At 62.1% G+C, this 217,018-nt stretch carries 208 protein-coding genes, 4 tRNA genes and 2 pseudogenes (1 of these 214 only partly in view); 117 read left to right on the top strand and 97 right to left on the bottom strand.

Annotated elements, in window-relative coordinates; all coding sequences use genetic code 11:
• Positions 1–112 precede the first annotated feature (112 nt).
• Entirely contained in the window at positions 113–1,006 is an 894-nt protein-coding gene (locus AC0L2H_RS20505) for a MurR/RpiR family transcriptional regulator (RefSeq protein WP_473591899.1), read from the bottom strand.
• 393 nt (positions 1,007–1,399) lie between these two features.
• Here AC0L2H_RS20505 and metH point away from each other — a divergent pair, with 393 nt between their 5' ends.
• Positions 1,400–5,209: a methionine synthase gene (gene metH / locus AC0L2H_RS20500; RefSeq protein ID WP_473591898.1), complete on the top strand. Its 3,810-nt coding sequence runs from the start codon at positions 1,400–1,402 to the stop codon at positions 5,207–5,209.
• A gap of 118 nt (positions 5,210–5,327) precedes the next feature.
• On the opposite strand, the gene AC0L2H_RS20495 is transcribed toward metH, so the two are convergent.
• Together AC0L2H_RS20495 and AC0L2H_RS20490 are read right to left on the bottom strand one after the other, a co-directional pair.
• Positions 5,328–6,224 (bottom strand): hypothetical protein, encoded by an 897-nt coding sequence (locus AC0L2H_RS20495; protein ID WP_473591897.1) that lies wholly within the window; start codon positions 6,222–6,224, stop codon positions 5,328–5,330.
• Between the two features lie 132 nt (positions 6,225–6,356).
• Positions 6,357–8,042 (bottom strand): hypothetical protein, encoded by a 1,686-nt coding sequence (locus tag AC0L2H_RS20490; RefSeq protein WP_473591896.1) that lies wholly within the window; start codon positions 8,040–8,042, stop codon positions 6,357–6,359.
• A 237-nt stretch (positions 8,043–8,279) separates the two neighbouring features.
• Between AC0L2H_RS20490 and AC0L2H_RS20485 the strand changes: the two genes are divergently transcribed.
• From AC0L2H_RS20485 to AC0L2H_RS20470, 4 genes are all read left to right on the top strand, one after another.
• Positions 8,280–9,146, top strand: coding sequence for a class I SAM-dependent methyltransferase (locus AC0L2H_RS20485; protein WP_473591895.1), 867 nt, complete (start codon positions 8,280–8,282; stop codon positions 9,144–9,146).
• Between the two features lie 381 nt (positions 9,147–9,527).
• Entirely contained in the window at positions 9,528–12,107 is a 2,580-nt protein-coding gene (locus AC0L2H_RS20480; protein WP_473591916.1) for a bifunctional diguanylate cyclase/phosphodiesterase, read from the top strand.
• 159 nt (positions 12,108–12,266) lie between these two features.
• Positions 12,267–12,986, top strand: a complete 720-nt coding sequence (locus tag AC0L2H_RS20475; protein ID WP_473591894.1) for a LuxR family transcriptional regulator — start codon at positions 12,267–12,269, stop codon at positions 12,984–12,986.
• Positions 12,987–13,154: 168 nt separating this feature from the next.
• Entirely contained in the window at positions 13,155–13,814 is a 660-nt protein-coding gene (locus tag AC0L2H_RS20470; protein WP_473591893.1) for an acyl-homoserine-lactone synthase, read from the top strand.
• A 209-nt stretch (positions 13,815–14,023) separates the two neighbouring features.
• On the opposite strand, the gene AC0L2H_RS20465 is transcribed toward AC0L2H_RS20470, so the two are convergent.
• From AC0L2H_RS20465 to AC0L2H_RS20455, 3 genes are all read right to left on the bottom strand, one after another.
• On the bottom strand, positions 14,024–14,632 hold the full coding sequence (locus AC0L2H_RS20465) for a hypothetical protein (protein WP_473591892.1): 609 nt from the start codon (positions 14,630–14,632) through the stop codon (positions 14,024–14,026).
• 151 nt (positions 14,633–14,783) lie between these two features.
• Positions 14,784–14,857, bottom strand: a tRNA-Gln gene (locus AC0L2H_RS20460).
• Between the two features lie 163 nt (positions 14,858–15,020).
• Positions 15,021–15,953, bottom strand: coding sequence for a lysylphosphatidylglycerol synthase domain-containing protein (locus AC0L2H_RS20455; RefSeq protein WP_473591891.1), 933 nt, complete (start codon positions 15,951–15,953; stop codon positions 15,021–15,023).
• A gap of 288 nt (positions 15,954–16,241) precedes the next feature.
• Between AC0L2H_RS20455 and AC0L2H_RS20450 the strand changes: the two genes are divergently transcribed.
• Both AC0L2H_RS20450 and AC0L2H_RS20445 read left to right on the top strand, forming a co-directional pair.
• Complete coding sequence (locus AC0L2H_RS20450; RefSeq protein ID WP_473591890.1) at positions 16,242–17,570, top strand: Ppx/GppA phosphatase family protein; 1,329 nt, start codon at positions 16,242–16,244, stop codon at positions 17,568–17,570.
• Entirely contained in the window at positions 17,567–18,262 is a 696-nt protein-coding gene (locus tag AC0L2H_RS20445; RefSeq protein WP_473591889.1) for an RlmE family RNA methyltransferase, read from the top strand. The genes AC0L2H_RS20450 and AC0L2H_RS20445 overlap by 4 nt, the downstream gene beginning before the upstream one ends.
• A gap of 209 nt (positions 18,263–18,471) precedes the next feature.
• Here AC0L2H_RS20445 and AC0L2H_RS20440 read toward each other — a convergent pair whose 3' ends face one another.
• Positions 18,472–19,893 (bottom strand): MFS transporter, encoded by a 1,422-nt coding sequence (locus AC0L2H_RS20440; protein WP_473591888.1) that lies wholly within the window; start codon positions 19,891–19,893, stop codon positions 18,472–18,474.
• Between the two features lie 314 nt (positions 19,894–20,207).
• Here AC0L2H_RS20440 and guaB point away from each other — a divergent pair, with 314 nt between their 5' ends.
• Genes guaB through AC0L2H_RS20425 form a run of 3 tightly spaced genes read left to right on the top strand, consistent with a single transcriptional unit; the run spans position 20,208 to position 22,729 of the window.
• Positions 20,208–21,710: an IMP dehydrogenase gene (gene guaB / locus AC0L2H_RS20435; protein WP_473591887.1), complete on the top strand. Its 1,503-nt coding sequence runs from the start codon at positions 20,208–20,210 to the stop codon at positions 21,708–21,710.
• 31 nt (positions 21,711–21,741) lie between these two features.
• Complete coding sequence (locus AC0L2H_RS20430) at positions 21,742–22,281, top strand: hypothetical protein (protein WP_473591886.1); 540 nt, start codon at positions 21,742–21,744, stop codon at positions 22,279–22,281.
• A gap of 28 nt (positions 22,282–22,309) precedes the next feature.
• Complete coding sequence (locus AC0L2H_RS20425; protein ID WP_473591885.1) at positions 22,310–22,729, top strand: MAPEG family protein; 420 nt, start codon at positions 22,310–22,312, stop codon at positions 22,727–22,729.
• A gap of 6 nt (positions 22,730–22,735) precedes the next feature.
• On the opposite strand, the gene rnd is transcribed toward AC0L2H_RS20425, so the two are convergent.
• Together rnd and AC0L2H_RS20415 are read right to left on the bottom strand one after the other, a co-directional pair.
• Positions 22,736–23,887 (bottom strand): ribonuclease D, encoded by a 1,152-nt coding sequence (gene rnd / locus AC0L2H_RS20420; protein WP_473591884.1) that lies wholly within the window; start codon positions 23,885–23,887, stop codon positions 22,736–22,738.
• A 73-nt stretch (positions 23,888–23,960) separates the two neighbouring features.
• Positions 23,961–25,208 (bottom strand): MFS transporter, encoded by a 1,248-nt coding sequence (locus AC0L2H_RS20415; RefSeq protein ID WP_473591883.1) that lies wholly within the window; start codon positions 25,206–25,208, stop codon positions 23,961–23,963.
• Positions 25,209–25,420: 212 nt separating this feature from the next.
• Between AC0L2H_RS20415 and AC0L2H_RS20410 the strand changes: the two genes are divergently transcribed.
• From AC0L2H_RS20410 to AC0L2H_RS20400, 3 genes are read left to right on the top strand one after another with little or no spacing between them, the layout of a single operon-like run.
• Positions 25,421–26,689, top strand: a complete 1,269-nt coding sequence (locus tag AC0L2H_RS20410) for an ABC transporter substrate-binding protein (RefSeq protein ID WP_473591882.1) — start codon at positions 25,421–25,423, stop codon at positions 26,687–26,689.
• On the top strand, positions 26,686–27,669 hold the full coding sequence (locus AC0L2H_RS20405) for a carbohydrate ABC transporter permease (protein WP_473591881.1): 984 nt from the start codon (positions 26,686–26,688) through the stop codon (positions 27,667–27,669). The genes AC0L2H_RS20410 and AC0L2H_RS20405 overlap by 4 nt, the downstream gene beginning before the upstream one ends.
• A 16-nt stretch (positions 27,670–27,685) precedes the next feature.
• Positions 27,686–28,513 (top strand): carbohydrate ABC transporter permease, encoded by an 828-nt coding sequence (locus AC0L2H_RS20400; RefSeq protein WP_473591915.1) that lies wholly within the window; start codon positions 27,686–27,688, stop codon positions 28,511–28,513.
• Positions 28,514–28,526: 13 nt separating this feature from the next.
• Here AC0L2H_RS20400 and AC0L2H_RS20395 read toward each other — a convergent pair whose 3' ends face one another.
• Positions 28,527–29,408 carry a DMT family transporter gene (locus AC0L2H_RS20395; RefSeq protein ID WP_473591880.1) on the bottom strand — a complete coding sequence of 294 codons (882 nt, stop codon included), beginning with the start codon at positions 29,406–29,408 and terminating at the stop codon, positions 28,527–28,529.
• Between the two features lie 108 nt (positions 29,409–29,516).
• Between AC0L2H_RS20395 and AC0L2H_RS20390 the strand changes: the two are divergent.
• The 3 genes and pseudogenes from AC0L2H_RS20390 to aspS form a co-directional block, all read left to right on the top strand.
• A pseudogene (locus AC0L2H_RS20390) lies at positions 29,517–29,657 on the top strand (LysR family transcriptional regulator); the annotation flags it as partial.
• A 159-nt stretch (positions 29,658–29,816) separates the two neighbouring features.
• Positions 29,817–30,383: a LysR substrate-binding domain-containing protein gene (locus AC0L2H_RS20385; RefSeq protein ID WP_473591914.1), complete on the top strand. Its 567-nt coding sequence runs from the start codon at positions 29,817–29,819 to the stop codon at positions 30,381–30,383.
• A 161-nt stretch (positions 30,384–30,544) separates the two neighbouring features.
• Positions 30,545–32,341, top strand: coding sequence for an aspartate--tRNA ligase (gene aspS / locus AC0L2H_RS20380; protein ID WP_473591879.1), 1,797 nt, complete (start codon positions 30,545–30,547; stop codon positions 32,339–32,341).
• 80 nt (positions 32,342–32,421) lie between these two features.
• On the opposite strand, the gene AC0L2H_RS20375 is transcribed toward aspS, so the two are convergent.
• Entirely contained in the window at positions 32,422–33,612 is a 1,191-nt protein-coding gene (locus tag AC0L2H_RS20375) for a hypothetical protein (protein WP_473591878.1), read from the bottom strand.
• A gap of 306 nt (positions 33,613–33,918) precedes the next feature.
• Between AC0L2H_RS20375 and parC the strand changes: the two genes are divergently transcribed.
• Together parC and AC0L2H_RS20365 are read left to right on the top strand one after the other, a co-directional pair.
• Positions 33,919–36,171, top strand: coding sequence for a DNA topoisomerase IV subunit A (gene parC, locus AC0L2H_RS20370; protein WP_473591877.1), 2,253 nt, complete (start codon positions 33,919–33,921; stop codon positions 36,169–36,171).
• Positions 36,172–36,463: 292 nt separating this feature from the next.
• The gene (locus AC0L2H_RS20365) at positions 36,464–37,675 is read left to right on the top strand and encodes an AI-2E family transporter (protein ID WP_473591876.1); all 1,212 of its coding nucleotides are present in this window, start codon (positions 36,464–36,466) and stop codon (positions 37,673–37,675) included.
• Here the strand turns inward: AC0L2H_RS20365 and AC0L2H_RS20360 are convergent.
• The 3 genes from AC0L2H_RS20360 to AC0L2H_RS20350 form a co-directional block, all read right to left on the bottom strand.
• A complete protein-coding gene (locus tag AC0L2H_RS20360) occupies positions 37,663–38,577 on the bottom strand; it encodes a DMT family transporter (protein ID WP_473591875.1) in 915 nt (304 codons plus the stop codon). The two genes, AC0L2H_RS20365 and AC0L2H_RS20360, sit on opposite strands and share 13 nt — an antisense overlap.
• A gap of 221 nt (positions 38,578–38,798) precedes the next feature.
• Positions 38,799–39,563 carry an arginyltransferase gene (locus tag AC0L2H_RS20355; protein ID WP_473591874.1) on the bottom strand — a complete coding sequence of 255 codons (765 nt, stop codon included), beginning with the start codon at positions 39,561–39,563 and terminating at the stop codon, positions 38,799–38,801.
• A gap of 140 nt (positions 39,564–39,703) precedes the next feature.
• Entirely contained in the window at positions 39,704–40,174 is a 471-nt protein-coding gene (locus tag AC0L2H_RS20350) for an RDD family protein (RefSeq protein ID WP_473591873.1), read from the bottom strand.
• A 204-nt stretch (positions 40,175–40,378) separates the two neighbouring features.
• Here AC0L2H_RS20350 and sthA point away from each other — a divergent pair, with 204 nt between their 5' ends.
• A complete protein-coding gene (sthA, locus tag AC0L2H_RS20345; RefSeq protein WP_473591872.1) occupies positions 40,379–41,767 on the top strand; it encodes a Si-specific NAD(P)(+) transhydrogenase in 1,389 nt (462 codons plus the stop codon).
• Between the two features lie 13 nt (positions 41,768–41,780).
• Here the strand turns inward: sthA and AC0L2H_RS20340 are convergent, their stop codons facing one another.
• A complete protein-coding gene (locus AC0L2H_RS20340; RefSeq protein WP_473591871.1) occupies positions 41,781–42,452 on the bottom strand; it encodes an alpha/beta hydrolase in 672 nt (223 codons plus the stop codon).
• A gap of 204 nt (positions 42,453–42,656) precedes the next feature.
• Between AC0L2H_RS20340 and AC0L2H_RS20335 the strand changes: the two genes are divergently transcribed.
• Entirely contained in the window at positions 42,657–43,856 is a 1,200-nt protein-coding gene (locus tag AC0L2H_RS20335) for an OpgC family protein (protein ID WP_473591870.1), read from the top strand.
• A gap of 14 nt (positions 43,857–43,870) precedes the next feature.
• On the opposite strand, the gene AC0L2H_RS20330 is transcribed toward AC0L2H_RS20335, so the two are convergent.
• Positions 43,871–44,953, bottom strand: a complete 1,083-nt coding sequence (locus AC0L2H_RS20330; RefSeq protein WP_473591869.1) for a LacI family DNA-binding transcriptional regulator — start codon at positions 44,951–44,953, stop codon at positions 43,871–43,873.
• A 142-nt stretch (positions 44,954–45,095) separates the two neighbouring features.
• Between AC0L2H_RS20330 and AC0L2H_RS20325 the strand changes: the two genes are divergently transcribed.
• Both AC0L2H_RS20325 and AC0L2H_RS20320 read left to right on the top strand, forming a co-directional pair.
• Positions 45,096–45,239 carry a hypothetical protein gene (locus AC0L2H_RS20325; RefSeq protein WP_473591868.1) on the top strand — a complete coding sequence of 48 codons (144 nt, stop codon included), beginning with the start codon at positions 45,096–45,098 and terminating at the stop codon, positions 45,237–45,239.
• Between the two features lie 68 nt (positions 45,240–45,307).
• Positions 45,308–45,457, top strand: a complete 150-nt coding sequence (locus AC0L2H_RS20320) for a hypothetical protein (protein ID WP_473591867.1) — start codon at positions 45,308–45,310, stop codon at positions 45,455–45,457.
• Between the two features lie 25 nt (positions 45,458–45,482).
• Here the strand turns inward: AC0L2H_RS20320 and AC0L2H_RS20315 are convergent, their stop codons facing one another.
• The 3 genes from AC0L2H_RS20315 to AC0L2H_RS20305 all read right to left on the bottom strand — a co-directional run bounded on the left by AC0L2H_RS20315 (position 45,483) and on the right by AC0L2H_RS20305 (position 47,621).
• Positions 45,483–45,857, bottom strand: a complete 375-nt coding sequence (locus tag AC0L2H_RS20315) for a DUF423 domain-containing protein (protein ID WP_473591866.1) — start codon at positions 45,855–45,857, stop codon at positions 45,483–45,485.
• 67 nt (positions 45,858–45,924) lie between these two features.
• Positions 45,925–46,305 (bottom strand): YkvA family protein, encoded by a 381-nt coding sequence (locus AC0L2H_RS20310; protein ID WP_473591865.1) that lies wholly within the window; start codon positions 46,303–46,305, stop codon positions 45,925–45,927.
• A gap of 62 nt (positions 46,306–46,367) precedes the next feature.
• Positions 46,368–47,621, bottom strand: a complete 1,254-nt coding sequence (locus AC0L2H_RS20305; protein WP_473591913.1) for a multidrug efflux MFS transporter — start codon at positions 47,619–47,621, stop codon at positions 46,368–46,370.
• Between the two features lie 144 nt (positions 47,622–47,765).
• On the opposite strand from AC0L2H_RS20305, the gene AC0L2H_RS20300 reads away from it, so the two are divergent.
• The gene (locus AC0L2H_RS20300; RefSeq protein ID WP_473591864.1) at positions 47,766–48,431 is read left to right on the top strand and encodes a GntR family transcriptional regulator; all 666 of its coding nucleotides are present in this window, start codon (positions 47,766–47,768) and stop codon (positions 48,429–48,431) included.
• Between the two features lie 817 nt (positions 48,432–49,248).
• Positions 49,249–49,509, top strand: a complete 261-nt coding sequence (locus AC0L2H_RS20295) for a DUF982 domain-containing protein (RefSeq protein ID WP_107647341.1) — start codon at positions 49,249–49,251, stop codon at positions 49,507–49,509.
• 51 nt (positions 49,510–49,560) lie between these two features.
• Here AC0L2H_RS20295 and AC0L2H_RS20290 read toward each other — a convergent pair whose 3' ends face one another.
• The gene (locus AC0L2H_RS20290; protein WP_473591863.1) at positions 49,561–49,719 is read right to left on the bottom strand and encodes a hypothetical protein; all 159 of its coding nucleotides are present in this window, start codon (positions 49,717–49,719) and stop codon (positions 49,561–49,563) included.
• Between the two features lie 441 nt (positions 49,720–50,160).
• Here AC0L2H_RS20290 and AC0L2H_RS20285 point away from each other — a divergent pair, with 441 nt between their 5' ends.
• The 3 genes from AC0L2H_RS20285 (at position 50,161) to AC0L2H_RS20275 (ending at position 52,582) form a co-directional block, all read left to right on the top strand.
• Positions 50,161–50,994, top strand: a complete 834-nt coding sequence (locus AC0L2H_RS20285) for a polysaccharide pyruvyl transferase family protein (RefSeq protein ID WP_473591862.1) — start codon at positions 50,161–50,163, stop codon at positions 50,992–50,994.
• Between the two features lie 37 nt (positions 50,995–51,031).
• Positions 51,032–51,685: a methyltransferase domain-containing protein gene (locus AC0L2H_RS20280; protein ID WP_473591861.1), complete on the top strand. Its 654-nt coding sequence runs from the start codon at positions 51,032–51,034 to the stop codon at positions 51,683–51,685.
• A gap of 237 nt (positions 51,686–51,922) precedes the next feature.
• On the top strand, positions 51,923–52,582 hold the full coding sequence (locus tag AC0L2H_RS20275) for a TylF/MycF/NovP-related O-methyltransferase (RefSeq protein ID WP_473591860.1): 660 nt from the start codon (positions 51,923–51,925) through the stop codon (positions 52,580–52,582).
• A 66-nt stretch (positions 52,583–52,648) separates the two neighbouring features.
• Here the strand turns inward: AC0L2H_RS20275 and AC0L2H_RS20270 are convergent, their stop codons facing one another.
• A complete protein-coding gene (locus AC0L2H_RS20270) occupies positions 52,649–53,644 on the bottom strand; it encodes a glycosyltransferase family 8 protein (RefSeq protein ID WP_473591859.1) in 996 nt (331 codons plus the stop codon).
• A 207-nt stretch (positions 53,645–53,851) separates the two neighbouring features.
• On the opposite strand from AC0L2H_RS20270, the gene AC0L2H_RS20265 reads away from it, so the two are divergent.
• Positions 53,852–54,823 (top strand): glycosyl transferase family 90, encoded by a 972-nt coding sequence (locus AC0L2H_RS20265; protein ID WP_473591858.1) that lies wholly within the window; start codon positions 53,852–53,854, stop codon positions 54,821–54,823.
• A 42-nt stretch (positions 54,824–54,865) separates the two neighbouring features.
• On the opposite strand, the gene AC0L2H_RS20260 is transcribed toward AC0L2H_RS20265, so the two are convergent.
• Positions 54,866–55,903, bottom strand: a complete 1,038-nt coding sequence (locus AC0L2H_RS20260) for an aldo/keto reductase (RefSeq protein ID WP_473591857.1) — start codon at positions 55,901–55,903, stop codon at positions 54,866–54,868.
• A gap of 277 nt (positions 55,904–56,180) precedes the next feature.
• On the opposite strand from AC0L2H_RS20260, the gene ppk2 reads away from it, so the two are divergent.
• On the top strand, positions 56,181–57,101 hold the full coding sequence (gene ppk2 / locus AC0L2H_RS20255) for a polyphosphate kinase 2 (protein ID WP_107647348.1): 921 nt from the start codon (positions 56,181–56,183) through the stop codon (positions 57,099–57,101).
• A 52-nt stretch (positions 57,102–57,153) separates the two neighbouring features.
• Here the strand turns inward: ppk2 and AC0L2H_RS20250 are convergent, their stop codons facing one another.
• The gene (locus AC0L2H_RS20250) at positions 57,154–57,798 is read right to left on the bottom strand and encodes a dihydrofolate reductase family protein (protein WP_473591856.1); all 645 of its coding nucleotides are present in this window, start codon (positions 57,796–57,798) and stop codon (positions 57,154–57,156) included.
• A gap of 210 nt (positions 57,799–58,008) precedes the next feature.
• Complete coding sequence (gene hemB / locus AC0L2H_RS20245; RefSeq protein ID WP_473591855.1) at positions 58,009–59,040, bottom strand: porphobilinogen synthase; 1,032 nt, start codon at positions 59,038–59,040, stop codon at positions 58,009–58,011.
• Positions 59,041–59,371: 331 nt separating this feature from the next.
• Between hemB and AC0L2H_RS20240 the strand changes: the two genes are divergently transcribed.
• The 20 genes and pseudogenes from AC0L2H_RS20240 (at position 59,372) to AC0L2H_RS20145 (ending at position 78,979) form a co-directional block, all read left to right on the top strand.
• Positions 59,372–60,415 carry a 3-hydroxyisobutyryl-CoA hydrolase gene (locus AC0L2H_RS20240; RefSeq protein ID WP_473591854.1) on the top strand — a complete coding sequence of 348 codons (1,044 nt, stop codon included), beginning with the start codon at positions 59,372–59,374 and terminating at the stop codon, positions 60,413–60,415.
• Complete coding sequence (locus tag AC0L2H_RS20235; RefSeq protein WP_473591853.1) at positions 60,412–60,834, top strand: DUF6163 family protein; 423 nt, start codon at positions 60,412–60,414, stop codon at positions 60,832–60,834. Before AC0L2H_RS20240 ends, AC0L2H_RS20235 begins: the two co-directional genes overlap by 4 nt.
• A 288-nt stretch (positions 60,835–61,122) precedes the next feature.
• Positions 61,123–61,638, top strand: a complete 516-nt coding sequence (gene ldtR, locus AC0L2H_RS20230) for a transcriptional regulator LdtR (protein ID WP_008875359.1) — start codon at positions 61,123–61,125, stop codon at positions 61,636–61,638.
• Between the two features lie 346 nt (positions 61,639–61,984).
• Entirely contained in the window at positions 61,985–63,238 is a 1,254-nt protein-coding gene (locus AC0L2H_RS20225) for a L,D-transpeptidase family protein (RefSeq protein ID WP_473591852.1), read from the top strand.
• A gap of 245 nt (positions 63,239–63,483) precedes the next feature.
• On the top strand, positions 63,484–64,287 hold the full coding sequence (locus AC0L2H_RS20220) for a cation:proton antiporter (protein ID WP_473591851.1): 804 nt from the start codon (positions 63,484–63,486) through the stop codon (positions 64,285–64,287).
• The gene (locus tag AC0L2H_RS20215) at positions 64,176–65,021 is read left to right on the top strand and encodes a cation:proton antiporter family protein (RefSeq protein ID WP_473591850.1); all 846 of its coding nucleotides are present in this window, start codon (positions 64,176–64,178) and stop codon (positions 65,019–65,021) included. The genes AC0L2H_RS20220 and AC0L2H_RS20215 overlap by 112 nt, the downstream gene beginning before the upstream one ends.
• A gap of 172 nt (positions 65,022–65,193) precedes the next feature.
• The gene (glyA, locus tag AC0L2H_RS20210) at positions 65,194–66,507 is read left to right on the top strand and encodes a serine hydroxymethyltransferase (RefSeq protein ID WP_473591849.1); all 1,314 of its coding nucleotides are present in this window, start codon (positions 65,194–65,196) and stop codon (positions 66,505–66,507) included.
• A gap of 207 nt (positions 66,508–66,714) precedes the next feature.
• Complete coding sequence (locus AC0L2H_RS20205; RefSeq protein ID WP_473591848.1) at positions 66,715–67,188, top strand: hypothetical protein; 474 nt, start codon at positions 66,715–66,717, stop codon at positions 67,186–67,188.
• A 251-nt stretch (positions 67,189–67,439) separates the two neighbouring features.
• Positions 67,440–67,919, top strand: coding sequence for a transcriptional regulator NrdR (gene nrdR, locus AC0L2H_RS20200; RefSeq protein ID WP_473591847.1), 480 nt, complete (start codon positions 67,440–67,442; stop codon positions 67,917–67,919).
• 2 nt (positions 67,920–67,921) lie between these two features.
• The gene (gene ribD / locus AC0L2H_RS20195) at positions 67,922–69,052 is read left to right on the top strand and encodes a bifunctional diaminohydroxyphosphoribosylaminopyrimidine deaminase/5-amino-6-(5-phosphoribosylamino)uracil reductase RibD (RefSeq protein ID WP_473591846.1); all 1,131 of its coding nucleotides are present in this window, start codon (positions 67,922–67,924) and stop codon (positions 69,050–69,052) included.
• Between the two features lie 13 nt (positions 69,053–69,065).
• On the top strand, positions 69,066–69,683 hold the full coding sequence (locus tag AC0L2H_RS20190; RefSeq protein ID WP_473591845.1) for a riboflavin synthase: 618 nt from the start codon (positions 69,066–69,068) through the stop codon (positions 69,681–69,683).
• A 165-nt stretch (positions 69,684–69,848) separates the two neighbouring features.
• The gene (ribH, locus tag AC0L2H_RS20185; protein ID WP_473591844.1) at positions 69,849–70,343 is read left to right on the top strand and encodes a 6,7-dimethyl-8-ribityllumazine synthase; all 495 of its coding nucleotides are present in this window, start codon (positions 69,849–69,851) and stop codon (positions 70,341–70,343) included.
• Entirely contained in the window at positions 70,340–70,840 is a 501-nt protein-coding gene (gene nusB, locus AC0L2H_RS20180) for a transcription antitermination factor NusB (protein ID WP_107647361.1), read from the top strand. The genes ribH and nusB overlap by 4 nt, the downstream gene beginning before the upstream one ends.
• Positions 70,837–72,060, top strand: coding sequence for an MFS transporter (locus AC0L2H_RS20175; RefSeq protein WP_473591843.1), 1,224 nt, complete (start codon positions 70,837–70,839; stop codon positions 72,058–72,060). Before nusB ends, AC0L2H_RS20175 begins: the two co-directional genes overlap by 4 nt.
• Before the next feature lie 250 nt (positions 72,061–72,310).
• A complete protein-coding gene (osmF, locus tag AC0L2H_RS20170; RefSeq protein WP_473591842.1) occupies positions 72,311–73,222 on the top strand; it encodes a glycine betaine ABC transporter substrate-binding protein OsmF in 912 nt (303 codons plus the stop codon).
• Positions 73,223–73,485: 263 nt separating this feature from the next.
• On the top strand, positions 73,486–74,652 hold the full coding sequence (locus tag AC0L2H_RS20165) for an ABC transporter permease (protein ID WP_473591841.1): 1,167 nt from the start codon (positions 73,486–73,488) through the stop codon (positions 74,650–74,652).
• Complete coding sequence (locus tag AC0L2H_RS20160) at positions 74,649–75,587, top strand: ABC transporter ATP-binding protein (protein WP_473591840.1); 939 nt, start codon at positions 74,649–74,651, stop codon at positions 75,585–75,587. The genes AC0L2H_RS20165 and AC0L2H_RS20160 overlap by 4 nt, the downstream gene beginning before the upstream one ends.
• Entirely contained in the window at positions 75,584–76,348 is a 765-nt protein-coding gene (locus AC0L2H_RS20155; protein ID WP_473591839.1) for an ABC transporter permease, read from the top strand. Before AC0L2H_RS20160 ends, AC0L2H_RS20155 begins: the two co-directional genes overlap by 4 nt.
• Positions 76,349–76,447: 99 nt before the next feature.
• A pseudogene (locus AC0L2H_RS20150) lies at positions 76,448–76,603 on the top strand (DUF2165 family protein); the annotation flags it as partial.
• A gap of 234 nt (positions 76,604–76,837) precedes the next feature.
• Positions 76,838–78,979 carry a sodium-translocating pyrophosphatase gene (locus AC0L2H_RS20145; RefSeq protein ID WP_473591838.1) on the top strand — a complete coding sequence of 714 codons (2,142 nt, stop codon included), beginning with the start codon at positions 76,838–76,840 and terminating at the stop codon, positions 78,977–78,979.
• Positions 78,980–79,070: 91 nt separating this feature from the next.
• Here the strand turns inward: AC0L2H_RS20145 and AC0L2H_RS20140 are convergent, their stop codons facing one another.
• Complete coding sequence (locus AC0L2H_RS20140) at positions 79,071–79,595, bottom strand: outer membrane protein assembly factor BamE (RefSeq protein WP_473591837.1); 525 nt, start codon at positions 79,593–79,595, stop codon at positions 79,071–79,073.
• A gap of 115 nt (positions 79,596–79,710) precedes the next feature.
• On the opposite strand from AC0L2H_RS20140, the gene AC0L2H_RS20135 reads away from it, so the two are divergent.
• From AC0L2H_RS20135 to AC0L2H_RS20115, 5 genes are all read left to right on the top strand, one after another.
• On the top strand, positions 79,711–80,253 hold the full coding sequence (locus AC0L2H_RS20135; protein ID WP_473591912.1) for a ubiquinol-cytochrome C chaperone family protein: 543 nt from the start codon (positions 79,711–79,713) through the stop codon (positions 80,251–80,253).
• Positions 80,254–80,264: 11 nt separating this feature from the next.
• Complete coding sequence (locus AC0L2H_RS20130) at positions 80,265–80,813, top strand: YceD family protein (protein ID WP_473591836.1); 549 nt, start codon at positions 80,265–80,267, stop codon at positions 80,811–80,813.
• 130 nt (positions 80,814–80,943) lie between these two features.
• Positions 80,944–82,014 (top strand): phosphate acyltransferase PlsX, encoded by a 1,071-nt coding sequence (gene plsX, locus AC0L2H_RS20125; RefSeq protein WP_473591835.1) that lies wholly within the window; start codon positions 80,944–80,946, stop codon positions 82,012–82,014.
• A 9-nt stretch (positions 82,015–82,023) separates the two neighbouring features.
• A complete protein-coding gene (locus tag AC0L2H_RS20120) occupies positions 82,024–82,995 on the top strand; it encodes a beta-ketoacyl-ACP synthase III (RefSeq protein WP_473591834.1) in 972 nt (323 codons plus the stop codon).
• A 104-nt stretch (positions 82,996–83,099) separates the two neighbouring features.
• The gene (locus AC0L2H_RS20115; RefSeq protein ID WP_473591833.1) at positions 83,100–83,423 is read left to right on the top strand and encodes an integration host factor subunit alpha; all 324 of its coding nucleotides are present in this window, start codon (positions 83,100–83,102) and stop codon (positions 83,421–83,423) included.
• A gap of 11 nt (positions 83,424–83,434) precedes the next feature.
• On the opposite strand, the gene AC0L2H_RS20110 is transcribed toward AC0L2H_RS20115, so the two are convergent.
• A complete protein-coding gene (locus AC0L2H_RS20110) occupies positions 83,435–83,563 on the bottom strand; it encodes a hypothetical protein (RefSeq protein WP_280954147.1) in 129 nt (42 codons plus the stop codon).
• Between AC0L2H_RS20110 and AC0L2H_RS20105 the strand changes: the two genes are divergently transcribed.
• Positions 83,562–84,104, top strand: coding sequence for a MerR family transcriptional regulator (locus tag AC0L2H_RS20105; protein WP_473591832.1), 543 nt, complete (start codon positions 83,562–83,564; stop codon positions 84,102–84,104). The genes AC0L2H_RS20110 and AC0L2H_RS20105 overlap by 2 nt on opposite strands.
• An 80-nt stretch (positions 84,105–84,184) precedes the next feature.
• Positions 84,185–84,487: a hypothetical protein gene (locus tag AC0L2H_RS20100; RefSeq protein ID WP_473591831.1), complete on the top strand. Its 303-nt coding sequence runs from the start codon at positions 84,185–84,187 to the stop codon at positions 84,485–84,487.
• Between the two features lie 75 nt (positions 84,488–84,562).
• Here AC0L2H_RS20100 and AC0L2H_RS20095 read toward each other — a convergent pair whose 3' ends face one another.
• The 3 genes from AC0L2H_RS20095 to AC0L2H_RS20085 form a co-directional block, all read right to left on the bottom strand.
• Complete coding sequence (locus AC0L2H_RS20095) at positions 84,563–84,838, bottom strand: hypothetical protein (RefSeq protein WP_473591830.1); 276 nt, start codon at positions 84,836–84,838, stop codon at positions 84,563–84,565.
• A gap of 311 nt (positions 84,839–85,149) precedes the next feature.
• Positions 85,150–85,344: a hypothetical protein gene (locus AC0L2H_RS20090; protein WP_473591829.1), complete on the bottom strand. Its 195-nt coding sequence runs from the start codon at positions 85,342–85,344 to the stop codon at positions 85,150–85,152.
• Positions 85,345–85,515: 171 nt separating this feature from the next.
• Positions 85,516–86,130 (bottom strand): hypothetical protein, encoded by a 615-nt coding sequence (locus AC0L2H_RS20085; RefSeq protein WP_473591828.1) that lies wholly within the window; start codon positions 86,128–86,130, stop codon positions 85,516–85,518.
• 308 nt (positions 86,131–86,438) lie between these two features.
• Here AC0L2H_RS20085 and AC0L2H_RS20080 point away from each other — a divergent pair, with 308 nt between their 5' ends.
• The gene (locus tag AC0L2H_RS20080; RefSeq protein ID WP_473591827.1) at positions 86,439–86,720 is read left to right on the top strand and encodes a helix-turn-helix domain-containing protein; all 282 of its coding nucleotides are present in this window, start codon (positions 86,439–86,441) and stop codon (positions 86,718–86,720) included.
• Between the two features lie 123 nt (positions 86,721–86,843).
• Here the strand turns inward: AC0L2H_RS20080 and AC0L2H_RS20075 are convergent, their stop codons facing one another.
• From AC0L2H_RS20075 to AC0L2H_RS20020, 12 genes are all read right to left on the bottom strand, one after another.
• A complete protein-coding gene (locus tag AC0L2H_RS20075; protein WP_473591826.1) occupies positions 86,844–88,610 on the bottom strand; it encodes a tetratricopeptide repeat protein in 1,767 nt (588 codons plus the stop codon).
• Between the two features lie 263 nt (positions 88,611–88,873).
• Positions 88,874–89,716 (bottom strand): hypothetical protein, encoded by an 843-nt coding sequence (locus AC0L2H_RS20070; protein WP_133117168.1) that lies wholly within the window; start codon positions 89,714–89,716, stop codon positions 88,874–88,876.
• A 62-nt stretch (positions 89,717–89,778) separates the two neighbouring features.
• Positions 89,779–89,961, bottom strand: coding sequence for a hypothetical protein (locus AC0L2H_RS20065; RefSeq protein WP_473591825.1), 183 nt, complete (start codon positions 89,959–89,961; stop codon positions 89,779–89,781).
• 23 nt (positions 89,962–89,984) lie between these two features.
• The gene (locus tag AC0L2H_RS20060; RefSeq protein ID WP_473591824.1) at positions 89,985–91,205 is read right to left on the bottom strand and encodes a gluzincin family metallopeptidase; all 1,221 of its coding nucleotides are present in this window, start codon (positions 91,203–91,205) and stop codon (positions 89,985–89,987) included.
• Between the two features lie 221 nt (positions 91,206–91,426).
• Positions 91,427–92,761 carry a TfuA-like protein gene (locus tag AC0L2H_RS20055; protein ID WP_473591823.1) on the bottom strand — a complete coding sequence of 445 codons (1,335 nt, stop codon included), beginning with the start codon at positions 92,759–92,761 and terminating at the stop codon, positions 91,427–91,429.
• Complete coding sequence (locus AC0L2H_RS20050) at positions 92,758–93,978, bottom strand: YcaO-like family protein (protein WP_473591822.1); 1,221 nt, start codon at positions 93,976–93,978, stop codon at positions 92,758–92,760. Before AC0L2H_RS20050 ends, AC0L2H_RS20055 begins: the two co-directional genes overlap by 4 nt.
• A gap of 167 nt (positions 93,979–94,145) precedes the next feature.
• Positions 94,146–94,222: transfer RNA gene (locus tag AC0L2H_RS20045), tRNA-Pro, on the bottom strand.
• Between the two features lie 108 nt (positions 94,223–94,330).
• Complete coding sequence (locus AC0L2H_RS20040; protein WP_473591911.1) at positions 94,331–94,915, bottom strand: glutamine amidotransferase-related protein; 585 nt, start codon at positions 94,913–94,915, stop codon at positions 94,331–94,333.
• Between the two features lie 499 nt (positions 94,916–95,414).
• Complete coding sequence (locus tag AC0L2H_RS20035; RefSeq protein WP_473591910.1) at positions 95,415–96,743, bottom strand: O-antigen ligase family protein; 1,329 nt, start codon at positions 96,741–96,743, stop codon at positions 95,415–95,417.
• Positions 96,739–98,274: an undecaprenyl-phosphate glucose phosphotransferase gene (locus tag AC0L2H_RS20030; RefSeq protein ID WP_473591821.1), complete on the bottom strand. Its 1,536-nt coding sequence runs from the start codon at positions 98,272–98,274 to the stop codon at positions 96,739–96,741. Before AC0L2H_RS20030 ends, AC0L2H_RS20035 begins: the two co-directional genes overlap by 5 nt.
• A 95-nt stretch (positions 98,275–98,369) precedes the next feature.
• The gene (locus tag AC0L2H_RS20025) at positions 98,370–99,506 is read right to left on the bottom strand and encodes a glycosyltransferase family 4 protein (protein ID WP_473591820.1); all 1,137 of its coding nucleotides are present in this window, start codon (positions 99,504–99,506) and stop codon (positions 98,370–98,372) included.
• A 10-nt stretch (positions 99,507–99,516) separates the two neighbouring features.
• Positions 99,517–100,080 (bottom strand): polysaccharide biosynthesis/export family protein, encoded by a 564-nt coding sequence (locus AC0L2H_RS20020; RefSeq protein ID WP_006332663.1) that lies wholly within the window; start codon positions 100,078–100,080, stop codon positions 99,517–99,519.
• 300 nt (positions 100,081–100,380) lie between these two features.
• On the opposite strand from AC0L2H_RS20020, the gene AC0L2H_RS20015 reads away from it, so the two are divergent.
• Positions 100,381–102,612 (top strand): GumC family protein, encoded by a 2,232-nt coding sequence (locus AC0L2H_RS20015; RefSeq protein WP_473591819.1) that lies wholly within the window; start codon positions 100,381–100,383, stop codon positions 102,610–102,612.
• A gap of 152 nt (positions 102,613–102,764) precedes the next feature.
• On the opposite strand, the gene AC0L2H_RS20010 is transcribed toward AC0L2H_RS20015, so the two are convergent.
• The gene (locus tag AC0L2H_RS20010; protein WP_473591818.1) at positions 102,765–103,994 is read right to left on the bottom strand and encodes a GNAT family N-acetyltransferase; all 1,230 of its coding nucleotides are present in this window, start codon (positions 103,992–103,994) and stop codon (positions 102,765–102,767) included.
• 90 nt (positions 103,995–104,084) lie between these two features.
• On the opposite strand from AC0L2H_RS20010, the gene AC0L2H_RS20005 reads away from it, so the two are divergent.
• Positions 104,085–105,143: a polysaccharide deacetylase family protein gene (locus tag AC0L2H_RS20005; protein ID WP_473591817.1), complete on the top strand. Its 1,059-nt coding sequence runs from the start codon at positions 104,085–104,087 to the stop codon at positions 105,141–105,143.
• Positions 105,144–105,146: 3 nt separating this feature from the next.
• Here the strand turns inward: AC0L2H_RS20005 and AC0L2H_RS20000 are convergent, their stop codons facing one another.
• The gene (locus AC0L2H_RS20000) at positions 105,147–105,362 is read right to left on the bottom strand and encodes a DUF2842 domain-containing protein (RefSeq protein WP_473591816.1); all 216 of its coding nucleotides are present in this window, start codon (positions 105,360–105,362) and stop codon (positions 105,147–105,149) included.
• 155 nt (positions 105,363–105,517) lie between these two features.
• Between AC0L2H_RS20000 and AC0L2H_RS19995 the strand changes: the two genes are divergently transcribed.
• Positions 105,518–106,609 carry a COX15/CtaA family protein gene (locus AC0L2H_RS19995; RefSeq protein WP_473591815.1) on the top strand — a complete coding sequence of 364 codons (1,092 nt, stop codon included), beginning with the start codon at positions 105,518–105,520 and terminating at the stop codon, positions 106,607–106,609.
• On the opposite strand, the gene AC0L2H_RS19990 is transcribed toward AC0L2H_RS19995, so the two are convergent.
• The 3 genes from AC0L2H_RS19990 to speB are packed head-to-tail and all read right to left on the bottom strand — an operon-like array spanning position 106,599 to position 109,420.
• A complete protein-coding gene (locus AC0L2H_RS19990; protein WP_473591909.1) occupies positions 106,599–107,444 on the bottom strand; it encodes an aminoglycoside phosphotransferase family protein in 846 nt (281 codons plus the stop codon). The two genes, AC0L2H_RS19995 and AC0L2H_RS19990, sit on opposite strands and share 11 nt — an antisense overlap.
• Positions 107,445–107,455: 11 nt before the next feature.
• Positions 107,456–108,388 carry an N-acetyl-gamma-glutamyl-phosphate reductase gene (gene argC, locus AC0L2H_RS19985; RefSeq protein ID WP_473591814.1) on the bottom strand — a complete coding sequence of 311 codons (933 nt, stop codon included), beginning with the start codon at positions 108,386–108,388 and terminating at the stop codon, positions 107,456–107,458.
• A 30-nt stretch (positions 108,389–108,418) separates the two neighbouring features.
• A complete protein-coding gene (speB, locus tag AC0L2H_RS19980) occupies positions 108,419–109,420 on the bottom strand; it encodes an agmatinase (protein WP_473591813.1) in 1,002 nt (333 codons plus the stop codon).
• 357 nt (positions 109,421–109,777) lie between these two features.
• Here speB and AC0L2H_RS19975 point away from each other — a divergent pair, with 357 nt between their 5' ends.
• Positions 109,778–110,836 (top strand): glycerophosphodiester phosphodiesterase family protein, encoded by a 1,059-nt coding sequence (locus tag AC0L2H_RS19975; RefSeq protein WP_473591812.1) that lies wholly within the window; start codon positions 109,778–109,780, stop codon positions 110,834–110,836.
• 54 nt (positions 110,837–110,890) lie between these two features.
• Here the strand turns inward: AC0L2H_RS19975 and AC0L2H_RS19970 are convergent, their stop codons facing one another.
• Positions 110,891–111,763: an aldo/keto reductase family oxidoreductase gene (locus tag AC0L2H_RS19970; RefSeq protein WP_473591811.1), complete on the bottom strand. Its 873-nt coding sequence runs from the start codon at positions 111,761–111,763 to the stop codon at positions 110,891–110,893.
• Positions 111,764–111,942: 179 nt separating this feature from the next.
• Between AC0L2H_RS19970 and AC0L2H_RS19965 the strand changes: the two genes are divergently transcribed.
• Positions 111,943–112,869 carry a LysR family transcriptional regulator gene (locus tag AC0L2H_RS19965; RefSeq protein ID WP_473591810.1) on the top strand — a complete coding sequence of 309 codons (927 nt, stop codon included), beginning with the start codon at positions 111,943–111,945 and terminating at the stop codon, positions 112,867–112,869.
• Positions 112,870–112,935: 66 nt separating this feature from the next.
• On the opposite strand, the gene rpsI is transcribed toward AC0L2H_RS19965, so the two are convergent.
• The 5 genes from rpsI to AC0L2H_RS19940 form a co-directional block, all read right to left on the bottom strand.
• Positions 112,936–113,412 carry a 30S ribosomal protein S9 gene (gene rpsI / locus AC0L2H_RS19960; protein WP_107647397.1) on the bottom strand — a complete coding sequence of 159 codons (477 nt, stop codon included), beginning with the start codon at positions 113,410–113,412 and terminating at the stop codon, positions 112,936–112,938.
• A gap of 1 nt (position 113,413) precedes the next feature.
• Entirely contained in the window at positions 113,414–113,878 is a 465-nt protein-coding gene (rplM, locus tag AC0L2H_RS19955; protein WP_008875407.1) for a 50S ribosomal protein L13, read from the bottom strand.
• 262 nt (positions 113,879–114,140) lie between these two features.
• Positions 114,141–114,539: a type II toxin-antitoxin system HicB family antitoxin gene (locus AC0L2H_RS19950; RefSeq protein ID WP_107647398.1), complete on the bottom strand. Its 399-nt coding sequence runs from the start codon at positions 114,537–114,539 to the stop codon at positions 114,141–114,143.
• Between the two features lie 19 nt (positions 114,540–114,558).
• Positions 114,559–114,753, bottom strand: coding sequence for a type II toxin-antitoxin system HicA family toxin (locus tag AC0L2H_RS19945; protein WP_107647399.1), 195 nt, complete (start codon positions 114,751–114,753; stop codon positions 114,559–114,561).
• A 48-nt stretch (positions 114,754–114,801) separates the two neighbouring features.
• The gene (locus AC0L2H_RS19940) at positions 114,802–115,257 is read right to left on the bottom strand and encodes a PaaI family thioesterase (protein WP_473591809.1); all 456 of its coding nucleotides are present in this window, start codon (positions 115,255–115,257) and stop codon (positions 114,802–114,804) included.
• A gap of 168 nt (positions 115,258–115,425) precedes the next feature.
• Between AC0L2H_RS19940 and AC0L2H_RS19935 the strand changes: the two genes are divergently transcribed.
• From AC0L2H_RS19935 to AC0L2H_RS19910, 6 genes are all read left to right on the top strand, one after another.
• Positions 115,426–116,241 (top strand): enoyl-CoA hydratase, encoded by an 816-nt coding sequence (locus AC0L2H_RS19935; RefSeq protein WP_473591808.1) that lies wholly within the window; start codon positions 115,426–115,428, stop codon positions 116,239–116,241.
• Positions 116,242–116,251: 10 nt separating this feature from the next.
• Positions 116,252–116,674: a VOC family protein gene (locus tag AC0L2H_RS19930; RefSeq protein WP_473591807.1), complete on the top strand. Its 423-nt coding sequence runs from the start codon at positions 116,252–116,254 to the stop codon at positions 116,672–116,674.
• A 10-nt stretch (positions 116,675–116,684) separates the two neighbouring features.
• Positions 116,685–117,461: an AAA family ATPase gene (locus AC0L2H_RS19925; RefSeq protein WP_473591806.1), complete on the top strand. Its 777-nt coding sequence runs from the start codon at positions 116,685–116,687 to the stop codon at positions 117,459–117,461.
• Positions 117,458–117,979, top strand: a complete 522-nt coding sequence (locus AC0L2H_RS19920) for a CoA-binding protein (RefSeq protein WP_473591805.1) — start codon at positions 117,458–117,460, stop codon at positions 117,977–117,979. The genes AC0L2H_RS19925 and AC0L2H_RS19920 overlap by 4 nt, the downstream gene beginning before the upstream one ends.
• A gap of 146 nt (positions 117,980–118,125) precedes the next feature.
• Positions 118,126–119,406 (top strand): O-acetylhomoserine aminocarboxypropyltransferase, encoded by a 1,281-nt coding sequence (locus AC0L2H_RS19915; RefSeq protein ID WP_473591804.1) that lies wholly within the window; start codon positions 118,126–118,128, stop codon positions 119,404–119,406.
• Positions 119,407–119,426: 20 nt separating this feature from the next.
• Positions 119,427–119,777: a cupin domain-containing protein gene (locus AC0L2H_RS19910; RefSeq protein ID WP_473591803.1), complete on the top strand. Its 351-nt coding sequence runs from the start codon at positions 119,427–119,429 to the stop codon at positions 119,775–119,777.
• Here AC0L2H_RS19910 and AC0L2H_RS19905 read toward each other — a convergent pair whose 3' ends face one another.
• The 3 genes from AC0L2H_RS19905 to AC0L2H_RS19895 form a co-directional block, all read right to left on the bottom strand.
• Entirely contained in the window at positions 119,778–121,022 is a 1,245-nt protein-coding gene (locus tag AC0L2H_RS19905; RefSeq protein ID WP_473591802.1) for a cytochrome P450, read from the bottom strand.
• 114 nt (positions 121,023–121,136) lie between these two features.
• Positions 121,137–122,516, bottom strand: a complete 1,380-nt coding sequence (locus tag AC0L2H_RS19900; protein ID WP_473591908.1) for a pyridoxal phosphate-dependent decarboxylase family protein — start codon at positions 122,514–122,516, stop codon at positions 121,137–121,139.
• A 94-nt stretch (positions 122,517–122,610) separates the two neighbouring features.
• A complete protein-coding gene (locus AC0L2H_RS19895; protein WP_473591801.1) occupies positions 122,611–123,201 on the bottom strand; it encodes a hypothetical protein in 591 nt (196 codons plus the stop codon).
• Positions 123,202–123,575: 374 nt separating this feature from the next.
• On the opposite strand from AC0L2H_RS19895, the gene AC0L2H_RS19890 reads away from it, so the two are divergent.
• The 7 genes from AC0L2H_RS19890 to AC0L2H_RS19860 all read left to right on the top strand — a co-directional run bounded on the left by AC0L2H_RS19890 (position 123,576) and on the right by AC0L2H_RS19860 (position 132,839).
• The gene (locus AC0L2H_RS19890; RefSeq protein WP_473591800.1) at positions 123,576–124,970 is read left to right on the top strand and encodes a TackOD1 domain-containing metal-binding protein; all 1,395 of its coding nucleotides are present in this window, start codon (positions 123,576–123,578) and stop codon (positions 124,968–124,970) included.
• The gene (locus AC0L2H_RS19885; protein WP_473591799.1) at positions 124,967–126,241 is read left to right on the top strand and encodes a glycosyltransferase family 2 protein; all 1,275 of its coding nucleotides are present in this window, start codon (positions 124,967–124,969) and stop codon (positions 126,239–126,241) included. The genes AC0L2H_RS19890 and AC0L2H_RS19885 overlap by 4 nt, the downstream gene beginning before the upstream one ends.
• Positions 126,242–126,334: 93 nt before the next feature.
• On the top strand, positions 126,335–127,267 hold the full coding sequence (locus AC0L2H_RS19880; protein WP_473591798.1) for an HlyD family secretion protein: 933 nt from the start codon (positions 126,335–126,337) through the stop codon (positions 127,265–127,267).
• Between the two features lie 191 nt (positions 127,268–127,458).
• Positions 127,459–128,088 (top strand): ATP-dependent Clp endopeptidase proteolytic subunit ClpP, encoded by a 630-nt coding sequence (gene clpP, locus AC0L2H_RS19875; RefSeq protein ID WP_473591797.1) that lies wholly within the window; start codon positions 127,459–127,461, stop codon positions 128,086–128,088.
• Positions 128,089–128,382: 294 nt separating this feature from the next.
• Positions 128,383–129,657: an ATP-dependent Clp protease ATP-binding subunit ClpX gene (clpX, locus tag AC0L2H_RS19870; protein ID WP_473591796.1), complete on the top strand. Its 1,275-nt coding sequence runs from the start codon at positions 128,383–128,385 to the stop codon at positions 129,655–129,657.
• A gap of 280 nt (positions 129,658–129,937) precedes the next feature.
• Positions 129,938–132,349, top strand: coding sequence for an endopeptidase La (lon, locus tag AC0L2H_RS19865; RefSeq protein ID WP_473591795.1), 2,412 nt, complete (start codon positions 129,938–129,940; stop codon positions 132,347–132,349).
• Between the two features lie 217 nt (positions 132,350–132,566).
• Entirely contained in the window at positions 132,567–132,839 is a 273-nt protein-coding gene (locus AC0L2H_RS19860; RefSeq protein ID WP_006201846.1) for an HU family DNA-binding protein, read from the top strand.
• A 78-nt stretch (positions 132,840–132,917) separates the two neighbouring features.
• Here the strand turns inward: AC0L2H_RS19860 and AC0L2H_RS19855 are convergent, their stop codons facing one another.
• Positions 132,918–133,940, bottom strand: a complete 1,023-nt coding sequence (locus AC0L2H_RS19855; RefSeq protein ID WP_473591794.1) for an aldo/keto reductase — start codon at positions 133,938–133,940, stop codon at positions 132,918–132,920.
• Positions 133,941–134,127: 187 nt separating this feature from the next.
• Between AC0L2H_RS19855 and hxlB the strand changes: the two genes are divergently transcribed.
• Both hxlB and AC0L2H_RS19845 read left to right on the top strand, forming a co-directional pair.
• Positions 134,128–134,694, top strand: a complete 567-nt coding sequence (gene hxlB / locus AC0L2H_RS19850; protein ID WP_473591907.1) for a 6-phospho-3-hexuloisomerase — start codon at positions 134,128–134,130, stop codon at positions 134,692–134,694.
• Positions 134,695–134,697: 3 nt separating this feature from the next.
• Positions 134,698–135,441 carry a creatininase family protein gene (locus tag AC0L2H_RS19845; protein ID WP_473591793.1) on the top strand — a complete coding sequence of 248 codons (744 nt, stop codon included), beginning with the start codon at positions 134,698–134,700 and terminating at the stop codon, positions 135,439–135,441.
• 22 nt (positions 135,442–135,463) lie between these two features.
• Here AC0L2H_RS19845 and AC0L2H_RS19840 read toward each other — a convergent pair whose 3' ends face one another.
• From AC0L2H_RS19840 to AC0L2H_RS19830, 3 genes are all read right to left on the bottom strand, one after another.
• Positions 135,464–136,381: a carbohydrate ABC transporter permease gene (locus AC0L2H_RS19840; protein ID WP_473591792.1), complete on the bottom strand. Its 918-nt coding sequence runs from the start codon at positions 136,379–136,381 to the stop codon at positions 135,464–135,466.
• An 8-nt stretch (positions 136,382–136,389) separates the two neighbouring features.
• Positions 136,390–137,511 carry a carbohydrate ABC transporter permease gene (locus tag AC0L2H_RS19835; RefSeq protein WP_473591791.1) on the bottom strand — a complete coding sequence of 374 codons (1,122 nt, stop codon included), beginning with the start codon at positions 137,509–137,511 and terminating at the stop codon, positions 136,390–136,392.
• Positions 137,512–137,707: 196 nt separating this feature from the next.
• Complete coding sequence (locus tag AC0L2H_RS19830; RefSeq protein WP_473591790.1) at positions 137,708–139,372, bottom strand: ABC transporter substrate-binding protein; 1,665 nt, start codon at positions 139,370–139,372, stop codon at positions 137,708–137,710.
• A 299-nt stretch (positions 139,373–139,671) separates the two neighbouring features.
• On the opposite strand from AC0L2H_RS19830, the gene AC0L2H_RS19825 reads away from it, so the two are divergent.
• The 3 genes from AC0L2H_RS19825 to rbsK are packed head-to-tail and all read left to right on the top strand — an operon-like array spanning position 139,672 to position 142,146.
• On the top strand, positions 139,672–140,730 hold the full coding sequence (locus AC0L2H_RS19825; RefSeq protein ID WP_473591789.1) for an ABC transporter ATP-binding protein: 1,059 nt from the start codon (positions 139,672–139,674) through the stop codon (positions 140,728–140,730).
• Between the two features lie 32 nt (positions 140,731–140,762).
• The gene (locus AC0L2H_RS19820; RefSeq protein WP_473591788.1) at positions 140,763–141,215 is read left to right on the top strand and encodes an RbsD/FucU family protein; all 453 of its coding nucleotides are present in this window, start codon (positions 140,763–140,765) and stop codon (positions 141,213–141,215) included.
• Positions 141,216–141,219: 4 nt separating this feature from the next.
• Positions 141,220–142,146, top strand: coding sequence for a ribokinase (rbsK, locus tag AC0L2H_RS19815; RefSeq protein WP_473591787.1), 927 nt, complete (start codon positions 141,220–141,222; stop codon positions 142,144–142,146).
• A 24-nt stretch (positions 142,147–142,170) separates the two neighbouring features.
• Here rbsK and AC0L2H_RS19810 read toward each other — a convergent pair whose 3' ends face one another.
• Both AC0L2H_RS19810 and AC0L2H_RS19805 read right to left on the bottom strand, forming a co-directional pair.
• Complete coding sequence (locus AC0L2H_RS19810) at positions 142,171–142,956, bottom strand: ion transporter (protein ID WP_473591786.1); 786 nt, start codon at positions 142,954–142,956, stop codon at positions 142,171–142,173.
• A 229-nt stretch (positions 142,957–143,185) separates the two neighbouring features.
• Positions 143,186–143,262 (bottom strand) — tRNA-Asp (locus AC0L2H_RS19805).
• A 218-nt stretch (positions 143,263–143,480) separates the two neighbouring features.
• Between AC0L2H_RS19805 and AC0L2H_RS19800 the strand changes: the two genes are divergently transcribed.
• Positions 143,481–143,556 (top strand) — tRNA-Val (locus tag AC0L2H_RS19800).
• A 52-nt stretch (positions 143,557–143,608) separates the two neighbouring features.
• Here AC0L2H_RS19800 and AC0L2H_RS19795 read toward each other — a convergent pair.
• From AC0L2H_RS19795 to AC0L2H_RS19750, 10 genes are all read right to left on the bottom strand, one after another.
• Positions 143,609–144,088, bottom strand: coding sequence for a gamma-glutamylcyclotransferase family protein (locus AC0L2H_RS19795; protein WP_473591785.1), 480 nt, complete (start codon positions 144,086–144,088; stop codon positions 143,609–143,611).
• A complete protein-coding gene (locus tag AC0L2H_RS19790) occupies positions 144,085–144,240 on the bottom strand; it encodes a hypothetical protein (RefSeq protein WP_473591784.1) in 156 nt (51 codons plus the stop codon). The genes AC0L2H_RS19795 and AC0L2H_RS19790 overlap by 4 nt, the downstream gene beginning before the upstream one ends.
• Positions 144,241–144,264: 24 nt before the next feature.
• On the bottom strand, positions 144,265–145,035 hold the full coding sequence (locus AC0L2H_RS19785; RefSeq protein WP_473591783.1) for an SDR family oxidoreductase: 771 nt from the start codon (positions 145,033–145,035) through the stop codon (positions 144,265–144,267).
• A gap of 30 nt (positions 145,036–145,065) precedes the next feature.
• Complete coding sequence (locus AC0L2H_RS19780) at positions 145,066–146,061, bottom strand: ABC transporter permease (protein ID WP_473591782.1); 996 nt, start codon at positions 146,059–146,061, stop codon at positions 145,066–145,068.
• 119 nt (positions 146,062–146,180) lie between these two features.
• Positions 146,181–147,221 carry a sugar ABC transporter substrate-binding protein gene (locus AC0L2H_RS19775; protein WP_473591781.1) on the bottom strand — a complete coding sequence of 347 codons (1,041 nt, stop codon included), beginning with the start codon at positions 147,219–147,221 and terminating at the stop codon, positions 146,181–146,183.
• Between the two features lie 39 nt (positions 147,222–147,260).
• A complete protein-coding gene (locus AC0L2H_RS19770) occupies positions 147,261–148,025 on the bottom strand; it encodes an ATP-binding cassette domain-containing protein (RefSeq protein WP_473591780.1) in 765 nt (254 codons plus the stop codon).
• Complete coding sequence (locus AC0L2H_RS19765; RefSeq protein ID WP_473591779.1) at positions 148,025–149,191, bottom strand: ROK family transcriptional regulator; 1,167 nt, start codon at positions 149,189–149,191, stop codon at positions 148,025–148,027. The genes AC0L2H_RS19770 and AC0L2H_RS19765 overlap by 1 nt, the downstream gene beginning before the upstream one ends.
• A 145-nt stretch (positions 149,192–149,336) precedes the next feature.
• The gene (locus AC0L2H_RS19760; protein ID WP_473591778.1) at positions 149,337–149,543 is read right to left on the bottom strand and encodes a hypothetical protein; all 207 of its coding nucleotides are present in this window, start codon (positions 149,541–149,543) and stop codon (positions 149,337–149,339) included.
• Between the two features lie 118 nt (positions 149,544–149,661).
• A complete protein-coding gene (locus tag AC0L2H_RS19755; protein WP_473591777.1) occupies positions 149,662–150,954 on the bottom strand; it encodes a M23 family metallopeptidase in 1,293 nt (430 codons plus the stop codon).
• A 173-nt stretch (positions 150,955–151,127) separates the two neighbouring features.
• Entirely contained in the window at positions 151,128–151,595 is a 468-nt protein-coding gene (locus tag AC0L2H_RS19750) for a peroxiredoxin (RefSeq protein WP_473591776.1), read from the bottom strand.
• Positions 151,596–151,690: 95 nt separating this feature from the next.
• On the opposite strand from AC0L2H_RS19750, the gene AC0L2H_RS19745 reads away from it, so the two are divergent.
• The 4 genes from AC0L2H_RS19745 (at position 151,691) to AC0L2H_RS19730 (ending at position 160,817) form a co-directional block, all read left to right on the top strand.
• Positions 151,691–155,074: a hypothetical protein gene (locus AC0L2H_RS19745; RefSeq protein WP_473591775.1), complete on the top strand. Its 3,384-nt coding sequence runs from the start codon at positions 151,691–151,693 to the stop codon at positions 155,072–155,074.
• A 401-nt stretch (positions 155,075–155,475) separates the two neighbouring features.
• The gene (locus tag AC0L2H_RS19740) at positions 155,476–157,566 is read left to right on the top strand and encodes a caspase family protein (protein ID WP_473591906.1); all 2,091 of its coding nucleotides are present in this window, start codon (positions 155,476–155,478) and stop codon (positions 157,564–157,566) included.
• Positions 157,567–158,148: 582 nt separating this feature from the next.
• Positions 158,149–158,604: a hypothetical protein gene (locus tag AC0L2H_RS19735; protein ID WP_473591774.1), complete on the top strand. Its 456-nt coding sequence runs from the start codon at positions 158,149–158,151 to the stop codon at positions 158,602–158,604.
• A complete protein-coding gene (locus AC0L2H_RS19730) occupies positions 158,601–160,817 on the top strand; it encodes a glycosyltransferase family protein (RefSeq protein WP_473591773.1) in 2,217 nt (738 codons plus the stop codon). The genes AC0L2H_RS19735 and AC0L2H_RS19730 overlap by 4 nt, the downstream gene beginning before the upstream one ends.
• A 33-nt stretch (positions 160,818–160,850) precedes the next feature.
• On the opposite strand, the gene AC0L2H_RS19725 is transcribed toward AC0L2H_RS19730, so the two are convergent.
• The 6 genes from AC0L2H_RS19725 to tyrS all read right to left on the bottom strand — a co-directional run bounded on the left by AC0L2H_RS19725 (position 160,851) and on the right by tyrS (position 169,374).
• Positions 160,851–161,564, bottom strand: a complete 714-nt coding sequence (locus AC0L2H_RS19725; RefSeq protein ID WP_473591772.1) for a hypothetical protein — start codon at positions 161,562–161,564, stop codon at positions 160,851–160,853.
• A 27-nt stretch (positions 161,565–161,591) separates the two neighbouring features.
• Entirely contained in the window at positions 161,592–162,788 is a 1,197-nt protein-coding gene (locus tag AC0L2H_RS19720) for a gluzincin family metallopeptidase (protein WP_473591771.1), read from the bottom strand.
• A gap of 67 nt (positions 162,789–162,855) precedes the next feature.
• Complete coding sequence (locus AC0L2H_RS19715; RefSeq protein ID WP_473591770.1) at positions 162,856–163,524, bottom strand: TfuA-like protein; 669 nt, start codon at positions 163,522–163,524, stop codon at positions 162,856–162,858.
• Positions 163,525–163,585: 61 nt separating this feature from the next.
• Positions 163,586–164,725, bottom strand: coding sequence for a YcaO-like family protein (locus AC0L2H_RS19710; RefSeq protein ID WP_473591769.1), 1,140 nt, complete (start codon positions 164,723–164,725; stop codon positions 163,586–163,588).
• Positions 164,726–164,734: 9 nt separating this feature from the next.
• Positions 164,735–167,782 carry an ATP-binding protein gene (locus AC0L2H_RS19705; RefSeq protein WP_473591768.1) on the bottom strand — a complete coding sequence of 1,016 codons (3,048 nt, stop codon included), beginning with the start codon at positions 167,780–167,782 and terminating at the stop codon, positions 164,735–164,737.
• Positions 167,783–168,120: 338 nt separating this feature from the next.
• A complete protein-coding gene (tyrS, locus tag AC0L2H_RS19700) occupies positions 168,121–169,374 on the bottom strand; it encodes a tyrosine--tRNA ligase (RefSeq protein ID WP_473591767.1) in 1,254 nt (417 codons plus the stop codon).
• 265 nt (positions 169,375–169,639) lie between these two features.
• Between tyrS and AC0L2H_RS19695 the strand changes: the two genes are divergently transcribed.
• The 5 genes from AC0L2H_RS19695 (at position 169,640) to AC0L2H_RS19675 (ending at position 174,179) form a co-directional block, all read left to right on the top strand.
• Positions 169,640–170,368: a glycosyltransferase family 2 protein gene (locus tag AC0L2H_RS19695; protein WP_473591766.1), complete on the top strand. Its 729-nt coding sequence runs from the start codon at positions 169,640–169,642 to the stop codon at positions 170,366–170,368.
• On the top strand, positions 170,361–170,693 hold the full coding sequence (locus tag AC0L2H_RS19690; protein ID WP_473591765.1) for a lipid-A-disaccharide synthase N-terminal domain-containing protein: 333 nt from the start codon (positions 170,361–170,363) through the stop codon (positions 170,691–170,693). Before AC0L2H_RS19695 ends, AC0L2H_RS19690 begins: the two co-directional genes overlap by 8 nt.
• A gap of 40 nt (positions 170,694–170,733) precedes the next feature.
• Positions 170,734–172,371 carry an ArnT family glycosyltransferase gene (locus AC0L2H_RS19685; protein ID WP_473591764.1) on the top strand — a complete coding sequence of 546 codons (1,638 nt, stop codon included), beginning with the start codon at positions 170,734–170,736 and terminating at the stop codon, positions 172,369–172,371.
• Between the two features lie 108 nt (positions 172,372–172,479).
• Positions 172,480–173,268, top strand: a complete 789-nt coding sequence (locus AC0L2H_RS19680; RefSeq protein WP_473591763.1) for a phosphatase PAP2 family protein — start codon at positions 172,480–172,482, stop codon at positions 173,266–173,268.
• Between the two features lie 86 nt (positions 173,269–173,354).
• Entirely contained in the window at positions 173,355–174,179 is an 825-nt protein-coding gene (locus AC0L2H_RS19675) for a phosphatase PAP2 family protein (protein WP_473591762.1), read from the top strand.
• Positions 174,180–174,185: 6 nt separating this feature from the next.
• Here AC0L2H_RS19675 and AC0L2H_RS19670 read toward each other — a convergent pair whose 3' ends face one another.
• Positions 174,186–174,884: an FMN-binding negative transcriptional regulator gene (locus AC0L2H_RS19670; RefSeq protein WP_473591761.1), complete on the bottom strand. Its 699-nt coding sequence runs from the start codon at positions 174,882–174,884 to the stop codon at positions 174,186–174,188.
• A gap of 10 nt (positions 174,885–174,894) precedes the next feature.
• Positions 174,895–175,569, bottom strand: a complete 675-nt coding sequence (locus tag AC0L2H_RS19665; RefSeq protein WP_013532163.1) for an alpha/beta hydrolase — start codon at positions 175,567–175,569, stop codon at positions 174,895–174,897.
• A 238-nt stretch (positions 175,570–175,807) separates the two neighbouring features.
• Between AC0L2H_RS19665 and AC0L2H_RS19660 the strand changes: the two genes are divergently transcribed.
• The 9 genes from AC0L2H_RS19660 to sufA all read left to right on the top strand — a co-directional run bounded on the left by AC0L2H_RS19660 (position 175,808) and on the right by sufA (position 183,826).
• Positions 175,808–176,971: a cysteine desulfurase family protein gene (locus AC0L2H_RS19660; protein ID WP_473591760.1), complete on the top strand. Its 1,164-nt coding sequence runs from the start codon at positions 175,808–175,810 to the stop codon at positions 176,969–176,971.
• A gap of 243 nt (positions 176,972–177,214) precedes the next feature.
• Positions 177,215–178,732, top strand: coding sequence for a Fe-S cluster assembly protein SufB (gene sufB / locus AC0L2H_RS19655; protein WP_473591759.1), 1,518 nt, complete (start codon positions 177,215–177,217; stop codon positions 178,730–178,732).
• 4 nt (positions 178,733–178,736) lie between these two features.
• The gene (locus AC0L2H_RS19650) at positions 178,737–179,027 is read left to right on the top strand and encodes a hypothetical protein (RefSeq protein WP_473591758.1); all 291 of its coding nucleotides are present in this window, start codon (positions 178,737–178,739) and stop codon (positions 179,025–179,027) included.
• On the top strand, positions 179,020–179,775 hold the full coding sequence (gene sufC / locus AC0L2H_RS19645; RefSeq protein ID WP_473591757.1) for a Fe-S cluster assembly ATPase SufC: 756 nt from the start codon (positions 179,020–179,022) through the stop codon (positions 179,773–179,775). Before AC0L2H_RS19650 ends, sufC begins: the two co-directional genes overlap by 8 nt.
• 25 nt (positions 179,776–179,800) lie before the next feature.
• Positions 179,801–181,069, top strand: a complete 1,269-nt coding sequence (gene sufD / locus AC0L2H_RS19640) for a Fe-S cluster assembly protein SufD (RefSeq protein WP_473591756.1) — start codon at positions 179,801–179,803, stop codon at positions 181,067–181,069.
• A 140-nt stretch (positions 181,070–181,209) separates the two neighbouring features.
• On the top strand, positions 181,210–182,451 hold the full coding sequence (locus AC0L2H_RS19635; RefSeq protein WP_473591755.1) for a cysteine desulfurase: 1,242 nt from the start codon (positions 181,210–181,212) through the stop codon (positions 182,449–182,451).
• A gap of 5 nt (positions 182,452–182,456) precedes the next feature.
• A complete protein-coding gene (locus AC0L2H_RS19630) occupies positions 182,457–182,849 on the top strand; it encodes an SUF system Fe-S cluster assembly protein (RefSeq protein ID WP_473591754.1) in 393 nt (130 codons plus the stop codon).
• A 9-nt stretch (positions 182,850–182,858) separates the two neighbouring features.
• The gene (locus tag AC0L2H_RS19625; RefSeq protein WP_473591753.1) at positions 182,859–183,359 is read left to right on the top strand and encodes a DMP19 family protein; all 501 of its coding nucleotides are present in this window, start codon (positions 182,859–182,861) and stop codon (positions 183,357–183,359) included.
• A gap of 86 nt (positions 183,360–183,445) precedes the next feature.
• The gene (gene sufA / locus AC0L2H_RS19620; RefSeq protein ID WP_006206001.1) at positions 183,446–183,826 is read left to right on the top strand and encodes a Fe-S cluster assembly scaffold SufA; all 381 of its coding nucleotides are present in this window, start codon (positions 183,446–183,448) and stop codon (positions 183,824–183,826) included.
• 274 nt (positions 183,827–184,100) lie between these two features.
• Here sufA and AC0L2H_RS19615 read toward each other — a convergent pair whose 3' ends face one another.
• On the bottom strand, positions 184,101–184,598 hold the full coding sequence (locus AC0L2H_RS19615) for a GFA family protein (RefSeq protein ID WP_473591752.1): 498 nt from the start codon (positions 184,596–184,598) through the stop codon (positions 184,101–184,103).
• A gap of 88 nt (positions 184,599–184,686) precedes the next feature.
• Between AC0L2H_RS19615 and AC0L2H_RS19610 the strand changes: the two genes are divergently transcribed.
• Positions 184,687–185,010, top strand: a complete 324-nt coding sequence (locus tag AC0L2H_RS19610) for a TfoX/Sxy family protein (protein WP_473591751.1) — start codon at positions 184,687–184,689, stop codon at positions 185,008–185,010.
• An 18-nt stretch (positions 185,011–185,028) separates the two neighbouring features.
• On the opposite strand, the gene AC0L2H_RS19605 is transcribed toward AC0L2H_RS19610, so the two are convergent.
• A complete protein-coding gene (locus tag AC0L2H_RS19605) occupies positions 185,029–185,964 on the bottom strand; it encodes a carbohydrate kinase family protein (protein WP_473591750.1) in 936 nt (311 codons plus the stop codon).
• 279 nt (positions 185,965–186,243) lie between these two features.
• Here AC0L2H_RS19605 and recA point away from each other — a divergent pair, with 279 nt between their 5' ends.
• Positions 186,244–187,347: a recombinase RecA gene (gene recA, locus AC0L2H_RS19600; RefSeq protein WP_023669117.1), complete on the top strand. Its 1,104-nt coding sequence runs from the start codon at positions 186,244–186,246 to the stop codon at positions 187,345–187,347.
• Positions 187,348–187,629: 282 nt separating this feature from the next.
• Positions 187,630–190,296 (top strand): alanine--tRNA ligase, encoded by a 2,667-nt coding sequence (alaS, locus tag AC0L2H_RS19595; RefSeq protein WP_473591749.1) that lies wholly within the window; start codon positions 187,630–187,632, stop codon positions 190,294–190,296.
• A 218-nt stretch (positions 190,297–190,514) separates the two neighbouring features.
• Here alaS and AC0L2H_RS19590 read toward each other — a convergent pair whose 3' ends face one another.
• A complete protein-coding gene (locus AC0L2H_RS19590; RefSeq protein WP_473591748.1) occupies positions 190,515–191,141 on the bottom strand; it encodes a glutathione S-transferase family protein in 627 nt (208 codons plus the stop codon).
• Positions 191,142–191,154: 13 nt separating this feature from the next.
• Complete coding sequence (locus AC0L2H_RS19585) at positions 191,155–192,366, bottom strand: NADP-dependent isocitrate dehydrogenase (RefSeq protein ID WP_473591747.1); 1,212 nt, start codon at positions 192,364–192,366, stop codon at positions 191,155–191,157.
• 209 nt (positions 192,367–192,575) lie between these two features.
• Here AC0L2H_RS19585 and AC0L2H_RS19580 point away from each other — a divergent pair, with 209 nt between their 5' ends.
• The 8 genes from AC0L2H_RS19580 (at position 192,576) to AC0L2H_RS19545 (ending at position 199,287) form a co-directional block, all read left to right on the top strand.
• Positions 192,576–193,487, top strand: coding sequence for an RNA methyltransferase (locus AC0L2H_RS19580; RefSeq protein WP_473591905.1), 912 nt, complete (start codon positions 192,576–192,578; stop codon positions 193,485–193,487).
• Positions 193,480–194,268 carry a glutamate racemase gene (gene murI, locus AC0L2H_RS19575; protein WP_473591746.1) on the top strand — a complete coding sequence of 263 codons (789 nt, stop codon included), beginning with the start codon at positions 193,480–193,482 and terminating at the stop codon, positions 194,266–194,268. Before AC0L2H_RS19580 ends, murI begins: the two co-directional genes overlap by 8 nt.
• A gap of 69 nt (positions 194,269–194,337) precedes the next feature.
• The gene (locus tag AC0L2H_RS19570) at positions 194,338–194,529 is read left to right on the top strand and encodes a DUF3008 family protein (RefSeq protein ID WP_473591745.1); all 192 of its coding nucleotides are present in this window, start codon (positions 194,338–194,340) and stop codon (positions 194,527–194,529) included.
• Positions 194,530–194,638: 109 nt separating this feature from the next.
• Positions 194,639–196,048, top strand: a complete 1,410-nt coding sequence (locus tag AC0L2H_RS19565) for an APC family permease (protein ID WP_473591744.1) — start codon at positions 194,639–194,641, stop codon at positions 196,046–196,048.
• Positions 196,049–196,356: 308 nt separating this feature from the next.
• On the top strand, positions 196,357–196,974 hold the full coding sequence (gene rpsD, locus AC0L2H_RS19560) for a 30S ribosomal protein S4 (protein WP_097575658.1): 618 nt from the start codon (positions 196,357–196,359) through the stop codon (positions 196,972–196,974).
• A gap of 131 nt (positions 196,975–197,105) precedes the next feature.
• The gene (ttcA, locus tag AC0L2H_RS19555; RefSeq protein ID WP_473591743.1) at positions 197,106–197,987 is read left to right on the top strand and encodes a tRNA 2-thiocytidine(32) synthetase TtcA; all 882 of its coding nucleotides are present in this window, start codon (positions 197,106–197,108) and stop codon (positions 197,985–197,987) included.
• A complete protein-coding gene (locus AC0L2H_RS19550; protein ID WP_473591742.1) occupies positions 197,977–198,804 on the top strand; it encodes an inositol monophosphatase family protein in 828 nt (275 codons plus the stop codon). Before ttcA ends, AC0L2H_RS19550 begins: the two co-directional genes overlap by 11 nt.
• Positions 198,805–198,879: 75 nt before the next feature.
• The gene (locus tag AC0L2H_RS19545; RefSeq protein ID WP_473591741.1) at positions 198,880–199,287 is read left to right on the top strand and encodes a hypothetical protein; all 408 of its coding nucleotides are present in this window, start codon (positions 198,880–198,882) and stop codon (positions 199,285–199,287) included.
• 112 nt (positions 199,288–199,399) lie between these two features.
• Here the strand turns inward: AC0L2H_RS19545 and AC0L2H_RS19540 are convergent, their stop codons facing one another.
• Both AC0L2H_RS19540 and grxD read right to left on the bottom strand, forming a co-directional pair.
• Positions 199,400–200,644, bottom strand: a complete 1,245-nt coding sequence (locus tag AC0L2H_RS19540) for a multidrug effflux MFS transporter (protein WP_097575654.1) — start codon at positions 200,642–200,644, stop codon at positions 199,400–199,402.
• 282 nt (positions 200,645–200,926) lie between these two features.
• Positions 200,927–201,262: a Grx4 family monothiol glutaredoxin gene (gene grxD, locus AC0L2H_RS19535; RefSeq protein WP_473591740.1), complete on the bottom strand. Its 336-nt coding sequence runs from the start codon at positions 201,260–201,262 to the stop codon at positions 200,927–200,929.
• A gap of 163 nt (positions 201,263–201,425) precedes the next feature.
• Between grxD and AC0L2H_RS19530 the strand changes: the two genes are divergently transcribed.
• The 3 genes from AC0L2H_RS19530 (at position 201,426) to AC0L2H_RS19520 (ending at position 204,667) form a co-directional block, all read left to right on the top strand.
• On the top strand, positions 201,426–202,226 hold the full coding sequence (locus tag AC0L2H_RS19530) for a phosphodiester glycosidase family protein (protein ID WP_473591739.1): 801 nt from the start codon (positions 201,426–201,428) through the stop codon (positions 202,224–202,226).
• 114 nt (positions 202,227–202,340) lie between these two features.
• Positions 202,341–203,471, top strand: a complete 1,131-nt coding sequence (locus AC0L2H_RS19525) for a multicopper oxidase domain-containing protein (RefSeq protein ID WP_473591738.1) — start codon at positions 202,341–202,343, stop codon at positions 203,469–203,471.
• A complete protein-coding gene (locus AC0L2H_RS19520) occupies positions 203,468–204,667 on the top strand; it encodes a ZIP family metal transporter (RefSeq protein WP_473591737.1) in 1,200 nt (399 codons plus the stop codon). Before AC0L2H_RS19525 ends, AC0L2H_RS19520 begins: the two co-directional genes overlap by 4 nt.
• Positions 204,668–204,685: 18 nt before the next feature.
• Here AC0L2H_RS19520 and AC0L2H_RS19515 read toward each other — a convergent pair whose 3' ends face one another.
• The 4 genes from AC0L2H_RS19515 to AC0L2H_RS19500 form a co-directional block, all read right to left on the bottom strand.
• Positions 204,686–204,919 (bottom strand): BolA/IbaG family iron-sulfur metabolism protein, encoded by a 234-nt coding sequence (locus AC0L2H_RS19515; protein WP_008875486.1) that lies wholly within the window; start codon positions 204,917–204,919, stop codon positions 204,686–204,688.
• Positions 204,920–205,035: 116 nt separating this feature from the next.
• Positions 205,036–205,560: a hypothetical protein gene (locus tag AC0L2H_RS19510; RefSeq protein ID WP_473591736.1), complete on the bottom strand. Its 525-nt coding sequence runs from the start codon at positions 205,558–205,560 to the stop codon at positions 205,036–205,038.
• Complete coding sequence (gene purL / locus AC0L2H_RS19505; protein WP_473591735.1) at positions 205,557–207,788, bottom strand: phosphoribosylformylglycinamidine synthase subunit PurL; 2,232 nt, start codon at positions 207,786–207,788, stop codon at positions 205,557–205,559. Before purL ends, AC0L2H_RS19510 begins: the two co-directional genes overlap by 4 nt.
• A 151-nt stretch (positions 207,789–207,939) precedes the next feature.
• Positions 207,940–209,352, bottom strand: coding sequence for an aminotransferase-like domain-containing protein (locus AC0L2H_RS19500; protein ID WP_473591734.1), 1,413 nt, complete (start codon positions 209,350–209,352; stop codon positions 207,940–207,942).
• 93 nt (positions 209,353–209,445) lie between these two features.
• Here AC0L2H_RS19500 and AC0L2H_RS19495 point away from each other — a divergent pair, with 93 nt between their 5' ends.
• Complete coding sequence (locus AC0L2H_RS19495; protein WP_473591733.1) at positions 209,446–209,691, top strand: DUF1127 domain-containing protein; 246 nt, start codon at positions 209,446–209,448, stop codon at positions 209,689–209,691.
• Positions 209,692–209,721: 30 nt separating this feature from the next.
• Here AC0L2H_RS19495 and AC0L2H_RS19490 read toward each other — a convergent pair whose 3' ends face one another.
• From AC0L2H_RS19490 to purC, 5 genes are read right to left on the bottom strand one after another with little or no spacing between them, the layout of a single operon-like run.
• Positions 209,722–210,366, bottom strand: a complete 645-nt coding sequence (locus AC0L2H_RS19490) for a Pr6Pr family membrane protein (protein WP_473591732.1) — start codon at positions 210,364–210,366, stop codon at positions 209,722–209,724.
• Between the two features lie 4 nt (positions 210,367–210,370).
• Positions 210,371–210,778 (bottom strand): hypothetical protein, encoded by a 408-nt coding sequence (locus AC0L2H_RS19485; protein WP_473591731.1) that lies wholly within the window; start codon positions 210,776–210,778, stop codon positions 210,371–210,373.
• A gap of 38 nt (positions 210,779–210,816) precedes the next feature.
• The gene (gene purQ, locus AC0L2H_RS19480; protein WP_473591730.1) at positions 210,817–211,485 is read right to left on the bottom strand and encodes a phosphoribosylformylglycinamidine synthase subunit PurQ; all 669 of its coding nucleotides are present in this window, start codon (positions 211,483–211,485) and stop codon (positions 210,817–210,819) included.
• Between the two features lies 1 nt (position 211,486).
• Positions 211,487–211,729: a phosphoribosylformylglycinamidine synthase subunit PurS gene (purS, locus tag AC0L2H_RS19475; RefSeq protein ID WP_473591904.1), complete on the bottom strand. Its 243-nt coding sequence runs from the start codon at positions 211,727–211,729 to the stop codon at positions 211,487–211,489.
• 23 nt (positions 211,730–211,752) lie between these two features.
• Positions 211,753–212,547: a phosphoribosylaminoimidazolesuccinocarboxamide synthase gene (purC, locus tag AC0L2H_RS19470; protein WP_473591729.1), complete on the bottom strand. Its 795-nt coding sequence runs from the start codon at positions 212,545–212,547 to the stop codon at positions 211,753–211,755.
• A gap of 274 nt (positions 212,548–212,821) precedes the next feature.
• Here purC and AC0L2H_RS19465 point away from each other — a divergent pair, with 274 nt between their 5' ends.
• Both AC0L2H_RS19465 and AC0L2H_RS19460 read left to right on the top strand, forming a co-directional pair.
• Positions 212,822–213,142, top strand: a complete 321-nt coding sequence (locus AC0L2H_RS19465) for a DUF1476 domain-containing protein (RefSeq protein WP_006332907.1) — start codon at positions 212,822–212,824, stop codon at positions 213,140–213,142.
• A 123-nt stretch (positions 213,143–213,265) separates the two neighbouring features.
• Positions 213,266–214,039 (top strand): HpcH/HpaI aldolase family protein, encoded by a 774-nt coding sequence (locus tag AC0L2H_RS19460; RefSeq protein WP_473591728.1) that lies wholly within the window; start codon positions 213,266–213,268, stop codon positions 214,037–214,039.
• 47 nt (positions 214,040–214,086) lie between these two features.
• Here the strand turns inward: AC0L2H_RS19460 and AC0L2H_RS19455 are convergent, their stop codons facing one another.
• On the bottom strand, positions 214,087–214,635 hold the full coding sequence (locus AC0L2H_RS19455; protein ID WP_473591903.1) for an RBBP9/YdeN family alpha/beta hydrolase: 549 nt from the start codon (positions 214,633–214,635) through the stop codon (positions 214,087–214,089).
• Between the two features lie 300 nt (positions 214,636–214,935).
• On the opposite strand from AC0L2H_RS19455, the gene AC0L2H_RS19450 reads away from it, so the two are divergent.
• Positions 214,936–215,748, top strand: a complete 813-nt coding sequence (locus AC0L2H_RS19450) for a VOC family protein (protein ID WP_473591727.1) — start codon at positions 214,936–214,938, stop codon at positions 215,746–215,748.
• Here the strand turns inward: AC0L2H_RS19450 and AC0L2H_RS19445 are convergent.
• Both AC0L2H_RS19445 and purB read right to left on the bottom strand, forming a co-directional pair.
• A complete protein-coding gene (locus AC0L2H_RS19445; RefSeq protein ID WP_473591726.1) occupies positions 215,723–216,328 on the bottom strand; it encodes an RBBP9/YdeN family alpha/beta hydrolase in 606 nt (201 codons plus the stop codon). The two genes, AC0L2H_RS19450 and AC0L2H_RS19445, sit on opposite strands and share 26 nt — an antisense overlap.
• Positions 216,328–217,018, bottom strand: partial view of an adenylosuccinate lyase gene (purB, locus tag AC0L2H_RS19440; RefSeq protein WP_473591725.1) — the 3' portion only. Its footprint extends 617 nt past the window's final position; 691 of the gene's 1,308 nt are visible here — the last part of the coding sequence; the start codon falls outside the window, past its right edge; its stop codon occupies positions 216,328–216,330. Before purB ends, AC0L2H_RS19445 begins: the two co-directional genes overlap by 1 nt.

The following is a 217,018-nucleotide window of genomic DNA, read 5'->3' as shown; positions in this document are numbered from 1 at the left end:
TCGCCGGCGCGGAAGGCCTCGTCTCGTTTGGGCAGTAGCTGGCTCATGCTTTCTGGTCCTGTTTTGCCTATTTGGTTTGGGCCGATTTGGCCTGGCTTTAATTGGCTTGCCTTTATTTGGGCCCGGGCGCGCTGCGCGCGCCCTTCTCTTCTGAGCTGTCGAGGGTCACGGCATTGGCGTGACGTATCTCCTCCAGCCGCTCGATGCGTTCGTGCGCGGCCTCGCTCAGCGTCGAGACGATGTGGGCGACCAGCGCTTCCATCTGCGCGATCGCCGGCGCCAGCGTGTCATAGGGGGAGGCGACTTCGAGCGGGCTGACGATGGTGACTTCGGCGAGATCGGCGATCGGCGACAGCCATTGGTCGGTGAACAGCACGATGTGGACATCGCGCGCCGCTGCCTGCCTGGTGTATTCGATGACGTCGAACTGATAGCGGCGGTAGTCGAAGACGACGAGCACGTCACGGCGGCCGAGATCGGCCAGCGTGTCGAAGGCCTGTGCCGACAGTGTGCCGATGTCGCGTACGCCCGGCCTGAACTGCAGCAGGTAACCGGCGAACATGCTGGCGACATGGCGGCTGAAACGGCCGCCGAGCAGGGCAACTTCGCCCTTGGTCTCCATCAGCAGGCGGGCGGCGCGGTCGTAGCTCTGCAGCGGCGTCAGGCTGACCGATTTCTCGAGCGCCGTGCTGACCGAGCCGAGATAGGCGAGGATGGCGCTGTCTTCGGCGCCGGACGGCCGCTTGGCCTCCATCATCAGCAGCGGCGAATGCAGCCTTGCCTCGACCTCGGCCAGCAGCTTGGCCTGGAAATCCGGGAAACCCTCATAGCCGAGCTTCACCACCAGCCTGACCACGGTCGGGTCGCTGACGCCGGCGCGCCGCGCCAGCGCCGAGGCTGTGCCGAGGCCGGATGTCGGATAATCGGTCAGAAGCAGCCGGACGATTTTTTCCTCCGACGGCGTCAGCGCCAGGTCCTGTCGCATCAGAACATCGCGTATCGCCATTGGCCTCCCCGAAATCCGCGTTGGGCTCTCTGCCTCATTGTGTTGAGTTTATTACAGGGATTTTGATTTCGGTCAACAATGAAGAGACATTGACATAATCGAACGACTGGTCGCAGCTTGTTCGAAAGTAGCCAGGACACTGTGGGGGAGCAGCCATGCGGAACGGAAGTATCGCTATCGTCGTATAGTGGGATCGAGCGCCGCCTATCATCTGGTCGGGGCCGGTGCGGCGGTGGCCTCTTCGAACAGACGCACCCCGCCGGCGGGTCAAGCAGACGGCCGGTGTAGCGCCCGTCGGTAACCTAGGGCGTGACATCGGCAGGTAAATAGCGTATATTGACATAAAGATGTCTTTATGTGACTTAAGCGCGACCGTCGCCTTAAGGATGAAAAATGTCGCAAAACTCTTCATCATTGGACGATCTGTTTGGCCCCGTTGCGGAAAAGCCGGACGGTTCGGAAGTGCTTGCGGCGCTGACGGCGGCGGCGCGCGAGCGCATCCTTATTCTCGACGGCGCCATGGGCACGCAGATCCAGGGTCTGGGCTTCGACGAGAACCACTTCCGTGGCGACAAATTCGCCGACTGCGCCTGCCATCAGCAGGGCAACAACGACCTGCTGATCCTGACGCAGCCCAAGGCGATCGAGGAGATTCACTATCAGTACGCCATATCAGGGGCTGACATTCTCGAGACCAACACCTTTTCCTCGACCGCCATCGCTCAGGCCGATTACGGCATGGAGGACGCGGTCTACGCGTTGAACCGCGACGGTGCGCGGCTGGTGCGCCGGGCAGCGCTGAGGGCTGAGCAGGAGGACGGCAAACGCCGCTTCGTCGCTGGCGCGCTGGGGCCGACCAACCGTACCGCGTCGATGTCGCCGGACGTCAACAATCCCGGCTATCGCGCCGTGACTTTCGACGAATTGCGCCATGCCTATGGCGAGCAACTGCGCGGTCTCATCGACGGCGGCGCCGACATCATCCTGATCGAGACCATCTTCGACACGCTGAATGCCAAGGCGGCGATCTTCGCCTGCAACGAGATCTTCATCGAGAAGGATGTGCACCTGCCGATCATGATCTCCGGCACGATCACCGACCTGTCCGGCCGCACGCTGTCCGGCCAGACGCCGACGGCGTTCTGGCACTCGGTCCGTCACGCCAACCCGTTCACGATCGGGCTCAACTGTGCGCTCGGCGCCAACGCCATGCGCGCACACCTGGCCGAGATTTCCAGCGTCGCCGACACCTTTGTCTGCGCCTATCCGAATGCCGGCCTGCCCAATGAATTCGGCCAGTATGACGAAAGCCCGGATTTCATGGCCGCGCAGATCGAGGATTTCGCCCGCGAGGGCCTGGTCAATGTCGTCGGCGGCTGCTGCGGTTCGACACCGGACCACATCCGCGCCATCGCGGCGGCGGTGAAGCAATATCCGCCGCGCGCCATTCCCGACATCGAACCCAGGATGCGCCTGTCCGGGTTGGAGCCGTTCACGCTGACCGACGAGATTCCATTCGTAAATGTCGGCGAGCGCACCAATGTCACCGGCTCGGCGAAATTCAGGAAGCTGATCACCGCGGGCGACTATGTCACCGCGCTCGACGTCGCGCGCGACCAGGTCGCCAATGGCGCCCAGATCATCGACATCAACATGGACGAGGGCCTGATCGATTCGAAGAAGGCGATGGTCGAATATCTCAACCTGATCGCCGCCGAGCCGGATATCGCCCGCGTTCCAGTGATGATCGACAGTTCCAAATGGGAGATCATCGAGGCCGGCCTGAAATGCGTGCAGGGCAAGCCGCTGGTCAATTCCATCTCGATGAAGGAGGGCGGGGAGGCCTTCCTGCACCATGCGAAGCTCGTCCGCGCCTATGGCGCGGCGGTGGTCGTGATGGCTTTCGACGAGGACGGCCAGGCCGACACCAAAGCGCGCAAGGTCGAAATCTGTACCCGCGCGTACAAGCTTTTGACCGAGCAGGCCGGCTTCCCGCCCGAGGATATCGTTTTCGATCCGAACGTCTTCGCCATCGCCACCGGCATCGAAGAGCACAACAACTACGGCGTCGACTTCATCGAAGCCGCGCGGCAGATCACGGCGACGCTTCCCCACGTCCACATTTCGGGCGGCGTGTCGAACCTGTCCTTCTCCTTCCGCGGCAACGAGCCGGTGCGCGAGGCCATGCATGCCGTGTTCCTCTACCACGCCATCCAGGCGGGCATGGACATGGGCATCGTCAATGCCGGGCAGCTTGCCGTCTACGACACGATCGATCCGGAACTGCGCGAAGCCTGCGAGGATGTCGTCAACAACCGCGAGCCGAAGGGCGGCGGCACTGCGACCGAACGTATGCTGGAGCTCGCCGAACGCTTCAAGGGCACGGCCGGAAAGGAAGCGCAGGAGCGTGATCTCGCCTGGCGCGACTGGCCGGTCGAGCAACGTATTTCGCACGCGCTGGTCAATGGCATCACCGAATTCATCGACGCGGACACGGACGAGGCGCGGCGCGCCGCCGAGCGGCCGCTGCACGTCATCGAAGGCCCGCTGATGGCGGGCATGAATGTCGTCGGCGACCTGTTCGGCGCGGGAAAGATGTTCCTGCCGCAAGTGGTGAAGTCCGCGCGGGTGATGAAACAGGCCGTTGCCGGCCTGCTCCCGCACATGGAGGCGGAGAAGCTGGCGAACGCCGCCAACGGCATCGACAATGGCGAGCGCCAGACCGCCGGCAAGATCCTGATGGCGACGGTGAAGGGCGATGTCCACGACATCGGCAAGAACATCGTCGGCGTGGTTCTGGCCTGCAACAATTACGAGATCATCGATCTCGGCGTCATGGTGCCGGCGACGAAGATCCTGCAGACGGCGCGCGAGCAGCAGGTCGATATCATCGGCCTGTCCGGGCTGATCACGCCGTCCCTAGACGAGATGGCGCATATGGCGGCCGAGATGGAACGCGAAGGCTTCGACATTCCGCTCCTGATCGGCGGCGCGACCACCAGCCGCGTGCATACGGCGGTCAAGATCCATCCACGCTACACCAGCGGCCAGACGGTCTATGTCGCCGACGCCAGCCGCGCGGTCGGCGTGGTGTCGGCGCTGCTGTCGAACGAGGCCAAGGGCGGCTATGTCGACAATGTCCGCGCCGAATACAAGAAGGTTGCCGATGCGCATGCGCGCTCAGAAGCCGACAAGCAGCGCCTGCCGCTCGCCAGGGCGCGGGCCAATGCGCACAAGGCCGACTGGTCGGCCTATGAGCCGCCGAAACCGTCCTTCCTCGGCCTGAAGATCTTCGAAAACTGGGATCTGTCCGAGCTTGCCCGCTATATCGACTGGACGCCGTTCTTCCAGACCTGGGAGTTGAAGGGCCGCTATCCCAAGATCCTCGAGGACGAAGCTCAAGGGCCGGCGGCACGCCAGCTTTTCGAGGACGCGCAGGCGATGCTGAAGAAGATCATCGCGGAAAAATGGTTCGCGCCGAAGGGCGTCATCGGCTTCTGGCCGGCCAATGCCGTCGGCGACGATATCAGGCTGTTCACGGACGATAAGCGCTCGCAGGAACTGGCGACCTTCTTCACGCTGCGCCAGCAACTGACCAAGCGCGACGGCAAGGCCAATGTCGCGCTGTCGGATTTCGTCGCACCCGCCGACAGCGGCAAGGCCGACTATCTCGGCGGCTTCATCGTCACCGCCGGCATCGAGGAAGTGGCGATCGCCGAACGCTTCGAGCGGGCCAATGACGATTATTCCTCGATCATGGTCAAGGCGCTGGCCGACCGTTTCGCGGAAGCCTTCGCCGAGCGCATGCACGAAAAGGTGCGCAAGGAATTCTGGGCCTATGCACCCGATGAGGACTTGGCGCCGGACGAACTGATCGGCGAACCCTATCGCGGCATCCGCCCGGCGCCCGGCTATCCGGCGCAGCCCGACCATACCGAGAAGGCGACGCTGTTTCGCCTGCTCGACGGCGAGCGCAATGCCGGCGTCAGCCTGACCGAGAGCTTTGCGATGTGGCCGGGCTCATCCGTTTCCGGCATCTATCTGTCGCATCCCGAAAGCTATTATTTCGGCGTCGCCAAGGTCGAACGCGACCAAGTCGAGGACTACGCCCGGCGCAAGGCGATGCCGCTGGCCGAGGTCGAGCGCTGGCTCGGCCCGATCCTCAACTATGTCCCGGCGCAAGGGCTCGATGCGGCCGCGTAAATGACAGCAGCTTTGCCCAGTTGCGCACTCGTTGCGCAGACAGGGTGAGCCAATCGGCACAGGCGATGGTACGGCAGCGTTGTATGACTTGGTGCGTGAAGCTGTCTTTCGACGAGGTTCAGTCTCGGCGATGGATTCGCATATCAAGAATGTTGCTCTGAACCAGTGACTGCACTCCCGCCGCTCCTCCAACGCCTGAAGAGTAATCGGCGAATGCCCAAATGCCTACGTTGAAGGCGTATTCGCCCGGGTCGATTCGTCCTCCCATTCCATTGGGATATACGCCGCCCGCGAAGTTGGTCCGATCGCTCGCATCCTCTGAGAGACCGCTCACGCGTCTGTGCCATAACGGAGAGTTGCCCGCCATCAAGACCTGGCCACCCCTCATAAAAGTCGTCTCCAGGCCACCCTCCGAGGTGGCACTCGCGCCAATGCCGCGTGCGCCCATGGAAAAGGAATGGCGCGATGAGCGCGACGCGAACAATTCGACGACGATCGGGCGATCGGTCCGCACAACGCAGCCTACCCCGATGTGTGCGTTGACAAAACGATCGGCGCCACCCGCGACCCCGCCGCCGGCCCGTGCATCCACGCTGAGGCGCCCCCCTTGGTCGCCGCTCTGGGTGAAGGGAAGAGCCCCTCCATCGTGATGCCATCTCCAGGCGAAATCGAAGGGAGGAAGCCGCAGCTCGACGCTCCTGTCAGTCGGCGACACAGGGACCACGCGGTCGCGTGCGCCGCCAGGCGGGTCCTCTGGGAGCAGGCTGTCCTCAGCCTCTACTGGCCGCTTGCTGAGCCCTTCGAGTGCCTTCGCAGCACCGGGATCCGCTCGCATCAGCTTCGCCAGGGGCGCCGTAATCGCGTCACGTAGCTTGTCTTCCTCGGTCGATCGCGCGCGGGCCGCGTCGGCCTCCGCACGCGTGCGCTCCACCGTCGACGCGATCGACTGCTCGACCATCTCGCGCTGGCCCGGCGTCAGGCTCGCATTGAAGTAGATTTCGATGCCGTCAGGCATGCGACATCCCCCCGTTTGGACGCTTGACCTTAACACGTCGATCACCGGTTGTCGCACCGGTTTCGGCATACAGTGGCACCGCAGTCCGCCAATCGCAGGGTCCGCATGCGCCCTTGCGGCAAGCTGAGGACTTTAATGACAGCAGCTTTGCCCTGGCTGCACGCTCGTCCTGCACAGGCAGGACGAGCTGATCGGCACGTCCGCCTTGGCGAGCGCGACCGTGAGCTTGGCCTGCAGCGTGGGTAACTCTTCGGTCTCGCCGCGCAGTTTCAGGCATTCCACCAACCCGTGTAGCGCCCATACATTGTTCGGATGCTGCGCGCAGCGCTGCACTGCGCCGCTTAGGCCGAGATCGTCGCGGTAGACCTGCTCGGCCTCTTGCGCGAAGCCCTGGTCCAGCAGCAGCGCCGCCAGCGCATGGCGCGGCGGGTGCATCCACGCCCACGGCTCGGTGTAGGACAGATTGTCGTCGATCTCGACCGCTTGCCGCAGATGCGCGTAGGCCTCGTCATGGCGGCCCTTGTGATAGGCGAGTTCGCCATCGAGCAAAGCCGCACCCACGGCCAGCGAGGCCCGTGTCGGGTTGCTGAGGAAACGCCGCTCGGGTGGGATGCGCGCCAGGTGCCGATGGAACCGTTCGCGTTCCTGCTCCGCTTTGGCGAAATCCCTGAGCGTGGCATGCGCGACGCCTTTGGCGTAGTGCTGCATGGCCGTGGTCAGGACGTAGAGCTCAGGCTCGTCATCCAGCGGTTCGTCGATGATCTCCTGCCAGCGGCCGAAGCGCACCAGCACATGCGATTTCATCGCATGGTAGCCTTCCACCGTCTGCGTGAGCTTTGGCCGGTCCGGGATGCTGACGACGTCGCGCGTCACGAGGCTGCGCACCTTGTCGGCGGCCCACAGCGCCGGCTTGTACTGGCCAAGCAACATGCAGGTGAACATCATCAGATGCAAATCGTGGCAGCAGCCAAGCAGATAATAGGTGGGCTCGCCGGCATAGGCGAGATAGAAGTCGTTGGCGCGAACCGCCTTTTCGCTGGTCAGCTTCGCCTTCTCGTATTCGCCGCACAGCACGTAGATATGCCCCGGCATGTGGTTCATGTGCCCGGCATCGGGGCACATCGTGCCGAGCAGGTCGGCCGAGCGCATGCCGCGTTCCGGCATGGTCGACATTTCCAGCAGGTGGATGTGAAGGTGGACGATCGCCGGATGCTGTGCCGCACCGGCCTCGTCGGCGAGCCGGATCGACCGCTCGCAAACCTCGAGCGCTTCCAGCACATCCGAATTCGGCGCGGGCTTGCCGGTCTTGAGGTCCCACAGACGCCGCACGGTGCGCATCATCAGCGCCTCGACCAGCAGCGCCATCACATCATGATCGTCGGGAAAGCTTGAGTAGACCCGCCGCATCTCGGCGGCATAGGCATCGTCCCATTGCTCGAATGTCGGCGGGGCCGAGACATGCGGCTCTGGGAAACGGCAGGCCAGCGCCTCGATCAGGCGCCTTTCCGCATCACTGGCGCGAGCGGCGTTGGCGCGCGCAAGCTGGACATGCCGGAAGCAGAGCCTGGCCGCCCGGTTGGCCTCCGCTTCGCCATGCTCTTTCCAGGTCAGATTGTAGAAAGGCCCGGCGGCGTAGGCGATGCCCCAATGCACCATCGGGCAGTCGCCGTCCGTTTCCAGCGCCTTCTCAAAGCACTTGATGCCTTCTTCGTGGTTGAAGCCGTAGCACCAGTTCAGGCCGATATCGAACCAGCGCTGGGTCTCCGCCGAGCGGGTGGAGATGGGGCGGCGGTAGGCGCCGAGATCGAAGCGATCCATGGATTCTCACGCAATTGCCGGCGAGCCTGAGCCGGATTCATCTGCGACCACTTTGTGCTGAATGCGCATGGCTAACGCAACCGCTGTGAGGTTGCTGGAGAAGCGGCCGCGGTGGACGGCTTTGCGTCGCGTTGGTGCACCGGCCCCGCCTTGGATTGACGCGAGACCCATTAGCTGCAAGATATATTAACGTTTTGTTTACCAAATATTGGTCTCGGCGGAACTTTGGGGGGCAAGTTGGAACCGTTTCTGGGTGCGAACCGCCTTAATTGGGATGATCGGGCCGAACTGCATTCGACCGACACGACCGGCAGCTACCACATCGAGAATGTGCTGGCAGGCGGATCCAATCTCTATGAGCTGGAAACGCGCGAGGTCGGCGATATCATCGGCAAGGACATCGTCCATCTGCAATGTCATATCGGGCTCGACACGATCAGCTTGAAGAACCTGGGCGCGGGCAGCGTGACCGGCCTCGACTTTTCACCGACAGCGATTGCAGCGGCACGGGATTTCGCCGCGAAGGCAGGCACGGATGTGCGCTTCGTGGAAGCGCCACTGTTCGAGGCAGTCGAAGCGCTCGGCCGAACCTTTGACATCGCTTACGTTACCTGGGGTTCGGTAAACTGGCTGGACGACGTGTTCCGTTGGGCGCGGGTGGTTGCCGATCTCCTGCGGCCCGGCGGCCGGCTTTATCTGGCCGAGGGCCATCCCCTGATGTTCCAGTGCGACCGCAAGGCTGCGGCGCTGGAGTTCAAGCACGACTGGCGAACGCCAATAGCGCGGCCACTCGCGTGGAACGAGGAACGGACCTATACCGGCGACGACCGTGTCTTGAAACATCCCCGCTACTATGAGTGGATCCATCCGGTCAGTGACGTGGTCAACGCGCTGATTGCAGCCGGGTTGACGCTTGATTTTCTCAATGAGCACGACACGGTTTCGTGGCAGCACTTTTCGTTTGCCGTCAGGGCCGGCAAGGATATGTACGGCCTGCCGGAGAACTCTCCCAAGATCCCGATGGCCTATTCCATCGGCGCGACGAAGCGTAGCGTCGGCAAGATTCCATACCTTGTTACCCCCAAGACGATTGAGGGCCACTAGTCCTCCTGGTTTTGCATTTTCATCGCGGAATCATGGTTTCGCGGCGCGCTGTGACGGTCCTGTCGCTCGTCCCCAGGCAGCCCATACCTTCAAAGTCATGGATGGTCGTGTCGTTACCGTCGCCGGCGTCGATGCCGAAAAGCAGCTGGGATCTCAAGCGAAACCACAGGTCCGTCCCAGCACTCCGGCATCAGCGATCGAAAAGTGCAAAAGTTTTAGGACAGGTGAAGGTCAAAATTAAATACTTGACAGCTAATATTCCATCGTCGGGTCAGTCCGGGAACCCGACTGGCAGTGAGGAATCGCCTATTGGCTCTTTTCCGCGCTCGGTTCGAGAGTGTTAGAAAGGCTGTTTTTTCGTCGGCAAATATTCCGGCGGCAATGGCCCTGGTGGTTATTGCCATCAGCGCGGTATTCGCGGACCACCAGAATAAGGTCCTCTCGGACCAGTCCGCCCGCGCGGATGTCCTGGCCAAGGTCAATCTCATCCGCGCCAAGCTCGAAGGCAACATCAACGGAAACCTTCAACTCGTGCAGGGACTGGTCGCGGCGGTCGTGACCGAGCCCTATATGGGACAGCAACGCTTCGCCTCGCTCGCGGGCAACCTGCTTGGCGGGGGCTCGCAATTGAAGAACATTGCCGGCGCGCCAGATCTGGTCATTTCCCTGATGTACCCGATGAAGGGCAACGAGAAGGCGCTGGGCCTCGACTATCTCAAGGACGAACGGCAGCGTGCGGGCGCGCTGAGGGCGCGGGACGAACGCAAGCTCATCCTGGCCGGTCCCGTCGATCTGAGGCAGGGAGGGCAGGGCTTCGTCGGCCGTATTCCGGTTTTTGTACCGAGCGCGGGCAACACGGAACGGTTCTGGGGCATCATTTCGGCCGTTGTCGACGTGCAGCGCCTTTACAAGGCGAGCGGCCTGCTTGACGACGATCTCGGGATTGACATAGCGCTGATCGGCAAGGACGCTCTCGGTCCAGCTGGAGATCAATTCTTCGGCAATGAGCGCGTCGGCAAAAGCGATCCGGTGACGGCCGATGTTCTGCTGCCGTCCGGTTCATGGCGGATCGCAGCCATTCCCAAGGATGGCTGGCCTGCGACGCCCGCCAATGCGTGGTTCTTGCGCGCAGTCATGGGGCTGGCCGGGGCGCTGGTTGTGATCCCCTTCCTGGTTACGGGTCGCCTGATTGGCGAGAGACAGCGCAACTATGCGGAACTGCGTCGATTGTCGAGACGCCTGGAACTCGCTCTCGAAGCGTCGGCTATTGGCGTTTGGGAACACGATCTCGCCACCAACGAACTGACGTGGGACGATCGCGTCAATGAGATATATGGCAAGCCGACTGGTGAGGGCCGCGGCTACACGGACTGGGCGGGAGCAATCCACCCGGATGATTTGGCTGGCGCCAACGCCGATTTCGACAAGGCGATGGCCGACGGCGGACCATATTTGTCGGAGTACCGGATTATTCGTCCGGATGGCGAGATTCGTCACGTTCGATCCAAAGCGATTATTTACCGGGTCGCCGACGACACCCCGAAGATGATTGGCGCGGAATGGGATGTGACAGCCGATGTCCTGCTGAACAAGGACCTCGTTCGCGCAAAACAGCTTTCCGAGTCAAAAAATGCCGAACTCGAGTCGGCCAGGGCGCGCATAGAGCACATCGCGCTGCACGATTCGCTGACCGGCTTGCCCAACCGGCGTTACCTCGACCAGGTGCTGGAAGATTACGCAGCCAACGCCAGGCGCTCCGGCGGGCATGCGGCACTGCTTCACATCGACCTGGATCGGTTCAAGCACATCAACGATACGCTTGGCCACGCCGCGGGCGACGCAATGCTTGTTCACGCGTCGACTGTCCTGCGGTCCAAGGTCGATGATGAGGGATTTGTCGCTCGCATCGGCGGAGACGAATTCATCATCCTGTGCGTGGTGCATGACGATATCAAGCAACTGGCGCAGCTCGCCGAGCGCGTCATCAGCCAGATGCGCGAACCCGTCTACTATCAGGGCCACCGATGCCGTTTTGGGGTGAGCGTCGGAATTGCAGTCGACAGACGAAAAGATATCGAAGCCAAACACCTGCTGGTTAACGCTGATATCGCGCTTTATCGGGCAAAGAGGCGTGGGCGCAATCGATACGAATTCTTCACCGAGGCGATGCAAAGCGAAATCGTCGACACAAAACGGATTGCCGACGAAATTCTCGGCGGCCTTGAGCGCAACGAGTTCATTCCCTTCTACCAGCCACAATTCGACGCAAAAACGCTCGAAATTGTTGGGATTGAGGCGCTGGCGCGATGGAGGCATCCGGCGAAGGGTATTTTGGCGCCCGATGTCTTCCTGAAGACCGCGGAAGAGCTGAATGTCGTCTCGACCATCGATCGAACCATACTTGAGCAATCGCTTTCGGATTTCAAAGCATGGTCCGCCGCGAATATTCGCATTCCGCGGGTATCGGTCAATGTTTCGGCGCGACGCCTTCAAGATGACCAACTCATCAAGAGTTTGAAGAAGCTGCATATCAAGAAGGGAACAGTTTCGTTCGAGCTCGTTGAGTCAATTTTCCTTGACGAGAATGACGATTTTGTCAGCTGGAATGTCGAACAGATAAAAGAACTCGGCATTGACGTGGAAATAGACGATTTTGGTACCGGTTATGCCTCGATAGTCAGCTTGCTCAAGCTGCAGCCTCGCCGGCTGAAGATAGATCGCCAGCTGGTCATCCCAATTGTCAAATCGCCGCAACGAAGGCAGGTCGTCTCCTCGATCATTGAAATCGGCAAGTCCCTGGGTATCGAGGTCATAGCCGAAGGTGTCGAGACAATGGAGCACGCGCGGATACTCAAGAGCCTGGGTTGCGACATACTGCAGGGCTATGCCTTCGGGCGTGCGTTGGATTCCGATGGACTGAAGGCCTTTGTCAGTTCCCGACGTCTGCGCGTGGCCAGCTGACCGCGCCCACCCTGGAGGGATCGGACGAACGGCTCCGGCTGGGTAGAGGAAGCGTCCGCCGCCCTTTTGGCTCCAGCCTCGCCATGCAGCGACGGGATATTCGAAGCTTCTAATTTGATGTATGCTTGTCTTTCGGCATGGAGGCGGGGGGTCTCTGGCATGATTGATTCAGACGTGTTCGACTTTGTCGAACGCTGCAGGAAGCACACAGCGGCAGGGCCGCTTCTGGGCGATCTTCTTGAAACCGTGAAAAACCTCGGCTTCGAGCATCTTATCCTGAGCGGGGTTCCGCTCAGCGGCCAGAAACTTGCGCCGATGGTCGAACTGAACGGTTGGCCCGCGGGCTGGTTCGAGCGCTATGTCGAAGCCGAGCATGCCGCTGTCGACGGGGTCTGCATCTATTCGGCCAAGACCCTGAAGCCGTTCTTCTGGGCCGATGTTCCCGCAAAATGGTCCGACACGGACGATTCCCGACGCGTTGCCGGCGAAGCGACCGAGTTCGGCATAGCGAGCGGCTTTGCGGTGCCGATGCTCAGCGTCCATCATTGGCAATCCGTGCTGTCGTTTGCCTCTGCGGCAAAGTCCTGCACTCTGTCGCCGCGCCAGCAGGTGCAACTGGTGACGATGGCGGTTTATGCCGGCATGTCGATCCAGGCCTTGTCAGATGACGATGACGGCGAAGGCCTGCTGACCGACCGGGAAAGAGAAGTGCTCTTGTGGGCCGCGGCCGGCAAGACCTCGTCGGAAACATCCCAGATCCTCGGCCTGACCGAACGCACCGTCAAATGGCACTCGACGCGGGCGCGCGAGGCCTTTGGCGTCGCCACGACCACGCAGGCTGTTGTTGAGGCGGTGCGCAGGCGCCTGATCCACCCCTAGAGCATGATCCCGCAAAGTTGCAGACTTTTCGGGCAAGATCATGCGGAAAACAAAGAGCTAGAGCAGGACGACCGTACTGCTCCAGCTGCGTCAACTGTTCGATCGGACAGGTGACGTATATTAGCGCGGCTGCGACTATCCACCCGAGAACGATCGGGGGGTCGCGTCATGATAACGGCACACGTAGTCAATGCGCATAACAAGCATCTCTATGAAAACGAATTCGACGAGTTTTTGCGCCGGCGGCACGATTTCTTCGTGCACCAGAAACATTGGCGCCCTCCGAGCCCTGATGGTCGCGAGCTAGACCAGTTCGATACGGATGCGGCGACGTATCTGCTCGGTATCGAAGACGGTCGCGTCGTGACCTCGGCTCGATTGATCCCAACGAGCGAGCCGCACATGGTCTCGGAGGTCTTTTCTCACATGTGCGAAAAATCGGGCGTCCCCCGGCGTCCCGATTGGGCCGAATGGACGCGCACCTTCGTCGTTCCCTACAAACGCTCCACCGGGCTGCGCGGCACGCTGACACAACTGTGCTGCGCGGTGATGGAATACGCCCTCGATGAGGGCCTCAGCGCCGTCGGCGGCGTCCAGGAAACCTACTTCATGCCCCACCACGGCGCGCTGAAATGGCGCGCCGAGCCGATGGGCATGGCCAGGGAAGAAAACGGCGAATGGTACATCGTGGCTTACATCGATGTGAATGAAGCAGCGCTGGCGAGCGTGCGGAGGATACTTGGGATTGAGCATTCGCTGCTGGTTCGGCATGGTGTGCAGGTGCCGTTCATCGAAAGCAACAAGAACTTACAGCGTCTATTTGCCTAGCAACAATCGATCTCGGGAGAAAGAAACGAAAAGGCGCCGGTGCGGGGACGTGCTGGAGCGAAGCTTCCGCGGTGGCGACTTCCTGATAGCGGTGGCCGGGCGGCATGAGCGACCAATAGGACGCACGCAGCCGGCCTTATCTAGTTGAATTCCAGAACATATCGATTTGAGCGGATCGTACTTTCCCTGATTGGTGCCTTGGCGACGCTTCATTTTTGCCAGCCGGCCAGCTCTGGCAGGTCGTCAAGCCAGCTTTTCTCCGTCATCGAGACCTCGCCGGCCTGCGGCGCAGCCTCGGTGGCGTTCTGAATGAGCCAGTCCACCCACTTACGATAGGCAACCGGGTCGAGTTCCGGCGGCAACACCTTGGCCTTGGCCAGCATGCGTTTGCGGAAACTGACCTGCCTGCGCAGCTTGGTGGTCGTGAACTTGATTGCCTTGCCTTGGTATTCAACCGTCCAGCGCCCATCCCCGTGGCTGGTCAGCCTGTCGATGGCGAATCCGACATCGACCGGTCTATCCCGCCAAGGAAGCTCGGTGGCATTCTTCCTCAGATCGAGTGCCCATCGCCTGTAGTTGGCGCCGGCACGCTGGGGCGGCAGCACGCCAGCCTGTTCGAGTATCTTCCTGCGGAAGGTAGCCTGCTTCTTGAGCTGCCCGGTCGTCAGTTCGATGCGATGCCCACGGAATTCGACGTGCCACCGGATCCTGCCGTTGCCGAAATACTTCACCAACCTGTCGATGACGAACTCGTCATCGGAAAGCATCACGCATCCCTGCCTGATGCTGTTGAGAATGTACTGGCTATCGGTGGGCATGAAGCGGCCTCGCGCGGGAATCTGTCACGAAGCTTGGCCAGTGGCACGCAGCAGTGGCCACCAATCTTTCGCCCCGGAGGATCTTGCCGGCTCAAAAAAACGAAACGGGCCAGAATGTCCCATTAAATGTTTGTTCTTCTTATGTAATTTTTGGCTGGGGAACCTGGATTCGAACCAGGACTAACGGAGTCAGAGTCCGTGGGTCTACCGTTAACCTATTCCCCAGCAGGCGCGGTTGAAGAAAACCGTGCGGGCAGGGCGGCGATGTCGCCGCGCGTGCCTTGTAGCCGCCGCCGGAAAATAGTCAAGCCTGCCTGGCGTTTCAATCGCCACGTTTCGTCAGTCTGTTTCAGAGGCTGTTCTCAGGCGTTCGCCCAGGCCGGGTGCCTCAACCCTCGCTTCGCCCGAACTGCGAGCGCTCGAAGAACAGCACGACGCCGAGTGCTATCAGCAGCGGGATGATCAGGTAGAACAGCCGGAACACCAGCAATGCGGCCAGCACGCCGACCGGGTCCATGTGCGACAGCCCGGTCAGGAACACGACTTCGAACACGCCGAGCCCGCCCGGCGCGTGCGAGATCTGGGCGACCGAGAACGACACCAGGAACACGCCGAGCACGACGAAATAGCCGGGATTGCCTGATGCGGGCAGGGCGAAGAAGATGATCGCCGCCGCCGCCAAAAGCTCGATCGGTCCGATCAGCATTTGCCGCGCCACGATCGGCAGGGCCGGGTAGTGCAGCTGGAAGCCGCCGATCTTCAATGGCCGCAGATGCAGCCAGCTGCCGAACACATAGGCCGCCACCAGCATCAGCATGACGAGGCCCGCCGCCATCGCCAGGCCGTGATGCGGCGCGCCGGAAAAGCGGTCGATGATCTCGGGCTCGAAGACCAGCACGAGGCCGGAGACGAGGATCGTCGACAGCACGAAGGTGATCCAGCAGATCGCCACCAGGATGCCGACATCCTGCCCGGTCAGCCCCCTTGTGCCATAGGCGCGGTAGCGGATAACGGCGCCTGAAAATACCGAGCCGCCGATATTGTGCGACAGCGCATAGGTGGTGAACGAGCACAGGGTGACGAACAGCCACGACACTTTTTTGCCGATATGCAACAGCGCGATGTGGTCGTAGCCGGCCAGCGCGGCATAGGCGATCACCGAGCTCAGCGCCGCGAGCACCCAGCCCCGCGCGGGAATGGCCACGATGCCGGCCCAGACGTCGTCGAGCGAAATGCCGCGCAATTCGTGCCAGAGCAAAAACAGCGAGAAAATCACCGCCGCAATGCCGACTACGGGCCAGAAATAGCGCCTCCAGTTCATGGCGTGATCGTCATGCGTTGCAGCCCGATACCCTTTTCCGGTTCGCGACTGGAAAGATCGCCGACGATTCCGGATGTTCACCCCTCCGTTTCAGAAATGCCTTATTGAAGCCGGCTATTCAACCGGCAAGGTCTGCTCTTGGTGCCGCAGTCTCGCGCGGGCTGGCAAAATTCGCCCGGTCCGCTCTTGGTGATCCGGCGCGGCGCTGCTAGTCTGGCGGCAACTTGAACACATGAAAGCGCCTGCTGCGTCCGGTCTCCGGTTCGCGCGGCGCCGGAAGGAACTGAAGTGGAAGACCACGACACCGGCGCGGGCGCGCCGGCAGTGGGCGTGTCCAGGGCTCCGCCGCCGTCAGGCCAGGCAGGTCCATCCGTCGGACGCCTTGATCGTCAGGCGGGCGCCCGGCCAGGGCATGCCGAGCATCAAGGCGAGCAGCCGAAGGGCAAGGCCAGGAAGCGGCGCAAGCGCCGTCGCGGCCGCAAGGTTTTCGCCCGCGACGACAATCACGCGATAGTGGTCGCACCGTCGGCGGCGGCCGCCAGCGCCCCAGCCAGCCGCCCTCCGGAGGTAGCGCCTCCGGCTTCGCAGGCGCGGCCGGAACTTCGCCGTCCGCAGCTGCAGGAACTGCCGGTGTTTGCGGCGCTCGACCTCGGCACCAACAATTGCCGGCTGCTGGTCGCGGTGCCGACGCGCCATGGCCAGTTCCGCGTCATCGACGCCTTCTCGCGCATCGTCAGGCTGGGCGAGGGGCTCACCGCCAGTGGCCGCCTCGGGCAGGCGGCGATGGACCGCGCCGTCGAGGCGCTGAAGATCTGCGGCGACAAATTGCGCGGCCGCAACATCAGGAAGGCCAGGCTGATCGCCACCGAGGCCTGCCGCACCGCCGCCAATGGCGTCGAGTTCCTGGAGCGCGTCGAGCGCGAGGCGGGCCTCAAGCTCGAGATCATCGACCGTCAGACCGAGGCGCGGCTGGCCGTGTCCGGCTGCGGCTCGCTGGTCGAGCGCGACACGCAAGGCGTCGTCCTGTTCGACATTGGCGGCGGCTCCTCCGAGATCGCGCTGATCGATCTCACCGGCCACCGCTCGCCAAGGCTTGCCAACCATATCGTCTCGTGGACGTCGCTGCCGGTCGGCGTCGTCTCGCTGGCCGAACGCTTCGGTGGCCGCACCGTCACCCGCGAGATCTTTGCCGCCATGGTCGAGGATGTCGCCGTGCGCCTGCACGCCTTTGACGGGCGCGACCGGCTGAGCCATGTGCTCGCCAGCCCGAAATTCCATTTGCTTGGCACCTCGGGCACGGTGACGACGCTGGCCGGCGTTCACCTCGACCTGGAACGCTACGATCGCCGCCGGGTCGACGGGCTGTGGATGGACCGCGACAGCGTCGACCGCATGGTCGAAAAACTGGTCGGCTGGGATTTCCAGCAGCGTGTCGCCAATCCGTGCATCGGCGCCGACCGCGCCGACCTGGTGCTGGCCGGCTGTGCCATTCTGGAAGCGATCCGCGCCGTGTGGCCGTCGGAACGGCTGCGCGTCGCCGACCGCGGCCTGCGCGAAGGCATATTGAGCGAATTGATGGCCGATGACGGGGCCTGGCGCAGCAGGGGCCGGCAATGACCAAGAAACCGCAGAAGCCCGGTACCGCCGGCATTCGCGTGCTGAAGACGCGCATCAAGAAGAAGAGCGGCCTCAAGGAATCGTCGCGCCGCTGGCTGCAGCGCCACATCAACGACCCCTATGTCCAACGTTCCAAGGCCGACGGCTATAGATCCCGCGCCGCCTACAAGCTGATCGAGATCGACGACAAGCACCATCTCTTGAAACCCGGCATGAAGGTAATCGATCTCGGCGCCGCACCCGGCGGCTGGTGCCAGGTCGCCGCCGCACGCACCAAATCGACCGCGGACAATCCGCATGTCGTCGGCATCGACTATCTCGAAATGGACGCGGTGCCGGGCGCACCGGTGCTTCTGATGGATTTCCTCGATCCGCAGGCGCCGGAAAGACTCGCCGAGACGCTGGGCGGTCAGCCAGATATCGTGCTCTCCGACATGGCCGCCCCCACCACCGGCCACAAAAGGACCGACCACATCCGCACCATGTATCTGTGCGAAGTGGCGGCCGATTTCGCGCTTTCGGTGCTGAAGCCTGGCGGTCATTTCCTGGCCAAGACCTTCCAGGGCGGCGCCGAGAACGAGTTGCTCTCGCGGCTCAAGCAGAATTTCCGCTCGGTCCACCACGTCAAGCCGCCGGCCTCGCGCGATGAGTCGGTGGAGCTGTATCTGCTGGCGAAGGATTTTAAGGGGTAGGCTGCTTTAGCTTTAGAGTTTGGCGGGACAGCACCCCCCTCTGGCCTGCCGGCCATCTCCCCCTCAAGGGGGGAGATCAGATGTCACCTCGGCTTTCGCCAATTTGCAGCGTTGCGGAATGGAGCCGTCGTCAAAGCTGCCAATCTCCTCCCTTGAGGGGGAGATGGCCGGCAGGCCAGAGGGGTGCTGTCCCGCCGGCGTTGAAAAAATCAACCCCCAGGCGGGCTTACCGGCTCCAGCGTCTTGGGCGTCGTCAGCTTGCCATGACCCGAAACGGCGTTGCCGGCGTCGGGCGCCAGCCGCATGAATGTCAGCGATGCCGCCGCCGAAACCGCCGCCACGATGAAGAAGGCGATGTGGAAGTCGGCCAGCCGCAGCGGCCCGCCATGGATCGACGTCGACACTTCCAGAATGCCGCCGGCCAGCGCCACGCCGAGCGCGATCGACAATTGCTGGAACACCGCCGTAATCGGCGTTGCCTTGCTGGTATCCTCGGCCGACACCTCGGCATAGGAGAGCGCGTTGACGCCGGTGAAGAACATCGAGCGGATGAAACCGCCGACCAGCAATATCGCAAGCATCAGCGCATAGGGCGTTTCGGGGGTGAACAGGCCGTAGATGGCGATCGACCCGGCAGCGATCAGCGAACCCCAGATCAGTACGCGGCGGAATCCGGCGAGCCTGAAGATCTGCGCGGTGACAAGCTTCATGCCGATGGCGCCGATCGCCGAGACGAAGGTGATCATGCCCGACTGGAACGGCGTCAGCCCGAAGCCGATCTGGAACATCAGCGGGAGCAAGAACGGCACCGCGCCGATGCCGATACGAAACAGCGAGCCGCCGAGGACCGAGGAACGGAACACCTGGTTGCGGAACAGCTCCAGCGCCAGCAGCGGGTTTGCGGCGCGCCGCGCATGCAGGAGATAGAGCGCACCCGACACCAGGCCGACCGCCACGGTGATGAAGCCGGTTGCAGGTGGCAGATAAGGCAGGCTGACGACCGACAGGCCGAAGACCACGCCGGAGGCGGCTAGCCCGCTCAGTACGAAACCAATGAAATCAAGCGGCGGCGTCTCCATCGATTCCGTCTCCGGCAGGAAGCGGGTGGCGAGCCAGATGCCCATCAGGCCGATCGGCACGTTGATCAGGAAGATCCAGTGCCATGTGAGAAAGGTGGTGATGAAGCCGCCGACCGGCGGCCCGACGAGTGGCCCGACCAGCGCCGGCACGGTCAGCCAGGACATCGCGGCGACGAGTTCGCTCTTCGGCGTGGCGCGCACCAGCACCAGGCGTCCCACAGGCGTCATCATGGCGCCGCCGATACCTTGCAGGAAGCGCGACACCACGAAGGCCGGCAGCGAATTGGAGAAGGCGCAGGCGATCGAGCCGACGATGAAGACGGCGATTGCGGCGCGAAACACATTTTTGGCGCCGAACCGGTCCGCCATCCAGCCGCTGATCGGAATGAAGATCGCCAGCGACACCAGATAGGCCGTCAGCGCCAGCTTCAGCGCGATCGGGCTGGTGTGGATATCGACGGCAATCGCCGGCAGCGATGTCGCTATCACGGTCGAATCCATGTTTTCCATGAAAAGTGCGACCGCCAGGATAAGCGGGATGATGCGGTTCACAAAACGCGTCCGGACTTGATTCTATGTGTCGTCGACCGGGGCAAGCCGACACGAGGGGCGGTTATCATGCCTTGCGCCGGATGTCGCATTAATTTGCTGTCACATTTGTGCGACCGGCGGACCTTAGCGGGCATTCACGCAAACGGCGCGTGCCCATGTGTAATCATCGGCGTGCAATCATCGGCTTTTCATCGGCGGCGGGACGTGTTACGAGCCAGCGCCAATCCTGAAAGGGAAGAAACGAGTCGGCGCTGTCCATTCCGGTCCAGCGCTTTTTTGTATTCCCCCGCACTTTTGTACACCAAGGGCTGGCCATGGCAAAAATCATCGAAACGTCCACGGGCGCACTGGCGCTGACATTTGACGACGTGCTGCTGCAGCCAGGTCATTCCGAGGTCATGCCCGGCGAGACCGACATCCGCACCCGCATTGCCGGCGACATCGACCTCAACGTGCCGATCCTGTCGGCCGCCATGGATACGGTCACCGAGGCGCGTCTTGCCATTGCCATGGCCCAGGCCGGCGGCATTGGCGTCATCCACCGCAATTTCTCGCCGGCCGAACAGGCCGAGCAGGTACGGCAGGTCAAGAAATTCGAATCCGGCATGGTGGTCAACCCCGTCACCATCGGCCCGGACGCTACGCTCGCCGACGCGCTGGCGCTGATGCGCACCTACTCGATTTCAGGCATCCCCGTGGTCGAGAATGGCGGCGCCGGCGGCCACACGGTCGGCCGGCTGGTCGGCATCCTGACCAACCGCGACGTACGCTTCGCCTCCGATCCGGCGCAGAAGGTCTACGAACTGATGACCCGCGACAAGCTGATCACGGTCAAGGAGAATGTCGACCAGGACGAGGCCAAGCGCCTGCTCCACCAGCACCGCATCGAAAAGCTGGTTGTCGTCGACAAATCAGGCAATTGCGTCGGCCTGATCACCGTCAAGGACATCGAGAAGTCGCAGCTCAATCCGCACGCCACCAAGGATGCGCAGGGGCGGCTACGCGCGGCGGCCGCCACCAGCGTCGGCGATGACGGCTTCGAGCGCGCCGAGCGCCTCATCGATGCCGGCGTCGACCTTCTGGTGATCGACACCGCGCATGGCCACTCGCAGCGCGTGCTCGACGCGGTGACGCGCGCCAAGAAACTGTCCAATTCCGTCCGCATCCTGGCTGGCAACGTCGCCACATCAGAAGGCACGCTGGCGCTGATCGACGCCGGCGCCGACGCCGTCAAAGTTGGAATCGGGCCGGGCTCCATCTGCACCACCCGTATCGTTGCCGGTGTCGGCATGCCGCAGCTCTCGGCGATCATGTCGGCGGTCGAGACGGCGCATAAATCGGGTGTCTCGGTCATCGCCGATGGCGGCATCAAATATTCCGGCGATCTGGCCAAGGCGCTCGCCGCCGGCGCCAGCGCCGCCATGATCGGTTCGCTGCTGGCCGGCACCGACGAGAGCCCTGGCGAGGTCTATCTGCACCAAGGCCGCTCCTTCAAGGCCTATCGCGGCATGGGCTCGGTTGGCGCCATGGCCCGCGGTTCGGCCGATCGCTACTTCCAGGCCGAGGTGCGCGACACGCTGAAACTGGTTCCCGAGGGCATCGAAGGGCAGGTTCCCTACAAGGGACCGGTGTCCGGCGTGCTGCACCAGCTTGCAGGCGGCCTGAAAGCCGCTATGGGTTATGTCGGCGGCCGCGACCTTGCCGATTTCCGCGACCGCGCCACTTTTGTTCGCATATCCAACGCCGGACTTCGTGAAAGCCACGCCCATGACGTCACGATTACCCGCGAAAGCCCGAATTATCCCGGCGGAATTTGATCGGAATGCCGTCGGGCGGAGCCTGACGGCAATGATCCTGCGGCTGTCACGCCACGCCGCGGCGCTGTGTTTTGCATCCGCGACGGTTTTCGTCGTCATGACGGTGCTGGAATTCTTCTATTTCCGCAGCCTCAGTGGCGGCCTGCCGTCGCTCGATATGCGCTTTGCCGGTTTTACGCCGGACGAGGGCATGGCCTGGCTGACGGCGCTCGGCCGGCGCGGCGGCGAGATCATCCTGGTCTGGCATTATCTTACCTTCGACCTTTTATTCCCCGCGCTGCTGTCGGTGACCATGGTCAGCCTGATCCTCGCCACCGGACGGCGGCTGAAGAATTTCCGGGCAATGCCGGCGCAGCTGCAGTGCCTGCTTGCGGTTGTCCTGGTGGTGCCATACACGCTTGCCGATTATGCGCAGAACATTGCCGTGGCGCGGCTGTTGTCCGATTTCCTGTCGGCCAATCCGGATTCGCTGTCTTTCGCTTCGGCGCTGACCGTCACCAAATTCGCGCTTTTGGCGATACCCGTGATCGTCATTGCGGCTTTCACGCTGGCGGGCCAGAAACGGCCTTGAGATGGGATAGCAAGGGCGGAGGGGCTTCTTGAACCAGACCGCGATCTTCTGGCCTGTTTTGGCGCAGGTGCTTCTGGTCTACATCGTCTATCTCGTGATGGGTCGCCGCAGATACGGCGCGGTGAGGTCCGGCGAGGCCAAGGCCGGCCAGTTCAAGACCCGCTCCACCGAACCGGCATCCAGCGTCACCGTTGCCAACAACCTCAGCAACCAGTTCGAGCTGCCGGTGCTCTTCTACGTCCTGTGCCTGGCGCTGCACGAGACCAACGGCGTCAACTACCTGACGCTGGCCTTGATGTGGATTTTCGTCGCTTCGCGCTACGCCCACGCCTGGGTGCACCTGACCACCAACAATCTGCGCTTCCGCAGCCGTATTTTCTTCTTCGGCGCGGTGGTTCTCTTGCTGGCATGGATATGGTTCGCGCTCCACCTGCTGGCGGTCGTCTGAACCGGGCTACAGGTCGAACACCGCGATCTTGCGCTTGTCGAACTTGATGCCGATCTCGCCGCGCACCAGCTTGAGCGCCACCTCGCCGAACACGGCCCGCCGCCAGCCTTGCAAGGCCGGCACGTCGGCGGCCTCGCCCTCGGCGGCGATACGGTCGATGTCGTCGCTGGAGGCCAGCACCTTCGAGGCGACGCCTTCCTTTTCGGCGACGATCCGCAAAAGCACTTTCAGCAATTCCGCTGCGGCATTGGAGCCTTCGGGCGGCTGAAAACTCTTCGGCAGCTTCGGCATGTCTTCCCTGGGCAAGGCAAGCGCGCTGTTAACCGTGCCAAGCAGCGCCGTTGCCGTCGCCGACCGCTCCCAGCCCTTCGGCGTGGTGCGCAGCTTGCCGAGCGCCGCCGCATCGCGCGGCGCCTGCTGCGCGATCTCGTAGATGGCGTCGTCCTTGAGCACCCGGCCGCGCGGCACGTCGCGTTCGCGCGCTTCCCGCTCTCGCCAGGCCGCCACCGCCTGCACGATCGCCAGTTCCTGCGGCTTGCGCAGCCGCATCTTCAGCCGCTTCCAGGCATCCTCGGGATGCGGGTCATAGGTTTCGCGCGAGGTCAGCACCTCCATTTCCTCGTTTAGCCAATGGGCGCGGTTTTCCCGCTCAAGCTCGGCGCTGAGATGCTGGTAGACCTCGATCAGATGGGTGACGTCGGCAAGCGCGTAGTCCAGCTGCTTGTCGGAAAGCGGGCGGTGACGCCAATCGGTGAAACGCGAGGATTTGTCCAGCCGCGCCCCGGTGACCCGCTGCACAAGCTGGTCGTAGGAGACGCTGTCGCCGAAGCCGCAGACCATCGCCGCCACCTGGGTGTCGAACACCGGATGCGGTACCAGATCGCCGAGATGAACGATGATTTCGATGTCCTGGCGCGCCGCATGGAAGACTTTGACGACCGCCTCGTTGGCCATTAGCTTGAAGAACGGCTTCAGGTCGATGTCCGGCGACAAAGGGTCGATCAGCGCGGTCACGCCGGGTGCGGCCATCTGGATCAGGCAGAGGATCGGCCAGAAGGTCGTCTCGCGGATGAATTCGGTGTCGACAGTGACGAAATCCGCCTTTTCGAACGCGGCAAGAACGGTTTCGAGTTCTTTTTGGGTTGATATGACGTGCATCAAATCGCTTTTGGCAAGGGGCAAGGTGTCCTTCAATTTCAGCCGCGCGGGCTTTCGTCAAGCCGCAGCACCATCATCGGTGCTTCGTAGGTCCGTCGGAATCATCGTTGCGCTTGGCCAGCCGGGCGAAAATTGTCGATGTCCGCAAAAGTGCCGTGAAACGGCTGCGATGGCCCACCGGCACGCCGGATCGCACCTGCATCCGATAGAGAATGACGACAATGAAGACCGCGTAGACGACGGCGCAGAACACGAACAGGGCGCTCGGGCCGAAATATTGCATCGCCGTTGACGCGGCGAGCGGGCCGCCAATGGCGCCGAAGGAATAGAACAGCATCAGCGCCGCATTGATCAGCACGAACTCGCCCTTGTCGGCGCGGTCATTGGAATGCGCCGCCGACAGCGAGTAGAGCGGCATGGCGAAACAGCCGAAGATGAAGACGGTCAGGAAGTTGAGGAACGGATTGCTTCCGGCCAAAAGCGCTAGCGCAAGTGCGGCAAACATGGCGCAGCACGTTGTCGCCAACAGCACCGAGCGCCGGTCCCAGCGGTCGGAAAGATAGCCGAGCGGGTACTGGATGATGGCGCCGCCGACGATGCCGACGCTGACGAAGGTGACGACATCGGCGACCGACATGCCGATCTGCTCGGCATAAACCGGCGACAGCGTGCGGAAGGCGCTGTTGGTGACCCCGACGGCGATGCAGCCGAAGCAGCCGAGCGGCGAAATCCGCCAGACCCGTGCCAGGTCGAGCTTGACGTTTTCGGGAGCGGCCGGATTGGAGCGGTCGCCGAGCGACACCGGCACCAGCGAGAGCGTGATCATGATCGACATGATGGCGAAGATGGCGAAGCCGCCGGCGCCGAAGATCGGAATCAGGAACTGCGCGCCCGTCACTGAACCGATGTCGACCATCCGGTAGATCGCCAGCACGCGTGCGCGATCCTTGTTGGCGACCCCGGAATTGAGCCAGGCTTCCATGATGGTGAACAGGCCGGCAAAGCAGAAGCCGCCGGCAAAGCGCACCGCGCACCACATGACCGGGTCGATGACCAGCACCAGGAGCAGCGTGCCGGCCGACGCAATCGCCGCCAGCGCTGAAAAGGCGCGCACATGGCCGACCGCCTTCATGATGCGGGTGACGGCGAGGCAGCCGAGCAGGAAGCCGGCGAAGTAGAATGTGCCCATCAGGCCGATGGTCGAGGCGGGAAACCCTTCCTGCGCGCCGCGCAGCGCGATCAGCGTGCTCTGCAGGCCATTGCCGCCCAGCAGGATGCCGGCGGCAATGAGGAGCGGGATCAGCGGGCGGATGGAGGACATGAAGGAAGGCAATCACTTTTCGTTGATCCTTTCTGGACCATCGCTCCCACCAATGCCAGCGGCAATTGCCACCGGCATTGGCCGGAAACTTTGGCTGGGAACCCAAGGCGTATCTTTGCAGTTCAAGGGAAGGGGGCGAATGCGCCGAGGAAGGTGCCGGGCTTGTCTGTGTTCTGTCGCCCGGCCTGAAATTCCAAGGGGATCCCGCCGTCATGACGTTTCGCCACGCACTTCTTGCGCTTGTTGTCGGCGCTGTCCTGGCGGCAAACCCGGCGCGGGCCGTCGACCTCGCCATCGTGTCGGGCGATACCGGCAACGGCCAGAGGATCCTTCGCCAGATACTCGATCAATACGAGAAGAAGACCGGCAACAAGGTCACAGTCGTTCCGGTGCCGCCCTCGGGGACGGACCAGTTCGGCCAATTCAGGCTCTGGCTCGCCGCTGGAAGCAGCGACATCGACGTCTATCAGACGGACATCATCTGGGCTCCGCAGCTTGCAAAGCAGCTCGTTGATCTGACCGGAGCGACCAAGGATGTCGTTGGCGCCCATTTCCCGTCGATCATCCAATCGCAGACCGTCGATGGCAAACTCGTCGCCTTGCCGATTTTCACCGACGCTCCGGCGCTCTATTACCGCAAGGACCTCCTCGACAAATACGGCGCCAAGGTCCCCGCGACCTGGGCTGAACTCGCCAGCACCGCCAAGCTGATCATGGACAAGGAGCGAGAGGCCGGCAACAAGGACATGTGGGGCTTCGTCTTCCAGGGCAACGCTTATGAAGGGCTGACCTGCGATGCGCTCGAATGGGTCAAGTCGAATGGCGGCGGCCAGATTGTCGAGCCGGACGGCACCATCTCCATCAACAATCCGCAAGCAGCCGCTGCTCTCGAAATGGCCAGGAGCTGGGTGGGAACCATCTCACCTCCCGGCGTTCTGGCCTACCAAGAAGAAGAGTCGCGCGGGGTCTGGCAGACCGGCAACGCCGTCTTCATGCGCAACTGGCCCTACGCCTATGCGCTGGGCAACAGCGAAGGCTCCCCCATCAAGGGCAAATTCGAGGTGACGACCCTGCCGCCCGGGTCGGGTGAGGGCGCGCGCCCAGCGGCAACGCTTGGTGGCTGGAACCTCGCGGTTTCCAGATATTCCAAGAACCCGGACGCAGCGATCGAACTGGTCAAATGGATCGCCTCTCCTCAAATGCAGAAATACCGCGCCTTGAAGGGGGCATATCTGCCGACCATCCAGGCACTCTACGACGATGCCGACATTGCCAGCGCACAGCCTGTCATTCCACGCTGGAAGGATGTCGTTCTCAATGCGGTGCCGCGTCCATCAGCGCAGGCCAAGAGCAGGTATAATGAGGCATCGAGTGAGTTCTGGACGGCGGTCCACAACACACTGTCAGGCGAGGGCACGGCTGCCGACAACCTTGCCGATCTCGAGTTCTCCTTGACCAGGCTCAAGGGCGCCGCCTGGTGACCTCCGGCGCGACTAGTGACCTCGGGCGCCACATGGTGACCTCGCCGCGCCAAGGCTCGCTGCTGACGCGTCAGCGCACGCGCTCGGCGTGGCTGTTCCTTGCCCCGATGCTCATCGTGCTCGCTGCCGTCGCCGGCTGGCCACTTCTGCGTACGATCTATTTCAGTTTCACCGATGCCTCGCTCGCCGACCTCGAAGCCCGTCGCTGGGTTGGCTTCGCCAACTATTTCGCGGTCCTGCAAATGCCGAGCGGGCGGGTCATCCATGAGGGCCTGCTCGCCGATCCGGTCTGGTGGCGCGCTGTCTGGAACACGGTGCGCTTCGCCGTGATTTCGGTGACCTGCGAGACGGTCCTCGGCATGATTGTCGCGCTGGTGCTCAACGCCGAATTCCGCGGCCGCGGCATCGTGCGCGCCGCGATCCTGATTCCCTGGGCGATCCCGACCATCGTCTCGGCGAAGATGTGGCAGTGGATGCTCAACGACCAGTTCGGCATCATCAACGACGCCCTTCTCAGGCTCGGCCTGATCAGCACCAAGATCGCCTGGACGGCCAGCGCCGATACGGCGATGGTCGCCATCCTGATCGTCGATATCTGGAAGACGACGCCATTCATGGCGCTGCTCATCCTCGCTGCCCTGCAGATGCTGCCACAGGAAATCTACGAGGTCGCCAGGCTCGATGGCGTCAGCCCGTGGAAGGTTTTCTGGAAGGTCACCTTGCCGCTCGTCCGGCCGGCGCTGATGGTGGCGGTCATCTTCCGCGGCCTCGACGCCCTGCGCATCTTCGACCTGATCTACGTGCTCACGCCCAACAACGTCCACACCAAGTCGATGTCGGTATTTGCCCGCGAGCACCTGTTCGAATTCGACAGGTTCGCCTACGGCTCCGCCGCCTCGACACTGCTCTTCGTCATCCTCGCGCTGTCGACCATGCTCGTTTTGCGGTTCGGCCGGGTGAGACTGGACAAGGAGTATTGATCATGTGGGACTATTGATCATGTGGATCGTCAAGCGCGCCGCCTTCTACCTGCTCGTCGCCGTCATCGTCCTCGTCGCGGTGTTCCCGTTCTACTACGCCATCATCACCAGCCTGAAATCAGGGACAGCGCTGTTTGAGGTCGACTATTGGCCGAAGATGATCAGTTTCAGCAACTACAGGAGCGTCTTCACCGAAGGGGCGTTCCTGCGCAACCTGTTGAACTCGCTGTTCGTCTCCGGCGCCGTCGTCATCATTTCGCTGTTCCTCGGCGTCACCGCAGCCTATGCGCTTGCGCGCATCCGCTTTCGGGGCCGCTCAGCCCTGCTTTTCATCATCCTGTCCGTCTCGATGTTCCCGCAAGTGGCGTTGCTTGCCGGTCTTTTCGAACTGATCAGGACGCTTGGCCTCTACAATTCGCTCGTCGCGCTGATCTTCTCCTACATGATCTTCACCCTGCCGTTCACCGTCTGGGTGCTGACCGCCTTCGTTCGCGACCTGCCGGTGGAGCTCGAGGAGGCGGCGATCCTCGACGGCGCGACGCCCTGGATCATCATCACCCGCGTTTTCCTGCCGCTGATGTGGCCGGCACTGGCGACCACCGGGCTTCTCGCCTTCATCGGCGCGTGGAACGAGTTCCTGTTCGCCCTGACGTTCACCTCCAACAACGAGCAGCGAACCGTGCCTGTCGCGATCGCGCTGCTCTCCGGCAGCTCACAGTTCGAGATCCCCTGGGGCAACATCATGGCCGCATCGGTGATCGTCACCGTGCCGCTCGTCATCCTCGTCCTCATCTTCCAGCGCAAGATCATCACCGGCCTCACCGCGGGCGGGGTCAAGGGATGAGGTGGTGGACATCTCAGGATCTCTGCCCGTTTATTGTGAATCTCCCGAGTGCCCCCGATGCGATTCCTATTCCGGCGATGACTGCCGTGAGGCCGACAACCAGATTCGCACTCACCTGTTCGCTCAGGAAGACGACGCTGAAGATCGATGCCGTCACTGGATTTACTGCAACAGAGACGGCAACCAGCGTCGGTGCCGCGCGCCCAAGCGCAAACGCCCAGAGAAAGAAAATGAAGGCGCCGCAAACTATGGCCAGATATCCGCTCGCCAGCCACTGAGGTGCGCTAAGCGTGGCAAGTCGCGCAAAGCCTCCGTTCAAAACCGCCAAGGCCGATAGGCAGACTGCTCCCACGCCCATGCCAAAGGCCACAAACGGGATCGGCGAGGTGCGGGATAGAAATGGTCGCGACCACACACTGTAGAGCGCCATGCAGAATGCAGCCGCGACCATAAGGAGGTCTCCGCGCCATGCCCCTCGGGGAGCGATCTTCAAGCTCGTACCGAGTGCGACAGCCACCCCTGCCATTGCGATCAGGACGCCGACGATCTTGCGCATGGTCGGCGGTTCGATCCTGAGAACTGTCCCGGCAATCATGGTGAGCAGAGGCAGTGTCGAAAGCGCCAAGGCTCCTCGCGCTGCCGTCGTGTAGACGAGGGCTCCATTGAACAGCACGGGAAACAGGCCGAAGAACAAAACACCCAATGCGGCAGTGCCGAGCCAGTCGCTCTTTGGCGGCCAACTGTCGCGCCGCCAAAGCGCCATAGCGGTCAAAACCAGAAAACCGCCGCCGAATCGGACCGCGCCGATGGTGAGAGGATCGAGCGTGTCCGCGAGATATCGTGTTGCGCCAACGGCGGTGCCCCCAAGCGCGCTGGAGAGAATGGCGGCTAGCACTCCTGGAATTTCCACTGTTCTGACCTTCACCGGTTTCAGAACCAGCGATATCGGTCAGGTGGGCGAAAAGGAATCGAATAAACTCAATAAGCTTGATAACATTTGATTATGAAGACCCCAGGCCTTGATCCGGAGCTGCTGCGAGCTTTCGTCGTTGTTGCCGAGCGCCTCTCTTTTACGCGAGCCGCCGAGCAGCTCAATCGAACGCAGGCCGCCATTAGTTTGCAAGTGAAACGTCTTGAGGAGCGCCTCGAGACCATCTTGCTCCGACGCTCGACAGCCCGCGTCGAACTTACCGCTGCCGGGGAGGACTTTCTGATCGATGCACGCCGCATCCTTGCTCTTAATGAGCAGGCGATTGCCCGTGTTTCCAATCAGCTTGTGGCTGGACACGTTCGCATCGGGATCATGGAAGATTATGGCACCAAGATACTGCCGCGCCTCCTCGCCGACATCGCCGAGCGATTTCCGCTTGTGCAGGTCGACATGGAAATCGGTCTCACCGCCAGGCTCATGAAACGCCTCGGTCCCTCCTTTGACGCCGTCATCGCCATGCATCCGGAAGGTACTGCCGAGGGTGATCTGATATGCCGCGAAAGGGCGATTTGGGCAGCCGCGGCAACCCGTGCCGTCGAGGAGCTCGATCCGCTGCCCGTCGCCTTGTCAAATCCCGATTGCCTGTTTCGCTCCTGGGCTATCGAGGCGCTCAACGAGGCCGGCCGGCCGTGGCGATTGGCCTATGTCAGTCCGAGCCTTGCCGCCACGGAGGCAATCGTCGAGCAGGGGCTTGCGATCACCGTGGTCAAAGGCAGCATGCTTGCGCCTGGCCTGCGCAGTATCCAGCCAGGCCGGCATGTGCCGCCGCTGCCCGGTGCAGAGATACGCCTTCATCAGGCCGAAACGTCTTCCGCCAGCGTGGCATTGGTCGTCCGTCACCTCGCATCTCGCCTTCGGCAATCGGCCCTTGGCTCATAGGTTGCCTGGAGCGTTCGCGAACGGGCGAAAGCCGAAAGCGGAACCAAGATACCAACCAAGGCCGCTTGCCTTGACAAATCCAGCCTCCCATGCGCTTTTCGCGCAAATTTTCAGGCCGGGCTGTGACGCTTCGGCCCGCAACCCAGCATCCGGACCTAGCAATGACAATGCATCGTTACCGTAGCCATACCTGTGCCCAATTGAGGAAGAGCGACGTCGGCTCCTCCGTCCGCCTGTCGGGCTGGGTGCATCGCGTGCGCGATCATGGCGGCCTGCTGTTCATCGACCTGCGCGACCATTATGGCCTGACCCAGATCGTCGCCGATCCGGATTCGCCGGCCTTCAAGGTCGCCGAAACCGTGCGCGGCGAATGGGTGATCCGCGTCGACGGCGAGGTGAAGGCGCGGCTGGCGGACACTGTGAACGCCAACCTGCCGACCGGCGAGATCGAGATTTTCGCCCGTGAGATCGAGGTGCTGTCGGCGGCCAGGGAATTGCCGCTGCCGGTGTTCGGCGAACCGGACTATCCCGAGGACATCCGCCTCAAATACCGCTTCCTCGACCTGCGTCGTGAGACGCTGCACAAGAACATCGTGGCGCGGACGAAAATCATCGCCGAGATGCGCAAGCGCATGGGCGAGGTCGGCTTCACCGAATTCTCGACGCCGATCCTGACCGCGTCTTCGCCGGAAGGCGCGCGCGACTTCCTGGTGCCGTCGCGCATCCATCCCGGCACTTTCTACGCGTTGCCGCAGGCGCCACAACAATACAAGCAGCTGATCATGGTGTCTGGCTTCGACCGCTATTTCCAGATCGCGCCGTGCTTCCGCGACGAGGATCCGCGCGCCGACAGGTTGCCCGGCGAGTTTTACCAGCTTGACCTCGAAATGAGCTTCGTCGAGCAGGACGACGTGCTGTCGACGATGGAACCGGTCATGCGTGGGGTCTTTGAGACATTCGCCAACGGCAAGCCGGTGACGCAGAATTTCCAGCGCATTCCTTACGATGTGGCCATGCGCAAATACGGCACCGACAAGCCGGACCTGCGCAACCCGATCGAAATGCAGGCCATATCCGATCATTTCCGCGATTCAGGCTTCAAGGTGTTCGCCAACATCCTGGCCAACGACTCGAAGGCTGAAGTCTGGGCCATTCCGGCAAAAACCGGCGGCAGCCGCGCCTTCTGCGACCGCATGAATTCTTGGGCGCAGGGCGAGGGCCAGCCGGGGCTTGGCTACATCTTCTGGCGCAAGGAAGGCGAAAAGCTCGAAGGCGCCGGTCCGCTGGCCAAGAACATCGGCGAGGAGCGCACCGAGGCGATCCGCCTGCAGCTCGGCCTTGCCGATGGCGATGCCGCTTTCTTCGTCGCTGGCGATCCAAGGAAATTCGTCTCCTTCGCGGGTGCGGCGCGCACCCGCGCCGGCGAGGAGTTGAACCTTGTCGACCGTGAGCGCTTTGAACTCTGCTGGATCGTCGACTTCCCGTTCTTCGAATGGAACGAGGAGGAGAAGAAGATCGATTTCGCCCATAATCCGTTCTCCATGCCGCAGGGCGGCATCGAGGCGCTCAAGGGCGAGGATCTGCTCGGCATCAAGGCATTCCAGTACGACATGGTCTGCAATGGTTTCGAGATCGCCTCCGGCGGCATCCGCAACCATCTGCCCGAGACCATGGTCAAGGCGTTCGAGACCGTCGGGCTGGATCGCGAGACGGTGGAGGAGCGTTTCGGCGGCCTCTACCGCGCGTTCCAGTATGGCGCGCCGCCGCATGGCGGCATGGCGGCCGGTATCGACCGCGTCGTCATGCTTCTGGTCGGCGCCAAAAACCTGCGCGAAGTGACCATGTTCCCGATGAACCAGCAGGCCTACGACCTGCTGATGAACGCGCCGTCGGAAGCCACCCCGCAGCAGCTTCGCGAGCTGTCGCTACGCGTCGTGGCGACCAAGAAAGAGGCTTAGAAACCTCCCGCAACCGATTCTATTGATTCACGAAAAAGCCCGGCATCGCTGCCGGGCTTTTCTCTGCGAGGTGGCCTCGATCAGTCTTCGTTCGCGTTGACCTTCACGCCAAGCGTCTTCGTCAGGTCGAGCGGGTTGGACATGGCGCTCGCCATGATCAGCGCGAACGGCACCGCTGCCGACGGCTCGGCCGAGATTTCGAGGCTCTTTGGATCGTCGAGATACTTGCTGACCGCGGCAGTCACCTCGGCGGTCAATTCGGGATTGTTGAGCTGCGCCATGCCAAAGGGCACGATCGCCTTGGCCTGGTTGGCGATGTCCTTGCCCGACATGCCTTGTTGCTTGCCGACATAGTCCAGCACCTTGTTGGTCAGCGAATCGTCGTCGAAGCGTATGCTGGCGCTGTTGAAGGAGAGCTGTTGCACGATGCCGAGCATAGCCATGCCCTCAGCCGATTTGTCGGCGCCTTCGGGCTGCGCCGCCATCTTTTTCTGCATCTCCTGCAAAGACTTGATGACATCCAGCGTGTAGCCGCCGAGATCGAAGGTCATGCCAAGCGTGCCGGCATTGTCGACAGAGATGTCGTATTTCGACAGTTCCATCTTGCCGTCCGAAGGCTGCCAGGTGCCGGCCATTGCGAGGTTGCCGGTGATATTCTGATAACCGAGGGCGTCGATCACTTCCTTGGATTTCGGATCGTTGACCAGCGTCAGGTCGGCATTGAACTTTTCGGTCGTGCCGGAAAACGCCATCGCCTTGCCGTCGGCCGGCGGCGTGATTTCGATTGCCAATCCGTCCATCGAGAAGGCGGTCTTGTCGGCGACCTTGATGGTCATGTTGTCGAGCTCGGCCGATTTGTACATCATCAGCGAACCCAGCGGTCCCGTCGCCCCGTCCGCCGGAACCGTCATGTCATGGATGACGAAGGGGCTGAGATTGAGCGTGACGCCGTCCTGGCTGTGCTGAAAGGCCGAAGTCGACACGGTCGCGATAGCATAACCGCCATTGGCCTCGGTCACGCCCTCGAGCTTGACGTCGCCGATCGGCAGCATTTCCTTCTCGGCCGCCGGTTTGACGGACACGCCTTGCAGCACCATGCTGGAGGCATCGCCGCTCACCCCTGTCCAGGAGATGTCGACACCCTGGGCGGCCATGGCCGCCTTCAGCCGGTCGGCGACCGCGGTGTCCTGCGCCAGGGCAGCGTTGAGCGGCAGCGTCAGCAGAAAAGTGGAGAGGGCGAACCTCTGGAGAGTGGAGCGTTTGATTGTCATCGCGAGTTCCCTGAGAATGTCCTGAGATTGTTTGTCGAATTCTTTGCGCCGTCACCATTCAGTGACGAACTGGACGGGAAAAAGGCGCATCCCCGCACAATGGTCGAAAATCGCGGCGAAAGGCAAACCCGATCACCTCACCTTGCCCGGCATAGGCGCGACATGTAACCGGTTGATGTTGGAGGGTGTTGCGACGCTGCCAATTCCTGTTGCAGGCAATTCTGTTGCAGCAGATTCCAATCGGCAAAGACGGGTGCGCCATCCCGGCCTCTTGCCGCGAATCACCCGCTCGGCTAGTCCCAGCCCATGGGAAAAAGGCTTTTGCCGCCTGAGAATGGCGGCGGCGACAATATCGAGCCGGTCGATCTGAAAAAGGCGCTGGAAGAGCGCTACCTCGCCTATGCGCTGTCGACCATCATGCACCGGGCATTGCCGGACGTGCGCGACGGGCTGAAGCCGGTCCATCGCCGCATCATGCATGCCATGCGGCTGCTCAGGCTCAACCCCGACCAGGGCTTTGCCAAATGCGCCCGCATCGTCGGCGAGGTGATGGGCAAGTTCCATCCGCATGGCGACCAGTCGATCTACGATGCGCTGGTGCGTCTGGCGCAGGATTTTTCGATGCGCTATCCCCTGGTCGACGGGCAGGGCAATTTCGGCAATATCGACGGCGATAACGCCGCCGCCATGCGCTACACCGAAGCGCGCATGACGGATGTGGCGACCGAGCTGCTGTCCGGCATCACCGAGGACGCGGTCGACTACCGGCCGACCTACAATGAGGAGGACGAGGAGCCGGTCGTGCTGCCCGGCGCCTTTCCGAACCTGCTCGCCAATGGCTCGTCCGGCATTGCGGTGGGCATGGCGACCTCAATCCCGCCGCACAATGCCGCCGAACTTTGTGACGCAGCCTTGCATCTGATCGAACATCCGGATGCGCCGGTGACGAAGCTGATGGACTTCGTCCAGGGGCCGGACTTTCCGACCGGCGGCATCATCGTCGACAGCCGCGCCTCGATCCTCGAAGCCTACGAAACCGGTCGCGGCGGCTTTCGCGTCAGGGCCAAATGGGGCCAGGAAGACCAGGGCAGGGGCACCTGGAGCATCGTCGTCACCGAAATCCCCTATGGCGTGCAGAAGGCCCGGCTGATCGAGAAGATCGCCGAGCTGTTGATGGCGCGCAAATTGCCGCTCCTGGAAGACATCCGCGACGAAAGCGCCGAGGACATCCGCGTCGTGCTGGTGCCGAAGAGCCGTTCGGTCGATCCCGGCATCCTGATGGAATCGCTGTTCAAGCTGACCGAGCTGGAAAGCCGCTTCCCGCTCAACATGAACGTGCTGTCGCGCGGCAAGGTGCCCAACGTGCTGTCGCTGAAGGGCGTGCTCAAGGAATGGCTGGAGCACCGGCGCGAGGTGCTGATCCGCCGCTCGAAGCATCGCCTCGGCGAGATCGAGAGGCGGCTGGAGATTCTCGCCGGCTATCTGATCGCCTATCTCAACATCGACGAGGTGATCAGGATCATCCGCGAGGAGGACGAGCCCAAGCAAGTGATGATGGCGCGCTGGTCGCTCACCGACAACCAGGCCGAAGCCATCCTCAACATGCGGCTGCGCGCTCTTCGCAAGCTGGAAGAAATCGAGATCCGCAAGGAATTCGACGGGCTGACGACCGAGAAGAAGCAGATCGAGGCGCTGCTTGCGTCGGACGCCAAGCAGTGGGCGACGATCAAATGGGAAGTCACCAGCATCCGCGACAAGTTCGGGCCGGAGACCGATCTCGGCAAGCGCCGGACCCAGTTCGCCGATGCACCCGAACATGATTTGACCGACATTGCGCACGCCATGATCGAGCGCGAGCCGGTCACCGTGGTTGTCTCGGAGAAGGGCTGGCTGCGGGCGATGAAGGGTCATCTGACCGATCATTCGACGCTGACCTTCAAGGAGGGCGACAGCCTCAAGCTCGCCTTCCATGCCCAGACCACCGACAAGGTGCTGGTCTTCACCACCGGCGGCAAGTTCTACACGATCGGCGCCGACCGGCTGCCGGGCGGCCGCGGCCATGGCGAGCCGATCCGCATCATCGTCGACATGGACAACGACCAGGACATCGTCACCGCCTTCGTCCATGATCCCAAGCGCAAGCTGCTTTTGGTGTCATATGACGCCAACGGCTTTGTCGTGCCGGAGGAGGAGGTCGTGGCCAACACCCGCAAGGGCAAGCAGGTGATGAACGTCAAGGCGCCCGACGAGGCCAAGCGTTGCGTGACGGTCGCCGGCGATCATCTCGCCATCGTCGGCGAGAACCGCAAGATGCTGGTCTTCCCGCTCGCCGAAATCCCGGAGATGGGACGCGGCAAGGGTGTGCGCCTCCAGAAATACAAGGATGGCGGCGTTCTCGACCTCAAGACCTTCACGCTTGCAGATGGTCTCTCCTGGCAGGATTCCGCCGATCGCACCTTCACCAGGTCGCGTGAGGAACTGGCGGAATGGATCGGCGCCCGCGCTTCGGCCGGCCGCATGGTGCCGAAGGGTTTTCCAAGGACGGGCAAGTTCGGGTAGTCTCTAGGCGTCAGCATTCCTTCGCACCCCCCCTCTGGCCTGCCGGCCATCTCCCCCGCAAGGGGAGAGATCGGCAAATTCACCCGCAGCGCTTTTTCCCGCAGGCGGCGGTGATTGGCGAAAGCAGAAGTGACATCCAATCTCCCCCCTTGCGGGGGAGATGGCCGGCAGGCCAGAGGGGGGTGCTGTCCCGCCTTCCTTTCTATTTCAAAGCGCCTCATTTGGACTATCGTCACGATTGCTGCACTATATCAGTGCATAAGCAGGAAGGGTGTTTGGGAGAGCAGGGCATTTGAAGGAAGCTAAGATCCAGAAGCCGGAACGCCAGCAGCGCCTGTTCGGCCTGTCGACGCCGCTCAGGGCCGCCGTCATTCCGCCGCTGTCGGCCGCGCGCTGGCTGCTGGTGCTGATCGTCGCCGCCGGCGTCTATTTCTTCCATGGCTTCCTGTTCCCGGTTCTGGCCGCGCTCGTCATCGCCTTTGCCAGCTGGCCGCTCTATCGGCGGCTGCTTGCCGGTGTCGGCGGCAACCGCACCATCGCCGCGACATTGGCGATCCTGTTCATCCTGACCTTCCTGGTGGTGCCGATCGCGCTCGCCGGCACCTACGCCATCAACGAGGTCCGCGAATGGGTCGGCTGGGCGATCGAGACCAACAGGCATGGCGCGCCGACGCCGCACTGGATCGCCACGCTGCCGGTGGTGGGCGAATGGCTGAACGAGCAATGGACGCGCAATTTCGGCCATCCCGGCGGCATCGGCGAACTGATCCAGCTGATCAGCGGCGCCAATATCGGCAGCATCTATCGTGGCGTGCTGGCCGCCGGCGGCAGCGCCTTCGGCCTTCTGCTGACGCTGCTGTTCATGATGATCGCGCTGTTCTTCGCCTATCGCGACGGCGAGCATTTCGCGGGGCAGGTCGACCGTCTCGGCGAACGCATCCTGCCGACCAGGTGGGAGCGGATCTCGCGCGTCGTGCCGGCGACGATCTCCTCGACGGTGACCGGCATGACCGTGATCGCCATCGGCGAGGGGCTGGTGCTGGGTGTCGCCTACTGGCTGGCCGGCGTGCCGTCGCCGGTGACGCTCGGCGCGCTCACCGGCATCATGGCGCTGATCCCGGGCGGTGCACCGCTATCCTTCACGCTTGTCTCGATCTACCTCGCCGCCAGCGGCTCGCCGATGGCTGGGCTGGCGCTCTTCATCTGGGGCGCGGTCGAACTCTTCATCGTCGACAAGACATTGCGCCCGAAACTGGTTGGCGGCCCGATAAAGCTGCCGTTCCTGCCGACCTTTTTCGGCCTGATCGGCGGCGTCAAGACGATGGGCTTTCTCGGCCTGTTCATCGGCCCGGTGCTGATGGCGCTGCTGGTCGCGATCTGGCGCGAATGGCTGCGCGAGGTGGAACTGGCCGACGAACTCGCCTCGGAAGCGCCCGCTGGACCGGAGGGCGCCCCGCCGCAGATAGAGATCGTCGCCGACGCGAAGAAGAGTCAGGCCGGGTGAGAGACGGCAAGCGTTGCGCGGCGCTTGCGACCCTCGTGCAATTGCCACGCTGAATGCGCAACCAGCGCGACGATGAGGATCGCGCCGCCGATGAGGCTGTCGCGCGTCGGCATTTCGGCAAAGATCATCCACACCCAAACCGGCGCCAGCACGGTTTCCAGCAGGTAGAACATCGCCACTTCCGGTCCGGAAATGTATTTCGGCCCGTTGGCGAGGCAGAAGAACGAGATCGGCATGATGACGGCGCCGTTGAAGATGATCCACCATGGCGCGCTCACCTGGATGCCGCCGTCACCCGAAACCATGAACACCGCGACGGCCAGGGGCAGGACGACGCTGATCAGCGAGGTGAAGCCCATATCCTTGCCGCTGGCGCGCGAGATGGTGATGGCCAGTGCTATCAGAAAGGCCGAGCATAGCGCCATGAAATCGCCGAACAGGTGTCCGGTCCCGATGGAGCCGCCGACGATGATCAGCATGCCGAGGATCATGACCAGCATCGTCAGCACCGTGGCCAGGTGCGGCCGTTCCTTGAGGAACAACCACGACAGCAGGCCCGTGAACACGGTGCTGAAGGCCAGGATAAAGACCAGATTGGCGGTCGAGGTGTGATAAACGGCGGTGACGAAGGTCAGCGAGGTCAGACCATAGCATATGGCCACCGCAAGCCCGGACCAGCCAGGGATGAGTTGCGGCGCATTCCTGCTCAGCGAGCGCCAGATAGCCCAGATGATGAGTGCCGCGACAAGGGTGGAGCCGGTGCGCAGTAACAGGATCGTCCACGCCTCGCCATGAGCCAGCCGGATCAGCGGGATGTCCGCGGTCAGCGCCAGTCCGCCGATAGCCGTGATGAGAAGGCCTTTCTGGTGATCGGTGTGGCCCTTCCGGGTGTGAGATGACATGTCGGTCTCGCAATGTATGGGGAAGGCAGGCCGCAAGATCGACCTGGCGCCTGTCTTCCAGCCACTCGGCTGCAAGACCAGCATCCTCCTCCTTGAAACAGTCTCGCGCGTGACCCCGAAAATCGACCTGATTTTCGGAAAGGATCATGCGCAAAATCAAAGCCTTACAGCGTCCCAAAGGACGCGCGGCGCTGTAAGGATGAATGGCAGAAGAAAAAAGGTCAGCGCGAAACCGCTTCGTGGTCGTAGCGTTCCCAGCCCTTGGGGCCGAGATGCTCCTGCGGCATGAAGCGCATCTTATAATTCATCTTGCGCGAGCCGTTGACCCAGTAGCCGAGATAGACATGGGGCAGGCCCATCGCCTTGGCGCGGGCGATGTGGTCGAGGATCATGAAGGTGCCGAGCGAGCGGTCTTCAAAATCGGGGTTGAAGTAGGAATAAACCATCGACAGGCCGTCGGCCATCTTGTCGGTGAGCGCCACCGCGATCAGCTCGCCCTGGCCCTTGCCGGTGATGAACGTGTCGGGACCACGGCGCCGGTATTCGATGACCTTGGTGTCGACATGGGTGTCCTCGACCATCATGGCGTAGTCGAGCACCGTCATGTCGGACATGCCGCCGCGGCGGTGGCGAGCGTCGAGATAGCTTCGGAACAGCGAATATTGCTCGGTGGACGGCTGCGCGTCGTGCATGGCGCCGACAAGGTCTGAATTGTGCTGGATCACCCGCTTCATGTTGCGGCTGGCGGTAAATTCCTGGGCCAGGATGCGCACCGACACGCAGGCGCGACAGGTCTCGCAGGCCGGCCTGTAGGCGATGTTCTGCGAACGCCGGAAGCCGCCTTGCGTCAACAGGTCGTTCATCTCCGGCGCCTTGTCGCCGACCAGATGCGTGAACACCTTGCGCTCGAACTGGCCCTCAAGGTAGGGGCACGGCGACGGCGCGGTCAGGAAGAACTGCGGCGACTGGGTTGGATGCTGCGTCATCGAGCCCTTGGGGATACTCCTGCGAATCGCTCTACCTTTGGCGCGGACGGCGAAAAATTCAACAGGATTATGCAGGCGTGGTTGACCGGACGCCTTCACATTTGCGGATAAGGTGCTGCTTTGACTCTTCGGAAGCGGTTTCAACGGCCGCTGCGGCTGACCACCGTGCCGAGCAGCAGGTCGTGCAGCGTGCGCTTGCGGTCGGAAAACAGCGTCACCAGGAGGATCAGCGGCGTCAGGATGACATTGCCGGCCCAAAACAGCACCGAATGGACGACAGCGGTCAGCCCGTCGATGCGGGTGCCGTCGAGGCGATCGAGCCTGATACCCATCATCTTCATGCCGGTGGTGGCCTGGTCGGCACTGCCCAGCGTGTTCCAGATGTATAGGATGGCGACGACCGGCACGAGAACGGAAAACAGCATCCAGCCGAGGCCGAGCGTCAACAACCCGAGGAAGAACACCAGGATCGCGAACGGAATGGTGAGCAGCGCCACGATGCAATAGTCGACGATGAAGGCAAGGATGCGCCGCGTGCGCACGCCCTCGTAGGCCCTGACGTCGTCGAGCCTGGTGGTGATGATTTCGCCGTCAAGTACGCGCGCGTTCATGTCATATCCTCGTAATCGGACCCGCAATAGGGTGCGGACTCAATGCTGATGAAATGGTGAAGGCCCGCGGCGGAATCAAGGTCGGACCTTTCACCGGCCTGCCATGACGAAGTCGTGCCGAGCCTGGGGCTGAATCGGTTGAATTCGCGGCGCGGATGGCGTTAGCTTGCTGCGGTGCAACAGAACGCCGGGGACAGGGGCGATATGGACTACGACATGCTGGTCATCGGCAGCGGCCCTTCCGGGCGCCGCGCCGCGGTGCAATCGGCCAAGCTTGGCAAATCGGTGCTGGTGGTCGACAGGGGCCGGCGCCTCGGCGGTGTTTCCGTGCACACCGGCACCATCCCCTCGAAGACATTGCGCGAGACGGTGCTCAACCTCTCCGGCTGGCGAGAGCGCGGTTTCTACGGGCGCGGCTACCGGGTCAAGCAGGACATTTCGGTCGGCGATCTGATCCAGCGCCTGCACAAGACCCTCGATCACGAGGTCGAGGTTCTGCAGCACCAGTTCATGCGCAACACGGTCAGGAGCGCGCGCGCCGCGGTCAAGTTTATCGGCCCCAACAAGGTCAGCCTGACGGCGGACAATGGCGACTACAGCGAGGTCGGTTTTGCCAACGCGTTAATCGCAGTCGGCACCCGCCCGCACCGGCCGCGCGACGTGCCCTTCGACAAGACCCGTATCTTCGACAGCGACGAGATGCTGGAACTAGACCGACTGCCGCGCACGCTGACGGTGATCGGCGCCGGCGTCATCGGTGTCGAGTATGCGACGATCTTTTCGGCGCTCGACGTGCCGGTGACGCTGATCGAGCCGCGCAACACCATCCTCGATTTCGTCGACCGCGAGATCGTCGACGATTTCATCCATCAGATGCGCGACCGCGGCATGACGATCCGGCTGGGCAGCGCGGTCAAGGAGATCGCCTCGAAGGCAGACCACGCCGAGGTGACGCTTGCCGACGGGCGCACGATCCGTTCCGAGATGGTGCTTTATGCGGCGGGGCGCAGCGGCAATGTCGGCGCGCTTGGACTGGACGTGGTCGGTATCGAGGCCGATTCCAGGGGCCGCATCAAGGTCGATCCGCAGACCTTCCAGACCAGCGCACCCAACATCTATGCCGCCGGCGACGTCATCGGCTTTCCGAGCCTTGCCTCCACATCGATGGAGCAGGGCAGGGTGGCTGCCTGCCACGCTTTCGGCGTGCCGCTGCCGCCAGCGCCGGAAACCTTTCCCTACGGCATCTACGCGGTGCCCGAGATTTCTACGGTCGGCCAGTCGGAAGAGCAGGTGCGCGAGAACGGCGGCGCCTATGAGGTCGGGGTAGCGCGCTTCCGCGAGACCTCGCGCGGCCACATCATGGGCGTCGACACCGGTTTCCTGAAGCTTCTGTTCTCGGTCGAGACGCGCCGCCTGCTCGGCGCCCACATCGTCGGCGAGGGCGCCACCGAACTCATCCATATCGGTCAGGCGGTGATCAATCTCGGCGGCACCGTCGACTTCTTCGTCAACAACACCTTCAACTATCCGACGCTGGCCGAGGCGTACAAGATAGCCGGGCTGGATGCCTGGAACAGGATGGGGCGGGGGTAGGACGACAGGATCATCAAGTCGCCTGTGCGACGATGACTTCCGGGCCGGCCAGCCATTGCCTGACGATCGCCGTGTCGCGCTCGCCGAATTCATGGCCTGAGGGGACAATTCGCGCGTCGACCTCGGCGCCATGCCGGCTGAGCAGGCTGACCAGCGCCGGCGCAAAGGGCGCGTAGGTCAGGTCGGAGGCCCCGGCGATGATCAGCACGCGCACTCTGGACAACTCCGCGGGCGGCAAATCGTCAAGCACCGGCATCGGGCGCAGCAGTGCCGCCCGTTCGACGAGGTGCGGATGCAGCAGCATCACGCTCGAAATCAGATTGGCGCCGTTCGAATAGCCAAGGAAAGTCGTGCGGGATAGATCAAGGCCATGGCGCTTCGTGGCCTGGATAATGAAGTCAGCGAACGCGTCCGCCTCGCTGCGGATGCTGGTCTGTTCGAATCGCGTCGGCGTGATGCGCGTGAACCACCGGAAACCGCCCTCCTGGGCGATGCGGCCACGGACCGCCACCAGCACGGCGCGCGGCGCGATCTGCCGCCCCAGCGCCACCAGCGTCGTCTCGTCGACACCCGATCCATGCAGCAGGAAAAGGCATTCGCCACTTGGCTTCATCGGCTGATAGAGGCGGTAGGAAAACGCCAGGTCGCGCCGCAAGAAGCCATCTTCCGGAGGTTTTTCCGCCATAGTTGCATCCTTTTGATTTCATGCGATTTTTCTTAATTTGCCGGCTTCAAAACGGAATATTTTCGGCCTCCTATAAAGTTGATCGAACCGGGCGCATTTCAATCCGTTTTTCGCTGGTATTGATCCCGCCGGGAGGAATCGAAGCGGTGCGCCGGTATGGTCGCATTGCCGGGCATGAACAAACAGCTTTGAGGCCTTTTACCGATGACCATGCCAGTTTCGCCAGATCGTGGCACGCGTATCGCGGAACGCGATACGCGCATAGATGTGCTGCGGGCTCTCGCTCTGCTGACCATATATGTCGACCATGTGCCGGGCACCGCTTACGAGTACCTGACCTACAAGAACTTCGGGTTCTCGGATGCGGCGGAGGCCTTCGTGCTGATCTCCGGCATGTCGGTCGCTCTTGCCTATGGTGCAAAATTCCAGCCCGGCAGCCGGCTGCTTGCGGCGCTTAAACTGTGGCGCCGCGCCGGTGTGCTTTATGCCGCCCACATCGTCACGACGATGGTGGTGATGGCCATCTTCTGCGCTGCGGCGGTGTTCGCCAAGCGGCCGGACATTCTGGCAATGATCAACATCGAGCCGCTGATGAGGAACACGCCGCAAGTGCTGGTCGGCATCGTCACGCTCGGCCATCAGCTCGGCTACAACAATATCCTGCCGGTCTATGCCGTGCTGCTTTTGATGACGCCGGTCTTCCTGCTGTTCATCAGCAGCAGACCCCTGGCGGCGCTCGCCGTATCCGGAACGCTGTGGCTGGTTGCCGGAATTTATCAGATTGCTCCGCCGAACTATCCCGAGCCCGGCTTCTGGTTCCTCAATCCGCTATCGTGGCAGTTTCTTTTCAACATTGGCTTGGCGGCCATGCTGCACGTCAGGCGCGGCGGTGCGATTCCGGTCAATCGCTGGCTGGTTGGCGCGGCGGCGACCTATGTCGCCGGAGCGCTGGTCTGGGTGCACAGCCCGCTCTGGGGGCATGTGTCATGGCTGGATTTGCCGGTGGTGCTGACCGGCTTCGACAAGACGTTCCTGTCCTTGCCGAGAGTGCTGCACATCCTGGCCGTGAGCTACCTGGTCGTGGCCATTCCGTCTGTCTCGAACCTGTTCCGCACGAGCCGTGACCACCCGCTCGCCATATTGGGCAAGCGGTCGCTGCCGGTTTTCATCGCCGGCACGGTGATTGCCATGGCGGCGCAGGTGATGAAGCTGATCAATCCGGGTGGGTTTGCCTATGACAGTCTGCTTATCGCGGCTGGCATCGCCATGCAGTTCGCGCTCGCCTACTATCTCGAATGGCTGTCGGGCATCGGTTGGAACAGCAAGAGCAAGCCGGTTCGCACCGAGACATCGCCGGTGCGCACATCGTTTGGCGTGGGGCCGATGGTGACAAGCGCCAACTGACAAATGTGCTGGACTCAAACCCCTGCCGAGGGCGGCCTCGACGAGGCCCTGACGACAAGTTCGACATCGAGCGTTTCGCGCCGCACCGTGCCGTCGAAATCGAGGATCCGTCGCGCCGCCCTGCGGCCGATCTCGGCAATCGGCTGGGCAACCGTGGTGAGCGCGGGCTCGCAAAGCGCGCCGTCGGGCACGCCGTCGAAGCCGACGATGGAGACGTCGCGGGGCACGGCGATGCCCCGCGCGGCCAGCCATTCGATCGCGATCATGGCAATCCGGTCCGACATCGCCAGGATGGCCGTTGGCGGCTCTGGCAAGGCGAAGACCGTTTCCAGGCCAGCCCACGTGCTGGCCTCGTCGTTTTCGGTCTCGTAGACCGGCACCGTGGCGGTGTCGACACCGAAGCGGGAGAGTTCCTCGAAATAGCCGGCAAGCCGGTCGCGCGTACCGGCATAGAGCGCCGCCCGGACCTGCTCGGCCGAAACAAGGCCGGTGCGGTCGTCCACGAAGGCCAGTGACAGCACGGCAAAGCGGCGATGCCCAAGCTCGCAGAGATGGCGCGCCGCCAGGCGGGCGCCGGCGACATTGTCGACGCCGATCGCCGAGACCGTGTCGTCCTGCGAGCCGAGTTCGAGCGCGACGAAGGGCAGCTTGCGTTCGCGCGTCAATTCGACCAGGCGCGGGCCTCCCTCGATGCAGAACAGGATGAAGCCGTCGACCAGGGCACTCTGGATGTTCCAGGCGAGTTTCTCCTCATTGCCGGCCGAAACAAGAGCGATGCCGGCACCCGTGGCATCGCACGCCTCGGAGATGCCGGACATCATGACGCGGGCAAAGGGATCGTCGAAGAAATAGGAGAGGGGCTCGGTCGTGGCGACGCCGATCGCGTTGACCTTGCCGGCGCGCAGCAGGCGGCCTTTGGGGTCCGGGCCGGCATAGCCCATCGCCTCGGCCGCCGCCTTGACCCGCTCGCGCACTTCCTCGCGCACGATCTCCGGACGACTGAAGACATTGGAGGCTGTACCGTGCGAAACACCGGCCGCTTTGGCGATATCGGCCAGCCTGACGGGTCTTGTGTTGCCTGCGGTGAGTGACGCCATTTTGCTGCCTCCGAATTTTCATCTAGCACTTTTGTTGGATCGATTCAAATTTTTGCTTGACTTCGGTCGGTCGTGAACTATATTCTTGAATCGATCCAAGCGAGCATTTTCAATGCTGTCGCTGAACTGAGAGGAGGGTGCTATGCATCCCGTCAATTACCTGTTTGAGGATATCTACCGCAATGACTGGAACATCAGATCGGACGCGGTGACCCAGAAACGCCGCGGTAGATTCAGCCCGTGGGTTCGCGATCTGCGCTTCCTGGTGGAGCGCAAGCTGAGCTGATCGGCAGGGTATTTTAATGCCTGCGGATTGGATCGATTCAATTCCAGAAACACGAGAGGAGACAAGCCATGCATCCCGTCGGCTATCTGTTCGAGGACATCTACCGCAACTATTGGGGCATCTCGCCGGCCTCGCGGCGGCCGGAGCGGCTGCGCTTGACCAAGGTGGGCGCGCGCAACCGCGAACTGCCTGTCCGACCGGAACGCGGAAAAGATTAGCTCCCCCTTTGGGGAAGATTTCGCCTCAGGGGCGCGGGCGCATCAGTGCCGAGGCGGCGATCACCAGCCAGCCTCCGATGAGCAAGGTGCCGCCGATGGGCGCCGACATCGGGAAAAGCCGCGAGCCGACGAAATCGCGAGCCAGGAGATCGCCTGAAAACAAGACAAGCCCGGCGAGAAGGACGAAGCTTCCGATCCGCAGGATCCGGTTTGCGCCAAGCAATCCGACGGCTAGAAAGACCGGCGCGTGCATGATGAGGAAGGACGCGGCCGTGCCGACGAAAGCGCCGCCCAGATGCGCCGCGGCGGCTGACAGCGCCACGCCCGCCGCACCGCAAAGGCCGCCGGCGAAGACAAGGATGCGGTCGCTGCCGCTCGCAGGTTGCTCGGCCATGCTCATGTTGAGTTACCTCCGTGAATGGCCAAACGACTGGCCTGGTCTTGCGAAACGTGTCTCAGCTTGAAGCTCAGCCGATGAAGTAGCGATAGCCGAGCCACGCAACCAGTGCGACCGATGCGCCCCAGATGCCGGCGATCACCACGGCGGCGGTTCTGCTCACCGGGCGCTCTGCTGCAAGCGTGGCGGCGGCTCGGTGCTCTGCCATGACCTCTGGCGGGATCATTTTCACCACAGCCGCGATACCCAGTGGCACGATTATCGCGTCATCGAGATATCCCAGCACCGGTATGAAGTCCGGAATCAGGTCTATGGGCGACAGTGCATATCCGGCAACACATAGCGCCAGCGCCTTTGCGTACCAAGGTGTGCGGGGGTCTCCGGCAGCGAGGTAAACAGCATGCGCGTCTCGCTTGATCGTGCGTGCCCAGTCTTTCAGTCCATTTTTCATCGGACAGGTTTATCCGCAAAGGGATGGCTGCCGACAGTTTAAACCGGAACTGCGGAATCGTGTCAGGACTTGCCGGTTTCCGCCAGCATGTCACGCGCGCGGCGCGACTGGACCAGCCAGTTATAGGCAGCTCCACCCGCCATCAGCACGGATGTGCCGAGAAACACGGCACGCATGCCAAAATGGCCGCCGACGAAGCCGCCGAGCAGCGGCCCCGCGACCTGCCCGACATATTGCGCCGAGATGGACAGACCCAGCACATTGCCGCCGACGCCGTCCGGAACATTGTGGCGGATGACGCTGGTGATGCAGGGCAGCAGGCCGCCAAGCGCCAGGCCCATCAGGAAGCGCAGGCCGATCAACTGCCAACCCTGGGTGACGAAGGCTTGCGGGATCAAGAGCAGCGCCGAGACGGCAAGGGCTGCGATAATGACATTCCAGTGGCCGATGCGGTCGGCGAGCTTGCCGAGCCGCGAGGCCGACAGGATGGCGCCGAGTGCCGCCGCCGACATGACGACGCCGGAGATCAGTGTGACCCGGCTTTGATCCTCGATGAGCTGCTGGACATAGACCGTGATGATCGGCTCGATCGACATGGTGGCGAAACTCAGGAGCATGCCGGTCGCGAGCATGGCGACAACAGGACGCTTGTCGGGGATTTGCGCCCAGCCGCCTTTCGGCTTCCCGGCAGATGCTGCCTTGCCGGCTGCCGGGCGCGGATTCTCCTTGATGAGGAAGGTCGTCGCCAGGAAGGCCAGGAAGATAACGCCGCCGGCGAGCAGGAACGTGGCGCGGATGCCGATCACCGGCGGCAGCGCGCCGCCAAGCAGGGGGCCGACGAGCGCACCTGCGGTGATGCCGGCCGACAGCACGCCGAGCGCCCAGCCTGAACGGTCCTTCGGCGTCTGCATGGCGACGAGAATGGTCGAGCCGGAGGAATAGCCGCCGGCGAAACCGATCAGCAGGCGCAGCAGCACCAGTTGCCACACACTCTGCACCATGCCGGTCAGCGACATGCAGATGGCCATGCCGAAACTCGCCCGCACCAGCATCAGCTTGCGGCCATAACGGTCGCCCAGCCGTCCCCAGAGCGGCGCTACCAGCGCGGCGGCAAGGAAGGTGGCGCCATAGGCGATGCCGGACCACTGCACGATGGCTGCGTGGCCTTCGGCGCCAAGCTGTTCGACGTAGAGCGGCAGGAAGGGCAACAGCAGGGTCATTGCGATGAGCGTGCTGAACGAACCGGCAAAGCACACAGCGAGATTGCGCCGCCAGTGGACGTTATAGCTGCCGTGTTCGGTGTTGCCCTGCGCCATGTCTGCCTGCGCCATGTCTGCTTGCGCCATGTCTGTCCTACCGGTATCGGGCTTGTTGCGGATACCAATTTGGGATACCAAGTTGGTATCCGTCATGGACTTCAACCCGGCCGCTGTCAATGTGGCCTCACGAATGGGACCGCGATGTCGCAGATGCACAATGTCGAGAGCCAGCTTCGCGAGATGATCCTCGGCCTCGAGATCGGTCCGGGCGAGCGTTTGACCGAGCGCTGGATCGAAAACCGGTTCGGCGCCTCGCGCACACCGGTCAGGGCGGCGCTGCTGCGGCTCGAGACCGAAGGCCTGATCTGTCGCGACGGGCGCGGCTGGACGGTCTCGCCCATCAACCTCGCCGAACTCGAGCAGATCGCGGTCTATCGCGAGGCGGTCGAGGTCGCCGCGCTCAGGCTGACATGCGCGCAGGGCGACAAAAGCTCCATCGATGTCATCGAAGCGATGCTCGACTCCTGCGATGCCGCCACGCCGCGCGAGGAATGGCACCGCGTCGGCATGGATTTCCACATCGAGCTGGCCCGCCTGTCCGCCAACGAGTTCCTGTTCAGGGCTGTCCGCGATGCGATGACGAGGCTCTCCCGCGCGCGCTGGCTGGAGGTTCGCGACGAGGCGGCGCTTAGCCGTGCCTGGGCCGAGCACCATGCCATTCTGGCGGCGGTGCGGACTGGCGATGCCGATGAGGCAGCGCGCCAACTATCGGCGCACATCGTCGGCAGCCGCGACCGGCTGGTGACGTCGCTGCGCAACGACCGGCGCGGCCTGCGCGCCAGGGGATTTGCCGTGGTTGCCGTTTGATTTCGCCGGTCATGCCGTCGTCGGGCAATGCAGCCGTCAAGGACGGTGCGCTGATATCAGGCCGTCAGACTAGTCGAGGCTAAGGCAAGTGCGGTGGAAGCGAGCGGCCTAGCGGCCTGAGCGTTCAATCGGCTTTCTTCACGCGTACTGCGAGAACCTGCCTGCATACTACTCGCGAGCAGATCAACACGCTACTGCGCGCGCCACAGTTCACAGGACATCTGCCGACCAGCCACGGACTGATAAAAGCTGCCGACGGATACTTTGCGAAACCCCTTCGCCTTTGCAGCCGCTCGTTGTGCCTCCGCGTCAGCAGATTGACCAGCAATGACTACCCACGCCGGGTATGGGTTCGGCGCCTTCGCCCATCGGAGTGTGTCGGTATGGCCCGATGGCGATTTCGCAGCAGGTCCAGAGCGAGGCATTTTGCAGGAGATTGAGATGGGCATGAGCCCAGCGTCCCCCAAACTCTTCAACTTCAGAAATTTGGGATCCGAGCCATAGTAAGGTTTTCCATCAACTGACAATTGCGGTTGGGAAACACAGCCCGAAAGCATTCCTACAACCGCACACACAAACACTGCCTTGTCCCGCTTCATAAAGTCCCCATGTTCCTTGTGCCACTTTGAGTGATGCGAGAATCACTACCTGCTACAGGTCTGAAAACAATCAAACTGGAAATCAAACAATCAAACATGGCATGTGGTGGCAATAGACTAGGCGCCTGTCGCAAGCGTGGTGCACCGAATAAGGCATCAGCGGTGCGCGAGCGCACTTTCGCCCTCGCTTCGCGAGCGGCGATGGCGTAAGAGCGGCGATGGAAAACAACCGATTTGAAACACCCGTGACCGTCAAGTCGGCCGCGGACGGGACCAACCAGCTCTTGCGCACGGCTCGGGAGGCTTCCGATTACCTCCTGAACAGCTGGCCCGGCAAGCGCAGTCCCAAGCATCGCGAAGCGCTACAGGCCTGCCACGATGCACTGGCCGGCGACAAGCCGGCGATGAACGCAAGGCGCGCATTCATCGCCGCGGCTCGCGAAGTCAACGTCTTCGTCAGCGACAAGGCTCCGGCCTGAAGCAGGCGAAACCCTGCGCGGAACCGGCCCGCTTCGTAGGCCGAATGCTCTCTATTTCGCCGATTCCGCTTCGGTTTCGGACCTGGTGTCGTCCTCGGGCTTCGAACGCTCCCTCGCGGCGACCTTGGCCGCCAGCTTTTCCGCCTTCTTGGCGGCTTTCTGCCGGTCGCGCTCCTTGCGTTCCTGATCGTAGTTCGGTGCTCGCGCCATATCGCTTCCTTTCACTGTGCTTGACCCTGCCTAGGAGCATTGGACTGCAAATACAACACCGAAGCGGCGATCGGCTGCATGGCAGGCGGCGAGTCCGGTTCGGGCTTGCAAGATGTTTGGCACGATGATGTAGGAAAGGCCGGGGTACAGACGCCGACAGCCGCCAAACCAGTTTGATCAAGTGACCGATGGTCACGCTTCAAAGAAAGGCACAGAAGCAGTTCCACCATGCGCGCAAATGTCATGCGCGATATTGCCCCACAGGCACTGTTTCGCCGCTGGCTTACCTGACTGCTCGACCAGGCCAGACTTTCTGACCGATCGGCGCGCCCGTGCTAGACTCCGAGCGTGGCAATTGATGTTGATCTCGGCATTCATCAGGCGTACGGGAATCATCAGGCGTACGGGGGGCCAGGATTCATTATGCCTCAAGAACAGAGAATGAATATTGCACTGCTGAATTACCCTAACACCAACAACATCGGAGACAACATACAGACGCTCGCTGTCGCGCAGCATATCGATCAGGAATACAGCCTGGTCGACCGCGATTTCTTGCATCGATATGATGGCGAACCGTGCGTAGTCGTCATGAACGGCTGGTTCACGCATGAGCCGCAGAACTGGCCACCTGCGCCAGCGATCACGCCGATCTTCTTCGGCTTTCATCTGACCCCTAAGGCCGCGTCCGCGTTCGAAAAGCATAGGGCATACTTCAAGCGCTTTGCGCCGATCGGATGCCGTGATCAAACGACGGCCGAAATCATCAAGTCATGGGGTGTCGATGCCTATGTGAGCGGCTGCGCGACGATGACATTCCCGGCCCGAATGAAAGAACCTGCCGAGCCGAAGGTGTTTCTGGTGGATCAGAAACGGGGTCACTTCGCACGGGCGGATCGCAAGCGGGCTAGCCAGATCGGGCACATTTTGCCGTTTCCGATGGCGAGCGAAGTCAGATTTGAGGCGGCAAGGAACCTGCTCGACTTCTACCGACTCAATGCGGGCATCGTCGTCACTAGCCGCATTCACAGCGCTATGCCTTGCGCAGCGATGGGCATCCCGGTCGTTTTCACCGGTCGCCGCGACGGCCGGACTGCGATCATCGACCTGATCGGTATCCCGTCAGTTCGAACAAAGTGGTTCCGGCGCACGCGCATCGAGAGCTTACCGGCACGCAAACCGGCATTCGATGATGTGAAGAAGCGCATCGCCAGTGACCTTCACGCACGTTTGGAAGCCCATGGTGTGAAGGTGAAATTTCCGACGTCGCTTTAGGGCCTATGTTCGCGCGATGCTGGCTAGGGGGCCAAAGATGCAAACAGATATTGACGAATGGCGCAGCGTAGCAGCCGGGGCACAGCCCGATTGGGAATTCAGGGCAGGTATCATTGCAAAGCTAATCCGGGCGACAGACACCGTTCTCGACATAGGTGCGGGCGATCAGAAACTGAAGAAGTTCATTTCCCCCGCCTGTACGTACGTGCCGGTCGATTGCGTCGATGATCTTCCCGGAACCTTTGTCGTGGACTTTAACAAGGAGTTCAGGCTACCAAACGTGCCTTTCAATGTTGTCGTTTGCGCGGGATCGCTCGAATATATCAATGATCTAGCCGGATTTTTCCGGGCACTTGCCGCGCATGCGCCGGACCGCCAAGTGATCTTCACGTACTTTCTGAACCCGGAGAAGTGGCGACGCGCCGGCATGAAAGTACATAACAATTTCGCGACCGGCGACGCCCTCCTGTCACACATCGATTTTGCTCTCTCACACGTCGACATCGTGGCAACGCGCGGCGATACGATTTTCGTCAGTGCCACGCTGTCGGCTGGTGGCGGTGTTCAATGGATCAATGACCGACCGATTACCGATCTCCTTTTTGCCGAGCGCGGAATCAAGAAATTCATAGCAAAGACCGCCCGATCCCTGCGCAAAAGGCGTAATGCCATCGGCAGGATGCTGAAATAGCGGTCGGTATTCAGTTTTGCCCGTACGCCGCGCGTGTAAATGAGGTCAGTGTGGACGTTGAGGCCGTGATCCACCGCAGTTCACGGCCATGAGGAGCAGGATATTTCTCGGAGCTGAACAAGTATTCACTCAGGGCAGTCTTCCTCGTACCTTGTAAATCTCCAGGCTGCTGTTTAGCCTCGCACGATGCTGTCAAGATTGACTCGACATTTATTGAAGAGTGCGAACGGGCTTAGAGTGCCGGCCGTCGCCCGTTCGGTGCAGCGCGCTCGGCTGACGTATCTTTCGGACGCGAAGTTTATCAGCCTCCGCGATGCGATCAGACTGGTGAAGCGTGAAAAGGTCTCCGGCGACTTCATCGAATATGGTATCGCACTCGGTGGCTCGGCAATCTACATCGCGTCCGAGCTTGATGGTGACCGCCATTTCCATGGCTACGATGTGTTTGGCATGATTCCGAGCCCAACCGAACAGGACGACGAGAAATCCAAGGCCCGTTACGAGACCATTCGATCGGGACGATCCAAGGGCATTGGCGGTGACAAATATTACGGGTATCAAGGCGATCTGTTCGACAAGGTGAGTGCCAGCTTCACGGACTTTGGCGTCCCGGTCGATGGCGAAAGGATCGTCTTTCACAAGGGCCTGTTTGAAGACACGGTGCACTTTCATCCGAAAAGCAGGATAGCGCTGGCCCATCTCGATTGCGACTGGCACGATCCGGTCAAGTTCTGCCTCGAGCGGACCCTGGAGGTGTTAAGCCCGGGCGGGCTCATGATCCTCGACGATTACAACGACTACGGCGGATGCCGGATCGCGACCGATCAATTCCTTGCAGGCCGTTCTGACTGCCGTCTTATACGAACGCTCCCCCATGCGGTGGTCCAGCGGTCATAAGTCACGTCCGTGCTCGGCGTTGCACGACCCGCAGAAGCGCCCGTGTTCATTGACGGTGTTTGAAGGCTACTTAACGGGGAGAGATTGTCGTTTTTTCCTTTCAATTCCCGAAACGCGCTCGGGATATCGTACGGCCATCATCAGCCGGTCCGCATGCTCGGCAAAAACCGCGCTGACCTGTTCGGCGTCGAACAGGGATCTTCGGCGGCGTTTCTCGTCGTTGGCGAGGAAACCCGTTATGGCATCAAGCTTTCGAGTAAACCGTTTGAGAACGAACCGCGCCTGCCGGGCAAAATGACCAGCCCAAGGCGTGTCCTTTGCGAGATGGCGATAGATGGCCAACGCTTCCAACTCGACACCGATCGGGCGGTTCGACCAGGGCTTGCCACGCGTGAAATGCCGCGCAAATGCCTTGTCGAATAGTACCTGGCTGGTGAAATTCGTCATGACGTTCCAGTAGGGGTGCATCGTCTGCCATCTGTCTTCAAAAGCGACATTGAGTGCACCTTGGTCCATATTGTCGACGCGCTGCGAGGCGAGTTCTCGAGTCCTCTGCAATAGCCCCTCTCGCCGCACCATGGGCATGTTGAACACTAGCACGCCCGCATTGAATTTCGGCGCGCCGGGCTTCATCGGCAGACGTCGGCGATACTTCGTGTCGAAATAGCATTGCTCATCATGAGCGGCCAATAGTGGCGCCTGCAGTTGTGTCTGGGCGAGGTCGACTATCGATCGATTGAAAAGGACGTCGCTGTCGGCATAGACAATATGATCATAAGGCTCGAATTCAGCCAGCTGGTCCGCGAACAGTCTGATATAGGTCGCCAAGGTCAGATGGCCCGGATCAAAATTCCTCGCTTCCATGAACTTCGACACGTCAAGGATGCTGACCGCGGACCCTAGTAATCGGCCACCGACCTCTAAATCCTCCGTGCCGACACCCATCTGAAGGATAAAGCCCTTGATAGGGCCGGATACATCCAACACACGGCGCGCGGCTAAGCAGGCGTACGGGAAATAGTTTTGATCGGCAGCGAAAAAGAAACACGGATTTTGCGACATATTGTGAACGTCCCAGCAGCAATCAGACCTCTATCCGGCCAGCATGTGCGGATGCAATAGCTTTTGGGCATAACACATGCGGATCTCCTGATGGATGGGGCGGTGATGCGGGTTTCACGCGGTTGCGGGTTGCAAGATGGCTGGCACAATGATGTAGGAGAGAAACCGGGTATCAAATAACAAGCCGACTTTTCTTCCAAGTGACCGATGGCCACGCTTCAAAGAAACGCACAGAAGCTGTTCTACTATGCGCGCAATGCGATGCGTGACATCGCTCCGCAGGCACTGTTTCGTCGCCGGCTTGCCGGACTGCTCGACCAGGCCAGGCTTTCGGACCGCTCGGTCCGCGAGCGCCTCAACTATTACAACAGGCTGCAGGAGGCTTTCACGCCGAGCCCCGATGCCGTGCCGGTCAGCCGGCTGCCGACGGACCGAAGCATGTATTATTACGATCTGAAGGAGTTTACCCGCTACTTCGATCCCGGTCTGCTTATCGATCTCGAATTCGGCGACGTCATCGAAGTGCCGAAAATGCCCTCGATCGTGAAGGATCGGCCGATCGTTGGCGACAACGGGAACGGCGTTCTGTTCAAGCTCAACAAGTTCCGTCATTTCCATATGCCCGCCGACGATGTTGCCTTCGCCGACAAGCTTCCTGCCGCGGTCTGGCGCGGCGACCTCAACAATCCGATACGCACTTTGCTTCTGAAGGTCGCCCGCGACCTGCCGTTCTGCAACGTCGGAACGCCCAAACGCACGGCGGCGGCCGAGTATCGCAAGCCCTATCTCAGCATCGATCAGCAGCGGCGCTATCGCTACATCATTTCGCTTGAGGGCAATGACGTCGCGACCAACCTCAAATGGATCATGAGCTCGAATTCGCTGTGCCTGATGCCGCCGCCGACATACGAGACATGGTTCGCCGAAAGCAAACTCGTGGCTGACGTCCACTACGTGCCGCTCGCCCCGGATTTCTCGGATCTCGCCGAACGGGTGCAATATCTCGAACGGCACCCGGCCGAGGCTGAGCGCATCGTTGTCGCGGCCAATGCCTATTGCCGAAAATTCGCCGATGAACCGACGGAGCAGGCGATCTGCCTGCTCGTGCTGTATAAATATTTCGTTCTCAGCGGTCAGATCGAGCCTGACGCCGAAGTCTGGCGCTACATTTCAGCATAGCGGCTACGGGATGACCCCAGGGGAATTGCACCTTGCCGGGTACTATTCCCGGTTGAGAACCAGATCGGCCGGGCCAAACCGGTCCTTCGCCGTCTGTTGCTGGTGCCAGTAGGGGTAGAGCACGGGCGGACGGCTGACGGCATCGAGCCGTGCGCGGTCGTCGTCCGTAAGCGCCAGGCTTGCGGCGGCGATATTGTCCTTGAACTGCGCTTCGGTCCGTCCGCCGATCACCAGCGAACTGACGGCCGGCCGCCCAAGCAGCCAGGCAAGCGCCACCTGCGCCGCCGACACGCCATGATTCTTGCCGATAAAGGCAAGCACGTCGACGATCCGCCACAGCCGGTCCTCGTCGCGGATCGGCGGTTCCGACCAGCCGTTGAGCTGGCGGGCGGTCGGGCTGTCGCGGTTGTATTTGCCGGACAGCAATCCGCCGGCGAGCGGGCTCCACACCAGCGCGCCAAGCCCCTGATCGACCGAAATCGGCAGCAGCTCATATTCGGCTTCGCGCGCTTCCAGCGTGTAGTGGATCTGCTGGGTGATGAAGCGCGACTGGTTGTGGCGGTCGCTGATGCCAAGCGCCTTCATCACCTGCCAGCCGGAGTAGTTGGAGCAGCCGGTGTAGCGGACCTTGCCCTGGGTGACGAGCGTGTCCATCGCGGCGATGGTTTCCTCGAGCGGCGTCGTGCCGTCCCATTCATGCAGGAAATAGATGTCGATGACATCGGTGCGAAGGCGCTTCAGGCTCCTTTCGCATTCGCGGATCAGATGGTAGCGCGACAGGCCTTCGTCGTTGGGCCCCTTGCCGATCCGCATCCGCCCCTTGGAGGCGATCAGCACGTCGTCCTTGCGCTTGCCGCCAAGCGCCTCGCCGATGATCTCCTCCGAAAGCCCGTTCGAATAGACATTGGCCGTGTCGATGACGTTGATGCCGGCGTCGATGCACAGATCGATCATCCGGCGCGCCTCTTTGAGATCGGTCTTGCCGACCGCCGAAAATGCGCCGGCGCCGCCGAAGGTCATCGTGCCCATGGTCAATGTCGAAACCTTCAGCCCGGACCGGCCGAGAGTGCGGTATTCCATGTCAGGTCCTCGCAATGGCGTTGAAGAGGGCGTCTGCCAGGCCGCCCGGAATGAGACGGGCATTTGTAGGATAATTCGCGCGGCTTGTCGCCCCTCGTCGCGCAATGACCGTTCAAGTCTCGCTGATCGGTGGTGGCGATCGGCACATTGGCTCTCTGCAATAAAACCGTCATTGCCGGCCTATATTGAAGTCGGCTCAAGGTGTCATCGGAGCCGGCAGGCCGGAATCGAGGGCGCCGGACAAAAGCCGGCAGGCTTGCACGCGGAGCAGCGCAAAATGACCGAGACAAGACAGAATTCTCCGGCCAGGGACTGGCTGGAAGCGGAACTCGCCGACACGCTAGATGAAGACTATGAGCTCGAGATGTCGGAGCCGGCGCTGTCGCTGGAAATCGCGAAAATCTACAAGAACTCGCATCCGCCATCGATCGATCGCATGCAATATTTTCGCGACCTGATCGCGCTGCAGTCCGAACTGATCAAATTGCAGTCCTGGGTCGCCTACCACAAGAAGAAGCTGGTGGTGGTCTTCGAGGGCCGCGACTCGGCCGGCAAGGGCGGCGTCATCAAGCGCATCACTCAGCGGCTCAATCCGCGCATCTGCCGCGTCGTCGCGCTGCCGGCGCCGACCGAGCGCGAGAAGTCGCAATGGTATTTCCAGCGCTATGTTCCGCATCTGCCGGCCGGCGGCGAGATCGTGCTGTTCGACCGCTCCTGGTACAACCGCTCCGGCGTCGAGCGGGTGATGGGCTTTGCCCAGCCCGATCAGGTCGAGGAGTTCTTCCGCGACGTGCCGGATTTCGAACGCATGCTCGTGCGTTCCGGGGTGACGCTGGTCAAATACTGGTTCTCCATCACCGACGAGGAGCAGCAGATGCGCTTCCTGATGCGCATCCACGATCCGATGAAGCAGTGGAAGCTGTCGCCGATGGACCTGCAGTCGCGCGTGCGCTGGGAACAGTACACCAAGGCCAAGGAAGAGACCTTCGCACGCACCAACATCCCGGAAGCCCCCTGGTTCATCGTCGAAGGCAACGACAAGAAGCGGGCGCGGCTGAACTGCATCGACCATCTTCTCAAGCAGATGCCCTATGAGGATGTCCCGCATGAGGAGATCACGCTGCCGGAGCGTGTGTTCAATCCCGAATACGAACGCCAGGTGCTGCCGCGCGAGCTCTACGTGCCGGAGAAGTACTGAGGCGGATGAGCTGCGATCTCCCCCACACGGAGGGAGATTGCGGTCTCCCATCTTACGCACGCTCGATGATGATATGCGTGGCCTTCGCCGTCGCGACCTGCTCTGTGCACCGGTAGCCGAGCCTGACCATATCGATGCCGGCAAAAAGATTCTCTCCGGAGCCGAGCAGCATCGGTGAAATCGCCAGGTGCATGTTGTCGATGAGCTTTTCCCTGAGGTATTGCCGGATGGTGGCGACGCCGCCGCCGACCCGTACATCCTTGCCGTCGGCCGCGGCCTTCGCCTTTTCCAGCGCTGAGTGGATACCCTCGGTAACGAAATAGAAGGTCGTGCCGCCCTCCATAACGATAGGATCGCGCGGATGGTGGGTGAGCACGAAGACCGGCACATGGTAGGGCGGATTGTCTCCCCACCAGCCTTTCCAGCTTTCATCCGGCCACTCGCCGCGGATCGGCCCGAACATGTTGCGGCCCAGGATCCATGCGCCAACATTATCGAAGCTGCGCGCCGTGAACGCCTCGTCAGTGTCCGTGGTCCCGCCATCCTTGCCGACCATCTTGTGGAAGGTGCGGGTGCCGACCATCCATGTGTGCAGGGCTTCCCCACCAACACCCAGCGGGTTCGTCAGGTCCTGGTCGGGACCGGCGCCGAAACCGTCGATCGACAGGGTGAAAGCGGCGACGCGAAGTTTGGACATAATTGCCTCCTCAATAACCAGTTGTATTTTGCAAGTGGTTGTCTTGTAGCAAACTGATTGCAAAACGCAAGCGGTATTTCTGAACACGGCAAGCGAGAGCAGGAGGTCAAACGACCTCCGCTCTTGTTCACCGGCGCAAGCCGGAAATTGTCCTGAGTGTTGAAGCGGATCGCCGGCGCTACTGGTCGCGGCCGAACATCCGGATCGGAATTACCCCTTCAGCATCGCCGCCACTTCGGGTGCGAAATAGGTCAGAATGCCGTCGCAGCCGGCGCGCTTGAAGGCGAGCAGCGATTCCAGCATCGCCTTTTCGCCGTCGATCCAGCCATTGGCGCCAGCGGCCTTGATCATCGAATACTCGCCCGACACCTGATAGGCGAAGGTCGGCACACGGAACTCGTCCTTCAGCCGCCGGATGATGTCGAGATAGGGCAGTCCGGGCTTGACCATCAGCATGTCGGCGCCCTCGGCTAGGTCCTGTTCGGCCTCGCGCACCGCTTCGTCGGAATTGGCGTGGTCGATGTAATAGGTCTTCTTGTCGCCCTTGAGCAGGCCGGCGGTGCCGACCGCCTCGCGGTAGGGGCCGTAGAAGGCCGAGGCGAACTTCGTCGCGTAGGACATGATCGCCACATCGGCAAACCCATTGGCGTCGAGTGCGTCGCGAATGGCGCCGATGCGGCCGTCCATCATGTCGGAAGGCGCGATGATGTCGGCGCCCGCCGCCGCCTGGATGACGGCCGCCGCTGTCACCTGTTCCACCGTCTCGTCATTGACGATGATGCCGTCGCGCAAAATGCCGTCATGGCCATGCGAGGTGAACGGATCGAGAGCGGCATCGGTGATGATGCCGATCTCCGGCACCGCGTCCTTGATGGCGCGGGTGGCGCGGTTGATGATGTTTTCCGGGTCGAGGATATGCGAGCCGGTCTGGTCGCGCAGGCCAAGTTCGACATTGGGGAAGGTGGCGATCGCCGGAATGCCGAGCTTTGCCGCGCGTTCGGCTTCCTTCACCGCGAGGTCGAGCGACAGGCGAAAGACGCCGGGCATGGCTGCGATCGGCTCGCGCACTTGTCTGCCGTCGACGACGAAGATCGGCCAGATCAGATCGTCGACCGTAAGCCGGTTCTCCTGGACGAGGCGGCGCGACCAATCGGCCTTGCGCATGCGCCGCAGACGGCGGCTGCCGGTGATCTCGTCGACGCTGCGCGCGCCGGCGGCCTTTGCGGGGGTGAATTTATTCATCGCCTAAACTCCGGGTCGGGCAGCTTTTACCACGAGGCGGCGCGGCTGACCAATGCGACACGTTTGTGCCAGGCAGGGGCAATCGCTTCCGCTTTAGTGGTCCCTCGTTCCGATTGTTTGCGCTGCCCCTTATCGTCCGGCGGGGCGATGAGGGGCGATGCCGACTTCAACAATTGGTGGTCTCCATTCGAGCTGGATGCCACCATTTGTCAGAAGCGGCCACCATTTGTCTGAAGCGATTGCCTGTAGGCAGTCGCCTAACGCATTGACGCACCCATGCGCCACCATTAGCACTTCAGTCCCGCAGGCGCGGGGGAGGGATTCTCTGGCGATGGATTTTGACGGAGGCGACGAAATTCGCTTCGAGCATTTGGGTCGGGCTGGCGTCGTCACGCTGACGCGGCCGCAGGCGCTCAATGCCGTCACGCATCGCATGGTCAAGGCGCTCGACAGGGCACTGCGCGCCTGGGAGCGGGATGACGAGGTCGATGTCGTCGTCGTCAAGGCCGAGGGCAGGGCGTTTTCCGCCGGCGGCGATATTCTGCATATCTACGAGGCCGGCCGCGCGGGAAAGCCGCCGGTCGAGTTCTTCGCCGACGAATACCGGCTCAATGCCCGCATCGCCCGGTTCAAGAAACCCTATCTTGCGCTGATCGACGGCATCGTCATGGGCGGCGGCGTCGGCATCTCGTTCCACGGCTCGCAGCGGGTTATGACCGAGAACGCCCAGTTCGCCATGCCGGAAGTCGGCATCGGCTTTTTCCCCGATGTCGGCGCCAGCCACCTCCTGCCGGACCTCGGCGGATGTTTCGGCATGTATCTGGCGCTCACGGGAAACCGCATCCGCCACGGCGACGCACTCTGGTCGGGCCTGGCGACGCACACGATCAAGGCGCAGGATCAGGCCGCATTTCTCGACCGGCTGGCGGCCACCGGCGACCCGGAATCGGTGCTGCGCGGTTTTTTTGTCCCGGCAAAGCGCGAGACGGACAGGCCGGTGCTGGAGGCGATCGCCCGCCATTTCGCGCAACCGTCACTGGCCGACATCCTCGGCAGCCTGGAGCGGGCGGCCGCTGCCGACGATTTCGCGGCAAGGACGCTGGCGACGCTCCGCACCCGCTCGCCGACCAGCCTGCATATCGCCTGGCGCCAGATCAGCGCCGGGCTGACCTTGTCCATGGACGAATGCATGAAGATGGAGTTCCGCATCCTCAACCGCATGCTGTCAGGCCATGATTTCTATGAGGGCATTCGCGCCGCCATCATCGACAAGGGCTCGACGCCGCTCTGGCTGCCAGCAAGCCTCGATGCGGTCAGCGCTGCCGATATTGATGCCTATTTCGCTCCACTCGGCGAACGGGAGCTCGAGCTGTGAGCGAGGTCACCTCGAGACGCGTCGTGCTCCAGCCGACCACGGTGGAGGTCATCTTCGCCTGGTTCCAGCGCGTCATCGCCGGCTACTGCCTCCTGTTCGGCGTCTTGTACTGGATCCGGCTGATCGGCTTCTACCAGGGCCCGCTGTGGCGCTTCGACCTGATGCCGGTACACTGGCAGGTGGCGGCGGTGATGCTCGCCGTATTCTTCCCGTTTGCCGCCGCGGGCCTCTGGATGCTGGCCTCCTGGGGTCCGGTGATATGGTTCATCTGCGCGGTGACGGAGGCGGTCATGTATGCCGGCTTTCCCGAACTCTTCGGCCACCGGCCGTTGATCGTTGCCTCGCACGCGGCGGTGGCGCTGCTTTACATCGTCTTTCGCGTGGTGATCTGGCTGCAGAAGCGCCAGACCCGGCGGTAGAACATTCTGCAGCCAATTGGACTCACTTGGCGTCACACAAATGCAGGTTAAACAAGCAGATAGAACGGGATGCCCCGTCCGCTCTGATTTCGGCCCGGAATCGGTGGTGAAATCTTTAGGTTAATTATCCTTGCTCGGGTGACCCTTCGTTAAGCCTCTTTCGAAACCTCTTACCGGTAAGCTCTTGTTAGCCTTGGCGTTTAAGTCGAATTTTATGAGTATTCGATAGTGTCGCGATCAAGGTGAAAAACAAAAAATCACCAGGGCGACAAACGAGAGGCAAAGACAATGATCAATTCGCGTCCGGCGGCGAAGACCGCCAACGTATCCGACGATCGCCGCGAGGCAATCCGTTCGCTTTACATGGAATCGCTGCAGCTGGTGGAGCGTCTGCACCGCCGTCTGCTTGACGTCATCAAGGACGAATTCGACCGCAACGGCCGCTCCGACATCAACGCCATCCAGGCGCTGCTCCTGTTCAACATCGGCAACTCCGAGCTGACCGCCGGCGAACTGCGCTCGCGCGGCTACTATCTCGGCTCGAACGTCTCCTACAATCTGAAGAAGCTGGTCGATCTCGGCTTCATCAACCACCAGCGCTCGCGCATCGATCGCCGTTCGGTCCGCGTCTCGCTGACGCCTAAGGGCAACGAGGTGGCGGAGGTCGTCGCCGGCCTCTACGAGCGCCATGTCGGCTCGATCGAGCAGGTCGGCGGCATCAACACCGACGAGTTCAAGCAGATGAACCGCGCCCTGCAGCGGCTGGATCGCTTCTGGAACGATACGATCGCCTACCGGATGTAATTCATACGCATCGGATATGTCCGCGCCATGGAAGCGCGGACGGGGATCAGCCGATCGCGGACCGGTGCCGAAAAGCACCGGTCCTGGCGTTTCATATGGGCCGGCCGGCCCAAATCGCTGATAAGGCCACGTTGCCGCCATATTCCCGGTGGAAGCGGGAATGCGAGTGAGGCGAGAGCCATGAATTCACCTCGACCTCGCGTCGCATCTTTGCCTGTTTCACATCGAAGTGATGGGGGCGCTGGTTGGCTAATTGTTAACAATGCCAATTTTAGTGTGCGGGCGAGATCGCCCAATGACCAACGCAGCAAATGACAAGATTGCTACAGGAATGTCTGGAACGTCCATGAGAACCACCCGCCGTTTCTTCCTTTCCGGAGCCTCCGCGCTTGCCGCCGCAGTTGTTGCCGGCAGCGCCAGTGCGCAGGACGTGATCGGGGATATCCTGAAATCCTCGGGCCGAGGCAATTGGGACGACCAGTTCGACGCCCGCCCCACCCAGGGCGGCAAGGTGGCCTCGACGCTGCCGATCTTCAGCCTGCAGACCGTTTCGTTCACCGAGCAGGCGGTGGCGCAATATCAGAACATCGTCTCCCAGGGTGGCTGGGAGCCGGTTCCCGATACCAAGAAATTGCAGCTCGGCGTTGATGATCCCGACGTGGTGCCGTTGCGCAAGCGCCTGATGGTTTCGGGCGACCTGGCGCAGAGCGCCGGCATTTCGACGGCCTTCGATTCCTATGTCGACGCGGCGGTCAAGCGCTTCCAGGCGCGCCATGGCCTGCCGTCCGATGGCACCTTGGGTCTGTACACTTATGCGGCGATGAATGTTTCGGCGCCAATCCGGCTTGGCCAGTTGCAGACCAATCTGCAGCGCCTGCGTGAGCGCGCCGGCACTTTGGGCAACCGCTACGTTCTGGTCGACATCCCGGGCGCCCAGATCGAGGCGGTCGAGAACGACCGCGTCGTGCTGCGCCATACGGCGGTCGTCGGCAAGATCGATCGCCAGACGCCGATCGTCAATTCCAAGATCAACGAGATCATCGTCAATCCCTACTGGAATGCTCCGGTCTCGATCGTGCGCAAGGACATCATTCCGCTGATGCGCAAGGATCCGAATTACCTCAAGGACAGCCATATCCGCCTGTTCGCGCCGGACGGCAGCGAGGTTGATCCGCTGACCGTTGACTGGTCGACCGACGACGCCGCGAAATACCGCTTCCGCCAGGATCCGGGCGCCGGCAATGCGATGGCCTCGGTCAAGATCAATTTCCCGAGCCCGGACGGCGTCTATATGCACGATACTCCGCAGCAGAGCCTGTTCGGCAAGATGATGCGCTTCGATTCCTCTGGCTGCGTGCGCGTCCAGAACGTGCGCGACCTCGTCACCTGGATTCTGCGCGACACGCCGGGCTGGAACCGCCAGCATTTCGAGGCGGCGATCAAGAGCGGCGAGAACATCCCGGTGCAGGTCACCAATCCGGTGCCGGTCTATTTCCTCTACGTTTCCGCCTGGTCGACAGGACCGGGCGTCGTGCAGTTCCGCGACGACATCTATGGTCTTGACGGGGCCAATGAGCTGCAGATCACCTCTGCGCTGTAAACGGCTGATTTTCTTCTGAAAAGGCCGCCACCGAGGGCGGCCTTTTTGCTTTCAGGTTCCCGCCAACGCGTCTGTTAAATGCCCAACGGGACGTTTCCACCCGGTTTTGCGCATGGTCCTGAAACCTCGTTCGGAATCACACCATGCAAGTCGCCGTCTTCATCCTCGTCGTGCTCGTCTTCGTCGCCCTTTCCGGCGCGCTGGTCCGGCTTGTGCGCGTGCCGCTGCCGGTATTGTAGATCGCCATGGGTGCGGCACTGGCCTGGCCGGTGCGCGGCATCCATGTCGAGATCGATCCCGAGCTGTTCCTGCTGGTGATCATCCCACCGCTTCTGTTCGGCGACGCCGTTGCCGCGCCGAAGCGCGAACTGCTGGCCCTGCGCGGCCCGATCCTCGACCTTGCCGTCGGCCTCGTCTTCTTCACCATCGTTGGCTTCGGCTATGCCTTGCATTGGCTGGTGCCGAGCATCCCGCTGGTCGTCGCCTTCGCGCTTGCGGCGGTGCTGTCGCCGACCGACGCGGTCGCCGTCTCATCGATCGTCGACCGCAACGTTGTGCCGGCCCGGCTGATGCATATTCTGGAGGGCGAGTCGCCGCTCAACGACGCGTCGGGTCTCGTCATGTTCCGCTTCGCGGTGGCGGCCGTGCTGACCGGCAGCTTCTCCTTCGCTGCCGCTTCGCTGAGTTTCCTCTATGCCGTTGCCGCCGGCATCCTGGCCGGTGTGGCGGCCTTGATTATCGCCGCCAAGACGCTGCAACTTTTGAACCGCATCGGCAGTGTTCCGGCCAAGGCGCAAGTGCTGGTGATGATCCTGATGCCCTTCATCGCTTATCTCGGCGCCGAACATGTCGAAGCCTCGGGCATCCTGGCGGCGGTCACTGCCGGCCTGTTGACCGGCGGTTCCGGATTTTCCGCTATCTCGGCGTTTCGGCGCGCATGCAGACGATGTCGTTATGGACGACGCTTTCCTTTGTCTTCAACGGCGCCCTGTTCATCCTGCTCGGCCTGCAGCTTCCCGACATCATCCGCCACGTGCCGCCCGAGCTGAGCAGCCGGCATTGGCTGATCGAGCCGGTTGCCACGGTGCTGATCCTCACTTTGTGCCTGATCGCACTGCGCTTCGTGTGGATATGGATTGGCGATATCGCGGCACGGCTTGCCGCGCGGTTTGGCAAGCGCAAAGCCGAGACGTTCGGGCTGCGCGTGCGCCTCGCCGGCTCGGTGGCGGGCGTGCGCGGCGCCATCACGCTGGCCGGCATCCTGTCGCTGCCGCTGGCCATGCCCGACGGTTCGCCGTTTCCGGCGCGCGATCTGGTGATCTTCCTCGCTGCCGGCGTCATCATCTGTTCGCTCGTCATCCCCAGCCTTGCCTTGCCGAAGATCGCGCGCGGGCTGGTCGCGCCGGGCGAGCATCCGGGCGCCGCCGAGGAGCGGCGGGCGCGCGTCGGCGCGGCCAATGCGGCGATCGTCCGCATCGAGAGCGTCGCCAATGACGGCAGCGAAGGGGAGGAGGCAGGAGCCCGCCTGGCGGTGGCTGACAGCATCGTCGCCGGTTATCGGCGTCGCATCGCCGCTTCCGACGAGGCGGACGAAGCCCGCGCTGAGGCCCGTGAAGCCGGGCGGCTGGAACTCGAGCTCAGGCTCGCCGGCATCGAGGCCGAGCGCGCCGCCGTACGCGCCATGTTTCGCAGCCGCGAGATCAACGACCATACGATGCGGGCGCTGTTTGCCGAAATCACGCTCACCGAGGCCCTGCTGAAGGGCCGGCAGGAGCGAAAATAAGGGCTGCGAACCGGCGCTGGCGCAATCCGGCCAGCAAATTTCGCGCTGCAAACGTGGCGGGGCGAAAACAACTGTGTTAATGGCGCGACATGCATGTCGCCCAAAAGTGCGGAGCGGTTTTGGGGCAACGATATGCATAAATAAATCGCCCCCGGATCAAGGATTTCAAGCCATGGCAACAGCAGCGGCAGTGTCGAATAAATTCGAATCCTTCTTCGAAACCACGCTTGAAGATGCCGATCCGGAGATATTCGGCGCTATCCGCAACGAACTCGGCCGCCAGCGCCACGAGATCGAGCTGATCGCCTCGGAAAACATCGTCTCCCGCGCCGTGCTGGAAGCGCAAGGGTCGATCATGACCAATAAATATGCCGAGGGCTATCCGGGCAAGCGCTACTATGGCGGCTGCCAGTTCGTCGACGTAGCCGAGGAACTGGCCATCGAGCGGGCGAAAAAGCTGTTCGGCTGCAACTTCGCCAACGTCCAGCCGAATTCCGGCAGTCAGATGAACCAAGCGGTATTCCTGGCGCTTTTACAGCCCGGTGACACCTTCATGGGCCTCGACCTGAATTCGGGCGGCCACCTGACCCACGGTTCGCCGGTGAACATGTCAGGCAAATGGTTCAAGGTCGTCTCCTACGGCGTGCGCAAGGAAGACCATCTGCTCGACATGGACGCCATCGAGAAGACCGCGCACGAGGCCAAGCCGAAGCTCATTCTTGCCGGCGGCACCGCCTATTCGCGCGTCTGGGACTGGAAGCGGTTTCGCGAGATCGCCGATGCGGTCGGCGCCTATCTGATGGTCGACATGGCGCATATCGCCGGTCTGGTCGCGGGCGGTGTGCACCCGTCGCCGTTGCCCCATGCCCATGTGGTGACGACGACCACGCACAAGTCGCTGCGCGGCCCGCGCGGCGGCATGATCCTGTGCAACGACGAGGACATCGCCAAGAAGATGAATTCGGCGGTATTCCCGGGCCTGCAGGGCGGGCCGCTGATGCATGTCATCGCCGCCAAGGCGGTGGCGCTCGGCGAAGCGCTGAAGCCGAGCTTCAAAATCTATGCCGAGAGCGTCGCCGCCAATGCCAAGGCGCTGGCCTCCAGCCTGCAGGAAACCGGTCTCGACATCGTCTCCGGCGGCACCGACAACCACTTGATGCTGGTCGACCTCAGGCCCAAGAACGCCACCGGCAAACGCGCCGAGGCAGCGCTTGGCCGCGCCAACATCACCTGCAACAAGAACGGCATTCCCTTCGACCCGGAAAAGCCCTTCGTTACCTCAGGCGTGCGGCTCGGCACGCCGGCCGGCACCACGCGCGGTTTCGGCCAGGCCGAGTTCCGCGAGATCGGCAAGCTGATCGCCGAGGTGCTTGATGGGCTGAAGGTCGCCAATTCCGACGACGGCAATGCGGCGGTGGAAGCCGCGGTGAAGGCGAAGGTGACCGCATTAACCGATCGTTTTCCGCTCTATCCCTATCTCGGGTGAATGCATTCATCTCGGTGAATTTCATTCATCTCGGATGAACTCAGTCCTTGTCGAAAAGCGCCGTTCCAGGCGGTTTGTTCGGGAGTCCTGACGATGTCGATTCCAAGTCTTGCTGGCGCTGGCGTCCTTTGTGCCCTGGCCACATCGGCTGTCTTGCCGTTGTCAAGCGCCGCCTGGGCACAGACCACAACGCCCGCGACACCGAAGATGGAAACCTTCGGTAAATGGTCGACCCTGGTGGACGAGATCGACACTGGCGAGGACATGCGCAAGACCTGCGCCGCCTCGACCGCCTTTCTCGACCCGAACGGCACCAGCGGTACGCTGACGCTGGCCATCTCGAACGGCGATGCGCTGCCGCCCGATGGCTATCCGACCGTCGTTATCGCCATCAGGAACAATGACCTGCCGAAAGGTGAGAACATTCCGGCAGTGTTCGGCGACGACAAGGGCAAGGTCAAGGCAAGCTTTCGTCTCAGCGCCGACGTCGGCGGACGATGGATGATGAACAACAAGACCGAGACCACCCTGGCGCTGTTGCGCGCCATGCGCCGCGCCAGCACGCTCGACGTCAGCTTCGCCGACAAGCCGGTCGGGACCGTATCGATGGACGGCTTCACCAAGGCCTATCGCAGCCTCGGCACGTCATGCGGCTTCCCGACGGATGACGTCGCGCCCTGACAAGCGGCCCTGGCGGCCCTCGCAATTTTGCTCGCGCCTCGCTATCTCTGAACGCGAGAGGCCGTTGCCGACACTTTGCCATCGTTGCAAAAAGCTCTAAGCCTTTCGTTCACCAGAGCCGGATGATTTCGGTCGAATCGACCTGAAATCTGAATCCGGCTCTAATCAAAGAGATACAGCATGATGTCGTCCGAAAACCGCTTCACACTTTTCGGCATCATGCTCTAAGAATCGCGAACCGAAGGCTCTCCATGCGCTGTCCCTACTGCCAGTCCGAAGATACGCAGGTGAAGGATTCGCGCCCCGCCGAGGATGGCGCGGCGATCCGCAGGCGGCGCGTCTGCCCCGATTGCGGCGGCCGCTTCACCACTTTCGAGCGCGTGCAGTTGCGTGACCTCGTGGTGGTCAAGAAGTCCGGCCGCAAGGTGCCGTTCGATCGCGACAAGTTGCTGCGCTCGGTCGAGATCGCCGTGCGCAAGCGCAATGTCGACCCCGAGCGCATCGACCGTGCGGTGACCGGCATAGTGCGCCAGCTCGAAAGCTCGGGCGAGACCGAGATCGCCTCGGGCGAGGTCGGCCGGCTGGTCATGGAGGCGCTGAAATCGCTCGACGACGTCGCCTATGTGCGCTTCGCCTCGGTCTATCGCAATTTCCGCGAGGCCAAGGATTTCCACGACGTGCTGGGTGAACTGAAGGGCGACGAGCCTAGGGGTGACGAGGACGCCGGCTGAACATGGCAAGGCCCGAACGCAGCAAAGCCGAACAGGAGAGCCTCGACCGCCGCTTCATGGCGGCGGCGCTCAGGTTATCTCGAAAGAACGCCGGGCGGACCTCGACCAACCCGTCTGTAGGCACGCTGATCGTGCGCGACGACGGCGCTGGCCCCATGATCGTCGGTACGGGCGTCACTGCTGTTGGCGGCCGGCCGCACGCCGAGACCGAGGCTTTGGCTGAGGCCGGCGAACTCGCGCGCGGCGCCACCGCTTATGTCACCTTGGAGCCCTGCGCCCATCATGGTCGCACGCCGCCTTGCGCCAACGCGCTGGTCAATGCCGGCGTCGCGCGCGTGGTCGGCGCTGCGAGCGACCCCGATCCGCGCGTCTCCGGCCAGGGCTACGCCATATTGCGCGCCGCCGGTGTCGAGGTGGAAGAAAAGGTACTCGCCACCGAGGCCGCCGAACAGATGGCCGGCTATCTGATTCGATCTTTGAAAAAGCGCCCGGAAGTGATTCTGAAACTTGCACTTTCCAGCGATGGCGAGATCGGCAGGGAAGGCGAGGGGCAGGTCGCGATCACCGGGGAGATCGCGCGGCGCGAAGTCTACCTGATGCGGGCCGAAGCAGACGCCATCCTGATCGGCATCGGCACCGCGCTGGAAGACGATCCGGCGCTGACCGTGCGGCTGCCGGGGCTGGAGAACCGTTCGCCGGCACGCATCGTGCTCGACCGCCAGATCCGCCTGCCCGAAACCTCGAAGCTGGTTTCCGGCATCGACCGGGTGCCGCTCTATGTCGCCGCTTGCCTGGAGGCCGACCCGCACCGGCGGGCGGCACTCGAGCGCGCTGGCGTTCGCTTCATCGGCACGGAAACGCATGAGGGCGGCGTCGCCCTGCCAGAGCTGCTCGAAGACCTGGCGGCGCTCGGCATGGCGAGCGTGCTGGTCGAGGGCGGCGCCAAGGTGGCGAGTACTTTCCTCGCTGAAGGGCTGGTCGACCGCATCGTGCTGTTCCAGGGATCGGACGCGATCGGCGAGGGCGGCATTGCATCGCCCATAGACGCCAACCATATCCCGGCGGGATTTCGCAAATTGCGCGACATGCGTTTTGGCGAAGACAGCTACGCCGAATGGGTAAGAGATATCTAGGATCAGGGCCGCGATGTTTACTGGGATTGTCACCGATGTCGGCACCATTGCCGCTGTCAGGCCGCTGAGGGAAGGGGTCGGCTTGCGTATCGACACCGCCTACGATCCAGAGACCGTCGCCATCGGCGCTTCGATCTCCTGCGGCGGCGTCTGCCTTACCGTCACGGCGCTGCCCGAACATGGCTCGAACGCACGCTGGTTCGAGGTCGAGGCCTGGGAAGAGGCGCTCAGGCTGACCACGGCGGCGGACTGGAAATCCGGCACCAGGATCAATCTGGAGCGGGCGCTGAAGATCGGCGACGAGCTCGGCGGCCACATCGTATCAGGCCACGTCGACGGCACCGCCGAGATCGTGGCGCGCAAGGAGGAGGGCGATGCGGTGCGCTTCACCCTTCAAGCGCCGCGCGAACTGGCGAAGTTCATCGCGCCCAAGGGCTCCGTTGCGCTCGACGGCACCTCGCTCACCGTCAACAAGGTCGAAGGCACCCGCTTCGACGTGCTGTTGATCCATCATTCGCTGACCGTCACCACCTGGGGCGAGCGCGAGGTCGGCGACCGCGTCAACATCGAGATCGACACCATGGCCCGCTATGCTGCGCGCTTGGCGGAGGCGGCCAAGGAGGGGCTTTGATGGGAAGCAGGAACTCCAAAGAGCCTGGGCTGAAGGCCTCGGCGCGGACCACCCGCTCTCGGCACCCTTATCCAAAGATCAGATAGGCCAGCAGGACTCCGGCAATCTTCCGCTTGCGATCAACCCTGCTTCGGCCTAAGTCACCGGCGATCCCCGGAGACATTTATGGCTGGCACATCCCAACACGGCAAAGCGTTCATCCGCCCGAAGCAGAAGGCGCACCTTCTCGTCATCGAGGCGCGCTTCCATGACGACCTTGCCGACGCGCTGCTCGAAGGCGCGACAAGCGCGCTGGAAGAAGCGGGCGCGACCTATGATGTCGTCACGGTTCCGGGTTCGCTGGAAATCCCGGCGGTGATAACTTTCGCGCTTGACGGCGCCTCCGAAGGCGGGACCGCCTATGACGGTTTCGTTGCCCTCGGCACCATTATCCGTGGCGATACCTATCACTTCGACATCGTCGCCAATGAATCCAGCCGCGCGCTGATGGACCTGTCCGTGCAGGAAGCGGCCTGCATCGGCAACGGCATCCTGACGACCGAAAACGACGCCCAGGCCTGGACGCGGGCCAGGCGTTCGGAAGGCGACAAGGGCGGCTTTGCCGCGCGCGCCGCGCTGACCATGATCGCGCTCAAGCAGCAATTGGGAGCGCCGTCGTGAGCGAGCCCGCTTCGCCCGGTCAGCCCGCGGTGCGCCATGCCAACAAGCGCGGCGCGGCCCGTCTGGCCGCCGTGCAGGCGCTCTACCAGATGGACGTGGCCGGCAGTGGCGTCTTCGAGACCACCGCCGAATACGAATTGTTCAGGCTTGGCAAGGAAGTCGACGGCGCGCTCTATCGCGAGGCCGACGCGCAGTGGTTCCGCGCCATCCTCACCGGCGTCGTCGAGAACCAGAAGACCATCGATCCCGTGATACGACAAGCGCTGACCGACGACTGGCCACTGTCGAGGCTCGATTCGACGCTGCGCGCCATTCTGCGCGCCGGCGTCTATGAGCTGATGAAGCGCGAGGATGTGCCGGTCGCCGTCATCGTCTCCGAATATGTCGACATTGCCAAGGCCTTCTATGAGGACGACGAGCCGAAGCTCACCAACGCCGTGCTCGATCGAGTCTCGCGCCGGGTACGCGGCGAGGGGCGCGGCAAGGACGCTTCATGACCGCCACGATTGTTGCCGCGGGGGCCGGCAAGGAGGCGCGCCGAACGGCGTTTATTCTGGCCGCCTCGCAAGCGATCATCGGTTCGGCCGCACCCATTGCCATTTCGCTCGGCGCGCTGGCCGGGCACCATCTGCTCGATGCCGACAAGTCGCTGGCGACGGCCCCGGTCACCGGCTTTAACGTCGGCGTGGCGCTCGGTTCCTTGCCAGCCGCAGCCATCATCCGTTGGCTCGGCCAGCGCAACGGCTTCATGACCGGCACGATCGTCACCGCGCTTGGCGGGCTCATTGCCACGCTGGCGCTGTTTAATCCCAGCTTCTGGCTGTTCGCTTTCGGCCTGTTGGTGATCGGCGTCGGCGGCGCCTTCGTCCAGCAGTTCCGCTTCGCCGCGGCCGACAACGCGCCGCCGGAGTTCAAGGCGCGCGCCATTTCCTTCGTGCTGGCCGGCGGCATCGTCACCGCCATCCTTGGGCCGCAGATCGTCATCTTCACCCGCGAATCCTTTGCGCCAGTGATGTTCGCCGGCTCGTTCGCTTCCATTCTCGTGCTGGCGGCTGTCGGCGCGGTCATTCTCTCGTTCCTGCGCATTCCGGCGAGAGCCGTCGGCAAGGTGGAAATCGCCGACGGCGATGCCCGGCCGCTCTCCGAGATCGTCACCAGGCCGCGTTTCGTCGCGGCACTTTTCTGCGCCGTCGGCAGCTATGCGCTGATGAGCTTCGTCATGACCGGCGCACCGCTGGCCATGGTCGGCTGCGGCCTGACGACGGACGACGCCACGCTCGGCATTTCCTGGCACGTCATGGCAATGTTCGCGCCGAGCTTCTTCACCGGATCGCTGATCCATCGCTTCGGCGCCGAACGCATCGTGGCAATCGGTCTTGCCTTGCTCATCGGTTGCGCCGTGGTGGCGTTGTCGGGACTGGCGCTGTGGCAGTTCTGGACGGCGCTGATCCTGCTCGGCCTTGGCTGGAATTTCGCTTTCATCGGCGCCACCGCCATGGTCGCCGACAGCTACCGGCCGTCGGAAAAGGGCAAGGTGCAGGGCTTCCACGACTTCGTCCTGTTCGGCTCCGTCGCCTTTGCCTCGTTGATGTCGGGCGCGGTCTACAATGCCTGGGGCTGGGAGATGCTGAACTGGATCATTTTCCCGATCACGATGCTGTGCTTCGTGGCATTGGGTGCGCTGAAAATGACAGGCTCGCGGCGGACTAGCGCATGACCCCGAACCAAAGGTTCGGAAAGGATCATGCGCAAGATCAAAGTGCTACAGCGTCCTTTGCGCGTCCAATTGGACGCGCGGCGCTGTAGCTGACATCACGCTGTCGGGACGAGGCGCGCCCCAATTCACCGCGCCGGAACAAAATTATTGCGTCTGTGCCCCTTGTTATGAAACCGTGTGCCCCGACGGGGCGTTGAGGCCATGCTCATATGCGGCAACCGCATTCCGGTTCACAGCAAGGGATTTCATCATGTTTTCAATCAAGCTTCTGGCCGGCGCGGCACTGGCGCTCGGCATCACAGCTGCCTCCGCCAGCGCCCAGGTGGTGGTGTCGTCGAAGATCGACACTGAAGGCGGTGTGCTCGGCAACATCATCCAGCTGGTGCTGAACGCCAACAACATCCAGACGACCGATCGCATCCAGCTCGGCGGCACCCCCGTGGTGCGCAAGGCGATCATCGCCGGCGAAATCGACATCTATCCGGAATACACCGGCAATGCCGCCTTCTTCTTCGAGAAGGCCGACGATCCCGTTTGGAAAGACGCAGCCAAGGCCTTTGAGACGGCGAAGAAACTCGACTACGACGCCAACAAGATCGTCTGGCTGTCACCATCGCCGGCCAACAACACCTGGGCGATCGCGCTGCGCAAGGAGGTCGCCGACGAGAACAAGCTGGCGACGCTTACCGATTTCGGCAAATACGTCGCCGGCGGGGGCAAGATTGTGCTGGCCGCCTCGGCCGAGTTCGTCAATTCGGCGGCAGCACTTCCGGCCTTCCAGACCACCTACGGCTTCACGCTGAAACCCGACCAATTGATCACGCTCTCCGGCGGCGACACGGCCGCGACCATTGCCGCGGCGGCGAACCAGACCAATGGCGCCAACGCCGCCATGGTCTACGGCACCGACGGCGGCATCGCGCCCTCCGGCCTGGTCGTGCTCGATGACGACAAGGGTGTGCAGCCCGTCTACCAGCCAGCGCCGATCATCCGCGAGGCGGTGCTGAAGGAGCATCCGGAAATCGAGACGCTCTTGAAGCCGGTCTTCGCCAAGCTCGACCTGGTCACGCTGCAGGAACTGAATGGCCGCGTGCAGGTCGGCGGTGAGCCGGTCAAGGGCGTCGCCGAGGACTTTTTGAAGAAGAACGGGTTTTTGAAGTAGCAAGTCCGCGCTGAAAACGTGACGCAGGTGCGAGGCACCCCCCTCTGGCCTGCCGGCCATCTCCCCCTCAAGGGGGGAGATTGGATGTCATCTCGGCTTTCGCCAATCGCCGACATCGAGAAAAATGCGCCGGCATCAAAGCTGCCGATCTCCCCCCTTGAGGGGGAGATGCCCGGCAGGGCAGAGGGGGGTGTCGTAGGGCGCCGGGGCTGTGACATCCGGCTTCAAAAAGCGGCGGCTCTCTCTCGCCGCGCAGGTCCCCGATGACCATCCGCTTCGACAAGCTCGGCGTGGTCATCGCCGCGATCGTTGCTTATACCGCTTTCGCGGCGCCGTTCGCGACCTTCCGGGCCAACCGCATCGTACCTGGCGAGGCGCGCTCGATCCTGGACTCCCTGCCTGCCGCCGTCGGCCCGTTGCTGCTGGCCATCGTGGTTATCGCGGCAATCGTCGCGCTGTTGAAGACGCCGCTCATTCTGCGTCTTGTGGCCAGCGTGGCGGCACTTGCAGCCCTTGCCATCCTGATCGGTGTCGCCGGCGATTTCCTGACACCTGAGGGCAATACCTTCGCGCGCATTTCGCCCGCCTCGGGCTTCTGGCTGCTCATCTTCGCCTTTACGCTCTTGCTCGCCGACGTGCTGACGCGATTGAGCCTGTCGCCATGGGCCCGCGTCGGCGTGCTGGTCCTCGCTGCGCTGGCGATCGGCCTGCTGCTTGTTTCGGGAAGCTGGAACAGCCTGTCGATCCTCAAGGAATACGCCAACCGCGCCGACAGTTTCTGGGCGGAGGGCGCCAAGCATGTGACGCTGGCGCTGGGCTCGCTGGCGGCGGCGGTGGTGGTTGGCCTGCCGCTCGGCATCCTCTGCCACCGCGTCGACAAGTTGCGCGCCGGCGTGCTGAATGTACTCAACATCATCCAGACCATCCCCTCCATCGCGCTGTTCGGCCTGCTGATCGCGCCGCTCGGCTGGGTCGCCACGCATGTGCCCGGCGCGGCTTCTCTCGGCATCCGTGGCATCGGCACCGCGCCCGCCTTTGTGGCGCTGTTCCTCTATTCGCTGCTGCCGGTGGTGGCCAACACTGTGGTCGGTCTTGCCGGCGTGCCGCGCGCCGCCAACGACGCCGCGCGCGGGATGGGCATGACCGACCGCCAGCGCCTGTTCGGCGTCGAGTTTCCACTGGCCTTTCCAGTCATCCTCACCGGCATCCGCATCGTGCTGGTGCAGAATATCGGCCTCGCCACCATTGCAGCGCTGATCGGCGGCGGCGGCTTCGGCGTGTTCGTCTTCCAGGGCGTTGGCCAGACGGCGATGGACCTGGTGCTGCTCGGCGCGGTGCCAACGGTGGCGTTGGCCTTTGCCGCCGCCATCATTCTCGACGCAGTCATCGAGATGACATCCACGAAGCGACGCGAGGTGCAAACGGCATGATCGAGATCGAAGGCATCACCAAGCGCTACGATGCGACGACTGTCGTCGATGATGTGTCGATGCTGATCGAACCGCGCACCATCGCCGTGATTGTCGGCACTTCCGGCTCCGGCAAGACGACGCTGCTGCGCATGATCAACCGGCTGGTCGAGCCGACCGCGGGCGTCATCAAGCTCGACGGCGCCGACAATCGTTCGCTGCCCGGCTACGAACTGCGTCGCAGCATCGGCTACGCCATCCAGGGCCACGGCCTGTTTCCGCACCGCACGGTGGCGCAGAACATCGCCACCGTGCCGGTGCTGCTCGGCTGGGACAAGGCCCGCATCAAGGCCCGCGTCGACGAGTTGATGACGCTCTATCAACTGGACTCCGAGGCGTTCGGGCCGCGCTATCCGCACGAGCTTTCCGGCGGCCAGCAGCAGCGCGTCGGTGTCGCCCGCGCGCTCGCCGCCGAGCCGAACGTGCTTCTGATGGACGAGCCGTTCGGCGCGCTCGATCCGATCATCCGCAACAAGGCGCAGGAGGATCTGCTGGCGATCCAGAAGCGTTTCGGCACCACCATCATCCTCGTCACCCACGACATGGAGGAGGCGGTCCATATGGGCGACAAGATCGCGGTCATGGATGCCGGCAAGCTGGTGCAATATGCCAGGCCGGCCGAGATCCTGGCGAAGCCGGCCAGCGCTTTCGTCGAGACCCTGGTCGGCGCCAGCGAAAAACCGTTCCGGCTGCTGTCGCTCGGCCGCGTGCGCGATGCGGTGGAGAAAGGGACCGCCGAAGGCGAGGCGATCCCCGGCCACGCCAGCCAGCGCGACGCCTTGGCCGAGCTGCTGTGGTCAGGCCGACCGGCGCTGCCGGTGAAAGGCGATGACGGCAAGCCGCTCGGCCGCGTCACCGTGGACGGGCTGGTGAAGCGCGCGGCGAGGCCGGCATGAAGGAGGCCGGTGTAAAAACTTGGCTGCCCTCGCTGCTCAGGCTTGCGCTGGCGGTGTTGCTGGTCGCCTTCGTCACCAATCCCGGCTGGTTCGAACCCCTGTTGAAGCCGCTGACGGAAAACAATGCGCCGGTGATCTACAATCAGGGCAGCCTTTTGACATTGACGCTGCTGCATCTCAGGACCGTGCTGATCGCTACGGTCGCCGCGACCATTGTCGCCGTGGCGCTCGCCATCCTGGTCACCAGGCCGGCCGGCGTCGAATTCCTGCCGCTGTCGCGCAGCCTGGTCAATATCGGCCAGACCTTTCCGCCGGTGGCGGTGCTGGCGCTCGCCGTGCCGGCCGTAGGCTTCGGCGAGAAACCGACGCTGATCGCGCTGTTCCTCTACGGCCTGCTGCCGATCTTCGAGAACGCGCTGACCGGCCTGACGACATTGCCGGCCAATGTCGTCGAGGCGGCGCGCGGCGCCGGCATGACCGGCTGGCAAAGGCTCACCAAGGTGGAACTGCCGCTCAGCGCACCAATCATTCTGGGCGGTATCCGGCTGTCGGTGGTCATCAGCCTGGCTACCGCAACCATCGGCTCGACTGTGGCGGCCAAGACGCTGGGCGAGGTGATCATCGCCGGCCTGCTGTCGAACAATCTCGCCTTTATCCTGCAGGGCGGCCTGATCGTCGCAGCCCTTGCCGTGCTGATCTATGACGGGCTCTCGGCGGTCGAGCGCTATACAGCGCGCAGGATGGGACGCGAGGCACAGTAGTTCTGGATACTCATGCGCGCGCGGGGTGGTCGAGCGTCAGTTCGAGCGTGATGCCCGTCTCTCCGGCAATCCAGCGGCGGCGGATGACCGCGAAATCGTGTCTGGTTCCAGCTCATGGTGGTGGGCGGCGAGTGGTTCGCCATGTGGCAGTCCAGCATCTGGAACGGCCAGCAGAAGGCGTTCATGTTCTACATGACCATGCTGGCGGTGCTGATTTTCGTTATCCAGCCTGACAGCGACCTGCGCAGAAGCTGAGCAAATTCCCGGACGATTCAATCGATATAATCAGGCGGCGTAGCCAATGGGCATGCCGTCGCCTACGGCATTTGGGCGAAAGCCGGGCAAAAACCGAACAATATCTTGACGTTCGCGGCCCTGTTTCGCATAAGCCGATGCGAAGGAGGCGGATTCCGCGCACGGAATCTTGCTTCCCGTCTCAACGGCCCAGGGAGGGGTTCTTTTGGGCCATCAATCGAGGAAAATTAGGCAATGACCATTATTTCCGCCGTCATCGCCTGCGGCCTGCTTTCAGTCCTTTACGCCATCTGGGCGACACGTTCGGTCCTTGCGGCCGATCAAGGCAATGCACGCATGCAGGAAATCTCCGCGGCCATCCGCGAAGGTGCGCAGGCCTATCTGGCGCGCCAATACACCACCATCGCTATTGTCGGCGTCGTGGTGCTGCTGCTAGCCTGGTGGCTGCTTTCCGCCACTGCCGCCATCGGCTTCCTGATCGGCGCGGTGCTGTCGGGTGCGGCCGGCTTCATCGGCATGCATGTTTCGGTGCGCGCCAATGTGCGCACCGCGCAGGCCGCGTCCAACAGCCTCGCCGCCGGCCTCGACATCGCCTTCAAGTCGGGCGCCATCACCGGCATGCTGGTCGCTGGCCTCGCGCTGCTCGGCGTTTCGATCTACTATTTGATCCTCACCCACTTCATGGGTCTTCAGCCCAACGACCGTATCGTCATCGATTCGCTGGTTTCGCTTGGCTTCGGCGCCTCGCTGATCTCGATCTTCGCCCGTCTCGGCGGCGGCATCTTTACCAAGGGCGCCGATGTCGGCGGCGATCTCGTCGGCAAGGTCGAGGCCGGCATCCCTGAAGACGATCCGCGCAATCCGGCCACCATCGCCGACAATGTCGGCGACAATGTCGGCGACTGCGCCGGCATGGCCGCCGACCTGTTCGAAACCTACGCGGTGACCGTCGTCGCCACCATGGTTCTCGGCGCTATCTTCTTCGGTGGCACCGCTATTCTCGGCGCCACGATGCTTTATCCGCTGGCGATTTGCGGCGCCTGCATCCTGACCTCGATCGTCGGCACCTTCTTCGTCAAGCTCGGCTCCAATGGCTCGATCATGGGAGCGCTCTACAAGGGCCTGATCGTTACCGGCCTCCTGTCCATCCTCGGCCTCGCCGTCGCCACCTCCGCAACGCTCGGCTGGGGCGAGATCGGCACCGTTGCCGGCATGGCCATCACCGGCAAGAACCTTTTCATCTGCGGGCTGATCGGCCTCGTGGTGACCGGCCTTATCGTGGTAATCACCGAATACTACACCGGTACCAACAAGCGCCCGGTGAACTCCATCGCCCAGGCGTCGGTGACAGGTCACGGCACCAACGTCATCCAGGGCCTGGCGGTCTCGCTGGAATCGACGGCGCTTCCGGCGATCGTCATCGTCGGCGGCATCATCTCGACCTATCAGCTCGCCGGCCTCTACGGCACGGCGATCGCGGTCACCACGATGCTCGGCCTTGCCGGCATGATCGTCGCGCTCGACGCCTTCGGCCCGGTCACCGACAATGCCGGCGGCATCGCCGAAATGGCCGGTCTGCCCAAGGAAGTGCGCCACTCGACCGACGCGCTCGACGCCGTCGGCAACACCACCAAGGCGGTGACCAAGGGCTACGCCATCGGCTCGGCCGGCCTCGGCGCGCTGGTGCTGTTCGCCGCCTATTCGAACGACCTGAAGTTCTTTGCCGCCAATGGCGATAAATACCCCTACTTCCAGGGCATGGGCGAGATCTCCTTCGATCTTTCCAACCCTTACGTCGTCGCCGGCCTGATCTTCGGTGGCCTGATCCCTTACCTGTTCGGCGGGATCGCCATGACCGCCGTCGGCCGCGCCGCGGGCGCCATCGTCGAGGAGGTGCGCAAGCAGTTCCGCGAGGATCCGGGCATCATGGCCGGCACGTCGAAGCCGAACTATGCTCGCGCCGTCGACCTTCTGACCAAGGCCGCGATCCGGGAAATGATCATCCCGTCGCTGCTGCCGGTGCTGGCGCCGCTGGTCGTCTATTTCGGCGTGCTGCTGATCTCGGGCTCGAAGGCCTCGGCCTTTGCAGCACTCGGCGCCTCGCTGCTTGGCGTCATCGTCAACGGCTTGTTCGTCGCCATCTCGATGACCTCGGGCGGCGGCGCCTGGGACAACGCCAAGAAGTCGTTCGAGGACGGCTTCACCGACAAGAACGGCGTCAAGCACCTCAAGGGTTCCGAGGCGCACAAGGCCTCGGTGACCGGCGACACGGTCGGCGATCCCTACAAGGACACCGCCGGCCCGGCGGTCAACCCGGCGATCAAGATCACCAACATCGTCGCCCTGCTGCTGCTGGCCGTGCTCGCGCACGGCTGAGCTATCAATCAAATAAAAACCCGCCGGAGCGATCCGGCGGGTTTTTTGTTGCCTGATTTCTGATGCCAAGCGGCGAACCGCCGGGCAGGGGTCACGTGCCGGGCGACGATCCGCCGCCCGGGATGCCGGGCGCCAGCTTGCTGGCGCCGTTGATGATCTGGCTGAGGAAGTTCTGGTCCTTGCCGCCGGTCGGCGTGGTGCGCGAGATGAAGTCGAACACCTTGCCGTCCTTCATGCCGTAATTGGCGATCTGGGTGACGCGCCCGTCTTCGCCGAAATACACCGCCAGCACTTTCTGGTCGACCAGACGCGGCTTGTCGAAGGCGACGTAACGCTTGCGTGTCTGCGAAATGTAATAGAAGGCCTCATTGTCGAATGTAGCTGTCGTCGACGGCGTGCCGAGCGCCAACAGAACCTGTTCGCGGCTGGAGCCGACCGGCACTGAGTCGATCGCCTGCTGGTCGATCACATAGCCCTGCGTCAGCGTCTCGCTCGGATTGAGATCGCCGACCATCTTGGACGAATTGCAGGCGGAAAGCGCAGAAGCGACCACCAGCAGCGAAATCATGCCAGCGGGCCTGGGCAGAAAAATCGACTTGAATTTCAGCGCGCGCAACAACAACTCCTTCAAACTGCCGCAACTTGCGCTGGGCCGCAAAACCGGTAAACCAGCTTGCTTGCCGATGCAACAAGGCCAATTCAACAAACGGTCCCCGGGAGACCACCCTCAAATGTTCCAGCGCCTTTTTGGTCGCGAACGTCACGCCAACCGCGCTATCACCGAGGCGCTTTACGCACAAATCGTGGCATCCGCGCGGCAAGCCGTGTTTTATTCCGACTGGAATGTGCCGGACACGCCGCTCGGCCGTTTCGAGATGCTTTCGCTGCACATGTTCCTGCTGCAGCACCGGCTGCGCGATCAGCAAGGCGCAGCCGAAGACGTCGCGCAGGTGCTGATCGACGAATTCTTCCTGGATGTCGAGCATTCGCTGCGGGAACTGGGTATCGGCGACGTCGGCGTGCCCAAACGCATGAAGAAACTGGCGAAGATGTTCTACGGCCGCACCGCCGCCTACGACGACGCCCTCGAACGAAACGACCACGACGCGCTTGCCGCCGCTCTTGCCCGCAATATCAGGCCGGATGCCGGCGCCTGGCCGCAAGCCGCGCAGCTGGCAAGCTATGTGGTCGAGGCCGACAGGCTTCTCGAGCAACAGCCGACCGAATCGATCGTTTCCGGCACGGTGACTTTTCCCGTGGCCAAAGCAGGCTGAAGGAGAGGAAGATGAAACATGCCGACACCCCCAGCCCCGTATCCTTCGTGGCGAACGTCGCCCGCCTGCCGCAAAAGGGCCTGCCGGTGGTGATCGATGCCGATGCCGCGCAGCGCGCGGCACTTGCTGGCGAACATGATCTGCTTTCGGTCGAGAACTACCGCGCCGACCTTCTGGTGACGCCGTGGAAGCGCAACGGCGTCAAGGTCAGCGGCCGCGTCGAGGCCGACATCACGCAGGCCTGCATCGTCACGCTTGAGCCGGTCGAGGCCCATATCGACGAGGCGGTCGAGGCGCTGTTTCTGCCGCAAGAGTCCAAGCTCGGGCGGCAGGGTTTCGAGGAGGGTGGCGAGATCCTGCTCGACGCCGAAGGGCCGGACAGTCCCGAAACTTTTTCCGGCGACACGATCGATGTCGGCGCGCTTTCCGAACAGTTCTTCGGACTGGCGATCGATCCTTATCCACGCAAGCCGGGAGCCTCGCTTGCGGCCTCGGACGAGACCGAGCCGAAGGAAAGCGAATTCCAGCAAAAGCTGCGCTCGCTGCTTGGAAAATCCTGAAAGCGGAGCTGATATTGGAAAAGTCGGTTGTGCGGCAGCCCAAAACCGCTATTTTCGCCGAACCTTCGCGAGCCCCGAACCGTCGCAGGCGCCAGGCGCTCGCTCAAGCAAAACGTGAGATGAATACCGCGTGATCAGGATTTCCATCGATGCCATGGGCGGCGATCACGGACCAAGCGTGGTCATCCCGGCGCTTATGACGGTCGCGACCCGGCGCCCGGACATTCGCTTCGTCATCTATGGTCGTGAGGAGGCGGTGCGTCCCGAGCTCGCCAAATTTCCCAAGCTGACGCAGGTGAGCGAGTTCGTCCATTGCGAGATATCGGTCAGGATGGACGACAAGCCGAGCCAGGCGCTGCGCCATGGCCGCTGGAAGTCGTCGATGTGGAAAGCGGTCGAGGCGGTCAAATCAGGCACGGCCGACGCCTGCATCTCCGCCGGCAACACCGGCGCCCTGATGGCGATGTCGAAATTCTGCCTGCGCACCATGGCGACGATAGACCGCCCGGCGATCGCGGCACTTTGGCCGACATTGCGCGGTGAAAGCGTGGTGCTGGACGTTGGCGCCACCATTGGCGCCGATGCCCATCAACTGATCGACTTTGCGATTCTGGGCACCGGTATGGCGCGCTCTGTTTTCGGCATCGAACGGCCGAGCGTCGGCCTGCTCAATGTCGGTGTCGAGGAGATCAAGGGGCAGGAAGAGGTCAAGGAGGCGGGCCGCATGTTGCGCGAGGCCAACATGGCCTCGATGAACTACCACGGTTTCGTAGAAGGCGACGACATCGGCAAGGGCGCGGTCGACGTGGTCGTCACCGAAGGCTTCGCCGGCAACATCGCGCTGAAGACGGCGGAAGGCACGGTAAGACAGATCGCCGGTTACCTGCGCGCCGCGATGAACCGGACGCTGATGGCCAGGATCGGCTATATCTTTGCCAAGGGGGCCTTCGATCGCCTGCGTGAAAAGATGGATGTTGGCCGCTCCAATGGCGGCGTCTTCCTCGGGCTGAACGGCATTGTGGTGAAAAGTCATGGCGGGGCTGATTCGGATGGCTTCGCGGCGGCGATCGAGCTGGGTTACGACATGGTGCGCAACAATCTGCTCGACCGCATCGAGGCCGATCTCGACCTGTTCCATGCGCGCAATCCGCATGCCCAGACCAACAGGAAATCCGACGTCGTTGCCGACGCAAAGGAATAGGAAAAAGCATTGATCAGATCAGTCGTGCGCGGCATGGGCGCCGCGCTGCCCCGCCGCATCATGAAGAATGCCGATTTCGAAGGCATGGTCGAGACGTCGGACGAATGGATCGCCCAGCGCACCGGCATCCGTCAGCGCCATATCGCGGCCGATGACGAGACCACGGCTTCGCTGGGCGAGGCGGCGGCGCGTGCGGCTCTCGACGATGCCGGCCTGACGCCAGCTGACATCGACCTGATTGTGCTGGCGACCTCGACGCCCAACAACACCTTTCCCGCTACCGCCGTCGAGATCCAGAACCGGCTCGGCATGCATCATGGCTTCGCCTTCGACCTGCAGGCGGTCTGCTCGGGCTTCGTCTATGCGGTGACGACCGCCGATCTTTATATTCGCGGCGGCCTGGCCAAGCGGGTCCTGGTGATCGGCTCGGAAACCTTCTCGCGCATTCTCGACTGGAGCGACCGCTCGACCTGCGTCCTGTTCGGCGATGGTGCCGGCGCCATGGTTCTGGAAGCAGGAGAGGGCGCGGGCAGCATCGCCGATCGCGGCGTGCTGGCGGCGAGCTTGCGCTCCGACGGCACCCACAAGGACAAGCTCTACGTCGACGGCGGACCGTCGACCACCGGAACCGTTGGCCATCTCAGGATGGAAGGCCGCGAAGTTTTCAAGCATGCCGTCGGCATGATCACCGACGTCATCGAAGCGACGTTCTCGGCGGCCGGGATCACCGCTGACGATCTCGATTGGTTCGTGCCGCATCAGGCCAATAAACGTATTATTGACGCTTCCGCCAAAAAGCTCGGGATAGAGGAGCAAAAGGTGGTGGTTACGGTCGATTTGCACGGTAACACCTCAGCGGCATCCGTGCCGCTGGCGCTCTCGGTGGCCGTTGCCGATGGCCGCATCAAGAAGGGTGATCTGGTACTGCTCGAGGCGATGGGCGGGGGCTTCACCTGGGGAGCGGTTTTGCTCCGCTGGTAAGTTCCGAACAGACAGGTTTGGGTCCTTGACCTTGACGGATCAATTACTTAGGCTCTGCCTTTGCTTGTATCGATTTATGTTTTTGAGCTGATGGGACGGTTCGCATGGGGGGAAAGACACTTACGCGCGCCGACCTTGCCGAAGCCGTTTACCGCAAGGTCGGCTTGTCGCGTACCGAATCTGCGGAACTCGTCGAAGCGGTTCTGGACGAAATTTGCGACGCGATCGTTCGCGGCGAGACGGTGAAACTGTCGTCTTTCGCGACATTCCATGTCCGCTCCAAGAACGAGCGCATCGGGCGCAATCCCAAGACCGGCGAAGAAGTGCCGATCCTGCCGCGCCGTGTGATGACCTTCAAGTCGTCCAACGTGCTGAAGAGCCGCATCCTTCGCTCCCACCAGAGCAACAAGGCCAAGGGCGGCAAGTAGCACTCTGTGCTTCAAGGCTTCAGTTGAAAACGGTCGCTCTCTTTGACGCCGGGCTTGAATGTTGTTTCATAAACCGCTGAAATAAGGCATGATTCGGTGAAACTGCCCGGATCGTCGTCCAGCGTGAGGATTTCGCCCATGGACAAGAGCCCCGATGCTTTCCGCACCATCAGCGAGGTCGCCGAAGATCTCGATCTGCCGCAGCATGTGCTGCGTTTCTGGGAAACGCGTTTCAACCAGATCAAGCCGATGAAGCGCGGCGGCGGCCGCCGCTACTACCGGCCGCAGGATGTCGAACTGATCAAGGGTATCCGCCATATGCTCTATGACCAGGGGTACACCATCAAGGGCGTGCAGAAATTGCTGCGCGAGAACGGCAACCATTTCCTGGTCGCCATCGGTAATGGCGACATGGCAGCCGTCGAGGCGATCTCGCAGCGCCGGCAGGCCGATGCGGTGCCGCTGACGCCAGGCGCCCAGCCGCGCGGCGCGGACGACGAGATGCTTGTCGGCCAACCCAAGGTGAAGCCGAGCCGCCGCTTTTTCGGCCTGGGCAAGAGCGAGGAGGAAGGCCCGGTCCAGCCCGACACGTCGAAGCTCTCGCGCGACAATCGCGCGCTGTTGCAGGAAGCGCTGTTCGATCTTCTGGAATGCAAGCGCCTGCTCGATCAGGTGCGCTAAGGGCCGGCGACAGTCTCCCAACCGGAACGGTCTTGGAGGTCATGCGTTACGATTCCTTCTGTAAATGAAGGAACCCTGCCATGGCTTCGCTTTCGAATATCTCTGACATCGACCTTGAAAAGCAGGTCACAGCGCTCTCCAGGGAACTGACGGCGCTGAGGAAAGCGGTGTCCAGACGGGGCGGCGCTTATTACGAGGACGGGCGCGACGCCGCGTCGGACTACTATTCGCACCTTGCCGGCTATCTCGGCGACGCTCTGCCCGCGATCAGGAAGCAAGGCAGGGCGATCGAGAGGACAGCGCGCGATCATCCGGCAACGGCAGCCGCCGTCGGCTTGGTTGTGGTCGGGCTGGTTGCCAGCCTGCTGCTCAGCCGCCGCTAGCTCGATCCGGTCGAGCGCAAAAGAAATGGCGACCGCCCATGCCGGACGGTCGCCGTTTCCATCGGTGACAGTCGATCAGCGAGCGAGCTTGATCTTGCCCTTCGGGTTGACCTTCATGAGCTGGCTGCACTTGCCGTAGACGGTGCCGTTCTTGTCGGTGGCGTCGGTATAGGTGCCCTTGCAGTCCAACTGCAGCACCAGACAGGAGCCCGACCCCTTGCACACCGCGCCGCCGTCGCCGGTGGGGTGCGTGCCGGCGAAGGCCGAGTTCGGCACGGAGACCGAGCCGAAGGCCGAGACGACGATGGCTGCGGCCAACGCGAGGCGCTTGAAGTTCGAGATGTTGGTCATTTGACCATTTCCTTCTCTGGATCGAGGATCGCCCGCTGGCGTCCTCTGGTTGGGGATCGCCTTCTTGGCGTCCATGCCGGTTTAGTGCGGCCCAGAGAGGAAAGGTTCACGCGTCGGTTCGAAAAAAATGGCGTGGTCGATATCGAGGCGGTTTTCGGTGTGGGATTAAGATTCCGCCAGTCGGCGCGCGATAGCACGGCTACTCCCGAAACCTGGTCCATCATGCCGTGTTTGATACGGCAAGACCCTTTGGGAAGACCGGCGCTGGTCGAAAACCCAAGGCCGGCCTTCCCTCTGGGAAAGTCGGCTGCTTATGCCTTCTTCTCCACCACTTTCTTGTGGTGGTGACGATGGTGGTGATGATGGCGAATGTGATGGCGGTGATGATGATGGCGGTAATGCTTTGCATGCAGCGGCGCCGCATCGGCGCTGCTGGCGCCGATGACCGGCATCGAGACGGCAAGTGCGACTGCGAGTCCGAGAGCGGACAGAAGGGACTTCTTCATGACAACGTTTCCTTTTTTGCGCGGACCGCGTTTCAACGCCACTGATTGAAGTCGGTGACTGAGCGCCGCGGCCTGACTATCGCCCCAGAATTTTTCGACAGTTTTTCCGGACTGTAGAATCTTGTTTCTGGATTGTGTCTGACGGTCCCTTCTCCTTGTGGAAACGACCGCTCACATCGGCGGGACGACACCGTTGTTTCCGACCACGACCCGGCTGGCGACCAGCGTGCCGTCGCTGCCGCGCTCGGCGGTGACGAAGACGGTCGCGCCGGGCTTGAGATCCGCCGGTGTCGCCGCGACGAAGGTCACGATTGGCGTCGATTGCGGTATGGCAATTTCTTTCTTCTGGCCATTGTCATAGGTCAGGGTCACCGTCCGGCCATTGACTTCCGTCACGTCGGCGATGGTGCCGTTGGTCATCCGGCTGTTGGGCTGAAGGTCCCATGGCCGATCGCCTTCGCCGGTCCCCTTGAGGGCTGCGGGGAAGATAACCACTTCGAGCGCTCCGCTGCCGCCATCCGCCTTCGCAACCGAAGCGATGCCGACGAAGTCGCCCTGCTTGATATCTTCGGCCGACGCCTTGGCGACCCCGGATATCTTCCAGTTCGTGGGCAGCTTGATGGCGTCGGTGCTGCCTTCCCGTGTCTTCACGGTGAGCAGTGACGGCTCGAAACTGGCCACCGTGCCGCGCACCCGCACGCTATCCGCCGCCTGAGCGGCGGCGATGTTGCTCCCGGCAAAGCCGGAAATCGCGCCGAGCACCACAACAATTGTCTTCAAGTCCATGGATCCGATCCTTTCGAAAGGCTGGCCGGAAATGGCCAAATCGTTGGCAAGCCAACGACAACTGCCTAACGAACGAGCGGCCCAAAACCGTTGAACAATTCGGCGCTCGGCCCTTCAAAACAACTTGATCGCCATGGCATTCCACATCGGCGTCGTGAGATTGGCGCCGACCAGATTTTCGGGCTGGCATCACGATGCCGTGACGGTTTCTTTGGTGCTTGGCAAACTGTCGACAAGAGGGCATTCTCCCGCCCGTCTCAGGCAACAACATGATTTGACAAAAACTCTTTCAGCCCACGGAGTTGCCAATGTCCAATATAGCAAAACGCGATACCTTCTCCGAACTGGCGGCGACCGAGATTGCGCCCGATCACAGCGACCTCAGAGCCATCCGGGAAACCAGGGGATACAGCCTGGAAGAGCTGTCCCTGACATGCGGCCTGTCCGTCAATGAGATCGCGGACATCGAGAGCGGCAGGGATGCCGATCCGTCGAAGCTTCGGCGCATCGCCACGGCGCTTCGGCTGCCGGAAGGTGCGCTGATCAATCCGCCCGTGCAGGCGCAACCTGCGGAAAGTCGATCCGTCTGATAATGGCGACGCCGGGGTCGCTTAAAACCTACCTGCAGCGCTTTTGGTTTTGAAGTTCTTTACGGGACTTCAAATCCAGCGCTGGACCAAATCCAGCGCTGGACATTGGCGCGACAGACCCTGCTACCTTAACCCTGCTTTACGCAGGCCATCGATAAGTAACTCAGTATCCTCCGGGTGTTTGTGCGGGGGAACTTTGCGCCACTGCGCGGTAGTGAAGTTCGGGTGCACCTTCAATAGCTCATGGGCATGCTTCTCCGCGTCTCGAGCGTTCCCGAGATGGGCATGGCTCGCTGCCATAAGCCGATGGCCTTCGGAACCATCCTGCATCTTTTGCAACGTCTCTATCGTTTTTTCATATTCGCCGAGCTGGAAATAGGCATCACCGAGATACCAGAGATAGGAATCCGGGTAGTAAGGGTTGAGCCGCATCGCCCGCTCCAGCAGCTTTACGGACCGCTCCGCTTGACGAACATAGACAAGGCAGTCGCCCATCTCGGCCAGCAGGTCGGCGTCATTGGGATTGAGCTGCAGAGCACGTTCGTAGGCGGCGATCGCTGGATCGTGTTCTTTCTTATAGAGGTGGGCCAAGCCCATCTCCGAATAACCGCGTGCATCGAGATCGTCATGCTGGACGGCCAGGCTCGCCAGGTTTAACGCCTCGTTCAGTGCGCCTTCCGGATCTTTGGTCCACGCGTAGCGCCATTCGACGTTGAACGTCCGCGACAGGGCTGCGTAGCTGCGCGCATAGCGAGGATCAAGATCCCGCGCCTGCTCATAAAGCCGCCTGGCATGCCAATTGCTCTCCGGGCGGAAGCGGAAGCTGAGATCTTGCCCACGCAAGATCATGCCATAGGCATGGATATTGGGATGATTTTGCGATATCAGCCGTCGCTTCTCAGCCATGTCGATATGCACGGCAAGCCGCGACGCGGTCATCGCGGTAACGTCGTCCTGGAAGGCGAAGATGTCCTCGATGCTGCCGTCGTAACGTTCCGACCAGATCGTATGCTCGGTCTGCGCCTCAATCAGGTCTACGGCAATCCGGAGACGGGTGCCTGCACGGCGAAGGCTTCCTGACAGGAGGTAGCGAACGCCGAGTTGATTGGCGATCTCGCGCGGCGATCGCGTCTGCCCCATAACGGCTATTGCCGAGTGCCGCGCGATCACCATCAGGTTGCGGAACCGGCACAGATTGGAAATGAGGTCCGCCGCTACGCCTTGGCACAAATGAAAGTCCGCCGGATCGCCCGAAACGTTCTCGAGCGGCAGGACTGCCACCGAGCTCTCCGGCGCGGAACGCTCGGGCGCAGCAGCGAAGAGCAGCGGCGACGTTCTGGGCACTTCATGAGACAATTCGAAATCGACTGCGAAGACCTCGAGCTCGTCAGCAATGTTTTTCAGCTTTTGCTTGCCCAGCGACCGGAACGAACACTCCGGCTCACTGCGAACAAGTTGGCGAACGGATTCAGCGATGCATATGCCGCGTGGCGCCGCCAGCGATTGGATCCGAGCGGCCAAATTGATGCCGTGGCCGTAGATCGCACCGTCGCTGGCAATCGTCTCGCCAATGGCAATGCCGATCCGATAGGTAATGGGCTCTTGGGCGCCTGACCACACCACCTCGTTGGACAGCTCCCGCTGCATCTCGACCGCGAAATGCAACGCCTGGGCTGCGCTGGGGAACAGAGCCACCAGGCCGTCACCAGCCGTATCGATAACTGTACCGCCATAGTCGCTGACCAGGCCGCGTATGAGATTAAGCGATCGGGTCAGGCGGACAACCGTCCCTGCCTCATCCTGATCCATCAGGCGACTGTAGCCGTGCACGTCCGCGTAGACGATCGCCGACAGCTTTCGATTAAGCATCTCGTGTAGCCTGATGGCCATAAGCCCTCTCGCCCGCGTTGGCGGCAAATCGCCAAGCAGTCCGCCGTATAGCACACGAGTACAGCCGACTGCAGCCGGGAAAGAAAGGCACATTACGATCAAAGGGAATAATTGCCGAGATCGAAAAAATTATAGTTCGCTCATGGAGCAATGCGTGCAGTCGTTCTTTACAGCGGCTCGGCACCGCATCGTCACAAAGCGACGCCAATCCTCGCCTTGGCGGGCAAACGTCAACCCGCCTCAGGGATGTGCTCCTTTTGGGGTCAGTCGCTGTTGCCGCCGCCGCGAGCGCTCATGCCGCGTGCACTCATTCCCCTTGCACTCATGCCGCGCGCGCTCATCCCCTTTGCACTCATCCCGCGCGCGCTCATGCCGGCAGCATCCATGCCACCCGGTCCACCGCCGAACATCGCCGCAAGCAGCACATCCTCGAACATGCCTGTCTCGACATCCATGCGCACTGTGTAGTCGGCCTTGTCGTAGGACCAGACGCGCAGACCATCGGCGAAGTCGAAGTCCGCTGCCGCGAGGCCTGTAAGTCCGGTCGGACTGGGCGAACGAGCAGGGCTGAACTTGCCGAGGTCCTCGGCGACAAGCTCCCCATCTCCATGCACAAGGAATATTACGGGCCTTGGAAGATCATAGTAGCTTCCTTCAAAGCTGAAGCCGTATATCCTTGCAAACCTGCCGTTTTCCAGCTGGTTTTCTAGCAATCTATTCTGCCCTGTTCGGTTTCCAGCGCCTTGGCGGCGCCCGATGAATTCGAACCCGTTCTCAAGCTTCATAAAATATCCGACGAAGCTGTCCCCGCCGGTCACCTGTATTACTGCACCGGCAGCCGTATCACCTTTGGTCCACGGAACGCCCGCAGCATTTACGGTATACACCTCGATCTGTTCCAACACCCGTTGTTTCCAAACAACGATTCTATCTCCAGCCACCACAGGTACGCCGTTTACGTCCTTATTATCTATCAATGCTGGTATATTTTCTGCTGATGCTACCTGCGCCACAATAGGATTCAGAAGTGGGTTCACCACCTGCAGATCAATTACAAAATGGCCAAATAGGTTTATACCCGACACGCTAAGAAGGCTTTCTACCATTGACATAATCCTCTGGTTTCGGATGAGTGTAATTAAGGTGTATTAAAATATATTTATTGCCATTAATCACCTTTTTTTGGCCTTTTTGATGATTCTGTAACCTCAAGCCCATGAGTCACGATGTATACACGGTCACTGTCACGCCATATTACACTTATTACCTTGCCTTTGTTTTCAGATATTTTATCAACGTGCGCCTGCAGCAGCTCAACGCTGTCCATGATTTCTGTTACGACGTATTGCATCAGACATTCCTCCTCTATCTCTCTCAAAGAGCGCCGACCCTGTTTCGCGCTCCCCTATGTCTCGCAATACGCCGATGCCTTGCACAACACGCGTCCTGACGTGCCGGCACGAATACCCTCGGCAAACCGAAGTGGCTTTTCGGCCCAAACGGCTTGATCTTGGGGCCCGCACTCACAAAGCCGATCGCCCGGCGTTTGAGGTTGACGTCGATGATTGTGCGCCAGCGTCCGCCTGTCATCAGCTTGTCGACGGCGCGCAGCGTGTTCTCGACCTCGGCATAGCTCAGATCGTCCGGCGAAAGCCGGCGCCAGGTTTCGGCGAGAAGCATGCCGAGCTCGTCGCGCGAGGCGACCAGTGCCTCGCGAAACTCCCGCGGCGACGCGGCATAAGCTTCGTCGAACATCGGTTGGATGACATGGAAATAGTCAGGGCTGTCCTCCAGCCTGTCCGACAGGTCTTCCTGGTCTTGGCCAATCAGCCCGCGCGCGACGAGCTCCTCGTGGAAGAGGTCGACGAAAATGTCGAACATCGCACCGGTCAGCGGCTGGGCGAGAGCGTGCTCGTCGCGCCAGCCTTGCACGAAATCCAGCATCGACAGCGGGTTGGCGGCGAGCCTGATCTGGCTGTTGCCGGATAGTTCGGCGATGCGGTTGACGAGATTGCGCGTATAGAGATTGCCGTGGCTGGCCTCCAACAACTCGTCAATGACGGAATCGAAATGCAGGGCCGCGACAAGAGCAGTCAGGTCGGCTGCGGATTCGTGAAAGCCGTAATACTCCGCGCCGACCGTCCCGGGATCGGGTACGCCGATGACGGAATAGATGATGCAGTGGCCGACCTCATGGGCGACAACGTCGAAGTTGAGGCTGAACGGCTCAACCTGGCCATCCGCCGTCTCGTGGATGCCGACCTCCAGAAAGCCGTAACCCATGAAGGCGTTTTCGTGCAGATTACGCTGTATCACCAGTTCCAGGCGGTCGAGGTCGCGCTGGAAATGCCAGGCGATGGGATGGCCGAAATATTTCTCCCAGACGTCCAGCGTGAAGCGCACCGAGCCGAACAGATGCGCGGCCTCGAACTCTGGATCTTCCGGCGCGATATGGTCAAAATGCCCATCGGCATCGGGAAACGCAGGCGGAAAGACGTCGCCGGGCCATGGCGGCAGCAGATAGAGCGCGTCGCCGCGCAAATTTTCCGCCAGGCCGTAGGCAAGCGCCTTGCCAATGGGATCAACGACATACATGCGCTCGTCACCCGGGCCAGGCCCGACCGACCCCGCCGGTGACGACACAATCACGATTTCCGGATGACGAAAAGGCTCCAGGAACGGCGCTTGGGCGAACAGCCGGAAGCGCGTCCCATTCTCGAATACAGAGCCTTGCCCCTCAAATGCCACGCTTGTCCTCGCATATGGACAGAGACATGCACGTCACACTGGCTGCAATATCGTTGGCGAATGCGCTTTCAAGTTAGCCCGTTTTCGTCAGTCAGGCCAGAGTCATCGAACGCATCGCGGCCGGCCGTGAACGTATAGTCATGAGCCAGCAGGTCATAGAACTTGTCGACGCCGGGCAATCCGATGGAGGTGGCATAGTCGGCAATGTCTCGAGGAACGGGTCGGCCGAGCTGTGTCTCGAAATACCAGGCTGCCAGCAGGGCACGGGGCATCGGCGCCGAAGACGATGGCGAGGGACGCTGCCTGGCCAGGGCGCTCTTGCGATAGCCGGTGTAAAGATCGAGTTCGCGCAACCGGTCGAGCATGCCTTGATGCAGCTCGGCATCGTGGTCTCGCGCCAGCGTCTCGACGGCTGCATCATCCTCGATCTTGCGCTCCAGCCCCGCAAGATCCGTTCCGTTCTCGCGCACCCAGTCGATTACGTCCGTTTGCCGCATAAGCCCGCGCCGCGAGCGGAACTCGCCCATCGCCCTCCTGATCGCGTCGCGATCGGCCGCCGCGTCCGTATCGTCACGGACGAGCAGGCGAAGCAACGCATCGCGGCGCACCTGCCGATACGCGCCGCGCAGCCGGAGCTCATCGAGGATGGCATCCTCTTCAGCAGTGACTTCGCCGCCGATCCACGCAGTTTCACGTCGCCAGGGCGCATTGTGCCAGCTCTCCGTCCACTCGAAATGGAAGTCGGGAGGTGCCTGCGTGGCGCCACCACGGACAAAGGCATCCATCTCCTTGAGAAGTTCCAACCCGTCCTCGCGCTTCCTGTCGACCTTTCCGGTTCGCAGCCAGGCAGCCAGCTTCTCCGCCGTTCGCGGATCGCCGACATCCGCCAGCACGTCAGGCCAGGTTCTATGCTGATAGAACCGCGCCTTGGACGAAGCTGCCAGGCGCGCACCTGTTGGCATGTCGATAATTCCTTGTGCGACCGCTTTCTCGAGCGTCGCGCGGATGTTGACCATCGGCTCGCTCAGGCGGATGTACCCGGCCTCAGGCGGGCCATGGATAAGCGCGACCTCGTCATCGTCGGTGAGTTCGCCGTCGCGATATGCTTCGAAAATGCGCCCGACGCCGCGCATGCCGAACGAATGCAACTCTGCGGCGCGGAGTGCGCCCATGCTGGACGCACCGAATACGGCGATCCCGCGCGTCAAGGCCCAAAGTATCTCCTTGTGCAAGACCGCCGGCTGACCATCGAAGTAGCCGTCGATGACGCCGATCGCTCCGGGGCTGCCGCGCGTGGCGGCATAAAGGTCTCCCTGGCGCACGGGGGGGCGGAATTCAAATCCGCTGTATGGCGCAATGTCTTGCGCGCTGAGGCTCGGACCGCAAAAGACGACTGGGTTCATTCTCCCTCATCCGACATTCGGTGAGCTCGCTCGCCCGGCACATAGTGGTCATGATCGTCCGGGCCTTCGAGGCCAGGTATCACAACGCGAACGACAGGCAGGCCGATATCCTCCTTGGCCAGATCGACGGTGATGACCTCGTTTACGCCTGCCGCCTGCAACCTTTCGATCAGCCAGGTCACATTCTGCGCAATCCCCACATTCGGAGCACCTTGTGTGGCCCTGCCGGCGGAGGCAATTCGCCTCGTGCCGGCGCGCTCGGCCAGCAATCTCTCGGAGCGCCGGCGTCGGTTCTTTCGATAGGTTTCCGAATATTCCTCGGCGGTCAGATCGTCTCGTGCCGCCGATACATAGGTCGTTCGCACCTGCGCGGCCTCGATGAGTGCCTTCAGCAAGGCGGTCTCCGGCACCGGGTGCGCTGCCGCGCCTATGCCGTAGTGGCTGTTTCGGTCCCGGCGATCAGCGATCAGACAGAAAAAGGCCGGCACGCCAACGTCGGAGGTCGTTTCCCAGGCCGCAACGTCGAAGTCCGCGCTTTCGAGCTTCTTCAACACATCGCGGCACGGGCCGTCCGGCGCGCTGCCGAGATCGACACTGGTGCGCCGGCGGCGAGCGGACGACATCTGGTTCCACAGGGCAGTCGCGTCGCGTTCGATGACCTCGCAAATCCCATGATGGATCGCTTCATCGAATGTGTTCCCGGAAGCGAGTCCGTTGCTGCTGCAGTCAAAGAAGCCGCTTCCGGGAGGCGGGGGGACGGTGAAGTTCGCCCGCACCGACTCGAACGGCAGCCAGCGCGCCTCACCGGAGATCATGTCCCGGCCTTCAATCCATAGCATCACGATATCCCTGGTAAATGGCCTGCCGGTGATGCGCGGCAGCCTCCCAATCTCGGCGAACCGGTGCGAATGAGAGAGTTCAGTCATGCTGCCGAGCTTCAGAGGGCGCTCGATGTGTTCCGCGTGGTAAAGTTCCACCGATTCCATCAGCCCGGAAGCCGTGGCCGAATCCAGGTCGATGCCCTTGCCTTGCGACACCGCCAGGGAACGGGCGTTGGGGCGACACACCATCACCACCGGAATGCCTATGCGATCAAGCCCGGTCACATTGGCGACCCTGGTGATCCCCATCCGCGCCCAGTGCGGGCGCACCCGGGCAATCACGCTGCGAGCGCCGTCCGCGCGATAAGAGGTTCCCGGCAACGCGCCACTCGCCAACGACACCAACTCCTGGACCCCGAGAGATCGCGTGACCTTAGCGATTTCCGCCGGCCCGCAACAGGGCAGGTCTCGGCTCAGGGGCGTAGCCGTGGAAGCAGGGTCCGAAACAGCGAAGCGCCGCCGCAAGGGGCGCTCAAAGCGTGTTGGGGATTTCAAGGACTTAATGGTCGGAGTGGCCGGATTCGAACCGACGACCCCTTGACCCCCAGTCAAGTGCGCTACCGGGCTGCGCTACACTCCGGACCGCGCAAAGCCATATATATTCGAGGGTTGCGGCGCAAGCGCTAAAACGACGCCCTCGCGGAGGTTCGAGGATCGCGTTGCGGACGCGCCTTGGCGCGAAGCCGCCTCAATCGAAAAGCCTGGATACAAAGCCGCTGAACCAGGCGCTCTGTGCCTGGTGGTGGGCTTCCATCAACAGGTCCTGCTCCGCTCTCTCCTGCACACCCAAATCGCCGTAAGGGGCATCTTGCCTCGCCTGCCAGCGACGAAAGCCCGCCGGACCCTGCTCGGCATGAAACTGCAGCGCAAAGGTCGTCTCGCCGACCCGAAAGGCCTGGTTCGCGAACGCCTCGCTCGACGCCAAATGCACGGCATCGGCTGGCAAGCCGAAGGTGTGCCAATGATTTTGCGGCAGGAACAGCGGTCGGTCGAGAAAGTCTCCGGCCTGTGCCGTCGGTGTGATCGCATAGTAGCCGAATTCCTTCACGCCGCTTGCCACCGGCCCGACATGCGCGCCCAGATGCCAGGCGATTTGCTGGGCGCCCTGGCAAATGCCGAGCAGGGGCAGGCCTTCTTCGAGGCAGTGCCCGATCAGCCGGGATTCGTCGTTGAGGAACGGATGCCTGTCGGTGTCGAACACGCTGAACGGGCCGCCATAGATAACCGCGCCATCAATCCCGCCGAGATCGATCGGTTCACCCTTGAAGGGCATCACAGTGGAAATTTCGTGACGGCTCGCAGACAGCGTCGTCTGGACCCCATCGTCCGCTGGATCCTCATTGTGCCTCACCAGCAATATACGCTTCATCGAGGTATCTTTCACTGCACGGCCACAAACTCAGGGCCGAGTCTATGAGCGCCTATCGTGAGGGTCAACACATCGGCCGGCATCGGACTGGCGCATTTTCCGCGCCGGCCGCTTAGCGGGACGGCTCTGTATATTAGGTACGACTGATACAAATTCTTAATTTCCTATCGCTAAGCGTGGTCCATTGTCGGATAGATGGGCGAGCTTTGGGCGACGAATTTGAATTTGGCAGAGATCGGAAGCGGTCGAGAAAAGTCAAACGCCATCCGCTCAACTTCCTCTTCGACCCGCTCTATCCGGTCATCATTGTCACGGCCTGTCTTGCAGCGGGTTTTTGGTATTTCGATAATCCAATCCTCCGACTGATCTTAAGTGATGTAAGGCATTTAGTCGGAAAATGGGTTCACTGAGAGCCAAGGTCGAGGTGGCGACTTACCGTCACATCTCGAATTGCAGAACTCTGATTTCCCTCCAAACGTCCATCACGCCCTGGCCACCCCGGCGCCAGCCGCAACTGCCGCTGATGGGCGTATTCCAGCGCAATCGCGCCCCAGATCAGCCCGATCAGCAGATAGACATGGCGCCAGTGGTCGATGTCGATGAAGGTGCCGAGCCCGATATTGCCGATGAAGGCGACATAGGCGCACAGGAGATAGGGTTGCCACGGCCTATCGCGCAGCAGGATGCGGAAGCCGGCAGCGATGGTCCACAAGGTCAGCGCCAGGAACGACACGAAGCCGAGCCAGCCATAGTCCATCAGCATCTTCAGCCAGATGTTATGCGTGTCCTCGCCGAAGATCGTGCCGAAGACGAGCGGTCCGATGCCGAGCGGATGTTCCAGCGCCATCTGGAAACCGATCGCGTAGCGGGCGAAGCGGCCGAGGCGGGCGGTGTCATAGCTCTGTTCCAATTGGGCGCGGCTGGAAAACATTTCCGAGACGCCCGGAAGCTGCAGGATGACGAGCATCGCGATGACCAGCAGCGCAATGGCCGCGATGGTCATGACGACGATGCGCAGCCGGAACTTGCCGCTGGCGCTCTGCAGGAACAGGGAGCCGGTGAGCAGGATCACCGAAACGCCGAACATGCCCCAGGCGCCGCGCGAAAACGAGAAAAAGATGCCAGCCGTGATGACCAGCAGCGGCACCGCCAGCAGCGGCATGCGTGAGACCGGTCCGGTCAGCAGGAGATAGAGCAGGTAAATGCCGGGCAGCACCAGGAACGGCCCGAACACGTTCGGGTCCTGAAAAGCGCCGGCAGCGCGGTCGTATTTGGTGAAGATCTCCGCGCCCGGGAAGGCATGGAAATAGCCTGCAATGCCAAGCAAGGCTGTCAGCACCGCCGAGACCACATAGGCAAGGAAGATCAGCCGGTAGAGGCTGGGCCGGACCGCTGTCACCGAGGCAAAGAACACCGCGGTGAAGGCAAGGAACAGGGAAACGGCGAGATAGAGCGGCGTGCTGGCGAGGTCCGACATCTGCGTCATCGAGATCATGCCGCCGATGTTCATGATCACCAGCAACACCGTGAGCGGCGCCGCCGCGCGCGATATGCGCAGGCCGAACAAGGCCCACACGACCATCAGTCCGGCCATATAGAGGTCGTAGGGCGCCGGCTCGGCAATGACGAAGCCGGACAGGAGGACACCGAGAAAAACCGCGCCGGACGAAATCAGCGCGATCAGCTTGGCGTTGACCGCGGCCGGCGGCAGTTCATGGGTGACGGCGCTAATAGGCGTTTTCCGTGTTGAGCAGCCGCACCGGCGTCAGGAACAGGATCCTCAGGTCGAACAGCATTGACCAGTTCTCGATATAATAGAGGTCGTATTCCGTGCGCATGCGGATCTTCTCATTGGTGTCCATCTCGCCGCGCCAGCCATTGATCTGCGCCCAGCCGGTCACGCCGGGCTTGACCTTGTGGCGGGCGAAATAGCCGTCGACCACTTCATTGTAGAGAAGGTTGTGCGACTGGGCGGCAATGGCATGCGGGCGCGGGCCGACCAGCGACAGCGAACCGAAAAGCGAATTGAAGAACTGCGGCAACTCGTCGATCGAGGTCTTGCGGATGAATCGGCCGACGCGGGTCACGCGTGGATCGTTCTTGGTCACCGTCTGCTTGGCCGTCGGGTCCGCTCTGTCCGTGTACATCGAGCGGAACTTGTAGACTTCGATGATCTCGTTGTTGAAGCCATGCCGCTTCTGGCGGAACAGCACCGGCCCCTTGCTGTCGAGCTTGATGGCGATCGCGGTCGCCAGCATCACCGGCGAGAACACGACGATGCCGATGGCCGAGAAGACGATGTCGAAGGCGCGCTTGGCGACCGAATCCCAGTCGTTGATAGGTTTGTCGAAAATGTCGAGCATCGGCACGGAGCCGATGTAGGAGTAGGCGCGCGGGCGAAACTGCAGTGCGTTCGAATGCGCGGAGAGCCGGATATCGACCGGCAGCACCCAGAGCTTCTTCAACAATTGCAGGACACGCGATTCGGCGGTGAGCGGCAGCGACACGATCAGCATGTCGATGCGGGCGATGCGGGCGAACTCGATCAGTTCGGAAATGGTGCCGAGCTTGGGGTAGCCGGCGACGATGGGCGGCGAGCGCTTGTCGCCGCGGTCGTCGAAGATCCCGCAGATGCGGATGTCGTTGTAGGGCTGCCTTTCGACGGAGCGGATCAGGGCTTCCGCCGTCTTGCCGCCGCCGACGATGACGGCGCGGCGCTCCATGCGCCCGTCGCGCGCCCAGCGCCGGATCAGCTTCGACATCACCAGCCTGAGACCGAAGATCAGCACGAAACCGATGACGAACCAGGTGCCGAAAAACAGGCGTGAATAGTCTTCCGACATCTTCATGACGAATGCGGTCAGCGCCATCAGGGCGAAGGTGCCGGCCCAGACCAGCAGCAGACGGCCGAAATTGGCGAGCGGCCGCATCAGCGAGACGATCTGGTAGCAGTCCGTGACATCGAACAGCACCACGGCCAGCAGCGAGGCGGCGGCGATGGTCAGCGGATACTGCCAGGCGAGATAGGTGAAGAAGCCGACATAGTGGAAATAGACGCACAGGCCCGACAGGAACAGGAGCGCGAATTCGACCATGCGCAGGACGCCGCTGACCATGATCGGCGACATCGTATCGCGCCTGTATTGCGAAGCGACCTGGCGGGCGACGTCATTCATCCCGCCAGGCGTATGCCGACCGGCCGGGCTTTCGAGTTTGCGCACCGCGTCTATCGAAAAGCGGCGCGCTGGATCGATCTCGTTCATGGGATATCCGCTAGCTTCGCCTCAGGTGAATAGCAAAAGAGAGCTAAGAAACCCTTGAAACAACAGGTGGCTTTGGAGCGGTCTGCGGATCAGAATCAATGCCGGCGCCCGAGCGCGGCGAAATAGGCCGTTTCGATCTCGGCGGCCATGACATCGGCGCCGAAGCGCGCCTTGAGGTCGACGATATCGGGCATCAGGCGCCGGTAGACCTTGGGGTCGGCCAGCGCCTCGCTCACCCTGTCGCCAAGTTCGCGCGCATCGGGCTGGATCAGGGCAGGGGAACCGGCGCCGAAGATTTCCGGTATGCCGCCGACGGCGGTGGCGATCATCGATTTGCCGGCCGCCAGCGTCTCCAGCACGATATAGGGCATGGCTTCCGCCCGCGAGGGGACGACAACCAACTCGGCCAGCGCAAAGGCGGACCTGGCCGGCATCGGCGGCAGGAAGCGCACATGGCCGTCGAGGCCGAGCCGCGTCACCTGCGCGTGATAACGTGGCAGGTCGTCGCCGTCGCCGACCATCACCGCCTTCAACGGCCGGCCAAGCCGTGCTCCGGCAAGAACCAGGGCGTCGATGAAGATGTCCGGCCCCTTGAGGTCGCGCATCATGCCGATATAGAGGAGGTCGGCCGCATTCCGCCCGGTGCGCACCGGCTCGAACTCGGCGGCGCGCAGGCCGTTATAGACCAGCCTGTTCGGAATGGGCGGCTCGCCGACCTTCCTGCGGTAGGTCCGCCTTTCATAGTCCGAGACAAACAGAAGACAGTCGGTAAAGCGCGCCATGAACCGTTCCAGCGCGAAGAACAGTTTTCCCGTGCCGGTGGTCTCGTCATAGTGGAGAGAGCCGCCATGCGGCGAATAAAAGCGGGCTACGCGAGACCTTGATACCCGCAACAATGAGCCGAACAGACGGGTATAGGCGCCACCCTTGGCGCCGTGCCCGTGCAGCACGTCCGGCCGCAATTCCTTGATAATCCCGAAGGTGCGCCACGCCGACGCGAGGTCGCCCGGTCCGACATGCCGCTGCATCGGTGTGCGATGGATGCCCAGCGCCAGGCTGTCCTTCATGTTTTCGAACAGATGTTCCTCGAAATCGCCGCCTGTCGTCGAATCGCAGACGATGCCGACGGAATGACCGGCAGCGACCTGCGCCTCGGTCAGGTCGCGCACATGCCGGAAAATCCCTCCGACGGGTGAGCGAAAGCAGTGGACGATCCTGAGTGTGTCCGCCACGTCGTTGGTTCTAGAACAGGCGTTCGCGAACGTAGACTGTATCGCCGGGCAGAAGCGGATCGGAGGTTACCACGCGTCCGGTTATCACCTTGCCGTTGATGTCGCGGGTGATATCGACGCTTTCCTGGTTGGCGCGCGGTGTGAAGCCGCCTGCAATGGCAACCGCCTTCTGCACCGTCAGGCCTGGAACGTAGGAATACTGGCCGGCCGCGCCCACTTCACCCATGACGAAGATCGGCCGGTAACGGTCGATCTCGACCGAAACATCGGGGTCGCGCAGATAACCCTGGCGCAGCTTGTCGGCGATCGCGCCTTCAAGCTGCTGGGCGGTGTGGCCGCGTGCCGGCACGGCGCCGACGAGCGGCAATGAAACGTAGCCGGACTGGTCGACATTATAGGTGTTGGTCAATCCATCCTGCTCGAACACTGTGACGCGGACGCGGTCGCCGGCGCCAAGGCGATAGGGCTGGTCGAGCATCTTGTGGAAAGCCGCTGGCGTCGGCCGGTAGCTGGAGCAACCGGCCAGCATCGACACGGCAAGCAGCGCACGGAAGAGGGAAGCAGTGCTTTTCATGACCGGACACGTACCTTCAATGGCCCGCGACTACGGGGCAAACCTTAACGATCGAGGTCCGTTATCATCCTGTTAGGGTTAATGGGCGGTAAAGGCGTGCGGCCGATAGGGCGGCAAATCGACAAAGCGGGATCGGGTTCACGGCTTTGTTTGCCACCGGCCGGCAAAGCCTAACAGGTGCTTACCCCGATCTTAACGGCTGAGTTACCATAGTTGTTTACGGTGCGTGCTGACCAATGCTGTCGCGCGAAAGTGAATCGGCTCAAACGCGGCGCACTCTAAGTATCGGAGTAGGGATGCATGTCCGTTCAGTCCGCGGCCGCAGATGTCGACGTCGACCTCAGGCAGCTCTTCGCAAGCCTTGCGAGGAACTGGCTGCGTATTCTTGTCGTTGCGCTTCTGGTAACCGGCCTGGCTTACGCGCTCGCCTGGCTCGCCACGCCGCACTACAAGGCCGAGACGCAGATCAAGATCGAAACAGGCGAATCCGTATATACTCGGCCAAATAATACCAACGACAACGACAAGCCGATTCTCGATGAGGAAGGGATCGCCACCGAGGTCCAGGTCGTCTCCTCAAGCGACATCCTCAACCAGGTGGCCTTGAAGCTCAACCTGGCGCGGCTGCCTGAATTCGACGACGCGGCCAACATGTCGGCGCTGAGCAAATTTCTCGTCATTGCCGGTCTGAAGAGCGATCCGGAAGAAATCCCGGTGGAAGAGCGCGTGCTGAAAAAGATGCGCGAGAAGCTCAATGTCTACAGCGTTGAAAAAACGCGCATAATCGCCATCGAGTTTTCCTCGGAAGATGCCAAGCTTGCCGCGGCCATCCCGAATGCGATCGCCGAAGCCTACATCGCCAGCCAGGGGAGTGCGAAAATCAAATCGAACTCCGCCGCCACCGCCTTTCTGGGGCCGGAAATCGCCGATCTGCAGCAGAAGGTGAAGGATGCCGAGGCCAAGGTTGCCGCCTACCGGGCGCAGTCCGATCTTCTGATTGGCGGCAACAATTCGGTTCTGGCCACGCAGCAGCTTTCCGAACTGTCGAGCGAACTGTCGCGGGTACGCGCCAACCGCGCCTCGGCGGAGGCGACGGCCGAAAGCGTGCGCAACGCCTTGCAGGGCGGCGGTTCGCTGGATGCGGTGCCCGAGGTCTTGTCTTCGGAGTTGATACAGCGTCTGCGCGAGCGGCAGGTCGAGCTCAAGGCCAATATCGCCGATCTCTCCACCACCTTGCTCGACAATCATCCGCGCATCCGGGCGCTTAGGTCGCAGCTTGCCGATCTCGATCGCCAGATCCGCAACGAAGCGGAAAAGATCATGAAAGGGCTGATGACGCAGGCGCAGACCGCGCAGGCACGCGAAAAACAGCTCGTCGCTGATGTCAATACACTGAAGGCCGCATCGGCACGCGCCGGCGAAGAGCAGGTCGAACTTGATGCCTTGCAGCGGGACGCGACTGCCCGACGCCAGCAGCTCGAATCGTACCAGGCCAACTACCTGGCGGCGGCGTCGCGCAACGATCGCAACTACCTGCCTGTCGATGCGCGCGTGGTTTCCCTTGCTCAGGTACCGTCCGAGCCTTATTTCCCGAAGATCCTGCCGATCGTCGGCGCGGCCTTCGTCGGCTCGTTGTTGCTCATGGCGATCGTGACGCTTCTCAAGGAGTTGTTTTCGGGCCGCGCCATGCGGCCGGCCGCCGGTGCCCGTTTCGAACGGATCGAGCAGGTCGCCATGCCGGTTGTCCACCAGGAGCCAACGGCTGTCCGCCAGGAGCCCCTGCGACAGGAGTCCACGGCTGCCGAAATCCCCATGGCTGGCGAAACAGAGGAGGCGTGGGATTATGCCGCTGAGGCCGAAGCCGAGCCGGATACGGTTTCTGCGGCGGAAGCTGCTGCCGAATACGAGCCTGCCGAACCGCCGCGCGCCACGCTCGGCGAGGTCGACATCGACAGTGCTGCGGAGAAACTGATCTCGACTGGTGCCGCGCGTGCCATATTCGTCTCGCCGGAAGGTGACGAAGCCGCCGCCTCGGCGGTGCTGGTCGCACGCGAAGTCTCCGACGCTGGCCTGCGTGTGCTCCTGCTCGATCTCACCGCTTCGGGCGCCGCCTCGCGGCCGATGCTGGAGAGCGGGCTGTTCCCGGGCATCACCAATCTGCTCGCCTCCGAAGCGCAATTCAGTGATGTGATCCATCCGGATCTTTATTCCGACTGCCACGTCATCCCCGTCGGCACCGCAGATCCGGTCCGCGCCATGCGCGCCGCCGACCGTCTGCCAATCATCATGCAGTCGCTGACCACCGCCTACGATCTCGTCGTGGTCGAATGCGGCCCCGCCGACGCGCAAGGCATCAGCCGGCTGGTGGGCGAGGGCACCGAAGTCTTCCTCTCCATGCTGGAGCCGGACGACGAGGTGACGCAGGCCGCGGTCAGCCTGATAGAGAGCGGCTATCCCGACCTGACGCTGGTGACGCCGGTCGGCCACGTGACGCCGGGCACGCCGGTGCCGGGACGGCGCTCTGCCGCCTGAGACCATCGATAATTCTACTCCGGCGGCCATCTGGCGCGGTTTTCTGCGCTTCCGGTGCTCACGGACTCAACGTCCGCTGCGCGCCGGTTCTCGAAAACCACACCAGCTGACTCGCCGGAGCGAATTCTCGAAGGTCTCAGGTTCCAGCGGCGTCAGTTGTCGTATTCGTTGGCGACAGGGACGGTCTGTCCGACAGTCTTGCGGCGCAACCTCTTGGTCAGTTTCCATACCGTCGGGCTGTTCTTGATGAAGCTCTTCAGCCGCGCACCTTGCCGCAGTTCAAGCGCCAGCGCGCGGCCCTTCAGCGTCAAGGGAAACAACACCTCGAAATGCTGTGTCTCGATATCGCACCACAGCCGCTTGTAAGGTTCGTCGCCGACCGAAAAATCATAGATTTCGAAGCCTGTTTCACAGGCCTCCTCGATATTGTCGAAGAACAGGAAGTCGCCGGGGCTGGTGTGGGCAAGGTCGTCCTCGGCGATCGCCCCGAACTCGCAGATCAGGCGCTTGCCCGAGCGGCTCGACCCGGTGACGGCACGAAGCTTGCCGGCGACTTCGAGCCCATGCAGAACGAAGGACGGTTTCTCCTCGGCAAGCGCTCCGATGAACAGCGCGCGGAAGAAAGCGCGAACCTCAGGTTCACCGAAGACATTGGCGACACCGATCTTGCGGAAGCGGAATTCCTTCATCTCGAAGAAGGCGTCGAGCAGCCTGTTCACCTCCTCCGGTGTCTTGGCCTCGATGCGGCGGTGGCTGCCGACGGCCTCGAACTTGCGCATCTGCGAGCGGTGCTTCTTGCGCCTGCGCTTGCCGCTCGCGCGCGACAGCAGTGCATCGAAACCTCCCGCCAGATCGGCGGCGAGCGACAGATTGGGGCTCGGAAAATGCGGAAAGGATGCGAGTGGATTGGCAATGCCGTTCAGGTCCGGCAGCAGGCGTTCCAGCGCGACGAGGTCGATGTCCGGCCGCGCCTTGGCAATCGCCCTCAGCACCGATCGGATCGCCTCACCATCCGCATTGGCCAGCCAATGCGGATCGGCGGCGGAAAAATTGCCGTTGGCATGGCGTCCGCCCACGAACCGGGCGACGCGGAACGGTCCGCGGCGAGTGACTTCCAGCGCCAGCGCAAAAACCGGCCGGTCTCCGATGCTCAGCGTCGCCACGAGAACGTCCGCCCCGGTCTCGGCAGCCCAATTCAGGATCCAGGCCGCGCTCTGCGCCGGTGCAAACAGGGCCGAACGGCAGAACTTGGCATAGGCCGCAAGTGCAGCGCCGTCGGCGGCCGAAACGGACAGGTTGATTGCGTCGATTGGCAGCGCACGCGGCGACGCCTCGCTGGCCGCAAGCCGATTGCCGTCAAATGACGCGGTGGCGTCAACCATACCTCAATCCTTGGGGCGTATTCATCGCGTTTTGGGGTACGCGCAGGCGCATTCCGTGCTTGGATGAGCCTAGACGCAAAAGGTGAATGAATGATCGACGGGGGCGAGGCAATTCGGAAACTGGCGCTCAACGTCGCGCGCTATAGTGGCCTTGCCCCGCTGGCGAAGCCCTTTGTCGGCGGCATCGGCGCCATTTTGATGCTGCACCGGGTTACCGCCACGCCGGAAAAGCCGAATGGCGTCAACCGGCATCTCAACATAGCGCCCGAGTTTCTGGACGCCGTCGTTGCCGATATGAAGGCGAATGGCTACACCTTCGTCGCCATGGACGAGGCGATCGAGCGCATCAAGTCTGGCGGCAAGGGCGGCCAGTTCGCGGCGATCACCGCCGACGACGCCTATCGCGACAACATGACCGAGGCGCTCCCGGTGCTGGAAAAGCACGGCGCGCCGATCACCATCTATGTCGCGCCGGGGTTGATCGACGGTGCCGCCGACCTGTGGTGGGAAGTGATCGAGGACATCATCAACGCGCGCGATCGCTTGACCCTGACAACCCCTGATGGACCGGTGACGATCGACTGCTCGACGCCGGACAAGAAACTCCAGGCCAATGTGCGTCTGCACGCCCATCTGACGCTGGAGGTCCGCGAGGAGGATCAAGGCAAGGTGCTGCGGGAACTGGCCCGGTCGAACGGTATCGAATTGGAAGTATTGCGCTCAAGCACGCTGATGAACTGGGACGAGATCCGCGCTATCGCCGCGCATCCGCTGGTGACGATCGGCGCGCACACCATCCACCATCGCAATCTGAAGCGACTTTCCGAAGTCGATGCGCGCCACGAGGTCGACGACGTCAGGCGCATATTGCAAGCGGAACTCGGCGAGCAGCCGCGCCATCTTGCTTATCCCTACGGCTACGCCGCCGCCGTTGGCGGCCGCGAAGTTGGTTTTGCCCGCGACGCAGGCTATGCCTCGGCGGTGACGACGCGCCACGGCGTGCTGCGCGCCGAACATTCAGGCTTCCTGCATGCCTTGCCGCGCATTTCGGTCAACGGCCGTTACCAGAGCGTCGCCCATATCCGCACGATGCTGTCGGGCGTGACGACGCCGCTCGCCAATGCCGGCAAGATGGTTGTCACCATCTAGCGCTCAGCCTTTCGGCGGCGGCTCCAGGATCAGCCATTTGATGATGCCCATTGCCGGCAGCACCCAGAGCAGTCCGCTGAACAAGAAAAACAGGAAATGGACCACCGGTCCCGATTCCGACAATTGGGCTACCGCGAAGATCGACGCGACCAAGGCATAGACGATGACCAGCGCCACCAGCAGGACGGTTCCAATCAGCTTTTTCAGGCGAATGGGCATTGGCTCGGCCTCTTTTCAAGCGCCTCGAATAAGCCCTGAGACAGGGGCGCGCAACCCGAGACAAGCGGCGCGACGGCGTGCCGCGCTGTCTGGTCTTGCCAGCCGGGTTGCGATGGTTCACCAATCCGCCACTTCAACCTGCCTGGACGAGCCCCATGGCTGCCATATCAACTGATTCGCCTTACATGGCCCGCGACCGCGACCTGCACAACCGGGCGGTGCTGCGCGGCTGGCTCTATGTCGTGCTTCTGGTGCTGTTTGCGCTGGTGCTGGTCGGCGGCGCCACAAGGCTCACCGAGTCCGGTCTGTCGATCACCGAATGGCAGCCGATCCATGGCGTCATCCCGCCGCTCAACGACGCCGAATGGCAGGAGGAATTCCAGCGCTACCAGCAGATCCCGCAATATGCCGAACTCAACAAGGGCATGAGCCTTGAAGCGTTCAAATCGATCTTCTGGTGGGAATGGGTGCACCGCATCCTTGCGCGCAGTGTGGGTGTCGTGTTCGCCCTGCCGCTTCTGTTCTTCTGGGCGACGCGCCGCATCGAGCGCGGCCTCGGCCCAAAGCTCGTGGGCATCTTGCTTCTCGGCGGCCTGCAGGGGGCGATCGGCTGGTGGATGGTGGCGTCCGGGCTGGTCGACCGGGTCTCCGTCAGCCAGTACCGGCTGGCGACCCACCTGACGCTTGCGGCGCTGATCTTCGCCGCGACCATAGTCGTCGCACGTGGATTGGCTCCGCACTCCGAACCCGCGGCCGACCGCTCGACGCAGCGTCTGGCCGGTGTCCTGGTGCTTCTGGCACTGGTGCAGATCTATCTCGGCGGGCTCGTCGCCGGGCTCGATGCCGGGCTTTCCTACAACACCTGGCCGCTGATGGACGGCAAGCTCATCCCTGGTGATCTGCTGCTCCTCGAACCGGCATGGCGCAATTTTTTCGAGAATCCCAAGACGGTGCAATTCGTTCACCGTCTCGGCGCCTATGCGGTTTTCGTCGTGGCGCTGTGGCACATGATCGCGACGCATCGCCGCCGGCCCAAGACAACCCATGCCCGCCGTGCCACGCTTCTCTTCCTGCTGGTGCTGGTTCAGGCTACGATCGGCATCGGCACGCTGGTGATGCATGTGCCGCTGCACATGGCCCTGACCCATCAGGGTTTCGCGCTTGTCCTGCTCGGCTTTGCCGCCGCTCATTGGCGAGGCACCAAAGGCGCCTATCCACTGCCCAACGAGATCGCGGTCAGAGGCTGATTCGAACGCCTCGGATTGCCGTGGCAATGGCCAATTCACGGTTCTCCTCGGTCTCGTTGCCATCTTCATGGTGCCATGCGGCCGACAGGCAGCCATAGGCGATGGCGTGGTCGAGAATGGCGCGGGGCGTCTGGCCGAGCGTGGTGGCGAAGATCTCGGCCATGTGCGAGATTCGCTGTTGATCAAGACAGAGATCGTCGCGGCCGAGCGGATTGTAGAACATGTTCGCCGCGTCGAAGCCGGGATCGCCGAGAACGCCTTTCGGGTCGATCGCCAGCCAGCCGCGTGGTCCGTGCATGATGTTGTCGTGGTGCAGGTCGCCATGCAGCGGCCTGACCTCATGCGGATTGGCCAGCAGCCGCTGGGCGAGCGCCGCACCTTCGACATAGAGGCTGTTCCGGCCGTCGTCGCGATCGATCCTGGCCTTCTTGAACAGGCTGGCGAAGCGTTCCCTGAGTGGCTGAAGGTCTGGCGGGGCAGGATGCCTTGACGGCGTGAACAGCCTTGCCATCACCTCGGCGGCGATCGCTGTGGCGGCGTTGTCGCCCTGCTCATCCAGCACACGCGACAAAAGGGTTTCGCCGGCATATTCGAGCAGCATGTTGTGGCCATCGCGACCGAGCAGCCGCACCGCGCCTTCGCCGCGCCGCCAGGTGAGAAAATGCTCGCCGCGCAACTCGTCGGCGACGTCGTCGAACGGTTTCAGTGCCTTGACGATCGCCGGCGAACCGTCGGCGCGAACGACCTTCCAGATACGGCTGGAAAAGGTCTCGGCGATCAGCTCCGCGCCGCCGGCGAGCTTCCAGTGGCGCGGGAAGTTCGGCGGCAGACTCAATGCTTCTGGAGTCAATGTTTAAGGCCGAGCATCAAATCCATGTTCTGCACCGCGGCGCCCGAAGCGCCCTTGCCGAGATTGTCATAGACGGCCAGCAGCAGCGCCTGCGCTCTGTTGTCATTGCCGAAGACATAGACCTTCATCCGGTTGGTGCCGTTATAGGCTTCCGGATCGATCTCCGGCACGCGCTCCAGATGCGCGTAGGGCGCCACTTCGACCACACCGCCCTCGATGCCCGAGAAGTGATCGGCGATTGCCGCGTGTAGCTCGGCGCCGGTCGGCACACGGTCGAGTCCACCGAGTTGCAACGGCACCACCGTGATCATGCCTTGCGCGAAATTGCCGACCGCCGGCTGCATGATCGGATCGTGCGAGAGCTTCGCGTAAGTCCGGAGCTCCGGCACATGCTTGTGCTGCAGGGTCAGCCCATAGGGCATGAATTCAGATGCATCCTCGCCCTTGGCGACATAATCCTCGATCATCGGGCGGCCACCGCCGGAATAGCCCGAAATGCCGTTAACGGTGACCGGGAAATCCGGTGGCAACAGCCCGGCCGTCACCAGCGGCCGCAGCGTCGCGATCGGTCCTTGTGGCCAGCAGCCCGGATTGGCGACGCGCCTCGCGCTGGCGATTTTTTTCGCCTGGTCCCTGTCCATTTCGGCGAAACCATACTCCCACCCCTCGGCGACGCGATGCGCTGTCGAGGCGTCGATCACCTTGGTGGTGTCGTTGGCGATCAGCGAAACGCTCTCTTTCGCCGCATCGTCCGGCAGGCACAGGATCGCGACGTCGGCGGCGTTGAGGAATTCAGCCCGGGCTGCCGTTTCCTTGCGGCGCTCGGTCGGGATCGAGATGATCTCCAGGTCGCCACGCTCGGCAAGCAGCGCCCGGATCTGCAGACCGGTTGTGCCATGCTCGCCGTCGATGAAGATTTTCGGTTTCATTGCCTGATCAAAATCCCTGATATTTCAAAGCTATATGCCTTGTCCGTGATTCACTGCAACAGGATTGCCATTGTTCATCTCTTCAAGCCGGGCCTTTCGTTCCGCCAGCAGCCCGAGATACTGCATGGCCACCGTCGAGCCGGCGATTGCCGTTATATCGGCGTGATCATAGGCCGGCGCAACCTCCACGACATCGGCGCCGACGATGTCGATCTGGGTGAGCTGGCGCAGCACCGACAGGATCTTGGCCGAGGACGGACCGCCGGCGACCGGCGTGCCGGTGCCAGGCGCGAAGGCTGGATCGAGGCAATCGATATCGAAAGTGAGGTAGGTCTTCTTGCCGCCGGTGCGATCGACGATGGCATAGGCGATGTCGGATGCGCGCATCTCCTCGACTTCGTGGCCGTAGAGAATCTTGATGCCGAACGTGTCGGGCGCGTGGGTGCGGATGCCGATCTGGATCGAGCGGTCGGGGTCGATGATGCCCTCCTTGACTGCACGGCCGACGAAGGAGCCGTGATCGATACGCTTGCCGTCGTCCGGCCAGGTGTCCTGGTGGGCGTCGAATTGCACCAGCGCCAGCGGCCCGTGGATGGCGGCGTGCGCCTTGAGCAGCGGCCAGGTGACGAAGTGGTCGCCGCCCAGCGACAGCAGGAAGGCGCCGGATTTCAGAATCTTTGCCGCCTCGCGCTCGATCGTGCCGGGCGTCTTCTGGTGATTGCCGCTGTCGAGCAGGCAATCGCCGTAGTCGACCACCGCCAGATGTTCGAACAAATCGCGCGAAAACGGATATTGCGGATCATTGTCGAGGATGGTCGAGGCGCGGCGGATCGCCTGCGGCCCGAAACGCGCGCCAGGCCGATTGGTGACGGCGGCGTCGAAGGGGATGCCCCACACCACCGCGTCCGCGCCCTTCACGTCCTTCGTATATTTGCGCCGCATGAACGACAGCGCGCCGGCATAGGTCGGCTCGAAGGATGCGCCCGTCTTCGAGCGGGCAGTGAAGGCGTGGTCGATGTTTTGGTTCGCCATTACGGATCCTCGGTTTGTCGGGCTGCCACAACTATAGAACCGGCGCGCATCACGCCAGTCACAGCTTGGCGAGACGAGATGGCGCTCTGCAAATGCCCTGGCAAAGCAGGATTCGTAGCGCAATGAGGCAGACCGCTTTAGTCCTATCGATGTCTCGTTCGGTGAGTTGCTGACGTGGTTTCAGCATGATTCCATTGCAGCGGCGCGACAGGCGCCATGCGGTGCGGGCGAGCCACGTCGACGAGAGTGCATCCGCAAATTTTGCGCAGCCGCTCAAAGGCCTGTAGCCGGCTTCGTTCACCTGCCTGTCACGCGCATCGCCTAACCGGGTTGCGATCCGGAACGGAGCGATTCTCGATGCGGGCTATTTGGCAAGGCCTCCTGTTTTCCGCCGCGCTGGCCGCCTCCCTTGGCCAGGCCTCGGCCGGCGAAAGCCATGCCAGGCAGATTCTCGATCGCTTCGAGCACGCCAACCAGTGGCGCGACCATGTGATGGTGGCCGCGCATCGCGCCGGCAGCATGCAGGCCGGCAAGACGCTTTACCCGGAAAACTCGCTCGCGGCCGTCGAGGGCTCGATCGCCATGAGCGCCGAGATCGTCGAAGTCGACATCAGGCGCTCGAAGGACGGCGAATTCGTCGTCATGCATGACAGCTGGCTCGACCGCACGACGACCTGCAAGGGCGAGGTGGTAGACTATACGCTGGCGGAACTCAGGAAATGCCGGCTGGTTGTCGAAGGCACCGGCGCCGTGTCCGGCGAAACGGTCTCGACGCTGCGCGAGATGCTGACAGCGACCAGGGACCGGATCCTCATCAATCTCGACAACAAGCTCGATGTCCAGGCTCTGCCGGGCATGATCGCTGTCGCCCGCGATCTCGGCATGGCCGAGCAGGTGATCGTCAAGGAGAACCTGTGGAATGCCGATCGGATTGCCACGGTCAAGGCCACCATGGAGGCCATCGGCGGCGGTTTCCAGTTTATGCCGATCATCGCCGACGATGCCGTGCATGACGCTGCCTTCGCGGAGGGGGTCGGCAAGGCCTTTTCACCTGGCGCGATCGAGCTGATAAACTGGCGGGCGGGCAGCGAGACGCTGACCGAGACCGGCGGGCCGTTGTTCAGCACCCGCATGCGGGCCGTCTCGGTGCGCGGCGGCTGGCACATCTGGGCCAACACCTATGCCATCGTCAACAAGCCGGGCGGTTTCCTCGCCGGCGGCCGCGGCGACGAACTGGCGGTACTGGCCAGCCTGCCTGCCGAAACCTGGGGTTTCTGGGCCGAGCGTGGCGCCACCATCATCCAGACCGACGAACCGAAGGCGGCCATCGCTTGGCTGGCCGCGCACGGCTATCGCGTGCCTTATGCCGACGAGGCGCGGCCGGCCGAGCCGGCGAACACGGCAAGCATCAACTAACCGCGGCGCGGTCAAGCTACCGATCTCCCCCCCAAGGAAGGAGATCGGCTAGTCTCAAGCCGCCATCGCCACGCCGTCCAGCTCCTTGACGACATCGTCCGACAGTTCCAACTCCGCCGCCGCCAGGTTCTCCCTGAGATGCGCGACAGACGAGGTGCCGGGGATCAAAAGTATGTTGGGCGCACGCTGCAGCAGCCAGGCCAGCGCGACCTGCATGGGTGTGGCACCGAGGCGCGCCGCGACACTGGACAAGGTCGACGATTGCAGCGGGCTGAAGCCGCCGAGCGGAAAGAACGGCACATAGGCGATGCCGTCGCGGGCTAGCTCGTCGATCAGTCGGTCGTCATCCCTATGCGCCAGATTGTACTGGTTCTGCACGCAGACGATTTCGACCATTCGCCGTGCTTCTTTTATCTGCGCGGCGGTGGCATTGCTCAGCCCGATGTGACGCACCAGGCCTTTTTGCTGCAGCCCCGCCAGCGCCGCGACCTGTTCTTCGATCGACCCTTCTGCGGGTTCATGCACATCGAATATGATCCTGAGGTTGACCACGTCCAGCACGTCGAGCCCGAGATTGCGCAGATTGTCGTGCACGGCCTGGGTCAGCTCTTCGGGAGAGAAGGCCGGGAGCCACGCCGCATCGGCACTGCGGCGGGCGCCGACCTTGGTGACGATGGTGAGGTCGTCGGAATAGGGCGCGAGCGCTTCGCGGATGATCTGGTTGGTGACGTGCGGGCCGTAGAAGTCGCTGGTGTCGATGTGGTTCACGCCGCTTGCGACCGCCTCGCGCAACACAGCCAAGGCTGAGTCATGATCTTTGGGCGGGCCGAAAACGCCCGGCCCGGCGAGTTGCATGGCGCCATAGCCTAGCCGTTTTACGGAGCGGTCGCCGAGAGTGAATGTGCCTGACTTGTCGATGCTTGACATGGTCTGTCTCCTTCGAATGATGAGGCAGAAATAGCCGCTGTGCGCTGTCCTGATAATCCGCTATTATCTGCACGGGTTGTGCGGAGTAGCGAACAGTGAATGTCGAACAAGAGCATGATCCCGAAAAGTTGCAGACTTTTCGGACAAGATCATACGCAAAAACAGAAACTTAGAGCAGGATGACCGACTCAATTTCAATTCATCCTGCTCTAGGCGATCTGAATGCCTTCCTGGCGGTGGCGCGTGCTGGCGGTTTTCGCGAAGGCGCGCGTGCAAGCGGCGGCAGCGCATCGGGTCTGAGCGAGGCGGTGCGCCGGCTGGAGACTCAGCTCGGCGTCAGGCTGCTCAATCGCACGACACGCAGCGTCGCCTTGACCGATGCGGGTGCCGGGTTGCTGGCGCGGCTCGGGCCCGCTTTGAACGAGGTCGAGGCGGCACTTGACGTGGTGAACGGCTTTCGCGACCGGCCGGCAGGCACGCTGCGCCTCAATGTGCCGGTCAGCGCGGTGCGGCTGGTGCTGCCGGACATCGTTCCGCGGTTTCTCGCCACCTATCCCGGTATCCGGCTTGAGATCATCGCCGAGGAGAGTTTTGTTGACGTGCTGGCTGCCGGCTGCGACGCCGGCATCCGCTACGACGAGCGGCTGGAGCAGGATATGATCGCGGTGCCGATCGGACCTCGCGTACAGCGCTTCGCCACCGCCGCCAGCCCTGCCTATCTCGATCGCCATGGCCGGCCGCAACATCCGGGCGATCTGCTTGGCCATGCCTGCCTGCGCGGCCGCTTCGCCAGCAGTGCGATGCCGCCATGGGAATTCGAACGCGACGGCGAGGTGGTGCGCGTCGATCCGACGGGACCGCTTGTCGTGACCCTGGGCGGAGGGGCCGATCTTGCCGTCGACGCGGCCGTCGCCGGCACCGGCATCGTCAGTATTTTCGAGGACTGGCTTCGCCCTTACTTCGACAGCGGCGCGCTCGAGCCCGTCCTCGAACCCTGGTGGCAGAGCTTCTCCGGGCCGTTCCTCTATTATCCCGGCCGGCGCCTCGTGCCGGCGCCGTTGCGTGCATTCATCGACTTCATCAAGGCGCCAGCCAATCACACGTGAATGGTGGCTGCCAAAGAAAAAGGCCACCCGAAGGCGGCCTTTCGCATTCTGAAAGGTGAATAGCGCTTAGCGCTTCGAGAACTGGAAGCTGCGGCGGGCTTTCGCCTTGCCGTACTTCTTGCGCTCGACGACGCGGCTGTCGCGGGTCAGGAAGCCGCCCTTCTTGAGCACGGCGCGCAGCGCCGGCTCGTAATAGGTCAGCGCCTTGGAGATGCCGTGGCGCACGGCGCCGGCCTGGCCGGAGAGGCCGCCGCCGATGACGGTGGCGACGATGTCGTACTGGCCCGAGCGGTTGGCGGCGATGATCGGCTGGTTGAGGATCATCTGCAGGACCGGACGCGCGAAATAGGACGCGAATTCCTTGTCGTTGACGACGATCTTGCCGGAGCCGGGCTTCACCCAGACGCGCGCGATGGCGTTCTTGCGCTTGCCGGTGGCATAGGCGCGGCCCGACTTGTCGAGCTTCTGGACGTGGACGGGTGCGGCCGGCTGGATGTTACCGGTTGCAGTTCCGAGTTCTGCGAGCGAGGAAAGCTCAGCCATCTTACGAAGCCTTCTTGTTCTTGGCGTTCAGCTTGGCCACGTCGAGGGTGACGGGCTGCTGGGCGACATGCGGATGTTCCGTGCCTGCATAGACGCGGAGGTTCTTCATCTGGCGACGGCCGAGTGGGCCGCGCGGGATCATGCGTTCGACGGCCTTCTCGACGACACGCTCGGGGAAACGGCCCTCGAGCAGTTGGCGCGCGGTGCGCTCCTTGACGCCGCCGGGGTGGCCGGTGTGCCAGTAATAGACCTTGTCGGTGAACTTCTTGCCGGTGAACACCACCTTGTCGGCATTGATGACGATGACGTTGTCGCCGTCGTCGACATGCGGGGTGAAGGTGGGCTTGTGCTTGCCGCGAAGATGATTGGCGATGACAGTGGCGAGGCGGCCGACGACGAGACCCTCGGCGTCGATCAGCACCCACTTCTTCACCACATCCGCAGGCTTCTGCGAAAAGGTTGTCATGGTTCCTGCTTTCGGTTCGGACCTTCCCCAAACGATAGAGAAGACGTTTCTTGTTGCTTGGATTGGCGACAGCCCGCCGCCAATAACAAAACGGCGGCCTTTGCGGGCCGCTGCTTCGTGAGGGCTTATAGGGGAGGGTAGTGATTGCGTCAAGGCGCACAAGAATCGAGGTGGCAGAAAAAATGTGGCAAAAACAAAACATTAGGCAGAAGGTATTATTTTACCACATGGAGAGTTGGCGCCACCTCGAGGCCCGTCAGGTTTAATGCTTGGCCTCGATTTCCTTGCGGGCCGCACTGGAGAGGAATGCAGATCGGGTTATGCCGCGTTCGCGCGCCGCCGCATCGATTGCTCGCAAAACACCGCGCTCGAAGGTCACGTTGGCCCTGACGACGGCGCTGTCATTGTCGATCAGTGGCACCGAGACCAGATAGCCGCCTTCTGCAAGCGCTCTGCGGATATCCGGAAGCGCAAGGATCGCTTCATGGCTCGACGGTTCGGGAACGGGCATGTCTTCCGCCCACAATTGCAGTGCTTCAACTGCATTCGGTACGATATCTTCTGCATCGTCCGCAGCCGAAAAGCAGCCGGGAATATCCGGGAAGCGGATGCCGAAGGCACTGTCGAGGTCTTTGTCGACCAAGGCGAAATAATTCTTCATTGCGTGTCTCCCGAACGTTTCAGATCGTCCTTATCCAGCCGGCCTGCTTGGCGATTGCGCGAGCGGTACCGGTTGGCAGATCCTTCTCGGGATGGGGGACAATCAACACGATCGCGCCTTTGCGAAATTTGTGATGCGAGCCACGTACGGAAATCAGCTCGAACCCTTCATCCCTAAGGCGCTTCACGATCTTGCGGCTGTCACGTTCTAGCAACGGTCACCTATGCGCATATATATACACATTAAACGAAGAATTCAATTGTCAGGACGCCGCCCGCTTCGGCGGGATTGAATAGGTGCCCGTGGCATGCGCCACCGTATGTCCATCCGGCCCGGCGACGATATCGATGTCGAACACCATAAGGCTCTTGCCCAGCTTCAGGATGCGGCAATGGCCGTCGACCGGGCCGGCTTCGGCCTTTCGGACGAAATTGATGTTGAGGTTGGTGGTGACCGAAAGCGCATCCGGCCCGGCATGCGAAAGCACGCAGACATAGCCGCCAATGTCGGCCAGCGTGAACAGCGATGGGCCGGACACAGTGCCGCCGGGGCGCAGATGCCGCGCGTCGGCGTTGAGCCTCACCGTGCAGCCGCCCGGGAACACATCCAATGCCTCGTAGAAGGTGAACTGGTCGTTGAGCTGGGGATAGACGGTTGTCATCAGCGCATTGACTTCAGCCGCCGTCAGCACCGGTTTGAGATTGTCTTGAGCGGGCACAAGCGGTTTCCTAATGGAGCAGGTCAGGGCCCTGAGCGGCACACCTGGGCCAATTGTCGGGTTGGAGAAAACACGGCTCGTGGCTGTTCTTCAATCGGCAGCGTGCTAGTTCTTTTGTTCCATGGCCCGCGAATCCGATGCCGCAGGCCGACAAAGAGGTTGGAAAACATGGCCGAAATCGTCGCCATCAAGCCGCCCGAAGGCCCGGTTGCCGCCAGGCTGGACAGGGGGGTGCTCCGCTTGACGCTCGCCAGTCCGCCGGCCAATGCCTTGTCGCTGGCGATGATGGCGGCGCTGACGGCGGAACTCGACCGCGCGAGGGCTGACAAGTCGGTTCGCGTCATCATCCTGGCGGCGGCCGGAAAAGTGTTCTGCGCCGGGCACGACCTCAAGGAAATGACCTTGCACCGCGCCGACGCCGACAAGGGCAAGGCATTCTTCGAACAGACATTTTCCGCTTGCGCGGCACTGATGCAGGCGATCGTGCGCCACCCCAAGCCTGTCATCGCCGAGGTCGATGGCTTGGCTACTGCTGCCGGGCTGCAACTGGTCGCGAGCTGCGACCTGGCGATCGCTTCGCACGAGGCGACCTTCTGCACGCCAGGCGTCAATATCGGCCTGTTCTGCTCGACGCCGATGGTGGCGCTTTCCCGCAACGTCTCGCGCAAGCACGCGATGGAAATGCTCTTGACCGGTGAGACGATCGATGCGGCGACCGCCAAGGAATTCGGCCTCGTCAACCGCATCGTGCCGCGCGAATACCTGAATCAGATCGTCACCAAATACGCGCAAACCATTGCTTCCAAATCGTCTTCGGTGGTCAAGACCGGCAAGGAGGCGTTTTATGCGCAGGCCGAGATGGGGCTCGCCGACGCCTATGCCTATACCGGCCGGGTCATGGTCGAGAACATGCTGGCGCGCGACGCCGAGGAGGGCATCGGTGCCTTCATCGGCAAGCGCAAGCCGCAGTGGACGGACGAGTAGGCTGGGTCGAATGGAACCGCGCATCTCCATCATCACCATCGCCACCGACGATCTCGACCGCGCCGTGCGCTTCTATGAGGGAATGGGGCTGAAGCGTCATGCCGCGATCACCGACGGCGTCGCCTTCTTCCAGATGGGTGGCGTCATTCTTGGCCTGTTCCCGCGTGCAAGCGCCGAAGAGGATTCCGGCGTCAGCTTCTCCGGAGCGCCGTCGGCGGTCTATCTCGCCTACAACACGCGCTCCGACGCCGAAGTCGACGAAGTGCTTGCGACGGCGGAGAAGGCCGGCGGCCGCATCGTCAAGCCGGCCGGCCGCGCCTTCTGGGGCGGCTGGTACGGCTATTTCGCCGATGCCGACGGGCATGTCTGGGAAGTCGCGCACAATCCGGCCTTTCCGATCGCGGAAGACGGAACGATCTCGCTGCCGGACTGATCGCCGCCGCATGGCTCCTCGCAAGCAACTGACGCGGCTGAAGGCGCCCTATCTCAAGCGCGTCTTGCTAGAGCCGTCGCGGGTCGCCGACTGGGAAAAGTACCCCTGGAACCTGCCGATCTTCCGCGGCCAGGAATTCCAGCTCGAATTCACCACGCCTATCACCATCATCGTCGGCGAGAATGGCACCGGCAAATCGACGCTGCTTGAGGCGATCGGCGCGCTGGCCGGCTACGACGAGGCCGGCGGTGGCAAGGGCTACATGCCGGTCGACCATTCCACCGCCATCGACAAGAGCGGCGCGGCCCTTGCCGGAACGCTGCGCGGCCACTGGCTGCCGAAGGTCACCGCCGGCTGGTTCTTCCGCGCCGAATCCTTTTACTCAGTGGCCCGTTATCTCGACCAGGCGGCGCTCGACGCGGGTGAAGCGCCACCGGATTTCCTGTCGTGGTCGCACGGCGAGGGCTTCATCCGCTTCTTTGAGGAGCGCTGCCGCAGGCAAGGCATCTACATCCTCGACGAACCCGAGAGCGCGCTCTCGCCGACACGCCAGATCGAGCTGCTCAAGTTGCTCAGGCGGATGGACCAGTCGGGCACGGCGCAAGTGATCATGGCGACACATTCGCCGTTGCTGATGGCTTGTCCGGGCGCTCGACTGTTCCGTATCAGCCGCTTTGGCCTCGATCCGACCGATTTCAGCGATACCGATCATTTTCGGATGCTGCGCAATTTCTGCAACGATCCGGATGGTTTTCTCGCCGAAGCGCTGTATGAGGACGAGGCATGAACCACGACACATACGACAATGCCTACATCGCCGGCATCCTCAATTCGGTGAAGACCATCGCCATGGTCGGCGCTTCGGCTAATGATGTACGGCCGAGCTATTTCGTATTGAAGTACCTGCTGGCCAAGGGCTTTTCGGTGTTCCCGATCAATCCGGGACAGGCCGGCAAGGAGATCCTGGGCAGAACCGTCTATGCCAGGCTTGCCGATCTCCCGGAGCCCGTCGACATGGTCGACGTCTTTCGCGGCCCGGCGGCGGTGCCCGGCGTCGTCGATGAGGTGTTGCGGCTCGATCCACTGCCGAAGGTCATCTGGATGCAGCTCGGCGTGCGCCATGACGAGGCGGCGGCACGCGCCGAGGCCGCCGGCATCAAGGTGGTGATGAACCGCTGCCCCAAGATCGAATATGGCAAGCTCTCCGGCGAGATCGGCTGGACCGGCGTCAATTCCGGCGTCCTGTCGTCGAAGAAGCCGCTGATGCGGTCGGGGTTCCAGAGTTTTGGCGTTCGCCAGAAGTAGGCAAAAAAATATTCCGCCAATCGGCGCATTTTCTCGCGCCTCGATCGCAGATCGTGCACCGAAGGGCATTTTCTTCTTTGCATTCGCGACCGGGCTTCGCCAAGAATGCCCGGCGATTTTCAAAGGTTTCAAAAGGGAGGTTTTCCATGACCCGTACACCCGGTTTCAATACGCTGGCCGTTCATGCCGGAGCCAAACCCGATCCGGCGACGGGGGCGCGGGCGACGCCGATCTACCAGACCACCTCCTATGTCTTCGACGATGCCGATCATGCCGCCTCGCTATTCGGGCTGAAGGCCTTCGGCAACATCTACACCCGCATCATGAACCCGACGCAGGCGGTGCTGGAGGAGCGCATCGCCGCACTCGAAGGCGGTACGGCGGCGCTGGCTGTCGCCTCGGGCCATGCCGCTCAGGTGCTGGTCTTCCACAATCTGATGCAGCCGGGCGACAATTTCGTCGCCGCGACCAGACTTTACGGCGGCTCGATCAACCAGTTCGGCCACGCCTTCAAGAATTTCGGCTGGCAGGTGCGCTGGGCCGACACCAACGACATCTCGACCTTCGAGAGCCAGATCGACGACAGGACCAAGGCCATCTTCATCGAGAGCCTGGCCAATCCGGGCGGCATCTTCGTCGACATCGAGAAGATCGGCGACATCGCCCGCAAGCATGGCCTGCCGCTGATCGTCGACAACACGCTGGCCTCGCCCTATCTGGTGCGGCCGATCGAGCATGGCGCCGACATTGTCGTTCATTCACTGACCAAGTTCATCGGCGGCCACGGCAATTCGATTGGCGGCGCCATTGTCGACGGCGGCACATTCGACTGGTCGAAGTCAGGCAAATACCCGATGCTGTCGGAGCCGCGGCCCGAATATGGCGGCCTCGTCCTGCACGAAACCTTCGGCAATTTCGCTTTCGCCATCGCCGCGCGCGTGCTCGGCTTGCGCGATATCGGCCCGGCGATCTCGCCCTTCAACGCATTCCTCATCCTGACCGGGCTGGAAACCTTGCCGCTGCGCATGCAGCGTCACTGCGACAATGCCGTGAAGGTCGCCGGCTGGCTGTCCGATCACCCCAAGGTTGCCTGGGTGAATTATCCCGGCCTGCCCAGCGACAAGAACAATGCGCTGCAGAAGAAGTACTCGCCGCTCGGCGCGGGCGCGGTGTTCACCTTCGGCCTGAAGGGTGGCTATGAGGCCGGCGTCAAGTTCGTCGAGGCGCTCGAACTGTTCTCGCACCTCGCCAATGTCGGCGACACCAAGTCGCTGGTCATCCACCCGGCCTCGACCACGCACCGCCAGCCGTCCGACGAGCAGAAGGTCAAGGCGGGCGCAGGGCCGGACACGGTGCGGCTGTCGGTCGGCATCGAGGATGTCGAGGACATCATCGCCGATCTGGAACAGGCCCTGGCCAAGGTCTGACCACTGCCGGAGGAGCTTCCATGACCGCACCGAAATTTCTGTCCGTCGATATCGAGAGCGTCGAGCCGGAACTTGGCGCACCGGCGCCGGATCGCCTGATTTCGGGCGATCCGAAGTTCCGTACCTGGAATGTCGACGAACAGGGCGACGCCCTTTACGCCGGCATCTGGGAGGCAACGCAGGGCAAATGGCGCATCGAATACGACGAGTGGGAGTTTTGCCACATCCTGTCTGGCGTCTCGGTGATTTCCGAAGAAGGCGGCGAAGCGCGCACCGTCAAGGCCGGCGACAGCTTCGTGCTGAGGCCCGGCTTCAGGGGAAGCTGGGAAGTGCTTGAAACGACCCGCAAGGAGTATGTGATCAAGCTTTGATCATTCTGCTGTGCGGACGGCGAGCGCTTCCAGCCCATGAAAATGATAGCTGTCGCGAAAGCGCGGCTCCCCGGCAAGATGAAGCCGCGGCAGCCGTTCGAACAAGGTCTTCAGTGACACCTGCAATTCGAGCCGCGCCAGCGGCGCGCCGATGCAGAAATGGATGCCGGCGCCGAACGAGACGTTCTTCTGGTCGGCGCGTTCGGGATCGAAGGCGAGGGGGTCGGCAAAGGCCACGGGATCATGGTTGGCCATGCCGAGCAACAGGCCGATCGTCTCGCCCGGCCGCACGAGGATGCCTGGAGCGACCTCGACCTCCTGATAGGCATAGCGGGTGAACATGTGCAGCGGCGCATCGAAGCGCAGGCATTCCTCGACGACTGCCGCGGTCGCTTCCGGCGAGGTAAAGAAGCGGCTTGGGTCGCCGCCTTGCGCAAGGATCGTGCGCACGGCATTGCCGGTCTGGTGGACAGTTGCCTCATGGCCGGCATTGAGCAGCAGGATCGCCGAGGACACCAACTCGTCCTCCGAAAGCTTCTGGCCGTCCTCCTGTGCCGCGATCAGCAGCGAGAGAAGATCGTCGCCGGGTTGTTTGCGGCGCTCGGCGACATAGCCACGCAGAAAATCCGAGAAATCCCGTGCGGCGCGGTTGGCTATCTCTTCCGTCTCGCGCGTGCGGCCATGCATGTACATGGCCACCATCCGGTGCGACCAGTCGAGCAGTTGCGGTCCCATCGCGACGGGAACGCCGAGCATTTCGGCGATGATGGTGATCGGCAGGGGCGAGGCGAAACTGGGCAGCAGGTCGACCGTGCCCGGCTCGAAACGGTCGATCAGCTCGTTGGCCAGCGCCTCGACGCGCGGCCTGAGACGCTCGACCTGGCGCGAGACGAAGGCGCGGTTGACCAGCGTTCTCAGCCGCGTGTGCACTGGCGGCTCCAGCTCGAGCATCGAATTGGCCTCGATTCCGTCGAAGGCGGTGAGATGCGAACGGTCCTGGCCGATGCCGCGGCTGTCGGGGATGCCGGCCGGGTTCTGGCGCCCGAAGCGGCGGTCGCGCAGCAGCCGATTAACGTCGTCCAAGCCGCCAAAGCACCAGAAGCCATAGTTCTCCCAGAAGAAGGCACTCGCTGCGTCGTGCAGGAAGGCATAGGCCTCGTAAGGATTTTGGACGAAGGCCGGCTCGTGCGGGTCGAGGCGCAGACGCCGCGCGGCAGGATCGAAAACGAGATAGTTTGGGATCACCTTGACCCTTAGCGCGCCTTGCCAGCCTGGTGCCAGACCGTATGTTGGCCGCCAATGTCCTCATCATTGAGCCAGCCAAAATGCACACGGATGACTTGACGAATGTGATTGTCGTCAGCGATTGAGCTCGTCAGCGGCGGCGATGACTTCGGATACAATCGCCCGCACATCGTCTGTTGTCGTCCGGTGGTTGACGAAACACGCCCGCAGCGCGAACTGGCCGTTGATCGTTGCATTCGACAGATACACCCGGCCGCGCGCAATCACGCGTCGCAAAATTGCTTGATTGTCCTTCGAGCGGTGGCGGAAACAGACCGCGCTAAGCGGAACGGGCGCAAGCAGTTCCATCTCGGCATGTGACGAAATCATCTCCACCAACATCTGCGCGTGGTGGAGATCGCGCGCGATGGCATCGCGAAAGGCACGGCGTCCGTGATATTGCAGCGACATCCAGAGCTTCAGGGCGCGGAACCGTCGCGACAGCTCGATCGATTCCTCGAAGAAAGCAAAGGCTTCCTCCGGATCCTGGCTGAATATCTTCACATAGTCGCCGCTGTGCGAAAAAGCTGCCTGTGCGATGCTTTGATCGCGATAGAGCAGGCAACCGCAATCGAGCGGCTGATACAGCCATTTGTGCGCGTCGAGCGACAGCGAGTCCGCCAAAGCCAATCCCTGGAATTTTTCCGGCACCGCCAGGGCTGCCAATCCGCCATAGGCGCCGTCGACATGCAGCCACAGCGCTTCCCTGCGGGCGATCTCCGCAATGTCCACGAGGGGATCGATCGCTCCAGTGGCGACTGCGCCAACAGTGGCCACGATGGCGATGGGCGTATTTCCTGACTTTCGGTCCTCGGCAATGGCGGCCTCGAGCGCATCCGTCCGCATCCGGAGCTGTTCGTCGACCGGGATCAGGCGAAGGTTTTTTCTGCCGATACCCAGCAGCGCAACAGCCTTCGGAATGGACATGTGCACTTGTTCCGAGGCGTAGATCACGCCAGGCCGTGCACCCGTTTCGTTGGCCGGAATCTTGGCTTCGCGCGCCATCGCCAGCGCCATGAGATTGGCGGTCGAGCCGCCGCCGCACAGGCTGCCGGCGAATCCGGCACAGCCGACCGCTTGCGCCAGCCATCCGATGACGGCCCGCTCGATCGATGTCGCCGCCGGAGCGGACCGCCACGACGTCACATTCTGATTGAGCACCGCGGCGAGCAGCTCGCCCAGCGCGCCCACCGGTTCGCCTGAACCGACGACATAGCCGAAGAATCTCCCGGTGGAAGGCCGCACATGCTCGGTGATCGAATTGAAGTCCTGGAAGACATCACGCCCCCGCCCATCTTCCGGCCAGGGCCGTGAGAACAGTTCCTTCGTCTGTTTGACGCTGGTCGACGGATACGTCGGACGATCCTCAAGCGAGGTCCAATAGCTTTTGGCGAGACTGAGCGCGTCGTCCGCCAGGTCCGACAGATCCTGATTGGAGATTTCCAGTTCGCGCATGTCTTCAACCCCAAGGAAGCTCCGCTGGCCAAACAGGCTATCCTCCCTGTCGAAGTCCAACAATCCGCATTGTTGGATGCTATCGGTACGCGCTCTAATACCGGCAATGCCGTGGGATATGCACCCTCCGCCAACTGGTTGAGCCTTCCTGCACCACCACCCGGCGCGCCACCCTCTGGTATGACGGCGCGATCTCGGTGATGCGCCGCCGCTCCGGTCGCACCAGCACTTCACGGGCAACGCTCTCATATTCAGCCGGGAGGACAACCCGCCGGGTGCGTTCGGGTTCAACGACGACTGTTTCGGCGACACGCGCGTAGCGGGCCTTGCGCCAGACCTTGCACAGCACCTTGCGGCCGTGGATGACGCGCCATTCCCAGGCATAGCCGCCATCGTCGATCTTGACCGTGTGGTAGACGGTGCGGGTGATGGCTGGCACGATCTCATAGGTGACGCGGGGCGGTGCGATCTGCTCGACGCGCTCGACCGTACCATAAATCGGCGGGTCGTAGTCGACCACCTGTCCGCCGGGGCTGACAAGCACGTTTTCATAGACGGTGTCGTAGACGGCCGGCCTGTTGACCGGCTCGTAGCATTCGACAGGACGGCCGCCCGCCACCGTTTGCGACATTGTGCCGAGCATGGTCAGGCTGGCAATGGCGAAAGAAGAAGCTTTCCTGGTCATGGCACTCCCCCTGTTTGAACCGCATGAAGCGGGTTCAACGTCGAATTCTAGGGGAAGCCGTGTCGTGGAAAAGGCGATTTATCAAACTTCGTTAATCCGACCACCTGAGTCCGGGACACAAATTCTTGCTGCCAATTAAGCATCCGCTAACAATCAACGAATAACATTTGACCTATTCGAGTCGATTGACTTGGTCGCTGGCCGGAAACGTCGTGGGGGGGCGTAGCTGGCCATGCGGTGCCGCATACGTTCCCGCGTTTTCCGCATATCTCGTCCTGCAACAATCCTTTCAGTAAATCTGACATTGCCCTTGGTTTCTCCACCCAGGCTGCAAGTCGTGGCTGTGGCGGCGTTCCTTTGCGAGCGCCGGGCAAATGGAGGCCGATATGCCCGCAGAATTTGTTCCGAAATCGGTCGCGCAGCTGCCAGCACCGGCTGCTTCCACCGAAAGCCATGAACTCACCGATCTTTGCCTGGCGCTCTGGGCCAAAATGGGATTGTCCTGGAAACCCGCCGTCGAATGGTTCCCACGCGTGATCGTTCTGCATTCGGCGATCTACCGCACGATGTTCGATTCCTCGCCCGTGGGAGACATCGATGCCGTCCTCCTGGCCGATGAGCGGCGCAATTCGCCCCTGGACAATCTGCGTGACCACATTCCGCTGGCGATGGTGCCTGTCATCGATCTGGGCGGCCGTGCCGGCCGGTTCGCTGATGTGCATTTCGATCTGATGCAACAAACGACGTGGGCGGAGACGGCAAAATGTATACTCGATTTTCGCCGCCGCCGCGAACAGCTTGCCGCGCATATCCGTTCGACAAATACGCCCGAAACGCGCTTTCTTGCGCATGCCTTCGTCGCCGGCAAAAGCATCGAAGCCAAGCGCTACCCGATGACGTCGGCCTCGATAAGCTACCCCGGCTTTCCGTCGGCGGCCAAGACAATCCCGATTGCCGAAGATCTCTCCCATCGCGGACTTCTGACGAAGACGTTCTTTGACCGTGTGCATGAGTGCGGCGCCTGCGGGTCGCGGCGGCTTACCGTTCGCGAGGAATGCCCCTCATGCCGTTCGGCGGATATGTTCGAAACCGAGCTTGTTCATCATTATCGTTGCGCGGCTCTTCGTCCGGAAGGCGAGTTTCGGCAGGGAAGCGCCTTGGTCTGCCCCAAATGCAGCCAGCAATTGCGTCACTATGGAAAAGACTATGATAAGCCCGGCCATTCGCAAATCTGCAGGAAATGCAAGGATTCCACATCGGAGCCGGCTGTTGGATTCATCTGCCAGGATTGTGACGCCCAGGCCGATGGCGACAGCGTCAGGCGCATAGACCTTTTTTCCTATGCACTCACGGATCAGGCGCTGTCATTGCTCACCGGACGCGAGAAAAAGGTGCCGCCGTCATTGGCGGGATTACCGCCGTCCCTGGTTCGGGAACTCGACCGCGCACGCATGGCCGGAGCGGAGGGCCCGCCCTTGGCGGTCACCGAATTGCGGTACGGAGCACGAGATTCGCTCATCAAATCAAAGGGCCAAGAGGTCTTTGAGAAACTGCGTCGTCTCTTCATCGAAAACCTGAGCAATTACCTGGCGGAGACCGGATCGGTGCACAAAGGCGACGCCGCCGACTATTTCATCATGAGGGGGGAGGGCGCCACAACATTGTCGGAGCAGATACCGGCAATGCTTTCAATCTGCGAGGCGTCGCTGAGTGAAAAGCTTGACCCTCGCCCGCGGGTGGCGACCAAAACGGGGCAAGCCCCGCGTTGAATGATCTCGAACTCGGATTTGCGTTCCTGCTGGCTCAATCGACGGCGAGCCTGGCCTCGGTTTTCTGGTACACGCTGGCCTTTGAGATCCCCCGCTACATCATTCCGTTCGTTGCGGCCGCCGTGACCATGCGTTCGCGTGACGCCGCGGGTGCGATTGAGCACGAGCGGCCACTACGGCCCAATGTAAGCATCATTCTGGTCGGCCATAATGAGGCTGACTCCATCGAAGCCTGTGTCCGCTCACTGCGGGAACAGTCCTTCAATGACTTCGAAGTCGTCATCGTCAGCGACGGTTCGACCGATCGGATGAGCAGGGTTTCACAAGCTCTGGTCAAGAAAGGCTATGCCACCCGCGTTATTTCGACGGATCTGCGCGGCGGCAAGGCGAGCGGAATCAATCTGGCGTGCCGCGAAGCCAAAGGCGATATATTGATCAATGTCGACTGCGACTGTTCGTTTGATCGGTACGCAATCGAGAACCTTCTCGTGCCCTTTTTGGATCCAGCAGTCGGAGCGGCATGCGGCGATATTGCACCGCGCAACAGCCACACCAGTATTGTCGCCCAGTTTCAAGAGATCGAGTATTTGCAGTCGATCTCGGTCGGAAAGCGTATTGCCGGGGCTCTCGATCAGGTCGTTTGTGTTTCGGGAGCGTTCGGCGCCTTCAGGCGCGAAGCCCTTTTGGGGGTTGGGGGATTCGACGTAGGTGGCGGTGAGGATCTGGATGTCACCCTGAGATTGCGGCGTGCGGGCTGGCGGATGGCCTATGTACCGGACGCGATCTGCTACACGGACGTCCCGACGACCGCATACCAATATATCCGCCAGCGGTTGCGCTGGGAGCGCGATGCCATTTGGCTGCGCTTTCGCAAGCACTACCGCCTGTTTCGTGTCTCGGACGCGGGTTTCCGGCTTTCGGAGGCTCTGCACCAGTGGGATTTCCTCCTTTTCAATGTCGCTGGAGCAGCGATATTCCCGCTCTATCTGGTCTGGCTCGCGCTTCAGTACGGTTCCTTCACGCCCGCGATCCTCATCGGCATGCAGTGCGGCCTCCTGGTTCTCGACCTGTTTGTGCTGGCGCTGGCCAGTTGGACCACGCAGCGGCCGGGGTTCTGGCGAAACATATGGTTCCTGCCCGGCTATTCCCTGTTCATGACCTATGTGATGAGGCCCGTTCGATTGATCGCCTATATCGATGAATGGGTGTTCTCAGGGTCACATCGCGACAATTACACGCCAATCAAGGTTCGCCTAGAGCGACCCTGGTAACCAAACGAGTTTCAGATGAAATACATTCGAAAACATGTCCGAGTGGACAATCTGGGAAAACAGCAGCGCGCGAGTTTTGGGGGGTGGGGTCGCATGGTGTACCTCGCTCTCCTTGGTTTGTTTTCCCTTTCCATCGTCTACTACCTCATTGGTGATGCGGTCGTCTTGTCAGCCGACGGTATTGTCCTGAAGGATCGATATGCCGTCGATGCCGCCTATCCGGCCAAGGTAACGCATGTGTTTGTCAAGGCGGGAGACAAGGTCGAAACCGGCACATTGCTCGTCGAGCTTGAATCCTTCGACATGGTCAAAGAGATCGCCGAACTGCTGTTGCGAGAGGGTGAACTCGCCGTTCGGGAGAGCCAGCTCCAGAGTCGATATGAAGCGATCCAGTCGGTGATGCCGCTGGCCGAACGGACAGCGCGCGAAACCAGAACAACACTTGCCAGGATCGACACCATCGTCACGGCAGGCATCGTCTCGACTTCGACGAAGGATGAGGCCGTTCGCGGCAGCTTCCAGGCTGCCGAACATCTGGCTGACCTGAGGGGTCAACTGGACGCGACCAAATCCGAACTCGCCCTGGTTGCGCAATTCCGCGCGCGATCGGGCGAGGCTATGGATGAGGTAAAGGCCATATATGACGGCGGAAACATCCGGTCCGTCACGGAGGGGGTCGTTGGCGCCAAGGTGCCAAGCCCCGGCCAGGTGCTGCGCTTCGGCGATCAGCTTCTACAGATAAACGGCGGCAAGTCCTACGTCCTGGCCTATCTCCCGGACCACTATCTGTTTTCGCTGCGCGAAGGAATGGCGGTCGACGTCGGCAACGGGACCGAGCGTGCAAGAGGAACAGTCGAAAAGATACTGTCCGTCGCCGATGCACTGCCGGACGAGTTTCAGAACATGTTCCGGCCGCGCGACAGGTCAAGGCTGGTCCGTATCGCACTCGAAGAGTCGAATTCCTTCGCGGTCTCGCAAAAAATATCGGTGAGCGGTTGCGCATTTGGCTTCTGCTGGGCCAGATAACCCCGCTCAATCGCCATCGCCGCGCGAAACCGTGGGTTCAACATGCGGCAACCTTGATTCCACTTAACCAGGTGGCTAGGAGGGGCGGCCTTGCGCTAGGGTCAGCCGGCATCCTATTTACATCCTAACGCTCCAGAACCGATTCTGCCCATCTCCGGCGCCGGAATCCCACTTTCAATAAGGGATAGTCCATGAAGAACCCCGTCGAAACCTACATGAACCTCGTTCCGATGGTGGTCGAACAGACCAATCGCGGCGAGCGGGCCTACGACATTTTCTCGCGGCTCCTCAAGGAACGCATCATCTTCATTACCGGCCCGGTCGAGGACGGCATGGCGACGCTGGTTTGCGCGCAGCTGCTGTTCCTCGAGGCGGAGAATCCGAAGAAGGAGATCAATCTCTACATCAATTCGCCCGGCGGCGTCGTCACCTCGGGCATGGCGATCTATGACACCATGCAGTTCATCAAGCCGGCCGTCTCGACGCTCTGCATCGGCCAGGCGGCCTCGATGGGCTCGCTCCTTCTCACGGCGGGCGAGAAGGGCATGCGCTTTGCCACGCCGAACGCCCGCATCATGGTCCACCAGCCTTCCGGTGGCTTCCAAGGTCAGGCCTCCGACATCGAGCGTCATGCTCAGGACATCATCAAGCTGAAGCGCCGTCTCAACGAGGTCTATGTCAAGCACACCGGCAAAAACTACGAAGAGATTGAAAAGACGCTCGACCGCGACCACTTCATGACCGCCGACGAAGCCAGGGACTTCGGCCTCATCGACAAGGTCATTTCGTCGCGCGAGCCGATCGAAGGCGTTGCCGCATAGGCCTTTAGTGGCAGGTGAATGGCGGCATAACGCGCTTTTGCGGTGGTTTGCAGCATTTCGGCCACAATTGGCTGTTCCCTCGACGGGCAGGATTGCCTACGTTAAGGCTATGTTGATTTTCGACGGCTTAGCTTTGGGTGGGGTGTTGCGAATCATTGCCACGTTTTCTGATTTGTGTTTCGTACGGAATACGTTGTGGGAGCTAGGGCACTGGCGGCGGCGGATTCCCGCGATAGATTGAATATGCGCCCTTTCAGCCAGACCATCGGCGGGCGGCCATGAAAGGACAAGAAAATGAGCAAGGTCGGCAACAACAGCGGTGATTCCAAGAACACGCTTTATTGCTCGTTTTGCGGCAAAAGCCAGCACGAAGTGCGCAAGCTGATTGCCGGCCCGACGGTCTTCATCTGCGATGAATGCGTCGAGCTCTGCATGGACATCATCCGCGAGGAGAACAAGACCTCGATGGTGAAGTCGCGCGAAGGCGTGCCGACACCGCAGGAGATCCTCAAGGTCCTCGACGACTACGTCATCGGCCAACCCTACGCCAAGCGCGTGCTGTCGGTGGCCGTCCACAACCACTACAAGCGCCTGGCGCACGCAGGCAAGAACAACGATGTCGAGCTGGCGAAGTCCAACATCCTGCTGATCGGGCCGACCGGTTGCGGCAAGACGCTGCTGGCGCAGACGCTCGCCCGCATCATCGACGTTCCCTTCACCATGGCCGACGCGACGACGCTGACCGAGGCCGGCTATGTCGGCGAGGATGTCGAGAACATTATCCTGAAGCTCTTGCAGTCGGCCGACTACAATGTCGAGCGCGCCCAGCGCGGCATCGTCTACATCGACGAGATCGACAAGATCTCGCGCAAATCGGACAATCCCTCGATCACCCGCGACGTGTCGGGCGAGGGCGTGCAGCAGGCGCTCTTGAAGATCATGGAAGGCACGGTCGCTTCCGTGCCGCCGCAGGGCGGCAGGAAGCATCCGCAGCAGGAATTCCTGCAGGTCGACACCGCCAACATCCTGTTCATCTGCGGCGGCGCCTTTGCCGGGCTGGACAAGATCATCTCGGATCGCGGCCGCAAGACCTCGATCGGCTTCGGCGCCACAGTCGCTTCCCCCGAGGATCGCCGCACCGGCGACATCTTCCGCCAGGTCGAGCCAGAGGATCTCTTGAAGTTCGGCCTGATCCCCGAGTTCGTCGGCCGTCTGCCGGTCCTGGCGACGCTGGAGGACCTCGACGAACCGGCGCTGATCCAGATCCTGACCGAGCCGAAGAACGCCTTGGTCAAGCAATATCAGCGGCTGTTCGAGATGGAGAATGTCGACCTGACCTTCCACGAGAATGCACTGTCGGCGATTGCCAAGCGTGCCATCGAGCGCAAGACTGGCGCCCGCGGCCTGCGTTCCATCATGGAAGCGATCCTGCTCGACACCATGTTCGAGCTGCCGGCGCTGGAAGGCGTGCGCGAAGTGGTTATTTCGGAAGAGGTGGTGTCCGGCAACGCCCGGCCGCTCTATATCTATTCCGAGCAGAAGGAAAAGAAGGGCAACGTCAGCGCCTGACGTAAGCCGGCATTGGAATTTTCTTGAAAACGGCGCCCGTGAGGCGCCGTTTTGCTGTAGCGGTCGTTTTGTTGTGCTGCCCTGTGACGGAGTGGATGAACGGACAGTGTTTGCCCTTGATCTTTGGCTCTCGTGCATCCAACTAACACGAGAAGGCCGTGGTGCCGAATTCTGTGCTGTAAAACTCCCGTCACAAACGGTGGTAGGCGGAACGATCCTCGGTCGTTAATATAAGATTCGCGGTTGGCCGATTGGCGGCTGCGACATGAAAGGTTGGACAATGGCCAAAGTATCAAAGGCTCCCAGCAACGGCGTCTTCGCAGTCCTCCCGCTGCGCGACATCGTGGTGTTCCCGCACATGATCGTTCCGCTCTTTGTCGGGCGCGAAAAATCGATCAAGGCGCTGGAAGAGGTGATGGGTCAGGAAAAGCAGATACTGCTTGCGACCCAGATGAATGCCGCCGATGACGATCCCGAGCCCGATGCCATCTTCGACATCGGCACGCTCGCCAACGTGCTGCAATTGCTGAAGCTGCCGGACGGCACCGTCAAGGTGCTTGTCGAAGGTGCTTCGCGTGCGAAAATCGTCTCCTTCACCGACCGTCCCGACTTCCACGAGGCCCGCGCCTCGGCGCTGGTCGAGCCGGAAGAGGAAGAGGTCGAGGTCGAGGCGCTGGCCCGTTCGGTCGTCACCGACTTCGAGAATTATGTCAAGCTGAACAAGAAGATCTCGCCCGAAGTGGTGGGCGCCGCCAGCCAGATCGACGACTATTCCAAGCTCGCCGACACGGTTGCCTCGCATCTCGCCATCAAGATCCCCGAGAAGCAGGAGATGCTGGCCACGCTCTCGGTCAAGGAGCGGCTGGAAAAGGCGATGGGCTTCATGGAAGCCGAGATCTCCGTCCTGCAGGTGGAGAAGCGCATCCGTTCGCGCGTCAAGCGCCAGATGGAGAAGACGCAGCGCGAATATTACCTCAACGAGCAGATGAAGGCGATCCAGAAGGAACTCGGCGAGGGCGAGGACGGCCGCGACGAGGCCGCCGAGATCGAGGCGCGCATCAAGAAGACCAAGCTGTCGAAGGAGGCCCGCGAAAAGGCGGAAGCCGAACTGAAGAAGCTGCGGACGATGTCGCCGATGTCGGCCGAATCGACTGTCGTGCGCAACTATCTCGACTGGATCCTGTCGATACCGTGGGGCAAGAACTCCAAGGTCAAGCAGGACCTGGCCTTCGCGCAGAACGTGCTCGACACCGACCATTTCGGCCTCGACAAGGTCAAGGACCGCATCGTCGAGTATCTCGCCGTGCAGAGCCGCCAGAAGAAGCTGAAGGGGCCGATCCTGTGCCTCGTTGGACCTCCCGGCGTCGGCAAGACCTCGCTCGGCAAGTCGATCGCCAAGGCGACCGGCCGCGAGTTCATCCGCATGGCGCTGGGCGGCGTGCGCGACGAGGCCGAGATTCGCGGTCACCGGCGCACCTATATCGGCTCGATGCCCGGCAAGGTCATCCAGTCGATGAAGAAGGCGAAGAAATCCAACCCGCTCTTCCTGCTCGACGAGATCGACAAGATGGGCCAGGATTTCCGTGGCGATCCGTCGTCGGCCTTGCTCGAGGTGCTCGATCCCGAACAGAACTCGACGTTCATGGACCACTATCTCGAGGTCGAGTACGACCTGTCGAGCGTGATGTTCGTGACGACGGCGAACACGCTGAACATCCCTGCGCCCTTGATGGACCGCATGGAGATCATCCGTATCGCCGGCTACACCGAGGACGAGAAGATCGAGATCGCCAAGCGCCATTTGATGCCGAAGGTGATCCGCGATCACGCGCTGCAGCCGAAGGAGTTTTCCGTCGGCGAGGATGCCATCCGTGGCATCATCCAGACCTACACCCGTGAAGCGGGCGTCAGGAGCCTGGAGCGCGAGCTGATGAAGCTCGGCCGCAAGGCGGTGACGGAGATCCTGAAGACGAAGAAGAAGACGATCAACATCACGGCGGACAATCTCGCCGACTACCTCGGTGTTCCGCGCTTCCGCTTCGGCCAGGTGGAGGCCGACGATCAGGTCGGTGTCGTCACCGGACTTGCCTGGACGGAAGTCGGCGGCGAACTGCTGACGGTCGAAGGCGTCATGATGCCCGGCAAGGGCCGCATGACGGTGACCGGCAATTTGCGCGACGTGATGAAGGAATCGATCTCGGCGGCGGCCTCCTATGTCCGCTCGCGGGCGCTCGATTTCGGCATCGAGCCGCCGCTGTTCGACAAGCGTGACATCCACGTCCACGTGCCGGAGGGTGCTACGCCCAAGGACGGACCGTCGGCGGGCGTGGCCATGGCCACCGCGATCGTCTCGGTGCTGACCGGCATCCCGGTCAAGGCCGACGTGGCTATGACCGGCGAGATCACGCTGCGCGGCAGGGTGCTGCCGATCGGCGGATTGAAGGAGAAGCTGCTTGCCGCACTTCGCGGCGGCATCAAGAAGGTGCTGATTCCGGAAGACAATGCCAAGGATTTGGCGGACATTCCGGACAACGTGAAGAACGGCATGGAGATCATTCCGGTCTCGCGGGTCGGCGAGGTGCTGCGTCATGCGCTGGTGCGCATGCCGGAGCCGATTGAATGGGTCGAGCCGGTCAATCCGCCGGCCGCGGTTGACGCCGGAGATGACGCCAGCAAGTCGCTCGCACATTAGCGTTTACTAAAGTTGCATCGCACTTGCTGAAGTTGCAGTGCACAAAGAGAGAGCCGGGCCTTGAGCCCGGCTTTTTCATGTGAAAAACCCCGGATTTCCGGGCTTTTTCCGCTTTACTTGATGCTTTTCGACTTGGTTGCCGCAACGCTTCTTTCTAAAGTCCGTTTCCTGCCGGATGAGTCGAGTGGTTCCGGTTTTCTCATGGAAGGGAATTTTTATGAACAAGAACGAACTGGTGTCCGCTGTCGCCGATGCCGCGAGTATTTCGAAGGGTGACGCGCAGTCGGCGGTGGATGCGGTGTTTTCCGTGATCACCGGCGAACTGAAGAAGGGCGGCGATGTCCGGCTTGTCGGCTTCGGAAATTTCACCGTGTCAAAACGCGCTGCGTCGACCGGCCGCAACCCGCAGACCGGCGCCGAAGTGAAGATTCCGGCGCGCACCGTGCCGAAGTTTTCGGCCGGCAAGGGTCTCAAGGACGCGGTCAATTAAGACCACTTTTTCTTTTTCAGAGATCAGAAAAGCCGGGCTCGCCCGGCTTTTCTTTGCGTTCTTTGATGGGACCGGCTTTCAACTCGTCGGCGCGTCGGCGCGCATCAGCCCTTCCTGCTTGAGATCGGCCCAAAGTGCCTTGGGCAGCTTGGCGTCGAGCAGCGAGCGGTTGCTTTCGACTTCGCTCGGCCGCTGACCGCCGGGGATCACCGACACGACCGAAGGGTGCAGCAGCGGAAATTGCAGTGCCGCCTCGATCAGTCGCACGCCATGGCGTTTGCAGACGGCCTCGATGCGCATGACGCGGTCGAGTATGTCCTGCGGCGCTTCGGAATAGTTGTAGAAGGCGCCGGGCTTCGGCCCGCTCGCCAGGATGCCTGAATTGTACGGGCCGCCGAGAACGATGCCGATGCCGCGCTTCTGGCAGAGCGGCAGGAAGGATTGCAGCGCCTCCTGCTCCAGCAGCGTATAGCGCCCGGCGAGCAGGAACAGGTCGAAGTCGCCGCGCTCGGCCAGCGTCTGGGCGACCGGCCACTCGTTGATGCCGCCGCCGAACGCCTTGATCACGCCCTGGTCGCGCAGCGAAAGCAGCCCGTAATAGCCCGAGCGCATGAACTCCTCGATGCGCTGGTCGGAGGCTTGCCTGCTGCCATGGGTGAAGATGTCGACGTCATGCACGAACAGGATGTCGACGCGGTCGACGCCGAGACGTTCCAGCGAGGCTTCGAAGGAGCGCATGACGCCGTCATAGCTGTAGTCGTAGACCTCGCGACGCGACGGCGTGTCGAAGAACTTGCCGATGCCGGTGCGTTGCTCGGGCGGGCAGGCGCGCATGATGCGCCCGACCTTGCTCGACAGCACATAGTCGTCGCGCTTTTTCGAGCGCAGGAATGGGTTGAGCCGCGTTTCCGACAGGCCGAGCCCGTAGAGCGGCGCGGTGTCGTAGTAGCGGCAGCCGACCTTCCACGCGGCCTCCAGCGTGGCGTTGGCGTCCTCATCGGAAACGGCGCGGTAGAGATTGCCGAGCGGCGCCGTGCCGAAGCCCAGCTCCGTGAAGTCGATGCCGCCATTGCCGATGCGGTCGAAATGCCGTGTCTTCATGTTCCGCCGTTCCCTGGAATGATTTGTCTGACATGACACTATCACGCCCGTGGCACAGCAAAAGCGCGCAGCGCCGTTGGACACGGATTTTCGCGGTGATAGCATGAATGAAAACAAGCTGTTCGGGGAGAAACGTGAGCAGGCAAACCAGACCTTTTTCGGCCTTCGCCAGACTGGCGGAACCGTTATGACCGGTGCCGTCACCGATCTGTTCGCGATCGCGTTGGACGAGCTTGGCAACGTGCTGGCACAAGTGGACGAAAGCCGCGTCGACGCCGCCTGCGCTATGCTCGCCGGCGCAAACAAGATCGTCGTCTATGGCTGCGGCCGCGAGGCCTTGCAAGTCAAGGGCTTCGCCATGCGGCTCTACCATCTCGGCCTGCCGGTTTCGGTGGTCGGTGACATGACAACGCCGCCATTGGGGCAGGGCGACGTCTTTTTGGTGAGCTCTGGTCCAGGAGAGACCTCGACTGTGCTCACGCTGATGCGGGTGGCGCAGGATGCCGGCGCGACGGTCGTGTTGCTCACCGCTCAGGCAGATGGCAGCGCGGCAAAACTTGCCGACTTCACCTTGCTCATTCCGGCGCAGACCATGGCCGACGACCAGGGTCCGCAAAAGACATCCGTTCTGCCGATGGGCTCGGTATTCGAAAGCGCGTTGTTCCTGCTGTTCGAGGTGATGGTGCTGAATCTCAAGGTGATCACCGGCATGTCGCCCGAAGGGATGCGCGCGCGCCACACCAACATGGAATAGATCATGCGCTACGAGCTGATGCTGCCGCACCAGATCCGCAAGGCGATCGCCGAGAACTGGCCGGTCGTGCTCCCGCTCGGCGTGCTCGAATACCACGGCGAGCACATGGCCGTCGGCATGGACACGCTTGCCGTCGTCAAGACGCTGGAGCTGTTCGAGAAGGAAGCCGACATCGTCATCCTGCCGCCCTTCTATTACGGCGCGGCGAGCTATGCAGTGGCGCCGCCCGAAGGCAATGGGTCGGTGCAGGTCGGCGGCAATGCGCTGGCGCCGTTCGCGGAGGAATTGTTCTACAGCCTGCTGCGCATCGGCTTTCGCAACGTCCATGCCATCATCCACCACCAGACCGAGAATTTCGCCGCCGGCATGCCGACCGATCTCGCCTTCAAGAGCGCCGGCCGGCAAGCGATCTTCCGCTTCCTCGAAAAGGAGCGCGGCGAGGGTTGGTGGGGGGCGCAGGCGATGGCCGACTACTATGCCGGGCATGCGGCAGGTGAAAATTTCTTCAACTGGGTGCAGGTGCATCCGCTGATGCCGGCCACGATGAACGGCGAGTATCCGTTCGACCATGCCGGCATCGGCGAGACGTCGCTGATGATGGCGCTCTGCCCGGAAGCGGTGAACGCCGGCCATTTCGCCGACAATACGGGCTGGTACACGGCGAGCGCGCCGGAAGCCTCAGCGGAACTTGGGCAAAAGGGCGTTGCCATGATCCTCGAGCATTTGCGCGCAATACTGTCACGCTAACGGAGCGCTATGCTCCCTTCGCCTACTTAACCGCTCCCGCCGTCATGCCCATGATCAGATAGCGCTCCAGCGCGATGCCGATGACGGCGAGCGGCGTGATGGCGGCAGTGGCGAGCGCCGCCATCGACCACCAGTTGATGCCTTGCGAGCCGGTCTGGCTCGCCACCATGACGGGTATGGTCTTGGCGTCGGTCGAGGTCAGTAATGCGGCGAAGAAATACTCGTTCCAGCACAGCACCATCGCCAGGATGAAGGCGGCGACCATGCCGGGCAGCGCGATCGGCATGACGATGCGGAAGAAGGCGCCCCAGATCGACAGGCCGTCGACAAGGGCTGCCTCCTCGAGCTCGACCGGGATCGAGTTGAACTGGTCGCGCATGATCCAGATGACGATCGGCAGCACCATTAGCGTGTAGAGCAGGATCAGCCCGATGCGCGTGTCGAGCAGGCCGACTTCCCGGTAGAGCACCAGGAAGGGCAGCGCCAGCACGACCGGCGGCAGGATCAGTTGCGACAGGAAGAAGAAGGAGATGTCCTCGTTCTTGAACCAGGCGAACTTGTAGCGATAGCGGGTTAGCCCATAGGCGGCGAGGCTGCCGATGATGATGGCAAGGCTCGACGCGCCGACCGAGGTGATGACCGAATTCATGAAGCGCTTGAGAAATTCCTCGCGCACCGTCGAGGTCTGGAAGATCGAATCCGGCGACAGGCCGAGCGAGCGCCAGCCCTTCCAGTCCGGCTTGAAGTCGACAAAGGGGATGAGATGGCCCTGGGTGACGTCGACCGCGGTCTTGAACGAGGTGGTTATCGTCCAGTAGATCGGGAACAGGCAGATGAACGCCCAGAAGACAAGCGCGCCGTAGATGAAGACACGGTTGGCGAAGAAGCTCGCCGGCGAGCGGATTTCGGAAGCGCTGTAGTCGGTTGTCTGAACGCTCATACCGGGCTCTAATTGACGTTGCGCACGAAGCGGCTGGCGAATTTCAGCAGCCACGTCACGAACACGACGATGATGATGAGATAAGCCATCGCCAGCATGGTGCCGTAGCCGACATTCGAGCGGTCGCGGTACTCGCGATAGATGAAGCTCGATACGGAATCGGTCGCACCGCCCGGGCCGCCCGAAGTGACGGTGATGATGATGTCGGCAAGCTTCAGCTTGAAGATGATGCGCAGGATCACCGCCGTCACCGACACCGGCAGCATCAGCGGGAAGGTGACCTGCCAGAAGGTCTGCCATGGAGTGGCGCCGTCGACGCGCGCGGCCTCAAGCACCTCGCGCGACATCGCCTGCAGGCCGGCGAGCAGCATGATCATCATGAATGGAATGAAGGTCCAGGCGTCGAGCACCATGATCGAGATGCGGGCGGTGATCGGATTGGAGAAGAAAGCCGGGTTTTCCCAGCCGAGATGGCGCGCCAGCGTCGCGGCCGGGCCGAAGCGGTATTCCATCAGCGACTTGCCGATCATCCACGACACCGCCACCGGCGACAGCATCAAGGGCATCAGGAAGACGACGCGGAAGAATTTTCGCGCCCGGATCTGCGCGTTGAGAAGCAGTGCGAGGCCGAAGGCGATGACATATTCGACGAACACGGCGAGCACATAGAGCACCATGTTGAACAGCGCGTTGCGATAGTAAGGGTCGCCGAGCATCTGCCAGAAATTGTCGAGCCCGTTGAACTTGCGGCCGGAGAAGGAAGAGAGGTTCCAGTCGGTCAGCGCGATGTAGAAGCCGAACAGCGTCGGGAAGATCACCATGGCGATGGTGAACAGCAGCGCCGGCAACAGGAACACCGCGCGCTGGCCGTCCTCGCCGCGCGTCAGCACCTGGCCGATGCCGAGCGCCACGCCCCACAGGATATAGGCATAGACGACCGGCCGCCAGGTCTCGAAGCCGATCGTGCCGACCTCGCTCTTGTAGAGGATCTGAACCAGGATCGTTGCCAGGAGGCCAAGCGTCGCCGCGGCCATCAGGGCCCAACCGAGGCGCTTGCGGCCGGGCGGGATCAGATCGGTGGGAACGGAATTTGCCGGCCACGCATTCGTGGTCGAAGTCTGGTCAGCCACGCCTCTCGCCTCTTCGCGTTTCACCGTTTCATAGAAACGGCGAACCGCTTCATCTTTCTGTTTTGACGCAATTCCGGACGGAAAACCGCTTCACACTTTTCCTGGAATTGCTTTTGCACAAATGACGGCCGAAGACCGGTCACGATACGGCCCGGCGACAGGAGCCGCCGGGCCGCGATCTTATCATAGCTGCTGGCTACATGCCGAGCGAGGCCTTGTAGAGCTTGACCTGGTTGTCGCGGCCGATCTGGTCGGTCAGCTTCTCCCAGGCGGCGGCAATCGCATCGGCGCCTTCCTGCGCCTTCATCTTGCCGGCGAAAGTGTTGGCCAGGATGTCCTCGGCGGCGCTGTAATACTGGAAGATGCCGGGGATGCGCGGTTCGATCGCCGCGTTCGGATGGTTGTAGCTGTCGGCTTCCGACTTGAGATACGAGGTGATGAATGCCTCGTCGTAACCGGCCGCCACCCATTCGGGAATGTCGAAATGGGAGTTGCGGTAGGGCTGGAAGCCGGACGGATACATCGCCGTCCAGATCGACAGGTCCTTGCCGCCGAGATGGGCGGCGGCGGACCATGCCGCCTTCTTCTTCTTTTCGTCGCTGTCGACGCGGGCCATGACATAGACGCCCCAGCCGAGATAGGCGCAGTTCGGCGCATAGTTCGGGCCGCTGGCGAGCTTGTCCCACTGGCCGGTCTTGGAATTATAGACATCGTCCGAGCCCGGCAGGATCGAGAAGCCGGTGACGTCGCCGACGACCGAGGAATCGTTGGTCTTGACGTTGGAGCCGACATCGCCCCACCAGGTGACCATCGAACCGGTGCCGGCCAGGAATTGCTGGAAGGCTGTCGTGTTGGGGTCGGCATTGATCTGGTCGGCCGGTTCCGAAGGCAGCGCGTCGATAACGTCCTGGATCGCCCGTACCCAGGCCGGGTTGTTGATGCGCGGCTTCATCGTGTCGGCGTCGAACAGCCAGGCCTTGTCGTCGGGATGCTTGGCATAGGCGCTGGCGCGGCTGCCGAGGAAGTAGAAGCCGAAACCGCCCCAGGCCTTGGGCGCGTCGAGATAGCCAAAGACGTCCTGGCCCTGGAATTGCTTGCCCTTGAGGAACTTGGTTACCGCCTGGACTTCCTGCCAGGTCTTCGGCACGCCCCATTCCCCTGCGCCGCCGCCGTCCTTCCAGGCCTTGGCGAGGTCGGCATCGGCGAAGACGTCGGTGCGGTAATTGAAGTTGTGCGCGTCGCCGTCGACGGTAATGCGGTACTGCTTGCCGTCCCAGGTGCCGACCGGCGGCTGCAGATAGGCCACGACATCCTTCATGTCGATCTGGTCCTTGACCCAGTCCGGCATTTCGGAGGTCAGGCCCTTGCCGCAGACATCGCCCTCGAATGGCGCGCCCATCTCGATGATGTCGAAATCGACGGTGCCGGTGGCGATCGACTGCTGCAAGCGGGCATTGTAGTCGGCCTGCGCCAGGTCTATCCAGCTGATCTTGGCGCCGGTATAGGCCTCCCACGGCTTCAGGAAGCCACGGAACAGCACATTGTGCAGGTTCTGGTTGTTAAGGCCCATGAAGGTGAGCTCGACGCCGGCGAATTCGCCTTCCTTGACGTTGGCCTTGGTCGCTTCCAGGCAGAGCTCGCCGACTTTCTGGAAGTCGGCATCGGTCGGCTGACCCTTGCCGACGCCGGGAATTTGCAGGATCTGCGCACGCAATTCGCTGGCAGCGGAAGCCGGGCGCGTCAGCGCGCCGAGCCCGGCGCCGGATGCGGCGGCGATCGCTGCCATGGAGGCCGCGCCCTTGAGGACGTCACGACGGGTAGCGCCCGCGCGCACCAATTTTTCGTAAAGACCGACTCTCATCTACCATTCCTCCCAGAACAACAGTGGTGATTTGATATGCCAATCTGTCGGACGCCGGAACGCCGACGGTTCTCCTTGATCAAACGGGGACGTGGGACCCCACCCTGCGTCGCCTCGAATTCCGATTTCGGACGGATGACCGGCAGTCGGATTGGCGTTTGCCACTATTCTCGCAACCAGGTGCCGTGTCAACGAGCATGGGTTTTTTATCTATAAGAGACCGACTTGCCCTTGCCGTTCGCGTTGGTTAGCTTCACGGCAATTAAAGGGCCGGTGGGTCCAAAAACCAAGGGGAGAGAATGGCTCAAGTCGCGATCAGCAATGTGGCCAAGGCGTTCGGAACCGTCAAGGTCCTGCACGATGTCAGCGTCGACATTCCCGACGGACAGTTCGTGGTGCTGGTTGGCCCTTCCGGATGCGGCAAGTCCACCTTGCTCAGGATGGTCGCGGGGCTGGAGACCATCTCCGGCGGCACGATCGCCATCGGCGAGCGTGTCGTCAACCATCTGCCGCCGGCCAAGCGCGACATCGCCATGGTGTTCCAGAATTACGCGCTTTATCCGCACAAGACGGTCGAGCAGAACATGGCCTTCGCGCTCAAGCTGCGCAAAACCGATCCGGCCGTGGTCACTGAACGGGTCAAGCGCGCCGCCGACATCCTCGACCTCAATCCCTATCTGAAACGCTATCCGCGCCAGCTTTCGGGCGGGCAGCGCCAGCGCGTCGCCATGGGCCGCGCCATCGTGCGCAATCCGCAGGTGTTCCTGTTCGACGAGCCGCTCTCCAATCTCGACGCCAAGCTGCGCGTCCAGATGCGCACCGAGATCAAGGAACTGCACCAGCGGCTGAAGACCACCACCATCTATGTCACCCACGACCAGATCGAGGCCATGACGATGGCCGACAAGATCGTGGTGATGCGCGACGGCCGCATCGAACAGGTGGGCGCGCCGCTGGAGCTGTTCGACCGGCCAGCCAATCTGTTCGTTGCCGGCTTCATAGGCTCGCCATCGATGAATCTGCTCAAGGGCGTGGTGCGCAAAGGCGACAAGCCCATCGTCGAAATATCAGGAACGCCGTTCCCGATATCAGCGAAAAGCACCGTCGAGGACGGGCGCAATGTCGTCTACGGCGTGCGGCCCGAACATCTCGAGATCCACCCGGACGGTGTGCCCGCCAAGATTTCGGTGGTCGAGCCGACCGGTTCCGAGACTTTGGTCTTCCTGCGCTTCGGCGAAGGCGAGATGGTGGCGCTGTTTCGCGAGCGCCACGACTTCAAGCCGGGCGACACGCTTCACCTCAAGCCCCGGCTTGACCAGGTCCATCTCTTCGATGCAGAGACCGGCCGCCGTATCTGACCTCATACAAAAGCCCGTTCGGGAGGACTGCCATGCTCAAAGGGATCAACCCGCTGCTCAATGCCGACGTGCTCCAGGCGCTGAGGGCGATGGGACATGGCGACGATTTGATCATCGTCGACACCAATTTCCCGTCCGATTCGACCGCGCGCCAGACGGTGCTCGGCAAGCTGCTGCGCATCGACGCGCCGGCGGCCGAGGTGGTCAAGGCGGTGCTGTCGCTCTATCCGCTCGACACATTCGTCGACGATGCGGCCGCCCGCATGGAGATCGTCGGCAAGCCGGACGAGATTCCTCCCGTGCAGAAGGAAGTGCAAAGGGAGATCGACGCCGCGGAAGGCAAGGCCTGGCCGATGATCCCGGTCGAGCGCTACGCCTTCTACGAGCGCGCCAAGCAGGCCTACTGCGTCATCCAGACCGGCGAGCGCCGCTTCTATGGCTGCTTCGCCTTCCGCAAGGGTGTTGTGCCGCCGGACGCGGAGTAGGCCAATGGCGTCCGGCAAGCCCGTCGTCATATTGGGAGTCTTTGTCGCCGATACCGCCTATCGCGCTGCCCGGCAGCCGCGCATGGGCGAGACGATCCTTGGCACGTCCTTCACGCTCGGCCCCGGCGGCAAGGGCTCGAACCAGGCGGTCGCTGCAGGCCGGCTCGGCGCCGACATTACCTTCCTCACGCGCCTCGGCGTCGATCCCTTTGCCGAAATGGCGAGGCGGACCTGGGCGCAGGCCGGCGTCAAAAGCGCCGTCATCGACACGCCGGAGAGCTACACCGGTGCAGCCTACATCTTCGTCGAGGAGACGAGCGGCAACAATGCCATCATCGTCAGCCCGGGTGCCGCCATGCTGATTTCGCCTGCCGATATCGAGGCCCATGCCGGCCTGATCGGATCGGCTGGCGTCTTCGTCACTCAGCTCGAACAGCCGATCGAGGCGGCACTGCGGGCGCTGGAGTTCGCGCGCGGGGCGGGGGTGACGACCATCCTCAACCCGGCGCCTGCCGCAAGCCTGCCCGAGCGCATCTATACACTCTGCGATTACATCACGCCGAACGAGACCGAAGCCGAGGAACTGACCGGCATCAAGGTTTCCACCATCGGCGATGCCCGCCGCGCCGCCGACAGCCTGCTCGGCAAGGGCGTCGGCGCGGTGATCATCACGCTTGGCGAAAAAGGCGCGCTGCTGCATGACGCCAGCCGTTCCGACCATGTTCCCGTGGTCAATGCCGGCCCGGTGGTCGAGACGACGGGCGCGGGCGACGCCTTCAATGGCGGCCTGGCGGCAGCGCTCGCCAAAGGCGTGGAGCCGCTGCAGGCGGTCCGCTTCGCTTGCACCGTCGCCGGCATTTCAGTGACGCGGCCCGGCACCGCGCCGTCAATGCCGTCACTGCAGGAGGTCGAGGCGTTGCTCGCCGATTAGCACTGTCGCACCGGATGAGGCGATCTAGCCGCGAGCGTTGGACAATTCCCGGACCTCTGCCCGCAGCGCCTGTATCTCCGCGAGAATGTTGGCCTGATCGCTATGCAGCGTTGCCCTGTCGGCCGACTCCACCGCTTCGTGCTCGGCCTCCATTGCAGAAACGATCACGCCGATGAACAGATTGAGCACGGTGAACGAGGTCGCGATGATGAACGGGATGAAGAACAGCCAGGCGGTCGGATAGACCTCCATGACCGGGCGCACCACGCCGTCCGACCAGCCCTCGAGGGTCATGACCTGGAACAGCGTGAACAGCGATTGCGGTATGCCGCCGAACAGTTCGGGAAAGGACGAGCCGTAGAGCTTCGTCGCCATCACCGCAAAGACGTAGAACACCAGCCCGAGCAACAGCATGATCGAGCCCATGCCGGGCAGGGCGGTGATGAAGCCGGTGACGACACGGCGCAGCGACGGAACGATGCTGATCAGGCGCAGGACCCGCAGGATGCGCAGCGCCCGCAGCACCGAGAGCGAACCGGTCGCGGGGATAAGCGCGAAACCGACGACGAAGAGATCGAAGATGCGCCAGGGATCGCGAAAGAACTGCGTCCTGTAGACCACCAGCCGGGCTGCGAGTTCGAGCACGAAGACGCCGAGGATCGCGCGGTCGATGGCCGTCAGAAGCGGACCAAAGGCAGCAATCGCGTCGGGCGAGGTTTCGAAGCCGAGCGTGACGGCATTGATCAGGATCAGGACCATGATCGCAAGGTCGAAGCGGCGCGATTCGATGAGCGATTTCAGGGCATCCAAGGCTTTTTCTCCGGCAGGGTATTGGACCCAAAGTGGGAACCGGGTCTGGGAAAATCCAATGTCTAAACAAAAAAATCGCCGGCGGTCCGGTTCGACCTCAAACTCGTTCGCCCGCTGCTCCGGAGCACATAAGGCCGGCTTGCGACACAACGAATACAAAAAGTCGATCTCTCAGAAAACTGAAAGTCGAAACTTTTTGTATAAAGGAAACCTTGGCCATTCAAAAGAATGGCGCGAGTGACGGGGCTCGAACCCGCGACCTCCGGCGTGACAGGCCGGCACTCTAACCAACTGAGCTACACCCGCGCATTTAACGAGCACGTGTCAGCCGTGTTCGTCGTTGGGGCGGTGGATAAGGGGTAAGCCAGCGGGTGTCAAGCGGAGCGCGGCAGCATAACAGCAAACAGGAGAAGGTTTTTTGACAGGGCGAACTTTGTCGCCCAGACCGGCCTGCAGTTGGCCCATTGCCCGTTCATTTGGCCTTGCGAAGCCGGTGCTGACCGCTTAATGGTCCGCGCCGGAGCGGGCGATTAGCTCAGTTGGTAGAGCGCTTCGTTTACACCGAAGATGTCGGCGGTTCGAGCCCGTCATCGCCCACCACTCCAATCGCCATCGCCAGGAGCCGTTTCGCCTCGTTTGCCTGTGCGAGCGTTCAAGCTTCCTGGTCCGCGACCAGTGCGTCAAGAAAAGCCAGATAGGCAGCCGGCAACTTGTGATGTCTGGCGCCGTCCCGAATGTGCTTGAGGTAAGCCGTATTCGGCACAAACGCCCCAGCCTGCCGTTCGGCGAAATAGGTCTGCATTTCGGTTGCCACGCCGTTCACGGTCACTGTTACGGGGAGCCTGGTATAGCTGTTCAGGGTCCTGGCTCGACCGGGTTGGTAGCCTTCCTTCTGGTCGAGCAGAGCGAGGTCGACGGCAGTCAAACGATAGACAGCGCCCCAGACTTCAGCCCCTTCCATGAGTTCCACCGATGATACGCCGCAATTTCGGTTCACGGACATCCTGGGGAAACAAAGGGCATGGCCTGGCAAATGACCCGTGCCCACGACTTCGGCGCCGGGACAACGCTCCATCATCTGTCCAAGGTCCATGTTCGATCCGTAGGCGAAATAGAGAAACGTCTCAGTCATGGGCTATACCCGCGCGGCGGATCGATCGTTTCGATATGGCGTGAGACAAGTCGTTTGGCGACGTAGACGCATTGCTTCGGCAGTTCAGGGCTCTGCAACACTTCGAAGCCGATCGCCCCGTAAAAATCAAGCGCCCCATGATTCTGCGGCATGACCTCGTCGCCGGAAATCGAGGATCACGGCGGCAGCAGCCGAAAATCCTTGCCCTCGGGCAGCAATTGCCCGCCGTCGACGACGATGGTCGTGCCGGTGATGTAGCTGGCATCGTCCGAGGCAAGGAACAGGAAGGCGTTGGCCACTTCACGGGGGCTGCCGAGCCTGCCGAGCGGGATGGAGTCTTCCATATTCTTGATATAGGCCGCGCCGCGATGCATCTGGATCGCTTCGGTGAGGATGTTGCCGGGTTCGACGCCGTTGACGGTGATGCCGTAGCCGGAGAATTCCAGCGCTGCCGAGCGGATGAAGCCGTTGATGCCGGCCTTGGTCGCGGCGTAATGGCCATGACCGGGGCTGGTGACGTGCGGGCCGGTGATGGACGAGGTGTAGAGCATGCGCCCGAAACGCTGCGCCTTCATCGGCACGAGCGCGGCACGGGTGGCATTGAAGGTGCCGCGCAGATTGACGGCCATGACCCGGTCCCAGTCGTCCGTGCTGGTGTTCTCGATGAGCTGCCAGGGGTAGATGCCGGCATTCTGGACCAGGATGTCGAGCCGGCCGTGACGGTCCAGCGCCAGCGCCACGGCGGCTTCCGCATCGGCCATCTGTGAGATGTCGGTGCGGATGAAGGCGGCGCCGACTTCGCCCGCGGCGGCTTGTCCCGCCTCGATCTCGGTATCGGCCAGCACCAGCCTGGCGCCTTCCTCGGCAAAACGCAGGGCGGTGGCCTTGCCGATGCCGCTCGCCGCGCCGATCACCAGCGCCACCTTTCCGTCAAGTCGCCCGTTCATGCCAGCCCCCCTCTCATGCCAGCCCCCGTCTCATGCAAGTCTTTGCCGGATCGTCTGCTTGAAAGCGTCGAGCAGCACGGCGGCAAGCACCAGCAGGCCGTGGATCACCTGGGTGAAATTGGCGGGCAGGCCCATCAGGTTGATCGCCGTGTTGATGGCCGACAGCAAAAGCACGCCGGCATAGACGCCGGGCAGGGTGCCGACGCCGCCTTTCAGGCTGACGCCGCCGATCACGACGGCGGCAAAGGCATTGAACAGCAGGCCGACGCCGAGATTGGCGGTGGCGCCGGAGGTGCGGATCGCCAGCAGCCAGCCGGCAAGGCCGGCGATGGCGCCGGCGAGGATGAACGCAATAACCAGGTTGCGGTTGACGCGGATGCCTGCACGGAAGGTCGCGGTCTCATTGCCGCCGATCATGACGAGGTGCCTGCCGAACGGCGTCTTGGCCATGATCAGCGAAAAGACGACGAAGCACGAAATGGCGATCCACGCCGTGAGCGGCAGGCCAAGCAGGCGCTGGATGCCGAACCAGCGGATCGCCGGCGCCAGATCCTGCGCCGAACGGCCGCCCGAAATGACCAGCACGAGGCCGCGCACCCAGATGTAGGACGCCAGGGTGATGATGAAGGCGCTCATCTTCACCTTCACGACGAGATAGCCGTTGAAGGCGCCGATAATCCCGCCGACGATCAGAGCTATGAGCAGCGACACCGGAACCATCAGCCATTCGGGATGCAGTTGAATGCCGAGGCCGATACCCGCCGAGCAGAACACGATGCCGACCGCCATGGCGCTGAGCGCAGCGACCGATTCGACCGACAGGTCCATGTGCCCGGCGATGATGACCAGCGCCAGGCCGATCGACATCACGCCAAGCACGCTCGACGCCTCGATGATGTTGGCGAATATACCGAGCTGGAAATAGTTCGGAATGAAGATGGAGAAGACCACCAGCACGAAGACCAGCATGAACCAGACGAGATTGTCGAGGATGAACTCGAGGACTTGGCGTGTGCGGGGATTCATGGGGCCGATCCGGTTGGCGCTCGGGTTCAAGGTGATGCAATGTCCCACGCCCGTCCTGACGGACGCGCGGCGCTTTGGAGGGCGCTCCGGGCCGTGAGGCCCGGAGCGCTACGAAGTTGTTATTCGACCGGCTTCACCGTATCCGATGGCGGCTTCAGATTGCCCCAGAAGGCCGGATTGTCGACGTTTTCCTTGGTGATGGCGGCGCCCGGGATCTTGATGTTGGGTCCCCAGGCTTCCTTGGTCACGGTCGACTTCAGGCCGAGCACTTCATACTCTCCCGGCTTGATCTCCTGCTTGTTGACGATCTTGTCCATGAACATGGCGACCGCCGCGGCCTGCGCGTAGAGCGGCTGCTCGACTTCGACGTTGAGCCAGCCCTTGCGGATCAGGTCGAGGCCGACCGGAGCGCCGTTCGAGCTCATCAGCATGACGTCGCCCGGCTTCTTGCCGGCGGCCTCGAGCGAGGCGACGGCGGCGACCGATAGATGCGCGGCGTGGCTGAAGATCAGGTCGATATCCGGGTTGGCCAGCATCTGGTCGGCGACGATGGTGCCGGCGTTGCTCGCCTCCCACTGCATGGCGGGAACCGAGATGATCTTGACGTCCGGGAACGCCTTCATCTTCTCCTCGAAACCCTTCTGGATGTCGAGCGTGTAGGGGTCGCCGGGATCGCCGAGCACCTGCAGGATTTTCCCCTTCACCGAGCCGTTCTTGGCGGTCAGCAGTTTCACGGCCTGGTCGGCGGCGACGTAGCCGATTTCGACGGTTCCGGCCACCGAGGTGAAGTCGGAAGGGGTGGAGGTGATCTGGCGGTCGAATTCGACCACCGGGATGCCGGCGGCGCGGGCGGCTTCGATGGACGGTTTCAACGCATTGAAATCGACGGCGGCGAGAATGATCGCCGACGGCTTCAGCGCGATGACGTCGTTCATCTGCGACTGCTGGGCGTCGGTCTTGTTGTCGGCGTTCAGCGTCTTCATCTCATAGCCGGTCTGCTTCAGGAAGAGTTCCAGCGCGCTCACCGAGCCGGTCTGGAACTCATCGAGCAGTGTCGGCACCATGTAGTAGACGGTACCCTTGGACTGGGCGAATGCCGGCATGAGCGTGGCAAAGGCCAGTGCCAGGATACCGAAGACGGAAAGAAGTATTTTCTTCATGTCGTTCGCTCCTCTTGCGCCGGACCCCTCATTCGTCCCTCAGCCAGCCGGTCCGGCACCGGCAAGCGTCTCACCGGTGATCATGTTGATCACCGCGTCGGGACTTGTTTTATTGCGTGCGACATCGCCCGCCACGACGCCTTGCCGGATCACCACGATCCGGTCGGCGACCTGGAAGGCCTGTTGCATGATATGGGTGATGATGACGACGCCGATGCCTTGGCTCGCCACCTGGCGGATCATGTCGAGGCCGCGCCGCGTCTGCTCGACGCCAAGTGCCGCGAATGGCTCGTCGAGAAGCACGAGCTTGCCGCCAAAATGCACGAAGCGGTTGAGTTCGATGGCTTGCCGCTGGCCGCCCGAAAGATGTTCGACATTGGTGCGCAGCGAAGGGATGCGGGTGCCGGCGCTGGCCAGCGCCTTTTGCACGACCTGCTCCATGGCGCGTTCGTCGAGCACGGGAACGCCGAAAATCTTCCTGGTGATCTCGCGGCCCATGAAGAAATTGGCCACCACATCGACATTGGTGCAAAGCGACAGGTCCTGGTAGACGGTTTCGATCCCCGCGGCCTTGGCCTCGGCGGGAGATTTGGCCAGGAATTCCCGTCCCTCGAACAGCATGCGGCCGGAGGTCGGCTCCAGCCCGCCGGCGATGATCTTGACCAGTGTCGACTTGCCGGCGCCGTTGTCGCCCAGAAGCGCCACCACCTCACCCTTGCCGATTGAGAAGCTGATGCCTTTCAGCGCTTCGATTGCGCCATAGTTCTTGGCGACGTTGTCGAGCACCAGCAGGGGTTCGCTCATCAGGCCGCCATCCCCTTGCCTTGCAGGAGGTCCCGTCCGCGCTCGCGCTCGGCGGTGAACATCTGGCCGAAGCGTGGCGAGAGCACCCCCGAAACGGCAAGCGCGGCGGCGCCGCGCAACACCGCATGTTGTCCGCCGCGCCCGACGACGATGCGTGGGCTGGTGCGGTCCCTTCGGGCCGAGACCGAGTTGGGGAGCTGCGTCGCCGAGCCGGCCAGTCGCTCGAGCAAATCGGTGGACGCAAGTCCGCCCAGGATGACGGTTTCGGGATCGAACAGGTTCTCGACGACGGCGATGGCGGTGCGGAAGACCGGGCCGACATCGGCGACCCAGTCGGCGTCGCTGCCGGCCCAGCGTCCCCGCGCTTCGAGCGAAAGATAGCGTTCGAGGCAGCCACGGTTGCCGCAGGGACAGGCCTCGCCGCCCGGGACGACAGGAATGTGGCCGATCTCGCCGGCATTTCCCCAGGCGCCGCGCAATGCGCTTCCGTCATGCACCATGACGCCGCCCAGACCGACGCCGAAATAGAGATAGTAGTATTCGGAATATCCCGTCCCGAGGCCATAGAGGCGCTCGCCCATTGCCGCGGCGACCATGTCTGTCTCGAAAAAGGCCGGCAATCCCGTCGACTCCGCCAGCCGTTCCCGGAGCGATACGTCCTTCCACCCGGCCATCGTCGTTGGCCCGACAAAGCTCATGGATTCCACCCCGAAAGGGCCGGGCAATGCCATGCCGATGCCAAGAACACGGCCGCCGGGGCGCAAGCCGGTCAAATCGTTCACCATCGCCCCGATCAGGTCGAAGGCAAGATCGGGCGTGGCATTCGGCGCTTCACGGTGCACGCTCTCGATCACGTCGCCGCTGAGGTTGGTCAGGGCCGCGTCGATCCCAAGGGGGGTGATGTGGATGCCGACGGCATAGCCGCCTTCCGGATTGATCCTGAGTGTGGCCGGAGGCAGGCCGCGTCCCCGCGGCTCCTCGCGCACGGACAGGACATAGCCGTGCTCCTCCAGTTCGCGAACGATGGTTGAAACCGTCTGGACGGTGAGCCCGACCCGCCTCGCTATATCGCCGCGGGCAATGGGGCCAAGAAGGCGGATGGATTCCAGTACGATGCGCCTGTTGTAAGGCCGCCCGAATTCCTGATTGGTCCCCCGCAGTGCCATGCCTTGCGTCCCTTAGGAGAGCACAGGTTCGCACCAAAGATTTATTCAGTCAAATGGAATTCAAAAATAAGATGACTGTTGCTCGTGCCGGCGCTTCGAGCCGTCGGCAACCTGCCTCCGACACTAAATCGGTCGCTCGCGGTCTTTACAAAAGGCGGGGCCTACGGGGAGCGGCGACTTCGCACGCACGCCTGAGATCCGCGCGGATATTGTCGGTGTTCAACAGATCGACCGCTTCCGGATAGCCCTCGGTGACCAGCATGGCGACGATTTCCGCGGCGCGGTCATGGGCGCCGCTCTCGGCCAGTAGATATGCCCGCTGATAGATGTGATCGGCTCTGCGTGCTGCCATCATTCCAGCCTCATCAGTTAGTTGGTGATGGCCAACAACGTACGAGGGAGAACTTTGTTCCATACAACTTTTGGGCGATGATTTCCTGCTCGAACGTGAATCGCGTTTCAGCGATCGTTCAGAGGTACTGCGCGACCTTCTTGCCGACCTTCAGGAAGCGCAAGGGGTCGATCGCCTCGCCATTGTGGCGGACCTCGTAATGCAGATGCGGGCCGGTCGAGCGGCCGCTGCTGCCGGTCTTGCCGATGACGTCGCCGGCATCGAGCTTCTGGCCGACCTTCACGTCGATTTCGCTGAGATGGCCATAGCGGGTCGCAAAGCCTTGGCCGTGGTCGACCTCGACCATGCGGCCATAGCCACCGTTCCAGCCGGCCTTGACGACAACGCCCGGTGCGGTGACCTTGGCGGGCATGCCGAGCGGCGCCCGGAAATCCATGCCTGAATGGAGCGCCGCCGTGCCAAGGATCGGATCGGTGCGCACGCCGAACGGGCTGGTGACGGAACGGCCGGGGGCGGGGTTGGCGAGCGGCAGGCGGCGCGCCTCCTTCTTGAGGTGGTCGAGCGCGTCGAGCGCTTCGTCGAGCTCCTTGACCTTGCTGTCGAACATCATCGAGCTGTCGACCGGGATCAGCGGCCCGCCGACGTCGCGTTCTTCGCCGAAATCGCTGTCGACCGGCAGGCCGGCCGCGGCGAGCGCCTGCGAAATCGCATCGGCGTTCTTGTAGGCGTTATCGGCAAGCGTGGCGATGCGGGTGAGCTGCTGGTTTTCGATGGCCTTGAGCGACTGGTTGATCGAAACGAAGAGCTTGTCGGCACGGTCGGCAGCGGTGCCGCTGGGCAGCGGATCGGAGCGGGTTGACCAGAGGGAGAACGGCCTGCTGTCGGCGGTGTCCAAGCTGGCACCAAGGCTGGCAACCGTATAGGCCTGTGGCTGGGCAACGGTGGCGTCGGCCCGTTGGTCAGGCTTTGCGGCTGCCGCGCTGCTTGCCGCGGGCGGCATTCCGACTTCGCTCTCGGCGCGGTCGAGGATCGGTCCGAGGCGGCCATGGCGCTGGCTGAGCTGACTCTGGCGTTGCAGCAGCTCGCTCACCTTGGTTTCCATGAGCTGCTGGTCGAGAAGCTGACGGCTGGTGATCCGGTCGACCTGGGCGCGCAGCGCCGAGATGCGATCCTCGTAAGCCTGCTGCATGCGCGCCTGCCGTGCGGTGGTGGCGCCGATCAGGTCGTCGCGCAGCACAAGGTAGGAGGTCGCCAGCAGGTAGCCTATGACGATGGCTGCCAGCGCGGAGCCGCAAAATGCGGCTAACCATGGCCGTATGGTGAAGTGCCTTATTTCGTCGCCTCGGGCGATGATAACCGTATGGGGCTCCTTGCGCCTGCCGAAGACCGCTGACTGACCGGTTACGTTCACGGGACCAAGCTTTCGTTACGACACCAACGACGAGCCTCATTACACATCATTAAGGTTAACGGTCGGTTGCTTCGGCGCTACCGTTTGCAATTCATGGGTGCAGTCAAATTGGATAGGATGTCAGGTGCAGGTCCGCGTCGCGGCAGGCTTAAATGCAAGGCCACCGCGTTACATCAAAGCGCGCGCACCGCTTCCAGCACTGCCTCGGCATGGCCCTTGACCCGGACTTGCCGCCAGATTTTGGCGATCCGTCCATCGCGGCCGATCAGGAAGGTGGCGCGCTCGACACCCATATATTTGCGGCCATACATCGTCTTCTCGACCCACAGATGGTAGGCTTCGATCACCTTGCGCTCCTCATCGGCGACCAGATCGACGGTCAGATCGTATTTTGACTTGAACTTGTCGTGCTTCTTGACGCTGTCCGGCGACAGGCCGATCACGACGGCGCCGGCCTTCTCGAACTCCGGCTTCAATTGCGAAAAGCCGATCGCCTCGGTCGTGCAGCCCGTGGTGTCGTCCTGCGGATAGAAGTAGAGTACGACCGGCTTGCCCAGCAACGCCGCGAGGCTGAGCGAGCCGCCGCCGTCGCGGGGAAGGTCGAACTGAGGCGCAGGATCGCCCACTTTGAGATCAGCCATATCCATGCCCTTGTTTGTGGTTACGCGCGCAGCCTCATCGATATAATGTCGAGCGGGGATTCGTCCACGATCGAGTTCTTAGAACGGAAAATTGCGTGGATCAGGAGCAACCGCAGCACGAGAAGATCAGATTCAGGCGTGATGAGATCACCGACCTGGGAGCCTTCCCGTCCGCGTGCCGGGTGCCGCCGCTCGGCCAGGCATCGATAGGCCGTGGCGTTCGCATCCTGGCGCGGCTGTTCGCCGGCTTTGTTGCCCTTGTGCTGTTGGCCGCCGCCGCGGTGTATGTGGTCGGTGTATCGGGCATCGGATCCGAACGGTTGCGGGCGGAAGCCGAAACGGCCATCGAGAAACTGGCCGGGGTCGACGTCAATGTCGAAGCCGGGCCGGCTCGCCTCACGCTCGACGGGTCGAGTTTCATTGCGCTTCAGGTCAACAATGTCAGCCTCAAGACCGCCGACGGCAAGCCGATGGCCGATGCCGGGCGAGTCCGCTTCGGCATCAGGCTGATACCGCTGCTTTCGGGCAAGGTGCGGCTCACCAGCGCCAGGATTTCCGATGCGCGTATGGTGATGGCGGCGATGCCCTCGGGCGGCGACTGGACGGCGGCGCTGCGCAATCAGGATGGCCTCATCGATCCGGAAAAACTGTCCGAAGCGGTCTTCTCCAACATCAACCACGCACTCGACGCGGTGCGGGAGGATTCGATGCGCCGGATCGACCTCAGCAATGTCGACCTTGTGCTGCCCGAGGCCGGATCGGTCAAACTGGTCAGGATCACTGATGCCTCGGTGTCGCAGGCGGGGCCGGGCGGCATGGAGCTTTCATCCGACGCCGAGGTCGACGGCAGAACGCTCGCCATCGCCGCTTCCGCCACCCGCGACATCACGACCCGCCGAGTGACCGCGCTGGACGCCAGCGTGAAGATGGCGGAAGCCGCCGTGGCGGCAGGCGCATCAGGCGGGAAGCTGGGCGCGGTCGCCCTGAAGCTGGCGGGATCGCAAGGCGGCGGCGAGAATGCATCGCGGTTGACGGCCTCATTGGCGCTCACCGGGTCCGTGCTCGATCTCGGCCCGCGCGGCTTGCTTCCGGCCGATGTCGGCCTCGATGCCACACTTGTCGCCGGTTCGAACAAGATCCAGGTCGACAAGCTGCTGTTGAAGACCGGCCGTTCGACGTTCGATTTCGCCGGTTCGATCGGCCCCAAGCCGGCCACCGGAACAGCGGGCGAGGAACCATCCTACCGCTACGATCTGACCAGCGACGGTTCGACGCTGGCGCCCTCGGAGTCGCCCGAGCCTGCGCTCAATTTCTTTGCCCGCGTCGCCGGCGTCTACCAGCCCGAGAGCCAAAAGCTCGTCGCCGAGCAGATCGGGATCAGGTCGGGATCCGCAAGCGAGGTGCTGGGCACGGCGGCGGTGATATTTGTCGACGGCAAGGCCCCGGGCATATCCGTGGGCCTCAACATCCACGACATGCCGGTCTCGCATGTCAAGCAGCTATGGCCTTGGTTTTCAGCCCGCAACGCTCGCCTCTGGGTGCTGAAGAACCTGTTCGGCGGCCGCGTTGTCGACGCCAATCTCCAGTTCCAGGTCGTGCCGGGGCGGCTCGGCAACGGCGTTCCGCTTTCGGCGGACGAGGTGTTCGGCCGGTTCCAGATCGAGGGATCACGCTTCGATACGGCCGGCCGCATTCCACCCATCCGCGATGCCGTCGGCGTCGTCTCCTTCCACGGCAACGATGTCGACATCGCGCTGTCCTCGGGCAGCGTCTATATGGCCAGCGGCCGCACGGTGGCGGCAAGCAATGGCACGATGACGGTAAAGGGGGCCAACCGCCCGCCGGTGATCGGTGCGCTCGACATCGACGTCGCCGGCGAAGCCGCCGCGATCGCCGAACTCGCATCCTACGAACCGATCAACGCCATGCGCCATGTAGGCCTGTTGCCGGACGACCTGTCCGGCACGGTGACCGGCCACGTCAAGGCCGACATTCCGCTGCAATCCGGCGTCGATACCTCCAAACTCGATTGGCTGGTGGCGCTCGACTACAAGGACCTGTCGCTGGCCAAACCGTTCGAAGGCCAGACGGTGACGGATGCCGACGGCTCGATCACGGTCGAACCCGACAAGGCGGTCATCTCCGCCAAGGCGCTGCTGAACGGCCTTCCAGCTGAGCTCGACCTGGTCGAGCCGCTGAAAGATGGTGGGCCGCCACCTGGCCGCAAGGTGACGATGGTGCTTGACGACAAGGTGCGCGCCGCCGCCATGCCTGGCCTGTCGACGCTGCTTTCGGGAACCATCAAGGTTGCCATCGACAAGAGCGACGGCGGCAGCGAGAACGTGTCGGCCGACCTGACCAATGCCAGGCTGGACATCCCCTGGGCCGGCTGGAGCAAGGGGCCAGGCATTCCCGCCAATGTCACCTTCGCCATGACTAGGTCCGGCGATACCACGACGCTGTCCGACTTTGACTTGGGCGGAAAGAGCTTCTCGATCGAGGGCAGCGTGGTGCTGGTCAAAGGCGCACTGTCCTCGGCCCGCTTCAGCAAGGTCACCTTGAACCGCGGCGACGACGTCGCCGTTTCGGTCAAGCGATCGGGCAAGGGCTTTGCGATCGACATCAGCGGCAATGCGCTGGACGCCCGCTCGCTGATCAAGCAATTCACCTCCGATGTCGACACCGCCACCAAGACCACGGGTTCGGACGCGGTTTCCGTCAGTGCCGACGTCAATTTCCTGACTGGCTTCCACGACGAGACATTGTCGAACCTGAAGCTCGACTACAGCGCCGCCGGCTCCAGGGTGAACGGGCTTAAGGTCAGTGCCACGGCGGACTCCGGCGCCGCCATAACCATCAACAACACCACCGCCGACGGCAGGCGCGCGCTCAACATGAAGTCGGCCGATGCCGGCGCGATCCTGCGCTTCCTCAACATATACGAGCACATGGAAGGCGGGTCGATCACGCTGGCGCTGGCTGGGGCCAGCGACGGGTCGATGCGCGGCCAGGTCGATGCCCGCAACTTCTACGTGGTCAACGAGCCGAAACTCGCCTCGATCGTGTCGACCACGCCGGCCGGCGACAGCCGCAGCCTCAACGAAGCGGTCAAGGGCAATCTCGACACGTCACGTGTGCAGTTCGAGCGCGGCGCTTCCGAGATCGAAAAAGGCGCCGGCTACCTGAAGCTGGCCAATGGCGTGCTGCGCGGCCCGCGCATCGGCACCACCTTCCAGGGCACGCTCTACGACCAGGACAACAATATGGACATGACCGGCACCTTCATGCCGGTCTACGGCCTCAACCGCATCTTCGGCGAGTTGCCGCTGTTCGGCACGCTGCTCGGCAATGGCCGGGATCGCGGCCTGATCGGCGTGACCTACAGGCTCAGGGGCAATGCCAACAAGCCGAAACTGGACGTCAATCCGCTGTCGGTGATCGCACCCGGGATTTTCAGGTCGATCTTTGAGTATCGGTGAGGTCAACTCAATCGAGTTCGACCGTAAAGGACGCTCGTTTGCCCCGGCCGAATTCATGCCAATGGTCCATAGGCGACCCCTGAGGCTAACCCAACAGCAGCTTTGCGCCTCACGTCGGCCGTTGAATCAATCTTGCTGTCGCCGATAACAGACGTAGCCAGCGCGACCGCGGACATCGTAGTTGCCCGTATTGCAGAAATTTCTCGCCGCTCAGAAGCACCTTCTTTAGCGACCGAACCAAGCGCGCCCGAAGCAGCGATCTAGGGCAGAAACGAGGTCCGTTGAAATTTTGCGATTGTTCGGGCTATGATTGGGTGGTTTCTTCCCTTGGAAGAACGCTGAGAAGGCAGGTTGCGACAGTGCTTTCCAATCATTTGAGGCGAGGCTTCCTGTTCGCGTTCATGGCCGCGTTCGGCCTGCTTTGGCTCGCTGAGGCCCAAGCCGAGAGACGCGCGGCCGTTGTCGTCGGTAACGGTGACTACGCCTTCGCTCCCCTTACAAACCCCCGCAACGACGCCAAGCTTATTGCCAATACCTTGACTGAGCTCGGCTTCAATGTGCTGCTTTTCTACGACGTCAAAAAGGCTGCCACCAAGGACCTGAAGGACGCGATTGCAGCGCATCTCGTGGGTGCTGACATGGCGATATTCTACTATGCCGGCCATGCACTGCAGTTCGATCGTCAGAACCTGCTGCTGCCGGTCGACACCGCCACGTCCTCCGCCAAGAAAATCGTCGCCGATGCGATGCGGCTCAACGATCTCATCGATATCGTCAAGGACGACCCGGTTGGCGTGAAGCTTTTCATCCTCGATGCCTGCCGAAGTAACCCTGCCGCGAAGGACAAGGGGCTGGGCGAGGGGCTGGCCTACACAGAATCGGGAAGCGGCCAGGTGCTTATTGCCTTCGCGACAAGCGCTGGAGAAGTCGCCTATGATGGCACAGGCATAAACAGCCCATATTCCTCCGCCCTCGCCAACGCTTTGCAAACGCCGGACCTCGATGTCTACGACACGTTCAGGACGGTGCGAGGCGACGTCCGCCAGGCAACGGGTGGGTTTCAGATACCCTGGATCACCGGTTCGATTGAGACGAAATTTGTGTTCAAGCACGATGGCGCAGGTGTCAGCGGGGCGCCGGCGCCGGTTGAGACAAGCGGCGGCCTGACCATCGACGCGGTATTGTGGGCCTTCATCAAGGATAGCCCCAACCCGGACGATTTTAGCCGTTTCGCAAACGTCTTTCCGCAGAGCCGCTTTGCGCCAGAGGCAACGGAGAAGAGCAAGGTACAACTGGCGTCGCTTTCCCAGCGCGGCGCCTTCGTCAGCGGCCCTCTGAGATCAGCTTCAATCGAGGACGAGATCTTGGTCGTCGGTGAGAGCCAGACGGCTAGCGCCGAGTTTGTTTTCCAACAGGCAGGAGAACGCGCTGTCAGTGAAACGTTTCGTGTATGGCCATCGGTTTTGCCCGACACTCAAAAGGGCATGAAGGCGCTCGTGACGGATTGTGACCTCTATGCGGCAGATCCCAACGACCCACAGCGTTCTGTCCCAGGCGTCACCAACGGGCTGGTCAACGTTCGCGATGCGCTCAGGGCATGCGGCTTCGACCTTGCAGCCGACATCAACAACCCGCGCCTGCAGTTTCAATTCGGGCGTGTTCTGGAAATTGCCAGGCGCTACGATTGGGCTGAGCACTACTATGAGCTTGCCGGCAAGCAGCAATACAGTGCTGCGCTCATAAACATGGGCTATATGGCACGTGTCGGCATGGGGCGCGAGATCGACTACGGTCGTGCGTTCGACTTTTACGTTCGGGCGGCTGCGCTTGGCAATCTCAGGGCCAGGACCGACATCGGCTCAGCCTATATTGCCGGCCAGGGCGTGCCAAAGCTGCCGGAGGAAGGCGTTCTTTGGTATCGCTTGGCCGCATCAAGCGGCTGGGCGAATGCGATCACCGCACTCGGCGACGCATACCGCCTCGGCACCGGCGTCAAGCAAGACTTCGTCCAAGCAGCCTCGTTGTATGCAGCAGCAGCCGACACCGGCCAGATCGATGCGATGGCGAATCTGGGACAGTCTTATCTCGCGGGGGAAGGCGTGAAAAAGGACGTGCCACGAGGACTCGACCTGTTGCAGCGCGCAACCGAAATGGGCAACAGGTACGCGCCCTATTTTATGGCACAGCTATATCTGAAGGGCGACCGCAAGCTGGCTGCCGATCCTCGCCGCGCCCTGACCCTCCTTGAGCTTTCCGCAAACAGGGGAAATGAGTACGCCTATGTCCGTCTCGCGTGGGGGCATCGCGACGGTGTATTCACCGGGGGCAAGCCCAACCTGCAACGGGCTTATTTCAACGCCTCGCTCGCCGCGAGGCTGCGGGCCGATCAGGGGGAACAGGCAAAGGCAGAGATCGCTGAGAAAATAAACCGCGCAACTCGAGCAAAAATAGACACAGAAGTTGAACTATTTATCAAACAGAATGGACCGTAACATCTCACCGATATTACACGAAATTCGAAATGCTTGCGTCACTACCGATTGTCGGAAGCCATAAGCCAACATTTATAACGGCTCCCGGCAATGCCGCCGAAAAGACGATTAAATCAATATTGGGAACTGCGGCGCTTCGGCGCCGATTGGTCGGGTCGAGGCGCATTCGCCTTGGTGACCTTGGCGCACCGTCCGTCCGAGACGAAAAGGCAGCTAATGGGCCTCCCTGCAATCGTCCCGCAGCCGTTCAGCATGACTGAAGTGGAGACCAGAGCGGCAGCCGAAGCCATCCGTGACAGCAGCGATCTTGCCATTTGCGTCGCTCCTCAAGACTTGGCCGAAGTAGAACGGCCGCTGCCCAGCATCAGGAAGTTCCAACGGCACGCCAGAACAAGAAATACGCGAACTGCCTTACAGTCAAGGCCACGCGGCCGAATGCGCCGGCCTTGCAAATTGACGAAGCCGCCTACTAGACTGGTTCGAGACAGCGAACGCCAGACACGGCGCGCCGCGTAGCGTGAACGTTTGAAACGCATAAATCGTCATTGGTAGGCTAAGCATACCTAAAGTGAGCGCCAATCAATGAGAAAACTCACAGAACTTTTCCTTCGAAGGGGTAAGAAAAAGCAGGAAGTTGAAAACTCGGGGAATATTTATATATACAAATCGAAAGAAGCAATTTCGACTATTATTATAACAACTTTTGATGTAAATCCAGATCATCTCGAAGAAATCATCGTCACCACCAAGCGCAAGCTTTCGGGGAAGAACGATAGGCTCATTTATCTGACCAACAATCCGGACTTCACGATGTTCCGCCGTCACGGCGTAATTTTCGAGTATCTGCCCCCTTTAATAGAACAGCGGCTGCACGCAACCGACATGCCCTGGCAGGCTTATTTGCGGGAGCGCTGGGGGCTCCTTCTTGCAAAATGGCACCCCCGCCGTGTCCTGGCTTACGGCACGACAATCGACACTTTCCTGGAAGCGGCGCCAGCGACAACCGTCCGCAAGGCGCCGGATACTCCCAAGTCATGAAGCTGGACATTCTGTTCATCGCCGATGTCCGCTTCGAAGGCGGCACGTCCACGGCGCTCGCGGTTGAAATCCAAGCGGCCGCCCGCGCGGGTCTCAAGACCGGCTTGCTGGCAGTGAAGGGACCATTGCTGGATCATCCCTACCCAATGCATCCCGGCTTGCGGGCGTTGCTCGATGGTGGCGCTACAGAACGGATCGACCCGGAAACGAAGGTCGAGGCCGATCTTGTCCTACTCCACCACCCGACGATAATGTCCAACCGCGTCACCAGGCGGATCAGCATCCGGGCCAAACACCTGGTCATGGTTCTCCATCATCCTATGGTCGACCGGCTAGGCAAGGTGCAATATGAGCTAGCGCGCATCATCAACAATTGCCGTTGGGCGTTTGGCGTCGATGTTTTGCTCGCCCCCGTCAGCGCCATCGTTCGCGATGCTTTGCCCCGTCGTTTGCCTGCGGGCGCCGAACTCTTGCCAGAAGACTGGACCAATCTGATCGATCTCGGCGACTGGCCTCGCAGGGCAGATGGCCCACCGCATAATCCCGTGGTGATTGGCCGCCATGCCCGTCCGGACAAATTGAAATGGCCAGGCAGCGTCGCCGATGTGCTGCGCATCTACCCAGCAGATCGATCACGCTACACCGTTAGGATTTTGGGCGGCGATTCCTTCCTCGAGGAACTTTATGGCCAGCTGCCGACCAACTGGGAAATACAACCCTTTGCATGGACCGGCATCCCCGAGTTTCTCCAAGGGCTCGATTTCTATGTCTACTATCATAGCGATTCCTGGTCGGAGGCTTTTGGCCGCACCATCCTCGAAGCGCTCGCGGTAGGGCTCGTCACGATTCTCCCCACACACTTCCAGCCGTTATTCGGTGACGCAGCAGTCTATGCGGCGCCGAGCGATGTTGAGGGGGTCATCGACAAATTCATCAACGATGTAGAGGCCTACGCTCGGCAATCGGCCTTGGCCAGTGATTTCGTTTCTCGACACCATTCAGCCGACCTCTTCCAGCAACGCCTTGAGAGGTTGTTCGGCATTGCCAGACCACGAGATTCGGCAGTCGAGCGAGCGTCGATGATCCAGCCTTTGCCGATACGTCACGTGCTGTTTGCATCCACCAACGGCATCGGAATAGGGCATCTTGCACAGCAGATGGCTGTCGCACAGCGGTTGCCGGAGGGGTTGAAGCCCGTCTTTGCGACGATGTCCTACGCCATGAAAATTGCAGCCAATGAGGGTTATCACGCCCACTTCCTAACCCATCACCGCGGCATCGATGCCGCGCCCGAGGACTGGAACGACGTGCTTGCCGAGGAATTATTCGACCTGATCAGTCATCTGCGCCCTGCAGTATTTGCTTATGACGCGACAGCTGTGTTCGACGGTATCGTCGCAGCGCTGGCCATGGACCCCAACCTGTTTTCGATCTGGGTGCGCAGGCCGATGTGGAGGGAATCGCACCGACGGTTCCTGGAGATGGAGAACGCTTTTGACGCCGTGATAGAGCCGGGAGAGTTGGCGGACGAGTTCGATCACGGCCCGACCAAGGAGATGCGCAACAAGGTCTTTTTGGTCCCGCCCGTCCTGCATCTGGAACCCAACGAGCGCCTGGAGCGCACAGCCGCGCGCCTGTTCCTCGACCTGCCGGAAGGCATGATCGTCGTCGCCCTGCAACTCGGCTCAGGCAGCAATTTCGACATGCGCGGCGTCCGCAGCGGCGTTCTTAAAGCTCTGCTCGACCGTCCGGATACGCTGGTGCTAGATATCCGCTCGCCGATCCGCGCCGATCTCGCACCCGACGAGCCGGTCGGTCCGAGGCATCGGATTGTCGAGCTGTTCCCGAGTTTCCGCTATAGCCGCGCATTCGACGCCGCGGTCGTCGCGCCTGGCTACAACACTTTCCATGAGAATATCCTTGGTGCGGTCCCGACTTTGTTTGTGCCCAACGAGGCCGACGAGATGGACCTGCAACTCAACCGCGCCCGCTGGGCCGAGCTCGGCGGTTTTGGCCTATTGATGCGGCGCGACCATGGCCTCCCACATGTCGATAGCTTCGTTGAGCGGCTGCTCGACCCTACCGAGCGCGACAGCGTGGCAGCGCGCTGCAGTTCTATCATCTGGACCAACGGCGCCGACCAGATCGCGGACTTCATCGAAGACCACGCCAGGATTCTACGAACCGACTGGGACATCACCAAAGGTGCCTGACGTCGCGGCTGAGCTGAGCAAATTTCTGTTAGACTAGTCGTTTAGCCGGCCCGAACGATGACCCATCATAAACCTCGACGCATATCCGGCGGGCGAGCGTTTCCCGGGCAGATTCGCATCCAGCACCAATTGTTCGATAAAGCCTTGATTCATTTCAAATTCCACGCACTCGTCAAGCTTGTCGACAATCCATAGCCTGTATCGATCGATCTTTGGCGTTGTGCTATTTTTCCTATCATACCCGCAATCGTCCGGTGGTATATCCCGGGGCTCAGCTGGAATAAGCATAATTTTCGGCTTTGGCAAATCATAACAATGACCTTCAAAAGAATAACTTACAATTATTCCGGCCGTCATATTTTTTTGCTTCTGCTGCATTTCCGAAAATAATACGGCAGTAGAAATAACAAGCCGGCCAATTTTCATGTCTAATTCTAGTTGTGCGGAATATCCCGCGGGAATTGGAAAGGGGAAGGGCAAATGATTGGCCAGTTCCAACGGATCATCGTGATATTGCCTTTCAACTTTGGCAAACTCTGCCTTGACCTTTTGGTTTGCAGCCGTGTCCTGCGCAGCAGTGCCAGCCGAAGCCGTGACAGAGACCTCAATGCCAGATCTGGATCCAACTGGATGAGGGTTGTTTGGGAAAAAGACGCCCGAATTGCCAGGGATACCGTAGAGCCTGACCTGCGTCGCGCTGTATGCCTCGTTTGGATAGGTTAGTGTTGGCCTGTGGAAATCGCTCATGTCGTTCTCCTCTTGAGTTTCACGGAGTCACAAGATTTCTCGCCAAACGAAATTGCCTTCGAAGGATTTGGCCAGAGCCGGGCTGACACGATCGGCCGTGTCGAGGATGGTTTCGGCAGCGTTTGCGAATGTCAGGTCGTTGGGATCGAGCAAGACCCAGGCCCGCGCCAGAGCAAGGCAAACCTCGTCACGCGCCCTGACCAATTCGCTTTTGAACAGGAACGGACGCGCTCGGTATGCCCTGGCCGTATAGGCTGAGATGCGGTCTATCGCCGATGCATCAATATCCTTGAGGTCCACTCCGAGCAGTCTCGCGTCGGCAAGGTCCTGCTGCACCAGGCCGGCATGATAGACTTCGACCAGCGTGTCGAACACGGCGCCGGTGAAGGGCCGCGACCGGTCGTGGACCTCCGCGCTGACCTCCGACATCTTGCGGGCATTGCTCGCCAGCCGGAGCTGGCGGTCGCCGGTCAGTTCCGCAATGCGATTCAATTCATTGAGGACAAGAAGGTTGGCTTGGCTATGCCGCAGGAGCCGATCCATGCCGCTGTCGAAATGAAGGAAGGACATCAGCGAGATCAAGTCAGAGCTGGCTTCATGAAATGTCGCGAAATCTCCGGCAGCGAGGCCGTTCCATGGCATGCCATAAAGGGAGAACTGTATCGCGTGACCAACCTCATGGGCGATCACATCGAAGTTCAATGCGTAGGGATGCCCGCGCGCCGAATCTTCGAATTCACGACCCAGTTCGAGAAAGCCATAGCCGGACTGCGCGTTTTCCCAATCGACCAGGGGAATGATCTCGAGGCGCTCATAGGTGTCCGCGAAGTGCCACGCGACGGGCTTGCCGACATAGCTTTCCCAAATGTCCAGCACACGGCTGACCGAAGCAAAGGCATGCGCCGCCAGGAATTGCCGCGACCCAACAGGGATCTGGTCGAAGTGCCCCTCATAGTCAGGTTCCGCCGGGGCAACAACGTCGCCGACAAATGGCGGAAGATAAGGAAACTCGTAGGGCTGCTTTTCAAGGATGGGATCGCGCACATACATCCGAGAATCTTCCGGACCGGCACGAACTTGTCCGGGTGGTGTGGAGAGCCACACCGTTTCAGGTCTTTCGTATCCGGAAACATGGGGCGCTTGAGGGAACAGCAGAAAACGAGTCCCGCCTGACATACTGTCGTGGCTGGCGTTTCGAGCATCCCCAAGCTCGGCCTCCCTCATGTTAACCATGCTAGCATGACGCGAGCTTGCCGTAAATTGCAGCCCTGCTAACTGCCTGGCAAGGCCATCAGATCTCGATGCCAGCGTCGTCCAAATCCTGCTTGAAGGCGACGGTCATTCTGAAATCACGCAGCAGTCCTGGCTTCGGTAGGCCAGCACGCAGGAGCTGCATCGCAGCGAGCGCGTCATCTTTCTTTTGCGACACAAAAGCGCTTGAAAGTTTCTTGCCGAACGCAGCGATCTCGTCGTCGTTCGAAGTCGGCAGAGCATGGCGGATCATGCTGATCACGCTGCGGTCGCGGAAATTCAAGATGGCAGCGGCCTTTTCGAATTTTTCGGCTTCGCTCTTGGCGACCTGGCCTCGTCTGAGCGCGTTGCGAAGCGTTCTGCGCAGGTCGATCAGGGCGTGCGTGAGCTGGCAGAAATTGGCTTCTTCCGGACCATGTAGAACGGCAACGGCGTCGTCCCGTGCAAAGGGGAAACGCCGATACCATCGATAGATGAGGCCGACACCACGCATATAGGGATGGAGTTCCGCCGCCCGCAGGGCACCCATGCTAGCCGCGCCGACAACAGGGATGCCTTGTCCGACCGCCCAGAGGATTTCCTTGTGACGAACCGCCGGCTCCAACTGGAACCCGCCGTCGACAATCAAAATGGCAGCGGGATCGAAATGCTGTACGGCAGCAACAATGGAACCTTGCACCGCCGGCGGAAGGCACACAACGTCCGCCAACCTACCTGCTTCGGCGTGCGATAGCGTTGGGCCGGTAAACACAAGAGTCGGCCGCATCTGGCTAACCACCCAGCAGCGGAAACAGCTGCGGCATCACGACCTTTACCGCGGCAAAATGCTCGAAAGGGCTGGTATCCAGGCGCACAAGATTGACGGCATCGATGCCGCAGCGTTCCAGGTCGGCAAGAAGGCCGGGCAAAGTTGCGGTGGCCAAGACTGGCAGATCTGGCCAATGGATTCTTCCTGGCCCTTCATGAATCAGCCGCCGGTGCGCATCGATCATCTGCCAATCAGGATATCTGTGATAGGTCGCGCGCGTAAGGTCGTCGCGAGCGCCCGATATTGCAGCGAGCCTGGCCTGCACAGCTTCCTGGACGGCATGGACTATTGCTGCGGCGGGATCAAATGCCGCCGCGGAACCTTCGGTGGGCAAATGAAGCAAGGCCGTTTCGCGCGGATTTGTCTCCATGAGGTGGCAGAGGATGACCGGTACACCGGTTGGCGATGGAGCAAGCCACAGACCGACCATCAGATTTTTCTGCGCCATGCGATCCAACAAATCGATGACCCTCAAATCCTTGATGGAAGCCGGGTCGATGCGTTGCAGTTGAAGGAAGCCGTGGGCGCGTTGAAAGTGGGCGATTGCATCACGTTCGATGCATTCCAATATCCCGTGGACAATGGCGTCGACCTCATGGAGGGCCGCTGCGAGTCCCATTGTCGTGCCCCAGAAAACGCCGTCGTTCCTGTCAGGCGGCCAGATATAGGCTGTATGGACCAGTTCAAGCGGCACCCAGGCTGAGCTGCCATCGATGAGATTTTCGGCGGCGATCCACGCCAGTTTGGTGTCGGGCCAATCGACCGGAGCGGTCGCCCGAACGTGCTTCGCAAATCGTTCCGCGGCGATATCAAGCGCGCGCGCCTTGGCCGAGATGAGCTCGAAACGATCAATGCGTTCGGCAAAGAAACTTTCCGCGGCTTCAAGCAGCGCCGAAATAGCCGCGCCAGTCATGTCGGCGCCCTTGCCTTGGGAAACCGCGTTTGACAAGGAGAAGGGCCGCGTCACCTGCGCCACCGAAATGCCGATGCGATCGAGGCCGGTTATGTCGGCCACTCGGGTGATTCCCAAGCCGTCGCGGGCTGCCATGAGGATCGCCAGCGCTTCGTTCGCAGATGGACCAAGGCGCTGATACTGATCCAATGCGGCACCTCAAGGGGCGGGTTCGGGGTTTACGAATAGCGGCTCCCCGGGTTCGAGCGAAGCCTCCTCGGCCGTCACGCGGCTGGCAAACTGGCTGAGCAGAGGCTGCGAGACATTAGACCTCTCGAGATCCTCATATGCGGCGATCATGATTGGAACGGCTTTCTGGTCAGCCGCAGTTACCAGACATCGCTCGAACGCAGCGGCAGCCTGGTCGGCGCCAGCCTTGCTCTGGACAAGAATTCTCGCCGTCCGGCGATGCAGTTCGGCAAGCCAATAGCGGCTGCCGCCCGCTTCCGCCTGAACGATCGCCGAATGCAACAGGGCCAGCGCCTCGTCGACATCACCCGAGCGAGACAAAAGTTCGGCAAACATCCCGCAATAGACCGGCTCGTCCTCGGGAGTCTGAACCTCGCCATGCAGACCGAGCCCCTGGCGCATTTTATCTTTTCCGCGTTTGATCTCCCCGGTATTGCCGTCGCACCATCCCTCGAAAATTTGGGCGGAGACTCTGAGGGAAGGCAGATGATGGATCTCCGTCAGTCTGCGCAAGTCGGCAATAACGACGCGCAGGCTCCCAAAATCACGGCGATAGGAATGCAACATAGCCTCGTTTATCGAGGCGTGAGCGATGCTGCTGGCATGGCCTGTGTGCTTCGCCCACTGTCTGGCCTGCGCCATAAAAGCAAGCGCACTGGTTGCGCGGCCGCTGAACCATAGCGACAGAGCGCGATGCGCCAGCCCACAAACCTTGGCGTCATGTCCGCCAAAACGCGTGGCATTCGCATGCCCCTGTTCGACGTCATAGAGCGGCAAACCGGCATCCACCGCTTCAATGCAGCCATCGTGGCTGCCCCTGTTAAAGTCGACTGCCCAGAGACAATGTCTCGCTTGCAACTGCACTTCGGAATCCTGGACCTCCTGTAGATCGTTCACAATGGCCTGCGCACGCTCGCCGTCGACGACCGAACCCGTGAACCACCATCCCCAGTAGATCGGAAACCATTTGGCGCGCTCTGCGGCAGGGCGCCGCCGTGCGATGGTCACGCCCTCGTCATAAAGCTTGCGAGCATCTTCCGAATTCGGGCCTTCGACGGCGGTGAGGACGGGGCCGAGGGCCACCACTGCCGAGAGCTGCAACTCGTCTTGCCTGCTGCTGGTATCAGCAAGTTGCTTGCAGAGCGCTAGGGCGCGCTCAAGCAATTGCCTGGCTTCCGTCATCGCCGATCGCGACGAGCTTTCCACACCGGCGCTGACAAGTCCCGCTATTGCTTCTTCCAGGAGACCTGCGCGTTCGGCGTGTGTTGCGAGTGCTGCCGTGGTCATCCAGCCGGCGAGGCCGCGATTGCCGATCACGGCGGCATGCAGCCGGTGATGCAAGATCTGACGGCGCTTTCTGAGCGTGCCGTTGTAAATGGTTTCCTGAATCAAAGCGTGCCGGAAGCGGTATGCGGCGCCACCCACATTCCAGGCTCGAACAGCTAAGTCAGCATCCACAAGCGTGTCGAGCGCATCGGAAATTGCAACGCGAGCGAAATCGGGCAGAAGGGCTGCAAGGAGATCCAGACTGAACAAATTGCCGGCGATCGAAGCGGCACGGGCAACCTCATAGGCCGCACCAAGCGCTTCGAGCCGCGCGCTGAGGACACGTTCGAAGACCGAAGTTCGACCCGACAAGGCACTTTGAGGCAGCTGTTCGATGTCGGTCGTCTCAGCCATCCATTGGCAGACCTCTTCGATGAACAGGGGTACGCCGCCTGCAACGCGCTCCGCCAGCTCGACCAGTTCCGGATCGGCGGCCCTTTTCCCCTGGGGCCACATCGTCTCGATCGCACGCAATCTGTCAGCGTGCTCGAGCGGTTTCAGCAGGACGTGTTTGCCATAGCGCTGAAGCCAGCCGCCAACGCCTGGCCTGGTCGTTGCGATGAGCATCGCCCGCCAGCCCGAGAGGTGTTTGGCAAGTTCGGTGATCAGTTGCTTCGAGGGCATGTCGATCCAATGAATGTCTTCGACAATCAACATGACCGGGCCGCCGGCGCACATGGCCTCCATGGCCTGGCCTATTGCCCAGTTGGCTTTCTCCCGCAGGGGTTCAGGGTGCATGTGATTGAAGTCCGGGTCGGCTCCTTCCGCGCCGAGGAGGAAAGAAAATAGACCAGCAACCACCGGGTCCCGGATGTCGTGCACGGAAAAAACCCTGGCCACGCGTTTCGAAGTCAACGAACTGTCGTGATCTCCCGACTTTGCTTGCATCGTCTGGCGCAAGGGGTGCAGCGTCGAATGCGAGTCGCCCGGTGTGCACTGAAAGAAGAGCAGCTTGTTGCGCTGCACATGTGTCTGCCTGCGAAGTTCGTGCACGATGCGGGATTTGCCGATGCCGGCTTCTCCCTCGATCAGGAGTACTTGACCGCGCCCGGCAACAGCATCTTGCCAATAGCTACGGATCAAGGCGAACTCGTCGATACGATCGACCAATGGGCTGGTCATCCGGCCAAAGGCGAAAAAGCGGTCGACTTCGCGCTTGTGATTCAGGGCTTGCCAGATCTGCTTCGGTCCTGCGAACCCTTTGATGGTGTGGGAACCGCACGGACGAAAAGCGTGGGAACGCCGGGCCAGCTCACGCGTCTCGTCGGACACATAGACAGTATCGGGCATTGCGAGCGCCTGCAGTCTGGCCGCCATCGCGAAGGCTGGACCGGTGATGCTCTCCTGGCCTGTGGTGACGTCGCCCTTCTGGATGAGCGTCATCGACGTTGCGACACCGACCCTGACATGTAGGTCGCTTCGCCCCTTTCGCAGCGCCAGGAGCTGACACGCGTTGATGATTTTCAACCCGGCTCGAATGGCCAGCGAGGCTGCGTCGTGATCACCGATATCGATAGGAAACACGGCAACGCCGCCGTCGCCGACTTCGACGCGGAGCATGCCTGAGCAAGAAATGATCGCCTGCTTAACCGAGTGCTGGAAGTCAGATACAAGATCCTCGAAGTCCTCGATATCGAGAAGGCCAAGCAGTTCGGTCGATCCAACCAAGTCGTAACAAAGCGCTGTCAGCAAACGTCGCCCATGACGCACATCATCGCCGGACGCTGCGTTTGGATGCGACCCCGTTCGGTCACTATCTACCATGCGCTGATGCCCTCACTGAGCGTCCCGCCATAGTATCAAAAACGACGCCGCTCGACAAAGGAACCTGTGACGCGATCTGTGACATGCGGCTCAGGGCTCATTGTCCGCGGAGGTTCGGCATCAGACGCTATAGTTCAATGTCCACTGTACGTTGGCCGCGCGGCGCTACCTGCTCGTTCCGATGAAATGAATGGCAATATTCCACCCATCTCGGCCATTGGCCGCAGCTAGCCGACTAAGTTCTATCGAGACGGATCTGGCTCTCGTCAGACCGGCCGCACCAGCACATGCTTCTTCTTGCCGAGCGACAGCTTTGCAACCTGTTCCGGGCCTATATCCTCAGACGTCACCATCCTGCGATCATCTGACACCGGCTGGTCGTTCAACCGCACGGCGCCGCCCTGGATATGCCGCCGCGCCTCGCCGTTGGACGCGGCAAGGCCGGCGGTGACCAGCAGCGACAAGATGCCGATCCCGCGTTCGAGATCGGCCCGGCCGACCTCGACGGTCGGCAGCGTTTCGGCGAGCGCGCCTTCCTCGAACGTCTTGCGCGCGGTTTCCTCGGCTTGTTGCGCTGCCTCGCGGCCGTGCACGATGGCAGTCGTTTCGGTGGCCAGAACCTTCTTGGCCTCGTTGATCTCGGAACCGCCAAGCGCGGCGAGCCGCGCTATCTCGGCCAGCGGCAAGCGGGTGAATATCTTCAGGAAGCGCTCGACATCTGCGTCCTCGGTGTTGCGCCAGTACTGCCAGAAATCATAGGGCGAGAAGAGATCGCCGTTCAGCCAGACCGCGCCCTTGGCCGATTTGCCCATCTTGGCGCCCGACGATGTCGTCAGCAGCGGCGTGGTCAGGGCGTAGAGCTGCGGCGTGCCCATGCGGTGGCCGAGATCGACGCCGTTGATGATGTTGCCCCACTGGTCGGAGCCGCCCATCTGCAGCCGGCAGCCGTAGCGCTTGCTGAGCTCGACGAAATCATAGCCCTGCAGGATCATGTAGTTGAATTCGAGGAACGACAGCGATTGCTCGCGCTCTAGCCTCAGCTTGACGCTGTCGAAGGTCAGCATCCGGTTGACCGAAAAATGCCGGCCGACGTCACGCAGGAACTCGACGTAGTTGAGCTTCATCAGCCAGTCCGCATTGTTGACCATGATCGCCTCGCTGGGACCATCGCCGAAACGCAGGATGCGGCCGAAGATGCGCTTAATGCCCTCGATATTGGCGGCGATCGCCTCGGGCGTCAGAAGCTGGCGCTGGTCGTCGCGGAAGGAAGGATCGCCGATCATCGAGGTGCCGCCGCCCATCAGGGCGATCGGCCGGTGGCCCGTCTCCTGCAGCCAGTAGAGCATCGTCGCCGAAATCAGATTGCCGATATGCAGGCTGGTCGCCGTCGCGTCGTAGCCGACATAGGCGGTTACCGTCTCCTTGGCGAAAAGCTGGTCGAGGCCGGCTTCATCCGAAATCTGGTGGATGAAACCGCGCTCGCTCATGATGCGCAGGAAATCGGATTTGAAGGCGGACATTTTTTCTTTCCCGAAAGCGCCCGACCGTGTGTGGCTCGGGTATTGAAGGCGGGCGTTTAGCACTCAAGCGCGATGAGCAAAAGTGAAAACCGGCTTTGCGGCTCGCACGGATGTCGTCTGCGATGACGGGCGCGAATGCTTGCGTCATCGTTTCGGCTGGCGTAATGAGGCGCCGCGCCAACGGGTCCTTGCAGTCTTCGCCCGCTGGAACGGCACCGCACGGCATTCATCAAATGCCATATCCTGTGACAGAGCCCGACGCGACATGCCGGAGATATCCATCGTCATTCCTTGCAGGAACGAGGCGGCGAACCTGCCGCTCCTGCTCGACGAGATCGGCGCGGCGATGACCGGGCGCGACTTCGAGGTGATCGTCGTCAATGACGGTTCGACCGACGAGACAGAAGCGGTGCTCGCCGCCGAGGCGGCGCGTCGCCCGTTTCCGCTGCGTCATCTCAAGCACCGGAAATCCGCCGGCCAGTCGCTTTCGGTGCGCTCGGGCGCCTGGGCGGCGCGCGGCGGGATCGTCGCCACGATCGATGGCGACGGCCAGAACGACCCGCAATACATACCCATGCTGGTCGACGCGTTGCGGCAGGCCGGCCCCGAATTCGGCGCGGCGCAGGGACAGCGCCTGAAGCGCCGCGACAGCAAGATCAAGCAACTGGCTTCGCGTTTCGCCAACTGGCTGAGAAGCGCGATCCTGCATGACGAGACCCGCGACACCGGCTGCGGCCTGAAGGCGGTCCATACGGATATCCTCAGGAAGTTGCCGTTCTTCGACGGCACCCACCGCTTCGTTCCGGCGCTGGTCATCCAGGAAGGTTTTCGCGTCGTTCATTGCGACGTCGTCGACCGCTCGCGGCGTCACGGCAAGTCGAATTACGGCATTTTCGACCGCGGCCTGCAGGGTGCGCTCGATCTCGTCGGCGTCTGGTGGCTGCGCCGGCGACGCCGCGGAATGCCCAAGGCAGAGGAAATCAGGCATGGCTAACGTGCTTCAGGAATTGGCGACCTGGTTCCATCAGGTTTTCGTCAAGCAATTCGACGCCTGGGTTCTGCTCGGCTTCGTCGCTCAGTTCTTCTTCTCCATGCGCTTTGTGGTGCAGTGGATCGCGTCGGAAAGAGCCAAGCGCAGCGTCGTGCCGATCGCCTTCTGGTTCTTTTCGCTGGGTGGCGGCGGTCTGCTGCTGGTCTATGCAATCCAGCGCCAGGATCCGGTGTTCATCGCCGGCCAGGCCCTGGGCTTGTTCATCTACATCCGCAATCTTTGGCTGATCGCCAATGAGCGCAAGGCGGCGATGAGCAAGGTCGACTGAGAAATCCGTCTCTCGTCAGGGCAAGCAAATCGGTGGCCGAATGAGCAGGAACATCCTCTTTCTCTTCCTGTTTAGCCTGCTGATGACGGTTTGCGGGCTGGCGACCATGCCGCCGCTCGATCGCGACGAGCCGCGTTTCGTCCAGGCCACCAAGCAGATGGTCGAGACCGGCGACTATGTCGACATCCGCTTTCAGCAGGCCTCGCGCTACCAGAAGCCGATCGGCATCTACTGGCTGCAATCGGCGGCCGTCGCGCTGAGCGGCAAGGGCGCCGAAGCGCCGATCTGGGTGTACCGCCTGGTCTCCGCCTTGGGCATCGCCATCGCTGTCGCGGCGATCGGCTGGACGGGCGCCAATCTTTTCGGAACCAGCGCCGGCCTGGCCGCCGGCCTGGTGATGGCCGCGATCTTCGCGACCGCCTTCGAGGGGCGTGACGCCAAGACCGACGCGATGCTGCTGGCCTGCTGCGTGCTGGCGCAGGGCGCGCTGGCGCAGATCTATGTGGCCTCGCGCCGCAAAGAGGCCGTTGCCAGCCATCTGCCATGGATTTTCTGGGCGGCCCAGGGCGCGGCGATCCTCATCAAGGGACCGATCGCGCCGCTGCTGTCGGCGCTGACCGTCGCCGTGCTGTTCGCCTTCGAGCGGGACTGGCGCTGGCTGTCGAAGTTGAAGGCCGCGCGGGGGCTCGCCCTCGTGCTGCTGATCGTGCTGCCCTGGCTCATCCTCATCACTTGGAAAAGCGGCGGCGCTTTCCTGCAGCAGGCCGTCGGCAAGGATATGCTCGGCAAGGTCGCGCAGGGCGAGGAATCGCATGGGCTTCCGCCCGGCTTCTACATGCTGACCTATTCGCTGTTCATGTGGCCCTTCGGCCTGATCGCCGTCGGCGCCGGGCTTCAGGCCCTCAATCGTCTGCGCGATGATCCCCGGCTCCGTTTCTGCCTCGCTTGGTATATCCCGTTCTGGCTTTTGTTCGAGCTGATCCCCACCAAACTGCCGCATTATGTCCTGCCGGCCTATCCCGGCATGGCGCTGCTGATCGGCTGGCTTTTGACGTTGCAGCCGCAAGAGGCGAATGCGCCGCTCAGGCGCTGGCAGAATTGGCTGTGGTGGGCGACCGCCTTCGGCTTCGTGCTGGTCACGGCGGGCCTTGCCGTGCTCTGCGTGGCCGCGCCCATCCACTTTGCCGGCACTTTCTCGTGGTGGAGCATTCCGGCTGCCGCCGCGGCACTCGCGGCCGGCTATCTCGGCTTCTCCAGGCAACTGCAAGTGCCGCTCGGCCGCATCGCGGCAGTTACGATTTGTGCGGGCGTTGCCTATGCTTTGCTGTTCGGTGTCATCGCGCCGTCATTGAAACCGATTTGGATGAGTCCTGAGATCGAGGCTGCGGTTCGTGCGAACCGTCCCTGTGAGACGACGGTGCTCGCCTCCGCGGACTATCACGAACCAAGCCTGGTATTTTTGGTAGGCACGAACACGATCCTGACCGATGTCGATGGGGCTGCACAACATCTGCTTGCCGATCCTGCCTGCGCGCTGGCGCTGGCGCCGATCGGAGAAGAAAAAACGCTGGACGGCCTTCTGGCGGGGCAGTCGGCGCGCCGCGTCGCCCGGATCGATGGGATCAACTATTCGTCAGGAGACAGGCTGTCGCTCGGTCTCTATCGTATCGCGAAATAGCCGCCTTTCGATGATCGCTTCGAGCTTGGCATGCTGGTGAGGTCTCCGGTGCCTGCGACTGCTGTGCTCCGTCTGTCTGTCGAAAATTTCCGTGACACCGCCCAGATCGTGGCAAAGCGTCTTGTCACCCGTCCCGCGCACTATCCAAAGATCCTGTGGTCGGTCTGGGCCGTGGCCTGGCTTTTGCTGACCATAGCGGTGCTGATCCGTTTCGACGCCGAGGCAGGGATATCCTGGGGGCGGTGGCCCACCGGCTTCATCGAACTCACCGGCTTTTTCACGGTCTTTGGCCTGGGCGGCTGGTATCTCATTCCGTCGGCGCTGCTGCTTGTGGCCGCAAATCTGACGGACTGGCGCAGCCTTTCCAGGCGATCGCTGATGCTCGTCTACAACTGGACCTGCCTTGCTTTTCTGATGCTGAGCGCCGTTGGCCTTGCCGGGCTGGCCGTCAATTTGTTGAAGTATGGCATTGGCCGGGCGAGGCCGGTCTATTTCAATAAATTCGGCGACTTGTCGCTGCATCCTTTCGCCATGGATGCGCGCTTCGCCAGCTTCCCTTCCGGCCATGCCACGAATATGGGCGCTGTGTTCGCGATCGTGCTGCTCTTGTTTCCGCAACGCAAATACATCGCATTGGCATTTGCCTTGTGGGTAGCATCGACCCGCATCTTTGTCGGCGCGCACTATCCGAGCGACACCGTCGCCGGCTTCGGTCTTGGTTGCGCCATCGCCGTCGCTTGTGCGCTGGTCTTCGCCCGGCTTGGATTCATCTTCCGCCGGACCACGGTCGGATTGCCGGTTCGCAAGACGACGTTTCGGCTGCTGGGGTCAAGCCGGAAGCCGGATCGTTCCGGCGCCGCGCAACAGGCAGATTTCGGGCTTGAAGCCACGCAATAGCGCCGCCATCCGATACGTTTTCGAGGATGGCTTCGAGCCGCAAACGCTCGTAAGATCGTACTTTTCTGGCTGTGGCCCTGCTTCTCATGCTTCGTCGGTCTCTCGGCAATTTTCGTGGTACTTTCAGCATCGTGCGAAGGCGCTTTGCCGCACGTCCGGCCAATTATCCGCAATTGCCCTGGCCCATCTGGCTGGGCGTCTATCTGCTTCTGACCGCTGCCAGCATGGTTTTCCTGGACGGTATTGCCGTCACTTGGCGGGACCGCTGGCCAAACGGCTTTGTCGCGGTCGCCAACGGTTTCACCAGTTTCGGTTTGGGCGGCTGGTATCTCATCCCGCCACTGGTGCTGTTCGTGCCGGCCAATCTGCTCGACTGGCGCGCTCTTTCAAGGCGTTGGCGCATGGTCGCATACAACTGGACCTGCTTTGCCTTCTTCGTGCTGAGCGCGGCCGGCTTGTCGGGGCTGGCGGTGACGGTCTTGAAGCACGTCTTCGGCCGCAGCCGGCCAGTCATGGACATGGGGCTGTTCTCGTTCCGCCCATTCGAGTTCGACCCGTATTTCGCCAGTTTCCCGTCCGGCCACGCAACGAATGTGGGCATGCTTGCGGCCGTGGTGTTTCTTCTTTCACCGGCATGGGGGAAATACGTCGTTTTGCCGCTCACCATCTGGATAGCGGCGACGCGGATTGTCGTCGGCGCACACTATCCAAGCGATACGATCGCCGGCTTCGGCCTCGGCATCGCTTGCACGGTCGGCACTGCGCTGGTGTTTGCCCGGCTCGGCTTCATCTTCCGGCAAACTGCGGCGGGGTTGCCGGTCCGCAAAAAGACATTCAGGCTGCTCGTGACAGGGCGGAAGCCGGCAAGCAGCCCGCCTCGGATGCTTTACGCCGAGGCAGCCAGTCCCTGAGAGGCGCTACTTGCTATCCAGTCCGCCCCAGGATCGCACCATGCGGGCCATATCGCTTGCGGTCGAACCTTCGCCAGCGGTCATACCTTCGCTCTCCAGCCCCTCGGCGACACCGATGCGGTCGGCGGCTGGCCGGTTCTGGCTGACCTTCCACTTGCCGCTGATGTCGGTAATCTCGATTTCCAGCCCGACAATGCCCTTGATCTGCGACTGGATGAAGGCCGGAGGCGCATCGGTCACGGCCCAGGGCGCTTCGCGTGCGCCTTCCTGCGACGCCGTCAGATCGGAAATCTGCTGCGCCAGCCAATCCCCGTCCTCGATCACCTTGACCATGCCGCGCACCTGGACGATGGCGTAATTCCAGGTCGGTACGACCTTGCCCGTCTCGCGCTTGGTCTCATACCAGGACGGCGTCACATAGGCATCGGCGCCCTGGAAGACGACCAGCACGGGTGAGAGTGGATTGTCGGCCAGCAGTCGCCACTGCGGATTGGCCTTGGCCAGATGGGCGCGCAGCCTGCCCTTCGGCGGCACATCTGCGTTGGTCGGAGAGGGGGCATCGAGCAGGAAGGGGATCGCATTGGCGATCGGCCCTTCGGCGCCCCCCTGGGCGCCATTGGAGATCAGCAGCCCAAGCGGGTGCGCGCGTACCAGCCCGTGCAGGATCTCCTGCCGCGTCTCCTGGAAATGAGGAGGCTGGTACATCGTATCCGCTCTATCTCAGCCGCTTCGGCCGCGGATCGGACAATTCGCCTGCCAGCCGGCGATCGAGATAGTCCGCGCATTCCTCAAGCAGGAGGTCTGCGTCATTGGAGAAGAAATGATTGGCGCCGGGCAAGGTTTTCTGGGTGATGGTGATGCCCTTTTGCGTGTGCAGCTTGTCGACCAGTCCCTGCACGTCCTTGGGCGGCGCCACCTTGTCGGCATCGCCATGGATGATCAGGCCTGACGACGGGCAGGGCGCCAGGAACGAGAAATCGTAGGTGTTGGGCTGCGGCGCGATCGAGATGAAGCCCTCGATCTCGGGACGGCGCATCAGAAGCTGCATGCCGATCCACGAGCCGAAGGAGTAGCCGGCGACCCAGCAGCTCTTGGAGTCCGGGTGCAGAGATTGCACCCAGTCGAGTGCCGCGGCGGCATCCGACAATTCGCCGGTACCATGGTCGAATTCGCCCTGACTGCGGCCAATGCCGCGGAAATTGAAGCGAAGCGTGGTGAAATCCCGCTTCTGGAACATGTAGAAGAGGTCGTACACGATCTTGTTGTTCATCGTGCCGCCGAACTGCGGGTGCGGATGCAGCACAATGGCGATCGGCGCACTCTTTTCCTTGGAAGGCTGGTAGCGGCCCTCCAGACGGCCGGCCGGACCGGTGAAAATGACCTCAGGCATAAAATACTCCAATTGGCATAAAATGCGCGGCGCCCGGAACACTCTTCCTGTGGCCTTGACGCAGGGCGAGCGTCTTCTTAGAAGCTAGTTTAGAATTGTTCAAAACTGGGTGGCCAAAACCTGCTGGCTCGGCCGCCCGCGCCGCAAGCCGGGTAAATAGGACGGCTTGCCTTGCAATTTCAAGGAAATAACGCGCTATCGTTGGCGAATGGCTTTTGACAGGACCAATTGACGGAAAATGGCCTCAACTCGCGCCTATCTCGACTACAATGCCAGCGCGCCGCTGCTGCCCGCGGCGCGTGATGCAATGATTGCCGCGCTCGATGTCGCCGCAAACCCGTCGTCGGTCCATGCCGAGGGCCGCGCCGCACGGCGGCTGGTCGAGAATGCAAGGCGCGAGGTCGCTGCGCTCGTTAATGCCAGACCCGAGCATGTCGTGTTCACCTCCGGTGCGACGGAAGCCGCCTCGACGCTGCTGACGGCTGACTGGCGGATGGGCCGCGGCGCCGTGCGCATGAGCCGTCTCTATGTTTCGGCAGCCGATCATCCCTGCATCCTGAACGGCGGGCACTTCCCTGCGGCCCAGGTGACGCGGATCGGCGTTGACGCCAACGGCATCGTCGATCTCGACGCCTTGGCGGCGGCGCTCGATGGCCATGACAAGGCCGACGGTTTGCCGCTGGTGGCGATCCACGCCGCCAACAACGAGACCGGCGTCATCCAGCCCGTCGGCCGCATCGCCGAGATCGTCAAGGCGGCGGGCGGCATCCTGATCATCGACGCCGTGCAGGCAGCGGGCCGCATTCCGATCGACATGTCAACGGGTTATGCGGATTACTTGATTCTGTCCTCGCACAAGATCGGCGGCCCCAAGGGCGTCGGCGCCATCGTTGCCGCGGCGGACTTGATGATGCCCCGGCTCCTGATCAATGGCGGCGGCCAGGAAAAGGGCCATCGCGGAGGCACCGAGAATCTACCAGGCATTGCCGGCTTTGGCGCGGCGGCACGGGAAGCCTTGAACGGATTGCAAAGCATCGATGCGGTCGCTGGCCGTCGCGATGAGGTCGAGGCCATCCTGAAAATGTTGGTGCCGGACGTGGAAATCTTTGGAACGGGTACGCCGAGGCTTGCCAATACGACATTCTTCGCTATTCCCGGCATCAAGGCCGAGACCGCCCAGATCGCCTTCGATCTGGCCGGCGTGGCGCTGTCTGCTGGTTCGGCCTGTTCGTCGGGCAAGGTCGGACCAAGCCACGTGCTGAATGCCATGGGTTTTGGTGACAGCCTTGGCGCCTTGCGCGTGTCCATTAGCCACGCAACCGGCGCCGAGGACATCGAACTGTTCCGGGCGGCGCTGGCGGGGATCGCGTCGCGCCGGGCGGACAGAGAAAAGGCTGCTTGAGGGCGGTTGGAGCATCGAACCGAAAAGCGTGAAGCGGTTTTCGGAGAATTCGACGCTCAAGGAAAAGAGAATGCGGGCCTTTCGGTCTGGTAGAGCCGTGCGTTTCATGGTGGCCGGGTGAATTTCCGGCGGAAGCGCACTATATGGAACTTACGCCGTCTCGGAGCGCCCATGGCTGCTCCTTAGCGGTGCCATAGTTTGAAAACTGCCGGGCCTTGACCCCGGCGTGGATGGAGAACGCATATGCCTGCTGTGCAGGACACGATCGATCGGGTCCGAAAGATCGACGTCGACCAATATAAATATGGATTCCAGACCGAAATCGCGATGGACAAGGCCCCCAAGGGCCTGAGCGAAGACATCATCCGTTTCATTTCGGCCAAGAAGGACGAACCGTCCTGGATGCTCGAATGGCGTCTGGAGGCCTATCGGCGCTGGCTGACGCTGGACGAGCCGACCTGGGCGCGCGTCCACTACCCGAAGATCGATTTCCAGGACATCTATTATTACGCGGCGCCCAAGAGCACACCCGGCCCGACTTCGCTCAGCGACGTCGATCCCGAACTGCTGAAGGTCTATGAAAAGCTCGGCATTCCGCTGAAGGAGCAGGAGATTCTCGCCGGCGTGCAGAAGACCGACGTGTCGGAATTCGAGGAAGCCAGCGACAATGTCTACAAGTCGGGCCGCGTCGCCGTCGACGCGGTGTTCGATTCCGTCTCCGTCGTCACCACCTTCAAGAAGGAGCTGGCGCAGGCCGGCGTCATCTTCTGCTCGATCTCGGAAGCGATCCGCGAGCATCCGGAGCTGGTGAAAAAGTATCTCGGCTCGGTCGTGCCGACCTCCGATAATTACTACGCCACGCTGAACTCCGCCGTGTTCACCGACGGTTCCTTCGTCTTCGTGCCCAAGGGCGTGCGCTGCCCGATGGAACTGTCGACCTATTTCCGCATGAACGAGAAGAACACCGGCCAGTTCGAGCGCACGCTGATCATCGCCGAGGAGGGGGCCTACGTCTCCTATCTCGAAGGTTGTACGGCGCCGCAGCGCGACGAGAACCAGCTGCACGCCGCGGTGGTCGAACTGGTCGCGCTCGATGACGCCGAGATCAAATATTCGACGGTGCAGAACTGGTACCCCGGCGACGCCGAGGGCAAGGGCGGCATCTACAATTTCGTCACCAAGCGCGGCGACTGCCGTGGCGACCGTTCGAAAATCTCGTGGACGCAGGTCGAGACCGGCTCGGCGATCACCTGGAAATATCCGAGCTGCATCCTGCGCGGCGACGATTCCTCCGGCGAGTTCTATTCGATCGCCGTCTCGAACGGCTACCAGCAGGTCGACTCGGGCACCAAGATGATCCATCTGGGCAAGAACACGTCGAGCCGCATCATCTCCAAGGGCATCGCCGCCGGCTTCTCGCAGAACACCTATCGCGGCCAGGTCTCGGCGCACCGCAAGGCGACCAACGCCCGCAACTTCACCAATTGCGACAGCTTGCTGATCGGCGACCAGTGCGGCGCGCACACCGTGCCCTACATGGAAGCCAAGAACTCGACCGCGCAGTTCGAGCACGAAGCGACCACGTCGAAGATCTCCGAGGACCAGAAGTTCTACGTCATGCAGCGCGGCATTCCCGAAGAGGAAGCGATCGCGCTGATCGTCAACGGCTTCGTCAAGGACGTCATCCAGCAACTGCCGATGGAATTCGCGGTCGAGGCGCAGAAGCTGATCGGGATTTCGCTGGAAGGCTCGGTGGGCTGATTAGATGGAACGGCGCTCCTGGAAATTCTTCGAGCGAATCGAGAGCTTGATATTCATCGTTCTGATGCTCTTGCTGACGCTGGCTATTGGAGGTGCCGTGGTGGCTCTGATAGGCGCAATGTTTGGCTTGAATTCGGTAAAGACTATTGGTGGTTCGGTCGCGGGCCTAGGCGCGGTTGGGTTTTTTGGCTGGATGTTCGTTACTGGCGATCTTGCGGGCGCGCTTTTAGGGAGATCCCGTCAAGGGCCGAGCGTCGAGAACAAAAAGAACACGAAAGTAGAAAAGAATGCTTGAAATCAGAAACCTGCATGCCCGCATCGTCGATGACGGCACCGAGATCATCCGCGGCCTGAACCTATCAGTGAAGGCTGGCGAAGTAGCCGCCATCATGGGCCCGAACGGCTCAGGCAAATCGACGCTGTCCTACATCCTCGCCGGTCGCGAGGACTATGAGGTCACCGAAGGCGACATCCTTTACAACGGCCAGTCGATCCTCGAAATGGATCCGGCCGAGCGCGCCACCGCGGGCATCTTTCTCGCCTTCCAGTACCCGATGGAGATACCGGGCGTGGCGACTATGGAGTTCCTCAAGGTGGCGATGAACGAGCAGCGCAAGGCGCGCGGCGAGGAACCGCTGAAGATCCCGGAATTCCTGAAGCGGGTGAAGGACGCCGCCGGCTCGCTCAACATGGACATGGCGATGCTGAAGCGGCCGCTCAATGTCGGCTTTTCCGGCGGCGAGAAGAAGCGCGCCGAAATCCTGCAGATGAAACTGCTGGAGCCGAAGCTCTGCGTGCTCGACGAGACCGATTCCGGGCTCGACATCGATGCGCTGAAGATCGTCTCGGACGGCGTCAACGCCCTGCGCTCGCCGGACCGCGCCATCGTCGTCATCACCCACTACCAGCGCCTGCTCGAGCACATCGTGCCTGACTCGGTCCACGTGCTCTACAGGGGCCAGGTGATCAAATCGGGCGACAAGTCGCTGGCGCTCGACCTCGAAGCCAACGGCTATGCCGGCGTGATCGGGCAAGCCGCGTGAGATGCCAGAAGGCAAGGCGATACTGATGAATATGCACACTCAACCCCAGCGGACCCCGGCCGAAACGGCGCTGATCGACGCCTTCGGCGAGCGGTTGTCGCTGCTGCCCGGCGACGGCGCGGTAATGCTGAAGCGCGACGACGCCATTGAGGCGATCAAGCACGGCCTGCCGACGCGGCGCATCGAATCCTGGCACTACACCGATTTGCGCCGTCTGCTGAACGTGGTGCCGGACTTCGATCCGGCCGCCGCCGCGAAAGCCATCGCGCCGATCGTCGAGGGCTCAGCCATTCTGCCGGTGCTGAACGGCGTGTCGAACGCCAAGCTTCCCGCTATCGAGGGCGTGACTGTCCAGCGCCTGTCGGAGAAACTGACCGATGGCAGCGTAGCACCCGGGCTCGATCCCTATGGCGCCGATGACGCGATCGGCGCGCTGAACACCGCCTTCGTCGCCGATGGCTATTTCGTCGACATCGCCGACGGCGCCGAGCTGGAAAAGCCGCTCGAACTGCAAAACCTGCAGGCCGGCGGCCAGACCCATGTGCGGCTGCTGACGCGCGCCGGCGCGGGCGCCAAGGCTGTCATCGTCGAGCGTCAGACGGGCGAGGGCGCCGCATTGGTCAGTTCGGTCAGTCAGCTTGTGCTTGGCGATGGCGCCGAAGTGACATGGCTGATCGTGCAGGAGCAGCCGGATACGGCGACGCATCTTGCCCAGTTCAAGGCGCATCTCGGCAAGGATGCGAAACTGACGCTGTTCGTCATGAACGCCGGCGGCAAGCTCGTGCGCCAGGAGATCGTCGTCAGGACGACAGGCGAGGGCGCCGATTTCACCCTGCGCGGCATCAATCTGTTGGCTGGCGACACCCATACCGACGTCACCATGGTGCTCGACCATGCCGTGCCGCACACCACCTCGACGGAAGTGATCCGCAACGTGGTGACGGGCAAGGCGCGCGGCGTGTTCCAGGGGCGCATCAACGTCCACCAATATGCGCAGAAGACCAACGCCAAGATGGCCTGCAACACGCTGCTTCTGTCGGACGATGGCGAGTTCTCGACCAAGCCGGAACTCGAGATCTTCGCCGATGACGTCGTCTGCGGCCATGGCGCGACCGTCACCGAGATCGACCACAACCATCTGTTCTACCTGATGGCGCGCGGCATCGACGAGAAGTCGGCGCGTGGCCTGCTGGTGAAGGCTTTCGTTGCCGAGGTGATCGAGGAACTGGACGACGAGGCGATCGTCGAAGCCTTGGAGACAAGGCTCGACGGATGGTTCGCCACGCACGGGTAGGCGCCCCTGACCTTCTCCCCTTGTGGGGCCCGAAGGGCGGGCGAGGCGAGCGACTCGCCCCGGGTGGTGGATCGGCGCGCAGTGCCGAGACGGACGAGGGGTGTTGGAAGGAATGAGGCGGTGCCACGGAAGAGCTTGTGATGGACCAGAAAGTCGAAAACATCCCCTACGACGTCGAGGCGATCCGCCGCGACTTTCCGATTCTGTCGCGCGAAGTCTACGGCAAGCCGCTGGTCTATCTCGACAATGGCGCCTCCGCGCAGAAGCCGCAGGCGGTGCTCGACGCCATCCAGCACGCCTATTCCCAGGAATACGCCAACGTCCATCGCGGCCTGCATTTCCTGTCCAATGCCGCGACCGATGCTTATGAGAAGGCGCGTGAGACGGTGCGCCGTTTCCTCAATGCGCCAAGCACCGACAATATCGTCTTCACCTCCAACACCACCTCGGCGATCAACACGGTCGCCTATGGCTATGGCATGCCCAATATCGGCGAGGGCGACGAGATCGTGCTGTCGATCATGGAGCACCATTCCAACATCGTGCCGTGGCATTTCATCCGCGAGCGGCAGGGCGCGAAATTGGTCTGGGTGCCGGTCGACGACCTCGGCGTCTTCCACATCGAGGAATTCGAAAAGCGGCTGACCGATCGGACAAAGCTCGTCGCCATCACCCAGATGTCGAATGCGCTGGGCACGGTGACGCCGATCAAGGAGATCGTGCGCATCGCGCATTCGCGTGGAATTCCCGTACTCGTCGACGGCAGCCAGAGCGCCGTGCATATGCCGATCGATGTGCAGGATCTCGATTGCGATTTCTTCGTCTTCACCGGCCACAAGGTCTACGGCCCCTCGGGCATTGGCGTGCTCTATGGCAAGAAGGACATCCTCGCGGGCATGCGCCCGTTCATGGGCGGCGGCGAGATGATCGAGGAAGTGACGGAAGACATTGTCACCTACAACGAGCCGCCGCATCGTTTCGAGGCCGGCACGCCACCGATCGTCCAGGCGATCGGCCTGGGCGCGGCACTCGACTACATGGAAAAGATCGGCCGCGAGCGCCTCGCCGCGCACGAGGCCGATTTGAAGGACTATGCCCATGAGCGGCTGAGAAGCATCAATTCGCTGCGCATCTTCGGCGACGCGCCGGGCAAGGGCGCCATCATCTCCTTCGAATTGCAGGGTATCCACGCTCACGACGTATCGATGGTGATCGACCGGCAAGGCGTAGCGGTCCGCGCGGGCACCCATTGCGCCCAGCCGCTGTTGAAACGTTTTGGCGTAACCTCCACATGCAGGGCATCGTTCGGCATGTATAATACCAGGGCCGAAGTCGACGCTTTGGTCGAGGCGCTGGAAAAAGCGCGCAAGTTTTTTGGATGACGACCATGGATGATGCGAGCCAAACCACCGAGACCGCACCGGAAGCAGCAGTCAATCCGCTGGTTTCCGCCTCGGCCATTCCCGCTGACGAACTGGCGCGGCTGACCGACGACATCGTCTCGGCGCTGAAGACGGTCTATGACCCGGAAATCCCGGCCGACATCTACGAGCTCGGCCTTATCTACAAGATCGACATCGAGGACGACCGTTCGGTCAAGATCGACATGACGCTGACCGCGCCCGGCTGCCCGGTGGCCGGCGAAATGCCCGGCTGGGTGGAAAATGCCGTCGGCGCCGTCGAAGGCGTTTCCGGCGTCGAGGTCAACATGACCTTCGACCCGCCCTGGTCGCCCGACCGCATGTCGGAAGAGGCGCAGGTCGCGGTGGGCTGGTATTGAGGCGGCTGCATGTCTGACAAATCTCGGCTGGATGACCTGAACGACGACGACATTCCACCTTCGGCGAGAGTCGTCGAGGTTTGGGGCGCTCCGGTTCTCGACGTTCTCGATAATCCGTCTGATTATCACAAAGCAATTGGCGCAATGCCTTCCGCGATCAGGAACGTCATCTGTGTCGAGTTGCTAAGTTGGCAGGTGTTGAACGGCGGCTTCAGGCAATACTTTTGGAATTCCTATGGGATAACGGCTCAGGGGGCCATTCAAGGTTTCCGCGCAATGGGCCTTGAAATGCATGCAGAGTTGACGCAACAAGCCTGCGCCTTGCTGGGCGAAGGCTTTCCTGAAGAGCGTTTGGCAAGAATGGAAATCGTGGGCGAGGTCGGCGGGAGCGGTATAGATTTCAACGCCTTGGATGACGCATTCTATGCGTTGGAAGAAAGTGAGCGCGATTCGGCCGAAGCTGCGCTCAATGCATATGCGACGGCAGCAATGGACGGACAATGGCAATAAAGACCTTGCAGTACGACGCTGATATAACCATTTTGAGCTATGAAATGATCCGCAGGCCTTGAACCCGCGCGAACATGGAGAACAACATGGGACGCTTCGCCGTCATCACGATGACCGAGAAGGCCGCCGACCGGGTGCGCGAGATCGTCGCCACGCGTGAAAATGCGCATGGCATTCGCCTCGGCATCAAGAAAGGCGGCTGCGCCGGCATGGAATATACGGTCGACCTGGTGACCGAGCCCAACACCAAGGACGACCATATCGAGCGTGATGGCGCCCATGTCTATGTCGCGCCGGAGGCAGCGCTTTTCCTGTTCGGCACCGAGATGGATTTCGAGCAGACGACGCTGCGCACCGGCTTCACTTTCCGCAACCCGAACCAGAGTTCGGCCTGCGGCTGCGGCGAATCCGTCGAACTAAAGCCGGCCGATTTGAAGGCGCTGGCCGAGGCGCGCGCTTCGGCCTGATCGGGACCCGCTAGTTTCCTCGACACGAGAACGTCGGGATTGCCCGAAACCTCTCAACTTCGTCATCCCTGGGCGAAGCAGGAGCGAAGCTCCGTCGCGGAGACCCTGGGATCCATGCCGTGACCTTAGCCGAAGAGTGCAGTGGAGCAGAATTCTACACCGCAGCAGCGCTCTGATGTCACGGCATGGATCCTGGGGTCTGCGCCGCGTCGCTTCGCTCCTTGCTCCGCCCCAGAATGACGACGGAACAGGGGTTTCGGCGCTACGCAAATAGCTATTCCACCCACATCCCCGTTCGCTTGTGCCAGTCGGCGATCGATTCCTCCGGATAGACGTCGAAGCTCTTGTCCTTCCTGCCGATCTCCGGCTCGACCCAGTTCGCCTTGTATTTCAGCATCAGATGCACCTTCTCCGGCGGCTTCGGCAGGTCGCTGTCGATCGCCGAGGCGAAGGGGTGCACCAGCTCCGGCCAGGTCGGATCGTAGAGCCAGAGCGCGGACCCGCATTTCCTGCAGAAATTGCGCTCGCCTGACGAGATCTCGCATTGCGGATGCTCGTCGTCCTCGATCTGCGCCCGGTAGACGCCGAGATTGCGCTTGCCAATTATCTTCAGCGTCTCGTAGTCGGCGCCGAGATTGATGGCGAAGCCGCCACCGCCCTGCTGCTTGCGGCAGATCGAGCAGTAGCACAGCATGAACGGCACCGGCGTGTGGCTTTCCACCTCGAAGCGGACGGCATTGCACCGGCAGGACCCTTTGAGCAGTAGCGGCATGACAAACTCCGACGAATGGCTCTCAACCTGTCAGCATGGTTTTGGTTGCGGCGATGACAAGGCCAAATCCGGATGACATGATCACGATATGGACAATGAACGCATCGCCGAGCTTTTCGAAGGGCTGGGCCCGGTCAGCATACGCAAGCTGTTCGGCGGCAAGGGCATCTATTTCGACGGCGTCATCGTCGCGATCGTGCTGCGCGGCGAATTGTTGCTGAAAGCCGACGCTGAAAGCGCTGCCGATTTCGAAGCCGCCGGCTGCCGGCAATGGACCTATACCGGCTCGCGCCACGGCAAGCTGGTCTCCATGCCCTATTGGAGCATTCCCGACAGCGCATTCGACGACCCGGACGAGATGACAATCTGGGCGCGTCGGGCCTATGAGGCGGGGCGGCGGGCAGGCAAATAGGCAATCTGCCTTCTGGTGTCATTCCAATTCCCGCGCCTCTGGCACAAGGGCCAGCGCCTCGGCAAAGGCCGCCGCCGTGAAGGCTGGCGCGAGCTCGGCGCTTTCGCTGGCAAGCATCGCTGCGGCAACGCCTTCGCGCAGCGCCGCACGCAGCGTCCGTCCGTTCAGCCGGGCAGCCACCGCCGCACCCGCCAGCGCGTCGCCGCTGCCGGCGGCATCCACGATTTTTCGCGTCGGCGGCAGGATTGAGAAGGCACCGGTTTCGTCGAAGCCCAGCACCAGACCATGGCTCGCCGTCACCACGCCGCTCTTGAGGCCGGCGGGCCTCAGCCCGCCAACGAGGTCTTGCTCCCCGGCATCGGCGCTGGCCAGCGCGATGGCCTCGCGCCGATCCATGAATGCCAGCGCCAGGTCGCCCAGCACCGGTGTCAGCCGCGCCGCCTTGTCGGGCGAAACGGCGATGGCGAAGATCGGCTTGCCGGCCGCCAGACCAACCAGCCGCTCAAGCGCCGCCGACGGCAGGCTCGCATCGCACAGGATTGCATCGGCGGCAGCGATCGCCTCGCGCACCTTGGCGCGGCGGATCTGCTTGGGCAGCGCCAGCTCGTAGAGCCCCATGTCGGCAAGACCGGCGATCGGTGCGCCGTCGCGGTCGAAGAGAACCGTGTGGCTGGGCGTCGCGCGGTCGAGGAACACCGCCGACAGATCGGCGATTCCGGCGGCGGCGATGGCCTGTGAAACCCTTTCGGCCAGCGCATCGCCACCGCGCACCGAAAGCAGCGAGCCGCAGGCGCCGCGCCGCACGGCGCAGCAAAGCGCATTGAACGCATTACCGCCGACATCCTCGCGCATCGTGCCGGGGTTCGACGCAGCCGGCGAATAGCTGCCCGAGATCCGGCCGCGCCTGTCGATATGGGCGGCGCCTATGGCCAGGATTCTCGGAGATTTCGTCATGCCGCGGTTATTCGCCTGTTATCTGTCCGGCGCAGACACTAGGCTGAGCAGGAGTTGCCCGCAAATCGAAGCAGCGATTCGGAAGACCGGCGCGACAACGAATCCCTTACTGTGCGGATACATCCGAACCTGATTCTGTGAAACGAAAAAAGAACAAACCTGGATATTCCTTGTTTTTCAAGTGTTTGGTGCCCCTTGCCAAACGAGAACAAAAAAGGTACAAATAGCCAGGGATTGCGGATTGTCCGGCCTTCATTGACGACCAAGGGGTGATGTATCATGGCTCAGAATTCTTTGCGGCTTGTAGAGGACAAAGCGGTGGACAAATCAAAGGCTCTGGACGCGGCGCTGTCGCAAATCGAGCGTGCTTTCGGCAAGGGCTCGATCATGCGGCTCGGTGCGAACGAGCAGGTCGTCGAGATCGAAACGGTGCCGACCGGCTCGCTCGGCCTCGACATCGCGCTTGGCGTCGGCGGCCTGCCGCGCGGCCGCATCGTCGAGATCTACGGGCCGGAAAGCTCGGGCAAGACGACGCTGGCGCTGCACACGGTGGCCGAAGCCCAGAAGAAGGGCGGCATCTGCGCCTTCGTCGATGCCGAGCATGCGCTCGACCCGGTCTATGCCCGCAAGCTCGGCGTCGACCTGGAGAACCTTTTGATCTCGCAGCCCGACACCGGCGAGCAGGCGCTCGAGATCTGCGACACGCTGGTGCGCTCCGGCGCCATCGACGTGCTGGTGGTCGATTCGGTCGCGGCGCTGACGCCGCGCGCCGAAATCGAGGGTGAGATGGGCGATTCGCTGCCTGGCCTGCAGGCCCGCCTGATGAGCCAGGCGCTGCGCAAGCTGACCGCTTCGATCTCGCGCTCCAACACCATGGTCATCTTCATCAACCAGATCCGCATGAAGATCGGCGTCATGTTCGGTTCGCCCGAGACCACCACCGGCGGCAATGCGCTGAAATTCTATGCCTCGGTGCGCCTCGACATACGCCGCATTGGCTCGGTCAAGGACCGCGACGAGGTCGTCGGCAACCAGACCCGCGTCAAGGTGGTCAAGAACAAGCTGGCGCCGCCCTTCAAGGTGGTCGAGTTCGACATCATGTATGGCGAAGGCGTGTCCAAGACCGGCGAGCTGGTCGACCTCGGCGTCAAGGCCGGCGTGGTCGAGAAGTCGGGCGCCTGGTTCTCCTACAATTCGCAGCGTCTCGGCCAGGGCCGTGAAAACGCCAAACTGTTCCTGCGCGACAATCCCGACACGGCGCGCGAGATCGAATTGGCGCTGCGGCAGAATGCCGGGCTGATCGCCGAGAAATTCCTTGAAAATGGCGGCCCTGAGCGCGGCGAAAGCGACGACGGCTTTGAGGAAGAATCCGGCGCCATGTAGGACCTCGGTGGTGGCCGGAATCTGGCCATGATCCCGGTTCATTACCTTCAACTTATGTAATCGAGTTCCGTATCCTTGCGTTTCAAACCGCCGGCCTAGCGCCGGCGGTTTGCGTTTCAGCCGTAGTGCATGGACGACCGGCAGGCGCCGTGAATTGGCCCAATTCCGTGTTTCTGGACAGGCTGCGGCGTGATCGGTAAAAGGCCCAATCCATCTTCTAGAACGAAGAGCCCATTTGCCGCCGGCCGGGCCGGCGGTTCTCTCCAGAAGGCAGTATCATTCATGAGTGGCGTGAACGAGATCCGGTCGACATTCCTCGACTACTTCCGCAAGGAGGGGCACGAGGTCGTCGCGTCGAGCCCGCTGGTGCCGCGCAACGACCCGACGCTGATGTTCACCAATGCCGGCATGGTGCAGTTCAAGAACGTCTTCACCGGCCTGGAGAAGCGACCTTATTCGCGTGCCACCACCGCTCAGAAGAGCGTTCGCGCCGGCGGCAAGCACAACGACCTCGACAATGTCGGCTACACCGCGCGCCACCTGACCTTCTTCGAGATGCTCGGCAATTTCTCGTTCGGCGACTATTTCAAGGAGCGCGCCATCGAGCTCGCCTGGAACCTGATCACCAGGGAGTTCGGGCTGAAGCAGGACAAGCTGCTCGTCACCGTCTACCACACTGATGACGAGGCAGCCGGCTTCTGGAAGAAGATCGCCGGTTTTTCCGACGACCGTATCATCCGTATCGCGACCTCGGACAATTTCTGGGCGATGGGCGACACCGGACCATGCGGGCCGTGCTCGGAGATATTCATCGACCGCGGTGAGCATATCTGGGGCGGCCCTCCCGGCAGTCCGGAAGAGGACGGCGACCGTTTCCTCGAATTCTGGAACCTGGTGTTCATGCAGTATGAACAGGTGACGAAGGACGAGCGCATCGACCTGCCGCGCCCGTCGATCGACACCGGCATGGGCCTGGAGCGCATGGCCTCCATCCTGCAAGGGGTGGAAAGCGTCTTCGAGACCGACCTGTTCCGTCACCTGATCGACGCCGCGTCGTCCGCGCTTGGCCGCGGTCCGGATGCGGACACTGTCGCATCGTTCCGCGTCATCGCCGACCATCTGCGTTCGTCCTGCTTCCTGGTGGCCGACGGCGTGCTGCCATCCAATGAAGGCCGTGGCTATGTGCTTCGCCGCATCATGCGCCGCGCCATGCGCCATGCGCAGTTGCTCGGCGCCCGCGATCCCCTGATGTGGCGCCTGGTGCCGGCGCTGGTGCGCGAGATGGGCCAGGCCTACCCGGAACTTGTGCGCGGCGAACAGATGATCACCGAAACGCTGAAGCTTGAGGAAACCCGTTTCCGCAAGACGCTGGTGCGCGGCCTCGGCCTGCTTTCGGAGGCGACCGAAAAACTGGGCGCCGGCGACATGCTGGACGGCGAGACAGCTTTCAAGCTCTACGACACCTATGGCTTTCCGCTCGATCTGACGCAGGACGCGCTGCGCCAGCGCAACATCTCGGTCGATCTTGCCGGCTTCACCAATGCGATGGAGCAGCAGAGGGCCGAGGCGCGCAAGAGCTGGGCCGGCTCCGGCGAGGCCGCGACCGAAACGGTGTGGTTCCCGGTGCGCGAGAAGACCGGCGCCACCGAATTCCTCGGCTATGAGACCGAGCAGGCTGAAGGCCTCATCCAGGCGCTGGTCAGGGACGGCAAGACCGTCGACAGTGCCACCAAGGGTGATGCGGTTGCCGTGGTCGTCAACCAGACGCCGTTCTACGGCGAGTCCGGCGGCCAGATGGGCGATACCGGCATCATTTCGGGCGAAGGCTTCTCGATCGAGATTTCCGATACGCAAAAGAAGGCCGATGGGCTGTTCGTGCATCTCGGCAAGGTGACCAGCGGCACGGTCAAGACGGGTGCTGCCGTCGAGCTGAAAGTCGACCATGCGCGCCGTTCCAGGCTGCGCGCAAACCACTCCGCCACGCATCTGATCCATGAGGCGCTGCGCGAAGTGCTGGGCACCCACGTCGCGCAGAAGGGTTCATTGGTGGCGCCTGAGCGGCTGCGCTTCGACATTTCGCACAACAAGCCGATCTCGCCTGACGAACTCGAAGAGGTCGAGCGCATGGCGAACGAGATCGTCGTGCAGAACAGCCCGGTGACCACGCAGCTGATGTCGGTCGACGATGCCATTGCCGAAGGCGCCATGGCGCTGTTCGGCGAGAAATACGGCGATGAAGTGCGCGTCGTTTCCATGGGCACGGGCCTGCATGGCGCCAAGGCCAACCGGCCCTATTCGGTCGAGCTCTGCGGCGGCACCCATGTCAGGGCGACCGGCGATATCGGTCTGGTGCGCATCGTGTCGGACGGCGCGGTCGCCGCCGGCGTGCGCCGCATCGAGGCGCTGACCGGCGAGGCTGCGCGCAGGCATCTCGACGAGCAGGACAGACGGCTGAAGGCGGCCGCGGCAACGCTGAAGATCTCGCCGGCCGATGTGCCGGCGCGCGTCGAAGCGCTGCTCGACGAGCGCAAGAAGCTCGAGAAGGAACTGACCGAGGCGCGCAAGAAATTGGCGCTGGGCGGTGGTGCTGCAGCCGGAGCACCGGCCGAGAACGAGACGGTCGCCGGTGTCGGTTTCCTCGGCAAGGCGGTCTCCGGCGTCGCGCCGAAAGACCTGAAGCCGCTGGCCGACGCCGGCAAGAAGTCGCTCGGCTCCGGCGTCGTCGTCTTCGTCGGCGCTGGCGAGGACAACAAGGCAAGCGTCGTGGTCGCCGTCACCGATGACCTGACCGCCCGCTTCAGCGCCGTCGACCTGGTGCGTGTCGCATCCGCCGCCTTGGGCGGGCAGGGCGGCGGCGGCCGCCCCGATATGGCCCAGGCCGGCGGCCCCGACGCCTCGAAGGCCGGCGACGCGATCGCCGCGGTGAAGGCGGCGCTGGAAGCTGCCTGATCGGATAGGAGAATTTATCGCAAGGCTCGGAGGGACAGCACCCCCCTCTGTCCTGCCGGACATCTCCCCTCAAGGGGGGAGATTGGATGTCATGCCTGCTTTCGCCAATTTTCAAGGTTGGAGGAAAGGCGGGGCAATGAAGCTGCCAATCTGCCCCCTTGAGGGGGAGATGTCCGGCAGGACAGAGGGGGGTGCAGTCCCTCGGCCTCTCGTATTTTTCACCCAACCTTTTCGGTACGAGCAAAGCTCGGGCGCTGAGCGATGCCGTCCCACCATCCCTGAATATCGGGAAATTCGGCCAGCAGCTTCCGCCCTTCGGCGACCTTGATGAAATAGCCGATGATCGCCGCCGCATGCAGGTCGGCGAGCGTCAGTTGCTCGCCCAGCAGCCACGGCCCGGCGGCTTTCAGTGAGGTGAGCACGCGAAGCACCGTCTCCGCCTGGCCAAGTCCGGCGGCGATCCGCGCCTCGTCGGGCGGCTCGTTCTCCAGCCGCTCGACGGCGACGTCCCAAACCATCGCCCGATAGGCATAGGCGTCGAGCATGCCGATGATCTGGTTCATTCTTGCGCGGGCGCGGGCATCCGCAGGTTGCAGCGCCGGCCCGTCGAAGGCCTCGTCGACATAGCGCGCGATCGCGCTCGCCTCGAACAGGCGAAAGCCGTCATGCTCGAAGGCCGGAATGCGGCCGAACGGATGATGCTCGAAATACCAGCCGGGAATGCCTTCAGCCGCGAAGACATCGACCGGCGCGAGCTCGTAGTCGATGCCCTTTTCCTCAAGCGCGAGGCGGACGATGCGCACATAGACGCTGTAGTCCGCCCCGTAGACGACGGGCTTGCTCATGCTGCCTGTGCGATCAGGCCATCGCCTTCTGCAAATTCTCGTCGATCTTGTCGAGGAAGCCGGTGGTCGACAGCCATGGCTGATCCGGGCCGATCAGCAGCGACAGATCCTTGGTCATGAAGCCGCTCTCGACGGTCTGGATGCAGACCCTTTCCAGCGTTTCGGCAAAGCGCTTCAGCTCGGCATTGTCGTCCAGCTTGGCGCGGTGCGCGAGGCCGCGCGTCCAGGCGAAGATCGAGGCGATCGAGTTGGTCGATGTTTCCTCGCCCTTCTGGTGCTGGCGATAGTGGCGGGTGACGGTGCCGTGCGCTGCTTCCGCCTCCACCGTCCTGCCGTCCGGCGTCATCAGCACCGAGGTCATCAGGCCGAGCGAGCCGAAGCCTTGCGCCACCGTGTCGGACTGCACGTCGCCGTCATAGTTCTTGCAGGCCCAGACATAGCCGCCCGACCATTTCAGGCTGGAGGCCACCATGTCGTCGATCAGCCGGTGCTCGTACCAGAGCTTCTTCGCCTTGAACTCGGCCTCGAACTCCTGCTCGTAAACCTCCTGGAAGATGTCCTTGAAGCGGCCGTCATAGGCCTTGAGAATGGTGTTCTTGGTCGAGAGATAGACCGGATAGTTGCGCAGCAGGCCGTAGTTCAGCGAGGCGCGGGCGAATTCGCGGATCGACTCGTCGAGATTGTACATCGCCATGGCGACGCCGGCGGCCGGCGCGTCGAACACATCGTGCTCGATCACCTTGCCGTCCTCGCCGACGAACTTGATCGTCAGCTTGCCCTTGCCGGGGAAGCGGAAATCGGTGGCGCGGTACTGGTCGCCGAAGGCGTGGCGGCCGACGATGATCGGCTTGGTCCAGCCGGGCACCAGCCGCGGCACGTTCTTCATGATGATCGGTTCGCGGAAGATGGTGCCGCCGAGGATGTTGCGGATCGTGCCGTTCGGCGACTTCCACATCTTCTTCAGCTTGAATTCCTCGACGCGCTGTTCGTCGGGCGTGATCGTCGCGCATTTCACGCCGACGCCATGTTTCTTGATGGCGTTGGCCGCGTCGATGGTCACCTGGTCGCCGGTAGCGTCGCGGTGCTCGACGCCGAGGTCGTAATATTCGAGCGTCAGGTCGAGATAAGGATGGATCAGCTTGTCCTTGATGAACTGCCAGATGATGCGGGTCATCTCGTCGCCGTCGAGTTCGACGACCGGGTTCGCCACCTTGATCTTCGCCATGGAAAGAATGCCTCGTTGTTGGGGATCGGAACGGCCTTGCCCGCATGGCTTTCGGCCGGGGATGCGCCCGTATATCAAAGCATTTTTGGCCGCGCAAACGGCGATCCGCGCCAGCGGGGCATTGGGTGCTCTTTTGCGAAAGCTTCATTTTCGCGGCCGTATATGGCAGGGAACGCCGAAATGCCGCAAACAGCAGTTCATTGACAGCCATGCCCAAGGATCCCGACATTCCTCTTGCCGCCGGCCCGGCGATCATCCTGGTCGAGCCGCAACTCGGCGAGAATATCGGCATGGTCGCGCGCGCCATGGCGAATTTCGGCCTTGCCGAGCTGCGCCTCGTCAATCCACGCGACGGCTGGCCGAGCGACAAGGCGCGCGCTGCCGCAAGCCGTGCCGATCATGTCATCGACGCCGTTACGATCTTCGACGATCTGGCAGCAGCGGTCGCCGATCTGAACTTCGTCGTCGCCACCACGGCGCGCGCACGCGATAATTTCAAGCCGGTGCGCGGTCCGGTCGAGGCGGGCAGGGCGCTGCGGGCGCGGCAACGCTCCGGCCAGCGCACCGGCATCCTGTTCGGTCGCGAGCGTTTCGGTCTCTACAATGACGAGGTCGGTCTCGCCGACGAGATCGTCACCTTTCCGGTCGACCCGGCCTTCTCCTCGCTCAACATCGCGCAGGCGGCCCTGCTGATGTCCTATGAATGGATGAAGTCCGGCCTGGAAGACGAGACCAGGACCAATTTCGCCAGCCCTGAAATGCTGCCGGCGACGAAGGAGCAGTTGCACGGCCTGTTCGCCTATCTGGAGGGTGCGCTGGAGGCGCGCGGCTATTTCCGCCCGGCGCCGAAGAAGCCGAAGATGGTCGACAATCTGCGCGCGGTGCTGACGCGCGCCGGCTTCGCCGAGCCGGAGCTCAAGGTGCTGCGCGGCATCATCTCGTCGCTCGACAGGTTCTCGCCGGCGATGCCGCGCGGCGACGGCTCGCCGGGCGATGACCCAAGGCGGCTACCTGCGGCTGCGCGCGCCCGTAAGGCCCAGATCGACGCTACGGCCGAAAAGGCCGCCGGCAAAGACGACGACATGCCACCGCAAGGCGGCAAGGGAATCGACAATGACTGATCGCCCGATCCTGATGTTCGATTCCGGTATTGGCGGCCTGACGGTGCTGCGCGAGGCGCGCGTGCTGATGCCCGATCGCCGTTTCGTCTATGTCGCCGATGACGCGGCTTTTCCTTTCGGCGCCTGGGAGGAACCGGCGCTGAGGGCACATATACTGGAGCTGTTCGCCAAACTGCTCGACCGGTTTTCGCCGGCCATTTCGGTCATCGCCTGCAATACCGCCTCGACGCTGGTCATCGATGCGATGCGCGACAGATTTCCCGACCACCCTTTTGTCGGCACAGTGCCGGCGATCAAGCCGGCGGCCGAACGCACGCGCTCCGGACTGGTTTCGGTGCTGGCGACGCCCGGCACGGTCAAGCGCCAGTACACGCGCGACCTGATCAGCAAATGGGCGCAGAAATGCCATGTCCGCCTGGTCGGCAGCGACAATCTGGCCGGGCTGGCCGAAATCTACATGCGTGAAGGCTTCGTCGACGAGGAGGCCGTGCGCGCCGAGATCGCGCCGTGCTTCGTCGAACATGACGAACTCAGGACCGACATCGTCGTGCTGGCCTGCACGCACTATCCTTTCCTGGCCAATCGCATGCGCAAGACGGCGCCTTGGCCGGTCGACTGGCTCGACCCCGCCGAGGCGATCGCGCGCCGAGCGATGTCGCTGCTCGTTCCCATGCATGGGCCTCGGTCGGTCGACAAACCCGATATCGCAGTCTTCACCTCCGGCAAGGCGAATTTCGCCATCAGCCGGCTGATGCAGGGTTTTGGCCTGACCGTTCCTTGAGACGGGAACCCGAGGAACATAGGCGCGGCCATCGCGTTTTTCCCTCAATCGCAAACGGGAGAAACCATCATGCCAGCCACCTCGAAAGCCCAGCAAAAGGCCGCCGGCGCGGCGCTGTCCGCCAAGCGTGGCGAGACGAAGAAGAGCGAACTGAAAGGCGCCTCGAAGGGAATGTACGAGTCGATGAGCGAAAAGCAGCTTGAGGAATTCGCCGAGACCAAGCGCAAGGGCTTGCCGGCGCGGCGTTCTCGACAAAAATGAGCCGGCTCAAGGCGCCGCCAGCGATGCGCCGTACCAACGGCGGGTTTGACTCAACGCTTCCTTGACCCATAGTCTCCAACTCCCGGACGCTTGAAAGGAGATGGAGTCGATGGCGGACGCTGCGATGCACCAAGAATCCGTGGAACCAAGTCTGCGCCGGGTGATGGGTCCATGGCTGCTTTTGCTGTTCATCGTCGGCGATATTCTCGGCACGGGCATCTACGCTCTGACCGGCAAGGTTGCGGCGCAGGTCGGCGGCGTTGTCTGGTTGCCTTTTCTGGTCGCCTTCGCCGTCGCGGTCATAACAGCCTTCAGCTATCTCGAACTGGTGACGAAGTATCCGAAGGCCGCCGGGGCGGCGCTCTATACGCACAAGGCGTTCGGTGTCCATTTCATCACCTTCATCGTTGCCTTCGCGGTGATGTGTTCGGGCATAACGTCGGCGTCGACGGCGTCGCGGGCATTCGCGGTGAATCTCTCCAAGGCCTTTAACCTCGGCTGGGAGGGAACCGGCGCCATCGTCATGCTAAGCCTCGCCTTCATGGCCTTGGTCGCCATCATCAATTTCAGGGGCGTCGGTGAAAGCGTGAAGGCCAATGTGGTTCTCACCTGCGTCGAATTGACGGGCCTGTTAATCGTCATCTTTATCGGCCTGTCGGCGATTGCCGGCGGCCAGGGCGATGTCTCGCGCGTTACGCAGTTCCATGCACCCGACGGCAGCGGCGCTTTTTGGCCGGTGATCGCGGCGACGACGCTGGCCTTCTTCGCCATGGTCGGCTTCGAGGATTCGGTGAACATGGCCGAGGAAACGAAGGAGCCGAGCCGCATCTTCCCCAAGATACTGCTCGCCGGCCTGCTGATGACCGGCCTGATCTATGTTCTGGTGTCGATCTCCGCGGTGACCCTGGTCGAACCGGCCCAGCTTGGCGAAGGCGAAGCGCCGCTGCTGAAGGTCGTGGAAGCCGGCGCGCCCGGCTTCCCGCTTTGGATCTTCGCCTTCATTACGGTGTTCGCGGTGGCGAACAGCGCACTGATCAACATGCTGATGGCTAGCCGCCTCGTTTATGGCATGGCGCGCGAGCACGTACTCCCGCCCGTGTTGGGCAAGGTGCACGCCGGCCGCCGCACGCCGTTTGTCGCGATCGGCTTTACGACGCTGCTCGCCTTCGGCCTGATCACCTTTGTCGGCAATGTCCCCGATCTTGGCGGCACCACGGCGTTCCTGCTGCTTTGCGTCTTCACCATCGTCAACATCGCGGTGCTGGTTCTGCGCAAGGACAAGGTGGCGCACGATCACTTCACCGCCCCGACGATCCTGCCGTTGATTGGCGCCGTGTGCTGCGGCTTCCTGACCGGGCCCTGGACGGGCCGCAATCCCAATGAATACAGGATCGCCGGCATCCTGCTCGCCCTCGGCATCGCCTTGTGGGTTGTCACGGTGTTGATCAATCGCGCGACCGGAATGAAGCCGGCCGCACCGACCATGGAAGAACTGGGCGGCGGCGGCCCGGTCAATTGACGTCGACCAGCCTGACGTTCCGATCGTGGAATTGCCGCGGCCGGAGAGCTTGACAGCGACCGACTCCCGGTTTAATCAGCGCGCCAACACCGGGCCGCAATGCCCGGTGGTTTCTTTTATGTGTGCAAGGCTTCCTGGGAAGCCAATTTATACTTTCCCGGAGCCTTGTTGAAATGACGTGTCCCGTGGGTTTTCCGTCGCGTTGCGTGGGAAACCCTGTCAGGTCTCGAAAACGGAGGCCAGAGGAGGGCGCGTTTCCTTCACCCGGACCATGAGGTTCGGGTGTGTTGTTTTGAAAAGGGAATGCGATGAGCAAGCGCGAATCCGCGAAGTACAAGATCGACCGCCGTCTCGGCGAAAACATCTGGGGCCGCCCGAAGTCCCCGGTCAACAAGCGTGAATACGGCCCCGGCCAGCACGGCCAGCGCCGCAAGGGCAAGCTTTCCGATTTCGGCCTGCAGCTGCGCGCCAAGCAGAAGCTGAAGGGCCACTATGGCGACGTTTCGGAAAAGCAGTTCCGCAAGGTCTATGAAGAGGCCGATCGTCGCAAGGGCGACACTTCGGAGAACCTGATCGGCCTGCTCGAATCGCGTCTCGACGCGGTCGTCTACCGCGCCAAGTTCGTGCCGACCATCTTTGCCGCCCGTCAGTTCGTCAACCACGGCCACGTCAACGTCAACGGCAAGCGCGTCAACATCGGCTCCTACCGTTGCAAGCCGGGCGACGTCATCGAAGTGCGCGAGAAGTCGAAGCAACTGGTGATCGTGCTGGAATCGGTTGGGCTCGCCGAACGCGACGTGCCCGACTACATCGAAGCCGACCACAACAAGATGACCGCGAGCTTCACGCGCATCCCCGGCCTGGCCGACGTTCCGTTCGCCGTGCAGATGGAACCGAACCTGGTCGTCGAATTCTATTCGCGCTGATCGGGCACTTCATCCGACATCCAATCAAAGGCCGCCCGTCGAGGCGGCCTTTTCTTTGTCCGCCATGTCCGTTAATCCCGAGCCCACAAAGACTCTTCCGGGCACCAATAGGACTCTGGGGCCGACGCGCCATGAACATGCTGCCAGAAACGCTCGAACCGGTTGCCGATGCCGAAGGCGGCTTTCATCCGTTGTTTGCCGACGTGCCGTCTTCCGTCGAATTCAACAAGCTGCGCAAGCGGCTGCTGCGGCTCACCCGTCAGGCGATCGACGATTTCGCGATGGCGACACCCGGCGCTCGCTGGCTGGTCGCCTTGTCGGGCGGCAAGGATTCCTACGGCCTGCTTGCTCTGCTGCTCGATCTCAAATGGCGCGGGCTGCTGCCGGTTGAGCTCCTGGCCTGCAATCTCGACCAGGGCCAGCCGAACTTCCCCAAGCACATCCTGCCCGACTATCTCGACAGAAACGGCATCCCGCACCGCATCGAATACCAGGATACCTATTCGATCGTTACCGACAAGCTCCCCGAGGGCAGCACCTATTGTTCGCTCTGCTCGCGGCTGCGGCGCGGCCATCTCTACCGCATCGCGCGGGAGGAGGGCTGTTCGGCCCTGGTGCTCGGCCACCACCGCGAGGATATCCTCGAAACCTTCTTCATGAACCTGTTCCATGGCGGACGCCTCGCCGCCATGCCGCCCAAACTGCTCAATGACGAGGGCGATGTCATGGTGCTCAGGCCGCTCGCCTACTGCGCCGAGGCCGATCTCGAGAAATTCGCCGCCGCCATGCAGTTCCCGATCATCCCTTGCGATCTCTGCGGCAGCCAGGAAGGCCTGCAGCGCAACGCCATGAAGGCTATGCTCGACGATCTGGAAAAGCGCATGCCCGGCCGCAAGGACACAATGATCCGCGCCATGGCCAATGTGCGTCCCTCTCATCTGCTCGACCGCAAGCTCTTCGATTTTACAGCCCTCAACGACACCCTCACCGCAAGGCAAGCCGATGACATTTGACGATACCGCGATCGACTGGCTCGCCGAACTCCTGTCCGACGCCGCCAAGGCCGAGATCATGCCGCGCTTTCGCCGGCTGAACGAGGGCGATATCCGCCAGAAGACTTCGGCCGCCGATTTGGTGACCGAGGCCGACGTCAACGCCGAGCGCCTGATCACCGTCAGGCTGCGCGAGCGTTACCCCCAGGCGATGATCGTCGGCGAGGAGGCGTGTTCCGACAATCCGGCGCTGCTTGAGGGCTTGGGCGACGCGGATCTCGCCTTCGTCATCGATCCGGTCGACGGCACCTTCAACTTCGCCTCGGGCGTGCCGCTGTTCGGTGTCATGCTGGGCGTCGTGGTCAAGGGCGAGACCGTCGCCGGCATCATCCACGATCCCGTCGGCAAGGACTGGCTGATCGGCGCCAAAGGCGCCGGCAGCCACATCCGTCACGCACATGGCAATATCGAGAAGGTGCATGTCGCCAAGCCCGCGGCGATGTCGCAGATGACCGGCGCCGTGTCCTGGCAGTACCTGCCGGAGCCGGAACGGTCGCGGCTGGCGCGCAACCAGACCAAGACCCTGTCGCAGTTCAACTATCGCTGCGCCGCCCACGAATACCGTTTGCTGGCCAGCGGCCATGGCCATTTCGTCGTCTACAACAAGCTGATGCCGTGGGACCATCTGCCTGGTGTCCTGATCCATGCCGAGGCTGGTGGCTATACGGCGCGTTTCGATGGCAGCGACTATCTGCCGTCACATCTCGGCGGCGGCATCATCGTCGCGCCGGACAGGGAAAGCTGGCGGGAATTGCGTCGCGAGCTCTGGGCGGAATAGGCTCGCCAGAGTTTAACCCGGCGGCAGTCTATGGCTGAAAGATTGGCGCAACCTCGTCCACATGGGGAGACACGAATGAAGACGCGGTCCGCAATTGGCGCAGCCGCCCTTGCCCTCGCTGTGGTTGCCGGCGCTACCCAGGCAGGGGCACAGGAGCGCGCTTGTCGCAGTCCCGAGCCCATCAACACCATAGACGAGATGTTCTCCGCGATCTTCGCCTGTTGGGAGCCGCCCCCTGGAAGCGCGGGCATGACCCTGACGCTGCAGTTCTCACTTCGACGAAACGGCACGCTTATTGGCAAGCCTCGCGCCACCTATTCCCATCTGGGGAACGATGACCAACTGAACCGGCTCTTCGTGGCTTCCGTCCTCAAGGCTCTCGACAAGGCTCTGCCAATGCCCCTTTCGGACAGCATGGGTGGAGCAATCGCGGGACGTACGCTGTTTCCTCGTTTCACTGCAGCCGCTGAAGGTAGGTCGTAATGCATGTCGCGCAAAAGTGTGCAGCGGTTTTGCGGTAACGACATGCATAAAAACAAGAACCTAAAGCGTCGCATGAGGCCGGTCGAACGCGACGCGCTTTAAAGCGCGGACATCAAACCGGCGGATTGTGTGGCTGGAACATCTTGCCACGCTCGGCGATCAGGATCATCAGCAGCGCCGCGACCGAGACGCTGCAGAAACCGGCGGCCAGCGGCGTGACCGTGCCGTTGAAGGCCTGGCCGATCAGCGTGCCGAGAATGCCGCCGAGGAAGGTCTGCATGAAGCCCAGAATGGACGATGCCGTGCCGGCCAGTTGCCCGAGCGGCTCCATGGCGAGCGCGTTGAAATTGGCGCCGAGCGCTCCGAACGGCAGCATCGCGCAGGCGAAAAAGGTGATGAAAAGCCAGAGCGGCATCTTCATTTCGATCGATACCACCAGCCAGGCAAGGCTGATGGCCAGAAACAAAAGCAACGCGCTTTGCGACAGGCGGCGCATGCCGATGCGGCCGACGAGGCGGGAATTCAGATAGTTGGAGAAGGCGAGCACGCCTGCAACGCCGGCGAAGATGACGGGGAACATCTCGCCGACATTGAAGATGGTGACATAGATCTGTTGCGCCGAGGCGATGAAGCCAAACATGGCGCCGAAGATGAAGGTGCTGGCGAAGGCGTAGCAGAGCGCCATGCGGTTGGTCAGCACGATGCGGAAGCCGCCGAGGACAGATTCGACCGTCAACGGTCTGCGATATTCAGGATGCAGCGTCTCGGGCAGGCGCAGCAGCGACCAGGCCGACACGACCAGCGCGCCGGCCGCCATGACGATGAAGATCACATGCCATGTCGCGAACAGCATGATGAACTGGCCGATGCCGGGGGCGACGACGGGTATCGCCATGAACACCATGAAGATCAGCGACATCACCTCGGCCATGCGCCGGCCGTCGAATGTGTCGCGCACGATCGAGACGGCGATGACGCGTGTGGCGGCGGCGCCGATGCCTTGCACCGCCCTGCAGATCAGAAGCGTGGCGAAGGACGGCGCAATGGCAGCCGCGGCTGCCGCCGCGACATAGATCACCAGTCCGGCGACCAGTGGCGCACGCCGCCCGAAGCGATCCGAAATCGGCCCGAAGAAAAGCTGTCCGCCGCCGAAGCCGAGAATATAGGCGGTGATCACATATTGGCGGTGGTTTTCATTGGCCACGCCGAGCGATGCGCCGATCTGCTGCAGCGCCGGCAGCATGATGTCGATGGCAAGCGAGTTCAACGCCATCAGCGCCGCGCACAGCGCGATGAACTCCCAGCGCGGAATAGGCAAGGTGCTTGCCTGTTGCGGCGCTTGTGCATGCTGATCCACGGCAAAGTCCGATCTTTAAAAACGAACATACGCCAGCAGGGCCGGCGCAAAAGGTTCGTCTTGCTCCCGACGTTCAGGATCTAAAAATGCCGAGGTGGGGCTACCCCGGTGCGTTAGCGCATGACCCCAAAAATCGGAGCCGATTTTCGGAAAGCATCATGCGCAACATCAAAGTGCTACAGCGTCCTTTGCGCGTCCTATAGGACGCGCAAAGGACGCTGTAGTGCATGTCGCCCAAAAGCGTGCAGCGGTTTTGGGACAACGACATGCACAAACGAGGAATCAGGCGGCGCCTTTGACGCTCACGCCCTTTTCGACGAGGAATGTCTGCAACTCGCCCGCCTGGAACATCTCGCGCACGATGTCGCAGCCGCCGACGAACTCGCCCTTGACATAGAGCTGGGGGATCGTCGGCCAGTTGGAAAATTCCTTGATGCCCTGGCGCAGCTCGGCCGAGTCCAGCACGTTCACGCCTTTGTAGTCGGCGCCGATATAGTCGAGGATCTGGACGACCTGGCCGGAAAACCCGCATTGCGGGAAACCGGGCGTCCCCTTCATGAAGAGAACGACGTCGTTGCCCTTAACTTCATTGTCGATGTAGTCGTTGATACCGCTCATGGAGAATCCTTTCACGCCCGTGGGAGGCAGGCTCGAAGCATACTCTTCAAATAAACCCATAGGTTGCTCGAAACAAGACGTTTGCCGCATCGCCTTGCAAATGGCGCAAAGGATGGCCTGATGTTGGGCCAAGAGATGTGGTCACTGTTTTTCCCGGAAGATGATGAAAAGGCGGCATATAGCGGCAATCCTGATTGGCGTTCTCGCGCTCGCGCTGGCCTGGTGGTTCAGGCCACCGGCGCTTCCGCCGGTCGTCATTGGCGGCGAACTGCCCGCGCCATGCCGCGATCTCAGCTTCGAGGCGGTTCCTTACGTCGTCTGCGAGATCGATCTTCGCAGCCATGACATCGGCGTCTTCCACGCTGGCGCGGACGGCAAGGCCTTCGGTTCGTTGGAAGAATTCGACAAGGCGATGGCCGGCCAGGGCACGCCGGTCCTGCTCGCCATGAATGCGGGTATGTATCACGACAACTTGTCGCCGGTCGGGCTTCTCGTCGAAGATGGACGTGAGAAGGCGCCACTCAACCTTGCGGACGGCGAAGGCAATTTCTTCCTGAAACCGAACGGCGTGTTCCTGGTCCGCAAGGATAGCAAGGCAGCGGTCATGGAGACCAGCGCCTATGCCACGGCCCGGCCGGATGTGGCATTCGCCACGCAGTCAGGCCCGATGCTGGTGATCGACGGCCGGCTTCATCCTCGCTTCGAGGAGAACGGCGTCTCTCGCTATGTCCGCAATGGCGTCGGCGTGCGCGACGGCGACACGGTCGTGCTGGCGATCTCACGCTCGCAAGTCAGCCTCGGCAGCTTCGCCCGGCTGTTCCGCGACGCGCTCCACTGTCCCAACGCGCTTTTCTTCGACGGGGTGGTCTCGGCGCTGTCGAATGGCGACAGGATGATCGTCGGCGGCAAATACCCGGCCGGGCCGATCATCGCTGTGTCAGCGAAGAAGCCGTTGTCCGAATAGCCTCAGGAGACGACACCGCCTGCCTTATCCGGCACCAATCGGCCATTTTGGAATATAGCTCTAGCTAAATCTTAGAGCATGGACTATCTTGGTAAAGATTTGGAGGGAAGAGCCATGCGCGAGACAAAATCCTTGCTGGAACGAAAGCTCGATCGAAGGCTTCTCCTGGTCGGTGGCCTTGCCGCTGCCGGCGGCACAGCGGTCGCGGCAAGTGGCGCTCGCGGGCAGACAAGCCATGCCGGTCACGAGATGTCAGCCGCAGTCGCCGGTGGAGAACCGCCGGCGCATCTTTCGGCCCATGGCTCGATGATCACGGTCGGCGAGGTCGACGACACCCGCAACGGCTTCGATCCCTCGAAGCTGCTGGGCGACTGGGACACCGGGACTGTCTCGACACTGCCGGACGGGCGCATGCTTCGCACCTTCGAAGTCACGGCCGAGGACAAGGAGATCGAGATTGCGCCGGGCATCATGTTCCCGGCCTGGACCTACAATGGCCGTGTGCCGGGGCCATCGTTGCGCGCGACCGAGGGCGACCGGCTGAGGATCGTCTTCCGCAACCACGGCTCGCATCCGCATTCGATGCATTTTCACGGCATTCATGCCGCGCGCATGGACGGTGTGCCGGGCGCCGGCCTGATCGGGCCAGGCGAGGAGTTCGTCTACGAGTTCGATGCCAGGCCGTTCGGCTGTCATCTCTACCACTGCCACGCCCTGCCGTTGAAGCGGCACATTCAAAAAGGCATGTACGGCGCCTTCGTGATCGATCCCGATCCGGCCCGGCACCCCGAATACGAAGCGGTCGCCCGCTCACGCCTCCTCGGCACGACCGAGAATGCCGGCTGGCAGGAATTCGTCATGGTCATGAATGCCTTCGACACCAACTTCGACGGCGAGAACGAGGTCTACGCCGTCAATACCGTCGCCCACGCCTATGCGAAAAAGCCGATCCGGGTGCTCAAGGACAAGCCGGTGCGTATCTATCTCGTCAATGTCGTCGAGTTCGATCCGATCAATTCCTTCCATTTGCACGCCAATTTCTTCGACTACTACAATCAGGGCACGACGCTGACCCCTACGCTTAGGACTGTCGACCTGATCACCCAATGCCAGGCCGAGCGCGGCATCCTCGAGTTCCATTTCCGGGAACACGAACCGGGCCTCTACATGTTCCATCCTCACCAGTCGGAATTCACCGAACTCGGCTGGTCCGGCATGTTCGACGTCGTGGAGGCCGTGTCGTGACCGATCTGAGCCAGCCTTCCGCCGACACGCGTGCCGATCGCCCGAGGTGGGCCTATCTGCTCTGGATCGCGCTGCCGCTTGCCGTGCTCGGGCTGGCGATAGCCTGGCTGCTCGCCTCGGACCCGCTATCGAGCTTCCGCAATGGCGCACCGCCGGTCGAGAACATCACCTTCGAGCGGACGATCCTGGGGGCGGATGGCATCCGCGTCCTCATCCGGGCCGGCGGATCGGAACCGATGACCATCGCGCAGGTCCAGGTCGACGATGCCTACTGGCAGTTCACGCAGGATCCACCTGGCCAGATCGCGCGCGGCGCCACGGCCTGGATCAGCCTGCCGTATCCCTGGGTGCTGGGGGAGGCGCATGCGATCAACGTCGTGACCAATTCCGGGACCACCTTCACGCACGAGATCGCTGTCGCCGTACCGACGCCGACGCGCGATTCGCTGAGCTTCGCCGCGCAGGCGGCGCTCGGCGCCTTCGTCGGCATCCTGCCTGTGGCGATCGGCCTGATGTTCTATCCCGCCCTCCGTGGCGTCGGACGAAGCGGCATGGACTTCCTGCTGTCGCTGACCGTCGGTTTGCTCGCCTTCCTCTTTGTCGATACCCTGGAGGACGCGTTCGAACTGGCCGGCGAAGCCGCCGCCTTGTTCCAGGGGCCGACAATGATCGTGCTCGCCGCCGCCGCCAGTTTCCTTCTGCTGATGGCCGCGGGCCGGCGGAGCGGGACGCCGACGGGCCTGGCGCTCGCCACCTTCATCGCGCTCGGCATCGGCCTGCACAATCTCGGCGAAGGACTGGCGATCGGCGCCGCCTTCGCCTCGGGTGCGGCGGGGCTCGGCACCTTCCTCGTGCTCGGCTTCACATTGCACAACATCACCGAGGGCATCGGCATCGCCGCCCCCATCCTGAAGCAGCGCCCGCCACTGCGCACCTTCGCCGCGCTGACGCTGCTCGCAGGCGGTCCTGCGGTCGTCGGCCTGTGGATCGGCAGCCTCGCCTATGCTCCGCAGTGGTCGGCACTGGCGTTGGCGGTCGGCGCGGGGGCAATCCTGCAGGTGATCGTCGAACTGGTGTCGATGCAGCTTCGTCAGCGGGCCGACGGCACGCGCGCCCTATTCGCACCGGCCGCGATGGCTGGATTGGCGGCCGGGGTTGGCTTCATGTATCTGACGGCGATGCTGGTGAAGATCTGAGCAGCGCCGGCCGGGAGTTCAGTCCGGCACGCTTGTCTGCAGCGCCAGTGCATGCAGCACGCCGCCCATATTGCCCTTCAGCGCGTCATAGACCATCTGGTGCTGCTGGACGCGGCTCTTGCCGCGAAAGCTTTCCGCCACCACTTCGGCCGCGTAGTGGTCGCCGTCGCCGGCCAGGTCGCGAATCGTCACCTTGGCGTCCGGGATGCCTTCCCTGATCAGTTTCTCGATGTCGTGGGCGTCCATTGCCATGGCAAATTCCTGTTCGGGGGGCCGCGGTGCGGCCCGTGCGATGTGACTCGGATGAACCTAAAGCCTTTCTGGTCCGTATTGAAGCGGTTCTCGCCTGTGCCAGGGCGATTGGCGGCTCACAAGACATTTTGCTCCGGATGGACCGCATCATCTCTAGCAACATCCTCACGTGTCGAGAAGGCACGGCCAAGGCTGAAAGCCAGCACATAGAGCGGAATGTTGATCACTATGCTGACGATCGGAAGGTAGCTCGTCATCTGCCAGAGCGGCGAGAAGAACGGCTGGCCGTAACCATCACAGGCCAGCGAAGAGCCGTATTCCCACAACGATCCCGTGACGATGGCCACGCCAAGCAGCTTGACGCAGGTGACGATTTGCCGTGCCCGCGCCGGCTCAGGCGAAAGCCGGTTCCAGAGGAGAAGGCACAGGATCGGAATCGCATAGACAAGACTCTGGACGGCCAACATTGGGATCGTGCCATTGGCCGCGGCCAGGAACTCGGCGCGGGTTTCCAGCCGGGGGCAAACCTCGCTTGAGGTCGTCGACAGCAGGAAAAAGACGAACGGCCCAAGGAACCAGAAGAAGAACAGCGACGGCCAGAAAACGACTGCAAGCAGCGCCCGCGCAGCCAGCCTCGTCAAATGGCCTGATCCATGAAGCGAGGAAACCAGGCCTCGTGGGCGGCGCTCAATTCGCTGACCGGGATCGCACGCGCCTCGCCAAGTTTCAATTCGCTCCCTCCCGTCGAGCCGATCCACGGCGCGAAGACGCCGAGCTTGCCCTGCTGTTCGCGAATGGCGTCCCATTGCTCGCTCTGCGGATCGATCGACAGCGTCAGGAGATAGCGGCCCTGGTCCTCGCCGAACCAGACCGGGATCGGATCGGTCCCGACCAGGCCGGGAATGGTTGCGCCGATGCCGGAGGCCATCGCCATCTCGGCCAGCGCCACCGCGATACCGCCGTCGGAAACGTCGTGAGCGGCCGTCACCACCCCGGAGGCGATCAAAGCGCGGACATGGTCGCCGACGCGTTTTTCATGGTCGAGATCGACCGGTGGCGGCGGGCCGTCGGCGCGGCCGTGGATGTCTCTGAAATAGACGGACTGGCCAAGATGCGTTCCCCACATCGGCGGCGCGCCGACCAGCAGGATCATCTGGTCTTCGGCGGCAAAGCCGATCCGCACCATCTTCGACCAGTCGGCGATCAACCCGACGCCGCCAATGGTCGGGGTCGGCAGGATGCCGCGCCCGTTTGTCTCGTTGTAGAGCGAGACATTGCCCGAGACGATCGGAAAGCCGAGCGCGCGGCAGGCATCGCCAATGCCTTTCACCGCACCGACCAATTGCCCCATGATCTCGGGCCGTTCGGGATTGCCGAAATTGAGGTTGTCGGTGGCCGCCAGCGGCAAGGCGCCGGTGGCGGTAAGGTTGCGCCAGCATTCGGCCACCGCCTGCTTGCCGCCTTCGTAAGGGTCGGCCTCGCAATAGCGCGGCGTGACGTCCGAGGAGAAGGCCAGCGCCTTGGTCGGATGGCCCTCGACGCGCACCACGCCGGCATCGCCGCCCGGAAGCTGCAGCGAATTGCCCTGGATCAGCGTGTCATACTGCTCCCAGACCCAGCGCCGCGAGGACAGATCCGGTCCGCCGAGCAGTTTCAGCAATGCGTCGGCGACGTCCGCCTGAGGGGCATCGGCGGCCGCCAGCGGCTCCGGCTTTTTCGGCTCGACCCACGGGCGGTCATATTCCGGGGCCTTGTCGCCAAGATCCTTGATCGGCAGATCGGCGACTTCGTCGCCCTGGTGCAGCACGCGAAAACGCAGATCGTCGGTGGTCTTGCCGACGATGGCGAAGTCGAGCCCCCATTTGTGGAAGATCGCCTCCGCTTCCTTTTCCTTTTCGGGGCGCAGCACCATCAGCATGCGCTCCTGGCTTTCCGACAGCATCATCTCATAAGCGCTCATGCGCTCCTCGCGCACCGGCACTTTGTCGAGGTCGAGCTCGATGCCGAGATCGCCCTTGGCACCCATTTCGACCGCCGAGCAGGTGAGGCCGGCCGCACCCATGTCCTGGATGGCGATGACGGCGCCCGACGCCATCAGTTCGAGGCAGGCCTCCAGCAGGCATTTCTCGGTGAAGGGGTCGCCGACCTGGACGGTCGGGCGCTTCTCGTCGATCTTGTCGTCGAACTCGGCTGAGGCCATCGTGGCGCCACCGACGCCGTCGCGGCCGGTCTTGGCACCGAGATAGACGACCGGCAGGCCGACGCCCTTGGCTTCCGACAGGAAGATCGCGTCGGTCTTGGCGAGGCCGGCGGCAAAGGCGTTGACCAGGATGTTGCCGTTATAGCGGGCGTCGAAATTGACCTCGCCGCCGACCGTCGGCACGCCGAAGGAATTGCCGTAGCCGCCGACGCCGGACACGACGCCGGCAACCAGATGTCTTGTCTTGGGATGGTCTGGCGCGCCGAAGCGCAGTGCGTTCATTGCCGCGATCGGCCGCGCGCCCATGGTGAAGACGTCGCGCAATATACCGCCGACGCCTGTCGCGGCCCCTTGGTAGGGTTCGATATAGGAGGGGTGGTTGTGGCTCTCCATCTTGAAGACGACGCAGTCGCCGTCGCCGATATCGACCACGCCGGCATTCTCGCCCGGACCCTGGATGACCCGCGGCCCGGTGGTCGGCAGCGTGCGCAGCCACTTTTTCGAGGATTTGTAGGAACAGTGCTCGTTCCACATCGCCGAGAAGATGCCAAGCTCGGTAAAACTCGGCTCGCGCCCGACCAGGTCGAGGATGCGCTGATATTCGTCGGGTTTCAGCCCGTGCGCGGCAATGAGTTCCGGAGTGATCGGCACGGAATTGGAAATAGTCATGGGCGGCGATTTGGTTCCGTGGGAGCGGGGATTTTGAGTCCCCTCTTATCGCAAGCTTGGCGTTGTGACACCCCATCGATTGGCGAAAAAAGCCGGAAAAACACAGGGCGGCGCTCATGCCTGCCTGACTTGCCGAACCGCGGGGCCGAACTCAGGAAAAACTGTCGTAGCCGGCGCGGCCTTCGTCGAGCAGCCGCCGGATCACCGCGATGCCATCAGCAAGATCCTTGCGTTGCCCCGGTTGCGAGACGCCGAAGCGAACGCCATGGAACACCTGCTCCGAACGGCCGGCCTTGAACTCATCCTCATCGTCGAGCAGCACGCCGTTCTCGAGGCAGGCATTCTTGAAGGTGCCGGAAAGCCATGGGTCGGGCAAGGTGAGCCAGACGAACGGCACCATGTCATGCGCCCTGAAGTCGAACCCGGCCAAGGTCTCGCGTACGATCGCGATGCGCCCGCCGATTTCGGCGATGCTGCGCTCGCGGATCTCGTGGGCTTGGCCGGACAGCACCAGCCTTGCCCCGACTTCCGCCAGCAGGAAGGGCAGGCCGCCGGTCATCATCTTGTGCGCCACCCGAATGCGGTGTCGATAGGCCGCCGGACAGGCGAGCCACCCGCCGCGAACGCCCGCTGCGACCGATTTCGACAGGCCGCCGGCGACTATGGTCCGTTCAGGGGCATATTCGGCGAGCATCGGCTCCTTGTCGTCGGTCAGATGGCCATAGAGGTCGTCCTCGATCAGGATGACATTGTATTGGCGCGCCACGCGCGCGATCGCCTCGCGGCGCGCCGCCGGCATCGTCACCAGCGTCGGGTTCTGGGCCGTCGGCATCAGGAACATCATCTTTGGGTGTTTTTGCGCGCAGACGCGTTCGAAATCGTCGGGATCGACGCCTTCATTGTCCGATGTCACCAGCGCGGTGCGGCGGCCGATCAGGCCGGCGCTGCGCGAGATCTGCGAATAGGTGAGGTGCTCGAAGGCGATGGTGTCGCCGGGCGTGGTGATCGCGGCGATGGCCGCCATGACAGCCGCATGCGTGCCGAGTGTCGGCACGATGGCGTCGGGCGCGGGACGAAAGGAATTCCGGGCCAGCCAATGGCTGCCGGCCTCGAACCAGCGGTCGGGAAAGTCGCGCGTGTAGCTTGAAATTTCATGCGGATGGTCCTGCGCCGTGCGCGACAGCACGTCGGCAATAATGGCGCCTTGGCCGACGTCGGGCGCGGCCGTGCTGTCGAAGCGCAGCTTGCCGCGCGGCGCATCGACAAAGCGTGTGCCTTGCTGGCCGGGTTCAAGGAAATCGGGCTTCGTGCCCTCCGATTGTTGAGCCAGGACATAGGTGCCGCGCCCGACCTCGCCGCTCACCAGGCCGCGCTCGCGCAGCAGTTGATAGGCTCGGCCGACCGTGCCGACAGTGGCCCCGATATCGTAGGCCAGATCGCGCTGCGGCGGCAGCTTTGCGCCGGCCCCGATGACACCCTTGTCGATATCTGACTCAATGCTGTCAGCAAGACGCTGATAGAGGGGGCCGGATCCGGTATTGAGATCGGGGAGCCAATTTGTCATGGTGACAATTTCCTATATTGCACCAAATTAAGAGTCAATACATATGGATTGCGTGGCAAAAGGGCTGCAATTGCAAATTTCGGCAGAAAGAAAATGAGCACAATTGAGACAATCCGTTACGGGAGAACTGAACCGCTTGGCGCGCGCGCCTCTGGCCAGCGAACCTATGTCGGTCGCCTTGTGCGCGTGGTCAGGTCGCTTGCGAACTGGATCGGCAGCCTGCTGGAGCGCCGCCGCAGCCGGCTGGTCCTGCTGGAGATGACCGACGATCAGCTCAAGGATATCGGCATCTCCCGGTGCGACGCCCATCGCGAAGGTCTCAGGCCCTTCTGGGAGTGAACCTTCGCAAGCATGTTTGCCAGCAAGGTTCTAGCGAACTTTCGAACCCCTGACCCGTGAGATGCCGCGATCCACGAGCACGGCAACGACACACAGCACGAGAAAAAGACCGGTGACGGCCAGCGCCGAGATGGCGACGCTGGTCGCGCCGTTCTTGGCGACATTGAGGAAGGGGTAGGGCACCTCGCCGGCGATCGGCGCCCGCGCCAGCACATAGACCAGGTAGGCAATGGGATAGACCATCCACCAGGATATGTCGCACCACCTTGTGGTGCCGTCGGCGCCGGCCACAAGCCACCACAGCACGAACAGCATCGGCGTCACATAATGCAGCAGCACGTCGCAGACCAGGAACAGCCCTTGCGGCTGCCAAAGCTGCGCCAGAACGGTTGCGTAGATGATGAAGACCAGCGTGATCGCCACCGCTACGCCCGCACGCACCCGTGGCCCGGCAAAAGCCGGAAACCAGGCATAGCCAGTGGATGACAGCAGGGCAGTGTGGACGAGCACCGCGCCGATATTGGTCAGGATGGTGAAGAAGCTGAAATAGAAGATAAGCGAGCCGAGGAAACCGCGGCCCGCCGCCATCGAGGCTGGCACGGTGATGCAGATTTGCAGGACAAGCCCGGCAAGGCCTATGACAAGACCCGATATCTGCAGGAACCGGCCGCCCATCGCCCTATGCGGCGGCGGTGCAGGAGGGATTGCCGGTCCGCCAGCGGGCAATGTCCGAGCCGATGCGCGCGCCAAGTGGCTCAGCCATCAGTGGACCGAAAACGTCGACGCGGCTGGAATTGCCTTGCGCTTGGACCACCAGCAGCGGTTTGCCGCCATAATGCTTGGCCGGCACCAGCAGGAAGCGCGGCGTGCCGCTGAACGAATTCAGCTCATTGGCCATCTGGTAGGATTTGAAGGCCGGATCCTTGCTGGCGATCCAGCATTTGTGGGCGGCGATTGCGACTTGCTCCATGGCCAGCAGCGAGGCGCTTTTGCCCGAGGGAACCGGTGCGCTCTTCGGGCTCGACTGGCAGGAGGCAAGCACAAAACCGGTTGCGATGAGAGCGAGGCAGGCGATCGTCTGTCTCATGGTCAAGCGGCTTCCGTCTCAGGTTGGAAAGGGAAATATCAAGCGGCGATGCCGAGGGCGCCTTCGAACAAAGCCCGGCCGTCATTGCCGCCATGCGCTGCTTCAATCAGGTTCTCGGGATGCGGCATCAGGCCCAGTACATTGCCCTGGCTGTTGATGATTCCGGCGATGTCGTTGATCGAGCCGTTGGGATTGGTGCCCTCGGCATAGCGGAACACCACCTGGCCTTCGCCTTCGATCCTGGCAAGCGTCTCGGCGTCGGCGAAATAATTGCCGTCGTGATGCGCCACCGGCGAACGGATGACTTGGCCCGGTTGGTAGCGGCGGGTGAACATGGTGTTGGCATTGGCGATCTGCAATTTCACCTGCCGGCAGACGAATTTCAGCGAGCTGTTGCGCATCAATGCTCCCGGCAGCATTCCGGCCTCGACCAGGATCTGGAAACCGTTGCACACGCCGATGACCATGACGCCCTTGGCCGCCTTTTCGGCGACCGCCCGCATCACCGGCATGCGCGCGGCAATCGCCCCGCAGCGCAGATAATCGCCGAAGGAGAAGCCGCCGGGAATGGCGATCAGGTCGACGTCGGGGATTTCGGTGTCGGTCTGCCAGACGGTGGCCGGCGCCTTGCCGGAAATCTTGGTCAGTGCCGCGATCATGTCGCGGTCGCGATTGAGGCCGGGGAGAAGGACGACGGCTGATTTCACCTCAGGCAATCTCCACCGCGTAGTTCTCAATCACCGTATTCGCCAGAAGCTTGTCGCACATCGCCTTGAGATCAGCCTCGGCCTTGGTCTTGTCGGTCTCGGCGAGCTCGACGTCAAAGACCTTGCCCTGGCGTACCTGGCCGACGCCGCCAAAACCCAGTCCCGTCAGCGCGTGTTCGATCGCCTTGCCTTGCGGGTCGAGCACGCCGTTTTTGAGGGTTACGGTAACGCGGGCCTTGATCACGCTGGACATGCTCCTGTTTGGGTTTAGTGCTTCATGCCCTTGGGCGGCTCGGTGGACGCGACGAGTACCGGCCCAGCGTGGCGCGGTGGCTCGTTCTCGTTCATGATGCCGAGCCGGCGGGCAACTTCCTGGTAGGCTTCGACCAACCCGCCCATGTCGCGGCGGAAGCGGTCCTTGTCGAGCTTGTCCTGCGTCGCCACGTCCCACAGCCGGCAGGAATCGGGCGAGATCTCGTCGGCGACGACGATGCGCATCATGTCGCCCTCGAACAGGCGGCCGCACTCGATCTTGAAGTCGACGAGCTGGATGCCGACGCCCATGAACAGGCCGGACAGAAAATCGTTGACGCGGATGGCCAGCGCCATGACGTCGTCGATCTCCTGCGGGCTTGCCCAGCCGAAAGCGGTGATGTGCTCTTCCGACACCATCGGATCGTCGAGCGCGTCGGCCTTGTAATAGAATTCGATGATCGAGCGCGGCAGCACCGTGCCTTCCTCGATGCCGAGGCGCTTGGCCAATGAGCCGGCCGCGACATTGCGCACGACCACCTCGAGCGGGATGATCTCGACTTCCTTGATCAACTGCTCACGCATGTTGAGCCGGCGGATGAAGTGGGTGGGAATGCCCATCCGGTTGAGATGGTTGAAGATATGCTCGGAAATGCGGTTGTTGAGCACGCCCTTGCCATCGACGACTTCGTGTTTCTTCTTGTTGAAGGCGGTTGCGTCATCCTTGAAGAACTGGATCAGCGTTCCCGGCTCAGGTCCTTCATAGAGGATCTTGGCCTTGCCTTCATAAATGCGGCGGCGATTTTTCATCTGATTTTTCTCTGGATTTCCGGGCAGGCGGCAAGCGACCAGTTCCTGTCCGTCAGCCTAAATTGGTGAGGCAACGGGTAGGGTTCAATGCCGGTGTCTATCTCAATCCAGGTGTTTGCTCAATCGGCAAATCCTTTCAATCACCGCTTTCCGGACTGAAATGCCGCAGCGCAGCAAGCGATGTAGCATATTGACCGGCCCGCGGCCTTTTGGTTTGTGCTCGCCCACCACACATATTCACCGTCAACGAATCGGATTTCATCGGAGGGATGCCATGAGCAGCATGAAAGACCGCGAAGAGGGCTTCGAGCGCAAATTCGCATTCGACGAGGAGCTTCGGTTCAAGGCCTCGGCCCGCCGCAACAGGGCGCTCGGCATGTGGGCCGCGGAGAAACTGGGCAAATCTGGCGCCGATGCCGAAGCCTACGCCAAGCAGGTGGTCGTCGCTGACATCGAGGAAGCCGGCGATCACGACGTTTTTCGCAAGATCCGCAAGGATTTCGATGAGGCCGGCGTCGAACAGTCGGACCATCAGATCCGCCGCACCATGGATGAGCTGATGGCGCAGGCCATCGAGCAGATCAAAAATACCTGATGGATTCTGGACCAATAGACCGCCCGGCCCAGCCGGGCGGTTTTTCTTTGCCTTTGCCGCCGTTTCCGGCTGAAACTGTGCCTGAGCCTGTCAACGCGCCTTTGTTCAACAAGGAAAGCGCCAATGTCCCTGAAGTCACGCCTGGCGGCGGATGAAACGCTGTGCACCGCGTGGTCCGGCGTGCCGGATGCCTTGACGGTCGAAATCCTAGCCAAACAGGGGTTCGATGCCGTCACGCTCGACATGCAGCATGGCGGCCACAATGAGGACAGCGTGTTGCGCGGCATCGCGCCGGTCCTGGCGGCCGACAAACCGGCGCTGGTGCGCATTCCCGTCGGCCGCTTCGACATGGCCAGCCGCGCGCTCGATTTCGGCGCCGAGGCGGTGATCGCGCCGATGGTGAATTCGGTCGCGGACGCCAGGCTGTTCGCCGCCGCCATGAAATACCCGCCGCTTGGTGAGCGCTCCTGGGGCCCGACCTACGCCTTCCCGCGCCACGGCAAGGGCGACTTTGCCGACTGGCTGCGCGATAGCAACCAGCGCACCATGGCCTTCGCCATGGTCGAGACGCGCGCCGCGCTCGACGCGCTCGACGGCATTCTCGATACGCCGGGCATCGACGGCATCTTCCTCGGCCCGTCGGATTTCTCGATTGCCTGGTCGAAAGGCACCACCGTCAATTCGACGCTGGAAAGCATGATGGAAACCGTCGCCTCGATCGCCGAACGCACGCGCAAGGCCGGCAAGCATGCCGCGATCTACGTCATGGAACCGGCCATTGCCGGCCGTGTGGTGGCCATGGGCTACCGGCTGCTGGCCATGGGCTCCGAGCATTCGCTCATTTCGCTCGGCGCAAAAACCCTGCTGAAAAACGTCAGGGATTCGATCGGGTCCTAAAGCATGATGCCGAAAAGTGTGAAGCGGTTTTCGGACGACATCATGCTCTAAAGGTCCGTCAGGAACTTGGCGAAGGTCATCGAGCCTTCAGGCCACGGGCCGAATCCCGAATCCGCATTGAGATGGCCGGCATCGCCGGCGTCGATGAACAGCGAGCCCCAGGCGCCGGCAATGTCTTCGGCAATGTCGAAGGCGCAGAACGGGTCGTTGCGGCTGGCGATCACCACCGAGGGGAAGGCCAGCGGCTCGCGCGGGTAGGGGCCGAAGGTCATCAGGTGCTTCGGCTTTATCCTGGGATTGGCGACGTCGGGTGGCGCCACGAAAAAAGCGCCGGCCACCGGCCGCTGGAACTGCGGCATGGCCTGGACAGCCGTGGCGACGCCGAGCGAATGCGCGACGATGACGACTGGCCGCTCGGCCTCGTTGACCGCTTTCGCCACGCTCGCCGTCCAGTCGTCGCGCACCGGCTTCGACCATTCCGCCTGCTCGACGCGGCGCGCCGTCGACAATTTCGCCTGCCAGCGGCTCTGCCAATGGTCCGGGCCGGAATTGGTGTAGCCCGGCACGATGAGAATATCTGCATCCCTGACTTTCATGGCGCGCATGTAGCGAGCGGCATCGCCGCATGCAACCGCGCACGATCCCAAAAAGTGGGTGCCGGTTTTGGATAAGGCCATGTGCCAAGCCAAAGCTGTTCGACGCTTGTGATCACAATAGTGAACACCTTGTTCGCTTCCTGCCGTCTTGTGTGAACGATCGTGATCGACGATCTGTCGTCGGGAGAGAAACAGCCGTGAAGGACCGGGATTTTGGCGCTGACACGACGTACAATGATCGGCGGCGCCGGGCTCCTGGCCTTGGGAGCGTCATCAAGTGCTGCCCAAACGGAGAGTTCGATGAGCGAATTGCCTTTTGCCGCCACGACACCGGTGAGCGTTGCCCGCGTCGGGTTGCGCGCGCGGGACGCCGAAAGCCTGGCCGCCTACTATCGCAAGGTCGTCGGCCTGCAGGAATTGAGCCGTACCGACGGCGCGATCACGCTGGGCGCCGCCAATCGCCCGCTGTTCGTCATCGAGGCGGATCCGGCGGCAAAGCCCGACGATCCGCGTAGCGCCGGTCTGTTCCACACTGCCTTCCTGCTGCCCAGTCGTGCCGATCTCGGCCGCTGGATCAATCATGCCATCGCCAACAAGATCGCCATCGAGGGCGCATCCGATCACCTGGTCAGCGAGGCGCTCTATCTGACCGACCCCGAGGGCAACGGCATCGAGATCTACGCCGATCGCCAGCCGCGGGACTGGAAGTGGAACGGCGACAAGATCGCGATGGCGACCGAGCAGCTCAATATCCCCTCGGTCGTCGCCGAAGTTCCGGCCGGCGATGCCGGCTGGCAGGGCGCGCCGGACAACAGCATCATCGGCCACGTCCATCTGCGCGTGGGTCGGCCGGAAGAGGCCGAAGCCTGGTGGAACAAGGAGTTCGGCTTCGATACTGTGGCGAAATATGGCGGCGCGGCGGTATTTCTGTCGTCCGGTGGCTACCACCACCATATCGGCGCCAATGCCTGGCAGAGTGCCAGTGCCGGACGCCGCGATCCATCGCGGTCTGGCCTGGCCTGGGTCGAGATGCGTTCGGACAATGTGACCGATGAGACGGCCCGTGAGGACCCCTGGGGAACGGTAATCAGGACCGTTCCCGGTAAGGCTTGATCAGTTCGTCGGCGCTTAGAGACCCCAGCAAACGGCCAAGCATGAGCAGGCCCGCCGGCCACGGGCCAAGGCGGACCTCGTTTCCCATGTGACCGAGATCGCCGGCATCGGCGAGTTCCGCGCCCCAGGCGGCGGCAAAGGCCGTCGCTTGATCGAAAGTCACGCGCGGATCGGTGCGGCTGGCGACCACCAGCGAAGGAAAAGGCAGGCGCTTCAACGGCATCGGCGCGAAGGGACGAACCAGATCGAAGGATGAATCGGGATCCTCGACATTGGTCGGGGCAACCAGCAATGCGCCCGCAACTTTCCGCAGTTGGCTTTCGCTGGCGCCGGCCGCCCATTTGACGGCCGTCGCCACCGCCAGTGAGTGCGCCAGCAACACCACGCGCCGAGGTGCCGCGGCAATCGCGGCATCCACCCGGCCGATCCAGTCCTCAGGGCTGGGCCTGTCCCATTCGGCTTGCAGCACGCGGCTCGAATTCGGGAACGCCTGGCACCAATGCGACATCCAGTGATCCGGCCCGGAGTTGCCGCGCCCCGGCAGGGCGAGAAAATCGAAGTCTCCAGCCGCGGAAATCATCACGCTTCTCCGAATACCCGCTTGAAGATCGTGTCGACATGCTTGGTGTGGTAGCCAAGGTCGAATTTCTCGCGGATCTCGGCTTCCGGCAAGGCGGCGGTGACCTCCTTGTCGGCGAGAAGTTCTTCAAGAAAATCAGCCCCTTGCTCCCACACCTTCATGGCGTTGCGCTGCACCAGCCGGTAGGCGTCTTCACGTGATACGCCAGCCTGGGTCAGTGCCAGCAGCACGCGCTGCGAATGCACCAGGCCGCGGAACTTGTTCATGTTCTTCAGCATGTTATCGGGGTAGACAAGCAGTTTGTCGATGACACTGGTCAGCCGCGACAGCGCGAAATCGAGCGTCACCGTCGCGTCCGGTCCGATCATGCGCTCGACTGACGAATGCGAAATGTCGCGCTCGTGCCAAAGCGCCACGTTCTCCATCGCTGGCAGCGCGAAGGAACGCACCATGCGGGCAAGGCCGGTGAGGTTCTCGGTCAGCACCGGGTTGCGCTTGTGCGGCATCGCCGACGAGCCTTTTTGTCCGGGCGAAAAATACTCTTCCGCTTCCAGCACTTCGGTGCGCTGCAAATGGCGTATCTCGATCGCCAGCCGCTCGATCGAGGAGGCGATGACGCCGAGCGTGGCGAAGAACATGGCATGGCGGTCGCGCGGGATCACTTGCGTCGACACCGGTTCCGGCTTCAGC

Source organism: Mesorhizobium sp. WSM4871, from assembly GCF_055811295.1.
Note: the sequence above shows the minus strand (reverse complement) of the source record. Positions and strands in the feature narration are given on the sequence as shown.

What these genes read in the sequence shown, in the direction of transcription:
- AC0L2H_RS20505 (WP_473591899.1), bottom strand. Translation starts at nt 1,006, where the DNA reads ATGGCGATACGCGATGTTCTGATGCGACAGGACCTGGCGCTGACGCCG.
- metH (WP_473591898.1), top strand. Translation starts at nt 1,400, where the DNA reads ATGTCGCAAAACTCTTCATCATTGGACGATCTGTTTGGCCCCGTTGCG.
- AC0L2H_RS20495 (WP_473591897.1), bottom strand. Translation starts at nt 6,224, where the DNA reads ATGCCTGACGGCATCGAAATCTACTTCAATGCGAGCCTGACGCCGGGC.
- AC0L2H_RS20490 (WP_473591896.1), bottom strand. Translation starts at nt 8,042, where the DNA reads ATGGATCGCTTCGATCTCGGCGCCTACCGCCGCCCCATCTCCACCCGC.
- AC0L2H_RS20480 (WP_473591916.1), top strand. Translation starts at nt 9,528, where the DNA reads ATGGCCCTGGTGGTTATTGCCATCAGCGCGGTATTCGCGGACCACCAG.
- AC0L2H_RS20475 (WP_473591894.1), top strand. Translation starts at nt 12,267, where the DNA reads ATGATTGATTCAGACGTGTTCGACTTTGTCGAACGCTGCAGGAAGCAC.
- AC0L2H_RS20470 (WP_473591893.1), top strand. Translation starts at nt 13,155, where the DNA reads ATGATAACGGCACACGTAGTCAATGCGCATAACAAGCATCTCTATGAA.
- AC0L2H_RS20465 (WP_473591892.1), bottom strand. Translation starts at nt 14,632, where the DNA reads ATGCCCACCGATAGCCAGTACATTCTCAACAGCATCAGGCAGGGATGC.
- AC0L2H_RS20455 (WP_473591891.1), bottom strand. Translation starts at nt 15,953, where the DNA reads ATGAACTGGAGGCGCTATTTCTGGCCCGTAGTCGGCATTGCGGCGGTG.
- AC0L2H_RS20445 (WP_473591889.1), top strand. Translation starts at nt 17,567, where the DNA reads ATGACCAAGAAACCGCAGAAGCCCGGTACCGCCGGCATTCGCGTGCTG.
- guaB (WP_473591887.1), top strand. Translation starts at nt 20,208, where the DNA reads ATGGCAAAAATCATCGAAACGTCCACGGGCGCACTGGCGCTGACATTT.
- AC0L2H_RS20430 (WP_473591886.1), top strand. Translation starts at nt 21,742, where the DNA reads ATGATCCTGCGGCTGTCACGCCACGCCGCGGCGCTGTGTTTTGCATCC.
- rnd (WP_473591884.1), bottom strand. Translation starts at nt 23,887, where the DNA reads ATGCACGTCATATCAACCCAAAAAGAACTCGAAACCGTTCTTGCCGCG.
- AC0L2H_RS20415 (WP_473591883.1), bottom strand. Translation starts at nt 25,208, where the DNA reads ATGTCCTCCATCCGCCCGCTGATCCCGCTCCTCATTGCCGCCGGCATC.
- AC0L2H_RS20410 (WP_473591882.1), top strand. Translation starts at nt 25,421, where the DNA reads ATGACGTTTCGCCACGCACTTCTTGCGCTTGTTGTCGGCGCTGTCCTG.
- AC0L2H_RS20385 (WP_473591914.1), top strand. Translation starts at nt 29,817, where the DNA reads ATGGAAGATTATGGCACCAAGATACTGCCGCGCCTCCTCGCCGACATC.
- aspS (WP_473591879.1), top strand. Translation starts at nt 30,545, where the DNA reads ATGACAATGCATCGTTACCGTAGCCATACCTGTGCCCAATTGAGGAAG.
- AC0L2H_RS20375 (WP_473591878.1), bottom strand. Translation starts at nt 33,612, where the DNA reads ATGACAATCAAACGCTCCACTCTCCAGAGGTTCGCCCTCTCCACTTTT.
- parC (WP_473591877.1), top strand. Translation starts at nt 33,919, where the DNA reads ATGGGAAAAAGGCTTTTGCCGCCTGAGAATGGCGGCGGCGACAATATC.
- AC0L2H_RS20360 (WP_473591875.1), bottom strand. Translation starts at nt 38,577, where the DNA reads ATGTCATCTCACACCCGGAAGGGCCACACCGATCACCAGAAAGGCCTT.
- AC0L2H_RS20355 (WP_473591874.1), bottom strand. Translation starts at nt 39,563, where the DNA reads ATGACGCAGCATCCAACCCAGTCGCCGCAGTTCTTCCTGACCGCGCCG.
- AC0L2H_RS20350 (WP_473591873.1), bottom strand. Translation starts at nt 40,174, where the DNA reads ATGAACGCGCGCGTACTTGACGGCGAAATCATCACCACCAGGCTCGAC.
- sthA (WP_473591872.1), top strand. Translation starts at nt 40,379, where the DNA reads ATGGACTACGACATGCTGGTCATCGGCAGCGGCCCTTCCGGGCGCCGC.
- AC0L2H_RS20340 (WP_473591871.1), bottom strand. Translation starts at nt 42,452, where the DNA reads ATGGCGGAAAAACCTCCGGAAGATGGCTTCTTGCGGCGCGACCTGGCG.
- AC0L2H_RS20335 (WP_473591870.1), top strand. Translation starts at nt 42,657, where the DNA reads ATGACCATGCCAGTTTCGCCAGATCGTGGCACGCGTATCGCGGAACGC.
- AC0L2H_RS20330 (WP_473591869.1), bottom strand. Translation starts at nt 44,953, where the DNA reads ATGGCGTCACTCACCGCAGGCAACACAAGACCCGTCAGGCTGGCCGAT.
- AC0L2H_RS20325 (WP_473591868.1), top strand. Translation starts at nt 45,096, where the DNA reads ATGCATCCCGTCAATTACCTGTTTGAGGATATCTACCGCAATGACTGG.
- AC0L2H_RS20320 (WP_473591867.1), top strand. Translation starts at nt 45,308, where the DNA reads ATGCATCCCGTCGGCTATCTGTTCGAGGACATCTACCGCAACTATTGG.
- AC0L2H_RS20315 (WP_473591866.1), bottom strand. Translation starts at nt 45,857, where the DNA reads ATGAGCATGGCCGAGCAACCTGCGAGCGGCAGCGACCGCATCCTTGTC.
- AC0L2H_RS20310 (WP_473591865.1), bottom strand. Translation starts at nt 46,305, where the DNA reads ATGAAAAATGGACTGAAAGACTGGGCACGCACGATCAAGCGAGACGCG.
- AC0L2H_RS20305 (WP_473591913.1), bottom strand. Translation starts at nt 47,621, where the DNA reads ATGGCGCAGGGCAACACCGAACACGGCAGCTATAACGTCCACTGGCGG.
- AC0L2H_RS20300 (WP_473591864.1), top strand. Translation starts at nt 47,766, where the DNA reads ATGTCGCAGATGCACAATGTCGAGAGCCAGCTTCGCGAGATGATCCTC.
- AC0L2H_RS20295 (WP_107647341.1), top strand. Translation starts at nt 49,249, where the DNA reads ATGGAAAACAACCGATTTGAAACACCCGTGACCGTCAAGTCGGCCGCG.
- AC0L2H_RS20290 (WP_473591863.1), bottom strand. Translation starts at nt 49,719, where the DNA reads ATGGCGCGAGCACCGAACTACGATCAGGAACGCAAGGAGCGCGACCGG.
- AC0L2H_RS20285 (WP_473591862.1), top strand. Translation starts at nt 50,161, where the DNA reads ATGAATATTGCACTGCTGAATTACCCTAACACCAACAACATCGGAGAC.
- AC0L2H_RS20280 (WP_473591861.1), top strand. Translation starts at nt 51,032, where the DNA reads ATGCAAACAGATATTGACGAATGGCGCAGCGTAGCAGCCGGGGCACAG.
- AC0L2H_RS20270 (WP_473591859.1), bottom strand. Translation starts at nt 53,644, where the DNA reads ATGTCGCAAAATCCGTGTTTCTTTTTCGCTGCCGATCAAAACTATTTC.
- AC0L2H_RS20265 (WP_473591858.1), top strand. Translation starts at nt 53,852, where the DNA reads ATGGCCACGCTTCAAAGAAACGCACAGAAGCTGTTCTACTATGCGCGC.
- AC0L2H_RS20260 (WP_473591857.1), bottom strand. Translation starts at nt 55,903, where the DNA reads ATGGAATACCGCACTCTCGGCCGGTCCGGGCTGAAGGTTTCGACATTG.
- ppk2 (WP_107647348.1), top strand. Translation starts at nt 56,181, where the DNA reads ATGACCGAGACAAGACAGAATTCTCCGGCCAGGGACTGGCTGGAAGCG.
- AC0L2H_RS20250 (WP_473591856.1), bottom strand. Translation starts at nt 57,798, where the DNA reads ATGTCCAAACTTCGCGTCGCCGCTTTCACCCTGTCGATCGACGGTTTC.
- hemB (WP_473591855.1), bottom strand. Translation starts at nt 59,040, where the DNA reads ATGAATAAATTCACCCCCGCAAAGGCCGCCGGCGCGCGCAGCGTCGAC.
- AC0L2H_RS20240 (WP_473591854.1), top strand. Translation starts at nt 59,372, where the DNA reads ATGGATTTTGACGGAGGCGACGAAATTCGCTTCGAGCATTTGGGTCGG.
- ldtR (WP_008875359.1), top strand. Translation starts at nt 61,123, where the DNA reads ATGATCAATTCGCGTCCGGCGGCGAAGACCGCCAACGTATCCGACGAT.
- AC0L2H_RS20225 (WP_473591852.1), top strand. Translation starts at nt 61,985, where the DNA reads ATGAGAACCACCCGCCGTTTCTTCCTTTCCGGAGCCTCCGCGCTTGCC.
- AC0L2H_RS20220 (WP_473591851.1), top strand. Translation starts at nt 63,484, where the DNA reads ATGGGTGCGGCACTGGCCTGGCCGGTGCGCGGCATCCATGTCGAGATC.
- AC0L2H_RS20215 (WP_473591850.1), top strand. Translation starts at nt 64,176, where the DNA reads ATGCAGACGATGTCGTTATGGACGACGCTTTCCTTTGTCTTCAACGGC.
- glyA (WP_473591849.1), top strand. Translation starts at nt 65,194, where the DNA reads ATGGCAACAGCAGCGGCAGTGTCGAATAAATTCGAATCCTTCTTCGAA.
- AC0L2H_RS20205 (WP_473591848.1), top strand. Translation starts at nt 66,715, where the DNA reads ATGGAAACCTTCGGTAAATGGTCGACCCTGGTGGACGAGATCGACACT.
- nrdR (WP_473591847.1), top strand. Translation starts at nt 67,440, where the DNA reads ATGCGCTGTCCCTACTGCCAGTCCGAAGATACGCAGGTGAAGGATTCG.
- ribD (WP_473591846.1), top strand. Translation starts at nt 67,922, where the DNA reads ATGGCAAGGCCCGAACGCAGCAAAGCCGAACAGGAGAGCCTCGACCGC.
- AC0L2H_RS20190 (WP_473591845.1), top strand. Translation starts at nt 69,066, where the DNA reads ATGTTTACTGGGATTGTCACCGATGTCGGCACCATTGCCGCTGTCAGG.
- ribH (WP_473591844.1), top strand. Translation starts at nt 69,849, where the DNA reads ATGGCTGGCACATCCCAACACGGCAAAGCGTTCATCCGCCCGAAGCAG.
- AC0L2H_RS20175 (WP_473591843.1), top strand. Translation starts at nt 70,837, where the DNA reads ATGACCGCCACGATTGTTGCCGCGGGGGCCGGCAAGGAGGCGCGCCGA.
- osmF (WP_473591842.1), top strand. Translation starts at nt 72,311, where the DNA reads ATGTTTTCAATCAAGCTTCTGGCCGGCGCGGCACTGGCGCTCGGCATC.
- AC0L2H_RS20165 (WP_473591841.1), top strand. Translation starts at nt 73,486, where the DNA reads ATGACCATCCGCTTCGACAAGCTCGGCGTGGTCATCGCCGCGATCGTT.
- AC0L2H_RS20160 (WP_473591840.1), top strand. Translation starts at nt 74,649, where the DNA reads ATGATCGAGATCGAAGGCATCACCAAGCGCTACGATGCGACGACTGTC.
- AC0L2H_RS20155 (WP_473591839.1), top strand. Translation starts at nt 75,584, where the DNA reads ATGAAGGAGGCCGGTGTAAAAACTTGGCTGCCCTCGCTGCTCAGGCTT.
- AC0L2H_RS20145 (WP_473591838.1), top strand. Translation starts at nt 76,838, where the DNA reads ATGACCATTATTTCCGCCGTCATCGCCTGCGGCCTGCTTTCAGTCCTT.
- AC0L2H_RS20135 (WP_473591912.1), top strand. Translation starts at nt 79,711, where the DNA reads ATGTTCCAGCGCCTTTTTGGTCGCGAACGTCACGCCAACCGCGCTATC.
- AC0L2H_RS20130 (WP_473591836.1), top strand. Translation starts at nt 80,265, where the DNA reads ATGAAACATGCCGACACCCCCAGCCCCGTATCCTTCGTGGCGAACGTC.
- AC0L2H_RS20115 (WP_473591833.1), top strand. Translation starts at nt 83,100, where the DNA reads ATGGGGGGAAAGACACTTACGCGCGCCGACCTTGCCGAAGCCGTTTAC.
- AC0L2H_RS20105 (WP_473591832.1), top strand. Translation starts at nt 83,562, where the DNA reads ATGGACAAGAGCCCCGATGCTTTCCGCACCATCAGCGAGGTCGCCGAA.
- AC0L2H_RS20110 (WP_280954147.1), bottom strand. Translation starts at nt 83,563, where the DNA reads ATGGGCGAAATCCTCACGCTGGACGACGATCCGGGCAGTTTCACCGAA.
- AC0L2H_RS20100 (WP_473591831.1), top strand. Translation starts at nt 84,185, where the DNA reads ATGGCTTCGCTTTCGAATATCTCTGACATCGACCTTGAAAAGCAGGTC.
- AC0L2H_RS20095 (WP_473591830.1), bottom strand. Translation starts at nt 84,838, where the DNA reads ATGACCAACATCTCGAACTTCAAGCGCCTCGCGTTGGCCGCAGCCATC.
- AC0L2H_RS20090 (WP_473591829.1), bottom strand. Translation starts at nt 85,344, where the DNA reads ATGAAGAAGTCCCTTCTGTCCGCTCTCGGACTCGCAGTCGCACTTGCC.
- AC0L2H_RS20085 (WP_473591828.1), bottom strand. Translation starts at nt 86,130, where the DNA reads ATGGACTTGAAGACAATTGTTGTGGTGCTCGGCGCGATTTCCGGCTTT.
- AC0L2H_RS20080 (WP_473591827.1), top strand. Translation starts at nt 86,439, where the DNA reads ATGTCCAATATAGCAAAACGCGATACCTTCTCCGAACTGGCGGCGACC.
- AC0L2H_RS20075 (WP_473591826.1), bottom strand. Translation starts at nt 88,610, where the DNA reads ATGGCCATCAGGCTACACGAGATGCTTAATCGAAAGCTGTCGGCGATC.
- AC0L2H_RS20070 (WP_133117168.1), bottom strand. Translation starts at nt 89,716, where the DNA reads ATGGTAGAAAGCCTTCTTAGCGTGTCGGGTATAAACCTATTTGGCCAT.
- AC0L2H_RS20065 (WP_473591825.1), bottom strand. Translation starts at nt 89,961, where the DNA reads ATGCAATACGTCGTAACAGAAATCATGGACAGCGTTGAGCTGCTGCAG.
- AC0L2H_RS20060 (WP_473591824.1), bottom strand. Translation starts at nt 91,205, where the DNA reads ATGTATGTCGTTGATCCCATTGGCAAGGCGCTTGCCTACGGCCTGGCG.
- AC0L2H_RS20055 (WP_473591823.1), bottom strand. Translation starts at nt 92,761, where the DNA reads ATGAACCCAGTCGTCTTTTGCGGTCCGAGCCTCAGCGCGCAAGACATT.
- AC0L2H_RS20040 (WP_473591911.1), bottom strand. Translation starts at nt 94,915, where the DNA reads ATGCCCTTCAAGGGTGAACCGATCGATCTCGGCGGGATTGATGGCGCG.
- AC0L2H_RS20030 (WP_473591821.1), bottom strand. Translation starts at nt 98,274, where the DNA reads ATGAACGAGATCGATCCAGCGCGCCGCTTTTCGATAGACGCGGTGCGC.
- AC0L2H_RS20020 (WP_006332663.1), bottom strand. Translation starts at nt 100,080, where the DNA reads ATGAAAAGCACTGCTTCCCTCTTCCGTGCGCTGCTTGCCGTGTCGATG.
- AC0L2H_RS20015 (WP_473591819.1), top strand. Translation starts at nt 100,381, where the DNA reads ATGTCCGTTCAGTCCGCGGCCGCAGATGTCGACGTCGACCTCAGGCAG.
- AC0L2H_RS20010 (WP_473591818.1), bottom strand. Translation starts at nt 103,994, where the DNA reads ATGGTTGACGCCACCGCGTCATTTGACGGCAATCGGCTTGCGGCCAGC.
- AC0L2H_RS20005 (WP_473591817.1), top strand. Translation starts at nt 104,085, where the DNA reads ATGATCGACGGGGGCGAGGCAATTCGGAAACTGGCGCTCAACGTCGCG.
- AC0L2H_RS20000 (WP_473591816.1), bottom strand. Translation starts at nt 105,362, where the DNA reads ATGCCCATTCGCCTGAAAAAGCTGATTGGAACCGTCCTGCTGGTGGCG.
- AC0L2H_RS19995 (WP_473591815.1), top strand. Translation starts at nt 105,518, where the DNA reads ATGGCTGCCATATCAACTGATTCGCCTTACATGGCCCGCGACCGCGAC.
- argC (WP_473591814.1), bottom strand. Translation starts at nt 108,388, where the DNA reads ATGAAACCGAAAATCTTCATCGACGGCGAGCATGGCACAACCGGTCTG.
- speB (WP_473591813.1), bottom strand. Translation starts at nt 109,420, where the DNA reads ATGGCGAACCAAAACATCGACCACGCCTTCACTGCCCGCTCGAAGACG.
- AC0L2H_RS19975 (WP_473591812.1), top strand. Translation starts at nt 109,778, where the DNA reads ATGCGGGCTATTTGGCAAGGCCTCCTGTTTTCCGCCGCGCTGGCCGCC.
- AC0L2H_RS19970 (WP_473591811.1), bottom strand. Translation starts at nt 111,763, where the DNA reads ATGTCAAGCATCGACAAGTCAGGCACATTCACTCTCGGCGACCGCTCC.
- AC0L2H_RS19965 (WP_473591810.1), top strand. Translation starts at nt 111,943, where the DNA reads ATGACCGACTCAATTTCAATTCATCCTGCTCTAGGCGATCTGAATGCC.
- rpsI (WP_107647397.1), bottom strand. Translation starts at nt 113,412, where the DNA reads ATGGCTGAGCTTTCCTCGCTCGCAGAACTCGGAACTGCAACCGGTAAC.
- rplM (WP_008875407.1), bottom strand. Translation starts at nt 113,878, where the DNA reads ATGACAACCTTTTCGCAGAAGCCTGCGGATGTGGTGAAGAAGTGGGTG.
- AC0L2H_RS19950 (WP_107647398.1), bottom strand. Translation starts at nt 114,539, where the DNA reads ATGAAGAATTATTTCGCCTTGGTCGACAAAGACCTCGACAGTGCCTTC.
- AC0L2H_RS19935 (WP_473591808.1), top strand. Translation starts at nt 115,426, where the DNA reads ATGGCCGAAATCGTCGCCATCAAGCCGCCCGAAGGCCCGGTTGCCGCC.
- AC0L2H_RS19930 (WP_473591807.1), top strand. Translation starts at nt 116,252, where the DNA reads ATGGAACCGCGCATCTCCATCATCACCATCGCCACCGACGATCTCGAC.
- AC0L2H_RS19925 (WP_473591806.1), top strand. Translation starts at nt 116,685, where the DNA reads ATGGCTCCTCGCAAGCAACTGACGCGGCTGAAGGCGCCCTATCTCAAG.
- AC0L2H_RS19920 (WP_473591805.1), top strand. Translation starts at nt 117,458, where the DNA reads ATGAACCACGACACATACGACAATGCCTACATCGCCGGCATCCTCAAT.
- AC0L2H_RS19915 (WP_473591804.1), top strand. Translation starts at nt 118,126, where the DNA reads ATGACCCGTACACCCGGTTTCAATACGCTGGCCGTTCATGCCGGAGCC.
- AC0L2H_RS19910 (WP_473591803.1), top strand. Translation starts at nt 119,427, where the DNA reads ATGACCGCACCGAAATTTCTGTCCGTCGATATCGAGAGCGTCGAGCCG.
- AC0L2H_RS19900 (WP_473591908.1), bottom strand. Translation starts at nt 122,516, where the DNA reads ATGCGCGAACTGGAAATCTCCAATCAGGATCTGTCGGACCTGGCGGAC.
- AC0L2H_RS19895 (WP_473591801.1), bottom strand. Translation starts at nt 123,201, where the DNA reads ATGACCAGGAAAGCTTCTTCTTTCGCCATTGCCAGCCTGACCATGCTC.
- AC0L2H_RS19890 (WP_473591800.1), top strand. Translation starts at nt 123,576, where the DNA reads ATGGAGGCCGATATGCCCGCAGAATTTGTTCCGAAATCGGTCGCGCAG.
- AC0L2H_RS19880 (WP_473591798.1), top strand. Translation starts at nt 126,335, where the DNA reads ATGGTGTACCTCGCTCTCCTTGGTTTGTTTTCCCTTTCCATCGTCTAC.
- clpP (WP_473591797.1), top strand. Translation starts at nt 127,459, where the DNA reads ATGAAGAACCCCGTCGAAACCTACATGAACCTCGTTCCGATGGTGGTC.
- clpX (WP_473591796.1), top strand. Translation starts at nt 128,383, where the DNA reads ATGAGCAAGGTCGGCAACAACAGCGGTGATTCCAAGAACACGCTTTAT.
- lon (WP_473591795.1), top strand. Translation starts at nt 129,938, where the DNA reads ATGGCCAAAGTATCAAAGGCTCCCAGCAACGGCGTCTTCGCAGTCCTC.
- AC0L2H_RS19860 (WP_006201846.1), top strand. Translation starts at nt 132,567, where the DNA reads ATGAACAAGAACGAACTGGTGTCCGCTGTCGCCGATGCCGCGAGTATT.
- AC0L2H_RS19855 (WP_473591794.1), bottom strand. Translation starts at nt 133,940, where the DNA reads ATGAAGACACGGCATTTCGACCGCATCGGCAATGGCGGCATCGACTTC.
- hxlB (WP_473591907.1), top strand. Translation starts at nt 134,128, where the DNA reads ATGACCGGTGCCGTCACCGATCTGTTCGCGATCGCGTTGGACGAGCTT.
- AC0L2H_RS19845 (WP_473591793.1), top strand. Translation starts at nt 134,698, where the DNA reads ATGCGCTACGAGCTGATGCTGCCGCACCAGATCCGCAAGGCGATCGCC.
- AC0L2H_RS19840 (WP_473591792.1), bottom strand. Translation starts at nt 136,381, where the DNA reads ATGAGCGTTCAGACAACCGACTACAGCGCTTCCGAAATCCGCTCGCCG.
- AC0L2H_RS19830 (WP_473591790.1), bottom strand. Translation starts at nt 139,372, where the DNA reads ATGAGAGTCGGTCTTTACGAAAAATTGGTGCGCGCGGGCGCTACCCGT.
- AC0L2H_RS19825 (WP_473591789.1), top strand. Translation starts at nt 139,672, where the DNA reads ATGGCTCAAGTCGCGATCAGCAATGTGGCCAAGGCGTTCGGAACCGTC.
- AC0L2H_RS19820 (WP_473591788.1), top strand. Translation starts at nt 140,763, where the DNA reads ATGCTCAAAGGGATCAACCCGCTGCTCAATGCCGACGTGCTCCAGGCG.
- rbsK (WP_473591787.1), top strand. Translation starts at nt 141,220, where the DNA reads ATGGCGTCCGGCAAGCCCGTCGTCATATTGGGAGTCTTTGTCGCCGAT.
- AC0L2H_RS19795 (WP_473591785.1), bottom strand. Translation starts at nt 144,088, where the DNA reads ATGACTGAGACGTTTCTCTATTTCGCCTACGGATCGAACATGGACCTT.
- AC0L2H_RS19790 (WP_473591784.1), bottom strand. Translation starts at nt 144,240, where the DNA reads ATGCCGCAGAATCATGGGGCGCTTGATTTTTACGGGGCGATCGGCTTC.
- AC0L2H_RS19785 (WP_473591783.1), bottom strand. Translation starts at nt 145,035, where the DNA reads ATGAACGGGCGACTTGACGGAAAGGTGGCGCTGGTGATCGGCGCGGCG.
- AC0L2H_RS19780 (WP_473591782.1), bottom strand. Translation starts at nt 146,061, where the DNA reads ATGAATCCCCGCACACGCCAAGTCCTCGAGTTCATCCTCGACAATCTC.
- AC0L2H_RS19775 (WP_473591781.1), bottom strand. Translation starts at nt 147,221, where the DNA reads ATGAAGAAAATACTTCTTTCCGTCTTCGGTATCCTGGCACTGGCCTTT.
- AC0L2H_RS19770 (WP_473591780.1), bottom strand. Translation starts at nt 148,025, where the DNA reads ATGAGCGAACCCCTGCTGGTGCTCGACAACGTCGCCAAGAACTATGGC.
- AC0L2H_RS19765 (WP_473591779.1), bottom strand. Translation starts at nt 149,191, where the DNA reads ATGGCACTGCGGGGGACCAATCAGGAATTCGGGCGGCCTTACAACAGG.
- AC0L2H_RS19760 (WP_473591778.1), bottom strand. Translation starts at nt 149,543, where the DNA reads ATGGCAGCACGCAGAGCCGATCACATCTATCAGCGGGCATATCTACTG.
- AC0L2H_RS19750 (WP_473591776.1), bottom strand. Translation starts at nt 151,595, where the DNA reads ATGGCTGATCTCAAAGTGGGCGATCCTGCGCCTCAGTTCGACCTTCCC.
- AC0L2H_RS19740 (WP_473591906.1), top strand. Translation starts at nt 155,476, where the DNA reads ATGGCCGCGTTCGGCCTGCTTTGGCTCGCTGAGGCCCAAGCCGAGAGA.
- AC0L2H_RS19735 (WP_473591774.1), top strand. Translation starts at nt 158,149, where the DNA reads ATGAGAAAACTCACAGAACTTTTCCTTCGAAGGGGTAAGAAAAAGCAG.
- AC0L2H_RS19730 (WP_473591773.1), top strand. Translation starts at nt 158,601, where the DNA reads ATGAAGCTGGACATTCTGTTCATCGCCGATGTCCGCTTCGAAGGCGGC.
- AC0L2H_RS19725 (WP_473591772.1), bottom strand. Translation starts at nt 161,564, where the DNA reads ATGAGCGATTTCCACAGGCCAACACTAACCTATCCAAACGAGGCATAC.
- AC0L2H_RS19720 (WP_473591771.1), bottom strand. Translation starts at nt 162,788, where the DNA reads ATGAGGGAGGCCGAGCTTGGGGATGCTCGAAACGCCAGCCACGACAGT.
- tyrS (WP_473591767.1), bottom strand. Translation starts at nt 169,374, where the DNA reads ATGTCCGCCTTCAAATCCGATTTCCTGCGCATCATGAGCGAGCGCGGT.
- AC0L2H_RS19695 (WP_473591766.1), top strand. Translation starts at nt 169,640, where the DNA reads ATGCCGGAGATATCCATCGTCATTCCTTGCAGGAACGAGGCGGCGAAC.
- AC0L2H_RS19690 (WP_473591765.1), top strand. Translation starts at nt 170,361, where the DNA reads ATGGCTAACGTGCTTCAGGAATTGGCGACCTGGTTCCATCAGGTTTTC.
- AC0L2H_RS19685 (WP_473591764.1), top strand. Translation starts at nt 170,734, where the DNA reads ATGAGCAGGAACATCCTCTTTCTCTTCCTGTTTAGCCTGCTGATGACG.
- AC0L2H_RS19675 (WP_473591762.1), top strand. Translation starts at nt 173,355, where the DNA reads ATGCTTCGTCGGTCTCTCGGCAATTTTCGTGGTACTTTCAGCATCGTG.
- AC0L2H_RS19670 (WP_473591761.1), bottom strand. Translation starts at nt 174,884, where the DNA reads ATGTACCAGCCTCCTCATTTCCAGGAGACGCGGCAGGAGATCCTGCAC.
- AC0L2H_RS19665 (WP_013532163.1), bottom strand. Translation starts at nt 175,569, where the DNA reads ATGCCTGAGGTCATTTTCACCGGTCCGGCCGGCCGTCTGGAGGGCCGC.
- AC0L2H_RS19660 (WP_473591760.1), top strand. Translation starts at nt 175,808, where the DNA reads ATGGCCTCAACTCGCGCCTATCTCGACTACAATGCCAGCGCGCCGCTG.
- sufB (WP_473591759.1), top strand. Translation starts at nt 177,215, where the DNA reads ATGCCTGCTGTGCAGGACACGATCGATCGGGTCCGAAAGATCGACGTC.
- AC0L2H_RS19650 (WP_473591758.1), top strand. Translation starts at nt 178,737, where the DNA reads ATGGAACGGCGCTCCTGGAAATTCTTCGAGCGAATCGAGAGCTTGATA.
- sufC (WP_473591757.1), top strand. Translation starts at nt 179,020, where the DNA reads ATGCTTGAAATCAGAAACCTGCATGCCCGCATCGTCGATGACGGCACC.
- sufD (WP_473591756.1), top strand. Translation starts at nt 179,801, where the DNA reads ATGAATATGCACACTCAACCCCAGCGGACCCCGGCCGAAACGGCGCTG.
- AC0L2H_RS19635 (WP_473591755.1), top strand. Translation starts at nt 181,210, where the DNA reads ATGGACCAGAAAGTCGAAAACATCCCCTACGACGTCGAGGCGATCCGC.
- AC0L2H_RS19630 (WP_473591754.1), top strand. Translation starts at nt 182,457, where the DNA reads ATGGATGATGCGAGCCAAACCACCGAGACCGCACCGGAAGCAGCAGTC.
- AC0L2H_RS19625 (WP_473591753.1), top strand. Translation starts at nt 182,859, where the DNA reads ATGTCTGACAAATCTCGGCTGGATGACCTGAACGACGACGACATTCCA.
- sufA (WP_006206001.1), top strand. Translation starts at nt 183,446, where the DNA reads ATGGGACGCTTCGCCGTCATCACGATGACCGAGAAGGCCGCCGACCGG.
- AC0L2H_RS19615 (WP_473591752.1), bottom strand. Translation starts at nt 184,598, where the DNA reads ATGCCGCTACTGCTCAAAGGGTCCTGCCGGTGCAATGCCGTCCGCTTC.
- AC0L2H_RS19610 (WP_473591751.1), top strand. Translation starts at nt 184,687, where the DNA reads ATGGACAATGAACGCATCGCCGAGCTTTTCGAAGGGCTGGGCCCGGTC.
- AC0L2H_RS19605 (WP_473591750.1), bottom strand. Translation starts at nt 185,964, where the DNA reads ATGACGAAATCTCCGAGAATCCTGGCCATAGGCGCCGCCCATATCGAC.
- recA (WP_023669117.1), top strand. Translation starts at nt 186,244, where the DNA reads ATGGCTCAGAATTCTTTGCGGCTTGTAGAGGACAAAGCGGTGGACAAA.
- alaS (WP_473591749.1), top strand. Translation starts at nt 187,630, where the DNA reads ATGAGTGGCGTGAACGAGATCCGGTCGACATTCCTCGACTACTTCCGC.
- AC0L2H_RS19590 (WP_473591748.1), bottom strand. Translation starts at nt 191,141, where the DNA reads ATGAGCAAGCCCGTCGTCTACGGGGCGGACTACAGCGTCTATGTGCGC.
- AC0L2H_RS19585 (WP_473591747.1), bottom strand. Translation starts at nt 192,366, where the DNA reads ATGGCGAAGATCAAGGTGGCGAACCCGGTCGTCGAACTCGACGGCGAC.
- AC0L2H_RS19580 (WP_473591905.1), top strand. Translation starts at nt 192,576, where the DNA reads ATGCCCAAGGATCCCGACATTCCTCTTGCCGCCGGCCCGGCGATCATC.
- murI (WP_473591746.1), top strand. Translation starts at nt 193,480, where the DNA reads ATGACTGATCGCCCGATCCTGATGTTCGATTCCGGTATTGGCGGCCTG.
- AC0L2H_RS19570 (WP_473591745.1), top strand. Translation starts at nt 194,338, where the DNA reads ATGCCAGCCACCTCGAAAGCCCAGCAAAAGGCCGCCGGCGCGGCGCTG.
- AC0L2H_RS19565 (WP_473591744.1), top strand. Translation starts at nt 194,639, where the DNA reads ATGGCGGACGCTGCGATGCACCAAGAATCCGTGGAACCAAGTCTGCGC.
- rpsD (WP_097575658.1), top strand. Translation starts at nt 196,357, where the DNA reads ATGAGCAAGCGCGAATCCGCGAAGTACAAGATCGACCGCCGTCTCGGC.
- ttcA (WP_473591743.1), top strand. Translation starts at nt 197,106, where the DNA reads ATGAACATGCTGCCAGAAACGCTCGAACCGGTTGCCGATGCCGAAGGC.
- AC0L2H_RS19550 (WP_473591742.1), top strand. Translation starts at nt 197,977, where the DNA reads ATGACATTTGACGATACCGCGATCGACTGGCTCGCCGAACTCCTGTCC.
- AC0L2H_RS19545 (WP_473591741.1), top strand. Translation starts at nt 198,880, where the DNA reads ATGAAGACGCGGTCCGCAATTGGCGCAGCCGCCCTTGCCCTCGCTGTG.
- grxD (WP_473591740.1), bottom strand. Translation starts at nt 201,262, where the DNA reads ATGAGCGGTATCAACGACTACATCGACAATGAAGTTAAGGGCAACGAC.
- AC0L2H_RS19530 (WP_473591739.1), top strand. Translation starts at nt 201,426, where the DNA reads ATGAAAAGGCGGCATATAGCGGCAATCCTGATTGGCGTTCTCGCGCTC.
- AC0L2H_RS19525 (WP_473591738.1), top strand. Translation starts at nt 202,341, where the DNA reads ATGCGCGAGACAAAATCCTTGCTGGAACGAAAGCTCGATCGAAGGCTT.
- AC0L2H_RS19515 (WP_008875486.1), bottom strand. Translation starts at nt 204,919, where the DNA reads ATGGCAATGGACGCCCACGACATCGAGAAACTGATCAGGGAAGGCATC.
- purL (WP_473591735.1), bottom strand. Translation starts at nt 207,788, where the DNA reads ATGACTATTTCCAATTCCGTGCCGATCACTCCGGAACTCATTGCCGCG.
- AC0L2H_RS19500 (WP_473591734.1), bottom strand. Translation starts at nt 209,352, where the DNA reads ATGACAAATTGGCTCCCCGATCTCAATACCGGATCCGGCCCCCTCTAT.
- AC0L2H_RS19495 (WP_473591733.1), top strand. Translation starts at nt 209,446, where the DNA reads ATGAGCACAATTGAGACAATCCGTTACGGGAGAACTGAACCGCTTGGC.
- AC0L2H_RS19490 (WP_473591732.1), bottom strand. Translation starts at nt 210,366, where the DNA reads ATGGGCGGCCGGTTCCTGCAGATATCGGGTCTTGTCATAGGCCTTGCC.
- AC0L2H_RS19485 (WP_473591731.1), bottom strand. Translation starts at nt 210,778, where the DNA reads ATGAGACAGACGATCGCCTGCCTCGCTCTCATCGCAACCGGTTTTGTG.
- purC (WP_473591729.1), bottom strand. Translation starts at nt 212,547, where the DNA reads ATGAAAAATCGCCGCCGCATTTATGAAGGCAAGGCCAAGATCCTCTAT.
- AC0L2H_RS19465 (WP_006332907.1), top strand. Translation starts at nt 212,822, where the DNA reads ATGAGCAGCATGAAAGACCGCGAAGAGGGCTTCGAGCGCAAATTCGCA.
- AC0L2H_RS19460 (WP_473591728.1), top strand. Translation starts at nt 213,266, where the DNA reads ATGTCCCTGAAGTCACGCCTGGCGGCGGATGAAACGCTGTGCACCGCG.
- AC0L2H_RS19455 (WP_473591903.1), bottom strand. Translation starts at nt 214,635, where the DNA reads ATGAAAGTCAGGGATGCAGATATTCTCATCGTGCCGGGCTACACCAAT.
- AC0L2H_RS19450 (WP_473591727.1), top strand. Translation starts at nt 214,936, where the DNA reads ATGAGCGAATTGCCTTTTGCCGCCACGACACCGGTGAGCGTTGCCCGC.
- AC0L2H_RS19445 (WP_473591726.1), bottom strand. Translation starts at nt 216,328, where the DNA reads ATGATTTCCGCGGCTGGAGACTTCGATTTTCTCGCCCTGCCGGGGCGC.